Annotated in this window: 219 protein-coding genes, 2 tRNA genes, 1 rRNA gene, 1 other RNA gene, 4 pseudogenes and 1 other annotated feature (1 of these 228 cut by a window edge); of the genes and pseudogenes, 93 read left to right on the top strand and 134 right to left on the bottom strand. The window is 55.6% G+C overall.

Annotated features, from left to right (window positions below):
- The 4 genes from K5Y33_RS01120 to K5Y33_RS01105 all read left to right on the top strand — a co-directional run.
- Positions 1-187, top strand: partial view of an SDR family oxidoreductase gene (locus K5Y33_RS01120; protein ID WP_222233098.1) — the final stretch only. It extends 587 nt beyond the left edge of the window; the window shows 187 of its 774 coding nt (coding positions 588-774); its start codon lies off the left edge, out of view; its stop codon occupies positions 185-187.
- A 79-nt stretch (positions 188-266) separates the two neighbouring features.
- The gene (locus K5Y33_RS01115; RefSeq protein WP_101762382.1) at positions 267-1,121 is read left to right on the top strand and encodes a co-chaperone YbbN; all 855 of its coding nucleotides are present in this window, start codon (positions 267-269) and stop codon (positions 1,119-1,121) included.
- A gap of 63 nt (positions 1,122-1,184) precedes the next feature.
- On the top strand, positions 1,185-2,099 hold the full coding sequence (locus K5Y33_RS01110) for an SPFH domain-containing protein (protein ID WP_101762383.1): 915 nt from the start codon (positions 1,185-1,187) through the stop codon (positions 2,097-2,099).
- Positions 2,096-2,557, top strand: coding sequence for an NfeD family protein (locus tag K5Y33_RS01105; RefSeq protein WP_225614547.1), 462 nt, complete (start codon positions 2,096-2,098; stop codon positions 2,555-2,557). The genes K5Y33_RS01110 and K5Y33_RS01105 overlap by 4 nt, the downstream gene beginning before the upstream one ends.
- On the opposite strand, the gene cueR is transcribed toward K5Y33_RS01105, so the two are convergent.
- Positions 2,533-2,949 carry a Cu(I)-responsive transcriptional regulator gene (gene cueR, locus K5Y33_RS01100; protein WP_222233097.1) on the bottom strand — a complete coding sequence of 139 codons (417 nt, stop codon included), beginning with the start codon at positions 2,947-2,949 and terminating at the stop codon, positions 2,533-2,535. The genes K5Y33_RS01105 and cueR overlap by 25 nt on opposite strands.
- A 96-nt stretch (positions 2,950-3,045) precedes the next feature.
- Between cueR and copA the strand changes: the two genes are divergently transcribed.
- From copA to ybaK, 3 genes are all read left to right on the top strand, one after another.
- On the top strand, positions 3,046-5,565 hold the full coding sequence (gene copA, locus K5Y33_RS01095; RefSeq protein WP_222233096.1) for a copper-exporting P-type ATPase CopA: 2,520 nt from the start codon (positions 3,046-3,048) through the stop codon (positions 5,563-5,565).
- A gap of 68 nt (positions 5,566-5,633) precedes the next feature.
- A complete protein-coding gene (locus K5Y33_RS01090) occupies positions 5,634-6,434 on the top strand; it encodes a TraB/GumN family protein (RefSeq protein ID WP_192414064.1) in 801 nt (266 codons plus the stop codon).
- A 261-nt stretch (positions 6,435-6,695) separates the two neighbouring features.
- Positions 6,696-7,175, top strand: coding sequence for a Cys-tRNA(Pro)/Cys-tRNA(Cys) deacylase YbaK (gene ybaK / locus K5Y33_RS01085; RefSeq protein ID WP_137385298.1), 480 nt, complete (start codon positions 6,696-6,698; stop codon positions 7,173-7,175).
- Here ybaK and K5Y33_RS01080 read toward each other — a convergent pair.
- Positions 7,172-8,041, bottom strand: a complete 870-nt coding sequence (locus K5Y33_RS01080) for a LysR family transcriptional regulator (RefSeq protein ID WP_110865658.1) — start codon at positions 8,039-8,041, stop codon at positions 7,172-7,174. The genes ybaK and K5Y33_RS01080 overlap by 4 nt on opposite strands.
- Before the next feature lie 90 nt (positions 8,042-8,131).
- Here K5Y33_RS01080 and K5Y33_RS01075 point away from each other — a divergent pair, with 90 nt between their 5' ends.
- The gene (locus K5Y33_RS01075) at positions 8,132-8,563 is read left to right on the top strand and encodes a multidrug/biocide efflux PACE transporter (protein ID WP_192236693.1); all 432 of its coding nucleotides are present in this window, start codon (positions 8,132-8,134) and stop codon (positions 8,561-8,563) included.
- A 50-nt stretch (positions 8,564-8,613) separates the two neighbouring features.
- Here the strand turns inward: K5Y33_RS01075 and ushA are convergent, their stop codons facing one another.
- Positions 8,614-10,365 carry a bifunctional UDP-sugar hydrolase/5'-nucleotidase UshA gene (gene ushA, locus K5Y33_RS01070; protein ID WP_222233095.1) on the bottom strand — a complete coding sequence of 584 codons (1,752 nt, stop codon included), beginning with the start codon at positions 10,363-10,365 and terminating at the stop codon, positions 8,614-8,616.
- A gap of 459 nt (positions 10,366-10,824) precedes the next feature.
- Here ushA and ybaL point away from each other — a divergent pair, with 459 nt between their 5' ends.
- Positions 10,825-12,513: a YbaL family putative K(+) efflux transporter gene (ybaL, locus tag K5Y33_RS01065; RefSeq protein WP_101762391.1), complete on the top strand. Its 1,689-nt coding sequence runs from the start codon at positions 10,825-10,827 to the stop codon at positions 12,511-12,513.
- 47 nt (positions 12,514-12,560) lie between these two features.
- On the opposite strand, the gene K5Y33_RS01060 is transcribed toward ybaL, so the two are convergent.
- The 4 genes from K5Y33_RS01060 to K5Y33_RS01045 all read right to left on the bottom strand — a co-directional run bounded on the left by K5Y33_RS01060 (position 12,561) and on the right by K5Y33_RS01045 (position 16,628).
- Complete coding sequence (locus K5Y33_RS01060) at positions 12,561-13,862, bottom strand: inosine/guanosine kinase (RefSeq protein WP_101762392.1); 1,302 nt, start codon at positions 13,860-13,862, stop codon at positions 12,561-12,563.
- 58 nt (positions 13,863-13,920) lie between these two features.
- Positions 13,921-14,880 carry a ferrochelatase gene (gene hemH / locus K5Y33_RS01055; protein WP_101762393.1) on the bottom strand — a complete coding sequence of 320 codons (960 nt, stop codon included), beginning with the start codon at positions 14,878-14,880 and terminating at the stop codon, positions 13,921-13,923.
- Positions 14,881-15,001: 121 nt separating this feature from the next.
- Positions 15,002-15,646 carry an adenylate kinase gene (adk, locus tag K5Y33_RS01050; protein WP_008103865.1) on the bottom strand — a complete coding sequence of 215 codons (645 nt, stop codon included), beginning with the start codon at positions 15,644-15,646 and terminating at the stop codon, positions 15,002-15,004.
- A gap of 151 nt (positions 15,647-15,797) precedes the next feature.
- The gene (locus K5Y33_RS01045; RefSeq protein ID WP_222233094.1) at positions 15,798-16,628 is read right to left on the bottom strand and encodes a DUF6024 family protein; all 831 of its coding nucleotides are present in this window, start codon (positions 16,626-16,628) and stop codon (positions 15,798-15,800) included.
- A 188-nt stretch (positions 16,629-16,816) separates the two neighbouring features.
- Between K5Y33_RS01045 and K5Y33_RS01040 the strand changes: the two genes are divergently transcribed.
- Entirely contained in the window at positions 16,817-17,686 is an 870-nt protein-coding gene (locus tag K5Y33_RS01040) for a LysR substrate-binding domain-containing protein (protein ID WP_222233093.1), read from the top strand.
- Between the two features lie 54 nt (positions 17,687-17,740).
- Here the strand turns inward: K5Y33_RS01040 and htpG are convergent, their stop codons facing one another.
- The 6 genes from htpG to K5Y33_RS01010 all read right to left on the bottom strand — a co-directional run bounded on the left by htpG (position 17,741) and on the right by K5Y33_RS01010 (position 23,915).
- On the bottom strand, positions 17,741-19,615 hold the full coding sequence (gene htpG / locus K5Y33_RS01035; RefSeq protein WP_210081225.1) for a molecular chaperone HtpG: 1,875 nt from the start codon (positions 19,613-19,615) through the stop codon (positions 17,741-17,743).
- A 99-nt stretch (positions 19,616-19,714) separates the two neighbouring features.
- Positions 19,715-20,320, bottom strand: coding sequence for a recombination mediator RecR (recR, locus tag K5Y33_RS01030; RefSeq protein WP_008103873.1), 606 nt, complete (start codon positions 20,318-20,320; stop codon positions 19,715-19,717).
- Positions 20,320-20,649, bottom strand: coding sequence for a YbaB/EbfC family nucleoid-associated protein (locus tag K5Y33_RS01025; protein ID WP_008103874.1), 330 nt, complete (start codon positions 20,647-20,649; stop codon positions 20,320-20,322). Before K5Y33_RS01025 ends, recR begins: the two co-directional genes overlap by 1 nt.
- Before the next feature lie 50 nt (positions 20,650-20,699).
- Entirely contained in the window at positions 20,700-22,679 is a 1,980-nt protein-coding gene (gene dnaX / locus K5Y33_RS01020) for a DNA polymerase III subunit gamma/tau (RefSeq protein ID WP_222233092.1), read from the bottom strand.
- Positions 21,297-21,358, bottom strand: a sequence feature (DnaX frameshifting element). Its footprint overlaps the gene before it by 62 nt.
- Before the next feature lie 151 nt (positions 22,680-22,830).
- Positions 22,831-23,382, bottom strand: coding sequence for an adenine phosphoribosyltransferase (gene apt, locus K5Y33_RS01015; RefSeq protein WP_101762398.1), 552 nt, complete (start codon positions 23,380-23,382; stop codon positions 22,831-22,833).
- Between the two features lie 155 nt (positions 23,383-23,537).
- Positions 23,538-23,915, bottom strand: coding sequence for a DUF454 family protein (locus tag K5Y33_RS01010; RefSeq protein WP_222233091.1), 378 nt, complete (start codon positions 23,913-23,915; stop codon positions 23,538-23,540).
- Between the two features lie 58 nt (positions 23,916-23,973).
- On the opposite strand from K5Y33_RS01010, the gene priC reads away from it, so the two are divergent.
- From priC to rsmS, 3 genes are read left to right on the top strand one after another with little or no spacing between them, the layout of a single operon-like run.
- On the top strand, positions 23,974-24,486 hold the full coding sequence (gene priC / locus K5Y33_RS01005) for a primosomal replication protein PriC (protein ID WP_222233835.1): 513 nt from the start codon (positions 23,974-23,976) through the stop codon (positions 24,484-24,486).
- A gap of 52 nt (positions 24,487-24,538) precedes the next feature.
- Positions 24,539-24,784 carry a GlsB/YeaQ/YmgE family stress response membrane protein gene (locus K5Y33_RS01000; RefSeq protein ID WP_137385287.1) on the top strand — a complete coding sequence of 82 codons (246 nt, stop codon included), beginning with the start codon at positions 24,539-24,541 and terminating at the stop codon, positions 24,782-24,784.
- A gap of 8 nt (positions 24,785-24,792) precedes the next feature.
- Positions 24,793-24,951: a pleiotropic regulatory protein RsmS gene (rsmS, locus tag K5Y33_RS00995; protein WP_192414050.1), complete on the top strand. Its 159-nt coding sequence runs from the start codon at positions 24,793-24,795 to the stop codon at positions 24,949-24,951.
- Here the strand turns inward: rsmS and acrR are convergent.
- Positions 24,938-25,576 carry a multidrug efflux transporter transcriptional repressor AcrR gene (gene acrR / locus K5Y33_RS00990; RefSeq protein WP_110867732.1) on the bottom strand — a complete coding sequence of 213 codons (639 nt, stop codon included), beginning with the start codon at positions 25,574-25,576 and terminating at the stop codon, positions 24,938-24,940. The two genes, rsmS and acrR, sit on opposite strands and share 14 nt — an antisense overlap.
- 142 nt (positions 25,577-25,718) lie before the next feature.
- Between acrR and K5Y33_RS00985 the strand changes: the two genes are divergently transcribed.
- From K5Y33_RS00985 to ykgO, 4 genes are all read left to right on the top strand, one after another.
- Positions 25,719-26,909 carry an efflux RND transporter periplasmic adaptor subunit gene (locus tag K5Y33_RS00985; protein WP_101762404.1) on the top strand — a complete coding sequence of 397 codons (1,191 nt, stop codon included), beginning with the start codon at positions 25,719-25,721 and terminating at the stop codon, positions 26,907-26,909.
- A 16-nt stretch (positions 26,910-26,925) separates the two neighbouring features.
- Entirely contained in the window at positions 26,926-30,075 is a 3,150-nt protein-coding gene (locus K5Y33_RS00980; RefSeq protein WP_101762405.1) for a multidrug efflux RND transporter permease subunit AcrB, read from the top strand.
- A gap of 149 nt (positions 30,076-30,224) precedes the next feature.
- Entirely contained in the window at positions 30,225-30,482 is a 258-nt protein-coding gene (locus K5Y33_RS00975) for a type B 50S ribosomal protein L31 (protein WP_101762406.1), read from the top strand.
- Between the two features lie 15 nt (positions 30,483-30,497).
- The gene (gene ykgO / locus K5Y33_RS00970; protein WP_008103894.1) at positions 30,498-30,638 is read left to right on the top strand and encodes a type B 50S ribosomal protein L36; all 141 of its coding nucleotides are present in this window, start codon (positions 30,498-30,500) and stop codon (positions 30,636-30,638) included.
- Positions 30,639-30,682: 44 nt separating this feature from the next.
- Here ykgO and K5Y33_RS00965 read toward each other — a convergent pair whose 3' ends face one another.
- Genes K5Y33_RS00965 through K5Y33_RS00955 form a run of 3 tightly spaced genes read right to left on the bottom strand, consistent with a single transcriptional unit; the run spans position 30,683 to position 33,076 of the window.
- A complete protein-coding gene (locus K5Y33_RS00965; RefSeq protein ID WP_222233090.1) occupies positions 30,683-31,561 on the bottom strand; it encodes a metal ABC transporter substrate-binding protein in 879 nt (292 codons plus the stop codon).
- Positions 31,562-31,583: 22 nt separating this feature from the next.
- Positions 31,584-32,423 (bottom strand): metal ABC transporter permease, encoded by an 840-nt coding sequence (locus K5Y33_RS00960; protein ID WP_222233089.1) that lies wholly within the window; start codon positions 32,421-32,423, stop codon positions 31,584-31,586.
- A complete protein-coding gene (locus tag K5Y33_RS00955; protein ID WP_137385283.1) occupies positions 32,420-33,076 on the bottom strand; it encodes a metal ABC transporter ATP-binding protein in 657 nt (218 codons plus the stop codon). Before K5Y33_RS00955 ends, K5Y33_RS00960 begins: the two co-directional genes overlap by 4 nt.
- Before the next feature lie 340 nt (positions 33,077-33,416).
- Between K5Y33_RS00955 and K5Y33_RS00950 the strand changes: the two genes are divergently transcribed.
- From K5Y33_RS00950 to K5Y33_RS00940, 3 genes are all read left to right on the top strand, one after another.
- On the top strand, positions 33,417-33,770 hold the full coding sequence (locus K5Y33_RS00950; protein WP_101762410.1) for a hypothetical protein: 354 nt from the start codon (positions 33,417-33,419) through the stop codon (positions 33,768-33,770).
- A gap of 147 nt (positions 33,771-33,917) precedes the next feature.
- Complete coding sequence (gene tomB / locus K5Y33_RS00945; protein ID WP_007886936.1) at positions 33,918-34,295, top strand: Hha toxicity modulator TomB; 378 nt, start codon at positions 33,918-33,920, stop codon at positions 34,293-34,295.
- Positions 34,296-34,319: 24 nt separating this feature from the next.
- Positions 34,320-34,538 (top strand): HHA domain-containing protein, encoded by a 219-nt coding sequence (locus K5Y33_RS00940; protein WP_007886938.1) that lies wholly within the window; start codon positions 34,320-34,322, stop codon positions 34,536-34,538.
- A 129-nt stretch (positions 34,539-34,667) separates the two neighbouring features.
- Here the strand turns inward: K5Y33_RS00940 and ffs are convergent.
- Positions 34,668-34,764, bottom strand: an RNA gene (gene ffs, locus K5Y33_RS00935) — signal recognition particle sRNA small type.
- A 177-nt stretch (positions 34,765-34,941) separates the two neighbouring features.
- Here ffs and K5Y33_RS00930 point away from each other — a divergent pair.
- On the top strand, positions 34,942-35,253 hold the full coding sequence (locus K5Y33_RS00930) for an MGMT family protein (RefSeq protein WP_008103902.1): 312 nt from the start codon (positions 34,942-34,944) through the stop codon (positions 35,251-35,253).
- A 145-nt stretch (positions 35,254-35,398) separates the two neighbouring features.
- Here the strand turns inward: K5Y33_RS00930 and K5Y33_RS00925 are convergent, their stop codons facing one another.
- Entirely contained in the window at positions 35,399-35,956 is a 558-nt protein-coding gene (locus K5Y33_RS00925) for a YbaY family lipoprotein (protein ID WP_101762412.1), read from the bottom strand.
- Positions 35,957-36,161: 205 nt separating this feature from the next.
- Here K5Y33_RS00925 and tesB point away from each other — a divergent pair, with 205 nt between their 5' ends.
- Entirely contained in the window at positions 36,162-37,025 is an 864-nt protein-coding gene (gene tesB, locus K5Y33_RS00920) for an acyl-CoA thioesterase II (RefSeq protein WP_101762413.1), read from the top strand.
- Between the two features lie 74 nt (positions 37,026-37,099).
- Here tesB and amtB read toward each other — a convergent pair whose 3' ends face one another.
- The 5 genes from amtB to K5Y33_RS00895 all read right to left on the bottom strand — a co-directional run bounded on the left by amtB (position 37,100) and on the right by K5Y33_RS00895 (position 43,043).
- Complete coding sequence (gene amtB, locus K5Y33_RS00915) at positions 37,100-38,389, bottom strand: ammonium transporter AmtB (RefSeq protein WP_101762414.1); 1,290 nt, start codon at positions 38,387-38,389, stop codon at positions 37,100-37,102.
- Between the two features lie 33 nt (positions 38,390-38,422).
- The gene (gene glnK, locus K5Y33_RS00910) at positions 38,423-38,761 is read right to left on the bottom strand and encodes a P-II family nitrogen regulator (protein WP_007886947.1); all 339 of its coding nucleotides are present in this window, start codon (positions 38,759-38,761) and stop codon (positions 38,423-38,425) included.
- Between the two features lie 259 nt (positions 38,762-39,020).
- Positions 39,021-40,796, bottom strand: coding sequence for a SmdB family multidrug efflux ABC transporter permease/ATP-binding protein (locus K5Y33_RS00905; protein WP_222233088.1), 1,776 nt, complete (start codon positions 40,794-40,796; stop codon positions 39,021-39,023).
- Entirely contained in the window at positions 40,789-42,558 is a 1,770-nt protein-coding gene (locus K5Y33_RS00900) for a SmdA family multidrug ABC transporter permease/ATP-binding protein (protein WP_137385280.1), read from the bottom strand. The genes K5Y33_RS00905 and K5Y33_RS00900 overlap by 8 nt, the downstream gene beginning before the upstream one ends.
- A 23-nt stretch (positions 42,559-42,581) precedes the next feature.
- Positions 42,582-43,043 carry an Lrp/AsnC family transcriptional regulator gene (locus K5Y33_RS00895; protein ID WP_137385279.1) on the bottom strand — a complete coding sequence of 154 codons (462 nt, stop codon included), beginning with the start codon at positions 43,041-43,043 and terminating at the stop codon, positions 42,582-42,584.
- 115 nt (positions 43,044-43,158) lie between these two features.
- On the opposite strand from K5Y33_RS00895, the gene K5Y33_RS00890 reads away from it, so the two are divergent.
- A complete protein-coding gene (locus tag K5Y33_RS00890; RefSeq protein ID WP_110867738.1) occupies positions 43,159-44,193 on the top strand; it encodes a PLP-dependent cysteine synthase family protein in 1,035 nt (344 codons plus the stop codon).
- Positions 44,194-44,227: 34 nt separating this feature from the next.
- On the opposite strand, the gene cof is transcribed toward K5Y33_RS00890, so the two are convergent.
- Entirely contained in the window at positions 44,228-45,049 is an 822-nt protein-coding gene (cof, locus tag K5Y33_RS00885) for an HMP-PP phosphatase (RefSeq protein ID WP_110867739.1), read from the bottom strand.
- 93 nt (positions 45,050-45,142) lie between these two features.
- Between cof and K5Y33_RS00880 the strand changes: the two genes are divergently transcribed.
- Positions 45,143-46,858: an SgrR family transcriptional regulator gene (locus tag K5Y33_RS00880; RefSeq protein ID WP_222233087.1), complete on the top strand. Its 1,716-nt coding sequence runs from the start codon at positions 45,143-45,145 to the stop codon at positions 46,856-46,858.
- 26 nt (positions 46,859-46,884) lie between these two features.
- Positions 46,885-47,580, top strand: a complete 696-nt coding sequence (gene queC / locus K5Y33_RS00875; RefSeq protein WP_101762419.1) for a 7-cyano-7-deazaguanine synthase QueC — start codon at positions 46,885-46,887, stop codon at positions 47,578-47,580.
- A 37-nt stretch (positions 47,581-47,617) separates the two neighbouring features.
- Here the strand turns inward: queC and K5Y33_RS00870 are convergent, their stop codons facing one another.
- The 9 genes from K5Y33_RS00870 to bolA form a co-directional block, all read right to left on the bottom strand.
- A complete protein-coding gene (locus tag K5Y33_RS00870; protein ID WP_101762420.1) occupies positions 47,618-48,025 on the bottom strand; it encodes a thioesterase family protein in 408 nt (135 codons plus the stop codon).
- 102 nt (positions 48,026-48,127) lie between these two features.
- Complete coding sequence (locus K5Y33_RS00865; RefSeq protein ID WP_101762421.1) at positions 48,128-48,451, bottom strand: ComEA family DNA-binding protein; 324 nt, start codon at positions 48,449-48,451, stop codon at positions 48,128-48,130.
- 140 nt (positions 48,452-48,591) lie between these two features.
- Positions 48,592-50,460: a peptidylprolyl isomerase gene (gene ppiD, locus K5Y33_RS00860; RefSeq protein WP_110867834.1), complete on the bottom strand. Its 1,869-nt coding sequence runs from the start codon at positions 50,458-50,460 to the stop codon at positions 48,592-48,594.
- 237 nt (positions 50,461-50,697) lie between these two features.
- Positions 50,698-50,970, bottom strand: a complete 273-nt coding sequence (hupB, locus tag K5Y33_RS00855; RefSeq protein WP_036648244.1) for a nucleoid-associated protein HU-beta — start codon at positions 50,968-50,970, stop codon at positions 50,698-50,700.
- Positions 50,971-51,183: 213 nt separating this feature from the next.
- The gene (gene lon, locus K5Y33_RS00850) at positions 51,184-53,538 is read right to left on the bottom strand and encodes an endopeptidase La (RefSeq protein ID WP_101762422.1); all 2,355 of its coding nucleotides are present in this window, start codon (positions 53,536-53,538) and stop codon (positions 51,184-51,186) included.
- 188 nt (positions 53,539-53,726) lie between these two features.
- Positions 53,727-54,998 carry an ATP-dependent protease ATP-binding subunit ClpX gene (clpX, locus tag K5Y33_RS00845; protein ID WP_008103932.1) on the bottom strand — a complete coding sequence of 424 codons (1,272 nt, stop codon included), beginning with the start codon at positions 54,996-54,998 and terminating at the stop codon, positions 53,727-53,729.
- Positions 54,999-55,127: 129 nt separating this feature from the next.
- Positions 55,128-55,751 carry an ATP-dependent Clp endopeptidase proteolytic subunit ClpP gene (gene clpP / locus K5Y33_RS00840; RefSeq protein WP_007886971.1) on the bottom strand — a complete coding sequence of 208 codons (624 nt, stop codon included), beginning with the start codon at positions 55,749-55,751 and terminating at the stop codon, positions 55,128-55,130.
- Between the two features lie 335 nt (positions 55,752-56,086).
- Entirely contained in the window at positions 56,087-57,391 is a 1,305-nt protein-coding gene (gene tig, locus K5Y33_RS00835; RefSeq protein WP_101762423.1) for a trigger factor, read from the bottom strand.
- Positions 57,392-57,693: 302 nt separating this feature from the next.
- Positions 57,694-58,008: a transcriptional regulator BolA gene (bolA, locus tag K5Y33_RS00830; protein WP_008103937.1), complete on the bottom strand. Its 315-nt coding sequence runs from the start codon at positions 58,006-58,008 to the stop codon at positions 57,694-57,696.
- A 267-nt stretch (positions 58,009-58,275) separates the two neighbouring features.
- On the opposite strand from bolA, the gene K5Y33_RS00825 reads away from it, so the two are divergent.
- The 8 genes from K5Y33_RS00825 to K5Y33_RS00790 all read left to right on the top strand — a co-directional run bounded on the left by K5Y33_RS00825 (position 58,276) and on the right by K5Y33_RS00790 (position 67,081).
- Positions 58,276-58,854, top strand: coding sequence for a lipoprotein (locus K5Y33_RS00825; RefSeq protein ID WP_007886975.1), 579 nt, complete (start codon positions 58,276-58,278; stop codon positions 58,852-58,854).
- 54 nt (positions 58,855-58,908) lie between these two features.
- Complete coding sequence (ampG, locus tag K5Y33_RS00820) at positions 58,909-60,396, top strand: muropeptide MFS transporter AmpG (RefSeq protein WP_217547381.1); 1,488 nt, start codon at positions 58,909-58,911, stop codon at positions 60,394-60,396.
- A 434-nt stretch (positions 60,397-60,830) separates the two neighbouring features.
- Positions 60,831-61,757 (top strand): cytochrome o ubiquinol oxidase subunit II, encoded by a 927-nt coding sequence (gene cyoA / locus K5Y33_RS00815; RefSeq protein WP_101762426.1) that lies wholly within the window; start codon positions 60,831-60,833, stop codon positions 61,755-61,757.
- A 4-nt stretch (positions 61,758-61,761) separates the two neighbouring features.
- On the top strand, positions 61,762-63,744 hold the full coding sequence (cyoB, locus tag K5Y33_RS00810) for a cytochrome o ubiquinol oxidase subunit I (protein WP_101762427.1): 1,983 nt from the start codon (positions 61,762-61,764) through the stop codon (positions 63,742-63,744).
- Positions 63,744-64,358 carry a cytochrome o ubiquinol oxidase subunit III gene (locus K5Y33_RS00805; RefSeq protein WP_007886985.1) on the top strand — a complete coding sequence of 205 codons (615 nt, stop codon included), beginning with the start codon at positions 63,744-63,746 and terminating at the stop codon, positions 64,356-64,358. Before cyoB ends, K5Y33_RS00805 begins: the two co-directional genes overlap by 1 nt.
- Complete coding sequence (locus K5Y33_RS00800) at positions 64,358-64,687, top strand: cytochrome o ubiquinol oxidase subunit IV (RefSeq protein WP_007886986.1); 330 nt, start codon at positions 64,358-64,360, stop codon at positions 64,685-64,687. Before K5Y33_RS00805 ends, K5Y33_RS00800 begins: the two co-directional genes overlap by 1 nt.
- Before the next feature lie 11 nt (positions 64,688-64,698).
- Entirely contained in the window at positions 64,699-65,586 is an 888-nt protein-coding gene (gene cyoE, locus K5Y33_RS00795) for a heme o synthase (protein WP_008103945.1), read from the top strand.
- 130 nt (positions 65,587-65,716) lie between these two features.
- Complete coding sequence (locus tag K5Y33_RS00790; RefSeq protein WP_192236709.1) at positions 65,717-67,081, top strand: MFS transporter; 1,365 nt, start codon at positions 65,717-65,719, stop codon at positions 67,079-67,081.
- Between the two features lie 33 nt (positions 67,082-67,114).
- Here K5Y33_RS00790 and adhP read toward each other — a convergent pair whose 3' ends face one another.
- Both adhP and K5Y33_RS00780 read right to left on the bottom strand, forming a co-directional pair.
- Complete coding sequence (adhP, locus tag K5Y33_RS00785) at positions 67,115-68,155, bottom strand: alcohol dehydrogenase AdhP (RefSeq protein WP_137385269.1); 1,041 nt, start codon at positions 68,153-68,155, stop codon at positions 67,115-67,117.
- A 30-nt stretch (positions 68,156-68,185) separates the two neighbouring features.
- The gene (locus K5Y33_RS00780) at positions 68,186-69,706 is read right to left on the bottom strand and encodes an aldehyde dehydrogenase family protein (protein ID WP_110867746.1); all 1,521 of its coding nucleotides are present in this window, start codon (positions 69,704-69,706) and stop codon (positions 68,186-68,188) included.
- 275 nt (positions 69,707-69,981) lie between these two features.
- Between K5Y33_RS00780 and K5Y33_RS00775 the strand changes: the two genes are divergently transcribed.
- Complete coding sequence (locus tag K5Y33_RS00775) at positions 69,982-71,754, top strand: sigma-54-dependent Fis family transcriptional regulator (RefSeq protein WP_137385268.1); 1,773 nt, start codon at positions 69,982-69,984, stop codon at positions 71,752-71,754.
- On the opposite strand, the gene K5Y33_RS00770 is transcribed toward K5Y33_RS00775, so the two are convergent.
- Complete coding sequence (locus K5Y33_RS00770) at positions 71,751-72,242, bottom strand: YajQ family cyclic di-GMP-binding protein (RefSeq protein ID WP_101762432.1); 492 nt, start codon at positions 72,240-72,242, stop codon at positions 71,751-71,753. The two genes, K5Y33_RS00775 and K5Y33_RS00770, sit on opposite strands and share 4 nt — an antisense overlap.
- 125 nt (positions 72,243-72,367) lie before the next feature.
- On the opposite strand from K5Y33_RS00770, the gene panE reads away from it, so the two are divergent.
- Together panE and yajL are read left to right on the top strand one after the other, a co-directional pair.
- Complete coding sequence (gene panE, locus K5Y33_RS00765) at positions 72,368-73,288, top strand: 2-dehydropantoate 2-reductase (protein ID WP_192236712.1); 921 nt, start codon at positions 72,368-72,370, stop codon at positions 73,286-73,288.
- The gene (gene yajL / locus K5Y33_RS00760) at positions 73,242-73,850 is read left to right on the top strand and encodes a protein deglycase YajL (protein WP_192236713.1); all 609 of its coding nucleotides are present in this window, start codon (positions 73,242-73,244) and stop codon (positions 73,848-73,850) included. The genes panE and yajL overlap by 47 nt, the downstream gene beginning before the upstream one ends.
- Positions 73,851-73,964: 114 nt before the next feature.
- On the opposite strand, the gene thiI is transcribed toward yajL, so the two are convergent.
- Positions 73,965-75,413 carry a tRNA uracil 4-sulfurtransferase ThiI gene (gene thiI, locus K5Y33_RS00755; RefSeq protein WP_110867750.1) on the bottom strand — a complete coding sequence of 483 codons (1,449 nt, stop codon included), beginning with the start codon at positions 75,411-75,413 and terminating at the stop codon, positions 73,965-73,967.
- Positions 75,414-75,650: 237 nt separating this feature from the next.
- On the opposite strand from thiI, the gene xseB reads away from it, so the two are divergent.
- From xseB to K5Y33_RS00735, 4 genes are all read left to right on the top strand, one after another.
- Positions 75,651-75,893: an exodeoxyribonuclease VII small subunit gene (xseB, locus tag K5Y33_RS00750; RefSeq protein WP_101762436.1), complete on the top strand. Its 243-nt coding sequence runs from the start codon at positions 75,651-75,653 to the stop codon at positions 75,891-75,893.
- On the top strand, positions 75,893-76,792 hold the full coding sequence (ispA, locus tag K5Y33_RS00745; RefSeq protein ID WP_101762437.1) for a (2E,6E)-farnesyl diphosphate synthase: 900 nt from the start codon (positions 75,893-75,895) through the stop codon (positions 76,790-76,792). The genes xseB and ispA overlap by 1 nt, the downstream gene beginning before the upstream one ends.
- Positions 76,793-76,811: 19 nt before the next feature.
- Positions 76,812-78,677, top strand: a complete 1,866-nt coding sequence (gene dxs, locus K5Y33_RS00740; protein ID WP_101762438.1) for a 1-deoxy-D-xylulose-5-phosphate synthase — start codon at positions 76,812-76,814, stop codon at positions 78,675-78,677.
- Positions 78,678-78,768: 91 nt separating this feature from the next.
- Positions 78,769-79,743, top strand: a complete 975-nt coding sequence (locus K5Y33_RS00735) for an aldo/keto reductase (RefSeq protein WP_222233086.1) — start codon at positions 78,769-78,771, stop codon at positions 79,741-79,743.
- A gap of 118 nt (positions 79,744-79,861) precedes the next feature.
- On the opposite strand, the gene thiL is transcribed toward K5Y33_RS00735, so the two are convergent.
- From thiL to nrdR, 5 genes are all read right to left on the bottom strand, one after another.
- Positions 79,862-80,839, bottom strand: a complete 978-nt coding sequence (thiL, locus tag K5Y33_RS00730) for a thiamine-phosphate kinase (protein ID WP_101762440.1) — start codon at positions 80,837-80,839, stop codon at positions 79,862-79,864.
- A 46-nt stretch (positions 80,840-80,885) separates the two neighbouring features.
- On the bottom strand, positions 80,886-81,305 hold the full coding sequence (gene nusB, locus K5Y33_RS00725; protein ID WP_007887007.1) for a transcription antitermination factor NusB: 420 nt from the start codon (positions 81,303-81,305) through the stop codon (positions 80,886-80,888).
- Positions 81,306-81,324: 19 nt separating this feature from the next.
- On the bottom strand, positions 81,325-81,795 hold the full coding sequence (gene ribE, locus K5Y33_RS00720) for a 6,7-dimethyl-8-ribityllumazine synthase (RefSeq protein WP_007887008.1): 471 nt from the start codon (positions 81,793-81,795) through the stop codon (positions 81,325-81,327).
- A 90-nt stretch (positions 81,796-81,885) separates the two neighbouring features.
- Positions 81,886-82,989, bottom strand: coding sequence for a bifunctional diaminohydroxyphosphoribosylaminopyrimidine deaminase/5-amino-6-(5-phosphoribosylamino)uracil reductase RibD (gene ribD / locus K5Y33_RS00715; RefSeq protein WP_222233085.1), 1,104 nt, complete (start codon positions 82,987-82,989; stop codon positions 81,886-81,888).
- Positions 82,990-82,992: 3 nt separating this feature from the next.
- The gene (nrdR, locus tag K5Y33_RS00710; protein ID WP_008103978.1) at positions 82,993-83,442 is read right to left on the bottom strand and encodes a transcriptional regulator NrdR; all 450 of its coding nucleotides are present in this window, start codon (positions 83,440-83,442) and stop codon (positions 82,993-82,995) included.
- A gap of 205 nt (positions 83,443-83,647) precedes the next feature.
- Between nrdR and lysM the strand changes: the two genes are divergently transcribed.
- A complete protein-coding gene (gene lysM, locus K5Y33_RS00705; RefSeq protein ID WP_222233084.1) occupies positions 83,648-84,088 on the top strand; it encodes a peptidoglycan-binding protein LysM in 441 nt (146 codons plus the stop codon).
- Positions 84,089-84,102: 14 nt separating this feature from the next.
- Positions 84,103-84,663 (top strand): DUF3251 domain-containing protein, encoded by a 561-nt coding sequence (locus K5Y33_RS00700; RefSeq protein WP_222233083.1) that lies wholly within the window; start codon positions 84,103-84,105, stop codon positions 84,661-84,663.
- A gap of 58 nt (positions 84,664-84,721) precedes the next feature.
- On the opposite strand, the gene secF is transcribed toward K5Y33_RS00700, so the two are convergent.
- The 5 genes from secF to queA are packed head-to-tail and all read right to left on the bottom strand — an operon-like array spanning position 84,722 to position 90,160.
- Positions 84,722-85,690 carry a protein translocase subunit SecF gene (gene secF / locus K5Y33_RS00695; protein WP_101762444.1) on the bottom strand — a complete coding sequence of 323 codons (969 nt, stop codon included), beginning with the start codon at positions 85,688-85,690 and terminating at the stop codon, positions 84,722-84,724.
- Between the two features lie 10 nt (positions 85,691-85,700).
- On the bottom strand, positions 85,701-87,548 hold the full coding sequence (gene secD / locus K5Y33_RS00690) for a protein translocase subunit SecD (protein ID WP_101762445.1): 1,848 nt from the start codon (positions 87,546-87,548) through the stop codon (positions 85,701-85,703).
- 25 nt (positions 87,549-87,573) lie between these two features.
- Positions 87,574-87,906, bottom strand: a complete 333-nt coding sequence (yajC, locus tag K5Y33_RS00685; protein ID WP_008103990.1) for a preprotein translocase subunit YajC — start codon at positions 87,904-87,906, stop codon at positions 87,574-87,576.
- A 24-nt stretch (positions 87,907-87,930) separates the two neighbouring features.
- Positions 87,931-89,055, bottom strand: coding sequence for a tRNA guanosine(34) transglycosylase Tgt (gene tgt, locus K5Y33_RS00680; protein WP_061717469.1), 1,125 nt, complete (start codon positions 89,053-89,055; stop codon positions 87,931-87,933).
- Between the two features lie 34 nt (positions 89,056-89,089).
- Complete coding sequence (gene queA / locus K5Y33_RS00675) at positions 89,090-90,160, bottom strand: tRNA preQ1(34) S-adenosylmethionine ribosyltransferase-isomerase QueA (RefSeq protein ID WP_210081249.1); 1,071 nt, start codon at positions 90,158-90,160, stop codon at positions 89,090-89,092.
- Positions 90,161-90,343: 183 nt separating this feature from the next.
- On the opposite strand from queA, the gene K5Y33_RS00670 reads away from it, so the two are divergent.
- From K5Y33_RS00670 to K5Y33_RS00660, 3 genes are all read left to right on the top strand, one after another.
- The gene (locus tag K5Y33_RS00670; RefSeq protein ID WP_222233082.1) at positions 90,344-90,925 is read left to right on the top strand and encodes an ACP phosphodiesterase; all 582 of its coding nucleotides are present in this window, start codon (positions 90,344-90,346) and stop codon (positions 90,923-90,925) included.
- A gap of 92 nt (positions 90,926-91,017) precedes the next feature.
- A complete protein-coding gene (locus tag K5Y33_RS00665) occupies positions 91,018-92,268 on the top strand; it encodes a mechanosensitive ion channel family protein (RefSeq protein WP_222233081.1) in 1,251 nt (416 codons plus the stop codon).
- A 190-nt stretch (positions 92,269-92,458) separates the two neighbouring features.
- Entirely contained in the window at positions 92,459-93,268 is an 810-nt protein-coding gene (locus K5Y33_RS00660; protein WP_101762449.1) for an inositol monophosphatase, read from the top strand.
- A gap of 334 nt (positions 93,269-93,602) precedes the next feature.
- Here the strand turns inward: K5Y33_RS00660 and proY are convergent, their stop codons facing one another.
- The 6 genes from proY to phoB form a co-directional block, all read right to left on the bottom strand.
- The gene (gene proY / locus K5Y33_RS00655; protein ID WP_101762450.1) at positions 93,603-94,958 is read right to left on the bottom strand and encodes a proline-specific permease ProY; all 1,356 of its coding nucleotides are present in this window, start codon (positions 94,956-94,958) and stop codon (positions 93,603-93,605) included.
- A 67-nt stretch (positions 94,959-95,025) separates the two neighbouring features.
- A complete protein-coding gene (brnQ, locus tag K5Y33_RS00650) occupies positions 95,026-96,345 on the bottom strand; it encodes a branched-chain amino acid transporter carrier protein BrnQ (protein WP_101762451.1) in 1,320 nt (439 codons plus the stop codon).
- Positions 96,346-96,747: 402 nt separating this feature from the next.
- The gene (locus K5Y33_RS00645; RefSeq protein ID WP_222233080.1) at positions 96,748-97,851 is read right to left on the bottom strand and encodes a cobalamin-independent methionine synthase II family protein; all 1,104 of its coding nucleotides are present in this window, start codon (positions 97,849-97,851) and stop codon (positions 96,748-96,750) included.
- 166 nt (positions 97,852-98,017) lie between these two features.
- On the bottom strand, positions 98,018-98,944 hold the full coding sequence (locus K5Y33_RS00640; RefSeq protein ID WP_222233079.1) for a PstS family phosphate ABC transporter substrate-binding protein: 927 nt from the start codon (positions 98,942-98,944) through the stop codon (positions 98,018-98,020).
- 373 nt (positions 98,945-99,317) lie between these two features.
- Positions 99,318-100,628 carry a phosphate regulon sensor histidine kinase PhoR gene (gene phoR, locus K5Y33_RS00635; protein WP_222233078.1) on the bottom strand — a complete coding sequence of 437 codons (1,311 nt, stop codon included), beginning with the start codon at positions 100,626-100,628 and terminating at the stop codon, positions 99,318-99,320.
- A 20-nt stretch (positions 100,629-100,648) separates the two neighbouring features.
- Entirely contained in the window at positions 100,649-101,338 is a 690-nt protein-coding gene (gene phoB / locus K5Y33_RS00630) for a phosphate response regulator transcription factor PhoB (RefSeq protein ID WP_007887040.1), read from the bottom strand.
- Between the two features lie 197 nt (positions 101,339-101,535).
- Between phoB and sbcD the strand changes: the two genes are divergently transcribed.
- Positions 101,536-102,753 (top strand): exonuclease subunit SbcD, encoded by a 1,218-nt coding sequence (gene sbcD, locus K5Y33_RS00625; protein WP_110867760.1) that lies wholly within the window; start codon positions 101,536-101,538, stop codon positions 102,751-102,753.
- Entirely contained in the window at positions 102,750-106,433 is a 3,684-nt protein-coding gene (locus tag K5Y33_RS00620) for an AAA family ATPase (RefSeq protein WP_222233077.1), read from the top strand. The genes sbcD and K5Y33_RS00620 overlap by 4 nt, the downstream gene beginning before the upstream one ends.
- A gap of 57 nt (positions 106,434-106,490) precedes the next feature.
- Here the strand turns inward: K5Y33_RS00620 and K5Y33_RS00615 are convergent, their stop codons facing one another.
- The 3 genes from K5Y33_RS00615 to K5Y33_RS00605 are packed head-to-tail and all read right to left on the bottom strand — an operon-like array spanning position 106,491 to position 108,189.
- The gene (locus tag K5Y33_RS00615; protein ID WP_222233076.1) at positions 106,491-107,144 is read right to left on the bottom strand and encodes a DUF799 domain-containing protein; all 654 of its coding nucleotides are present in this window, start codon (positions 107,142-107,144) and stop codon (positions 106,491-106,493) included.
- Positions 107,141-107,500 carry a DUF4810 domain-containing protein gene (locus K5Y33_RS00610; RefSeq protein ID WP_101762458.1) on the bottom strand — a complete coding sequence of 120 codons (360 nt, stop codon included), beginning with the start codon at positions 107,498-107,500 and terminating at the stop codon, positions 107,141-107,143. Before K5Y33_RS00610 ends, K5Y33_RS00615 begins: the two co-directional genes overlap by 4 nt.
- Before the next feature lie 11 nt (positions 107,501-107,511).
- Complete coding sequence (locus tag K5Y33_RS00605) at positions 107,512-108,189, bottom strand: CsgG/HfaB family protein (protein ID WP_222233075.1); 678 nt, start codon at positions 108,187-108,189, stop codon at positions 107,512-107,514.
- Between the two features lie 154 nt (positions 108,190-108,343).
- On the opposite strand from K5Y33_RS00605, the gene K5Y33_RS00600 reads away from it, so the two are divergent.
- Positions 108,344-108,763, top strand: coding sequence for a cell envelope integrity TolA C-terminal domain-containing protein (locus tag K5Y33_RS00600; RefSeq protein ID WP_222233074.1), 420 nt, complete (start codon positions 108,344-108,346; stop codon positions 108,761-108,763).
- Here the strand turns inward: K5Y33_RS00600 and K5Y33_RS00595 are convergent.
- Both K5Y33_RS00595 and K5Y33_RS00590 read right to left on the bottom strand, forming a co-directional pair.
- On the bottom strand, positions 108,693-109,784 hold the full coding sequence (locus tag K5Y33_RS00595; RefSeq protein WP_210081256.1) for an AraC family transcriptional regulator: 1,092 nt from the start codon (positions 109,782-109,784) through the stop codon (positions 108,693-108,695). The genes K5Y33_RS00600 and K5Y33_RS00595 overlap by 71 nt on opposite strands.
- 151 nt (positions 109,785-109,935) lie before the next feature.
- Complete coding sequence (locus K5Y33_RS00590) at positions 109,936-110,940, bottom strand: phosphotransferase enzyme family protein (RefSeq protein WP_222233073.1); 1,005 nt, start codon at positions 110,938-110,940, stop codon at positions 109,936-109,938.
- A gap of 259 nt (positions 110,941-111,199) precedes the next feature.
- Here K5Y33_RS00590 and eat point away from each other — a divergent pair, with 259 nt between their 5' ends.
- Complete coding sequence (eat, locus tag K5Y33_RS00585; RefSeq protein ID WP_061717487.1) at positions 111,200-112,564, top strand: ethanolamine permease; 1,365 nt, start codon at positions 111,200-111,202, stop codon at positions 112,562-112,564.
- Positions 112,565-112,846: 282 nt separating this feature from the next.
- On the opposite strand, the gene mak is transcribed toward eat, so the two are convergent.
- On the bottom strand, positions 112,847-113,758 hold the full coding sequence (gene mak / locus K5Y33_RS00580) for a fructokinase (protein WP_110867766.1): 912 nt from the start codon (positions 113,756-113,758) through the stop codon (positions 112,847-112,849).
- 145 nt (positions 113,759-113,903) lie between these two features.
- On the opposite strand from mak, the gene rdgC reads away from it, so the two are divergent.
- Entirely contained in the window at positions 113,904-114,815 is a 912-nt protein-coding gene (gene rdgC / locus K5Y33_RS00575) for a recombination-associated protein RdgC (protein ID WP_101762465.1), read from the top strand.
- A gap of 127 nt (positions 114,816-114,942) precedes the next feature.
- Here the strand turns inward: rdgC and ppnP are convergent, their stop codons facing one another.
- The 7 genes from ppnP to aroL form a co-directional block, all read right to left on the bottom strand.
- The gene (gene ppnP, locus K5Y33_RS00570) at positions 114,943-115,227 is read right to left on the bottom strand and encodes a pyrimidine/purine nucleoside phosphorylase (protein WP_101762466.1); all 285 of its coding nucleotides are present in this window, start codon (positions 115,225-115,227) and stop codon (positions 114,943-114,945) included.
- Between the two features lie 104 nt (positions 115,228-115,331).
- The gene (locus K5Y33_RS00565; RefSeq protein WP_222233834.1) at positions 115,332-116,009 is read right to left on the bottom strand and encodes an AroM family protein; all 678 of its coding nucleotides are present in this window, start codon (positions 116,007-116,009) and stop codon (positions 115,332-115,334) included.
- Between the two features lie 2 nt (positions 116,010-116,011).
- Positions 116,012-116,944: a DUF1177 domain-containing protein gene (locus tag K5Y33_RS00560; protein WP_222233072.1), complete on the bottom strand. Its 933-nt coding sequence runs from the start codon at positions 116,942-116,944 to the stop codon at positions 116,012-116,014.
- A 15-nt stretch (positions 116,945-116,959) separates the two neighbouring features.
- Complete coding sequence (locus K5Y33_RS00555) at positions 116,960-118,519, bottom strand: OPT/YSL family transporter (protein WP_222233071.1); 1,560 nt, start codon at positions 118,517-118,519, stop codon at positions 116,960-116,962.
- A 189-nt stretch (positions 118,520-118,708) separates the two neighbouring features.
- Positions 118,709-119,461, bottom strand: coding sequence for an IclR family transcriptional regulator (locus K5Y33_RS00550; protein ID WP_222210828.1), 753 nt, complete (start codon positions 119,459-119,461; stop codon positions 118,709-118,711).
- Positions 119,462-119,819: 358 nt separating this feature from the next.
- Positions 119,820-120,011, bottom strand: a complete 192-nt coding sequence (locus tag K5Y33_RS00545; protein ID WP_192236728.1) for a YaiA family protein — start codon at positions 120,009-120,011, stop codon at positions 119,820-119,822.
- Between the two features lie 108 nt (positions 120,012-120,119).
- Complete coding sequence (gene aroL, locus K5Y33_RS00540) at positions 120,120-120,644, bottom strand: shikimate kinase AroL (protein WP_110867770.1); 525 nt, start codon at positions 120,642-120,644, stop codon at positions 120,120-120,122.
- Positions 120,645-120,927: 283 nt separating this feature from the next.
- On the opposite strand from aroL, the gene K5Y33_RS00535 reads away from it, so the two are divergent.
- Complete coding sequence (locus K5Y33_RS00535; RefSeq protein ID WP_222233070.1) at positions 120,928-121,620, top strand: DUF2076 domain-containing protein; 693 nt, start codon at positions 120,928-120,930, stop codon at positions 121,618-121,620.
- Here the strand turns inward: K5Y33_RS00535 and K5Y33_RS00530 are convergent, their stop codons facing one another.
- Entirely contained in the window at positions 121,621-122,064 is a 444-nt protein-coding gene (locus K5Y33_RS00530; RefSeq protein WP_008106050.1) for a YaiI/YqxD family protein, read from the bottom strand.
- 147 nt (positions 122,065-122,211) lie between these two features.
- Here K5Y33_RS00530 and proC point away from each other — a divergent pair, with 147 nt between their 5' ends.
- Positions 122,212-123,024, top strand: coding sequence for a pyrroline-5-carboxylate reductase (gene proC / locus K5Y33_RS00525; protein WP_222233833.1), 813 nt, complete (start codon positions 122,212-122,214; stop codon positions 123,022-123,024).
- 89 nt (positions 123,025-123,113) lie between these two features.
- Here the strand turns inward: proC and K5Y33_RS00520 are convergent, their stop codons facing one another.
- From K5Y33_RS00520 to K5Y33_RS00490, 7 genes are all read right to left on the bottom strand, one after another.
- Entirely contained in the window at positions 123,114-124,643 is a 1,530-nt protein-coding gene (locus K5Y33_RS00520) for an FAD-dependent oxidoreductase (protein WP_222233069.1), read from the bottom strand.
- Positions 124,644-124,768: 125 nt separating this feature from the next.
- Positions 124,769-125,938, bottom strand: a complete 1,170-nt coding sequence (locus K5Y33_RS00515; RefSeq protein ID WP_222233068.1) for an N-acetylglucosamine-6-phosphate deacetylase — start codon at positions 125,936-125,938, stop codon at positions 124,769-124,771.
- Positions 125,931-126,704 carry a glucosamine-6-phosphate deaminase gene (locus K5Y33_RS00510; RefSeq protein ID WP_222233067.1) on the bottom strand — a complete coding sequence of 258 codons (774 nt, stop codon included), beginning with the start codon at positions 126,702-126,704 and terminating at the stop codon, positions 125,931-125,933. The genes K5Y33_RS00515 and K5Y33_RS00510 overlap by 8 nt, the downstream gene beginning before the upstream one ends.
- A 1-nt stretch (position 126,705) precedes the next feature.
- Positions 126,706-128,229, bottom strand: a complete 1,524-nt coding sequence (locus K5Y33_RS00505; RefSeq protein ID WP_222233066.1) for a sodium:solute symporter family protein — start codon at positions 128,227-128,229, stop codon at positions 126,706-126,708.
- A gap of 287 nt (positions 128,230-128,516) precedes the next feature.
- Positions 128,517-128,819: a PsiF family protein gene (locus tag K5Y33_RS00500; protein WP_101762479.1), complete on the bottom strand. Its 303-nt coding sequence runs from the start codon at positions 128,817-128,819 to the stop codon at positions 128,517-128,519.
- Between the two features lie 102 nt (positions 128,820-128,921).
- Positions 128,922-129,176, bottom strand: coding sequence for an anti-adapter protein IraP (gene iraP / locus K5Y33_RS00495; protein ID WP_101762480.1), 255 nt, complete (start codon positions 129,174-129,176; stop codon positions 128,922-128,924).
- Positions 129,177-129,489: 313 nt separating this feature from the next.
- The gene (locus K5Y33_RS00490) at positions 129,490-129,630 is read right to left on the bottom strand and encodes a hypothetical protein (RefSeq protein WP_199559724.1); all 141 of its coding nucleotides are present in this window, start codon (positions 129,628-129,630) and stop codon (positions 129,490-129,492) included.
- Positions 129,631-129,883: 253 nt separating this feature from the next.
- Here K5Y33_RS00490 and K5Y33_RS00485 point away from each other — a divergent pair, with 253 nt between their 5' ends.
- Entirely contained in the window at positions 129,884-132,964 is a 3,081-nt protein-coding gene (locus K5Y33_RS00485) for a beta-galactosidase (RefSeq protein WP_222233065.1), read from the top strand.
- Here K5Y33_RS00485 and K5Y33_RS00480 read toward each other — a convergent pair.
- On the bottom strand, positions 132,903-134,207 hold the full coding sequence (locus K5Y33_RS00480) for a multidrug efflux MFS transporter (protein ID WP_222233064.1): 1,305 nt from the start codon (positions 134,205-134,207) through the stop codon (positions 132,903-132,905). The genes K5Y33_RS00485 and K5Y33_RS00480 overlap by 62 nt on opposite strands.
- Before the next feature lie 393 nt (positions 134,208-134,600).
- On the opposite strand from K5Y33_RS00480, the gene K5Y33_RS00475 reads away from it, so the two are divergent.
- The gene (locus K5Y33_RS00475; RefSeq protein ID WP_101762483.1) at positions 134,601-134,852 is read left to right on the top strand and encodes a biofilm development regulator YmgB/AriR family protein; all 252 of its coding nucleotides are present in this window, start codon (positions 134,601-134,603) and stop codon (positions 134,850-134,852) included.
- 12 nt (positions 134,853-134,864) lie between these two features.
- Here K5Y33_RS00475 and K5Y33_RS00470 read toward each other — a convergent pair whose 3' ends face one another.
- From K5Y33_RS00470 to K5Y33_RS00460, 3 genes are all read right to left on the bottom strand, one after another.
- Positions 134,865-135,182: a hypothetical protein gene (locus K5Y33_RS00470; RefSeq protein ID WP_222233832.1), complete on the bottom strand. Its 318-nt coding sequence runs from the start codon at positions 135,180-135,182 to the stop codon at positions 134,865-134,867.
- A 171-nt stretch (positions 135,183-135,353) separates the two neighbouring features.
- The gene (locus K5Y33_RS00465) at positions 135,354-135,653 is read right to left on the bottom strand and encodes an I78 family peptidase inhibitor (protein WP_101762485.1); all 300 of its coding nucleotides are present in this window, start codon (positions 135,651-135,653) and stop codon (positions 135,354-135,356) included.
- 347 nt (positions 135,654-136,000) lie between these two features.
- A complete protein-coding gene (locus tag K5Y33_RS00460) occupies positions 136,001-138,589 on the bottom strand; it encodes an EAL domain-containing protein (protein ID WP_222233063.1) in 2,589 nt (862 codons plus the stop codon).
- Between the two features lie 219 nt (positions 138,590-138,808).
- On the opposite strand from K5Y33_RS00460, the gene K5Y33_RS00455 reads away from it, so the two are divergent.
- Entirely contained in the window at positions 138,809-139,456 is a 648-nt protein-coding gene (locus tag K5Y33_RS00455) for a CPBP family intramembrane glutamic endopeptidase (RefSeq protein ID WP_101762487.1), read from the top strand.
- Positions 139,457-139,497: 41 nt separating this feature from the next.
- Here the strand turns inward: K5Y33_RS00455 and K5Y33_RS00450 are convergent, their stop codons facing one another.
- The gene (locus K5Y33_RS00450; protein ID WP_137385239.1) at positions 139,498-140,229 is read right to left on the bottom strand and encodes an SDR family NAD(P)-dependent oxidoreductase; all 732 of its coding nucleotides are present in this window, start codon (positions 140,227-140,229) and stop codon (positions 139,498-139,500) included.
- A gap of 99 nt (positions 140,230-140,328) precedes the next feature.
- On the opposite strand from K5Y33_RS00450, the gene K5Y33_RS00445 reads away from it, so the two are divergent.
- Positions 140,329-140,709, top strand: a complete 381-nt coding sequence (locus tag K5Y33_RS00445; protein ID WP_192415363.1) for a helix-turn-helix domain-containing protein — start codon at positions 140,329-140,331, stop codon at positions 140,707-140,709.
- A gap of 33 nt (positions 140,710-140,742) precedes the next feature.
- Here the strand turns inward: K5Y33_RS00445 and K5Y33_RS00440 are convergent, their stop codons facing one another.
- Entirely contained in the window at positions 140,743-140,910 is a 168-nt protein-coding gene (locus tag K5Y33_RS00440; protein ID WP_168197444.1) for a hypothetical protein, read from the bottom strand.
- A 212-nt stretch (positions 140,911-141,122) separates the two neighbouring features.
- Between K5Y33_RS00440 and K5Y33_RS00435 the strand changes: the two genes are divergently transcribed.
- Positions 141,123-141,293 carry a hypothetical protein gene (locus K5Y33_RS00435; RefSeq protein WP_007887091.1) on the top strand — a complete coding sequence of 57 codons (171 nt, stop codon included), beginning with the start codon at positions 141,123-141,125 and terminating at the stop codon, positions 141,291-141,293.
- Between the two features lie 111 nt (positions 141,294-141,404).
- Positions 141,405-141,638: a hypothetical protein gene (locus K5Y33_RS00430; protein ID WP_101762489.1), complete on the top strand. Its 234-nt coding sequence runs from the start codon at positions 141,405-141,407 to the stop codon at positions 141,636-141,638.
- 114 nt (positions 141,639-141,752) lie between these two features.
- Here K5Y33_RS00430 and yniD read toward each other — a convergent pair whose 3' ends face one another.
- The 5 genes from yniD to K5Y33_RS00410 form a co-directional block, all read right to left on the bottom strand.
- Complete coding sequence (gene yniD, locus K5Y33_RS23615; protein WP_021507251.1) at positions 141,753-141,860, bottom strand: small membrane protein YniD; 108 nt, start codon at positions 141,858-141,860, stop codon at positions 141,753-141,755.
- 79 nt (positions 141,861-141,939) lie between these two features.
- Positions 141,940-142,368 (bottom strand): OsmC family protein, encoded by a 429-nt coding sequence (locus K5Y33_RS00425; RefSeq protein ID WP_101762490.1) that lies wholly within the window; start codon positions 142,366-142,368, stop codon positions 141,940-141,942.
- A 62-nt stretch (positions 142,369-142,430) separates the two neighbouring features.
- A complete protein-coding gene (gene lldD / locus K5Y33_RS00420) occupies positions 142,431-143,621 on the bottom strand; it encodes an FMN-dependent L-lactate dehydrogenase LldD (protein ID WP_222233062.1) in 1,191 nt (396 codons plus the stop codon).
- The gene (gene lldR, locus K5Y33_RS00415; protein WP_101762492.1) at positions 143,618-144,385 is read right to left on the bottom strand and encodes a transcriptional regulator LldR; all 768 of its coding nucleotides are present in this window, start codon (positions 144,383-144,385) and stop codon (positions 143,618-143,620) included. The genes lldD and lldR overlap by 4 nt, the downstream gene beginning before the upstream one ends.
- 176 nt (positions 144,386-144,561) lie before the next feature.
- The gene (locus K5Y33_RS00410; RefSeq protein WP_222233061.1) at positions 144,562-145,734 is read right to left on the bottom strand and encodes a cyanate transporter; all 1,173 of its coding nucleotides are present in this window, start codon (positions 145,732-145,734) and stop codon (positions 144,562-144,564) included.
- Between the two features lie 87 nt (positions 145,735-145,821).
- Between K5Y33_RS00410 and K5Y33_RS00405 the strand changes: the two genes are divergently transcribed.
- Entirely contained in the window at positions 145,822-146,682 is an 861-nt protein-coding gene (locus tag K5Y33_RS00405; RefSeq protein WP_192236741.1) for a LysR family transcriptional regulator, read from the top strand.
- A gap of 88 nt (positions 146,683-146,770) precedes the next feature.
- Complete coding sequence (locus tag K5Y33_RS00400; RefSeq protein WP_222233060.1) at positions 146,771-148,132, top strand: amidohydrolase family protein; 1,362 nt, start codon at positions 146,771-146,773, stop codon at positions 148,130-148,132.
- A gap of 124 nt (positions 148,133-148,256) precedes the next feature.
- Here the strand turns inward: K5Y33_RS00400 and K5Y33_RS00395 are convergent, their stop codons facing one another.
- Positions 148,257-148,454: a hypothetical protein gene (locus K5Y33_RS00395; protein ID WP_039333073.1), complete on the bottom strand. Its 198-nt coding sequence runs from the start codon at positions 148,452-148,454 to the stop codon at positions 148,257-148,259.
- Between the two features lie 402 nt (positions 148,455-148,856).
- Here K5Y33_RS00395 and dbpA point away from each other — a divergent pair, with 402 nt between their 5' ends.
- From dbpA to K5Y33_RS00380, 3 genes are all read left to right on the top strand, one after another.
- Positions 148,857-150,236: an ATP-dependent RNA helicase DbpA gene (gene dbpA, locus K5Y33_RS00390; RefSeq protein WP_222233059.1), complete on the top strand. Its 1,380-nt coding sequence runs from the start codon at positions 148,857-148,859 to the stop codon at positions 150,234-150,236.
- Between the two features lie 141 nt (positions 150,237-150,377).
- A complete protein-coding gene (locus tag K5Y33_RS00385; protein WP_008105989.1) occupies positions 150,378-151,340 on the top strand; it encodes a chemotaxis protein in 963 nt (320 codons plus the stop codon).
- Positions 151,341-151,781: 441 nt separating this feature from the next.
- The gene (locus K5Y33_RS00380; RefSeq protein WP_222233058.1) at positions 151,782-153,338 is read left to right on the top strand and encodes a methyl-accepting chemotaxis protein; all 1,557 of its coding nucleotides are present in this window, start codon (positions 151,782-151,784) and stop codon (positions 153,336-153,338) included.
- Positions 153,339-153,381: 43 nt separating this feature from the next.
- Here the strand turns inward: K5Y33_RS00380 and K5Y33_RS00375 are convergent, their stop codons facing one another.
- The 5 genes from K5Y33_RS00375 to K5Y33_RS00355 form a co-directional block, all read right to left on the bottom strand.
- Positions 153,382-154,671 (bottom strand): HAAAP family serine/threonine permease, encoded by a 1,290-nt coding sequence (locus K5Y33_RS00375; protein ID WP_110867788.1) that lies wholly within the window; start codon positions 154,669-154,671, stop codon positions 153,382-153,384.
- Between the two features lie 380 nt (positions 154,672-155,051).
- A complete protein-coding gene (locus K5Y33_RS00370; RefSeq protein WP_101762499.1) occupies positions 155,052-156,047 on the bottom strand; it encodes a glycosyltransferase family A protein in 996 nt (331 codons plus the stop codon).
- Positions 156,044-157,351, bottom strand: coding sequence for an oligosaccharide flippase family protein (locus K5Y33_RS00365; RefSeq protein WP_222233057.1), 1,308 nt, complete (start codon positions 157,349-157,351; stop codon positions 156,044-156,046). The genes K5Y33_RS00370 and K5Y33_RS00365 overlap by 4 nt, the downstream gene beginning before the upstream one ends.
- 16 nt (positions 157,352-157,367) lie before the next feature.
- Positions 157,368-158,345, bottom strand: coding sequence for a glycosyltransferase (locus K5Y33_RS00360; protein WP_222233056.1), 978 nt, complete (start codon positions 158,343-158,345; stop codon positions 157,368-157,370).
- Positions 158,346-158,787: 442 nt separating this feature from the next.
- Positions 158,788-159,093 carry a hypothetical protein gene (locus K5Y33_RS00355; RefSeq protein WP_222233055.1) on the bottom strand — a complete coding sequence of 102 codons (306 nt, stop codon included), beginning with the start codon at positions 159,091-159,093 and terminating at the stop codon, positions 158,788-158,790.
- Between the two features lie 277 nt (positions 159,094-159,370).
- On the opposite strand from K5Y33_RS00355, the gene K5Y33_RS00350 reads away from it, so the two are divergent.
- The 6 genes from K5Y33_RS00350 to K5Y33_RS00325 all read left to right on the top strand — a co-directional run bounded on the left by K5Y33_RS00350 (position 159,371) and on the right by K5Y33_RS00325 (position 169,548).
- Positions 159,371-161,011 carry a sensor histidine kinase gene (locus K5Y33_RS00350; RefSeq protein ID WP_222233054.1) on the top strand — a complete coding sequence of 547 codons (1,641 nt, stop codon included), beginning with the start codon at positions 159,371-159,373 and terminating at the stop codon, positions 161,009-161,011.
- Positions 161,004-161,696, top strand: coding sequence for a response regulator (locus K5Y33_RS00345; RefSeq protein ID WP_110867792.1), 693 nt, complete (start codon positions 161,004-161,006; stop codon positions 161,694-161,696). Before K5Y33_RS00350 ends, K5Y33_RS00345 begins: the two co-directional genes overlap by 8 nt.
- A gap of 170 nt (positions 161,697-161,866) precedes the next feature.
- Positions 161,867-162,955, top strand: a complete 1,089-nt coding sequence (locus K5Y33_RS00340; protein ID WP_137385230.1) for an ABC transporter substrate-binding protein — start codon at positions 161,867-161,869, stop codon at positions 162,953-162,955.
- A 73-nt stretch (positions 162,956-163,028) separates the two neighbouring features.
- Complete coding sequence (locus tag K5Y33_RS00335; RefSeq protein WP_101762505.1) at positions 163,029-164,798, top strand: iron ABC transporter permease; 1,770 nt, start codon at positions 163,029-163,031, stop codon at positions 164,796-164,798.
- Entirely contained in the window at positions 164,791-165,861 is a 1,071-nt protein-coding gene (locus tag K5Y33_RS00330) for an ABC transporter ATP-binding protein (RefSeq protein WP_222233053.1), read from the top strand. The genes K5Y33_RS00335 and K5Y33_RS00330 overlap by 8 nt, the downstream gene beginning before the upstream one ends.
- Before the next feature lie 288 nt (positions 165,862-166,149).
- Entirely contained in the window at positions 166,150-169,548 is a 3,399-nt protein-coding gene (locus tag K5Y33_RS00325; protein ID WP_222233052.1) for an autotransporter outer membrane beta-barrel domain-containing protein, read from the top strand.
- Positions 169,549-169,674: 126 nt separating this feature from the next.
- Here K5Y33_RS00325 and K5Y33_RS00320 read toward each other — a convergent pair whose 3' ends face one another.
- Positions 169,675-171,420: a glycosyl hydrolase family 28-related protein gene (locus K5Y33_RS00320; protein ID WP_222233831.1), complete on the bottom strand. Its 1,746-nt coding sequence runs from the start codon at positions 171,418-171,420 to the stop codon at positions 169,675-169,677.
- Positions 171,421-171,459: 39 nt separating this feature from the next.
- Between K5Y33_RS00320 and K5Y33_RS00315 the strand changes: the two genes are divergently transcribed.
- Positions 171,460-171,603: a hypothetical protein gene (locus K5Y33_RS00315; protein WP_158238604.1), complete on the top strand. Its 144-nt coding sequence runs from the start codon at positions 171,460-171,462 to the stop codon at positions 171,601-171,603.
- Between the two features lie 19 nt (positions 171,604-171,622).
- Here the strand turns inward: K5Y33_RS00315 and K5Y33_RS00310 are convergent, their stop codons facing one another.
- The 7 genes from K5Y33_RS00310 to proB form a co-directional block, all read right to left on the bottom strand.
- Complete coding sequence (locus K5Y33_RS00310) at positions 171,623-171,916, bottom strand: hypothetical protein (protein ID WP_110867798.1); 294 nt, start codon at positions 171,914-171,916, stop codon at positions 171,623-171,625.
- Positions 171,913-172,263 (bottom strand): hypothetical protein, encoded by a 351-nt coding sequence (locus tag K5Y33_RS00305; RefSeq protein ID WP_101762510.1) that lies wholly within the window; start codon positions 172,261-172,263, stop codon positions 171,913-171,915. The genes K5Y33_RS00310 and K5Y33_RS00305 overlap by 4 nt, the downstream gene beginning before the upstream one ends.
- Entirely contained in the window at positions 172,260-172,727 is a 468-nt protein-coding gene (locus K5Y33_RS00300) for a glycoside hydrolase family protein (protein ID WP_101762511.1), read from the bottom strand. The genes K5Y33_RS00305 and K5Y33_RS00300 overlap by 4 nt, the downstream gene beginning before the upstream one ends.
- Before the next feature lie 182 nt (positions 172,728-172,909).
- Positions 172,910-173,185 carry a hypothetical protein gene (locus tag K5Y33_RS00295; protein ID WP_110867800.1) on the bottom strand — a complete coding sequence of 92 codons (276 nt, stop codon included), beginning with the start codon at positions 173,183-173,185 and terminating at the stop codon, positions 172,910-172,912.
- A gap of 415 nt (positions 173,186-173,600) precedes the next feature.
- Complete coding sequence (locus tag K5Y33_RS00290) at positions 173,601-174,332, bottom strand: S24 family peptidase (protein ID WP_101762513.1); 732 nt, start codon at positions 174,330-174,332, stop codon at positions 173,601-173,603.
- Positions 174,333-174,685: 353 nt separating this feature from the next.
- A complete protein-coding gene (gene proA / locus K5Y33_RS00285; protein WP_101762514.1) occupies positions 174,686-175,939 on the bottom strand; it encodes a glutamate-5-semialdehyde dehydrogenase in 1,254 nt (417 codons plus the stop codon).
- A gap of 10 nt (positions 175,940-175,949) precedes the next feature.
- On the bottom strand, positions 175,950-177,053 hold the full coding sequence (proB, locus tag K5Y33_RS00280; RefSeq protein ID WP_101762515.1) for a glutamate 5-kinase: 1,104 nt from the start codon (positions 177,051-177,053) through the stop codon (positions 175,950-175,952).
- A 245-nt stretch (positions 177,054-177,298) separates the two neighbouring features.
- On the opposite strand from proB, the gene ompC reads away from it, so the two are divergent.
- Positions 177,299-178,390 (top strand): porin OmpC, encoded by a 1,092-nt coding sequence (gene ompC / locus K5Y33_RS00275; RefSeq protein ID WP_222233051.1) that lies wholly within the window; start codon positions 177,299-177,301, stop codon positions 178,388-178,390.
- A gap of 81 nt (positions 178,391-178,471) precedes the next feature.
- On the opposite strand, the gene crl is transcribed toward ompC, so the two are convergent.
- The 3 genes from crl to gpt form a co-directional block, all read right to left on the bottom strand.
- On the bottom strand, positions 178,472-178,873 hold the full coding sequence (gene crl / locus K5Y33_RS00270; RefSeq protein ID WP_008108946.1) for a sigma factor-binding protein Crl: 402 nt from the start codon (positions 178,871-178,873) through the stop codon (positions 178,472-178,474).
- A 102-nt stretch (positions 178,874-178,975) separates the two neighbouring features.
- A complete protein-coding gene (gene frsA, locus K5Y33_RS00265) occupies positions 178,976-180,223 on the bottom strand; it encodes an esterase FrsA (RefSeq protein ID WP_110867802.1) in 1,248 nt (415 codons plus the stop codon).
- 121 nt (positions 180,224-180,344) lie between these two features.
- A complete protein-coding gene (gene gpt / locus K5Y33_RS00260) occupies positions 180,345-180,803 on the bottom strand; it encodes a xanthine phosphoribosyltransferase (protein ID WP_007887137.1) in 459 nt (152 codons plus the stop codon).
- 255 nt (positions 180,804-181,058) lie between these two features.
- Between gpt and pepD the strand changes: the two genes are divergently transcribed.
- The 4 genes from pepD to K5Y33_RS00240 all read left to right on the top strand — a co-directional run bounded on the left by pepD (position 181,059) and on the right by K5Y33_RS00240 (position 186,471).
- On the top strand, positions 181,059-182,519 hold the full coding sequence (gene pepD / locus K5Y33_RS00255) for a beta-Ala-His dipeptidase (protein ID WP_192415435.1): 1,461 nt from the start codon (positions 181,059-181,061) through the stop codon (positions 182,517-182,519).
- Between the two features lie 359 nt (positions 182,520-182,878).
- Positions 182,879-184,384, top strand: coding sequence for a sugar ABC transporter ATP-binding protein (locus tag K5Y33_RS00250; protein ID WP_217547461.1), 1,506 nt, complete (start codon positions 182,879-182,881; stop codon positions 184,382-184,384).
- Complete coding sequence (locus K5Y33_RS00245) at positions 184,381-185,379, top strand: ABC transporter permease (RefSeq protein ID WP_101762520.1); 999 nt, start codon at positions 184,381-184,383, stop codon at positions 185,377-185,379. The genes K5Y33_RS00250 and K5Y33_RS00245 overlap by 4 nt, the downstream gene beginning before the upstream one ends.
- Before the next feature lie 27 nt (positions 185,380-185,406).
- Positions 185,407-186,471, top strand: coding sequence for a sugar ABC transporter substrate-binding protein (locus K5Y33_RS00240; RefSeq protein WP_210081277.1), 1,065 nt, complete (start codon positions 185,407-185,409; stop codon positions 186,469-186,471).
- A gap of 117 nt (positions 186,472-186,588) precedes the next feature.
- Here the strand turns inward: K5Y33_RS00240 and dinB are convergent, their stop codons facing one another.
- Positions 186,589-187,644, bottom strand: coding sequence for a DNA polymerase IV (dinB, locus tag K5Y33_RS00235; protein WP_222233050.1), 1,056 nt, complete (start codon positions 187,642-187,644; stop codon positions 186,589-186,591).
- A gap of 244 nt (positions 187,645-187,888) precedes the next feature.
- Between dinB and dpaA the strand changes: the two genes are divergently transcribed.
- On the top strand, positions 187,889-188,632 hold the full coding sequence (gene dpaA, locus K5Y33_RS00230; RefSeq protein ID WP_101762523.1) for a peptidoglycan meso-diaminopimelic acid protein amidase: 744 nt from the start codon (positions 187,889-187,891) through the stop codon (positions 188,630-188,632).
- Here the strand turns inward: dpaA and K5Y33_RS00225 are convergent.
- The gene (locus K5Y33_RS00225) at positions 188,603-189,370 is read right to left on the bottom strand and encodes a class II glutamine amidotransferase (RefSeq protein ID WP_008108933.1); all 768 of its coding nucleotides are present in this window, start codon (positions 189,368-189,370) and stop codon (positions 188,603-188,605) included. The genes dpaA and K5Y33_RS00225 overlap by 30 nt on opposite strands.
- A gap of 48 nt (positions 189,371-189,418) precedes the next feature.
- Positions 189,419-190,000: a D-sedoheptulose 7-phosphate isomerase gene (gene lpcA / locus K5Y33_RS00220; RefSeq protein ID WP_192415399.1), complete on the bottom strand. Its 582-nt coding sequence runs from the start codon at positions 189,998-190,000 to the stop codon at positions 189,419-189,421.
- 243 nt (positions 190,001-190,243) lie between these two features.
- Here lpcA and fadE point away from each other — a divergent pair, with 243 nt between their 5' ends.
- A complete protein-coding gene (gene fadE, locus K5Y33_RS00215) occupies positions 190,244-192,688 on the top strand; it encodes an acyl-CoA dehydrogenase FadE (RefSeq protein ID WP_222233049.1) in 2,445 nt (814 codons plus the stop codon).
- Between the two features lie 36 nt (positions 192,689-192,724).
- Here the strand turns inward: fadE and K5Y33_RS23610 are convergent.
- Positions 192,725-192,898, bottom strand: a pseudogene (locus K5Y33_RS23610) (hypothetical protein); the annotation flags it as partial.
- Positions 192,850-192,990 carry a hypothetical protein gene (locus K5Y33_RS00210; protein WP_158238605.1) on the bottom strand — a complete coding sequence of 47 codons (141 nt, stop codon included), beginning with the start codon at positions 192,988-192,990 and terminating at the stop codon, positions 192,850-192,852. The pseudogene K5Y33_RS23610 and the gene K5Y33_RS00210, both read right to left, overlap by 49 nt.
- Positions 192,991-193,204: 214 nt before the next feature.
- Here K5Y33_RS00210 and K5Y33_RS00205 point away from each other — a divergent pair, with 214 nt between their 5' ends.
- The 4 genes from K5Y33_RS00205 (at position 193,205) to K5Y33_RS00190 (ending at position 194,742) form a co-directional block, all read left to right on the top strand.
- A complete protein-coding gene (locus K5Y33_RS00205) occupies positions 193,205-193,726 on the top strand; it encodes a DUF2778 domain-containing protein (RefSeq protein ID WP_222233048.1) in 522 nt (173 codons plus the stop codon).
- Positions 193,701-193,973 (top strand): hypothetical protein, encoded by a 273-nt coding sequence (locus K5Y33_RS00200; protein ID WP_240632904.1) that lies wholly within the window; start codon positions 193,701-193,703, stop codon positions 193,971-193,973. Before K5Y33_RS00205 ends, K5Y33_RS00200 begins: the two co-directional genes overlap by 26 nt.
- Positions 193,974-194,465 carry a type VI secretion system tube protein TssD gene (locus K5Y33_RS00195; RefSeq protein WP_222233047.1) on the top strand — a complete coding sequence of 164 codons (492 nt, stop codon included), beginning with the start codon at positions 193,974-193,976 and terminating at the stop codon, positions 194,463-194,465.
- A 91-nt stretch (positions 194,466-194,556) separates the two neighbouring features.
- Positions 194,557-194,742: a hypothetical protein gene (locus K5Y33_RS00190; protein WP_222233046.1), complete on the top strand. Its 186-nt coding sequence runs from the start codon at positions 194,557-194,559 to the stop codon at positions 194,740-194,742.
- 39 nt (positions 194,743-194,781) lie between these two features.
- Here the strand turns inward: K5Y33_RS00190 and K5Y33_RS23775 are convergent.
- A pseudogene (locus tag K5Y33_RS23775) lies at positions 194,782-194,868 on the bottom strand (hypothetical protein); the annotation flags it as partial.
- An 84-nt stretch (positions 194,869-194,952) separates the two neighbouring features.
- Positions 194,953-196,152, bottom strand: coding sequence for an S-methyl-5-thioribose kinase (mtnK, locus tag K5Y33_RS00185; RefSeq protein WP_222233045.1), 1,200 nt, complete (start codon positions 196,150-196,152; stop codon positions 194,953-194,955).
- 105 nt (positions 196,153-196,257) lie between these two features.
- Between mtnK and mtnA the strand changes: the two genes are divergently transcribed.
- Complete coding sequence (gene mtnA / locus K5Y33_RS00180) at positions 196,258-197,277, top strand: S-methyl-5-thioribose-1-phosphate isomerase (protein WP_222233044.1); 1,020 nt, start codon at positions 196,258-196,260, stop codon at positions 197,275-197,277.
- 128 nt (positions 197,278-197,405) lie between these two features.
- Here the strand turns inward: mtnA and K5Y33_RS00175 are convergent, their stop codons facing one another.
- The 3 genes from K5Y33_RS00175 to K5Y33_RS00165 are packed head-to-tail and all read right to left on the bottom strand — an operon-like array spanning position 197,406 to position 199,244.
- Positions 197,406-197,948, bottom strand: coding sequence for an acireductone dioxygenase (locus K5Y33_RS00175; protein ID WP_222233043.1), 543 nt, complete (start codon positions 197,946-197,948; stop codon positions 197,406-197,408).
- 1 nt (position 197,949) lies between these two features.
- Positions 197,950-198,633 carry an acireductone synthase gene (gene mtnC, locus K5Y33_RS00170; protein ID WP_222233042.1) on the bottom strand — a complete coding sequence of 228 codons (684 nt, stop codon included), beginning with the start codon at positions 198,631-198,633 and terminating at the stop codon, positions 197,950-197,952.
- Entirely contained in the window at positions 198,630-199,244 is a 615-nt protein-coding gene (locus K5Y33_RS00165) for a methylthioribulose 1-phosphate dehydratase (RefSeq protein ID WP_217547479.1), read from the bottom strand. The genes mtnC and K5Y33_RS00165 overlap by 4 nt, the downstream gene beginning before the upstream one ends.
- Positions 199,245-199,375: 131 nt before the next feature.
- Here K5Y33_RS00165 and K5Y33_RS00160 point away from each other — a divergent pair, with 131 nt between their 5' ends.
- Together K5Y33_RS00160 and K5Y33_RS00155 are read left to right on the top strand one after the other, a co-directional pair.
- Positions 199,376-200,536 (top strand): pyridoxal phosphate-dependent aminotransferase, encoded by a 1,161-nt coding sequence (locus K5Y33_RS00160; RefSeq protein WP_101762533.1) that lies wholly within the window; start codon positions 199,376-199,378, stop codon positions 200,534-200,536.
- A complete protein-coding gene (locus K5Y33_RS00155) occupies positions 200,524-201,294 on the top strand; it encodes an amidohydrolase (RefSeq protein ID WP_222233041.1) in 771 nt (256 codons plus the stop codon). Before K5Y33_RS00160 ends, K5Y33_RS00155 begins: the two co-directional genes overlap by 13 nt.
- Before the next feature lie 42 nt (positions 201,295-201,336).
- On the opposite strand, the gene katG is transcribed toward K5Y33_RS00155, so the two are convergent.
- The 10 genes from katG to hpxU form a co-directional block, all read right to left on the bottom strand.
- The gene (gene katG / locus K5Y33_RS00150; protein WP_110867814.1) at positions 201,337-203,535 is read right to left on the bottom strand and encodes a catalase/peroxidase HPI; all 2,199 of its coding nucleotides are present in this window, start codon (positions 203,533-203,535) and stop codon (positions 201,337-201,339) included.
- A gap of 142 nt (positions 203,536-203,677) precedes the next feature.
- Positions 203,678-204,013 carry a hydroxyisourate hydrolase gene (gene uraH, locus K5Y33_RS00145; protein WP_101762537.1) on the bottom strand — a complete coding sequence of 112 codons (336 nt, stop codon included), beginning with the start codon at positions 204,011-204,013 and terminating at the stop codon, positions 203,678-203,680.
- Positions 204,010-204,504, bottom strand: coding sequence for a 2-oxo-4-hydroxy-4-carboxy-5-ureidoimidazoline decarboxylase (gene uraD / locus K5Y33_RS00140; protein ID WP_222233040.1), 495 nt, complete (start codon positions 204,502-204,504; stop codon positions 204,010-204,012). The genes uraH and uraD overlap by 4 nt, the downstream gene beginning before the upstream one ends.
- A gap of 2 nt (positions 204,505-204,506) precedes the next feature.
- Positions 204,507-205,772 carry an allantoate amidohydrolase gene (gene hpxK / locus K5Y33_RS00135; RefSeq protein ID WP_192236763.1) on the bottom strand — a complete coding sequence of 422 codons (1,266 nt, stop codon included), beginning with the start codon at positions 205,770-205,772 and terminating at the stop codon, positions 204,507-204,509.
- Positions 205,769-207,004 carry an alanine--glyoxylate aminotransferase family protein gene (locus tag K5Y33_RS00130; protein ID WP_222233039.1) on the bottom strand — a complete coding sequence of 412 codons (1,236 nt, stop codon included), beginning with the start codon at positions 207,002-207,004 and terminating at the stop codon, positions 205,769-205,771. The genes hpxK and K5Y33_RS00130 overlap by 4 nt, the downstream gene beginning before the upstream one ends.
- Positions 207,005-207,025: 21 nt before the next feature.
- Complete coding sequence (locus K5Y33_RS00125) at positions 207,026-207,757, bottom strand: amino acid ABC transporter ATP-binding protein (RefSeq protein WP_101762541.1); 732 nt, start codon at positions 207,755-207,757, stop codon at positions 207,026-207,028.
- Positions 207,738-208,394, bottom strand: a complete 657-nt coding sequence (locus K5Y33_RS00120) for an amino acid ABC transporter permease (RefSeq protein ID WP_097097590.1) — start codon at positions 208,392-208,394, stop codon at positions 207,738-207,740. Before K5Y33_RS00120 ends, K5Y33_RS00125 begins: the two co-directional genes overlap by 20 nt.
- A complete protein-coding gene (locus K5Y33_RS00115; protein ID WP_061717544.1) occupies positions 208,394-209,059 on the bottom strand; it encodes an amino acid ABC transporter permease in 666 nt (221 codons plus the stop codon). The genes K5Y33_RS00120 and K5Y33_RS00115 overlap by 1 nt, the downstream gene beginning before the upstream one ends.
- A gap of 3 nt (positions 209,060-209,062) precedes the next feature.
- Positions 209,063-209,848 (bottom strand): transporter substrate-binding domain-containing protein, encoded by a 786-nt coding sequence (locus tag K5Y33_RS00110; protein WP_222233038.1) that lies wholly within the window; start codon positions 209,846-209,848, stop codon positions 209,063-209,065.
- Positions 209,849-210,040: 192 nt separating this feature from the next.
- A complete protein-coding gene (hpxU, locus tag K5Y33_RS00105) occupies positions 210,041-210,880 on the bottom strand; it encodes a MurR/RpiR family transcriptional regulator HpxU (RefSeq protein ID WP_101762543.1) in 840 nt (279 codons plus the stop codon).
- A gap of 121 nt (positions 210,881-211,001) precedes the next feature.
- Here hpxU and K5Y33_RS00100 point away from each other — a divergent pair, with 121 nt between their 5' ends.
- From K5Y33_RS00100 to hpxZ, 4 genes are read left to right on the top strand one after another with little or no spacing between them, the layout of a single operon-like run.
- A complete protein-coding gene (locus K5Y33_RS00100; protein ID WP_222233037.1) occupies positions 211,002-212,588 on the top strand; it encodes a gamma-glutamyltransferase family protein in 1,587 nt (528 codons plus the stop codon).
- A 12-nt stretch (positions 212,589-212,600) separates the two neighbouring features.
- Positions 212,601-212,786, top strand: a complete 186-nt coding sequence (gene hpxX / locus K5Y33_RS00095) for an oxalurate catabolism protein HpxX (RefSeq protein WP_061723592.1) — start codon at positions 212,601-212,603, stop codon at positions 212,784-212,786.
- Positions 212,783-214,177: an AtzE family amidohydrolase gene (locus tag K5Y33_RS00090; RefSeq protein ID WP_110867820.1), complete on the top strand. Its 1,395-nt coding sequence runs from the start codon at positions 212,783-212,785 to the stop codon at positions 214,175-214,177. The genes hpxX and K5Y33_RS00090 overlap by 4 nt, the downstream gene beginning before the upstream one ends.
- Before the next feature lie 2 nt (positions 214,178-214,179).
- Positions 214,180-214,563, top strand: a complete 384-nt coding sequence (gene hpxZ, locus K5Y33_RS00085; protein WP_222233036.1) for an oxalurate catabolism protein HpxZ — start codon at positions 214,180-214,182, stop codon at positions 214,561-214,563.
- A 160-nt stretch (positions 214,564-214,723) separates the two neighbouring features.
- Here hpxZ and puuE read toward each other — a convergent pair whose 3' ends face one another.
- Genes puuE through K5Y33_RS00070 form a run of 3 tightly spaced genes read right to left on the bottom strand, consistent with a single transcriptional unit; the run spans position 214,724 to position 217,163 of the window.
- Positions 214,724-215,683, bottom strand: coding sequence for an allantoinase PuuE (gene puuE / locus K5Y33_RS00080; protein WP_110867822.1), 960 nt, complete (start codon positions 215,681-215,683; stop codon positions 214,724-214,726).
- A 29-nt stretch (positions 215,684-215,712) separates the two neighbouring features.
- On the bottom strand, positions 215,713-216,444 hold the full coding sequence (hpxA, locus tag K5Y33_RS00075; RefSeq protein WP_110867823.1) for an allantoin racemase: 732 nt from the start codon (positions 216,442-216,444) through the stop codon (positions 215,713-215,715).
- Complete coding sequence (locus tag K5Y33_RS00070; protein ID WP_222233035.1) at positions 216,441-217,163, bottom strand: GntR family transcriptional regulator; 723 nt, start codon at positions 217,161-217,163, stop codon at positions 216,441-216,443. The genes hpxA and K5Y33_RS00070 overlap by 4 nt, the downstream gene beginning before the upstream one ends.
- A 145-nt stretch (positions 217,164-217,308) precedes the next feature.
- Between K5Y33_RS00070 and K5Y33_RS00065 the strand changes: the two genes are divergently transcribed.
- Positions 217,309-218,802 (top strand): NCS1 family nucleobase:cation symporter-1, encoded by a 1,494-nt coding sequence (locus tag K5Y33_RS00065; RefSeq protein WP_192236769.1) that lies wholly within the window; start codon positions 217,309-217,311, stop codon positions 218,800-218,802.
- A 130-nt stretch (positions 218,803-218,932) separates the two neighbouring features.
- On the opposite strand, the gene K5Y33_RS00060 is transcribed toward K5Y33_RS00065, so the two are convergent.
- Positions 218,933-219,009 (bottom strand) — tRNA-Asp (locus K5Y33_RS00060).
- Positions 219,010-219,143: 134 nt separating this feature from the next.
- The gene (gene dnaQ, locus K5Y33_RS00055; RefSeq protein WP_110867826.1) at positions 219,144-219,875 is read right to left on the bottom strand and encodes a DNA polymerase III subunit epsilon; all 732 of its coding nucleotides are present in this window, start codon (positions 219,873-219,875) and stop codon (positions 219,144-219,146) included.
- Here dnaQ and rnhA point away from each other — a divergent pair.
- A pseudogene (gene rnhA, locus K5Y33_RS00050) lies at positions 219,829-220,396 on the top strand (ribonuclease HI). The gene dnaQ and the pseudogene rnhA sit on opposite strands and share 47 nt — an antisense overlap.
- On the opposite strand, the gene K5Y33_RS00045 reads toward rnhA, so the two are convergent.
- Positions 220,381-221,115: a class I SAM-dependent methyltransferase gene (locus K5Y33_RS00045; protein WP_061723590.1), complete on the bottom strand. Its 735-nt coding sequence runs from the start codon at positions 221,113-221,115 to the stop codon at positions 220,381-220,383. The pseudogene rnhA and the gene K5Y33_RS00045 overlap by 16 nt on opposite strands.
- A 40-nt stretch (positions 221,116-221,155) precedes the next feature.
- Between K5Y33_RS00045 and gloB the strand changes: the two genes are divergently transcribed.
- Both gloB and mltD read left to right on the top strand, forming a co-directional pair.
- Positions 221,156-221,911, top strand: coding sequence for a hydroxyacylglutathione hydrolase (gene gloB / locus K5Y33_RS00040; RefSeq protein ID WP_222233034.1), 756 nt, complete (start codon positions 221,156-221,158; stop codon positions 221,909-221,911).
- Positions 221,912-221,982: 71 nt separating this feature from the next.
- On the top strand, positions 221,983-223,356 hold the full coding sequence (mltD, locus tag K5Y33_RS00035; protein WP_222233033.1) for a murein transglycosylase D: 1,374 nt from the start codon (positions 221,983-221,985) through the stop codon (positions 223,354-223,356).
- A gap of 150 nt (positions 223,357-223,506) precedes the next feature.
- On the opposite strand, the gene K5Y33_RS00030 is transcribed toward mltD, so the two are convergent.
- Together K5Y33_RS00030 and K5Y33_RS00025 are read right to left on the bottom strand one after the other, a co-directional pair.
- On the bottom strand, positions 223,507-224,310 hold the full coding sequence (locus K5Y33_RS00030) for an endonuclease/exonuclease/phosphatase family protein (protein WP_008105211.1): 804 nt from the start codon (positions 224,308-224,310) through the stop codon (positions 223,507-223,509).
- A 290-nt stretch (positions 224,311-224,600) separates the two neighbouring features.
- Positions 224,601-224,720, bottom strand: a pseudogene (locus K5Y33_RS00025) (MFS sugar transporter); the annotation flags it as partial.
- Positions 224,721-224,820: 100 nt separating this feature from the next.
- Between K5Y33_RS00025 and yafC the strand changes: the two are divergent.
- Complete coding sequence (gene yafC / locus K5Y33_RS00020; RefSeq protein WP_222233032.1) at positions 224,821-225,729, top strand: DNA-binding transcriptional regulator YafC; 909 nt, start codon at positions 224,821-224,823, stop codon at positions 225,727-225,729.
- 15 nt (positions 225,730-225,744) lie between these two features.
- Here the strand turns inward: yafC and dkgB are convergent, their stop codons facing one another.
- The 3 genes from dkgB to rrf form a co-directional block, all read right to left on the bottom strand.
- Positions 225,745-226,548: a 2,5-didehydrogluconate reductase DkgB gene (dkgB, locus tag K5Y33_RS00015; protein WP_222233031.1), complete on the bottom strand. Its 804-nt coding sequence runs from the start codon at positions 226,546-226,548 to the stop codon at positions 225,745-225,747.
- 169 nt (positions 226,549-226,717) lie between these two features.
- A tRNA-Asp gene (locus K5Y33_RS00010) sits at positions 226,718-226,794 on the bottom strand.
- Positions 226,795-226,896: 102 nt separating this feature from the next.
- Positions 226,897-227,012, bottom strand: a 5S ribosomal RNA gene (gene rrf / locus K5Y33_RS00005).
- Positions 227,013-227,017 lie beyond the last annotated feature (5 nt).

The following is a 227,017-nucleotide window of genomic DNA, read 5'->3' as shown; positions in this document are numbered from 1 at the left end:
ACAAAATCCGGGCATCGCCGCGCGTTTCACGCTGCCGCCGGAAGCGATTTTGCCGAAGCTGCGCCACGCGTTAGAGAGCAAACATCCGCGCCTGCGCTATCCGGTAACGCTGGTGGCCTGGGCGATGAGCCTGCTGAAACGCCTGCTGCCAGGTTGGATACTGGATCGCATTTTGCGCAGCAACTAAGCTGCAACGCAGAATCAAACTTGAACCGGGGCAGCTTGCCCCCATATCCTCAACACACTTTCTGACAAGAGACGTATTCATGTCACACGCTTTGATTATCGACATCAACGAATCCAACCTGCAGCAGACCTTAGAACAGTCGATGCAGCTGCCGGTGCTGTTTTATTTCTGGTCCGAACGCAGTCAGCACTGTCTGGAACTGACGCCGGTGCTGGATCGCCTGGCGCAGGAGTATGCGGGTCAGTTTATTTTGGCGAAGCTGGATTGCGATAAAGAGCAGATGGTGGCATCGCAGTTTGGCCTGCGCTCGATCCCAACCGTTTATCTGTTCCAGAACGGTCAGCCGGTTGACGGCTTCCAGGGACCGCAGCCGGAAGAGGCAATTCGCGCTCTGCTGCAAAAAGTGTTGCCGCGTGAAGAAGAAGTTAAAGCGCAGCAGGCGATGCAATTGATGCACGAAGGCAAACCGCTGGAAGCGCTGCCGCTGCTGAAAGACGCCTGGCAGCTGAGCAACAAAAACAGCGAAATTGGCTTCCTGCTGGCAGAAGTGTTGATCACCCTGAACCGCAGCGACGAAGCAGAAACCGTGCTGGATGCGGTGCCGCTGCAGGATCAGGACACGCGCTATCAGAGCCTGATTTCGCAAATCGACCTGTTAAAGCAGGCCGCCGATACGCCAGAAATTCAGCTGTTGCAGGAGCAGTTAGCCAGCGATCCGACCAATGCCGAACTGGCTGCTAAACTGTCGTTACAGCTGCATCAGGTTGGCCGCAACGAGGAAGCGCTGGAGTTGTTATTCAGCTTCCTGAAAAGCGATCTCAGCGTCGGTGACGGCCAGGTGCGTAAAATGTTCCAGGAAATTTTGGCCGCACTCGGCACCGGCGACACCCTCGCCACGCGCTATCGCCGCCAGCTTTACTCGCTGCTGTACTGATCGGTACCGCGCGTTAAACGGGCCGAACGACTCGGCCCGACAATCTGACAGCCAGGAGGTTATATGTTAACGGTCATTCCCGTCATCATTGTGCTCGCACTCGTTACCGTGTGGGCCGGTGTAAAAATTGTTCCACAAGGTTACCAGTGGACGGTAGAGCGCTTTGGCCGCTACACCAAAACCCTGGCGCCCGGCCTCAATTTGCTTGTGCCGTTCATGGATCGTATTGGTCGCAAAATCAATATGATGGAACAGGTGCTCGATATCCCTTCGCAGGAAATCATCTCTAAAGACAACGCCAACGTCACCATTGATGCAGTCTGCTTTATTCAGGTTGTCGATCCGGCGCGCGCCGCCTACGAAGTCAGCAATCTTGAACTGTCGATCCTGAATCTGACCATGACCAATATCCGCACCGTGCTCGGCAGCATGGAGCTGGATGAGATGCTGTCGCAGCGCGACAACATCAACACGCGTCTGCTGCATATCGTTGATGAAGCCACCAATCCGTGGGGCGTGAAAATTACCCGTATCGAAATTCGTGACGTGCGCCCGCCGCAGGAATTGATCGCCGCGATGAACGCGCAGATGAAGGCGGAACGTACCAAACGCGCCGATATCCTTGCCGCCGAAGGCGTACGTCAGGCGGCGATTTTGCGCGCCGAAGGGGACAAGCAGTCGCAGATCCTCAAAGCAGAAGGCGAACGCACCTCGGCCTTCCTGCAAGCTGAAGCGCGCGAGCGTCAGGCGGAAGCGGAAGCCACGGCGACGCGCATGGTCTCCGAGGCGATAGCCGCCGGTGATATTCAGGCGGTGAACTACTTTGTGGCGCAGAAATACACCGACGCGCTGCAAAAAATCGGCGAAGCCAACAACAGCAAAGTGGTGATGATGCCGCTGGACGCCAGCAGCCTGCTCGGTTCAATTGCCGGTATCAGTGAGTTGCTGAAGGAGAACCGGACGGAGCGCAGACCATGATCCTGATGGAGCTGATTGCGCATCCACACTGGTTCTGGCTGACGCTGGGCGGCCTGCTGTTAGCCGCCGAAATGCTCGGCACCAGCGGTTATCTGCTGTGGAGTGGCTTAGCCGCCGTCGCGGTGGCGCTGATTGAGTGGCTGTTTCCCATCTCATGGACCAACCAGGGCATTGTGTTTGCGGTGATGACGCTGCTGAGCGCGTTCTTCTGGCATCGCTGGATGCGCTATCGCGAATCGTCGCAGGTCGCTAACACGCTTAACCAGCGCGGCAACCAGTTAATGGGCATGCAGCTGACGCTGGATAATGCGCTGAAAAACGGCCTTGGACACGTACGCATTGGCGACAGCAGCTGGCGCGTGCAGGCGGACAGCGACCTGCCGGCGGGCACGCCGGTGATTGTCACTGGCGTGGTCGGCATTACGCTGATGATTCAGCCGCGCTTTCCATCGGCGTGATGGCAGCAACCGGCCAGATGATTGATGATCGGGCACTCTGCGCTGTCATCGCCGGGGCAAGCCTCCGCCAGTTCCAGCAAGCGCGCACGCATTCCATGTAACTCTTCGATGTGCGCAGCAATCTCGTCGGCTTTCTGCAAAGTGCGCGCTTTAACATCGGCGCTGTGGCGCGCGGGATCGTTGAACAGCGTCACCAGTTCACGGCACTCTTCCAGCGTAAAACCCACCTGACGCGCCTGGCGCAGCAGATTCAGCTCATCAATATGATGCGCCGCGTAATGGCGATAGCCATTGTCACCGCGCGACGGCGGCGTCACCACGCCCTTCTCTTCGTAGAAGCGAATCGCTTTGCTGGTGAGTCCGGTTTTTTTTGCCACATCGCTGATGTTCATCTTTCCCCCTTGACCTTCCATTCAGGGGAAGGTTTAGGCTGTAGTTCTAATGCAAATTTTGCATGCAGTCAAAATCATTAGCCTGAGGAGTACACCATGTCACATACCCAACTGCTGGCGCTGGACGGCTTGTCCTGTGGCCACTGTGTTAAACGCGTCAAAGAAGCGCTTGAGCAGCGCAGCGATGTTGAACAGGCGGACGTCACGCAGCAAGAAGCGCGCGTGACCGGTGCGGCGAGCGCCAGCGATCTGATCGCTACGGTTGAACAAGCCGGTTATCACGCGGTGCTGAAAGACGACGCAGCCAGCCCAAAGCCTGATCCGTTGACAGCTACAGAGCCGCCGCCGGAGGCGCTGACAACGGAGTCGCAACCGGCACAATCCACTGAAGCTGAGCTTGCTGTGCATCATTTACTGATTGGCGGCATGAGCTGCACCAGCTGCGTAAGCCGCGTGGAACAGGCGCTGCAAAAAGTGCCGGGCGTCAGCCAGGCACGCGTCAATCTCGGTGAGCGCAGCGCGCTGATCATGGGTGATGCAAGCGCCGAAGCGCTGGTGAGCGCGGTCGATCAGGCTGGGTATTCCGCCGAAGTGATCGAGGATGAACAAACCCGCCGCGAACGCCAGCAGGTTAGCGCGCAGCACGCTATGCGCCGCTTTAGCTGGCAATCGGCGCTGGCGTTGCTGCTCGGCGTGCCGATGATGATTTGGGGCATGCTCGGCGACAACATGATGCTGAGCGCAGATAACCAAACGCTGTGGCGCACGCTCGGCGTGATTACCTTGCTGGTGATGGTGATGGCCGGCGGCCACTTCTATCGCAGCGCGTGGCGCAGTTTGCGTCACGGCACAGCCACCATGGACACGCTGGTGGCGCTGGGAACCGGCGCGGCGTGGCTCTATTCGATGAGCGTCGCCCTTTGGCCCGAATTCTTCCCGCATCAGGCGCGTCATCTCTATTTTGAAGCCAGCGTGATGATCGTTGGCCTGATCAATCTCGGCCACGCGCTGGAGCAGCGCGCACGCCAGCGCGCCTCGCAGGCGCTGGAACGATTACTGGATTTAACCCCGGCGCAAGCGCGGGTCATCAGCGATCAGGGTGAAACACTGCTGCCGCTCAGCGAGGTTAAGTCCGGCATGACGCTGAAGCTGGTCACCGGCGATCGCGTACCGGTGGACGGTGACGTCGCCAGCGGTGAAGCCTGGCTGGATGAAGCGATGCTGACAGGCGAGGCAGTGCCGCAGGCCAAACAGCCGGGAGATAAAATCTTTGCCGGTACGCTGGTACAAGACGGCACGCTGCACTTTGTGGCGCGCGCCATCGGCAGCCACACCACGTTGGCGCGCATTATCAATCTGGTGCGTCAGGCGCAAAGCAGCAAACCGGATATTGGCCGACTGGCGGATCGCATCTCCGCCGTATTTGTGCCGGTGGTGGTGGCGATTGCGCTGCTGAGCGGGGTTATTTGGTATCTGGCGGGTCCGCAGCCGCAACTGGCTTACACGCTGGTAATTGTCACTACGGTGCTGATCATCGCCTGCCCTTGCGCTTTGGGTTTAGCCACGCCGATGTCAGTGATTGCGGGCGTCGGGCGCGCCGCAGAGTTGGGCGTGCTGGTGCGTGACGCCGATGCGCTGCAGCGGGCCAGCGAAGTCGATACTATCGTGTTCGATAAAACCGGCACCCTGACGCGCGGCGCGCCGCAGGTCAGCGATGTGGTGCTGTATGGCGAGTGGAATCGCGAGCAGGTGCTCAGCGCGGCGGCGCAGATGGAGCAAGGCTCCAGCCATCCGCTCGCCAAAGCGATTCTTGAGGCTGCGCCTGCGGTGAGTAACGAAGCGGTTAAGCAATTTCGTACAATACGCGGCAAAGGCATCAGCGCTACAGTTGCCGACAGAACGCTGCTGCTGGGGAATCAGGCGCTGCTGGATGAGCAGCAGGTTGATTACCGCGCCGCGCAGGACGATATCGCGCGCTTCGCCGCACAAGGCGCAACGCCGGTGCTGCTGGCCGACAATCAGCAGCTGCTGGGATTGATCGCGCTGCGTGACAGCTTGCGTCCCGAGAGTAAAGCGGCGCTGCAGCGTCTGCATCAGCATGGTTATCGCCTGATTATGCTGACCGGCGATCACCAGAAAACCGCGCAGGCCATTGCCGCTGAAGCGGGTATTGATGAAGTGATTGCCGGCGTGTTGCCGGATGGCAAAGCGCAGGCGATTACTCAGTTACAGCAGCAAGGCCGCAAAGTGGTGATGGTCGGCGACGGCATTAATGATGCGCCCGCGCTGGCGCAGGCCGATGTCGGCATTGCAATGGGCGGCGGCAGCGATGTGGCGGTAGAAACCGCCGCCATGACGCTGATGCGCAACGATCTGCACTGCGTCGCCGATGCGCTGTCGATCTCCAGCGCTACGCTGCGCAATATGCGGCAAAATCTGTTGGGCGCCTTTATCTACAACAGCCTTGGGATCCCCATCGCGGCCGGCGTGCTCTATCCGTTTACCGGCATGCTGCTGAGCCCGATTGTCGCGGGCGCGGCGATGGCGCTGTCATCCATTACCGTGGTGAGCAACGCTAACCGTTTGTTGCGCTTCAAGCCCGCGCAACGGCAATAGCCATTCCAGCCCTGTTTTTCATGAGATGAAATCGCTAGCATAGTTTTTTGCCTTAAAAAGGACAGGGAATGAGACACGGTCTGTGGCACAGCATCCAACAACGGATCGCGACCCTTTTTCCGGCCAGTTACAGCTGGCCGGCCATGGATATTCAGCTGGGCGATCGTCGTTTGCATTTGGCGGGCAGCATTCACATGGGCACGCGCGATATGCAGCCGCTGCCTGCCGGGCTATTGCGCCAGCTGCATAAAGCCGACGCGCTGATTGTCGAAGCCGATATCACTCAAGGCGAATCGCCGTTCAGCAATGATGATGAACATCCGCCGCTGGCAATGCGACTCGACGACGACGTGCTGCAGCGCTTGCAGGCCTTGTGCGATGAGCTTTCGCTGTCACTGAGCCTGTTCGATACGCTGCCGTTCTGGCAGATCGCGCTGATGTTGCAGGCGCAACAGGCGCAGCGGCTGGGATTGCGTCCGCAGTTTGGTATCGATTATCAGCTGTTGCAGGCGGCCAAAGCGGCCAACAAACGCATTATCGAGCTGGAAGGTCCGGAAACGCAGATCGCCCTGCTGAAATCGCTGCCGCAGGATGGTTTGCCGCTGTTGCTGGATACGCTGGAACACTGGCACACCAACGCGCGCCTGCTGCAAACCATGATCAGCTGGTGGCTGGATGCGCCGCCCACCCAGCAACCGGTGGCGCTGCCGACCACCTTTAGCAGCGAGCTGAACGACACGCTGATGCGCAACCGCAACCAGCACTGGCGCGAGCTGCTGCTGGCGTTACCGAAAGGGCGCTATGTGGTGGCGGTGGGCGCACTGCATCTGTATGGCGATGATAATTTGCCGGGACTGCTGAAGAGCTGATTTATGCACATTTCTTAGCGGCGCAAGTTATTGCGCGATAAAACGCGCCGCTACGGGCTTGTGCGTTTTATTAACTGTGCGTTTGGCAGAAAAAAAGAAGGCCAATAATACTATTGGCCCGTCAAAGAGGAATTTGTTTATGATTTTGGTTATCACCAACAATCTCTTGCTGGCGCGGGCCAATTCTCGCGCAAAGTTCAGAATTTCGCCACTGTTTTTCCATCAAAACTGAAATAAGAATTTTCCTAACAAGGACCGATCATGACGCCCGCGGTAAAACTTCTGGAAAAACAAAAAGTCACCTTTACCCTGCATCCCTACGACCACGATAGCCACGAAACCAATTTTGGCGACGAAGCGGTGCGTAAGCTTAATCTGGATGCGCGCCAGGTGTTCAAAACCTTGCTGGTATCGCTCAACGGCGATGCTAAAGCGCTGGCGGTTGCGGTGACGCCGGTCTCAACCCAATTGGATCTAAAAAAGGTCGCCAAAGCGCTGGGCGCGAAGAAAGCGGATATGGCCGATCCGCAGCTGGCACAGCGCGTGACCGGTTATCTGGTAGGCGGCATTAGCCCGCTGGGACAGAAAAAACGTCTGCCGACGGTAATTGATCGGCAGGCAGCGGAGTTTGCCACCATTTTTATCTCCGGCGGCAAACGCGGGCTGGATATCGAGCTGGCCGCGCAAGATTTGTCTCGCCTGCTGGATGCGCCGCTGGCCGACGTCGCACGGCGCGATTAGTCGGGCTGCTGGGCGCAGAGTTGATCGATCATCCAGCGCCCGGCCGGTCCCGGCGGATTACGCCGCGACCACACCACATCAACCGCGATATGCTGCGGCCAGCCCGGCACCGGCAACTCCTTCAGCACCTGATGACCAAACTGCTCCACCAGCCAGCGCGGTAATATACTCCAGCCAAAACCCTGCTCCGCCATCTCTAACAGCAATAAATAAGATGGCGCCGACCACACGCGTCCGGCGGGCAAGGGATCGCGATTTTGTACCCAGGTATTGAGTCGCAGATGCCGCAACTCACCTAACTGCCCTTCACTCACCTGCTGAGCCTGCGACAGCGCATGATCCTGATGAAGGTAAATCGCCATCTGCGCCCCCACTTGCAAGCGTGCCACCGCCAAATCCGGTGGCAATTGTGGCTGCGCCCGCACCACGCCAAGGTGCACGCGCCCGGCTTGTATCAAATCTAATGCATCAGCATCCTCGGCGATCATGCACTCAAAATCGATATCTGGATAACGCACCTCAAACCGGTTAAGCAGATTTTCATGGTGATCCGCTTGCCAAAAATCGGAGATCGCCAGGCTAAGGCGCGGTTCTACGCCCTGCGACAAGCGCACTGCCAGCTCATCCAGCCGCTGGCTGGCGGCCAGAATCTGCTGCACCTGCGCAAACGCGCGCTGGCCATGCTCGGTCAATATCGGATTACGTCCGCTGCGATCAAACAGCGTGAAACCCAGATCGTCTTCCAGATTAGCGATCGCGTTACTGATGGTGGACTGGCTTTTAGACAACGCGCGCGCCGCCGCCGAAAAGGATCCGCTGGCCACGGTTTGCACAAACGCCTCAAGGGATTCCGGGGAATATTTCATGTTGAACCATCGCTTTTATCGATAGGTGATCATTTTATCTTAGCATCACCCAGTGCGAAAATAGGGGTTATCACCAATAAGGAGGTTTATATGCGTACCCGTTCGCTGAAAGAACGTTTTTGTCATGCCGCAGGCTTTGAAGGGTTAGCACTTATCACTGTTGCGCCGCTGGCTGCCTGGATCATGGAGAAACCGCTGTTTCAGATGGGCGCGCTGGCAATTATGCTGTCAACCGTCGCCATGCTGTGGAACATGATCTATAACACCGGCTTTGACCGCATCTGGCCGCCACAGGTGAAACGCGGATTCGGTTTACGCGCCATGCATGCGCTAGGCTTTGAAGGCGGTTTTATCCTGATTGGCTTGCCGATTGCCGCCTGGATGCTGAATATTTCGCTACTGGAAGCCTTTGTGCTGGAAGTGGCGTTCTTCCTGTTCTTCCTGCCCTATACCATGGTTTACAACTGGATGTGGGATAAGTTGCGCCACCGTTGGGTGACGCAGAAATCGTGTCGGGCCTGATGTGCATATAAAAAGTGGTCGCCATAAATGGCGACCTACGAGCGCAGAGTTCAATGTTGTGCAGCGCGCGGCCAGATCCACGCCAGAATCATTTGCGGGTAGCTTGGTTTGCGTTGCTTCTCCAGCGCTTTGTTGCGCTCTTCAATTTGTGCTGCCGTCAGATGCACAATCCCGCCAGGTTGATAATCCGCTACCTTCAGCGGTGAATGCTGGCTGACATAATCACGCAGCACATCCGCATCGCGCTGCCCGCTGTTGCTGAAGCCAGCATGGGTTTCAATGTTCGGATAACCATCGCCGCCGCTGGCGTTAAAGCTGTTAGTCGCCATGCGGTAGGTTTTATCCTTTTGCAGCGGTTCGCCATTAATCTTCACGTCGCTGACGCCTTTACCATCAGCCACTAGGCTGATGTTGCTGAACTGAGCGAAGCCGCCGGAGTCCACTTTAATATTGGCAACCGTCGCCAGATAATTCATCACTTCATTACCCTTCAGCGTCGCCGACACCACCTGATTGCCAAACGGCTGCACCTGCAACAAATCGCGCCAGCTGAGATTGCCTGGCGCCAGCGAAGTGCGAATGCCACCGCCGCTCATCACCGCAAAGTCCGCTTTGGTCGCCGCCATTTGGGCGCGCAAAATTAGCTGCCCAAGATTGGTCTGCTCAAAGCGTACCTTGTCGCGCTCACCGACAAACACGCCGTCGCTGCTGCCGACGTTGACATCCAGTTTCTTGCCAGCACGCAGTTGATACGGCGTTAACAGCTTCATCATCGCGCTGTTTTTCGGGATCTCTTCCTGCCAGGTGAGCCAGGATTCGCTGCCATCAAGATTCTTTACTTTATGCTTGAGGTTGACCGGGATCAGCTGGTAATTCTCCAGCGTCAGCTCGCCATTGCGGAAGGTGAAGTCGCCGCGCCCAACAAATTTGCCCCACTCTTTTGCCTGCATGATCCACACGCCGTTTTGCCGATCCGGCTGGCAGGGCTGGCCTGGCTGATAATCTTTTACGCTGACGTTCTCTTTCTCCATGCACACCGCATCCTGCGAATGGCCGCCAATGATCACGTTAATGGTGCCCGGTGGCAGGCTGCGCGCCAGCTCCACGTCACCCGGCGCATTGCTGCCGTGCTGACCGTCGTCGTAGTGGCCCATGTGTGTCAGCGCGATGATGACATCAGGCTTTTCGCTGGCGCGTAGTTCCGCCACCGCTTTTTCGGTCTCTTTCACCGGATCGCGAATATCAATCGTCGCAATGTTTTCCGGATTGGCGATGCGCAGCGTGTCGGTGGTGGTCAGGCCGATCACCGCAATCTTCAGCCCCATGCGGTTAAAGGTTGCCCACGGCTTAAATAAGCGCGTGTCGGTGCCTTTTTGATAGATGTTGGCCGAAAGGAACGGAAATTTGGCCCACTTCTGCTGCTGTTGTAGCACGCTAAGCGGTTTGTCGAATTCGTGGTTGCCCAACGCCATGGCGTCATAGCCCACCAGGTTCATGCCGCGAATATCGGGTTCAGCATCCAGCATGTCTGACTCTGGCACGCCGGTGTTCACATCGCCCGCCGACAGGATCAGCGCGCCGCCACCTTTGGCCTGCACATCGTAGCGCTGTTGATCCATCAGCGTTTTCTGTGCCGCAAGGCCATATTCGCCCTGTGCGTTCGGCCAGTAACGACCGTGATGATCGTTGGTGTGCAGAATGCTGAAACGATAACTGCGATCCGTTTGCCACGCCTGCGCCAGCATCGGCAGCAGTAACACTGTCAGCGCCAGCCAGCGCCCTTTTCGCGGTGATAAAAACAAAGTCGATCTCCTTATTCTGCGTTTTTCCACTTAGCGGTGGACTTAATGTGCGTTATCGCCCTTCTGTGTCGCACAGATGGCTGGCTAACTCAAGATGAAACACGCATTGCATCATGGCACAGCGTGACGACCAGCGTTTTTAAATTCGCTTCAAGCTGGGACTGACAACCCAATTCTACACCTGGCGGTGACTTTATCGACTTAGGACCGCTTTAACCGTAACAACCCCTGCTGCGAAGCCAATTTCCCCCTGCAACTATTTTTTCCGCGCCACCCTTCATTCTGCGTATTTCCAGCCGATATCGTGAGATAACTGACGAAAATGGAGCTTCAGCTGCGTTTTAGTCTCATTTTTTCAATTTAGTGGGCTTTAACCGCTCAAATGTTTAAACGCGGTGAGTGATTGTGCATTACACTAGGTTGTTACAAGCGGATACATTTGCACACAAGGAGACAGGCATGCATCACACCACACCGTTGATCACTACCATTGTCGGGGGACTGGTCCTCGCATTTCTCCTTGGTATGCTGGCAAACCGCCTGCGCATCTCACCGTTAGTCGGTTATCTTCTGGCTGGCGTCCTGGCCGGCCCTTTCACGCCAGGCTTTGTCGCGGATACCAACCTTGCCCCTGAACTGGCTGAACTCGGCGTTATTCTGCTGATGTTCGGCGTCGGTTTGCACTTCTCGCTGAAGGATTTGATGTCGGTAAAGTCCATCGCCATTCCTGGCGCCATCGCGCAAATCGCCGTGGCGACGCTGCTGGGAATGGGACTTTCATGGACAATGGGCTGGTCGTGGATGACCGGTTTGGTATTTGGGTTGTGTCTTTCCACCGCCAGCACCGTGGTGCTACTGCGCGCGCTGGAAGAGCGTCAGCTGATTGATAGCCAGCGCGGGCAAATCGCCATTGGCTGGTTGATCGTGGAAGATTTGGTGATGGTGCTGACGCTGGTGCTGCTGCCAGCCATCGCCGGCATGCTGGAACAGGGCAACGCCAGCCCAACGCTGCTGTTGTGGGATCTGCTGCTGACCATCGGTAAAGTCGTCGCCTTTATGGTGCTGATGATGGTGGTTGGCCGTCGCGTGGTGCCGTGGATTCTGGCAAAAAGTGCCGCGACCGGCTCGCGTGAGCTGTTTACCCTTGCGGTGTTAGCGCTGGCGCTCGGTATCGCCTTTGGCGCCGTCGAATTCTTTGATGTCTCCTTCGCCCTCGGCGCCTTCTTTGCCGGCATGGTGCTGAACGAATCTGAACTTAGCCACCGCGCGGCGCACGATACCTTGCCGCTGCGTGATGCGTTCGCCGTCCTGTTCTTTGTGTCCGTCGGCATGCTGTTTGACCCGATGATCCTGATTGAGCAACCGCTGGCGGTGCTTGGCGCGCTGGCGATTATCGTGCTGGGTAAATCTATTGCTGCCTGGCTGCTGGTAACGCTGCTGGGTCATTCACGTCGCACCGCGATGACCATTTCGGTGAGCCTGGCGCAGATTGGTGAATTCGCCTTTATTCTCGCCGGCCTCGGCATCTCGCTCGGCATGCTGAGCGAGGAAGGCCGCAATCTGGTGCTGGCGGCGGCGATTCTCTCCATCATGCTTAACCCGATTCTGTTTAGCGTGCTGGAACGCTACCTCGACAAAACCGAGACCATCGAAGAACAGACGCTGGAAGAAGCGATCGAAGAAGAGAAGCAGATTCCGGTGGATATCTGCAATCACGCAGTTTTAGTAGGTTATGGCCGCGTCGGCAGCCTGCTGGGGCAAAAGCTGATGGAAGCGGATGTGCCGCTGGTGGTGGTGGAGAACTCCCGTCCGCGCGTTGAAGCGCTGCGCGAGCAAGGGATCAAAGCGGTGCTGGGCAATGCGGCACGCGTGGATACCATGGAACTGGCGCGCCTCGACTGTGCCCGCTGGCTGCTGCTGACCATTCCGAATGGCTACGAAGCCGGTGAAGTCGTGACGGCAGCGCGCGAAAAGCGTCCGGACATTGAGATAATTGCCCGTGCGCATTATGACGATGAAGTGACCTATATAATGGAGCGCGGCGCGAATCGCGTAGTGATGGGAGAGCGTGAGATCGCCAACAGCATGCTGCATGTGCTGGAAGAAGAGATTGCGCAGAACCCGATTGTACGTGAGTGCCCGATTTAAGTGAGTGCGGTCTTTGGCAAGGTCGCCATTAACGGCGACCTTGCGTTTTATCTGTCCCAATATGACTCTTCTAAGCTGTCTTCACGCTCCGGCAGGCCGCGCGTCAGGCGCGGTGAATGCTGGTTCAGCACCTGATAACTTACCCGGTTCGCGTATTTACACACCTGTGCCAGCGACGAATAGGTCAGGTAGGCGCGGCCGTGTTTGCTGGAGTTCGGCACTTTTTGGCGGTGGAAGTTGTTAGCGGTGATGTCATGCAGCAGTGCCGCCAGCGCACCATCGCCCGCGCCATTGGTGTTCATGATCTTCTCTGGGCCGCCCATGTATGGCGCGATATGCGAGAAGATGCGCAGCGGCTGATCGCAATCCTTATGGCGCATCGCGCGGCTAAATTCATATTGGTTGAACTCAGCCAGCGCGCCCGGCAGCAGCGGATGGTTGGTTTTGCGCTTGTACTCTTCTTCAGTGAAACCGGCCATGTACAAACCGGTTGGCCCAGCGGTACACAGCACCAAATCTACCCAATCCAGCGCCATATTCGACGCCAGCAGCGGATCCTGCTCGCCGGTCAAGGCAAAGGCTTCTTCTTCGTTCATCGCCACAATTGAGACGTGATCGCGCAGGAAATCGCGCCAGAACTGCGGATTATCCTGAATCACATATTTGGTACCGAGCGTCAATACCACCGGCACGTTGTGTTTTTTGGCGTAGTCGATGGCGCGTAAAGTGGCTTCCGGCATCGGTTCGCCCGGCTGGCAGCGCACCAGATAGGAAGTCAGCACCAGCGCCGACGCGCCCGCAATGACCTCTTCCGGAATGCTATTGGCCTGCAGCTGGTTCATCAAGCCGGGACTGATGGCAAAGGTACGCTCACCCTGCTCGCCAATCAGCGTAAAGCAGCGGCCAATCGCGCCATCAACGCCCTGCAGGAAGTTCAGATCCATGCGGCTGGAGGTGTTGCACAGGTAGCGATAGGCGTAGCCGCCGATCTGAATGTTATTGCACATCACACCGAGCAGCACCGAGCGGTCATCCGCCAGCACCGAGTAGTTATGCAGGGTGTTTCCGATGGTGCCACCGGCAAATTGATGGCTGATGAGCGCTTCGCGCATCAGTTCGTTATAGAGCGCCTCGGCGGTAGCATCGTCGATCACCAGCGAGTGACCGGCGCTTAAACCGTAACGCTGCAGAAAGTCGTCGTCGACTTTGGCTTCAATATCCACCAGCGTCTGGTCGATACCCACCACCCAACTGCCCTCTTCCTGCTCTTGCTGCGTGGCTTGCAGCAGCGGATCGCGCGCGTTGACGGGGAAATAGTGTTTGGATTTGCGTTTGCCGGGAAATTTCATCGAGAGTGCCGTCAGGGAAAATCAGGCAGAGAATGATATCACACTCTCTGCCACACCCTTAACGGCGCGCGTTGACCAGCTGCACCATCATTTCAATGTGCTCCGCATCGGCGTTGAGCGCAGGAATGTACTCGAACTTTTCGCCGCCGGCATGCAGGAAGATCTCGCAGTTCTCACCGCTGATCTCCTCCAGCGTTTCAAGGCAATCCGCCGCAAAGCCCGGACTCATCACCTGCACATGCTTGATGCCTTTGGCCGGCAAACTTTTCATGGTTTCATCGGTGTACGGCGTCAGCCACGGCTCGCGACCAAAGCGCGACTGGAAGGTCATCATGATCTTGTGCGGCGCAATGCCCAACGCCGCGGCCAGCGCATCGGTGGTGTCTTTGCAACGCAGCGGATAATCATCGCCTTCATTGGCGAAACGCTGCGGAATGCCGTGATAGGACAGCACCAGCAGATCCGGTTCACCATGCAGCGCAAACGAGCGCTCAACCGAGGCTTTCAGCGCGGCGATGTAAGCCGGATGCTCCGCGTAATCGCGGATAAACGCCACTTCCGGCAGCGAGCGCAGTGGTTTAAAGCTGGTGGCTAAGCCGTCCCATACTGCGGCAACTGTTGAGCAGGAGAACTGCGGATAGAGCGGCAGCACGATGAGTTTGGTCACGCCCTGATCCAGCAAGCGTTTCAGCGCGCTGTCGAGGCTTGGCTGGCCGTAGCTCATACCCAGTTCAACCGGCATATCGAGGCGCTGCGCCAATGCTTCACGCTGACGCTTGCTGAATACCATCAGCGGTGAACCTTCATCCATCCATACGGAAGCATACAGTTTCGATACGCGTGGCGAACGGAAAGGCACGATGATGAAATTGAGAATCGGCCACCACAATAAGCGCGGTGTATCAACCACTCGTGGATCGCCGAGGAATTGTTTCAGATAGCGTTTAACCGCAGGTGTTGTGGGTGCGTCTGGTGTGCCTAAGTTAACCAGCAAAACCCCGGGCTTTTCTTGCCTCATGGTATTTCCTTGATGTCGAAACGAATGGGTCGAATGCAAAATCAGGGGGAAATTGTAGCGGAAATTGAAGGAGGGGAAAGCAATTGCTGCAAAAGGGCCGGACAACCGGCCCCTTAACGCATTAACCGAGAATCGTGGCCAATTGCGTGCTCACTTCGGCGACAGGACGCGTGCCGTCGATTTTGTGATATTCGGTGTTGCCGTCTTGCGCTTCTTTGCCGTAGTAGGCAATCAGCGGCGCAGTCAGTTGATGGTATTCCACCAGACGCTTACGCACGGTCTCTTCCTGGTCATCTTTACGCGTGGTCAGCTCTTCGCCGGTCAGGTCATCTTTACCTTCCACTTTCGGTGGATTGTAAGTGACGTGATAAACGCGGCCCGATGGCGTGTGTACGCGGCGGCCAACAATACGATCCACAATCAGCTCGTCCGGTACAGCGAACTCCAGCACGTAGTCAACCTTGATGCCCGCTTCTTTCATCGCGTCAGCCTGCGGGATAGTGCGTGGGAAGCCATCGAGCAGGAAACCGTTTTTGCAGTCTTCCTGCGCGATACGCTCTTTAACCAGCGCAATCACCAGCTCGTCAGTCACCAGTTTACCGGCATCCATGATCGCTTTTGCCTGTTGGCCCAGTTCCGTACCTGCTTTGACTGCCGCACGTAACATGTCACCGGTGGAGATTTGCGGAATACCGTATTTCTCCATGATGAATTGAGCCTGAGTGCCTTTACCTGCGCCCGGAGCTCCGAGCAGAATAATACGCATTGCGTAATTCCCCTTGCGAATCGCATTGTTCAATCTGAGAAGGCGAAGAACATACCATTATGGCCCGCGCACCACAAGGAAACGGGCGCGCTCGCCACGAAAGGTCTACTTTGACCTGCTTTGTCAGCAAATACCAGCAGAGTGCCCGTTTTTAGGAATCACGGCTAAGCATGAGCACGTCCTTGAGGCGTTTTTTCAGTGCGGGTGTGACGTTCAGCTGTTTGTTGACCCCGCCGCGCACGTCGGCGCACAAGCGTAATTGCGCCTGTTCGGGCAGCACCTGAATATCCTGCGGCAATTCACTGGCATTGAGGCCGTTCGGCAGCGGAAAAAGCGCAAAGGGTAAACCTGGTTGCTGAATGGAGTGCAGGATGAATGGCGAGTCGAGCGCGATTTTTTCCACCATCGCAATATTGTACGGACGCCATTCGCTGTCCTTCATCATTGCCAGCGCCTGTTCTGGCGCGCCACCGAGCGCTAATCCTTGCTCAAACAGCCGCAGCTCGCTGCGCACCAATGTGCTGAAATCGGCGGTGCGCAATGCGATTAACACCAGATCGCCGCATAACGCCGCATGGCGATCAAGGCGGGCGACAAACAGTCGCGCATCGCTCACCAGCCGTTTATGCAGCTGCGTGGCAAACGACTCCGATGCATCGGTGACGCCGTGGCTTTGACATTCGCTCAACGCACGCACGAGACCTTGCTGCATATCAACATGATCCACCAGCGCAATGTTGCCCGCCGTCATTGGCAAGGTGGGCAGCACGCTCAGTTCGCTAACCGGATAGTGCGAGGCATAGCGCGTGTGATTACGTGATTGCTCCTGACGGAGAAACAGCTGGGAAAGCAGCACTCGCGAGATATGCAAAGAGGGAGCGAAGAAGAGATCGAAATTTTCAAGCCGGTAATAACGGGAAAGCGAGCCGCGAAGCTTATCGCGCGCCGCCGCCGCCCTGGCAGAAGCAAGTTGTGGAGCCATCGCGTGGTATGTCTCTGGTTATTATGCTGTGTGTGGGAGGTGAAACCTGCGGTGATAGTCGGCGTAAAACACAGAGAGCCGTAGCCGTCAACCTGCCAGAATCTGGGGGAAAGGTTAGGCCAATGCGGCTGGACATTAAAATGATATAAACTGACAATCCCTGTTAGGTTTTTACACAGGGGACGAGTATGACCGTGCTTCCTTCGTTACGTGCACTGCACTATTTCCACCAGGCGGCACTGTTCAGCAGTTTTAGCGTAGCGGCCGAACGTCTGCATGTCACCCATAGCGCCATTAGCCATCAGGTTCGACAGCTGGAGAGCTGGATGGGGAAGCCGCTGTTTGTGCGTACCAATGGACGCGTCAAATTAACCTCACACGGTGAACGTTTGCTGGTGAGTTGTCAGAAAGCCTTTAGCGAGCTCTCCACCACCTGCGAAAGCATCCGTACCGGCATGCGCCATCATATCAGCGTCTCCTGCGCGCCCAGCTTTCTCTCGCAATGGCTGATTCCGCGCATCGCCAGCTTCTATCAGCGCTATCCCGATATTGAAGTGCAGTTTCAGCCTCTGGTAGAGATTGACCAGCTGCGCAGCGAGCATACCGATGTGCTGATTCTCAGCGCCGAGCAGTCGCCAGAAGACGATATTGATGCCACCTTGATCAGCGATGATTACATCGGCCCACTGTGCGCCCCGCAGTTTGCCGCCCGCTTTCAAAGCGAGCAAGATCTCGCCTCGTTGCCGCTGCTGCACGCCGATACGCGGCTGCATGCGTGGGCCGAATGGGCGAAAACCAGCGGCGTACGCGGCAATTACTGGATCGGCAAGCATTTCGATAATTTGACGTTAGCCATTCAGGCGGCGAGAAACAGATTGGGTGTGATTATGGCGCCACGCTTGCTGGTGCGTCAGGAGTTGAGTGACGGCACCTTGATCGCACCGCTGGGCTTTGTGCGCGTCGATCGCGCCACGTTGATGATGACCAAGACTTCGCGTCAGCACGATGCGGAGATTACGTTGTTTCGCGATTGGTTGCGGGATCAGGCGCAGATTTAACAGCAGATATAAAAAAAGGTCGCCATGAATGGCGACCTTTCGGGTTTGGTGCGATTACGCCGTCAGCAACTGGTTCATGCGACGGATAAATTGGTTTGGATCGTCAAGCGTACCGCGCTCGGCGAGCAGCGCCTGATCCAGCAGCAGCTCAACCCACTCGGCAAAGCGCGTTTCGTCCTGGGTATCGGCCACGCGTTTCACCAGCGTATGATCCGGATTGATCTCGAAAATGTACTTCACGTCCGGCACGTCCTGACCGGCCGCGGCAAACAGCTTCGCCATCTGCGTGGTCATTTCGTTAGCATCGGTGGTGACGATCGCTGGCGTGTCGGTGAGACGATGCGTCAGACGCACCTCTTTCACACGCTCGCCCAGCAGCGTTTTCACGCGCTCAACAAACGGCTCCAGCGCCTTCTCCGCTTCTTTCTGCTCTTCGGTCTCTTCATCGGCCAGTTTGCTCAGCGAATCATCCGCTTTGCTGACTGACTGGAAGGTTTTGCCGTCGAATTCGGTGAGGTAGCTCATCATCCATTCGTCGATACGATCGGAGAGCAGCAGCACCTCGATGCCTTTTTTGCGGAACAGTTCCAGATGCGGGCTGCTCTTCGCGGCGGCATAGCTGTCGGCGGTGATGTAGTAAATCTTGTCCTGACCTTCCACCATGCGCGTCACATAATCGTCGAGCGAAACGGTCTGCTCAGCGCTGTCGCTCTGGCTGGTGGCAAAGCGCAGCAGTTTGGCAATCTGTTGCTGGTTAGCGTTGTCTTCGGCTGGACCTTCTTTCAGTACCAGACCGAACTCTTTCCAGAACTGCTGATATTTTTCCGCGTCGTCTTTCGCCAGCTTCTCTAACATCTGCAGGCTACGCTTGGTCAGCGCGCCACGCAGGCTCTGGGTCACACGGCTGTCCTGCAGGATTTCACGCGATACGTTCAGCGGCAGATCGTTGGAATCTATCAAACCACGCACGAAGCGCAGGTAGTTCGGCATGAACTGCTCGGCATCGTCCATGATGAACACGCGCTGTACGTAGAGTTTCAGGCCGTGCTTGCTGTCGCGGTTCCACATGTCGAACGGCGCACGCGCCGGGATATACAGCAGGCTGGTGTATTCCTGCTTACCTTCCACGCGGTTATGGCTCCAGATCGCCGGATCGCTGAAATCGTGGGCGATATGTTTGTAGAACTCGTTGTACTCGTCGTCGCTGATCTCAGACTTGTTGCGCGTCCACAGCGCCTGGGCTTTGTTGATCTTTTCCCAGGTGGTGGTGTCGCTCTCTTCGTCTTTGCTTTCAATCTCCACCGGCAGCGCGATGTGATCGGAGTATTTGCTGATCACGTTACGCACGCGCCACGCATCGAGGAAATCATCTTCGCCTTCACGGAAGTGCAGCGTAATTTCGGTACCGCGATCGGCTTTCTCAATCTCCGCCAGCGTATATTCGCCTTCGCCAGCAGATTCCCAGAACACCGCTTCATCGGCTTTAGCGCCGGCGGCGCGGGTGCGCACGGTGACTTTATCCGCCACAATGAACGCAGAGTAGAAGCCCACGCCGAACTGGCCGATCAGTTGGCTGTCTTTCGCCTGGTCGGAGCCCATGGATTCGAGGAAGGATTTGGTACCGGATTTAGCGATGGTGCCGAGGTTCTCAATCACCTCATCACGGCGCATACCGATGCCGTTATCGCTGAGCGTCAGCGTGCGATTTTCCGGATTGACCGAGATACGTACGCGCAGGTCGCCGTCGCCTTCATACAGATCGGGCGTCGACAGCGCGCGGAAGCGCAGTTTGTCGGCGGCATCTGAAGCGTTGGAAATCAGCTCGCGCAGGAAAATCTCTTTATTTGAATAGAGTGAATGGATCATCAGGTGCAGAAGTTGTTTTACCTCTGACTGGAAGCCACGCGTCTCTTGTCCTTTCATGGTCATTGCTACCTCAACTGAATCGGGGTTGATGATACGTTGAGAGAGAAATGGGGATGAAGGAGAGGATTTCAAGCCGATGTCTGGGAAGACATCGGCAAGTGATTAGAAATTAATCTTGTGGCGTCCGGCGAGCGAGTGCGACAGCGTGGTGCCATCGACCATTTCCAGCTCACCACCGACCGGCACACCGTGTGCAATGCGGCTGGCATCAACGCCATATTGTCCGCACAGCTCGGCGATGTAGTTGGCCGTGGCTTCCCCTTCCACCGTGGGATTGGTGGCGAGGATCACTTCGGTTAAGGTTTCGCGCTCGAGACGCTGCTCCAGCCGATCCAGGCCGATATCCTGTGGCCCAATGCCATCCAGCGGTGACAAGTGCCCCATCAGCACAAAGTAGCGGCCGCCAAACTGGCCGGTCTGCTCAATGGCGTGGATATCTGCCGGGCTCTCCACCACACAAATCTGGCCGTTTTGCTGACGACGCGGATTGGCGCAGATGGTGCAGATTTCCTGTTCGGTGAAGGTACGGCAATCGGCGCAGTGACCGATTTCCGACATGGCGCGGGTCAATGCCTGCGCCAGACGCATGCCACCGCTACGATCGCGCTGCAACAGCTGAAAAGCCATACGCTGCGCCGACTTCGGGCCAACGCCCGGCAGGCAGCGCAACGACTCCATCAAAGATTCAAGCAGTGGACTGGTTTGCATCAGAACGGCATCTTGAAGCCAGGCGGCAGCTGCATACCTGAAGAGACCGCAGCCATCTTCTCTTTCTGCGTTTCGTCAATACGGCGTGCCGCATCGTTGAAGGCCGCGGCGATCAGATCTTCCAGCATGTCTTTGTCATCTTCCAGCAAGCTAGGATCGACTTCAACACGACGGCAGTTGTGCGCACCGTTGATGGTTACTTTAACCAAGCCAGCGCCTGATTCACCGGTCACTTCGATCGCGGCGATCTCTTCCTGCACTTTGGCCATTTTGTCTTGCATCTGCTGGGCCTGTTTCATCAGGTTGCCCAATCCGCCTTTACCAAACATAGTTTTCTCTCTCTGCTGGGGCTGCGCGCAGTTGACGCGCGGCAGCATGTTCACACCGGTCGAATACTCTCTTCATCCAAATCGGCATCGAAGAATCGACGCAATGTCTGAATATGGGTATCGCTTTCGATCGACTGTCGCGCCTGCGACAGCTTCTCTTCATAAATGGCCTGGCGCCACTCCAGTGGCGTCAATACCGTAGGATTATCGTCTTCAATAATCGTCAATTCAACCGGCTGACCGGCAGACTGACTCAGCGCTTCCGCCAGCGCCTGCCTGGCAGAAGCTGAATTCAGATGGCGCTGACTGCTGCGCAGATGCAGCGTAACGCCGGCTTCGCCCACCTCTTTCCACGCATTGAGCGCCACTTGCTGCACCAGTTTTGGCAGCGTCAGCGCGGCGATTTCAGCAGCCCACGCATCGCGCTGCTGGGCTTCTTCCGCCAGACGCAGCGCCAGCTCAGGGGTTTTCTCATGCTCCAGTGCCGAACGCAAGGCTTTTGGCGTCGCCACCGGCTCCGCTTTAACCTCCACCGGCAGTTGCGTTTTCCAGCGATAGGCTTCCGGTTTGGCCGGGGCTTTTACCGTGGGTTCAGACGCACGTTGTTGCACACGTTCAGTGACGCTAGCGAGACGTTCCAGCGCCGGATTCGCCGGCCGCGCGGAACGCGCTGCCGGCTCACTCTTTTTTGCTTTGCCGGCTCCCTGACGCAGCAACTGCGTTCGCGCCTGTAACAACTGGCTGGTGGAGTCAGGTAACGGATCGGGCGCGGGCTGCATGTCTGGATAATCATCCGACACCGGCGGCGCGTCAGGGTTCGGCGGTGCCATCTGCGGCTGCGCAGCCGGTGCGGGCGCGGCTTTCGCTTCGGCTTGTGGCGCAGCAACCTGCGGCGCAGCTTGTGGCGTCAAGGTGGGACGCGCCACCGGCTCCGCAATCGTTGCCTGCGGATGGAACGCCAGCGCCCGCAGCAGCGTCATCTCTACGCCTAAGCGCCGATCCGGTGCCAGCGGCAGATCTTTACGTCCCATCAACAACGTTTGGTAATAGAGCTGCACGTCAGCCGGTGGCAGCACGCGCGCTAACTCGCGCAGGCGATCGGCCTGGCTGAGATCGTCCTCGCTGAGCGAGCTTGGCAGCAGCTGCACCATCGCAATGCGGTGCAGTAAACGCAGCATCTCGACCAGCAGCGCTTCCCACTCAACCCCACGCGACGCGGCCTGATTCAGCAGCGCCATCACCTGTTCGCCCTGGCCATCCACCAGCGCTTCAATCAGCGCCAGCGGCTGTTCATCGTCAAGCGTGCCGAGCATTTGTGCCACGGTGTCACGCGTTACGCTGCCCTGCCCCATGGCAATCGCCTGGTCGGTCAGGCTCAGCGCATCGCGCATGCTGCCGTCAGCGGCGCGTGCCAGCAGATGCAGCGCACGCGGTTCGGCAGCAATCTGCTCCTGCTGCAACACATGCGCCAGCTGCTGCTGGATTTGCTCAACGTCGAGCGCTTTGAGATGGAATTGCAGGCAGCGGGACAAAATCGTCACAGGCAGCTTCTGCGGATCGGTGGTCGCCAGCAGGAATTTAACGTGCGATGGCGGCTCTTCCAGCGTTTTCAGCAGCGCGTTGAAGCTGTGACGCGACAGCATGTGCACTTCATCGATCAGATAGACCTTGAAGCGACCGCGCGCCGGCGCGTACTGCACGTTATCGAGCAGATCGCGCGTATCTTCAACTTTGGTGCGTGATGCGGCATCGATCTCAATCAGATCGACAAAACGGCCCTGCTCGATTTCGCGGCAGTTATCGCATTGCCCGCACGGCGTTGACGTGATGCCGGTTTCACAGTTAAGCCCCTTCGCCAGCAGACGGGCGATCGAGGTTTTCCCGACGCCGCGTGTGCCAGAAAAGAGATAAGCATGATGGATTCGTCCCAGTGACAACCCGTTGGCCAGCGCAGTCAGCACATGTTCCTGACCGACTACGTCAGCGAAGGCCTGGGGACGCCATTTTCGCGCAAGTACCTGATAGCTCATGTGGATTCAATCACTGGAATTTAGGGAGAAGGGAGAAAATGCAGCTTCGCAAACCCTGTTTATTTTGGCAGTAGTTTAACAGCCACCAGCGGATCAGCAACCACTAACTTTGCAGAGGTGGCGCCCCGCCGTGCAGCGGAGCGCGCAGGCCTTAGTGGCCGGGGAAATTCACCAGGCTGAAGCACTCGACGCCCATGGCAGTCAGGCGGGCTTCACCGGTCAGGTCAAACAGATTAATCACGAATGCGGCGTCTTTCACTTCTCCACCGGCGCGGCGGATCAGCTTCACCGTTGCTTCCAGCGTGCCGCCAGTCGCCAGCAGATCGTCCACCACCAGCACCACATCGCCTGGTTTAATGGCATCTTTGTGCAGTTCCAGCGCATCGGTGCCGTACTCCAGCTCGTAGCTTTCGCTGAAGGTGTCACGCGGCAGTTTGCCCGGCTTACGCACCGGCACAAAACCCACGCCCAAACCCAGCGCCACCGGTGCGCCAAACAGGAAGCCACGCGCTTCCGTTCCCACCACCTTGGTGATGCCTTTGTTACGATAACGCTCCACCAGAATGGCGATCGACGCGGCATACGCCTGCGGATCTTCCATCAGACTGGTCACGTCACGGAACAGAATGCCCGGCTTCGGATAGTCAGGAATGCTTTTAATGCTGTTTTTGATGAGTTCAAGCTGCTGCGCAGTTGCGGTCATAAATGTTACGCCTGGAGAAAATATCTAATACGCGCAGCTTCTCTAGCGCCAAACCCCGGAAACCGGGTTAAGCGAAGTCGTTTATAAGGGAAGCCACGCACGAAGATGCCCAAATCTATGCAAATACCCGGCTAAATGCAACCCTCACGCTACTGTTATGGCGGGTTGGCATCCTCGGTTACAACCGGAATGCGCCACATAAAAAGCAGCAGCAGGCACAGCATCGCGCCTAACAGGATGCGCACCCACAGCAGGTTTACTAAATAAAGGGACACCGAAAAGGTAATCACAATCAGCAACATGGCGCGCCCTTTGGCGCCGGGCGGCATGGCACGATGCTGCTGCCAGTGGCGAATAAAGCGACCAAACGGCGACTTCCACAGCAACCAATGATGGAAACGCGGCGACGAGCGGGCAAAACACCAGGCCGCCAGCAACACAAATGGCGTCGTCGGTAATAAAGGTAATACAATGCCCAGCGTACCTAGCACAATCGCCAGCCAGCCAAGGCTCAGTAGTAAAATGCGCTGCATGCCTGATGCCTGAATAAGTCAAAAACAGCGTTACGTTAACACAGTCGGAAACAGAGTGATGCCCCAACCGCCCGCCCAGCAACGTCTCCATGCCATGTTAGAGTTACTGCGCCAGCAGATTGCGCAGCAGCCGGATGGTGCCTGTCGTCAGCCCCGTTTTGATTCTCACCTGTTTCGCACCAGCGGCACGCGCCTGGCGGATTATCTGCGCGAACTGGAAGGCAATGTGACGCAGTTAACCGCTGCTGACACTGATGTGGAGCGCCGTCAATGGCTGGCGGAGAAAGTGCTGGATCAAATTGCCGCATTACAGCGCGAATGCCAGAGCCAGCAGCTGCGCGTCAAGCGCGAGCGGCCACGTGTCGATGCACGCCAGGCCAAGCGTGAAGAGTATCAAGGCTACGAAAAACGCTTACTGGCGATGATTGCGCAGCGCGAGCAGCATCTGGCGCGCGCTGAAACGCTGAGCGTTCAGCAGCAGTTAATTCGTGAAGTCGATCAGCTGCAAGAACGTTTGGCACGCTGCCGCGCCGCTATCTACAAACTGGAGTTGCCGCCTATGCCGCGCTGAACGCGGCGCTTTTTCCTCTATACTCATTGCGGTGAGAAAAAGGAGTAAAATCATGACGCTGGTATTATGGATTGTGATCGGTTTAGCGGCAGGCTGGCTCAAACGGGTGATTTTTCCCGGTCGTCCGGGAGGATTTGTGCCGACGTTGGTGCTGGCGGTGATTGGCGCGCTGATTGGCGGCTATATCGCCACCTACTTCACCACCGGCGATCTGGCCGTCCTGCATCCAGCCGGTTTCGCCAGCGCACTGCTGGGCGCGCTGTTAATGCTGCTGGTCGCGGCGAAATTACGTATTTAGGAGAAAAAATGTCACTGGACAGCGCACCCGACGAAATCAAACTTGCCGTCGATCTGATTCAACTGCTTGAAGAGAATAATGTCCCTACCGCCACCGTGCTGGCTGCGTTGGCGATTGTTCAGCGAGATTATGAGCAGAAACAAGCGGCGGAAATCAAGGCCGACTAAGCAGCGTTGGACTCAAGCGCAACATATCAAGAAACGCATCCACCAGCTGAGGCGCATCGGCTGCCAAATCAAAACTTTGCGGGTTGAACAGCCAGCTTTCCATCATGCCATTGATATAGCCGCGCATCAGTAGCGCCGCCTGACGCGTATTCAGGTTCGCAGGCAATTGGCTGGCATCAATACAAAGACGTAGTACAGTTTCAATTCGATCGTAACACGCTTGCAGTAAGCTCTGCTGCATATCCTGTAACGTCGACATTTCGCCAACAAACTCACATTTATGAAAGATAATCTCCATTAATGCGCGTCTTTGCGGATCCTTTGCTGTGGCGTCAAGGATATAGATCAACATAGAACGAACAACAGAAAGTGGATCGCCCGGGTATTTTGTCTGATACTCAAGTTCCACATCGTCCAGCCCAGCGTCACAACGCAGCCAGATTTCCTGCAAGAGATCGGCTTTATTTTTGAAATGCCAGTAGATAGCCCCGCGCGTGACGCCGGCCGCTGTTGCGATATCCGCCAGAGACGTGGCGGCCACACCATGTTCGGAAAAGTGTGCTAATGCGGCGTCAAGAATTTGATGCCGTGTTTCAAGAGCTTGCGCTTTGGTTTTTCGTGCCATGCTGGGCTTTTTTTACAAACTTGTAAGTTTACATACATTTGTGAATGTATGTACCATAGCATGACCCGTGTTTTAACGCAGCAATGGGTTTATCGGTTTGTGATCCATTGATCATTTGATATCGGACACTAGAGGTTTATTTATGAATAAAAACAGAGGATTAGCGCCTCTGGCGGCCGTCCTGATGCTATCAGGCAGCTTTGTGTTAACAGGATGTGATGATAATAAATCCCAGCAAGCCGCCCAGCAGCAGCCCCCAGAAGTGGGTGTTGTAACGTTAAAAAACGAACCCTTGAAAATTACCACCGAGCTGCCGGGCCGTACCTCGGCTTTCCGCGTTGCGGAAGTGCGCCCTCAGGTGTCAGGAATTATCCTCAAGCGTAATTTTGTTGAAGGTAGTGATGTAAAAGCCGGTCAGTCGCTGTATCAGATTGATCCCGCCACCTATCAGGCGGCCTACGACAGCGCTAAAGCGGATCTCGCCCAGGCTGAAGCCAATGCGCGTGTCGCGCAGTTAACCATTACTCGCTATAAGCCGCTGCTGGGTACCAAGTACATCAGTCAGCAGGACTATGACACCGCCGCTGGCACCGCAGCCCAAACTGCTGCTGCCGCCCAGGCTGCGCGTGCCAACGTCGAAACTGCGCGCATCAATCTGGCGTATACCAAAGTGACGTCACCCATCAGCGGCCGTATTGGTAAATCGTCGGTAACCGAAGGTGCGCTGGTTTCCAACGGGCAAACCACTGCCCTGGCGACCGTGCAACAGCTCGATCCTATGTATGTCGATGTGACCCAATCCAGTGATGATTTCCTGCGTCTGCGCGCAGAGCTGGAATCCGGTCAGTTGAAACAGAACGACGGTAAGGCCAACGTCACCCTGCTGATGCAAAACGGTAACGCATACCCGCAGACAGGCACATTGGAATTCTCTGATGTGAGCGTGGATGAAACCACCGGCTCGATCACGCTGCGCGCCATCTTCCCGAACCCGGACAATCGCCTGCTGCCAGGCATGTTTGTTCGTGCGCGTCTGGATGAGGGCACCAATCCCACCGCACTGCTGGTGCCGCAACAGGGCGTAACACGCACCCCAACCGGTCAGGCAACCGCAATGGTGGTTGGCGCAGATAATAAAGTGGAATCGCGTAACATCACCGCTAATCAGGCATTTGGCGACAAATGGCTGGTGACGGAAGGTCTAAAAGAAGGCGATCGGGTGATCACCACCGGTATCCAGCGTGCCAAACCGGGTGCGCAGGTGACGCCAAAAGAAGTCTCCGATGATGCCAAAGCTGCACCAGAATCACCGTCTGCTAAATCATCGTCATAACAGGAGCCACTGATACATGGCTAAGTTCTTTATTGATCGCCCCATTTTTGCGTGGGTGCTCGCCATCATCATCATGTTGGCCGGTGTGCTATCGATTATCAGCCTGCCGATTGAGCAATATCCCAATGTTGCACCGCCGGCGGTTGAAATCCAGGCCACCTATCCGGGTGCTGATGCGAAAACGCTGCAAGATTCGGTGACGCAGGTCATCGAGCAAAACATGAACGGTATCGATGGACTGATGTATATGTCCTCGAGCAGTGACTCGTCGGGGACATTGACGCTGACGCTGACCTTCCAATCCGGTACTGATGCCGATATCGCGCAGGTTCAGGTGCAGAACAAACTGCAGCTGGCCACGCCGTTACTGCCACAGGAAGTACAGCAACAGGGTATTCAGGTTAAGAAATCCTCTAGCAGCTTCCTGATGGTGGCGGGTTTTGTCAGTGATGACGGCACCATGACGCAGAATGATATTTCTGACTATGTTGCTTCAAACATCAAAGATCCGGTTAGCCGTATGCCGGGTGTCGGTGATACTCAGGTGTTTGGTGCGCAGTATGCGATGCGCATCTGGCTGGACCCACACAAGCTGAACAACTATTCACTGACACCAGTGGATGTGATCAACGCGCTGAAAGTCCAGAACACCCAGATCGCCGCGGGTCAGTTGGGCGGTACGCCACCTGTACCGGGCCAACAGCTGAATGCCTCGATCATTGCGCAAACCCGTCTGACATCGACAGATGAGTTCGGCAATATTCTGCTGAAGGTGAATCAGGATGGTTCGCAGGTACGTCTGCGTGACGTGGCGAAGATTGAACTCGGTGGTGAAAACTACGAGATCATCGCGCGTTATAACGGCAAACCGGCTTCCGGTATCGGTATCAAACTGGCCACCGGCGCTAATGCACTGGACACCGCCGATGCGGTGAAAGCAGAACTGGCGAAACTGGAGCCGTTCTTCCCGGCAGGCATGAAAACGGTTTATCCGTACGACACCACACCGTTCGTGAAAATTTCGATTTTCGAAGTGGTGAAAACGCTGTTCGAAGCAATCGTGCTGGTGTTCCTGGTGATGTATCTGTTCCTGCAAAACTTCCGTGCGACGCTGATTCCAACCATCGCCGTTCCTGTTGTGTTGCTCGGAACCTTTGCGATCATCAGTGCTTTTGGCTACTCGATAAACACCCTGACGATGTTCGGGATGGTGCTCGCCATCGGCCTGCTGGTGGATGACGCCATCGTGGTGGTAGAGAACGTCGAACGTGTAATGGCGGAGGAAGGCTTACCGCCGAAAGAAGCGACCAAACGTTCGATGGAGCAGATTCAGGGCGCATTGGTCGGTATTGCCTTGGTGCTGTCAGCGGTATTTATTCCAATGGCGTTCTTCGGTGGTTCAACCGGCGTCATTTATCGCCAGTTCTCCATCACCATTGTTTCGGCGATGGCGCTGTCGGTGCTGGTGGCGTTGATCCTGACGCCTGCGCTTTGTGCCACCATGCTGAAGCCAGTGGAGAAAGGCGCTCACGGCAAAACCACCGGTTTCTTCGGCTGGTTTAACCGCCTGTTTGATAAGAGCACCAACCACTACGTTGATAGTGTCGGTCATATCATTCGCAGCACCGGCCGTTACCTGCTGATTTATCTGGTGATCGTGGTCGGCATGGCGTACCTGTTCCTGAAACTGCCTACCTCATTCCTGCCGGAAGAGGATCAGGGTTTGTTACTGGCGCAGGCGCAATTGCCAGCCGGTGCTACCCAGGAACGTACCCAGAAAGTATTGGATCAGGTGACGGATTACTTCCTGACCAAAGAGAAAGACAGCGTTAACTCCGTGTTTACCGTTAACGGCTTCGGCTTCGCCGGTCGTGGACAGAACACCGGTATTGCGTTCGTCAGCCTCAAGCCGTGGGATGAGCGTGGCGATGCCAACCTGAAAGTGCCTGCGATTGCCGGTCGTGCCATGCAGGCGCTCGGTCAAATCAAAGATGCGATGGTGTTCCCGTTCAACCTGCCAGCAATTATCGAACTGGGTAACGCCACCGGCTTCGACTTCATGCTGACCGATCAGGGTAACCTGGGTCACGAGAAGCTGACCGCCGCGCGTAACCAGCTGTTTGGCATGATCGCCCAGCATTCGGATACGCTGGTGGGTGTGCGTCCAAACGGCATGGAAGATACGCCGCAGTACAAACTGATCATCGACCAAGAGAAAGCGCAGGCGCTGGGTGTGTCGCTGTCGGACATCAATACCACGCTGGCTTCAGCATGGGGCGGTTCTTACGTCAACGACTTCATCGACCGCGGTCGCGTGAAGAAGGTGTACGTTATGGGCAAGGCCGATTCACGTATGTTGCCGGACGATATCAGTAAATGGTACGTGCGCAACAGCGGCGGCACCATGGTACCGTTCTCCGCCTTCTCTTCGGCGAAGTGGCAGTACGGTTCACCGCGTCTGGAACGTTACAACGGCTTGCCATCGATGGAGATTCTGGGCCAGGCTGCGCCAGGCAAGAGCTCCGGTGATGCCATGAACCTGATGGAAGAGTTGGCAGGAAAACTGCCGGCGGGTATCGGTTACGACTGGACCGGCATGTCCTATCAGGAACGCTTGTCAGGAAACCAGGCTCCGGCGCTGTATGCTATCTCACTGATTGTGGTGTTCCTGTGTCTGGCCGCGCTGTATGAGAGCTGGTCGATTCCGTTCTCGGTCATGTTGGTGGTACCGCTGGGTGTTGTCGGCGCACTGATCTTCACCACGCTGCGTGGCTTAAGTAACGACGTCTACTTTGTGGTGGGCTTGTTGACTACCATAGGATTGTCGGCGAAGAACGCCATCCTGATTGTCGAATTCGCCAAGGATTTGATGGAGAAGGAAGGTAAAGGGTTGGTGGAATCCACGCTGGAAGCATCCCGTATGCGTCTGCGTCCGATTCTGATGACCTCACTCGCCTTTATCCTCGGCGTAATGCCGCTGGCGATCAGCACCGGTGCGGGTTCTGGCGCACAGAACGCGGTAGGTACAGGCGTAATGGGCGGGATGGTAACAGCGACCGCGCTGGCTATCTTCTTCGTTCCGGTGTTCTTCGTGGTGGTACGTCGCCGCTTCAGTAAGAACAAAGGTGACCTGGAACACGGTCATCCGGTTGAGCACAAACACTAAGTTTTACTCTTCCCTAAAAGGCCGCTGATGCGGCCTTTTTTATTGCTGTTCCCCTGCCCCGCCAAAATCCCTGCGTTTTTCACGGTTGCAATCAGCCATGTTCGGGCTCATACTATTGTTATAGTATAACATTACATAGCGAGGTTACTATGAAACCGAATATCCATCCTCTTTATCGCCCAGTGGTGTTCCACGACACCTCGGCCAACGAATACTTTAAAGTCGGCTCCACCATCAAAACCGAGCGCACCATTGAGTATGAAGGTGAAGTGCTGCCATATGTCACGCTGGATGTCTCGTCAAAATCCCACGTGTTCTACACCGGCAAGCAGAAAGACTTTGCTAAAGAAGGCAGCACCGCGCGCTTCAACCAGCGTTTCGGCAGCTTCCTGTCGCGCAACAAGTAACGCTGGAGAGAACAGATGCAGGTATTGAGTTCATTGCGCTCTGCAAAGACGCGCCATAAGGATTGCAAAGTCGTGCGTCGTAAAGGTCGCATCTATGTGATTTGCAAAACTAACCCGCGCTTTAAGGCGGTTCAGGGAAGAAAGAAAAAAAGGTAGGAAAGTGTCGTGATAGTTGGCCGGGATGCTCCCCGGCCTTTTTTTTACTTCATGCTATGCAAAATGGCGTCAACATTGTGTTTGAACGCGGCGACATAGGTCGCTGCTGGGCCATTCGCTTCCGACAGCGCCTCAGGATAAAGTTCCCCGCCCGGCTGCGCGCCGGTTTCGCTGGCAATCTGTTTTACCAGTCGCGGATCGGTTTGATTCTCCATAAAGTAGGTTTTGATGTGCTCGGCCTTCAGTTGTTGGATGATCGAGGCCACGTCGCTGGCGCTGGCTTCCGCTTCGGTAGAGAAACCCACCGGCGCCAGGAAACTGACGCCATAGCGTTGGCCAAAGTAGCCAAAGGCGTCATGGCTGGTCAGCACTTTACGCTTGCTCTTCGGCACTTCGGCAAAGGCATTTTTCGCCCAGCTATCCAGCTTCTGCAGCTGCTGAATGTAACTTTCACCGCTTTTACGAATATCCGCCGCATCTTCTGGATCGGCTTTGATCAGCGCATTCATCACATTAGTGGCGTAGATCACACCGTTTTGCATGCTGTTCCACGCGTGCGGATCGGTGATGCTTTTGCCGTCCTCTTCCATCTTGCGCGTGTTGACACCGTTCGATGCCACTACGATGGTGCCTTTATAGCCTGACGCGCCGATCAGGCGATCCATCCAGCCTTCCATGCCCAAACCGCTCACGAATACCACATCCGCCTTCGACAGCGCCTGGCTATCCTGCGGCGTCGGTTCGAAGGTGTGCGGATCGCCATTCGGCCCGACCAGCGATTTCACGTTAACGTGATCGCCACCAACCTGTTTAACGATATCCGCCAGCACGGTAAAGCTCGCCACAACATCAACGCTTTTCGCCAGCGACAGCGGGCTTGCCAGCATGGCGCCAATCGCCAGACTCAGCGGTAACTTTTTCATTCCTATCCCCTTATTGGTTTGGTTATCGACGGCGCAACAGGCCGCCACATGGTCCTGTCAAAACAGAAAGCAGAAACAGCACCGCAGCACTGAGCACCACCGCCGGTCCAGCCGGCAGCGAGAAATGCCACGAAAGAATCAGGCCGATAAATGCTGAGACGATCGCCAGCAGCATGGCGATGCCGAGCATGTAAGCCAGATGGCGGCTCCAGAAGCGTGCGCTGGTGGCCGGCAGCATCATCAATCCCACCGACATCAGCGTGCCCAGCACCTGAAAGCCCGCCACCAGATTGAGCACCACCAGCATCAGAAACAGACCGTGCACCAGCGGTGCGCTCCATTTGCCCTGAGCGCGCAGGAAATCGGGATCGAAGGCATCGATCACCAGCGGACGGAAGATCACCGCCAGCAGCAGCAAGGTCGTAGCCGCAATGCCGCCGACCAGCATAATCGCCGCGTTATCCACCGCCAGCAGCGATCCAAATAACACGTGCAGAAGATCGACGCTGGAGCCGCGCAGCGACACCAGCGTGACGCCGAGTGCAAGAGAGCCGAGGTAAAAGCCGGAAAAGCTGGCATCCTCTTTGAGATGCGTATAACGGCTGACCGCTCCCGAGAGCAGCGCCACCGCCAATCCGGCAATCAGGCCGCCGATACCCATCGCCACCAGCGATAATCCCGATACCAGATAACCAATCGCCGCGCCGGGTAACACAGCATGTGATAAGGCATCGCCGACTAAACTCATGCGGCGCAGGGAAAGGAAAACGCCCAGCGGCGTGGCGCTGATCGCTAATGCAACGCAGGCCACCAGCGCTCGGCGCATGAAACCAAATTCGATAAAGGGTTGGAGTAATGTCACGACGCCACCCTACGCAACGTTGGCGTTTGTGCGGCATCAGCGTCATCGAGCGATAGCACATCCTGAAAATAACGCGCCACCAGCGGACGATCGTGTAGCACGACTAATAACGTGGTGCCCGCCTGCTGCTGCTGTTCGAGGATCGACATCAGCAAGGTGACGGTTTGGCTATCAATGCCGTTGAAGGGTTCATCCAGCAGCCAGAGCTGGCTGCGCTGCAGCATTAAGCGCGCGAACAGCACGCGCTGCAGTTGCCCACCAGATAACGTCGATGGCTGCGCATCGGCGAACTCACGCATTTGTACCGCATCCAGCGCGGCATCGATTTCCAGGCGCAAGGCGCGATTGATACCACCAAACCAGCCGCAGCGTGGCCAGCAGCCCATCGCCACCAGTTCATAGGCAGTAAGAGGAAAGCGGGTTTCAAGTTCACTGCGTTGCGGTAACCAGCCCAGGGCTTTGCGTGGGATGTGCAATTCGCAGTTGCCGGAAATTGGCGGTAGTAAGCCAGCAATGGTTTTTAGTAATGTCGATTTGCCGGTGCCGTTAGCGCCAATCAGCGCCGTCATGCTGCCCGTTGCCAGCTCCCCGTTAACGACCGGCGTCACCGCACGGCCTTGATAACCAGCTTGTAAGCGGTTGAAATGCATCATTTCTGCATGCCCCAATATAAGGCCAGCGCTAGCAAGGCAATCAGCATCAGTGCAACCAGCAAACGGCCGCCAAGGGAAAGAAGTAAACCGCTGTGATTCATACTCAACAACCAATAATGTTATAACATAACAATTATCATACCCGACTCATCCTCCATTGCGCCTAAGCAAAAGTGTTTCAAAAGTTGATCGATTATGAAGATAGCCGCGTTAATTCGCCGTTTCGCCATGAATGTGTTATGAAACCCATCACAACGATTACTCTTTCTGTTTATTAGCGACTTGCAATATCACTCAATAAGCTCAATGATAGAAACATCATTCTTTTACTGGATACAAAATGCCGTCTATTATTCATTGTGATATTGCTGTGGATGAGGACGATTGCGAAAAGTTGGTCAGAATTATCCAGGGGAATATTCTCAAAATAGCCGAGGCATTAGCCGGTGATTTACAGTGGTATTCTCAAAACGCGCAATTAGTTCCCGATAGCTTCCAGATTATTTCTATTCAACCAACCGACAATAATCGATTTAAAATGCTTTACGATTTCAGCTGGAATTTATTTAATCCTTGCCTGGATTTAAATGAAACGTTTACGCGTCGTGAAGAAGTGTTGTTTCAGGTAAAGCCCGGCGCGCTGGTGTTTGACGTGATTGACAATGAGCGCCCCTCTCCCGCCGATGAATTGTAATATTTGGTAATTGAGGTGAGCAAAGCTAATGATTGTGGATTACATTTAAGGAGTCGCTGAATTCAATTTTATTCGATATCGCTTCCTGGTAGCTTTTCTTAATCTCGCCGCGCTGCGGTAACTGTGCTAGCTATGGAGGGGAAAAAGATGGACGAATACTCACCGAAACGGCATGATATTGCCCAGCTTAAATACCTGTGTGAGAACCTGTTCGACGAAAGTATGGCGACATTGACTGACAGCCATCATGGTTGGGTTAATGATCCTACTTCGGAAAGCAATTTACAGCTCAACGATTTGATTGAGCATATCGCTTCTTTCACGATGAATTACAAAATTAAGCACGTTGAAGATGAAGCCCTGATTACGCAAATCGATGAATATCTTGACGATACCTTTATGCTGTTCAGCAGCTATGGAATCAATACTCAGGATCTACAACGGTGGCAGCGTTCAGCAAAACGCTTATTTAATCTGTTTGCCGAAGAGTGCGCTTATCTCCAACAACCTAGCCATTCCTTTTAGCACCAGACTGAGACCGGTTTATTTATGAGCAACCAAGCCTTAACTAAAACAGATTATTTGATGCGACTGCGCCGCTGTCGCTCAATCGATACCCTTGAACGGGTTATCGAAAAAAACAAGTATGAATTACCTGATAATGAACTCGCGGTATTCTATTCGGCAGCCGATCATCGTCTGGCTGAACTGACCATGAATAAGCTTTACGATAAAGTACCGGTTTCTGTCTGGAAGTTCGTCCGCTAAGTTTTTCCCCTAACAGCCGATCTGCATCATCATCGTTTTGATCAAGGATTGAATCACCGGCAAAGGATTGCCAGATTTCTCTGTGCGTAAAATTCTGTGGAGTATGAGGCGGGTACAAATTGGTGGGGGCCCTGCCAGCTACATCCCGGCACACGCGTCGCCTGCTGCGGCTGCTTCCTTCCGGATCTGACCGAGTTCACAAGTTAGCATTGCGGGAGAACCAACAGGGCCCCCATTGACAAGCCCTCATTTCGAGAGCGCAGGCATTATCAAGTATGCCCCCGGCAATTGCAAGCGCAGGCCCGACAACCGTTGGTTTCTTGCACAAGCACACAGCAATGCGCTGATGTCTACCCTTCTGCATGCTAAAGTTTGCCCTTTCCAGATAAAAATAGGTGCGCATATGAGCGACCAAAACAATTTCTCTGAGCGCGTCTGGCAGATCATCGCGGCCATTCCGCCAGGAAAGGTCACTACTTACGGGGATGTTGCGCAATTAGCGGGTTCGCCGCGCGCGGCACGCCAGGTGGGTGGCGTATTACGCCGTTTGCCGGAAGGCAGTAAATTACCCTGGTTTCGCGTTATCAATCGCCATGGCCGCATTTCACTGCAGGGTGACGACTTGTTTCGTCAGCGCGATGCGCTGGAAGCGGAAGGGATTGAAGTGAGCGACGCTGGGGAGATCGAGTTAGAGAAATATCGGTGGGAAATTTAGCGGTGCGATTTGTCGCGCACAAGCCCGCAGCCGTTACGTAAAGGCGCTGTCTCGTCCCTGATCGCTCGGCACACGCCATCCATGGCGTGTGACGCTTTACTCCACGGCAGCGGGCCTGTGCGCTTGGCCTGTGCCGTTTGGTAGATTACAGACTTGTCGGTGCCGGCACCGAAGCAGATGGCGTCACCTGCGTAGGTGAAGTCGAAGGCACTGTTGTTGCTGCTCCCGGCTGGGTTTGCATCGCGACGTTAGTCACTGGCACCAACAGCAGTTCGGCTTTTGTTCCGCCCTGATTAATCACCGGTTTCACCGTATCGGTGATAAATGCCAGCTTGCCATCAATCGAAATCGCCGCACTCAACAGAATGCGCGCGTTCGGCTGGATGTCAGCCGGGTTAAACGGCAAGACAAACTGGAACGGCGACTGTTTCCCTTCCGTACGCACCACGCGCTGCGACAGCACTTTCGAAGGCGCGTCGGCCAGCGATGCATCTGATAGCGTAACGGTCAGCACAGAATCCGGCGGCAGCGCAATGCGCTGGCGGATATACACCGAACCACTGACATTAGGCTGCGTAATCGCGGCCTGCTGCCCCGCTACCGCTGAGCCGAGTGTAGGTGTGGCAACCGGCTTGCTGTGGTCCGCACAACCGGTAATCGCCGCAGCCAGGGTCATACCGCTAATAACTTGCCAGAGTTTCATCGATGTCGTCTCCTTATGAACACTATGATTGTCGGCGGTAAATTCATTGCTTAGCTTTTCAGCCGCCGAATGACCTTAATTCTGGCACAAATATCGGCATTGCGCCTAAACCCTCCGCCAGCCCGCTGAAATCGCGGCAAAATCATTGACGGAAACTGGTCGGATCTTTCACACTGACGCGATGAGTCACGCTGAGGAATCCGCTATGAGCCAGGCACTGCACAACCTGCTTAATTTATTAAATCTGGAAAAACTGGAAGAAGGCCTGTTTCGTGGTCAGAGCGAAGATCTGGGCTTGCGCCAGGTGTTTGGTGGCCAGGTAGTCGGCCAGGCGCTGTATGCTGCGAAACAAACGGTGCCGGAAGAGCGCATCATTCACTCCTTCCACAGCTACTTTCTGCGTCCGGGCGATAGCCAAAAAGCCATCATTTATGATGTCGAAACGCTGCGTGACGGCAAAAGCTTCAGCGCACGCCGCGTTAGCGCGGTACAGAATGGTCAGCCGATCTTCTACATGACGGCTTCGTTCCAGGCACCTGAAAGCGGCTTCGAGCATCAGAATGAAATGCCGCAGGTGCCGGGCCCGGATAATCTGCCATCGGAACAGGATTTGGCGAAGAAGCTGGCCGCGCATCTGCCACTCAAGCTGAAAGAAAAATTCCTCGCCGAGCGTCCGCTGGATATTCGTCCGGTGCAAATTCATAACCCGCTGAAAGGCCACGTCGATGAGCCGCTGCGTCAGGTGTGGATTCGTGCCAACGGCGAGTTACCGGCCGATCGTCGTATCCATCAATACCTGCTGGGCTATGCCTCGGATCTCAACTTCCTGCCGGTGGCGCTGCAGCCGCACGGTAAAGGCTTCCTCGAAGCCGATATGCAGGTTGCAACCATCGATCACTCAATGTGGTTCCATCGTCCGTTCGACTTGTCTGAATGGCTGCTGTACAGCGTAGTGAGCACTTCCGCCTCGGGCGCGCGCGGTTTTGTGCGGGGTGAGTTTTATACCCAGGATGGCCGCCTGGTGGCCACCACGGTGCAGGAAGGCGTGATGCGCCAACGCGACGCATAAAAAAAGGGGCGATAAAATCGCCCCTCTGTTTTTTTATAATTTTAGCGCACTGCTCTTCTTTAGCCCGCCGGCGGTTACTGGTTGTAAGCGTTCTCGCCGTGGCTGTTTACATCCAGACCTTCACGTTCCTGATCTTCCGGAACACGCAGGCCAACAATCATATCCGCCAGTTTGAAGCCGATGAAGGCCACCACCGCAGTCCAGACGATGGTCACACCTACGCTGAACAGCTGAATCCAAACCTGATGGCCCATGGTCACGCCTTCTGCGTAGCCTACGCCGCCCAGTGAGGAGGATGCGAACACGCCGGTCAGGATACAACCGAGGATGCCACACACGCCGTGCACACCGAACACATCACATGGGTCATCAACGCGCAGCCATTTCTTCAGGGTTGTTACGCCCCACAGACCGGCTAAACCACCCGCCAGACCGATAATCAGCGCGCCGCCGACACCCACATAACCACAAGCAGGGGTAATCGCCACCAGACCGGCGATGAAGCCCGAGCAGGCGCCAAGCAGAGAAGGTTTACCGCGTACCGCCCACTCGCCAAACACCCACGACAGCACCGCACCTGCGGTAGCCACCACGGTATTCAGGAACGCCAGCGCAGCGATTTCGTTAGCTGAGGAAGCAGAACCAGCGTTGAAGCCGAACCAGCCCACATACAGAATCGCGGTACCGAGGAACACCATCGGCAGGTTGTGTGGTTTGAAGGCCTCTTTGCCGAAACCAGCACGTTTGCCCACCAGATAAGCACCCACCAGGCCTGCAACGGCGGCGTTGATGTGAACCACGGTGCCGCCCGCGAAGTCGAGCGCGCCATCTTGCGCCAGCAAGCCACCAGCCCATACCATGTGTGCGATTGGCAGATAAGCCAGCGTCAGCCATACCACCACGAAGATCAATACCGCAGAGAAGCGAATACGTTCAGCCAGCGCACCAACAATCAGGCCGACGGTGATACAGGCGAAGGAAGCCTGGAATGCGATGTGAATGTACTGATAGAAGCTGCCCATCAGCGCTTTCAGCTCAATATTTTTCAGCATCGCCCACTGGAAGCTACCGAAGAAGGCGTTGCCTTCACTGAACGCCAGTGAGTAGCCGTAAATCACCCACAGCACGCAAACCAGTGAGAAGGTCACCGCAACCTGCGTCAGCATCGACAGCACGTTCTTGCCGCGAATCAAACCGCCGTAGAACAGCGCAATGCCGGGAATCGACATAAACAGTACCAAGGCGGTACAGATCATCATAAAGGCGTTATCGGCTTTATCCGCTACTGCAGGGGCTGCCGCCATCGCCAGAGAAGGTAACAGCGCAAGGCTGGTGAGGCCCAACTTCGTTATCAGTTTATTCATTTCTTTCCATCCCATCACAATTCAGAGCCCCAGTTACAGTGCTGCTTCGTCGGTCTCGCCGGTACGAATACGAATGACGCGCTGCAGTTCTGCGACGAAAATCTTGCCGTCGCCAATTTTGCCGGTATACGCGGCTTTGCTGATGACATCGACCACTTCATCAAGTTGGTCGTCCGCAATAGCGATATCAATTTTTACTTTTGGCAAGAAGTTAACGCTGTACTCGGCACCGCGATAAAGCTCTGCGTGACCTTTCTGGCGACCAAAACCTTTAACCTCGGTAACGGTCAGTCCCTGAATGCCAATAGAGGATAAGGCTTCACGCACGTCCTCCAGCTTAAATGGTTTGATTACCACGGTAACCAGCTTCATACGTTCCCCTCCGGATAAGAAATTGAGTGAGTCTTCGCGGACACGTAGGGATATAAGCAAAGGCTGTGCCATAAATAAAAAAAGGGGAATGTCAGTAGCATAGGCGCGCTGCATCACGCTTCGTTATGTGAAGCACAGCGCAGATTGCGGAGGAGGAAGAGGAAAGGTGTTGCAATATTGCACTTCTTTGGTGCTTTAAGCCTCAAAGAAGTGCATCAATACAGAACATTCCGATAAAACTGTGCAAAAAAGGTGCAATTCACCCTTCAGCTTGTACGGGGATGCCCGCCGCGAGTTCATCGCCGGCCTGCTGCAGCTGATACATTTGCCAGTAACGGCCCTGCTCGGCCAGCAGCTCAGCATGCGTACCGCGTTCAACCACCTGACCGCGATGCAGCACTAAAATCTGATCGGCTTCGGTAATGGTGGAAAGGCGATGCGCAATCACCACCAGCGTGCTGTGCTGGCGTAGTGCACGTAACGCCTGCTGAATCGCCTGTTCCGTGCCGGAATCGATATTGGCCGTGGCTTCGTCGAGGATCAGGATTTGTGGCAATGACACCAGCACGCGCGCCAGCGCCAGCAGCTGTTTCTGCCCAACCGACAGATTATTGCCCTGCTCGCCTAAACGCGTATGGATGCCGTCCGCCATGCTGCGCGCCAGCGGTGCCAGCTGCACCGTCTCCAGCGCCTGCCACACCTGATCTTCCGGGATATCGCGCCCCAAACGCACGTTGGCCAGTAGCGAATCCGCCAGCACTACCGGATCCTGTTGCACCATCGCAACGCTTTGACGTAAAGCGGCGTGCGACAGCAGCGGCAGCGGGCGACCATCCAGTTCGATACTGCCGCGTGTCACCGGGTAATAGCCCATCAGCAGATTCGCCAGCGTGCTTTTCCCGCTACCGGTGTGCCCCACCAGCGCAACAAAATGACGCGCCGGCACTTCGAGATTGATGTGGCTGAGCACATCGCGATTATCGCGATAGGCAAAGCTCACATCCCGCAGCGAGATGCTGCCGGAGGCCAGCGGCTGAATATCGCTGCCGTAACCTTGCTGTTCCGCATCCATCAGTTCGAAGATACGCTCGCCGGACACCACCGCCTGTTGCAGCATCGACTGCTGCGTGGTGAGTTCAATCAGCGGTTCATTGAGGCGGCCAAGATAGGTAATAAAGGCGTACAGCACACCGACTTCAAACACGCCCGGCGTGGCGAAGCTGAACAGCATCAGCAAACCGCACAGAATCATGGCCGAAAACAGACTCAACAACGGGCGCAATAAAAAGCCATCCAGCCGCAGCGTTTCCATACGCGCCAGATAGTGTGAACGACTGGCTTCGCCCATGCGTTCACCAAAGCGCGCCTGCTGGCGGAACTGCTGGATCACGCTCATGCCGTTGATCACTTCATTGAAGCCGTTGTTGATGTCCGCCAGATAGCTGCGCACGCGACGCGCAATCGGCGTGCTAAAGCGCTGATAAATCAGCATCACCGTTAGCACCAGCGGGAAAATCACGATCGCTACCAACGCCATGCGCCAGTCGAGGGAGAACATCGCCACCAGCATCGCGCCAATCAACGCGGCGGCGCGCAACACTGTGGCCACCACGGTAACGTAGAGATCTTTGATCACTTCGGTGTCATTGGTGACGCGCGAGATGATTTGGCCGACCGGCTGCGTATCGAAGGCGCTGAGCGGCTGGCGCAACGCCGCGTTCATCACGTCCACGCGCAATTGCTGCACCACGCCAATCGCCGCGCGGTTAAACAACAACGCCTGAAAATAGTGCAAACCGGCGGCCAGCAATTGCAGCAGGACAAAGCCCACCAGCAGGCCCGCGACGATGCCCCACGGCATCTGATGTTTCGCCACCAGATTATCGATGAAGTAGCTTACCAGCACCGGTCCGGTGACTTCGGCTGCCGCCGCAATCCACAGCATGCCGACCGCCAGCCACAGCGATTTACGCCACGGTTTGCCATACGCCAGCAGTCGTTTCAGCGTCGGCCATAAACGTTGTGATTTAGCCACGGCTTGCTCCTTCTGCCACTTCATCGTCATCCAGTGCGGCTTCCAGCTGCTGATAACGGTACATATCGCGATACCAACCCTCTTTGCCCGCCAGAGTTTCATGATCGCCACGCTGCGCCACGGCACCCTGCTGCAGCACCAGAATTTCACTCGCTTCAGTGAGCGCCGACAAACGATGAGCGCTGATAATCAAGGTACGCCCTTTGCCCCACTGACGCAGATTATGCAGGATGTCATGTTCAGTGCGGCCATCAACCGCCGATAGCGCGTCATCCAGAATCAGGATTTCGGCATTCAGCAGCAGCGCGCGTGCAATCGCGATGCGCTGCTTCTGTCCGCCCGATAACATCACGCCGCGTTCGCCCACTTCGGTCTCATAACCTTGTGGCAGGCGCAGAATATCATCGTGCACGCAGGCCATGGTTGCCACGCGCTCCAGCTCTTGCTGCGTCGCATTCGGGCGACCCAGCGCCAGATTGGCGGCAATGGTATCGGAGAACAGGAAAGGCGTCTGGCTGACGACCGCCAGCCGGCTGCGCCAGCTATCGAGCCGCAACTGCGGCAGCGGCGTATTATGGTAGCGAATATCGCCTTGATCGATGTCGAAGTGGCGCTGAATCAAGCTTAGGAGCGTGCTCTTGCCGCAGCCGGTTGGCCCACATAATCCCAGCATTTGGCCCGGTTTTAACTGGAAATTAAGATGGCTCAGCACCGGGCCAGAGCTGGCCGGATAGCGGAACTCACGAATAGCGACCTGCAGGATGCCAGGTTCGGGCGGTAACACTTTCTGTCCATCTTCAACCGCTGGCGCTTCCGCCAGCAATGAACGGATACGGCTCCACGCCGCACTGCCGCGCTCAACGATGTTGATCATCCACGCCAGCGCCAGCATGGGCCAAATCATCAGACCAAGGTACATCACAAAGCTGGTGAGCTGCCCAAGCGTCAAACTGCCGTTCCACACCATCCAGCCGCCACCGGCAATCGCCAGCAGGTTAGAGAAGCCGACGGCGATATAAATGATTGGATCGAATCGCGCATCCACGCGCGCCACATGCAGGTTTTTCTTGCCGGTATCAGCAGCAATGCCGGCAAACTGCTGCGACTGATGATCTTCGAGGCCAAATGCTTTGATCATACGAATGCTGGTGAGGCTTTCCTGGGTTTGATCGTTCAGGCTTGAAAACGCCGCCTGCGCCACTTTGAAACGTTGATGCAAGCGGGCACCGTCTTTCTGGATGGCGAAAGCCATAATTGGCATCGGGATCAGCGCCAGTAACGTCAGTTGCCAGCTAATTTGGGTGCTCATCACAATCAGCACCACCAATCCCATCACCAGCGAATCCACCAGCGTCAGCACGCCTTCACCGGCGGCAAACACCACGCGATCCACATCATTGGTGGCGCGGGCGATCAGATCGCCAGTGCGATGGCGCAGATAAAATGCCGGATGCTGGCGGCTGAGCTGGCGATAAAAATCTTCACGTAGCTCAACGGCTAATTGATAGGATGCGCCAAACAGCAGCACGCGCCAGACGTAGCGCAGCAGATAGACGATCACCGCCGTCACCAGCATCACGCCGATCCACATAAAGATCTGCCCGGCGCTTAAATTATGTTGGGTGACGCCGTCGACAATTACGCCAACCACGTGCGGTGGCAGCAATTGCAGTAAGGCAATAACGATCAGCAAGCTGACGGCGCCCAGATATCGCCGCCACTCGCGCAGGAAATACCAACTTAACTGGCTGAATAATTGCACAAGCGTGTCTCTTTCTGTGCCCGTTAGGGCGCTACCGGCAAGGCGGTGGTGTATTTAATCTCTTCCATGGCAAAACTGGAGGTCACATCTATCAGTCCCGGTACGCCGTTCACCAGGCGCTTATAAAAGCTGTCGTAACTCTTCATGTCCGCGACCTGAATGCGCAGCAAATAATCGTACTCGCCCGCCATGCGGTAAAACGCCATCACTTCCGGCATTTGCTGCACCACGGCGACAAATTGCTTAAACCACTCGCTGCTGTGCTGCTGAGTTTTAACAAACATAAAAGCGGTGAGCGACAGACCGATTTTTTCGCCGTCCACCAGCGCCACGCGCGCACGAATAATGCCATCATCTTCCAGTTTTTTCAGGCGTTTCCAGCACGGCGTGGTGGTGAGATTCACCGCATCGGCCAACGTCTGCAGCGATAATGTGCAATCCTGCTGCAGCATTGCCAGCAAAGCGCGGTCAGTTTTATCTAACATTTGCCACTCCCGGAGAAAAATTTTCTCTAAGCGCACCATTATACCGTGATTAAAGCAACCTCTTTTTCCTGCCAGTGCCTTACACTGTGCGCAATAATGATTACGGAAATGCCACATGCAAACGCCCTGGGTTCGCCACGCCATCAATGAAATTAACGCCGATTTTCAGCGCTCCGCGGATACGCATCTGATCCGCTTTAAGCTGGATGATTTTCCCGGCATTCACTTCTATCTTAAGGATGAAAGCACCCATCCCAGCGGCAGCTTAAAACATCGACTGGCGCGTTCCCTTTTTCTCTATGGCCTGGCGAATGGCTGGATCCACGAAAATACGCCGATCATTGAAGCCTCATCCGGCAGTACTGCGGTATCGGAAGCTTACTTCGCGCGTTTGCTCGGTTTGCCCTTTATCGCTGTGATGCCCGCCAGCACCGCGAAACGCAAAATCGAGATGATTGGTTTTTACGGTGGCGAGTGCCATTTCGTCGCCGATCCCTGCCAGCTGTACAGCGAATCCGAGCGTTTAGCACGTGAACTCAACGGCCACTTTATGGACCAGTTCACCTACGCAGAACGTGCCACTGATTGGCGCGGCAACAACAACATCGCCGAAAGCATTTTCCGCCAGATGTCACACGAACCCTTCCCGGTGCCGCATACGGTGATCATGAGCGCCGGTACCGGCGGAACCTCAGCAACATTGGGCCGCTATATCCGCTATCAGGGCCATGACACGCGCCTGCTGGTGGTCGATCCGCAGCATTCAGTGTTCTTTGATTACTGGCAGAGCCGCGACAAAACGCTGCGCAGCGAACGCGGCAGCCTGATTGAAGGCATTGGTCGTCCGCGCGTGGAACCGTCGTTTTTACCCGACGTGATTGACGAGATGATGAAAGTGCCGGATGGCGCGACTATCGCCGCAATGCTGCAGCTGGAAAAGGTGCTGGGACGTCGCCCTGGCGCTTCAACCGGCACCAACTTCTGGGGCATGATGCAGGTGGCAAAACGCATGCGGGAAAACGGTGAGCAGGGTTCTCTGGTGACGTTGCTGTGTGACAGCGGTGAGCGCTATCCCGACACCTATTACAATGCGCAGTGGGTAGAGCAGAATATCGGCGACATTGCGCCGTGGGTGCGTGAGCTGCAATAAAAAACCGGACGTCCTGTCCGGTTCACTGTAAGCCTCAGCATTCGGGGGAATAATCGAGGTGTGGTGTGGTCATCCAGTGATTAAGGTAGTGAGACACCGCCTGTGTCTCGCAATGTCCGATAATCGGTAAATGGGGCAACGACGCTTTCAGTTGATGCATGGCGTTGCCCATAATGAAACCGCTGCCAACACGTTCCAGCATTTCGCGATCGTTCATGGCATCGCCAAACGCCATACAATCCGCCAGCGACAGCGAAAGATGCTGGCACAAACGCCCCAACGCCGCGCCTTTATGGCAATCGACCGGCAACACCTCCAGACAATCCCACGCAGAGAAGCAAATGTTGGCCCGCTCGCCCAACGCGGCCTGCAATTCGCTTTTTAACGCCTGCAACATTTCATGTGGCGCAATAAAACAGATTTTCGTGACTTCATGCGCCGACATCTGACGCAAATCGCGCAGCTGATAATGGAAGCCACTCATCGCATGCGCTTCCAGCGCGCCGAGCAGCGGCTTATCGGTAAACCAGCCCTCATCGTTGAAAACATGAATCGAGGCCGGCGTTTGCCAATGCGTATGAATCACCTCTTCCGCCACTGATGGCGATAAATCGCAGCCGTAAAGTTGGTTGCCTTCAAGATCGTGAATGCGCGTACCGTTACCGGTAATCAGCCACGCAGGCAAGGTGATTTGTTCGCGTACTCGCTGCATATCCATGAGATGGCGCCCGGTGGCAAACGCCAACGTGACGCCGCGCTGATGCAACGCGTGCAGGCTTGCCAGCGTTTCATTACCTAACCGGTGCGAAGGCAGCAACAGCGTGCCGTCCATATCAAATGCCGCGAGGCGAGCCATGCGAATTCTCCTGTCTGAGTGAGGCAGGTACTATCGCCTGGTAATTACGGAACTAATAGTGAATACTTTTTAAAAACTGTTCCGGGTTTAGCTATGCGTGAACTTCATCGGGTCAATCAATTTCAGCGCCTGTGGCAACTCAGCCACGGCGAAACTCAACGCCTCAGCGTCGCCGCGATGGCGCAACACTGCTTTTGCAGCGAGCGCCATCTGCGCACGCTGCTGCGTCAGTGGCAGGATGCCGGCTGGCTGCAGTGGCGCGGTGAATCCGGGCGTGGCAAACAGGGTGAGCTAACTTTCCTGGTGTCGCCGGAACAGCTGCGCCAGCAGTTGTTAACGCAGCAACTCGACGCCGGCGAGGCGGTACAGGCGCTGCAGGTGCTCGATCTGCATCCCGAGCGATTAGTAAAATTGCTGCGACCACTGATGGGCGGTCAGTGGCAGAAGCAATCGCCGGTGCTGCGCATTCCTTACTACCGCGCGATGGAGCCGTTGCGTCCGCTGCAGCTGACCGGACGCGCCGAGCAACATCTGGCACGCCAGGTTTTCTCCGGGTTAACGCGCTTTCGCGATAACGATGTTGAAGGCGATCTCGCTCACCATTGGCAGCATGATGCCAGCGGCCGTGACTGGTATTTCTGGCTGCGCCCACAGCTCAGCTGGCACAACGATGAACCGGTGCAGGCGGCACAGTTGGTTGAGCAACTGCAACAGATCAGGCATTCGCCACGCGGTGCGCGGCTGCTGGCGGCGATTGAACAGATTGAAGCGCCGCATCCGCTAGCGATACATATTCAACTGCGTGAAAGCGATTACTGGCTGCCGCAGCGGCTGGCGCACCAGTTCTGTCTATTACCGCATCCTGAATTCGCCGATATCGGTAGCGGGCCGTGGAAACTCACGCATTTCACCGCTGAGATGGTGCGGCTGGAGAGCCATGCGCGCTGGCATTTGCAGCGCCCGCTGATCCAGCGGATGGAATACTGGATCACACCGCAGCTGTTTGATCGTGATCTCGGCACCAGTTGCAGCCATCCGGTGCAAATCGCCATTGGCGATCCTGACGAACTCGGCTCGCTACGTCCGGTTGATCGCAGTATCAGCCTGGGATTTTGCTATCTGACGCCACGCATCTCGGCGAACTTCAGTGCCGAACAGGCCCAATCGCTGATTGCCCTGATTCAGCGCAGCGGTGTGATTCAGCAACTGCCGCTGGATGAGGGTTTAATCACACCGAGCCATGAGCTGCTTCCTGGCTGGCCGGTACCGCGCGCCGAAAGAGAGACGATTGCACTGCCGCCCACATTAACGCTGCATTACCACTTGCCGGTCGAACTGCATGTGATGGCACAGGCGTTAATTCCACTGCTGGCGCAACACGGCTGCGCCCTCACCTGCATCTTCCATGACGTAAAAAGCTGGCGTGACGATAGCGATCTCAGTGAGGCCGATGTGGTGATGGGCGATCGACTGATTGGCGATGCACCGCTGTTTACGCTGGTGAACTGGCTGGAGAACGATCCGGTCTGGCAGCCGCTGCGCGAACAGGTTCTGCAAACGCCACTGAGCGCGATTGCCCAACAACCTGATGCACTGCAGCGCGGTGAATTGACTCAGCAACTGTTTCAGCAGCTGATGTGCGATGGCCACTTACTGCCGCTGTTTAACTATCGCTATCAGGTTTTTGCGCCGCCCGGCGTGGAGGGCATCCAGCTTAATAGTTTGGGATGGTTTGATTTCACCCGCGCCTGGATTCCGCCGCCAACCACAGCTAGCGCTGTTCAGCCTGCGTCCGAGCCAGTACCATAAGCGCACTGATTTTTGGGGAAGAAAAAATGAAACGAGCCGTTGTGGTATTCAGTGGCGGACAAGACTCCACCACCTGTTTAATTCAGGCGCTGCAACACTATGATGAAGTGCATTGCGTTACTTTTGATTACGGCCAACGCCATCGTGAAGAGATCGAGGTTGCGGCTGAGCTGTCGCACAAGCTGGGCGCGCGCGCGCACAAAGTGCTGGACGTTACGCTGCTCAACGAGTTAGCCGTTAGCAGCCTGACGCGCGACAACATTCCGGTGCCAACCTATGATCCCAATGCCAGCGGTTTGCCGAGTACCTTTGTACCGGGCCGCAATATCCTGTTCCTGACGCTGGCATCGATTTATGCCTATCAGGTCGAAGCCGAAGCGGTGATCACCGGCGTGTGCGAAACCGATTTCTCCGGCTACCCGGATTGCCGTGATGAGTTTGTTAAAGCACTGAATAACGCCGTCAGCCTCGGCATGGCGCGCAATATTCGCTTTGAGACGCCGCTGATGTGGCTGAATAAAGCGGAAACCTGGGCGCTGGCCGATTACTGGCAGCAGCTGCCGCTGGTACGCGCTGAAACGCTTACCTGCTACAACGGCGTAAAAGGTGATGGCTGTGGCGAATGCGCGGCCTGTCATTTACGCGCCCGTGGCCTGGCAGATTATCAGGCGAACGCGCCGGCGGTGATGGCAGCGATGAAACAAAAAAGCGGCCTCAACTGATTCAGGCCGCAGGGTAAACTGGCGTCATCGGCGCCAGTTATTCATTTTCCACCATCAATGACATCAGACGCTCGCGCAACTCCCCTTCCATCGGCACCGCTTTTTGCGTGCGCAAATCGATACAGACAAAGGTCAGCGCGGCATCGGCCACCACCGAATTATCACTCGCCAGCAAGACACGCTGCGCAATGATGCCACTTTTACCGCTGAGCTGTGACACTTCACTTTCAATATTCAATACGTCGCCCAATACCGCCGGACGACGATAGTTGATGTTGATATTCACCACCACAAACGCCAGTTGCTGCTCCATCAGCCAATGAAACGCATCGACATCCTCCAGCCACTGCCAGCGCGCCTCTTCCAGAAATTCCAGATAGCGCGCGTTATTCACGTGCTGATAAACATCCAGATGATAACCGCGCACTTTAATTGTGGTTTGCATTGTTGCTCCTTGTTCAGGCTGAGAATGACAACTGGTAAGACCTGTTGAGCATAGCACAGCCTGAATCCGGGCTTTTTCAATCCTTCAAAGTCGCGAGACGCTTCACAGTTTAAGCCGGGCGCTGTTACGCTCAATCAGGGCGCTACCAATGCCCGGCACCTCCTTGAGCTGTTCAATGGCGGTAAAGGGCCCGTATTGTTCGCGATAACTGACAATCGCCTGCGCCTTCTTCAGCCCGATACCGTTCATACCAGCCGCCAGTTGTTCGGCAGTGGCTGAATTGATGCTGACCTGTCCTTCCTGTGGCGTGGAGACTTGCGTCGCCTGCGTTTCACTGGGACTTTCGGCAGCCGCCAGTCCGGTGGTATAAACTGCGCCGCCCAGCGCCAGCGTAATGCATAGGGCTTGAAACGTTGATTTAACCATGCTGTGTTTCTCCTTGTGTTTGACAGCAACAGCAGGTTGTCACAGCTCAATTCAACGCTCAAAAGGGCAATTATAGAAATGGAAAAGGCCGCATAAGCGGCCTTTCGGGTATTGCAGTGATTTAACTTTTTTTGTGAGGCTTACTGGTTTTGTGCTGCGGCGCCGTACTTAATCTTCGCCTCTTTACGCAGGTTTTCCAGCAGCGCTTCAAAGGCGATTTGCGCGTTATTCTGCGTTACGCCTTTTACCATCTCATCGATCTGCGCCTGCGGCATGTTGCCCGCGCTGACTTTATCCAGCGCGATCAGCACCACATTGCCCTGCATATCTTCGCTCACGCCCCACGACGGTTTATTGTCGGCAGGTTGTGGCAGATTGAAGGCCGACTGAGCAACAGGATCCTGCGCGTTGCGATCGAACGATTTGCTGGCGCTGAGCGTCAGGCCTGCAGCCTTCAGTGCATCCGCTTTACCGGCTTTCAAATCGGCCAGCAGCTTATCTGCTTGTGCTTTCGCCTGCTGCGTCGCTTTATCATGCTTCAGCGAGTCTACGATCTGCGCTTTTACCTGATCCAGCGGCTTCACCGCTTCCGGTTTGTGCTCGCTGATACGCAGGACAAAGGCACGATCGCCATCCACAGAGATGATGTCGGAGTTGTTACCCGGCGCACCATTCTGGCCTACCAGACCACCGTTGAAGATCGCCTGTTTAACCTGATCGAAATTCAACTCGTCTGGCAGGTTATCGCGGGTGATCCAGTTGGTTTCTACCACTTTCAAGCCGGAAGCCTGCGCGGCGCCCGCCAACGATTCGTTGTCGTTGCTGGCTGCTTCGCTGACTTTCTGCTGAATTTTGTAGAAGGCATCAACCGCTTTCTCTTGTTTTACTTTATCGGCAACGATGTCATGAACATCGGCCAGCGGCTTAACCTGCTCCGGCTGGATATCATCCAGACGCACCACCAGGAAGCCAACCGACGATTTGATAGCGCCGGAAAGCTGACCTTTCTGCGTCAGATTGGCGTTTTTCAGCTCGTCTGGCGTAGTGCTCGGCTCAAGCCAACCCATGTCACCGCCTTTGCGGGCTGAGATTGGGTCGATGGATTTGCTTTTTGCCAGCGCAGCGAAATCTTCGCCTTTCTTCAGCGCGTCAACCACGGCATTAGCGTCAGCTTCCGTCCTGGTCTGGATCACGCTGTAGCGATTACGCTGTGGCTGTGAATAATCCGCTTTATGTTGATCGTACCAGCTCTGAATGTCCGCTTCGCTGGCCGTTTCCTGCATACTAGCGGCATCCATTTTGATGTAGCTCACGCGGAACTGTTCAGGCGCCATGAAGCTATTCTGATGCTGCTGGTAATATTGGCTGACTTCGTCGTCGCTGACCGTCTGCTTAGCCGCCAGCGCGTTGACATCAATCACCGCCTGACGCACTTCACGCTGCTGAGACACCAGATCCACCAGTTTGCTGGTTTCGCCTTTTAACATGAAATCGGTGTTAGCAATTGCGTTAATCAGCTGCTGCGTCGCCAGCTGCTTGCGCAGCGCTTCGGCATACTGATCGGCAGTGAAGCCCATGCTGGTGATCAGGCCGCTGTATTTGGCGTTGTCGAATTTACCGTTGGTCTGGAAAGCTTTCTGATTGAAGATCGCCTGTTTCACCTGATCATCGCTGATGCCGATGTGCAGATCTTTGATGTACTGATCAAGTAACGCCTGATCGATCAACTGCGACAGCGCCTGCTGGCGCATCTGCTGCATGTAGCCTTCGTTGCTGGCTAACTGCGAGAACTGATCGCCCAGCATCTGCTGCTGACGATTGCGCTCATTGTTATAACCCTGCTCCAGCTCTGCACGGCTGATCTCGTGGCCGTTAACTTTGGCAGCATAATCACCGCCGCCACCGATCAGGTAGTTGCCCACCCCGGTGAGTACGAAAGACAGGATGATCAATCCCAGAATAATCTTGAGCACGACATGATTCGACGCCGCGCGTAAATTGTCCATCATGGTATGACAACACTCCGCTGTAGTGTGAATGTAAAGCTCTAACACGATGTCATCATCGTGCAACTGCTGTTCAGGCTGGCAGTTGGCAACCATGCGGAGACAACAACCAAAGGCTATCGCCGCGCATCAAGAATAAAAAAGGCACATCAAAAATGATGTGCCCGTATGTTACATGAGAACGGCTTTTGCGTCCTCAATCCACGGAAGAAAATGCTTCAATGGATGTATCAGCGGTCATTAATTGACGGAATCTTTCAGTGCTTTACCAGCACGGAAGCCCGGAACTTTACCAGCCGGAATGGTGAGCTCTTTACCCGTTTGTGGGTTACGGCCTGTACGAGCTGCACGCTCACGTACAGAGAAAGTACCGAAACCAACCAGTGCCACTTCATCACCGCCCTTCAGAGCTTCGGTAACGGAGTCCATGAATGCATCTAAAACACGTCCCGCTGCCGCTTTAGAAATGTCAGCATCTGCAGCAATTTTGTCGATCAACTGTGACTTATTCACTCTCTTCATCCCCTCTTTTATTATTCACATCGCACCCGTGCTTCCCGCCCGGTGCGAACGCGCAGCCAGTTATATCAAGCCTGTGGAGCTGAAACAACGGTATTCATCTTAATCGTTGATCCAGCAGCCCACTAAGTTAGCGGCACAAAAAAAAGCTGGCAAGCACCATTTTGCCTGCCAGCTTCGCTTTTTAGCGGTTTATGCCGCTAATCACTATTTTGCGGTCGCAACCTGCATGCCGTAAGGCGCATTTTCCAGTGCCAGGTTCAGCACTTCTTCAATACGCTTCACCGGATGAATCTCGAGATCGGCAATCACGTTCTGGGGAATATCCTCCAGATCGCGCTTGTTTTCGTCCGGGATCAGCACGGTTTTGATGCCGCCACGGTGTGCCGCCAGCAACTTCTCTTTCAGGCCACCAATCGGCAGAACCAGACCACGCAGGGTGATTTCACCGGTCATTGCGACATCAGAACGCACCGGGTTACCGGTTAAGCATGACACCAGCGCGGTGCACATGGCGATACCGGCGCTCGGGCCATCTTTCGGTGTCGCACCTTCTGGTACGTGCACGTGGATGTCGCGTTTCTCGTAGAAATCACCGTTGATGCCCAGTTTCTCTGCACGCGCGCGCACCACAGTCAGCGCGGCCTGAATCGATTCCTGCATCACTTCGCCCAGCGAACCGGTGTACGTCAGCTTGCCTTTACCTGGTACGCAGGCGGTTTCAATGGTCAGCAGATCGCCGCCCACTTCCGTCCACGCCAGACCGGTCACCTGACCCACACGGCTTTCGCTCTCTGCGCGACCATAATCAAAGCGCTGCACGCCAAGGAAATCCTTGAGATTATCGCCATTGATCACGATGTGCTTTTTCGACTTATCCATCAGCAGCGCCTTCACTGCTTTACGGCACAGCTTGGAGAGTTCGCGCTCCAGACTACGCACGCCCGCTTCACGCGTGTAGTAGCGGATGATGCCAACAATCGCGCTGTCGTCGACGGTGATCTCTTTCTCTTTCAGCGCATTACGTTCAATCTGCTTCGGCAGCAAATGTTGCTTCGCGATGTTCAGCTTTTCATCTTCGGTGTAACCGGAGAGACGAATCACTTCCATACGGTCAAGCAACGGTGCTGGGATGTTCATGGAGTTTGAGGTCGCCACGAACATAACGTCAGAGAGATCGTAATCCACTTCCAGATAGTGATCGTTAAACGCGATGTTCTGCTCAGGATCCAGCACCTCAAGCAGCGCTGAAGCCGGATCGCCACGCATGTCAGAAGACATTTTGTCGATCTCATCCAGCAGGAACAGCGGGTTTTTGACGCCCACTTTCGCCATTTTCTGGATCAGCTTGCCAGGCATAGAACCGATGTAGGTACGACGATGTCCGCGGATTTCCGCTTCATCACGCACGCCACCCAGCGCCATACGCACGTATTTACGTCCGGTGGCCTTAGCAATCGACTGTCCCAGCGAGGTTTTACCCACGCCCGGCGGTCCAACGAGGCAGAGAATTGGGCCTTTGATTTTGCTAACGCGACTCTGCACCGCAAGATACTCAAGGATGCGATCTTTGACGCGCTCCAGACCGTAATGGTCGATATCCAGCGTTTCCTGCGCTTTACGCAGGTCTTTTTTCACCTTGCTGCGCGCCACCCACGGAACCTGAACCATCCAGTCGATGTAGCCACGCACCACGGTCGCTTCTGCAGACATCGGCGACATCATCTTCAGCTTCTGCAGCTCAGCTTCGGCTTTTTCACGCGCTTCGGTCGGCATTTTGGCCGCTTCAATCTTACGTTTCAGCGCCTCGTACTCATCCGGCGCATCATCCATTTCGCCCAGCTCTTTCTGAATGGCTTTCATTTGCTCATTCAGATAGTACTCACGCTGGCTTTTTTCCATCTGCTTTTTAACGCGGTTGCGAATACGCTTCTCAACCTGCAGCAGATCGATTTCTGATTCCATCATCGCCATCAGATATTCCAGACGTTCATTGACGTCGGACATCTCCAGCACGGACTGTTTATCAGCCAGTTTCAGCGGCATATGCGCTGCGACGGTATCGGCCAGACGGGCCGCATCGTCGATGCTGTTGAGGGAGGTTAAGACCTCAGGTGGGATTTTTTTATTGAGCTTGATGTAGCCTTCGAACTGGTTGATGGCCGTGCGCACCAGCACTTCCTGCTCGCGCTCTTCAATTTCTGGCGAGACAAGGTATTCGGCCTGGGCAACAAAATGGTCGCCATTATCAGCCAGCGTGGTGATGTGCGCGCGCTGTAAACCTTCGACCAGCACTTTTACCGTGCCGTCTGGAAGTTTCAGCATCTGCAATACAGAAGCGACGGTCCCTACTGAGAAGAGATCGTTAATGCCAGGTTCATCCGTTGAAGCCTCTTTCTGTGCAACCAGCATGATCTTTTTATCATGATCCATCGCGGCTTCGAGGCACCGAATCGATTTTTCCCGGCCAACAAACAACGGAATTACCATGTGCGGATAAACCACCACGTCGCGCAACGGCAACACGGGGATTTCAATGCGTTCAGAACGCTCAGGATTCATAGAGCTCTCTCTTAGTTTAATGTCCGCCAGGTGATGGGTACCGCGCAATAGAGGTTTTGCAGTTAAACCCACAGGATATTGAGTATATGGGGATGCTTGTACGACATTCAATGTCACTGGCGAGAGAAAAACAAAAGGGGAAAGATTTTTCCCCTTTTTTAAGATAACAACGTGGTGCAATTGTTTATTTATTCACCAGAAGCCTGGGCTTCATGCTTTCCATAAATCAACATCGGCTCGGATTGACCTTCAATGACTGATTCATCAATCACCACTTTTTCAACGTCATCCATCGAAGGCAGGTCGTACATGGTTTCAAGTAACGCACCTTCAACGATAGAACGCAGACCACGCGCACCGGTTTTACGTGACATCGCTTTTTTAGCGATTGCCGTTAAGGCTTCGTCGCGGAATTCCAGTTCTACGCCTTCCAGATTGAACAGCGCCTGATACTGTTTGGTTAGCGCATTCTTCGGCTCACGCAGGATCTGAATCAGCGCTTCTTCACTCAGTTCGCTCAGCGTTGCCACAACCGGCAAACGACCGATGAACTCAGGAATCAGGCCAAACTTGATCAAATCTTCTGGCTCAACCTGAGACAGCAATTCGCCTTCACTCGCCTTCTGGGATTTGCCCTTCACGGTTGCACCGAAGCCGATGCCGGACCCGGTTTCAACACGCTGGGAGATCACCTTGTCGAGACCGGCGAATGCGCCACCACAGATAAACAGAATCTTGGAGGTATCAACCTGCAAGAACTCCTGCTGCGGATGTTTACGTCCGCCCTGCGGCGGTACGGCAGCCACGGTGCCTTCAATCAGTTTCAACAGCGCTTGCTGTACGCCTTCGCCCGAGACGTCACGGGTGATCGACGGGTTGTCAGACTTACGAGAAATCTTGTCGATTTCATCGATGTAGACAATGCCGCGCTGCGCTTTCTGCACGTCGTAATCACACTTCTGCAGCAGCTTCTGGATGATGTTTTCAACGTCTTCACCCACATAACCCGCTTCGGTCAGCGTGGTGGCATCCGCCATCGTGAAGGGCACATCCAGCAAGCGCGCCAGCGTTTCGGCCAACAGTGTTTTACCGCTACCGGTTGGACCGATCAGCAAAATATTACTTTTGCCCAGTTCAATACCGTTGCTGGTATCGCCATTGCGCAGGCGTTTGTAGTGGTTATACACCGCTACTGCCAGCACTTTCTTCGCCCTTTCCTGACCAATAACATAGTCATCAAGGTGATGGCGGATTTCATGCGGCGTCGGCAGTGAGCTACGCTCGCGGTGCGGCGCAACTTCCTTAATCTCTTCGCGAATGATGTCGTTGCAAAGATCAACGCACTCATCGCAAATGTACACTGACGGCCCGGCAATTAGCTTACGGACTTCATGCTGGCTTTTGCCGCAGAAAGAGCAGTACAGCAACTTACCTGAACCGTCTTTGCGCTTATCTGTCATCAGCTAACCTCTTTTCTTTCTCAGACCAAATTTGTTGTACGGCGCTGGCCGTACATCAACGGCCGATATGCATTCAACCCATCTGCCTGCTCCCCGTTAACTATAGCGTAAGGGGCAGACAGATGTGTCTTATTGGCGATGCGTCAGGATTGAGTCAACCAAACCGTATTCAACCGCCTCACCCGCAGAGAGGAAACGATCGCGCTCAGTGTCGCGTTCAATCTCTTCCAGCGATTTGCCAGTGTGCTCAGCCATCAGCTCATTCATGCGCTGCTTCACTTTCAGGATTTCGCGCGCATGGATTTCGATATCCGTCGCCTGGCCCTGATAGCCGCCCAACGGCTGATGAATCATCACACGTGAATTAGGCAGGCAGAAGCGTTTACCTTTGGTGCCTGCTGTCAGCAGGAACGCACCCATTGAACAAGCCTGACCCATACAGATGGTGCTGACATCCGGCTTGATAAACTTCATTGTGTCATAAATCGACATCCCAGCAGTAATCACGCCGCCTGGCGAGTTAATGTAGAGATAAATGTCTTTTTCAGGATTCTCAGCTTCCAGAAACAGCATCTGCGCCACGATCAGGTTAGCCATATGATCTTCAACCTGACCAGTCAGGAAGATCACACGCTCTTTGAGCAGGCGAGAGTAGATGTCGTAAGAACGCTCGCCGCGCGAGGTTTGTTCGACCACCATTGGCACCAGCGCCATGTGCGGTGCAGTAAATTCACGATCGCCACTGTATGACATTACCGTCTCCTGATAAATTTCATTGGCAACATTCTGTACCGATTTTACGTGAGGCGCGCCGGGAAAACTATGCGCTGCAGTCTCACTCCGCAGTAACAAGACGGTTAATCAGTCAGTCTCACTGTTTTCATGCATTCTCCCTGTATCTGGGGATGCTGCCCAGTTGTTTCAAGCATAACAACCTTTTGCCCATTCGCTAACACGGAAAAAGAGCTTAGCGGATAATTTGCCGATTAATTAAGCAAATAGAGGGCAAATCGGTGTATTTGGCGCCAGAAACGAAAAAGCCCGCGACTTTTCAGTCACGGGCTCAGCACTAACGGTTAACGAATGAATCAGGCCGCAGAGGTCTGGTTCATCAGTTCCTGGAAGTTAGTGGCTTTATCGGTCACTTTCGCTTTCGCCAGTACCGCTTCAACCGCTTGCTCTTCCAGAGCCACGTTGCGCATGTTGTTCATCAGCTCGCTGTTCTTGCTGTAGAACTCGATCACTTCCTGCGGATCTTCGTACGCAGAAGCCATCTCTTCGATCAGCGTTTTAACGCGTTCTTCGTCAGCCTGCAGTTCGTTGATACGAATCACTTCGCCCAACAGCAGACCCACAACGACGCGACGTTTAGCCTGCTCTTCGAACAGTTCGCGTGGCAGTTCCAGCGCTTGCTTCTCGTTGCCACCAAAACGCTGTGCAGCCTGACGACGCAGAACGTCAATTTCGCTGTCGATCAGCGCAACCGGAACATCGATGTCGTTGGCGTTAACCAGACCGTCGATTGCCTGCGTCTTGACGCGGTTACGGATAGCACCTTTCAGCTCGCGATCCATGTTCTTACGCACTTCAGCACGCAGACCGGCAACTGAACCATCTTCCACGCCAAAGCGCTTGATGAACTCTTCAGTCAGCTCTGGCAGTTCGCGAGTTTCAACTTTCTTCAGCACGATTTCGAACTTCGCATCTTTCCCTTTCAGGTTTTCTGCATGGTAATCGTCTGGGAATTTCACGTCGATAGTGAAGGTTTCGCCGGCTTTGTGGCCAACAACGCCCTCTTCGAAGCCTGGGATCATACGGCCCTGGCCCATTGCCAGCACGAAGTCAGAGGCTTTGCCGCCTTCAAACTCTTCGCCGTCAACAGAACCGCTGAAGTCGATGGTCGCGCGATCTTCAGCTGTCGCTGCGGCATCGCTCTCTTTCCAGGTCGCCTGCTGCTTCTGCAGGGTTTCCAGCATGGTATCAACGTCAGCGTCAGTCACTTCTACCACTGGCTTCTCAACTTCGATTGCATCAAGGCCTTTCAGCTCAACTTCTGGATACACTTCGAACTCAACCGCGTAGGTGAAGTCTTCGCCTTCTTTATATTCGCCCGGCACATAGTTTGGTGCGCCAGCCGGATTGATTTTCTCTTTGATGATGGCGTCAACGAAGTTGCGCGTCATCAGCTCGCCCAGCACGTCCTGGCGAACAGAAGCACCGTAGCGCTGAGAAATGATGTGTGCCGGCACTTTGCCTTTACGGAAACCGTCGATACGGACTTTCTTAGCCACTTCCACCAGTTCTTTCTTTACTGCGCTTTCGATGCTGTCAGCTGCAACAGTAATCGAAATGCGACGGCCCAGACCCTGAGTGGTTTCTACTGAAACTGTCATCTTGTTACCTCAAAAAATCACGTGCTCGGTCAACTTCAGACACCACACATAAAATGCGCCGTATCCAACAACCGGGACGGCCTCTGCAGGCAGAACCAAATCCCTGTCACCAGAAGCGTCCCGAAGACATTCCGGAAAAATAGACGCAGCATTATAGCGGCATCGCTGGAATGAGTCGAGGCTGCAAACTCACCACTTTTTAGCGGTTTTGCTGCTTTTTTGCGCCGTAGATCGCGTTTGAGTGTAATAAATGAAAAGAAAACGGCCCGCAGGCCGTTTTTAAGGATGAGTAAAAAGGGAATTCAGGCGAGCGTTCCCGCGCCGCGACAATTCGGCGAGGCCAAAACCGTATCCTGTAATCCATCCCACTCTTTTTGCGTGTAGGTATGCAGTGCCAGCGCGTGTACGCTGCCCGCTAATTCGGTTGCCAGTTCGCCATAAATAGCGCGATGACGTTGCAGAAAGCGCTGACCGGTAAATCGATCGCTGACAATCACCACTTTAAAGTGACTTTCAGAACCGGCGGGCACGTTATGACGGTAGCTTTCATCATGCACTTCAAGATGTGCAGGCTCGAAAGCGTTACGCAACTTTTCTTCTATTTGTTCGCGAATCATGATTAACACTCCTTTCCGGCGAGCGCTGTGCCCATCTGTTTAAATATTAGTAGGTTTTTCACCGCTTCCGCAGGTTGGCCGTAAATAAATCCGCCAGCGCTGCGCATAGTAACTTGCTTATCTCTCAGGTCAACTGGCTGGCGTTTCATCCTGTCCGAAAAAAGCCTTTACAATCAATTTCCATTGGCCCGGGGCTTTTTTCACCGCTGCGCAATGCTATGATGGCCGCAGTTTTGCAAACCAACCCATATGCTAACGAGAATGAGTATGTTGAAAAAACTGTTATTCCCTCTGCTGGCTGCTTTTATTTTGGCCGGCTGTGCCAGCAACAACACCACATTGGATATTCAACCGAAGATTCAATTACCGCAGCAAGATCCAAGCCTGATGGGCGTCACCATCAGCGTTAACGGTGCCGATCAACGTTCCGATCAGGCGCTGGCCAAAGTAAACCGCGATGGTCAGTTGATCACGCTGACACCATCACGCGATCTGCGTTTCCTGCTGCAGGAAGTGTTAGAGAAGCAGATGACGTCACGCGGCTACATGATCGGCCCAAGCGGTGCCGTTGATCTGCAGATCGTGGTGAATGGTCTGTATGCGGATGTGACCCAAGGCAACGTGCGCTACAGCATTACCACCAAGGCGGATATCTCCATCATCGCCACCGCGAAAAACGGTAACAAGCAGGTGAAAAACTATCGCCAGACTTACAGCGTAGAAGGCGCGTTTACCGCCACCAACGCGAAGATCACCAACGCGGTTAACTCAACCCTGAGTGACGTGATTGCTGATATGGCGCAGGACACCAGCGTTCACAACTTCATTAAGCAGAACGCCCGCTAATTTCCGCAGTATTTTGCCCGGCGACTCTCAGCCGGGCTTCATTTCAGGTTGGCTATGACATCTCACTATCTGCGAATTTTTACCCAACGTAATGCGGCGGTATTGCTGCTGCTGGGTTTTGCCTCAGGCTTACCGCTGGCGTTAACCGCCGGAACATTACAAGCGTGGATGACGGTAGAGAATGTTGACCTGAAAACCATCGGTTTCTTCTCCCTTGTCGGTCAGGCTTACGTGTTTAAGTTCCTGTGGTCGCCGATGATGGATCGCTATACGCCACCGTTTCTTGGCCGCCGTCGCGGCTGGCTGCTGGTCACGCAGTTGGCGCTGATTGGCGGCATTATTGCGATGGGCTTTATGCAGCCTTCGCGTGACTTAACGCTGCTGGCCGCGCTGGCGGTGCTGGTTGCCTTCTGTTCGGCTTCACAGGATATCGTGTTTGATGCCTGGAAAACCGATGTGCTACCGCCGGAGGAGCGCGGCAGCGGCGCGGCAATCACCGTGCTGGGCTATCGTCTGGCGATGTTGATTTCAGGCGGACTGGCGCTGTGGATTGCGGATCGCTACCTCGGCTGGCAAGCCACTTACTGGCTAATGGCGCTGCTGATGGTGCCGGGCCTGATCGCCACGTTGCTGGCGAAAGAACCGGTGGCGCCAGCGCGCGAACCGCACTCGCTACGCCAGGCCGTGACATTCCCGCTGAAAGACTTCTTCCAGCGTAACAATGCCTGGCTGCTGATCACGCTAATTATCCTTTACAAGCTTGGCGATGCATTTGCCGCCTCGCTCACCACCACCTTCCTGATTCGCGGCGTCGGCTTTAGCGCGGGCGATGTCGGTCTGGTGAACAAAACGCTGGGTTTGTTGGCCACCATTATTGGTGCGCTGTATGGCGGCGTGCTGATGCAGCGCCTGAGTTTGTTCCGCGCCCTGATGATATTCGGCGTGCTGCAAGCGGTGTCGAATTTTGCTTACTGGTTGCTGGCGGTAACGCCACCGCACTTGTGGAGCATGGCCAGCGCGGTCTTCATTGAAAACCTGTGCGGCGGCATGGGCACCGCGGCCTTTGTCGCGTTGCTGATGACATTGTGCAACAAATCCTTCTCGGCGACGCAGTTCGCACTGCTCTCTGCCCTCTCCGCCGTGGGCCGCGTTTACGTCGGTCCCGCCGCAGGTTGGCTGGTCGAAATGTGGGGCTGGCCCACCTTCTATGCTTTCACCGTGTTTGCTGGCGTACCGGGATTACTGCTGTTATGGCTGTGTCGCGGCACTTTGCATAGCATGCAGCAAAGCGGAGAGTTTGTGATGCGCAGCTTGTGGCCGCAAGGTTACCGCTGGACGGTGCGTCTGTTTAGCATCGGCTGCGGCTTACTGGCCTTGTGGTTACTGGCCTTAGCCCTTAACGCCAGCGGCGTTGTGCAGATTGATGCGCTACTTACGCCAATGTTTGAAGCCGGCATGGCATTTGCGCTGTTGGCGGTCGCACTCGGTGTTATTTTGGATAGTTTGGCATTAAAAAAAGCGGCGCGGGAAAATCTGGGTTGAGTAAGCCAATTTTCATAACGAAATAATGGGGTAAAAATATCAGTTGCTCATTTTCCCAATAGCATTTTTTTTAAAGCGAATTAGAAACATTAAATTAACAACTGCGAGCGAATATTTAAATCCGGTGCGCAATTACTTTGTATAAAAGTCATCGCCGAAATGATGCAGAAATGTTAAATAAATGAGTATTAAGAGTACGGTTTATACTTTCCCTGATTTTTCTGCGGTTTCTACCATTGGTTTTTGTTATATTGATGCCAACTGCTTGTCGCAGTTAATAATTTGTCACCCTGCGTAACATCTGTGACACCCTTAGCAAAAGGTGTCAACAGCCTTCTGACACATCCTTAAGCTGGTTTACACTGCATAAACCTTCCCGTAAAATGCGCGCACACTTAAACGACAATAGAGCCCTTTGTCATTGAGGTCGTTAAATGAGACTCAGTAAATACAATAAAAGTTTGGGGATTTTGTCATTAATTGCAGGCGCTGTATTACTCAGTGGCTGCGATAGTGCGTTGTTAAATCCCAAAGGACAGATTGCACTGGAGCAACGTTCGTTGATTCTGACAGCTTTCGGCTTGATGATGATCGTAGTTATCCCGGCAGTCTTCATGGCAGTATTCTTTGCCTGGAAATATCGGGCAACCAATACTAACGCAACTTATAGCCCTAACTGGTCACACTCAAACAAAGTGGAAGCCGTGGTCTGGACCATTCCGATCCTGATCATTATCTTCCTCGGCGTTTTGACCTGGAAATCAACCCACGCGCTGGAGCCGAGCAAACCGCTGGTTTCTGACGTTAAACCGGTTGAGATCGACGTAGTGGCACTGGACTGGAAATGGCTGTTCATTTACCCGGAACAGGGTATTGCAACCGTCAACCAGATTGCCTTCCCGGCAAACACTCCGGTGAACTTCAAGATCACCTCCAACTCCGTGATGAACTCCTTCTTTATTCCTACTCTCGGCAGCCAGATTTATGCGATGGCCGGTATGCAGACCAAATTGCATCTGATCGCCAACGAGCCAGGAACATTTGACGGTATCTCTGCGAACTTCAGTGGTCGTGGTTTCTCTGGCATGAAGTTCAAAGCCATTGCAACTAAAGACGATGCGGAATTCCAGCAGTGGGTTGCCAAAGTTAAAGCGGCACCTAACGCGCTGAACACCATGGATGATTTCGAGAAACTGGCTACGCCAAGCGAAAATCACCCGGTGGAATATTTCTCAACGGCAAATCCAGAACTGTTCAAGCAAGTGATTGATAAGTTCATGATGAGCCACGGGAAGATGGACATGCCAGAACATAAAGGCATGGACATGAGTCACGCCGCTTCCGCGGGAGCCGAGGAATAATACGATGTTCGGAAAATTAACACTGGATGCAGTGCCATACCACGAACCCATTATCGTGGTTACGGTCGCCGCTATCATCTTAGGTGGTCTGGCGCTGGTTGCTGCGATTACCTACTTTGGTAAGTGGCAGTACCTGTGGTCAGAATGGTTCACCTCCATTGACCATAAAAAACTGGGTATCATGTACATCATCATGGCTTTCGTCATGTTGCTGCGCGGCTTTGCCGATGCGGTAATGATGCGTACCCAACAAGTGATGGCTTCCGCTGGGGAAGCCGGCATACTACCGCCGCACCACTACGACCAGATCTTCACCGCTCACGGCGTGATCATGATCTTCTTCGTGGCGATGCCGTTCGTGGTAGGTCTGATGAACATAGCGGTACCGCTGCAAATCGGTGCTCGTGACGTTGCCTTCCCGTTCCTGAACAACCTGAGCTTCTGGTTTACCGCGATCGGTGTGATCCTGGTGAACATCTCTCTGGGTGTGGGCGAGTTCGCACAGACCGGCTGGTTGGCTTATCCGCCGCTTTCGGGTGCGGAGTACAGTCCTGGCGTCGGGGTCGATTACTGGATCTGGAGTCTCCAGCTGTCCGGTATCGGTACGACACTGACCGGTATCAACTTCTTCGTGACCATTCTGAAGATGCGTGCGCCGGGCATGGACCTGTTCAAAATGCCGGTATTCACCTGGGCATCACTGTGTACTAACGTCCTGATCATCGCTGCGTTCCCGGTACTGACCGTTACGCTGGCACTGTTGACGCTTGACCGTTACCTTGGCTTCCATTTCTTCACCAATGAAATGGGCGGTAACATGATGATGTACGTCAACCTGATTTGGGTCTGGGGTCACCCGGAAGTGTACATCCTGGTTCTGCCGGTGTTTGGTGTCTTCGCTGAAGTCACGGCGACCTTCTCTAAAAAGCGTCTGTTCGGTTACACCTCTCTGGTGTGGGCGACCATCGCGATTACCGTTCTGTCGTTCATTGTTTGGCTGCACCACTTCTTCACCATGGGTGCGGGCGCGAACGTAAACGCCTTCTTCGGTATCATGACGATGATCATCGCTATCCCGACCGGCGTGAAAATCTTCAACTGGCTGTTCACCATGTATCAGGGTCGCGTTGAGTTCCACTCAGCGATGCTGTGGACCATCGGCTTCCTGGTTACCTTCTCTATTGGTGGTATGACAGGTGTTCTGCTGGCGGTTCCAGGTGCGGACTTCATTCTGCACAACAGCCTGTTCCTGATCGCGCACTTCCATAACGTGATTATCGGTGGTGTGGTGTTCGGTTGTATGGCTGGCGTGACCTACTGGTTCCCGAAAGCGTTCGGCTTCACGCTGAATGAAAAATGGGGTATCCGCGCGTTCTGGTTCTGGATCATCGGCTTCTTCGTGGCATTCATGCCGCTGTATGCGCTGGGCTTCATGGGCATGACGCGTCGTATCAGCCAGGACATCGATCCTCAGTTCCACTCACTGCTGGTGGTTGCAGCAGGCGGTGCGGCGCTGATCGCTTGCGGTATCCTGTGCCAGGTTACCCAGTTCTACGTTTCTGTGCGTGACCGCGACCAGAACCGTGATCTGACCGGTGACCCGTGGGGTGGACGTACGCTGGAGTGGGCAACCTCTTCACCGCCGCCGTTCTACAACTTTGCTGTTATCCCGCATATCCATGAGCGCGATGCGTTCTGGGAAATGAAAGAGAAAGGCGAAGCGTACAAGCAGCCAGAAAAATATGAAGAAATTCATATGCCGAAAAACAGTGGCGCAGCTGTTGTTATCGCGGCTCTGATGACTGTGTTCGGTTTCGCCATGATCTGGCATATCTGGTGGCTGGCTGGCCTCACCTTCGTGGGCACCATCATCACCTGGATTGTGAAGAGCTTCGATGAAGACGTGGATTACTACGTACCGGTTGCTGAAGTCGAGCAGATCGAGAAGAAGCACTTTGACGAAATCAGCAAAGCAGGTCTGAAATAATGTCAACTGAAACTGCAAAACACCACCACGACGCCCATGCGGAGCATGGGCATCACGATGCAGGAGCCAATAAAGTCTTTGGCTTCTGGATCTACCTGATGAGTGACTGCATTATCTTCGCAACCCTGTTTGCGACCTATGCAGTTATGGTCAATAACACTGCCGGTGGCCCGGCAGGTAAAGACATCTTCGAACTGCCGTTCGTTCTGGTCGAAACCGCGCTGCTGCTGCTCAGCTCCATTACCTATGGTATGGCAGTGATTGCGATGAACAACCAGAACAAGGGCTCGGTCATCAGCTGGTTAGCGTTGACCTTCCTGTTCGGTGCTGGCTTTATCGGCATGGAAATCTATGAATTCCATCACCTGATCAAAGAAGGCTTCGGTCCTGATCGCAGCGGCTTCCTGTCAGCGTTCTTTACGCTGGTCGGCACGCACGGTCTGCACGTGACCTCTGGCCTGATCTGGATGGCAGTGATGATGTTCCAGATTTCTAAACGTGGTCTGACTGCAACCAACCGCACCCGTATCATGTGCCTGAGCTTGTTCTGGCACTTCCTGGATGTGGTTTGGATCTGCGTATTCACCGTTGTCTACCTGATGGGAGCCATGTAATGAGTCATTCTGTTAACGAACATGGCGCTTCTCACGGTAGCGTGAAGTCTTACATGATCGGCTTCGTCCTCTCCATCATCCTGACCGGTATTCCGTTCTGGATGGTCATGGATGGCGGCGCTTCACACGGCACTATTCTGGGTGTGGTTCTGGTGTGTGCGGTAGTGCAGGTGCTGGTTCACCTGGTCTACTTCCTGCACTTAGACAGCAAATCAGAAGGTGGCTGGAACATGGTGGCCATTGTCTTCTCAGCACTCATCATCTTGATTGTTGTCGTAGGCTCACTGTGGATTATGTGGAACCTCAACTACAACATGATGGCCCACTAAAGAGTCGCGTAATGATTAAGCAATACCTGCAAGTAACAAAACCAGGAATTATTTTCGGCAATTTAATTTCTGTGATCGGTGGATTCCTGCTGGCTTCGAAAGGCAGCATTGATTACACCCTGTTTCTCGCCTCGCTGGTTGGCGTATCGCTGGTTGTCGCATCAGGTTGTGTTTTCAACAACGTGATTGACCGCGATATCGACATCAAAATGGAGAGAACGCGGAACCGTGTTCTGGTCAAAGGCCTGATCTCGGCGAAAGTAAGCCTGGTTTATGCAACCGCATTGGGTATTGCTGGCTTTGCGTTGCTGTATTTCGGCGCTAACCCGCTGGCCATGTGGCTGGCGGTGATGGGCTTCGTGGTTTACGTAGGCGTTTATAGCCTCTATATGAAGCGTAACTCTGTCTACGGCACGCTGATTGGTAGTCTCTCTGGCGCTGCGCCGCCGGTGATTGGCTACTGCGCAGTAACCAACCAGTTTGATGCTGGCGCGTTGATTTTACTGGCTATCTTTAGCCTGTGGCAGATGCCGCACTCCTATGCGATTGCCATCTTCCGCTTTAAAGATTACCAGGCTGCCAACATTCCGGTTCTGCCAGTGGTGAAAGGCATCTCGGTGGCAAAAAATCATATTACGCTATATATCCTGGCGTTCATGATTGCCACGCTGATGCTGACCCTTGGCGGTTACGCGGGCTACAAATATCTGGTGGTGGCTGCGGCCGTTAGCGTGTGGTGGCTCGGCATGGCGCTTTCAGGTTACAAAACCTCAAACGATAAAGTTTGGGCACGTAAACTGTTTGTGTTTTCGATTGTCGCTATCACCGCCCTGAGCGTGATGATGTCGGTTGATTTCATGACGCCAGCGTCGAAAGATTTACTGACTTACGTCTGGTAATTCAGCTCCGCAAAACCAGAAAGGGCGCGAATTTCGCGCCCTTTCTTTTTGTTACCACTGCTTAAGAACAAATGTTTTACCCGCCCTGCCCTGCTGCCTAAAATGGGCGCAGTATAATTTTGAGGTAAACATGAACGACAATAAAATGACGCCAGTAGAGCTTCGTGCTACATGGGGTTTAGGTACCGTTTTTTCCCTGCGCATGCTGGGAATGTTTATGGTCTTGCCGGTACTCACCACGTACGGCATGGCGTTACAGGGCGCCAGTGAAACACTGATTGGGTTCGCAATCGGTATCTATGGTTTGGCACAAGCCATCTTCCAGATTCCTTTTGGTTTGCTCTCCGATCGCGTCGGCCGAAAGCCGCTGATCGTTGGCGGGCTGCTGCTGTTCGTTTTCGGCAGCGTTATCGCCGCCACCTCCGACACCATTTGGGGCGTGATTTTAGGCCGCGCGTTACAAGGCTCCGGCGCGATTGCCGCCGCGGTAATGGCGTTGCTGTCAGATTTAACCCGTGAACAAAACCGCACCAAGGCGATGGCGTTTATCGGCATCAGCTTTGGCGTCACTTTTGCTATTGCGATGGTAGTTGGCCCAATTGTCACCCACGCACTCGGCTTGCACGCGCTGTTCTGGATGATCGCCATCCTCGCGACGCTGGGCATCGTCATCACCTTATTAGTGGTGCCGAACGCACCAAACCACGTATTGAACCGCGAATCCGGCATGGTGAAAGGCAGTATCCGCGCGGTGTTGACCAATCCAAAACTGTTAAAACTGAATATCGGCATTCTCTGCCTGCACATTCTGCTGATGTCGAGCTTCGTGGCGCTGCCGGGACAGTTTGAACAAGCCGGTTTACCGGCGGCCGAGCACTGGAAAGTCTATCTGGTGACGATGCTGGTGGCCTTTGTGGCCGTGGTGCCTTTCATTATCTATGCCGAAGTGAAGCGCCGCATGAAGCGCGTGTTTGTCGGCTGCGTGGCGATCATCATCATTGCAGAAATCGTATTGTGGGGCGCGGCAGGCCACTTCTGGACGCTGGTGATTGGTGTGCAGCTGTTCTTCCTCGCCTTCAACCTGATGGAAGCGATTCTGCCATCACTGATCAGCAAAGAGTCGCCGCCGGGCTACAAAGGCACCGCGATGGGCATCTACTCCACCAGCCAGTTCATTGGTGTGGCGATTGGCGGCAGCATGGGCGGATGGATCTATGGTCATGTTGATGCCCAAACCGTGTTCCTGGTCGGTGCGATTGTCGCAGCTGCCTGGCTGTTTGTGGCGATGTCGATGCAGGAACCGCCTTACGTCAGCAGCCTGCGCATTATGCTCAGCGATGCGGTGCTGGCGGTGCCGAATCTGGAGAAGCGTTTGAAAGCGCAGCCCGGCGTGGCGTCGGTGTTTATCGTGCCAGAAGAGAAAAGTGCTTATATCAAAATCGACAGTAAAGTGACGAGCCGCGTCGAACTCGAAGCGCTGCTCGCCAGCTGCTAAATGACCAGCCCGACCATCGCGTCGGGCTTTTTGTTACAGCGACATATCCACCACGATGCGCCCTTCAATCTTGCCAGCGTGCATCCGCGCGAAGATATCGTTGATGTTAGTCAGCGGTTCTACCGCTACGGTGGCTTTCACCTTGTGACGACCGGCAAAATCCAGCGCTTCCTGCAGATCTTTGCGCGTCCCGACGATGGAACCGCGCACCGTAATGCCGTCCAACACCATATCGAAAATCGACAGATCGAATTTGCCCGGCGGCAAACCGTTCAGCACCATGGTGCCGCCACGACGCAGCGTACCAATCGCCTGTTCGAACGCTTTCGGTGAAACTGCCGTGACCAGCACGCCATGCGCACCGCCAAAACTCTCCTGGAACACCTTGGCCGGATCGACATTTTTCGCGTTCGCCACCACGCTGGCACCAAGACGTTTAGCGAACGCCAGTTTCTCATCATCAATATCCACCGCCGCCACGTTCAGACCCATGGCAACCGCGTACTGCACCGCCATATGCCCTAAACCGCCAATACCGGAAATCACCACCCAATCGCCGGGTTTGGTGTCGGTCATTTTCAGCCCTTTATACACGGTGACGCCGGCACAGAGGATTGGCGCGATTTCGTTGTAATCGACGTTATCCGGAATGATGCCGACATAGTTGGCATCGGCGAGGCAGTATTCCGCGAAGCTGCCATTCACTGAGTAACCGGCATTTTGCTGCGACAGACACAGCGTTTCCCAGCTATCGAGACAGTGTTCGCAGTGACCGCACGCCGAATAGAGCCATGGCACACCGACGCGATCGCCCATTTTCAGGTGCTTAACGCCCTCGCCGAGCGCCACAACCTGGCCCACACCTTCGTGGCCCGGAATAAACGGCGGATTGGGTTTAATCGGCCAGTCGCCTTCGGCCGCGTGAAGATCGGTATGGCACACGCCGGTAGCCGCAATTTTCACTAAAATCTGCCCCGGCCCGACCTGCGGCACCGGCACCTGCTCAATCACTAACGGTTCACCAAAAGCCTTCACAACAGCGGCTTTCATGGTGGTTTTGATTTGCATATTCATCTTTCACTCTCCATTTGAACGGATGCGGACTTAGAACAGGCCCAAAGGCGCGGTGCCATAGCTAACCAGCAGATTTTTGGTTTGTTGATAGGCGCTGAGCGCCATTTTGTGCGTCTCACGGCCTACACCCGACTGCTTGTAACCGCCGAATGCCGCGTGAGCGGGATAGATGTGATAACAGTTGGTCCAGACGCGCCCGGCTTTGATGCCGCGTCCCATGCGATAAGCCAGATTGGTATCGCGCGTCCACACGCCCGCACCAAGACCGAACTGGGTTTCGTTGGCGATGGCGAGCGCTTCTGCCTCATCCTTAAAGGTGGTAACACCAATCACCGGCCCAAAAATCTCCTCCTGAAAACAGCGCATCTGGTTGGTTCCTTTGATTAAGGTCGGCTGAATGTAGAATCCATCATTCAGCTCGGTGGCCATGCTGGCGCGATCGCCACCGGTGAGAATTTGCCCGCCTTCGTCGCGTGCGATGTTGATATACGACAGGATTTTATCGAATTGCTGGCGTGAAGCCTGTGCACCAATCATGGTGTCGCTATCGAGCGGATCGCCGCGACGGATGTTCGCCACCTTGGCCATCACGCGATCCATAAAGGGTTGATAGATCGATTCATGAATCAAGGCGCGCGATGGACAGGTACAGACTTCACCCTGATTGAAGAAACCGAGTACTAAACCTTCCACCGCCTTCTCAATAAACTCGTCCTCACCATCCATCACATCAGCGAAGTAGATATTCGGCGACTTGCCGCCCAGCTCGACGGTGCAGGGAATGATGTTTTCAGCAGCGCAGGCCATAATGTGGCGCCCCACCGGCGTTGAACCGGTAAAGGCGATTTTGGCGATGCGTTTGCTGGTCGCCAGCGCTTCACCCGCTTCACGACCAAAGCCCTGCACCACATTCAACACGCCAGCCGGGAACAGATCGCCAATCACCTCCATCAGCAGCGTAATACCGAGCGGCGTCTGTTCCGCCGGTTTCAGCACGACACAGTTGCCCGCCGCCAGCGCTGGCGCCAGTTTCCACGCCGCCATTAACAGCGGGAAGTTCCACGGAATGATTTGCCCAACCACGCCGAGCGGTTCATGAAAATGATATGCCACGGTGGTTTCATCGATCTCCGCGGTGCTGCCCTCTTGCGCGCGCAGGCAACCGGCGAAGTAACGGAAGTGATCCACCGCCAGCGGCAGATCGGCGTTCAGGGTTTCGCGAATCGGTTTACCGTTATCCCAGCTCTCCGCTACCGCCAGTTTTTCGAGATTGGCCTCAATGCGATCCGCCACCTGCAACAGGATGTTGGCGCGATGCTGCACGCTGGTTTTTCCCCAGGCATCGGCCGCCTGATGCGCCGCATCCAACGCTAAATCGATATCGCGCGCATCCGAACGCGGGAACTGCGCGATATCGCTGCCATTCACTGGCGAGGTGTTAGTGAAGTATTGGCCGCTGAGCGGCTCGACGAATTTGCCCGCAATGTAGTTGCCGTAAATCGCCTGGAATGAAACCAAAGCGCCGGGCGTACCGGGATGTGCATAACGCATCGCAAACTCCTTTATGTAGGGTCAGATATTCTGAAGGCTCAGTCGCCTTCCAGAAAACGTGCTGTCAGAGGAGCTATTGCAGCGGGCGTGCCAGCTTTTTTCATCAGACGATATTTCATTAAAAAACCAATATCATCATTAAGTTAAGAGCCGCCGCACAACATGACCTGGCTATGTTGTGCAGAAAAGTTCACCATCTGTGTTGCGTATCGCAACAGTACAGAAACCGACCCGCTACAATGTCGCAACACTTTCGCTTGGGCATGAGGTCATCAATGCAGGGACATCCATCCGCGTCTGCCGTTAACGCCAATCCGCTATTAAGCGACTCCTGGTTCCGTAGCCAGCTGTATGGTCTCGATCGCACCGCCGATGATTTTCCGCGTGTTCGCCAGGGTGAACTGGCCGATGTGCTTGCCAGCAATGCCGGGCTGCAGCAATTCGCACAGCCGGTGATCAAACAGCTGGCGCAGAAGCTGGCCGAGAAGCAATCGGTGGTGATTTTGTCGGATGCCACCGGTTTGGTGCTCAATACCTTTGGCGATATGCCCTCGCTGGAAAAAGCCCAACGTTATGCGCTGGCGCCGGGTAATTTATGGAGTGAATGCGGGCGTGGCACCAATGCGATTGGCACCGCGCTGGCGATTGATGATGGCTGCGAGATTCAAGGTCATCAGCACTTCCTCACGCTCAATCAAGGTTTGTACTGTGCGGCGATGCCGCTGCAAATGCCCAACGGTCAGATTGCTGGCGTGCTGGATATTTCCGGCCCGGCGCACTTCCCGCATCCGCAGACCTTTAGCTGGGTGAAAGCGGCGGCGAAACAGATCGAATATTTGTGGGTGAAGCAGAGCCTGCATCCGCAGCAATGGTTGATGAGCCTGCATCTGCAGCCGCAGGGTATCGATACCAGCGATGAACTGCTGCTGGTGTTCTCGGATAACGTCCTGACCGCCGCCAACAGGCTGGCGATGCGCGAACTGGCGCTGAGCGTCGGGCAACTCGGCAGCGTGACCTTTCAACAACTGTTTCCGCAACAGCAGCAGCACGCCAACAGCATTCCCGCTCCGCTCGATTACGCTACGCAGCGCTACTATTTTCGCCTGCGAGCACCGCAGCGCAGCCATTTTGCCACGCCGAGCGAACCCGCCAGCGAGCTGCCTTTCTCGCTGGGGCGCGATGGCGAGAAGATGGTGCGACTGCTCAATGCCGGCGTTTCACTGTGCATTCACGGCGAAACCGGCAGCGGCAAAGAGTATGTCAGCCGCGCACTGCATCAGCAAAGCCGCTGGCGCGAAGGCAAATTCGTTGCCATTAACTGCGCGGCCATCCCCGAAGCGCTGATTGAATCTGAGCTGTTTGGCTATCAACCCGGCGCGTTCACCGGCGCGAGCAAGAATGGTTACATCGGCAAAATTCGTGAAGCAGATGGCGGCGTGCTGTTCCTCGATGAAATTGGCGATATGCCGCTGGCACTGCAAACCCGCTTGCTACGCGTGTTGCAGGAGAAAGAGGTGGCGCCGCTCGGATCCAGCCGCAGCTGGCCGGTGAATTTCGCGGTGATCAGCGCCACACACCGCGATTTGGCACAACGTGTAGCCGAAGGTGAATTCCGCGAAGATTTACTCTATCGCCTGCAGGAATTCTCGATGACCATTCCGCCGCTGCGCGCCTGGCCGGATGTGGAAGGTTTTATCCGTCGATTATGGCTGGAGCTGGGCGGCGCGGATCGCGATATTCAGCTCTCACCTGCGCTGTTGACGGCTCTGGCGCAGCTGCCGTGGCCGGGCAACGTGCGGCAATTGCGCAGCTTGTTACGCGTGCTATTGGCGCTGGCGGATGAAGGTGAAGAAGTGACCGAGGTCCATTTACCGGCAGAGTATCGGCGTGCGGCGGTGCAGCCACAGTCCGATCGGCAGAGTCATGATAGGCGGTTGATCAGCGAAACGCTGCAGCGCTTCAATGGTAATATCAGTAAAACGGCGGAAGCCTTAGGCGTCGCGCGCAGCACGCTTTATCGTCGTGCGGCGCGCGACAAACGCGATTAGTCGCGGAAGTTTTTGAACTGGAAAGGCTGTCCGAGGTTGCCACCGCGCACCAGCGCCATCGCACCTTGCAGGTCGTCGCGTGACTTACCGGTTACGCGCAGTTCTTCACCCTGAATCTGCGTCTGCACTTTCAGCTTGCTGTCTTTAATCAGCTTCACCAGCTTTTTCGCGATATCGCTTTCGATACCTTTCTTCAGCTTGGCTTCCACCGACCAGCTTTTACCGCTGTGCACGATCTCTTCTGGCACTTCAATCGCTGCGCCTTCAATGCCACGCTTCAGCAGCTTTTCGCGCAGAATATCCACCAGCTGCTTGACCTGGAAATCAGATTCGCTGCTGAGTTTGATGGTCTCGTTCTTTTCGTTGAGCTCAATGGTTGCACTCACGTTACGGAAATCGAAACGAGTTGAGATCTCGCGGTTCGCATTCTCCACGGCATTTCGCACTTCCGACAATTCGACTTCGGAAACGATATCGAAAGATGGCATCTTTTCTTCTCCTGATACTAAAGTGACATGCATAATACGCGTCTTGTGGCGCTAATAAAATACGATACGCGGAAAGCTATACTTACCCGTAACGTGAAAACAGGAACCCGCCCACGGGAGGCAAAATGAAAATTACCGTGTTGGGGTGTGGCGCCTTAGGTCAAATTTGGCTCGCCGCTCTCGCCCGTCAGGGACATGAGGTGCAGGGCTGGTTACGTGTACCGCAGCCCTATTGCTCAGCCAACGTAGTCGATCCGCAAGGCGAGGTGAGCAATCACACCTTTATTGCCAACGATCCGCTGTTCCTCGCCGAAAGCCAGCTGTTACTGGTGACGCTCAAAGCGCCACAGGTTTCCCCTGCGGTGAAAAATCTGCAAAGCGTGCTGCCGACGCACGCGCCAATTCTGCTGCTGCATAACGGCATGGGAACGCTGGAAGAGCTGAAAGATTTGCGTCAGCCGCTGTTGCGCGGCATCACCACGCACGCGGCAATGCGCGACGGCACGGTGATTAAGCATATTGCGCACGGCATCACCCATATCGGCCCTGCTAATCGTGAGAGCGCCGCACTCAGCGATATCGCTGATATTCTGCATCAGGCGCTGCCGGATGTGGCCTGGCATGACAACATCGCCGCCGCCAGCTGGCGCAAGCTGGCAATTAACTGCGTGATCAATCCGATGACCGTCGAGCACGATTGCCAAAACGGGGCGCTGCGCGCCTGGCCGGAACAAGTCGCGCTGCTGTGCGAAGAGATCGCCTGGGTGATGGAGCGCGAAGGCCAGCACATGGCGGTGGATAATCTGCGCGACATCATTTACGACGTGATCGATAGCACCGCCGCAAATACCTCATCAATGTTGCAGGATGTGCGCGCGCAGCGTCTGACCGAAATTGATTACATCACCGGCTACCTGTTGCGTCGCGCCCGCGCGCAGGGCATTTCACTGCCGGAAAACACCCGTTTGTACGATCTGATTAAACGTAAGGAGTCCCACTATGAGCGCGAACGCATCGGTTCTGGTTTGCCTGGCACATGGAAGTGAAGAGACCGAAGCGGTCACCACTATCGATTTGCTGGTACGCGGCGGATTAAGCGTCACCACCGCCAGCGTGGAGAGCGATGGCACGCGTGAGATCGTTTGTTCGCGCGGCGTGCGGCTGCTGGCGGATGCGCCTTTGGTTGAGGTGGCGGATAACGACTACGATGCGATTGTGCTGCCCGGCGGTTTGAAAGGCGCGGAGACCTTCCGCGACAGCCCGCTGCTGGTGGAAACCGTGCGCCAGTTCCATCTCTCCAGCAAGATTGTGGCAGCGATTTGTGCCGCGCCGGGCACGGTTTTGGTCGCGCACGATCTGTTTCCGGTCGGCAATATGACCGGTTTTCCCGGCCTGCGTGACACCATTCCCGACAGCAAATGGATGGAGCGCCGCGTGGTGTGGGATCCGCGCGTTAACCTGCTGACCAGCCAGGGACCGGGCACCGCAATGGATTTTGCGTTGAAGCTGATTGATTTGCTGGTGGATAAAGAGACCGCGCGTGAAGTGGCTTCACAGCTGGTGCTGGCGGCAGGGATTTATAATTATCAGGAGTTTGAAGAGCGGTAACGTTGTTACAACAGACTGCACATGATTGTAGCGGCGCGATTAATTGCGCATTTCACTGCAACACTGATGCCGCATGAAATACGCGTGATTCATCGCGCCGCTACGGTTTATCGCTTATGGACGATAAACCTTCACGTTTTTGAAGCCCTGCTCATGCAGATAGAGCGCCTGCAAGCGACTCATCACACCGCGATCGCAATACAGCAGCCAGGTTTTACTCTGGTCCAGGTCGCCAAACTGGGTGCTGAGTTTATAGAACGCCAGAGTCTTCACTTCAACGCCTTCAACGATCAGCGGATTCGCCTCCTGCTCATCGGCCGAACGGATATCCAGCACCACGTCGTTGCTGATGAAGGAGTCAACGGTTTCAACTTCCACCACTTCTTCTTCCGTCTGCTCGGCGATTTCACGGATATCGACGTTGCTGGCTTCCTGCACCACGCGATGAAGTATCTCGAAATCGAAGTTTTGCTCTTCCGCTTCGATCTTGCCCTTCACCGCTTTAACGGTTGGGCTTTTCGAAATCACGCCGCAATATTCTGGCATGGTGCGGGCAAAATCTTCGGTGCCGATCTTACGTGCCACATCAATGATGTGCTCTTTGTCATGGGAGATCAGCGGACGCAGGATCAGCGTATCGGAGGCGTTATCGATCAAACGCAGGTTGGTCAGCGTCTGGCTGGAAACCTGGCCCAGCGCTTCGCCGGTCACCAGCGCCTGCACGCCGTAACGTTCTGCTACCATCGACGCCGCACGCACCATCATACGCTTCAGCACCACGCCCATTTGGCCGTCGTCCACTTTCTCAAGAATCTCACCGACTACCGGCTCGAAGTTGATCGCTACGAAGCGTACGCGGTGTGAGCGACCAAAGCGCTGCCACAGGTAGTGTGCAACCTGGCGCACGCCAATCTCGTGTGCCGCACCGCCAAGGTTGAAGAAGCAGTAATGCACGCGGCAGCCGCGACGCATCAGCATGTAGCTCGAGACGCCAGAATCGAAACCACCGGAAATCAGTGACAGAACATCTTCCTGGGTACCAATCGGGAAACCGCCTAAGCCTTCATAGCGTGCGGTGATCAGCAACAGGCGATCGTCGTCGATCTCCAGATTCACCGTTTCTTCCGGGCGATTGAGCTGCACGCGCGCGCTGGCGATGTGTTGATTAAGGCCGCCGCCAACGTAGCGTTCCACGTCCTGCGAGCTGAAGCTGTGCTTGCCGCGACGCTTGACGCGCACGCAGAAGCTTTTGCCTTCCAGACGCTCGCGGTTGAGCACCAGCGTCTGCTCGAAAATGTCGTGCATATCGGTGTAGGCGCGATCTTCCACCGCCAGCACATGGTGAATGCCCGGAATGCGCGTCAGTTCGGTGACAAGGGTCTCGCGCAGCGACTCATTCTTAGAACGCACTTCAATGTGGTCCCAATGGCGCACGACTTTGATCTCTTCATCCACGGTGCGCAGAATATTACGAATGCTACTGGAGAGAATTTTGATAAAGCGCAGACGCACCGACTGACTTTTGATGGTGATTTCTGGAAACAGCTTGACGATAAACTTCATGGCGACAGGGGTTCGTTTGGACAAATAAGTGCTAAAAGCATCGGCACTTAACTGTTAAAATCATATAATTGCGGGTTAATTCAGGAGCCCCCGCATCCGAGGCGCAAAAGTATATCACCTTTGCCGGGTGACTGCTTTAAGCAACCTTCATCACATTCATTATTTTGCTAATTAATCCTCGTCAGCTACCATGACCGATTGCAAGATGATCTCCTAACCTGTGAGTCGACACTGATTATGCCGAAAAAAGCCGAAGCGCCTGCCAGTTTTGAAAGCGCATTAGAGCAGCTGGAACAGATTGTCAGCCGCCTGGAAAGTGGCGAGCTGCCGTTAGAGCAGGCGCTGAACGAATTTGAACGCGGCGTACAATTGGCACGTACCGGTCAGCAAACCCTGCAGCAGGCAGAGCAGCGTGTGCAAATTCTGCTTAGCGATGAGAAAGATGCCGCCCTCGCCCCTTTTACCCCGGAAAATGAGTAATGGATTTCGCTAAACTGCTGAGCGCTTACCATCAACGCGTTAATCAGGCATTGACGCGCTTAATAGATCCACTTCCTTTTCAGAGTTCTCCTCTGGTGAATGCCATGGAGTATGGGGCATTATTAGGCGGTAAGCGCCTGCGTCCCTTTCTGGTGTACGCAACAGGCGAAATGCTAAAGGCCGATGCCGCCAGCCTCGATGTGCCGGCTGCGGCCGTGGAATGCATCCATGCTTATTCCCTGATTCATGACGATCTGCCGGCGATGGACGACGATGCGTTACGCCGCGGGCAGCCAACCTGCCATATTAAATATGGTGAAGACACGGCGATTCTCGCCGGCGATGCTCTGCAAACTTTGGCCTTTTCGATTCTAGCCGATCAGCCGATGCCCGGCGTCAGCGCCGACGCGCGTATTGCGATGATTTCCGAACTGGCGCAGGCCAGCGGCGTGGCAGGCATGTGCGGCGGTCAGGCACTGGATTTGGCGGCGGAAGGCAAAAGCATCGATCTGGCGCAGCTGGAACAGATTCACCGCCATAAAACCGGCGCGTTAATTCGCGCCGCGGTACGTCTTGGAGCATTAGCCGCCGGCGATCGTGGCCGCGCCGCGATGCCGCTACTGGATACCTACGCCAATGCCATCGGACTGGCGTTTCAGGTGCAGGATGACATCCTCGATGTGGTCGGCGATACCGCCGTGTTAGGAAAAACACAGGGCGCGGATCAGGCATTGGGTAAAAGCACCTATCCTTCATTGATGGGGCTGGAAAATGCCCGCAGTAAAGCCTGGGATCTTTATCAAGAGGCGCTCGGCGCGCTCGATATTCTGGCGGCACAGTCTTACAACACACTCGCCTTACAAGCGCTGGCAAGCTTCATAATTGAACGCGATAAATAACTTTCATAATGAGTCTCTGATGAGTTTTGATATTGCAAAATACCCGACACTGGCGTTAGCCAACACGGTTCAGGAATTACGTTTATTACCGAAAGAAAAACTTCCGGAGCTGTGTGACGAACTGCGTCAGTATCTGCTGGATAGCGTGAGCCGATCTTCCGGCCACTTTGCATCGGGTCTGGGCGTCGTCGAGCTAACAGTGGCGCTGCATTATGTTTATAACACCCCCTTTGATCATCTGGTGTGGGACGTGGGCCATCAGGCCTATCCGCACAAAATTCTGACCGGACGCCGCGATCGCATCGGCACCATCCGCCAGAAAAATGGCCTGCATCCGTTCCCGTGGCGCGGTGAGAGTGAGTACGACGTGCTGAGCGTAGGTCACTCCTCCACCTCGATCAGCGCCGGGCTCGGCATGGCGGTTGCCGCCGAACGTGAAGGCAAAGGCCGCCGCACCGCCTGTATTATTGGCGATGGCGCGATCACCGCCGGCATGGCGTTTGAAGCCATGAACCACGCCGGTGACATCAAGCCGGACATGCTGGTGATCCTCAACGACAACGAGATGTCGATCTCCGAGAACGTGGGCGCACTCAACAATCGTCTGGCACAGATTCTCTCCGGGAAAACCTATTCACGCCTGCGCGAAGGCGGTAAGCGTGTATTGGGCGGTTTGCCGCCGATTAAAGAGCTGGTGAAGCGCACAGAAGAGCACCTGAAAGGCATGGTGGTGCCGGGTACGCTGTTTGAAGAGCTGGGCTTTAACTATATCGGCCCGGTAGATGGTCACGACGTGCTGACGCTGGTAAGCACGCTAAAGAACATGCGCGATCTGAAAGGTCCGCAGTTCCTGCACATCATGACCAAAAAGGGCAAAGGTTATGCCCCGGCGGAAGAAGATCCGATTACCTGGCATGCGGTACCGAAGTTCGATCCCGCCAGCCTGGCGCTGCCGAAAAGCGTGCCGGGCTTGCCAAGCTACTCGAAGATTTTCGGCAACTGGCTGAGCGAAATGGCGGCTGACGATCCGCGCCTGATGGCGGTCACGCCAGCGATGCGCGAAGGTTCGGGCATGGTGAGCTATTCACGCGACTATCCGCAGCAATATTTTGATGTGGCGATTGCCGAGCAGCACGCGGTAACGTTCGCGGCAGGTATGGCAATTGGTGGTTACAAACCGGTTGTGGCGATCTACTCGACCTTCCTGCAGCGCGCCTACGATCAGCTGATCCACGACGTCGCCATCCAGAAATTGCCGGTGCTGTTTGCTATCGATCGCGGCGGTATTGTCGGCGCGGATGGTCAAACTCATCAGGGCGCATTTGATATCGCGTTCTTACGCTGCGTGCCAGAGATGGTGATCATGACGCCAAGCGATGAAAACGAATGTCGTCTGATGCTTTATACTGGATATCACTATCAGGATGGCCCGAGTGCGGTGCGTTACCCGCGCGGTACCGGCACCGGCGCAACGCTGGAACCGCTGGCTAGCTTGCCGCTGGGCAAAGGTATTGTGAAGCGTCGCGGCGAAAAGCTGGCGATCCTTAACTTCGGTACTTTGCTGCCAGAAGCCGCTGCCGCTGCGGAAGCGCTGAATGCCACGCTGGTGGATATGCGTTTTGTGAAGCCACTCGATGAAGCACTGATTGCCGAGCTGGCGGCCAGCCACGATTCGCTGGTTACGCTGGAAGAAGGCGCCATCAAAGGCGGCGCCGGCAGCGGCGTCAATGAGTACGTGATGGCAAAACGCCTGCGCGTGCCGGTGCTCAACCTCGGCCTGCCGGATGAGTTCATCCCACAAGGCACGCAGGAAGAAGTACGTCAGGATTATCAGCTGGATGCCGCCGGTATTCAGCAGCAAATCACTGACTGGCTCGCCCAGTAATCTGCCCGACTCGCTCACCGCCCGGTGAGCGAGCCTGCTGCTATGCTTAGGGAACGATTTCCCTCAAGCATAAGAGCAGGAGCCCAAATAGATGAAAACCATTCCCCTAGGCCAAACCGACTTACAGGTTTCACGTCTCTGTTTAGGCTGCATGACTTACGGCGATCCCACGCGCGGCAATCACGCGTGGACGCTGCCCGAAGAGAGCAGCCGACCGTTGATCAAGCAGGCGCTGGAAGCCGGCATCAACTTCTTCGATACCGCTAACAGCTATTCCGATGGCAGCAGCGAAGAGATCGTGGGCCGGGCGCTGAAAGATTTTGCCCGCCGCGATCAGGTTGTGGTCGCCACCAAGGTCTATTTTCCGCTGAGTAATCTGTCACAAGGCTTGTCGCGCCAGAATATCCTGCAATCGATTGATGACAGCCTGACGCGCCTTGGTATGGAGTATGTCGATCTGCTGCAGATTCACCGCTGGGATTACGCCACGCCGATTGAAGAGACGCTGGAAGCGCTGCATGAAGTGGTGAAATCCGGCAAGGCGCGTTACATCGGCGCATCATCAATGCACGCATCGCAGTTTGCTCAGGCGCTGGAACTGCAAAAGCAAAATAACTGGGCGCGCTTTGTCAGCATGCAGGATCAGTACAACCTGATTCAGCGTGAGGAAGAGAATGACATGCATCCGCTGTGTCAGCGCGAAGGGATCGCGGTGCTGCCGTGGAGCCCGCTGGCGCGCGGTAAACTCACGCGTCCATGGGGCGAAACCACCGCACGTTCGGTATCAGATAATGTGATGGAGAAGCTGTATACCGGCACCGAAGAGAACGATGCGGCAATTGCCGAGCGTCTGGCTAATGTAGCCGCCGATAAAGGCGTGACGCGCGCGCAGGTGGCGCTGGCGTGGCTATTACATAAACCGGCGGTCACCGCGCCGATCATTGGCGCTTCGCGCGAGCAACAGTTCGCCGAGCTGGTGAAAGCGGTGGATGTTGAGTTGAGTGAGAATGAGATTGCCGAGCTGGAAACGGTATATCAACCGCACCCGCTGGTGGGGTTTGAGTAAGGTAGACCATTCCCCTCACCCCAGCCCTCTCCCGCAAGCGGGCGAGGGAGCAGAACGTGCAGTACCCACCTAATCGTCCCCTCTCCCACTTGTGGGAGAGGGTTAGGGTGAGGGCAATTTACTTCGCGCCGAAGTGATCAAACCCTTTCACATCTACACTGCGCGGCTTGCCGTTCTCCAGCAAACTCAGCCCTTCCGATTCGGGTGCAATCTGCCCAATACAGGTATAAGGCACACCAAAATGGCCGAGCGCCACGTCGATCGCGCCACGGTTCACTTCTGGCACGGTAAAGCACAGCTCGTAATCTTCGCCGCCGCTCAACGCCCATTTCAGCACCAGTTCAGGCTCGAAGTGATCGCGCAGGGCAGCTGAAAGCGGTAACGCGTCGAGATTGATGCGAGCGCCAACGCGGCTGGCGGTCAGCACATGGCCGAGATCGGAAATCAGGCCATCAGAGATATCGATCGCCGAGGTTGCCAGCCCCCGCAGCGCCTGGCCTTGCAGCACGCGCGGCATTGGACGCAAATGGCGTTTGATCAACGCTTCGTGCACCGCCGGATCGTTCAGGCGATGGCGATGCTGCAGCAGCGATAAACCGGCCGCGCTGTCACCCAAGGTGCCGGTGACAAAGATCCAGTCGCCTGGCTTCGCGCCCGAACGTTTCAGCGCCCTTCCCACTGGCACTAAACCGTGAATGCCGAGCGTCATGCTCAGCGGTCCGCGCGTGGTATCGCCACCAATCAGCTGCATATCGTAATAATCCAGCAGCTCAAACAGGCTGTCGCTAAAGGCCGCCACCCACGGTTCATCAATTTCAGGCAGCGTTAATGCCAGCGTCAGCCAGGCCGGATCGGCGCCCATGGCGGCTAAATCGCTGAGATTAACGGCGACGGCTTTGTAGCCGAGATCGGCGGGATGGATATCACGTAAGAAGTGGACGCCTGCAACCAGCGTGTCGGTGCTGATGGCAAGTGTCTGTTTTTCTGGCACGTTAAGTAACGCGCAGTCGTCACCAATTCCTTTCTCCACATCGCGGCGGGAGCTGGTGACGCGGTTAAAGTAACGTGCAATCAGTTCGAATTCACCACAAGACATAAGTCAGGTCTCAATGAGAAAAAGGCCGGATAACCGGCCTTTAACGCTATTTTTTGTTTGGTCGAATTTGCGGGGCAGCTTTGTCGAGCACACCGTTGACGAATTTGTGGCTGTCTTCAGCACCAAACACTTTTGCCAACTCGATGCCTTCGTTGATGGCCACTTTATACGGCACATCAGAACGCTTGCTCAGCTCATACAGCGAAATACGCAGGATGGCTTTTTCTACCTGGCCCAGCTCTTCCAGCTGACGCGACAGGTAAGGCTTCATCAGACCGTCCAGGTACGCGCTGTTAGTCGCCACACCGGCCAGCAATTCGCGGAAATAGCTAATATCGACGTCTTTGACGTCTTGTTCCGCCAGAAACTGGTATTCCACATCGGCAATGTCGTTCTTAGACAGCTGCCAGGAGTAAAGCGCCTGGACAGCGCACTCACGGGCGCGACGACGAGCAGCAGGTTTCACAAAATTCCCCTTACAAAAATCAGGCTTTGATGGCTTTCAATACGTTGATCATTTCGAGTGCAGTCAGGGCCGCTTCGGCACCTTTATTACCTGCTTTCGTGCCGGCGCGTTCAATCGCCTGCTCGATATTTTCAGTGGTCAACACGCCGAAGGTCACCGGGATTTCGCTGGTCATCGCGACGTGCGCAATGCCCGAGCTGGCTTCACCGGCCACATATTCGAAATGTGCGGTGCCGCCACGGATGACAGTGCCCAACGCAACAATGGCGTCGTGCTTACCGGCTTTCGCCAGTGCGCGTGCTGCCAGCGGCAGTTCGTATGCACCTGGAACCCAGACAACGGTGATGTTATCTGCTTTCACCTGGCCGATGCGCTTAAGTGCGTCAATCGCGCCGTCCAGCAGGCTGTCATTAATGAAGTTGTTAAAACGCGCAATTACGATGGCAATGTTTGCATCAGGCGTGGCAACAGGAGCTTCGATAACTTTCATACATATCCTTTGGGTTGTTTTATGGCCCCGCAGAAGGGGGCGGATTCTATCATACTCTTTGGCGACGCGCTCAGGCTTTTCCGCGCGCTTTCAGCGCGGCGTCAGCGTCAGGCGCAGGTCATCGCCAACCAAGCGCACATCGCTAAAATTCAGGGCCGGCGCATCGGCCAGCTGTTCCAGTCCGGGCAGCGTGCACAGGCCGCGTGCGGCATTCCCTAACAGCTTTGGCGCCATGTAAACAATCAGCTCATCCACCAGGCCCGCTTGCAGCAAAGCACCCGCTAATCCGGCACCCGCTTCCACCCACACGCTGTTGATCTGGCGCTGGCCGAGCAACATCATCATCGCGACCAAATCAAGCTGTTCACCACGCTGGGGCACCGCAATCTGGGTCACGCTGGCAGGCCACGCGTGTTGATCGGGCTCGCTGCGCATCAGCCAGGTTTCGCCTGGCTGGTCAATCAGTCGGTGCTGCGGCGTGACGCGCTGTTGGCTATCAATCACCACGCGCACCGGCTGACGCAGCTGGCTTTCATCAAGCTGCGCACGCACCTCTTCATTCAATTCCCTCCAGCGTACCGTGAGCGACGGATTGTCAGCCAACACCGTGGCGCTGGTGCTAAGAATAGCTGAACTCTGGGCGCGTAAACGTTGCACATCGCGCCTTGCGGCCGCGGATGTGATCCACTGACTTTCGCCACTCGCCATGGCGGTGCGGCCATCAAGGGATGCGCCGAGTTTCAGCTGGATCCACGGGAATCCGGTCCGCATACGTTTGAGAAAACCCCGGTTCAGCGCTTCCGCTTCGTTCATCATCAGGCCATGACTGACGTCGATGCCCGCCTGCTGTAAACGGTAGAGTCCACGTCCTGCCACCTGCGGATTGGGATCCTGCATCGCGGCGACCACGCGCGTCACGCCTGCGGCAATCAGCGCATCGCAGCATGGCGGCGTGCGTCCATGGTGGCTACAAGGTTCCAGCGTGACATACGCGGTTGCGCCAGCAGCTCGTTCGCCCGCCATACGCAGCGCATGCACTTCGGCATGCGGTTCGCCGGCGCGCTGATGCCAGCCTTCGCCGACAATCTCGCCCTCGCGCACAATCACGCAGCCGACGTTGGGGTTAGGTGTGGTGGTAAAGCGTCCGCGCCGCGCCAGTTCCAGCGCGCGCGCCATATAGCGTTCGTCAGTCATGGATTAGTCCTGTAGGCGGGCGATCTCTTCACCAAAATCGCGAATATCTTCGAAGCTGCGATAGACCGAGGCAAAGCGAATGTAGGCCACTTTATCGAGCTTTTTCAGCTCATCCATCACCAGATTGCCGATCAGTGCGCTTGGCACTTCGCGTTCACCGGTGGCACGCAGCTGAGTTTTAATATGATTGACCGCGCTTTCAACCGCATCGGCGCTGACGGGGCGTTTTTCCAGCGCCTTAATCATGCCGCTGCTGAGCTTGTCTTCATTGAAGGGTTCACGCACATCGTTGCTTTTTACCACGCGCGGCATCACCAACTCTGCCACTTCAAAGGTGGTAAAACGCTCATGACACACCAGACACTGACGACGGCGACGCACCGACGATCCTTCACTAACCAGACGAGAATCAATCACTTTGGTGTCCACAGCGGAGCAGAATGGGCAATGCATGAGGCTTCCTGATGCGAGATAAATAGGCCACACAGTGTAGCGCGATCGCGCCACAAAATGTATGTGTGTGGCACATAATGTGTGAATCCCCGTTTGTGACGTTAAGCCAAATGCAAGACATCACCTACATGACCTCAGGCAAAAAACCACTACGCTTAAAGAGCCGCCAGCAAGGCGGCCAACATCATAAAAATCTGGAGGATGTATGGGTCTGTTTGATTTCGTGAAAGATGCTGGAGAAAAACTGTGGGATGCCGTCAGCGGCGGCGGCGACGATGCCAGCAAGAAATTGCAGGATCACATCAACAAACTCGGTTTGCCCGACAGCGATAAGGTCAAGGTGGATGTCAAAGGCGATACCGTTACTGTGACTGGTGATGGCATCTCTCAGGAGTTAAAAGAGAAGATTCTGGTGGCCGCCGGTAACGTCGCGGGCATCACCAAGGTGGATGACAAGGTCACCGCCAGCGATGCCGCTACGCCTGCTAAATTCTACACCGTGAAAAAAGGCGATACCTTGAGTGCAGTATCGAAAGAGGTCTACGGAAATCCTAATCAATACAACAAGATTTTCGAGGCGAACAAGCCAATGCTGATGCATCCTGATAAGATCTACCCTGGCCAGGTTTTACGAATTCCCGAATAAAGAAAGGACATTGCATGACGATCAGGACGTTTTGGGCTCCGGCAGCACTCTCTTTGCTGGTTCTCAGTGGTTGCAGTTCAACGCCGGTTTCACCGCAGGTCAAAGAGTTGCATCAGGAAGTGAGTCAGCTTAATCAGCAGATGCGCAAGCTGACCAATCAGGCAACGGCGCTGGAGATTCAGGGACAGCTGAACAGCCAATCCACCCAGGGCGCGTGGCTATTGCCGCAAGCCAATACGCCGGTGGAGTTACAGACGCAGCTAGGTAAATTGCGTTTGTCACTCTCGCAGGTGGCGGGTGAAGCCAGCGGCAGTCGCGCCAATCTGAATATCCGCTCGACCGATGATCAGCCGATTCCGGCACTGCACGCGACCGTGGTATGGGGCGAAATGGATCCGGCCAGCGGCAAACCGCTTAACGCGGGCAGCCTGAGCCAGACCATCGAGGTTCCTGCACAGTTAATGCCGCGTAGTTCCGTTAGCGTGCCGCTGCGACTCAGCGGGTTAACCCCGGAGCAACTCGGCTACGTGCGCGTGCACGATGTTGAGCCTCCAGCGGCGAAAACCACGCCCTGATCGACAGGCATAAAAAAACGGGCTGCCAATGGCAGCCCGTTTACTTTCTGACTCCGCGTTAGGGCAGAATCGAAGGCTGATCTGCGCCCTCTTTTTCCACTTTCTGCACCAGCATATGTTCACGCTTCATGCCGAGTTTCAGCGCCAGCGCTGAAGAGACATAAATCGATGAAATGGTACCGATGGTGACACCGATCAGCATGGTCAGTGAGAAGCCTTTCAGCAACGCACCACCAAACACGAACAGGATCATGATCATCGCCAGCGTAGTGATGGAGGTGATCAAGGTACGGCTCAGCGTCTGGGTCAGCGACACGTTAGTGATGTCGTAAGAAGAACCGCGGCGAATCTTGCGGAAGTTCTCACGAATACGGTCGGATACCACGATCTTATCGTTAAGCGAGTAACCAATGACCGACATCAATGAAGCGACAATCGTCAGGTCGATTTCGACGTGCGCCAGCGACAAAATGCCACAGGTGATGATCACATCGTGCGCCAGCGCCAGAACGGTGCCGAGCGCTAAACGCCACTCAAAGCGGAAGCCGATGTAGATCAAAATCGCAATCAGCGCTGACAGCAGCGCCATCGCACCGGCCTGCGCCAGATCGCTACCCACGCTTGGGCCAACGAATTCGATACGTTTTACGGTAGCGTTCTGCTGCGTGGTCTGGCTAATGGAAGCCAGCACTTTATTGCCCAGTTCGGTGCCGGCATTGCCGGTGGCCGGAGGCATACGCACCATCACATCACGGCTGCTACCAAAGTTCTGCACCAGCGGCTCTTCAAAGCCCGCTTTCACCAAACCTTCACGCAGCGCGTCGAGATCCGCCGGTTTTTCCAGGTTAATCTCAATCACCGTTCCGCCGGTAAAGTCGAGGCCCCAGTTGAAGCCTCGCACACCGACAATGACGATAGATGCCACAATCAGCAGACCGGAGATGATGAAAGCCAGCTTATCCCAGCGCATAAAGTCGACGACTTTACGACCGTGGTTTAGCTGCTCAATACTATATTCCTGTGCCACAACGCACTCCTCAGATAGACAGCTTGTTGATGCGTTTGCCGCCGTACACCAGGTTAACGATGGCACGGGTGCCGACGATAGCGGTAAACATTGAGGTTGCGATACCGATAGCCGTAGTAATCGCAAAGCCTTTGATTGAACCGGTACCGACCGCATAAAGAATGATCACTTTGATAAGCGTAGTGACGTTGGCATCGACGATACTGGAGAAGGCGCCTTTATAGCCTTCATGAATCGCCTGCTGTACCGATCGTCCGTTACGCAACTCTTCTTTAATACGTTCGTTAATCAACACGTTAGCATCGACCGCTACCGCCAGCGTCAGTACGATACCGGCAATACCCGGCATGGTGAGCGTCGCGCCTGGCAGCAGTGACATGATGCCGACAATCAGCACCAGGTTACACAGCAGCGCGCTGGTAGCGATAAGACCAAACTTCTTGTAGAACACCACCATGAACAGGATCGAGGCAATCAAACCCCACAGGCAGGCTTCGAGGCCTTGTGTGATGTTCTGCTGACCCATGGTTGGGCCGATAGTACGCTCTTCTACAATCTGGATTGGCGCAATCAACGCACCTGCACGCAGCAGCAGCGACAGCTGACGTGCTTCGTTTGCATTATTGATACCGGTGATACGGAAGCTGTTACCGAGGCGCGACTGAATGTTCGCCACGTTAATCACTTCTTCCTGTTTCACCAGAATCGACCGGCCGTTGGCATCTTTCTTACCGCTGTCTTTGTACTCCACAAACAGGGTCGCCATCGGCTTACCGATGTTGTCCTTGGTGAAGTTGGACATCATGTTGCCGCCCGCGCCATCCAGTGAAATGTTCACCTGCGGCTGGTTGTACTCATCCATGCTCGACGTGGAATCGGTGATGTGATCACCGGTCAGAATCACACGCTTGTACAGCACCACTGGCTGCCCGTCGCGGGTTTTCTTCACTTCCGAATCGCCTGGCACACGGCCGCTGGCCGCTGCGGTTGGATCCACGCTGGTGTTCACCAGACGGAATTCCAGCGTGGCAGTTGCGCCCAGAATCTCTTTGGCGCGCGCGGTGTCCTGAATACCCGGCAGTTCCACCACGATGCGGTCAGAACCCTGACGCTGCACCAGCGGTTCGGCAACGCCGAGCTGGTTCACACGGTTACGCAGAATGGTGATGTTTTGCTGCACCGCATATTCACGCGCTTCGCTCAGGCGCGCATCGCTCATCACCGCACGCAGCGCATCGCTGCCCTGGCTTGAGATCACCAGATCGCGGTGGCGAGTAGACAAGTAGCTGATTGCCGCATCACGGCTGGCGCCGTCACGGAAACGCACTTCTACGCCATAGTTCGCGATTTTATTAACGGTGGTATACGGAATGCTTTTGTCGCGCAGATCGCTGCGCAGGCTGTCGGCGTTCTGCTCTTGCAGTTTGCCCAGAGCCGTATCCATATCCACTTCCATCAGGAAGTGAACGCCGCCGCGCAGATCAAGACCGAGTTTCATCGGTTCCGCGGACAGCATGCTCAACCAGCGAGGCGTTGCCGGCGCAAGGTTAAGGGCCACAATGTAGTCTTCGCCCAGCGCGCTGGTGAGTGCATCACGCGCGCGCAGCTGTCCATCCTGCGTTGCAAAGCGGGCCAGAATGGCACCATTTTCCAGAGCGAGGGATTTGCTCTCGATATTGTCTTGTTTTAATACGGTCTGGATCTGATCCAACGTTTGCTCACTGGCGGCGCCACCGCGCGCACCAGTGATCTGAACGGCCGGATCCTCACCATAAAGGTTAGGAAGCGCATAGAGCAGGCCGACGAGAATCACGACGACCAGCATGATGTACTTCCACAAAGGATAACGGTTTAACACGGCAGTTCCCTTCGGGAAGAAAAAATTACAGCGCCTTCAAAGTACCTTTCGGCAGAACGGCGGCCACGAAATCACGTTTAACAACTACTTCAGTGGTGTCGTTCAGGGCAATAGAAACATAGCCAGTTTCTGCCACTTTGGTCACACGGCCAACTAAACCACCGCTGGTCAGCACTTCATCACCTTTAGAGATGGAATCCATCAGTTTCTTGTGATCTTTAGTACGCTTCTGCTGTGGACGCAGAATCATGAAGTAGAAGATCAGACCAAAGACCACCAGCATGATCACCAGAGAATACGGACTTCCCTGAGACGGTGCGCCTGCTGCGGCTACGGCGTCAGAAATGAAAAAGCTCATTAAATTTCCCTCATTGATGAATTATCAGACGTTCAGCGGAGGAACCGCCTTCCCCGTCCGTTGGTAAAACTCGCTAACAAAGTGCTCTAATTTACCCTCTTCGATAGCCTTACGTAAACCGGCCATCAAACGCTGGTAATAGCGCAGATTGTGAATCGTATTCAGGCGTGCGCCCAGTATTTCGTTACAGCGATCAAGATGATGCAAGTAGGCGCGGCTATAATTGCGACAGGTGTAACAATCACACTCTGCATCCAGCGTTGCGGTGTCATCTTTATACCGGGCATTACGAATTTTCACCACGCCATCGGTAACAAACAGATGACCATTGCGCGCATTGCGCGTTGGCATAACGCAGTCAAACATATCGATACCGCGGCGAACGCCTTCCACCAGATCTTCTGGCTTGCCGACGCCCATCAAATAACGCGGTTTGTCTTGCGGAATTTGCGGACAGACGTGCTCCAGGATTCGGTGCATGTCCTCTTTAGGTTCACCCACCGCCAGGCCGCCCACAGCGTACCCATCAAAGCCAATCTCTACCAGACCTTTAACCGAGACATCTCGTAAATCTTCGTAAACACCACCCTGAATAATGCCAAATAATGCATTTTTATTGCCGAGTGAATCGAAGCGATCGCGGCTGCGTTGTGCCCAGCGCAACGACATCTCCATCGAACGTTTGGCGTAATCCCAATCCGCCGGATATGGCGTACATTCGTCGAAGATCATCACCACGTCAGAACCGAGATCGAACTGAATTTCCATCGACTTTTCCGGATCGAGGAAAATCGGATCGCCGTTGATCGGGTTACGGAAGTGCACGCCCGCTTCGGTGATCTTACGGATATCGCCAAGGCTGAACACCTGGAAGCCGCCGGAATCGGTAAGGATCGGTCCTTGCCAGTTCATGAAATCGTGCAGGTCGCCGTGCAGTTTCATGATCTCCTGACCTGGGCGCAGCCACAGGTGGAAGGTGTTGCCGAGCAGGATCTGCGCGCCGGTCTCTTTCACTTCTTCCGGCGTCATGCCTTTCACCGTGCCGTAAGTGCCCACGGGCATAAATGCTGGGGTTTCAACAACGCCACGATCAAAGACCAGACGGCCACGGCGCGCGCGCCCGTCGGTAGTATCTAATTCAAATTTCACATTAACCTCTGATCAGAGAAACAGTCTGATTCAATTATGCGCCGACGCTTTCGTCAGGCGCTTGTGGATTACGGGTGATGTACATCGCATCCCCGTAGCTAAAGAAACGGTACTGCTCTGCCACCGCGCTGTGATAAGCCGCCATGGTGTGCTGATAACCAGCAAAGGCCGAAACCAGCATAATCAGGGTCGATTCCGGCAGATGGAAGTTGGTGATCAGCGCATCGATCACCTGATAGTGATAGCCGGGATAGATGAAAATTTGGGTGTCATCGAAGAAGGGTGCGATCAGCGCGTCCTGGCTGGCCTTCGCGGCGCTCTCCAGCGAACGCACCGAGGTGGTGCCCACGGCGACCACTTTGTTGCCGCGTGCTTTACACGCCAGCACCGCATCCACCACATCCTGCGGCACTTCCGCGTATTCGGCATGCATAATGTGATCTTCGATGGTTTCAACGCGCACCGGCTGGAAAGTCCCGGCACCGACGTGCAGCGTGACAAACGCCATCTCGACACCTTTGGCTTTCAGCGCTTCCAGCAGCGGCTCGTCAAAGTGCAAACCGGCGGTAGGTGCGGCGACGGCGCCGGGACGCACGCCGTACACGGTCTGGTACAGCTCACGGTCAGCATCTTCATCCGGACGATCAATATACGGCGGCAGCGGCATATGGCCGACGCTGTTAAGAATATCCAGCACCGCGCGATCGTCTTCGAAGGCGATCTCAAACAGTGTGTCATGGCGCGCCACCATCGTGGCTTTGACACTTTCGTCATCGCCCAGCAGCAGCGCTGCGCCCGGCTTGGGCGCTTTGGAGGCGCGCACGTGCGCCAGCACGCGCTTATCGTCCAGCATGCGCTCAACCAGCATCTCGATTTTGCCGCCGCTGGCTTTACGCCCAAAGACGCGCGCCGGAATCACGCGGGTGTTGTTGAACACCAGCAGATCGCCCGGATTGAGCTTATCCATCACGTCTGTAAATACGCCGTGACTTAACGCGCCGCTTGGACCATCCAGCGACAGCAAGCGGCAACCGCTTCGCTGCGCCTGCGGATAGTGGGCGATTAAGGATTCTGGCAACTCAAAGGTAAAATCGGCTACGCGCATGCTTCACTTCTTCAGGACTTAAAATCAGGCGGCATAGTCTAGCGGAAAAGCGGCAAATTCTGAACAACTGGCTGCGCTTCTGTGATTCTGCGAATACACAAAATAATTCGAGGTGCAGGCAGGCGGCAAACGAGAGCAGCCCACGCACCTGTAACTTGAAGTATGACGTGTATATAATGCGCCATGAACTTTCTCGCTCACCTTCACCTGGCGCAGCTGGCTAACAGCTCTCTGCTGGGCAATCTCATGGCCGATTTCGTACGCGGCAACGTGCAATCACAATGGCCTGCATCGGTGGTGGATGGCATTGCCATGCATCGTCGCCTCGACGTCCTGACCGATAACCTGCCCGAAGTGCGGATTGCGCGTGCGCTGTTTCGTCCGGAAACGCGCCGCGTGGCCCCCATCACGCTCGACGTGATTTGGGACCACTTCCTCGCGCTGCACTGGGATAAATTCCACCCAACGCAGTCGCTGGTGGCATTTACCGCGGCGGCTGAACAAAACATCGTGCCGCAGCTGGCGGGCACGCCGGAAGGTTTCATCGAGTTGAACGCGGTGATGTGGCGCGAACGCTGGTTTGAGCACTATGCCGAACCAACGCGGCTGGCACGCGTGCTCAACGGCATGGCGCATCGCCGTCCGCGCTTAGCCGCGCTGCGCGACTCCTATCAGGATTTTGTTGATCACTACGAGCAACTTGAGCCGCTGTTCTTCCAGTTTTATCCGCGCTTAATGGCCGCCGCGCGCGCGCAGGAATTGTAATATTAGGTAATTCAAGACCCGTCTGTTGGACGGGAAATTTCCCATCACCTACCCTGCGTGACCTTAATCTTCGTCACACTCAGGGAAATCTCATGCAGCATCTTATTGCCAACCGGCTCGCAGAAGCCGGTCTTAGCTACACGCACATCCTGGCATTGGGGATAGTGATTGCCATTATCTTTGCCATCTCACTGCTTACTCACGCCATTCTGCACCGCGCTATCTTGCCGCTGCTGCGTCGATACACCGAGAAAAGTAGCCGTCAGTGGCCAAAAGCGCTGATTAACAGTCGCCTGTTTAGCCGCAGCGTCTGGCTGATGCAAGGTGTGCTATTCAAATTACAGACTGAACTCTTCCTGCACGACAGTGCTCAGATCTATGCAGCGCTGCTGATTTTCGCCCAGCTGTGGATGATGGTCTTCGCCCTGCTGATGTTGTTCTCCTTGCTGGATTTACTGCAGCAGCTCAGCGCGAACAGCATGCTGGCGCAGCAATTACCGCTGCGCGGTATTATCCAGAGCGTGAAATTGATCGCCGCCATTTTAATGGTAATCATGATTATTTCGCTGCTGTTGGGTAAATCGCCCGGCGTATTGATCACCGGACTCGGTGCCATGACCGCGGTGCTGATGCTGGTATTTAAAGATCCAATTCTGGGTCTGGTGGCCGGTATTCAGTTAGCGGCCAATAATATGCTGAAAATGAATGACTGGCTGGAAATGCCGAAATATGGCGCGGACGGCGCGGTCATCGATATTTCTTTAACCACGGTAAAAGTGCGCAACTGGGATAACACCATTGTTACCATTCCCGCTTACGCCTTAATTTCCGACTCCTTTAAAAACTGGCGCGGTATGTCGGAATCCGGTGGGCGTCGCATTAAGCGCAGCATTCATATTGATACCACCAGTATTGGCTTCCTTGATGATGCCATGATGCAGCAGCTGAAAAGTGCGCATCTGCTGGCACCGTATCTGGATAGCAAAAGCGAAGAAGTGGCCGCATGGAATGCGCAACTGGGCTGTGATTTAGATTCGCCACTCAACGGTCGCCGCCTGACGAATATCGGTACCTTCCGCGTCTGGCTGCAGAGCTGGCTGGAGCAGCATCCGCGTATTCATCAAGAGATGACGTTAATGGTGCGGCAGTTAGCGCCAGGTGAAAACGGTTTGCCGCTGGAAGTGTATGTGTTCACCAACACCACGGTGTGGAAAGAGTACGAGAATATTCAAGCGGATATCTTTGACCATATTTACGCAGTGCTACCTACTTTTGGTCTGCGCGTCCATCAATCGCCAACCGGTAATGACATGCGTCAAATTGGCGTAAGAACCCGCCACTAAGGCTTCATCCCGTATTACCCGCCAGTAAGAAGAAAAATTTCACTGGCGGGCTTTTCCCCCTCTTGTCACGCGCAGCCATCTGCGGCTTAATGAAGCCTTTCTTAACTTTTGTTAACTTCGTCACACAGCCAATACGTCATTTTTGGCGTCTGTTGTTGCTTCGCCAGCTTGAAAATCATAAGAGGGAAAGATGTCATCAGCTTCGCTTACCGAACTCGACGCACGTTATCATTTCGCCTGTGATGTTGCCAAAACCGCCGCCAGCCGGGCTTTATCCTGGTATCAGCAACGTCATCAATTAGTGGTTGAGCATAAGAAAGATCTGCAGGATGTGGTCAGCGAAGCCGATCGCAACGTTGAGGCATTGGTCAAGCATCTGATCCACGAACGCTTTCCTGACGATGCGGTGTTGGGTGAAGAGAGCGGCGGCAATACTGCTGGCGCACGCTTTATCTGGGTGCTCGATCCGATTGATGGCACCAGCAGCTTTCTTAACGGCTTGCACAACTGGTGCGTATCGCTGGCGATCGTTTGTGAAAACGAAGCGGTGATTGGTGTGGTGTGCGATCCCAATCATCATGAAACCTTTCACGCCTGCCGCGGCAAAGGTGCATGGGTTAATGATAAGCGCATTCAGGCGCACAGCGCGCAGCAGCTCGATCAGGGATTGCTTGGTCTGAGCAGCTCCAACAGCCAACCGATTGAACCGCTGACCACTTTTATCAGCGCATTACTGGCGCAGGGCGGCATGTTTATCCGCAATGGCTCGGGGGCGTTGATGAGCGCATGGGCGGCGGCCGGTCGCTTAATTGGTTACTACGAAGCGCATATGAATCCGTGGGATGGCTTGCCGGGCATTGTGCTGATGCGCGAAGCGGGCGGCATTACCAACGATTATCTGGCTAATCACGGCTTGCAGAACGGCAATCCGGTGCTGCTGGCTAATGCGGTGATTTATCCGCAGCTGAAAGCGCTGCTGCCTGGGCATTTATCGTTATAATTTCCGTAATCGGTTAAGTTCGTTAATTTATGCGAACTTAACCTTCATGCAAAATTACTTAAGCGCGCTGTAAGTAATATTCTATTCCGAAGTGAGAATTTTCTCTTTTTTTCTTAAACATCCCGGCATCAATAAAAATACGATATGCTGCGCAAGTCAAACATCCCTTAGTAATACTTATTTTCTCCTTTTTTGTTGTTCTTTTTCGGCGCCAGGATGCGCCGAGATATTTTTCGGCATTTTATTATTTCGGAATGGCGTGATTATTTTTTAATATTATTTTTAATCGTCATCGATAAAAAAGGTCGCCATCAATGACGACCTTACAATATCATCAGCTTTTACGCTTTTTCACTAGCGGCCACGCCAGTAATAGCAGCGCAATCCACGCAAAACCAACGTACAGCGACACGCGCGTATCCGGGAAGTAACCAATCAGCCCAATAATGAAGGCCAGGAACAGCACGCCGAACCATGCGGTAGCGCTACCGCCCGGCATGGCAAAATCCAGCTTACCGGCTTGCTCTTTGCCAATCTTGCGGCGGAAGGCGATCTGCGACAGCAGAATCATGATCCACACCCAAACGGTAGCGAAGGTCGCCAGCGAGGCGATCACCAGGAACACTTTCTCTGGCATCAGGTAGTTGAGATACACCGCAATCAGCATCGCCAGCATCATCACCAAAACGGTCACCCACGGAATTCCGCGATTCGAAACCTTCTGGAATACCTTCGGTGCGTGGCCCTGTTGCGCCATGCCGTGCAGCATACGCCCCACGCCAAACACATCGCTGTTAATCGCCGACAGCGACGCCGTCAGCACCACGAAGTTAAGAATTGATGCCGCCGCCGCAATACCCAAATGCTGGAAGGTCAGCACGAACGGACTGCCAGAAGTGCCCACCTGATTCCATGGATAAATCGACATGATGACGAACAGCGTACCAACGTAGAACACCAGAATACGCATCGGTACGGAGTTGATGGCGCGTGGAATCGAGGTCTTCGGATCTTCCGCTTCACCGGCAGTAATCCCGATAATCTCAATGCCGCCGTAGGCAAACATCACCATCTGCAGTGACAGCAGCATGCCGACAATGCCGTGCGCGAAGAAGCCGCCGTTGGTCCACAGATTGTGAATGCCGGTCGGCTGGCCGCCGTTGCCGATGCCCCAGAAAATCATGCCGAAGCCGGCGAGAATCATGATGATGATGGTGGCGACTTTGAAAAAGGAGAACCAGAACTCCACTTCGCCAAAGACTTTCACGCTCATCAGGTTGATGGCGCCGATAATCAGCACCACGCTCAGCACCCAAATCCAGTGCGGCACATCGGGGAACCACACGCCCATGTAGATACCAAAAGCCGTTACGTCGGCAATCGCCACAATCAGGATTTCAAAACAGTAGGTCCAGCCGGTGATGTATCCGGCCAGCGGGCCGAGATAATCCTGCGCATAGCGCGAAAATGAGCTGGCCTGCGGATTGTTGACCGACATTTCCCCCAACGCACGCATGATGATGTACGCCACCGCACCGCCGATGATGTACGCCAGCAGCACGCTTGGACCCGCCATTTTGATAGCATCTGCCGAGCCGTAAAACAGCCCGGTGCCAATCGCCGATCCCAGCGCCATAAAGCGAATGTGGCGCGTGCTCAGTCCGCGTTTGAGCTTATTGGTTTCTTGCATAACACTCAGTACCTTGAAAATGAAAAACCACGGGCAAGCCCGTGGTTGGAATTAACAGCAATGTCGCTTACTGATGAACCGCGACCTGCTCACGTCCTTTTGCCCGATCAACTACCGCGGCAATCACCAGCATCGCCAGCGATGGCGGCAACCAGGAAAGTCCCTGATCGGCCAGCGGCAGATGCTGACTGAACAGCGGCAACACATCTTTGAAGCTGGTGGTTTTGATGGCATCAACGATACCGAACAGCAGGCTTACCAGCATGGTCGGCGCGATAATACGCGAACTTTTGTTCCAGAACTTCAGCGTGAAGCTCAGCACCACCAGCACGATGCATGGCGGATAAATCGCCGTCAGCACCGGAATCGAAATCTGAATCAGATGGCTCAGACCGAGATTCGACACCACCATCGAGAACAGACCCAGAATAAATACCAGCGTTTTATACGACAGCGGAACATATTGCGCAAAGAATTCTGCACAGGCGCAGGTCAGGCCCACCGCCGTTACCATGCAGGCGACGAAGATCAGTGCCGCAAGGAAGAAGCTGCCCATGCCGCCGAAAGTCTGCTGCACATAAGCATGCAGAATTTCAGCACCGTTCGCGCTTTGCGCCACTAATGCGCCGCTATCGTTACCGAGTTTGAACAGCGTCAGGTAAATCAGCGTCAAACCGATACCGGCGATGATGCCCGCCAGCATGGTGTAGCGCGTCAGCAGTTTGGCATCTTCAACACCGCGTGAGCGCGCCGCATTGACGATGACGATACCGAACACCAGCGCTCCCAGCGTATCCATGGTCAGATAACCATTAACGAAACCGCTGGAGAAGGCGGCACGCTGATACTCTTCGGTGCCCGGCGAAACGCCACCGGCCGGCCAGATCAGCACGGCAACGCCGAGCACAATCAGCGCCAGAATTTTCAGCGGAGCGAGGAAATGGCCGACGGTATCCAGCAGTTTGCCCGGATACAATGAGATGCCAATCACCAGCGCGAAGTAAATCAGGCTGTAAATGAACAGCGGCAGCGTGCCGTCGCCGGTCAGCGGTGCAATACCTACGGCAAAGGAAACGGTGGCGGTACGCGGCGTGGCAAACAGCGGGCCAACAGCCAGGTAACACACGGTCGCCAGCAGCAAGCCTGCGGCTTTACCAATCGGCGAGCTCAGCGCATCAATGCCGCCGCCCACACGCGCCAGCGCGATGACGGTGATCACCGGTAAGCCAACAGCCGTAATCAGGAAGCCGAAAGCCGCAATCCAAACGTGTTCGCCAGACTGAATCCCCACCATCGGTGGGAAGATGATATTTCCTGCGCCAACGAACAGGGCAAACGTCATGAAGCCCAGCGCCAGGATATCCTTGGAGGTTAAACGATGTGTCATAAACTTCTGTACTGCCTGTAGCTGATGTTGCGGTGGAAGTTGAGTTCGTGTTGTCCTCTGGATGCGCTAAAACAAGGGCTTATCAGGCAAGACCAGCGTGTTATGCGGGACTAATCGTTAAAGCGCAGGTGATTTAATCTACTTTTCTTCTGTTCGCAGAGGGATAAATCGACAACGGCGCAAATTAGAACGTTTATAGCGAAGAAAGGCAATACAGGATCGAAAAACCAGAAGGATATAACAAGATAGTGGGAGAAAGCAGTGAATCACGGTGGAATAGCGGTAAAACACCTCAGATGATTTGCTAAATGTTTCCTCGATGCGAGAGATCTCTTTGCATAAATCAGCCTGCAGATGCACAAAAGGCGCGATTTACGCGCCTGTTTGGCTAACTTTACAGCATTACCAGACTGTTCTTGCTATATCGACCACCAGACGAATCTTCTGCCACTGCTGCTCTTCGCTCAGGCTGTTGCCCTCTTCGGTTGAGGCAAAGCCACACTGCGGGCTGAGGCAGATTTGATCAAGGCTCACGAACTGTGACGCTTCCTGCAAACGCGCTTTCACCTGCTGCGCATCCTCCAGCTCGCCGGTTTTGGTGGTGATCAAACCCAGCACCACTTGCTGATGACCCGGCTTGAGGAAGCGCAGCGGCTCAAAACCACCTGAACGTTCGTTGTCATACTCAAGGTAGAAAGCATCGATATTCACGCCGCCAAACAGCACTTCGGCGACCGGCTCATAGCCACCTTCGGAAATCCAGGTTGAGCGGAAGTTGCCGCGACAAACATGCAGCCCAACGGTCAGATCCTCTGGCTTACCTTCCAGTGCAGTATTCAGCACTTCAGCATAGATGCGCGCCAGTTCCTGTGGATCTTCACCACGCTCGCGGATCTGCTGCTGCTGTTCGGTTGAGCACAGATAGGCCCACACCGTGTCATCCAGCTGCAGATAACGGCAGCCAGCCGCATAAAACGCTTTGATGGCGTCTTTGTAGGTCTGCGCCAGATCGGCGAAGTACTCTTTCAGGTCGGGATACACCGTGGCATCGATCACCTTACGGCCACCGCGGAAGTGCAGCACGCTTGGGCTGGGAATGGTCATCTTGGCAACCGCATCGCCCGCCACGCTTTGCAGGAAGCGGAAGTGATCCAGCATCGGGTGTTGAGGATTAAAGGCCACTTTACCGGTGACTTTCACGCCGTGCGCTTTGGTCTGCACGCCGTTGAACTGAATGCCCTGCTCCGCTTCGAACAGCTCGACGCCGTGCAAATCGCCAAAGAAATCGAAGTGCCACCAAGCGCGACGGAATTCACCATCGGTAACGATCTGCAGGCCGTTGGCACGCTGCTGCTCCACAACATGGCGGATTTCGCGATCTTCAACCTGACGCAGTTGATCAGCGTTGATTTTGCCATTGGCAAACTGCACACGCGCCTGCTTGATGGCTGCGGGACGCAGAAAACTGCCGACGGTATCGGCGCGGAACGGGTTATGACGTGGCATTTTATCTCCTGGCTGAGCGCATAGTTGCGTCAGGGTATAATTTCGCTGGGTTATTTCAGCCATCTGGACGGCTATATGTCCACAAAGAATGCCACGCTGTTACCCTTTCGGCAACGGAAGAAAATTCAGCTTACATGAAACTATTTCATGTTCAGATGCACGTTCTTCAATTTCCCTCAATTGCCGCTCGCGCTTGCGCCATCTGGCTATCTGACAACGGCAGATAACCCGCTTCGCTCACCCGACGCTGACCTTGTGGCGATAACACCTGATGCAGAAAGGCATTCACCAGCGGCGGCAGCGGTTTGCCGGGTGCTTTGTTGACGTAGATATAAAGCGGGCGCGACCACGGATAGCGGCCGCTGCGAATCGATTCGGCATCCGGCATCACGCTGTCGCCGTTCGCTGTGACCACCGGTAGCATTTTCACGCCGCTGAGATGAAAGCCAAAACTGGCATAACCGATGCTGTTGGGCGTGGCGGCAACGGCTTGCACCACCGCCGCAGAGCCGGGGAATTCAGCGACATCAGCACGGAAATCACCTTTGCACAGCGCCTGCTGCTTAAAGAAGCCCCACGTTCCCGACGCCGAGTTGCGGCCATAGCGCTGGATGCTGCGCGTGGCCCACTGGCCTTCTCCCAGCCCGAGATCGCCCCAGCGCTGCGGCACTTGCTGCCCGCCGCACAGACGCGTGATGGAGAACAGCGCATCGAGTTGTTGCGGCGCGATGCGCGACAGCGGATTGTCCTGATTAACCACTACCACCAGCGCATCCATCGCCACCGGCACCGCCAGCGGCGGATAGCCGTAGCGCGCGGTAAAAAGTTGACGTTCGTCGATCTGCATCGGCCGGCTCATCGCGCCCAGCTGGGCAGCACCTGCCGCCAGCGCGGTCGGCGCAGTAGAAGATCCCGCCGCCTGCACCTGAACGTTGACGCCCGGCGACTGGAGGCTGAAATCCTCGCCCCATAATGTCATCAGATAACCCAGCGTATCCGATCCAACGCTGCTCAGATTGCCGGTTAGCATGGTTTGTTGGCCGTGTGCCAAAGCAGAGCAAAGCAGCAAGAGGGAGATCAACAGCGATTTCATTGGCGATTCCGCAATTCAGTAAGACGCCTATTCTGGAGCGGCGCGATTTATCGCGCAATACATTGCGTATGGGTTGTTATTGAGGCGGGAATTGGTCTCCATGAAGGCGTAATGCTTGTCAATTAAACCAACGACGAGTGCGCAGGCCGGTGTCACTTTTGGTCCGGCGGTCCTCGCGCATGGATGCGCGAGGCAGTTCGGGGTCGGCCAGGGAAGGCCGATCCGCGAACGGTCCGTCGGCACAACGTGGAAGCCGAAGGTACCGCGCTAGCGGCGTGAGGACGGCCCGTGACGCAGCAGATGTGTCAGCGCCCGCACCAAAAAGGCTTTATTAACTGACAAGTATGACGCCATGAATAGCGTTCCCATGACCTTAATTAACCTGCTCTTGCATCACGTTAGCCACAATCAAGCGTGGCGGCAGCAGGAAGCTGAAACAGGTTTCCTGATGCGGCACGCTGGTGATCTCCAGCCGCGCGTTGTGATGTCCCAACGCATGCTTCACGATCGCCAGCCCCAATCCGCTGCCGCCGGTGGCGCGCGAACGCGCTTTATCCACGCGATAGAAACGCTCGGTGAGGCGCGGCAGATGCTGCTCGCTAATGCCCGGCCCGTCATCACACACCTTAAACTGCGCGCCTTGTTTGGTGCGCAGCCAGCTGATGTCGATGCGCGTGCCATCGGGCGTGTGATTCACCGCGTTATAGACCAGATTGGAAATGGCGCTACGTAGCTGCTCATCATTGCCGAACACTTTCAGATGCGGATCGGTATGGAAATGGATGGTGTGACGTCCCTGACTCAGCGTTTCCGCTTCACGCTGCAACAGCATCAGCATGCCCGGCACATCCACCGTCTCTTTGAGATCGATGGCTGGCGCCGCTTCGATACGCGACAAGGTCAGCAACTGCTTCACCAGGCTGTCCATGCGGCGCGTCTGCTCTTGCATGGTATGCAACGCCTTGCTGCGCGTGCGCTCGTTCATCACCGAGTCGTCCATCATTTCCAGATAACCCTGCAATACCGTTAACGGCGTGCGCAGTTCATGACTGACGTTAGCAAAAAAGTTGCGTCGCGCGCCTTCCAGCTGGTGCATCTGGGTGACATCACGCGCCACCATCAGCCACTGACCTTCGCTGTAAGGCATCACGCGGAATTCCATATGACGCTGATTATTGAGGATCTGCGTCAGCGGCATGTCGAACTTGCGCTGGCGGATATAGCGGGAAAATTCAGGATAACGCAGCAAATTGAGGATGTTCTGGCCGTTATCTTCCGGCCAGCGCAAGCCAAGGTGCTGCTGCGCCAGGCCGTTGCACCAGAAAATAGTGCCCTCTTCGGTGGTCAGCACCACCGCATCCGGCAGCGATTCTGCCCCGCTGCGGAAACGTTTGATCAGATTGCCCAGCTCGCGGCGACGCCGCCGGTTGCGCAATTGCATCTGGTACAGGCCATAAAACAGCGGTTCCCAGCTGCCGCGTCCGGTGGGCGGCGTCATTGAACGATCGACCCACAGCCAGTGCGACAGACGCATCAGATTTCTGAAGTGCCAGAACATCACGCCGGTCACCGCAATCAGCAGCAGCCACGGCAGATATCCGAACAACAGACCCAACACCAGCGCAGGTAAACAGACCAGCGCCAGCTCGGTCAATAATCTCTTCCAGGAGAGTCGTTCCAGCACGGTAAACACTCCGTTTACGTTTAGTAGCGGGCAGAGAAACGATACCCTGTTCCGCGCACGGTTTGAACCATGCGATCGTGGCCGGTTAATTCCAGTGCTTTACGTAAACGGCGAATATGCACATCGACGGTGCGATCTTCGACATACACATTGGTGCCCCAAACATGGTTCAGCAGCTGTTCGCGGCTGTACACGCGTTCCGGGTGGGTCATAAAGAAGTGCAGCAGTTTGTACTCGGTCGGTCCCATCTCCAGCGGCGTGGTTTCCGACATCACACGATGTGAGGAAGGATCAAGGCTCAGGCCCTGCATCTCAATCACCTCTTCCACCGCCATCGGTGAAATACGGCGCATCACCGCTTTGATACGCGCCATCAGCTCTTTCGGTGAGAATGGCTTGGTGATGTAATCATCCGCGCCCACTTCCAGACCGCGCACGCGATCTTCCTCTTCACCGCGCGCCGTCAGCATCATCACCGGAATGTCGCGCGTCATGGCTTCACGCTTCAAATGCTTAATAAACTGAATCCCGCTGCCGCCGGGCAACATCCAGTCCAGCAGAATCAAATCAGGCCAGGGTTCGATCAGCTTACCAATCGCGCTGTCATAGTCTTCCGCCTCAATAGGCTGGTAATCATTCTGTTCCAGCACGAAACATAACATTTCACGGATGGGAGCTTCGTCTTCCACAACCAAAATGCGCTTAGCCATTGTAACTCCTGCTAGTGTGACACCGTGTCACTGGGATTTGCGGCGCCATTATGCGTCAGTTTTGTGACACTTTTATGAAAACACCGCCCTAAGATAGATAGATAAAAAACAGAAATGTCACAATAAAATTCTGCTTTTTTTCTTTGTGATCTTAAGTGGTTATAATTCGCCTTCGCTAAACAGAGCACGGAGCAAACATGCGCATCATTCACACCGCTGACTGGCATCTCGGTCAGTTCTTTTACAGCAAAAGTCGCGCGCGGGAACATCAGGCGTTTCTCGACTGGCTGCTGGATCAGATTGTGCAGCATCAGGTGGATGCGCTGATTATCGCCGGCGATCTGTTTGATACCGGTTCGCCGCCGAGCTACGCGCGTGAAATGTTTAACCGTTTTGTGGTGGCGCTGCAGCCAAGCGGCTGCCAATTGGTGGTGCTGGCGGGCAATCACGACTCGGTGGCGACGCTGAATGAATCGCGCGAGCTGCTGGCCTGCCTGAATACGCAGGTGATCACCAGCGCCACGCCGCAGGGCGAACAGCAGGTGTTAACCCTGAAGCAGCGCGATGGCGCGCCGGGCGCGCTGCTGTGCGCCATTCCTTATCTGCGTCCGCGCGACATTCTGCGTAGCCAGGCTGGCCAATCCGGCCGCGAAAAGCAGATCTCGCTGCTGGAGGCGATCGAGCAGCATTATCAGCACTGCTTTGCTGCCGCGCAGGCGCAGCGCGATGCGCAGGACGTTACGCTGCCGATCATCGCCACCGGTCATCTCACCACTGTTGGCGTGACTAAAAGCGATTCGGTGCGCGACATCTATATCGGTACGCTGGATGCCTTCCCGGCGCAGGCGTTTCCGCCCGCCGATTACATCGCGCTCGGTCACATCCATCGCGCCCAGCGCATCGCCAACAGCGAGCACATTCGTTACAGCGGTTCGCCGATTCCGCTCAGTTTTGATGAGCTTGGCCGCGAGAAAAGCGTCTTCCTGCTGGAATTCAGCACCACGCTCGATACCGTTACGCCGCTAACCATCCCGCACTTCCAGCCGATGCAGATGCTGAAAGGCTCGATGGCGGAGATTGAACATCAGCTGGCGCAGTTCAGCGCGAGCGCCAGCGAACAGCCAGTCTGGCTGGATATTGAGATCACCACGCAGGAATATCTCAGCGATCTGCAACGTCGCATTGAAGCGCTCACCGAAAATCTGCCGGTCGAAGTGCTGCTGGTGCGCCGCAGCCGCGAACAGCGGCAGCGCAGCCTCGAACGGCTGGAGAACGAAACCCTGAGCGAACTAAAAGTGGAAGACGTGTTTGCTCGCCGACTGGCGCAGGAAGATCAGCTGGATGCCGGGCAGGCCGAGCAGTTAACGCAGCTGTTCCGCACCCAGCTTGCCGCACTGGAGAATCCATCCGCATGAAAATTTTGACGCTACGTTTTAAAAACCTCAATGCGCTGCGCGGCGAATGGTTTATCGATTTCCGTCGTGAGCCCTTTGCCAGCAACGGCTTGTTTGCCATTACCGGCGCCACCGGGGCGGGCAAAACCACCTTACTCGATGCGATTTGCCTGGCGCTCTATCATCAGACGCCGCGCCTCGGCACGCTGTCGCAAACCCAGAACGAGCTGATCACCCGCGACACCGCCGAGTGTCTGGCGGAAGTGGAGTTTGAGATCAAAGGCGAAGCCTGGCGCGCCTTCTGGAGCCAGAACCGCGCGCGCGGCCAAGCCGACGGTAAGCTGCAGGCACCGCGCGTCGAGCTGGCGCGCGTCGCTGATAATCAGATCATCGCCGATAAAGTTGGCGACAAGCTAAAAGCGATTGAGACCCTGTCGGGGCTCGATTTTGCGCGCTTTACCCGCTCAATGATGCTGTCGCAGGGCCAGTTTGCCGCCTTCCTGAATGCCAAACCCGGCGAACGCGCCGAGCTGCTGGAAGAGCTGACCGGCACCGAAATCTACGGACAAATCTCGGTGCAGATCTACGAGCGCTGGCGCACCGCGCGCAGCGAGCTGGATACGCTGCGCGCCCGCGCCGGTGGCATGTCGCTGCTCGATGAAGCGCGCCGGGCAGAATTGACGCAGCAGCTGGCGGAACTTGGCGCGCAGGAGAAAATTCTCAGCGAACAGCTGACGCTGGCGCAGCATCAGCAGCAATGGCTGGTGCAGCAGCAACAGCTAACGCAAGAGCAGCAGCAGGCCGAACAGACGCTGCTTGCCGCGCAACAGGCCTGGCAGCAGGCGGATGACGATCGTCAGCGGCTGGCGCGCGCCGAACCGGCAGAAAAACTGCGCGAGAAGTTGCAGCAGCGCGAACAGTTGCAGGGCGATCTGCGCGTGCTGGAACAGCAATCGCAGCAGCTGCAGGCGCAACGGCAGCAAGCCAAAACCGCGCTGCAACAGGGCGAAAACCATTATCAGGCCGCGCAGCAGGCGCGCGAACAGGCGTTACAGCAACAGCAGCAGCTTGAAACGCTGCTCACCGAGCAGGTTATCCCGCTCGATCAACGCATTACCACCCTCGCGCAGCAGCTGGATGAACAGCAGCGATTGCATCTGCAGCAACAACAGGCGCTGCAATCCAGCCAAACCGCACTCAGCCAGCAACAGCAGGTAAGTGAACGTTTACAACAACAGCTGGCGCAGCAGCAGGAATTCCGCACCCGCGAAGCCGCTGTCGCCGATTGGGGCGCGGAATTAACGCGCTGGCAGGCGGAGATTGCCCGGCTGGATGAGCGCGAGCAGACGCTGACGCAGCTCATCGCACAGCACCAACAGCAGCGCAGCCAGCTGGAGCAGCATCAACAGGCGCAGGCTCAGCGTGAACAGGCGGCGCAACCGTTGCAGCAAGCCGAAGCGCAGGCCGCGCAGCAGCGCCTGCAAGCGGAGCAAGCACTGACTTCACTTGAAGCGGAGATCGGCAGCGCGCCACTGCGCGACGCCCTGACGCAGCATCAAACCCAACGCCCTGCGCGCCAGCAACTTAACCTGCTCGCCGCGCAGTGGCGCGCGCTGCAACCGCAGCGGTTGCAGCGTCAGCAGAAACTGGCGCAGCTCCAGCAGCAGCATCAGGACGCGGAACAGACGTTGCAGGCGCTGCGCGAGGAGTACAAACGGGAACATCAGGCGCTGCTCGATGTGCGCAAAATCTGCGAGCTGGAGCGCACCATCGCCCAGCTGGCCGACGAGCGCGCTAAACTGCAGCCGGATCAGCCCTGCCCGCTGTGCGGCTCGTGCCAGCATCCGGCGATTGCGCAATATCAGCAGCTTGAGCCCGGCGCCAATCAGCAGCGTTTAATCGCGCTGGAAACGCGCGTGGCGCAGCTAAAAGAGTCCGGCACCGCCAAAGGCGAGCAGCAGAAACTGTCGCTGCAACAGCAGCAGGCGTTGCAGCAGGAGATCAGCGATTACGATCAGCAACTGGCGACGGTGAACTCCCAATGGCAAGCGCTGAGCGGTGAGCTGGCACTTACCTGCACGCTGGAGCAGCAGGACAATTTTGCGCAGTGGCAACAGCAGCAGGATGCGCAGGAACAGCTGCAGCAACAGCAGCTGCAGACGCGGGAAAACGCCGCTCGTGCGCTGCAGCAGGCAAAGGATGCGCATCTGCAACAGCAGCAGCTGTGGCAGCAGCATCAGAATCAGCAGCAGCTGGCGCAGCAGCAGATCGCCAGCACGCAGCAGACGCTGGATGAAATCAGCCAGCGCGAGGCCAGCGAACGCAGCGCCATGCAGCAACTGGCGCAGCAGCTGGAACAGCAGCTGACGCAGCATCAGCTCGTCCTGCCAGATGTCGCTGAGCGGGAAAGCTGGCTGCGCACCTTACAACAACGCTGTATCGCATGGCAGGAAAATGAACGGTTACACGGCGAGTTACAGCCACAGCTGGCGAAAGCCGAAAGCGAGCGCAGCAGCCTGCAGCAGAATCTGGCGCGTGAACAGCAGCGGCTGGATGAGCTGCAGCAGACGCTCAGCACTTTGCAGCAGCAGCGCCAACAGCAGCAACAACAGCGTCAACAGCTGTTTGGCGATCGTCTGGTGGCAGAAGCCCGGCAGCAGCAGCATGCCGCGCTGCAACAGTGTGAACAGGCGCTGGCGCAGCAGCTTCAGCAGTGGCAACAGGCGCAAAGCTTGCTGCACGGCCTGAATGGCCAGTGCGAGCAGATCGCGGCGCAGCAAAACACCTTACGTGAGCGCGCTGCCGCCGCAGAAAGCGCCTTCCTCGCCGCGCTGCAACAGAGTGATTTTGACGATGAGCGCGCGCTGCGTGCCGCCCTGCTGGAGGAGCGCGAGGTGCAGCAGCTGCGCCAGCAGTTGCAAACGCTCGATCAGCAGCGCCAGCAGCAGCTCACCCTCAGCGAACAGCTTATGCAGCGCTGGACGGCGCATCAGCAGCAGCGGCCTTTGGAACTTAGCGACGAGATCGCCGCCACGATTCAGCAGCAGCTGGAACAGCTGCGCGTGACGTTACGTGACAATGCCCGTCAACAGGGCGAAGCGCAGCAGCAGTTACACAGCGATGCACAACAGCGTTTGCAGCAGCAATCGTTGCTGACGCAAATCGCCACCGATGAAGTGGAACTGGCGCAGCTGGGCCGTCTGAACGATCTGGTGGGTTCGGCCAAAGGCGATAAATTCCGCCGCTTCGCACAAGGTCTGACGCTCGATCATCTGGTGTGGCTGGCGAACCGTCAGCTCGATCGCCTGCACGGCCGCTATCTGCTGCAGCGCCGCATCAGTGAAGAGCTGGAGCTGGAAGTGGTTGATACCTGGCAAGCTGACGCCACGCGCGATACGCGCACGCTATCGGGCGGCGAGAGTTTTCTCGTCAGCCTGGCGCTGGCGTTAGCGCTGTCAGATTTGGTGAGTCATAAAACGCGCATCGAATCGCTGTTCCTCGACGAAGGCTTCGGCACGCTGGATGCCGAGACGCTGGATACCGCGCTGGATGCGCTCGATGCCCTCAACGCCAGCGGCAAAACCATCGGCGTGATCAGCCATGTCGAAGCGATGAAAGAGCGTATTCCGGTGCAGATCCGTGTCCGCAAGATGAATGGCCTGGGTTACAGCAAGCTGGAGCTGCCGGGCGATCTCGCTTAAAAACGCACAATTGGTAGCGGCGCGATAATTCGCGCCGCTACGATTCACTGCATTCTTTTACCGCGTACTCACCAACTTATAACGAGGGCCGGCCAGCAAACCGCCCTGCTCGTTCTGCGCCAGCAGACGGGCGCTGGTCACACCGGCGATGGTGTGTGCCTTATCCGACACATTGCTGGCAATCTGCTTAATCGCAGCAGAGACCAACATGCCAATAATACCGCCATTATTGTTGTTGCCATCTTCCGCGTCGCTGGCGGTGGCAATGCCTTGCCACAGCTCTTTACCGCTGCGCAAATCCACCAGACGCGCCGTCGCCGACACCTTGGTCACGCTCTGGATCACCTGATAACTGCTGCCGTAATCGGTCACTGAAATGTACAGCGCGCTGTCGGCGTGGAAGATGTCATGCAGACGCTGCGGGCTGACAGCCTGAATTTCATGGCCGTTGGTCAATCCGTTCTGCTGGAAGGTTTCATCCACCACCGCCACCGGGAACACGTAATAGCCCGCTTCCGCCAGCGGACGTGTCACCAGCGAGGTGAAGCTGTTCGCCGCGTTCACATCCGGCGCGCGGTTATCCGCAGGCAACACCAGAATTGAGGCCGGCTTGCTGGCGCGGAAGGCGCTGTAATCGTACGGTTTTTTATGCGCGCAGCCGGTCAATAGCAGCGTGGCCAGCACGCCTAAAGACACAATCAGCTTTTTCACTGGGCAACTCCTTGTTTTTTCTTCATCAGAAAGTCCATATAGGGCGCCGATTCCGGGAACAGCTGCTTCTCGGTGGCAAACTGGCCGAAGGCTTTATCGGTAGCACCGGTTTTGGCGTACAGCAGGCCGAGCTGCGCGTGCAGGCCCGGCGCAACCGGTTTGTTGACCGATTTGGCTTTTTCAATATCCAGATTCAGTGCTTCGATCTGCTTCTGCGGATCGCTATCTTTTTTGTAATAGCTATAGATCTGCTGCTGGTAATCGCCCCAGTAATAGATCGGTTCCGGCCCTTTTGGCGCACAGCCTGCCAGCACACCCGCAGCGATCAGCGCCGCACTCAGTTGCAACCCTTTCATGCTCAATATCCTTATTTCGCCGGACGCCATGCGCCACTGTTAATGCCATCCACTAAATGATCTACCGCTTCACGAATCGCCAGATCCATCACTTTGCCGTTGAGAGTGGAGTCATAGCTGGTGGTGCCGCCGAAACCGACGATCTCACGCGCTGACAGCTTGAATTCACCCGCGCCCTGCGCGCTGTACACCACTTCTGAGGTGGTGACATCCACCACATTCAGGTTGACTTTGGCATAGGCGATCTGGTTCTTACCGCGCCCCAAAATGCCCCACAGCTGCTGATCGCCCACTTCTTTGCGACCAAATTCGGTGATATCGCCGGTGATGATGTAAGTCGCACCTTTGATGTTCTGCTCGCTCTTCTTAAAGCCGGCTTCCTGCTGCAACTCTTTCAGGTTGCTGCGATCCAGCACGTTGAAGCGATTGGTCTGCTGCAGGTGCGTGACCAAAATGGTTTTCGACTGATTGCCAAGACGATCCACGCCATCGGAGAAGATGCCGTTCATGTACGAGGAGCGGTTATCAAACTGGCCAACCGCAATCGGGCTGCGCACGCCCTGATACGCGGGCTGGCTGGCCGCACGCACCTGTGGCGCTTCAATGGCGCGTGACGATTCGGTCGCGCAGCCGCTGAGCAGCGTGGCGCTTAACAAGGAGAGTGCCGCAAGGGCATATTTTTTCTGCATTTCTAATCCATGAATCAAAAGGAGATAAAGCCGCAAGGCTGCGGCAAATTCTGGTTCTGCCGATAGTCAGAGTAATGCCATAGCATTGGTTGAGTCGGTCTGTAGACTGTCGGCAGTGAGGGAGAGGAACTTTAGTGAAAACACAGGCATATTAATGAATTTAATTAATCGAATGGCGGGATTATTGGGCGGGTTAATGATTATTGCGACGCTCAGCGCTTGTCAGCATTCTCAGCCAAAGCAACAGGATAGCATCGCCAATCTGTGTCAGCCGCAAAGCGCGCCGGGCAGCGCATCCTGCAAGTGGGCTGATGAGATGCAGCATCAGCTCAACCAGCATTTCCGCGATGCGCGCCGTTATGCCGGTCAGCAATGTCTGGTGCGGCTTGAGTGGCAAAACAGCGGGCGCTACGCGGTGACGCAGACGCAAGGCGACGAAACGCTGTGCCTGCGCGCCTGGCAGTTGATTGGTCAAAGCAAAGATTTACCGCCGCCGCCGGACGCTAGCCAGCCAGCGTGGTTCGGTTTTGCCCCGGCAACGCCGAGCCATCCTGGCGCCACTGGCGCGGGCTGATGCCAAACCAGCGGCGGAAGGCGCGGGAGAAGGCGCTGACTTCGGAATAGCCGAGCAGCAGCGCCATCTCTGAGATTGGCAGCTGCTTCTGTTGCAGATAGTGCGTCGCCATCTCGCAGCGTACCTTGTCCACCAGCGCCGTGAAACTGATGCCCTCTTCACGCAGCCGCCGTTGCAGCGACCAGCTCGACAGGCCCATTTTTTCGGCAATATCTTCCAGCACCGGTTCGCCCTGCATCAGCGACAGATTGACCTGCGATCGCGCCTGCTCCACCACGCTTTGCAGGCTGGCACAACTGTTCAGGCGGCGGATAGCATCCTGCATCACCATCAGCAACATCGGATCTTGTTCCGGCATGCTGCGCAGCAGATCGCGTTTCGGGATCAGTAATGAGTTGAACGGTTGATCAAACCACACCGGCGCATCAAACACTTTGCAGTGCTCGTGCCACTGCTCCGGGCGCGGATGTTCGAAGTGCACTTCACGCGGTGCCCAGTTTTTGCCGGCAACGTGGCGGATCAAGTTGAGGAACATGCCGAGCGTCAGCTCCGCATCCTGACGTCTGGAGAGGATCGCGCCGTGGCGCACCTGATAATCGAGCCGCCAGCACTCGCCTTTATCCACCAGCCGCGTCAGCGTGTCGTGCTGATGCCACGGAAAGGCATTCACCACGTTGTGCAGCGCCTGCTCCAGCGTGGGCGAACAGAGGCCGATATACCCAATCAAGCCTAATGACTGCGGTTTGAACTGCTTGCCGTAATGCAAACCGAAGTTATCAAAACCGGAATGACGCGCTGCCTCTTCCATCACGCGGCAGTAGTTCACCAAACCCAGGCTTAGCGTGGGGCTCGCCAGCAGTTCGGAGTTGATGCCGCTGATGCCAAAAATACGATCGACATCGCCGCCTTTGTCAGTGATAAACCCGCTCAGTCCGGTGGCCGCCGCCGCCAAAACGCCGCGGTTGCTGGCGCTGACGGACAAGGCGCTAAAGGCTTCAGTGGGTGTTATGAGTGATTGCATCGGAACCTCTGCGTGTGGCGCGAGTGAAACAGGTTGAGGATTCCAGCAATATTCGTACCAGGCGGATGATTTGCGGATTTTGTCGCAGGGTCGCCATGAATGGCGACCTTTGCTGCGCCGCGACAGCGCAAAGCTGCTCACTGCTGGTGCATCAGACGCCAACCGGCAGCTGATTGGTTTCCAGATAACGTCGGCAGAGGCGCACCGAGTGATCGGCCCAGCGCGGCCCAAGGCTCAGTGCCATTTCCGTTTCCGCGTGTGATCCCATCCACGCTGTCATCTGAATGCGGCGCTGGATCAGCAGCGTCGGCACCAGCGCCATCTCGTCATCACTGATGTGCGCCACTTTTTCGTAACCGAGGATCCAGTTATCCACCCATTCGGCGGCGCGCGGATGGTGCTCTACAAAACTGATCGCCGCCGCCAGATCGTGCAGATACCAGCCGAGTCCGCAGTCATCAAAGTCGATCACCCGCGTTTCGCCTTTATGCAGCAGCAGGTTGGTCAGACGCAGATCGGCGTGGATCAAACCATAACGATCCGCCCCTTGGCCAAAGCCCTGCAGCTCCTGCCCGACGCGCGCTACCGCTTCGGCGACAATGCCATGATCGGCCGGATTGAGGTTCGGCGCATCCTGCCAGCGTCCCCAATGGCTATGATCGCTAACCATGGTGTGATGATCCCAGATGATGCGCTGGAAACCGGCCGGTTTCTGCCAGCTGCGGCTGTGCTGGTGCAAGCGCGCGGTGATGTGACCAAGCTGCTGAAACGCTTTGGGATCGACATCGGTGGTGGGCATGTCACCCTCAATCCAGTGGAACAACACGGCGTAGCGCTGGGCGCCGTTTGCCATCGGCAGCGTCAGCACGGTCTCACCCTCGCTGGCCGGGATCGCCTGCGGCACCATGATGCCAATGTCACGCAGCGCATCCAGCCACAGCAGCTCGCTCTGAATGTCCGCTTTGCTGTGATAGTTAGGACGATGCAGACGCAGCGCGTAGCGTTTGCCCGCCGCCTGCAACAGGAAGGTGGCATTTTCCGACCGGCACAGCAGCTTGAGTTCGCCGCGCAGTGCCGCGGGATAACGGGCCAGCGCCTGATGCGCCAGCAGGGTGATTTCAGTATCGGTTAAGGTATCGGATTGTTCGGCACTCATTCATCAATCTCCAGCATCAAGCAAGTGGTATCAGCATGGGATGACGTCGTCCTGACTGCTTGACCGCAGATAACCCAAAGTTGACCGCAGCGTGCATCTGGCACTTTTCTTGCCTTAGAGTTGACCGTGGAGGACAAAACTCACTGCGCCCGCGTCAAGTTTTCCCGCGTCCGGCAGCGGCATTATCACTTCACTGTAGCGCAAAGATAAAAAAGCGCGGTGAAGCTGCCGCACCAACAATGACGACGGGGAGAAGATGATGACGAATAAGCTCAAACCCACGCTGGGCACCCTGCATTTGTGGGGCATTGCGGTTGGACTGGTGATTTCCGGGGAATATTTTGGCTGGAGTTACGGCTGGGGCGTGGCGGGCACGCTAGGGTTTCTGATCACCACCGCTATGATCGCCACCATGTATACCTGCTTCATTTTCAGCTTTACCGAACTGACCACCGCGATTCCGCATGCGGGCGGTCCGTTTGCCTATAGCCGCCGCGCGTTCGGTGAAACCGGCGGCTTGATCGCGGGCCTCGCCACGCTGATTGAGTTCGTGTTCGCACCGCCGGCGATCGCCATGGCGATTGGCGCTTACCTCAACGTCCAATATCCCGATCTCAATCCGAAAACCGCCGCGGTCGGCGCCTATATCGTCTTCATGACGCTGAACATTCTCGGCGTTAAGCTGGCGGCGATGTTCGAATTGGTGGTCACCGTGCTGGCGGTTCTGGAGCTGCTGGTGTTTATGGGCGTGGTGTCGCCGGGCTTCAGCATCGCCAACTTTGCCGCTAACGGCTGGGCGGGCAGCGATCACTTCGGCATGCCGGCGATGTCTGGCATCTTTGCCGCGATTCCGTTCGCCATCTGGTTCTTCCTGGCGATTGAAGGCGCGGCGATGGCGGCCGAAGAGGCCAAAGATCCGAAACGCACCATTCCCAAAGCCTATATCACCGGCATTTTGACGCTGGTGGTGCTGGCGATTGGCGTGATGCTGCTGGCCGGTGGCGCTGGCGACTGGCGCAAGCTGTCGGACATCAACGATCCGCTGCCGCAGGCAATGAAGATGATTGTCGGTGAAAACTCCAACTGGATGCACATGCTGGTGTGGATCGGTCTGTTTGGCCTGATTGCCAGCTTCCACGGCATTATTCTCGGCTATTCGCGCCAGTTCTTCGCCCTCGCCCGCGCCGGTTATCTGCCGCAAAGTCTGGCGAAGCTGTCGCGCTTCCAGACGCCGCACCGCGCGATTATCGCCGGCGGTTTGATTGGCATCGCCGCCATCTACAGCGATGGTTTCATTAATCTGCAAGGCATGACGCTGACCGCTGCGATGATCACCATGGCGGTGTTCGGCGCGATTGTGATGTATCTGATGAGTATGCTGAGCCTGTTCAAACTGCGTCGCACTGCGCCAGAGATGGAACGCAGCTTCCGTGCGCCTGGCTATCCGATTGTGCCGGGCATTGCGCTGGTGCTGTCGCTGGTGTGTCTGGTGGCGATGCTGTGGTTCAACCCGGTGATTGGCGGCTTGTTTGTGGCGATTATGGCGGTGGGATATGTCTACTTCCTGGCGACGAAAGCCCAGCGCGATAACGCGCCGCAGGATTCGATGTTAGTGGGTGAGTGAGTGGGTTAGTGCTGGCTGTCCCCCATCCCGGCCTTCCCCCGCAAGCGGGGGAAGGAGACGCTGCCACATGCAGCATCCAAACTCACATATAGCAGCATCTTCCTCCCCCATTGATGGAGGTGTGCACGCTGTCCCCCATCCCGGCCTTCCCCCGCAAGCGGGGGAAGGAGACGCTGCAACATGCAGCATCCAAACTCACATATAGCAGCATCTTCCTCCCCCATTTATGGGGGAGGACCGAGGAGGGGGAAAGCGAGCACAAACCGAGGTGCGTAACAGAAACTACCCTTTCAACGGCCACAACCACGCCGCCCCGCGCACGCCGCTCGAATCGCCATGTACCGCCTTCAGCACTGGCGTTTCACACTCGCGGCCAAACACCCACTGCTTCATCAGCGCCGGCACGGTTTGGTACAGGCGATCGTTGTTACTCATGCCGCCGCCCAACACAATCACATCGGGATCCAGCAGATTCACTACCTGCGCCAGCGATTTCGCCAGACGCATTTCGTAGCGATTCATCGCCAGTTCCGCCACCGGATCCTGCTGCTCAATCAGCTTGATGATCTCCGCGCCTTTCAGCGCTTTACCGCTCAGACGCTGATAATCGATAGCGAAGCCGGTACCCGATACAAAGGTCTCAATGCAGCCCTGCAAGCCACAGTAACAGGGCACTTCCGCGCGGTGGCGCAGTTCATCTTCATCCATCCACGGCAGCGGATTGTGGCCCCACTCACCGGCATTGCCGTTACCGCCAATACGCGACTCACCGCCAATCGCTACGCCCGCGCCCGATCCGGTGCCGATAATCACCGCAAACACCAGCGGCTGACCCGCGCCCGCGCCATCTACCGCTTCGGAAACCGCCAGACAATTCGCGTCGTTGGCGATGCGCACGTCACGATTCAGCGCCTGCGCTAAATCCTTATCCAGCGGCTGACCGTTCAGCCAGGTGGAGTTGGCATTCTTCACCCGTTGCGTGTAGGGCGAAATCGTGCCGGGAATGCCGATGCCGACCGTGCCCTGCTGGCCGGTTTTCTCCTCCGCCAGCAGCACTAAATCGACAATCGCCTGAACCGTGGCAGCGTAGTCGTCACGCGGCGTGTTAACGCGATGACGGAACAGTTCCTGACCCTGATCAGACAGTGCAATCACTTCAATTTTGGTCCCGCCTAAATCAATCCCGATGCGCACGATTTATTCCTCATTATTCGTTCTGGTGACCAATACAGTAGAAGGCTGAATCGGGAAAGGCAATGAAACCAATCCGATGTTTCGCTATCATGCGCGCTGACTTTGAGACTTGTGCGCCCGATCGCACCCACGGTAAGGAATCCCGATGTTGTGGTTTAAAAATATGATGGTTTATCGTCTGAATCGTGACATTCCGCTGTCCGCAGACGATCTGGAAAAACAGCTCGACGCCTTTACCTTTTCGCCATGCGGCAGCCAGGATATGGCGAAAACCGGCTGGGTTTCACCGATGGGCAACCGCAGCGAAGCGCTGACGCACGAAATCAACGGTCAGATGGTGATTTGTGCACGCACCGAGCAGAAGATTCTGCCGTCGCCGGTGGTGAAGCAGGCGCTGGAAGCCAAAATCGACAAGCTGGAGGCGGAACAGAGCCGCAAGCTGAAGAAGACCGAGAAAGATTCGCTGAAAGATGAAGTGCTGCACAGCTTGCTGCCACGCGCGTTTAGCCGTTTCAGCCAGACGTATATGTGGATCGACACCGTTAACAATCTGATCATCGTCGACTGTGCCAGCGCCAAAAAAGCCGAAGACACGCTGGCGCTGCTGCGTAAAAGCCTCGGTTCGCTGCCGGTGGTACCGCTGACGCTGGAGAATCCGATCGAGCTGACGCTGACCGAATGGGTGCGCTCAGGTGAGCTGCCAGCCGGTTTTGCCCTGATGGATGAAGCCGAGCTGAAAGCCATGCTGGAAGATGGCGGCGTGATCCGCTGTAAGAAGCAGGATCTGATTTCCGACGAAATCGCCACGCACATTGAAGCCGGTAAAGTGGTCACCAAGCTAGCGCTTGACTGGCAGGAACGCATTCAGTTCGTTATCGCCGATGATGCTTCAGTGAAGCGTTTGAAGTTCAGCGACACGCTGCGTGAGCAGAATGATGACATCGACCGCGATGATTTCGCCCAGCGTTTCGATGCCGATTTTATTCTGATGACCAGCGAACTGGCCGCGCTGATCGGCAATCTGGTCGAAGCGTTAGGCGGCGAAGCGAAGCGTTAATCCCCTCGATCCTGATCGCCATTAAGGGTGACCCAACGACAAACCTGCAGGATTTTCGTGGGGTGCGCAATAAAAAAACCTGCGCTTCAACAGAAGTCGCAGGTTTAAGATGTTCTAAAGCTTGAGTTTAGAGGTAGCGGCACAGATAAGAAGAAGGCTCTGCCACCTGCAGATGGAATTCGCTTTGGCCTGGCACGTTGAAGCTGGTGCCAGCTTCGTACCATTTCCACTCGGTTTCGCCCGGCAGCAGCACTTTCAGCGCGCCGCTCACCACCGTCATCTCTTCCGGTTGATTGGTGCCGAAGGTGTATTCACCTTCCGCCATCACGCCAACGCTGGCACGGCCAATGGTCACGCTGTCGAAACCAATGGATTTCACTTTTCCGTCGAAATACTCACTTGTATTGAGCATATTACTTCCTCACAGCACATTATCGTGACTGGCAGATTACTAAGGAACTCACTGATCTGTCACGCGAATTAGCGCCACAGATCGCAACTTGTGATCTCCCTGCGTTAGACGATCAATTCTGCCGCCAGCTTGGCCACCAGCACGTTCGACAGCAGTACCGGAATGCCCAGCATTTTCTGCAGGAAATCGCGGTGCTGCTGGTGATAGCCGATGCAATCCAGCACCACCACATCCGCGCCCTGCTCCTGCAGCGACAATCCCGCTTCCACTAAATCGGCCTGCTCCGCCAGATACGGGCTGGCAACGGCAAAACATGGCGGAGTGATCAGATTGCGCCACTTGTTGGCCTGCTCGGCAATCTGCTCTTCCACCGGCACCACAATCCCGACTTTATGATCTTGCACAATCGCGCGTACCAGCGGTGGGATAATGCGATCGGGCTCCAGCAGCAGAGCGGATTGGGTTTTCAGCGCGCCAAACTCGCCGGTGCACAGCAGCAAAATGGTGTCATAGCCCTGCTGCTCCAGCGCGTTGATCTTACGTTGCAGTCCCTGCTCCACTTTTGCTACGGACAGGCGCACCTGCTCGCCGCTGGTCATACGCGATACCAGCACCTTGTCGCCCGGCGCGGGCGCATACTGCAGCTCAACTTCGGCTAGCGTCAGGCCGTCGAGTAAACCGGCATGCGCCACCTGATCGGCGGACAGATATTCCAGCAGCAGCGGCAGAATGTCGCTACGCGGTGATTGACCAATCGTCAGTGTGACCAGGGAGATGTTCATCATCAGGCTTTCCGGGTGCGCAGATGGCTGAGACTACCATACAAAGAGAGCAGCAGCGCGTACTCTTGTGGGTCGTAGAAGTGACAGGTTTCACGCCCGAACTCTTTCGCCACTTCGACCGCAAACTTCACTGCTAAAGCGATATCCACTTCGTGGCTGGCGCCGGTGCCGCAGCCCGGCACCACCGATTCGGCGCAGATCGCCACACCGACCACCGGCACATCCGTCGCGGTGGAAGGTTGCAAAATACTGTTGAGGTGATAAACCCCGTTGCCGTATGGCGTGATGTCCTGCGTGGTGATCGGGAAGGTGACCGCTGGTTTGCCGCTGGTCATCTCCATGATGCGTAACAGATCTTCTGACACGCGTAGGATGTAACCCTCTTTCACCGTCGGCGACAGCGCGTAGCCTTTGTGATTGAGGATGCGGTTACCTTTGGTGGTATCGATCGACAGAATCGCATCGACGCCAGCAACCACTTCGTTGTCATTCATGGTGATGTCGTCGCACGGCGAATCCATGAAATCGACCGGTTCGTGCGGACGGGTTGGCGCATCCGGGCAGATGTGCGTGGTGATGATCACATCACCGGCCAGCACGTCGCCTTTAGTCTGCATCTGCGCCAGCTTCAGCGCGCTGCTCACCGCCGCGACTGCGCCATCGGCGTCAGACACCATACCAATGCGCGTTGGACGCGCACCGATACCGCCGAGACGTCCAATAATGCCGAGCGTTGGCGCACTGCCGCCGTTGCTTTTGCCCTGCGCGCCGGGAATGTCGATGCGGACGAAATCGGTCCGCCATTTTGGCCCACTGACGCGTTTGGTGCTGGCGGTGACGCCCGGATAGGCCGCGAACAGATCGACCACCTGTTGACCATCAATGTAGGCGCTATCGAGTAACTCAAAGACCTGCAGTGTCTGCTGTAAACTCATAATTAATTCCCTGGATTATTTTTTAGTGCCGCTGGCAAAAAGTGAATGGAAGAAGCTGTAGAGCGCGTCGCCCGCGATAAATCCGGCGGCCATCACCTCCATCGGTGAACGTCCACGCTCGCCCCACACGCGCAGGATGATAATGCGCAGCGCGATGCCCACCATCACCGCCCAACCTGCCGCAGCGTTGTTGATTAATAAGCCTGTCGCCAGCAGGACGCCAAGCTGACGTTTCGGTCCGCCGATCAACTGAATAATCGCGCCCGGAATCGCCCACATCAGCAGGTTGCCGGCAATCCCCGGCTCCGCACCGGCCTGAATAGTTTTGGCATAGACGCGCGCCACCGGCGGCAGCAGATTCTCGGCAAAGAAAATGGTGTGCGCGTACCACACCACGGGAATACAGATCACAAAGGCAATCATCGCGGCGATCAGCTGGATACGGCGACCCCACAGCTCTTGCTGCACATCGGCACCGTTACCGCGCAGGATAAAGCCGGCTTTCAGGTCATAACCCATATCGGCAAACGCCGGACCGGTAGCGGCGGTAAAACCACACAGCAGGCACAACGCCAGCGGCGGGAAGCCGAGCAGGATACCGAGAATCAGGGTAATCAGCGCCACCGCAAAGGCCGGGAACCAGCCAGAGTGCATGGCGGCGATACCAACAATCAATTCATGCACGAAGGCAGCAAAGGCGGCGTAAAGGATAAACAGCACCAGCATCGGCAGGCCCATCTGGCTCCACAGACCGCCCGCCAGCGCCAGCAGCGTGGAGATGACGATGTAACCGACGGTGCCGAAACCCAGCGAACGTTTGACTTCGCTGTCGCTACGGCTGACGTTGACCTGATCATTGCGGCGGCTACGAATCACCTGCACCACCTGAATCAACGCTACCAAACCGGCACCGACCATCACACCGTGCGGAATATAGAGTGCGTTGATATCAATGCCAGCAACCGGTTGCGCGTAGGCTCGCAGCAGGAAACCCATACCTAGCATGCTGAGCGCCCAGATATTACCGATAAACGCGGTGCCAAATGCCGACATCGGGATCTTTAGCATCGAACCCACGATGCCGCCAACAATCCCCACCACCAGCAGCCAAGCCTGACGACCGCCTTTGTCACCGGCTTTGATCGCTTCGGCTGCCGCCACGCCCGGCGGCCACGCATTGCTGGCCGGGAAGACGCGGGTATCAAATAGACGATAGAGTAAATAAGCATCGAGCAGCATCGCCGCGCTGACGCCAACAAACAGCGGCAGCACCAGCTGCGGCTCACCCAGCGCCCACGGCACCGCAATTGGCATCAACAAGCTGTTGGCCGCACCGAAGGTGGCAGAGGAGATGGCGGTTTGCGCGAGGTTTTGTACTTCAATGGAGCGATAGCGACGAAACCATTGCAGCGGAATACGCGCCAGCAGCATGGCAAACAGCGCGCCGATAATAGAGGTATTGGGTGTTACCCCAATGGTGGTAATAAGCTGAACCCCAATGATGGCGCCGGCAACGGACAGCAGAACCAGCATTAAGGCAACGCCAACGCTTTTTATTGGATTATTTTGACGCATGAGATCCCCGTATTTTCACCCTGTAGAAAACGCTTTAATTCGAAGTGCCCGACACGCGGGACATCAACGTTTTTATATTAATCGTTCCCTGATTATTGAAATAAGCAGGTCCGAAGACCTGCTATTTCCCTGGTGTGGCGCGAATAAACGCCTTCAAAACTAAAATAGGGTTTCCTGTTTTGGACAGGATTATGCGCCGTATTTTTCGGCCATCAGTGCAGCCGTTGCGCGTAGTTCGCTGAGCAGCCTCTCCGGATATCCGGGCGCCGCTTCTTGCGATAAAAACGAGAGACAGAGCGCGGCACTTTCACCGCGATGTTTATTGGTTACCGCGACCGCCAGCGAACTGATGCCCGGCAGCGTCTCATTGCGCGCCAGTGCCCAGCCTTGCTGGCGAATTACCGCTAACTCTTTACATAACGCATCGACGCTCAGCGGCGAGTTCATCGAAGCCGCCTGCCAGTTGCTGGCAAATCGGTCGCGAACCTCGTCATCACTGAGCTGCGCCAGCAGCACGCGTCCGGTCGAAGTGCCGGTCAATGAAACGCGCGTGCCCGGCGGCGTCACCAGCTGGGTGAAGAAGCGGCCGTGATACATGCGCATCACCAGCACATCGTCGCCATCCAAAACCGAGATATAACCCATGCAACCGCTGCTGGCCGCCAGGCGCGCCATCGGCGCCGACGCGCTATCCACTAGCGGCGTCGACAGATAGTGACCCGCCACCGACAGCAGCACGCGACCAATCTGGAAGCAGCGACTTTCAGTGTCACGCTCAAGTAAGCCTTCACTCTCCATGGTCGCTAACAGGCGCGAGACCGTGCTTTTCGGCATGCCTAACGCATCCACCACCTCGGTAAAGGTCAAGCCGGGATGGCCCTGCGTCACGCCAAAGCGCTGAAACAGCTTCAGTACAGCGGAGGCATTTTCGAGTGTGGTCATGGCGTTGGTTTCACTATATGGAACACAGTTCCTCTTTCAATAACCAGAAAGTAAAGCGCGATGCTTTGAGGGTCAAGCGCAAATTTTAAGCCGGACGTTTCTGAGGGAATTTAAGGCAGAATAAAATACGGCGTGAAGTGGGAAATAAATGACGTAATCAGGTGAGTTAAATATTCCGCAGGAAAGTGTGTAACTTTTTTGGAATATTGCAGTTTTTCGGCTGAGATTCTTTATCGTACAGAGTTCAAGTTGCAGGGAGACGGCAAATGGGTGAAACCCCCAGGAGCTTACTTAGGTAAGTGACTGGGGTGAACACATGCAGCCAACGCACCTGCAGCTTGAAATATGACGGGTAAACTTAATCTTTATCAGCGTCTTCGTAGCGCTCTTTGGCATCTTGCGCTTCGGTTTCGCTTTTGTGTTCGCTTATTAATGTATCGGGTTTGGGATGGTCGGCACGTAATTCATACCAGGTGACGGTTTGATCCGCCGAACCTTTTTCAACGGCGACAATACGCGCGACGCGCGGATAGGGTGGTTTCGTTGGCATTGTTTTCCCTCTTCTATCAGTTGTCCACAGACAGCGGTGATCCTCTGCCTAACGCTAAGTATAGACAACTGAGGATCGCTGCAAAAAAACAGAGAGAAATCTGAGGGTTTAGCTGGCGCGCGCTAAAGAGAGCGATTGCAGAATTTGCTCTACTACGCGATCGGGCGATTGCATCGCGTTGACTTCATGATGCGCGGTTTGGCGATACAAATGAGCACGCTCACGCAAAATATCGCCCATCTCTTCGGCAATCGGGCGGCCGGTTAAGGTGGGACGCTGCGCGGCTTCCGGCTGATGTTCCAGACGATCGGCCAGCACGTCTGAGGGCGCGTTCAGCCAAATCACCTGGCCGTGTTCGCGCATAAAGCGACAATTAACTTCCGCCAACACCATGCCGCCGCCGGTGGCGATGACCGTATTCGGAGCGGTGACCGCGCGCAGCGATTCCGTTTCGCGGGCGCGGAAGCTATCCCACCCTTCAGATGCGACAATCTCCGCCACGCTGCGTTGCGTAGTGAGTTGCAAATAGTGATCGGTATCGTTGAAGGCATAGCCCAGCGCTTGCGACAGCGCCTGGCCAACCGTGGTTTTACCGCAACCGCGTGCGCCGATCAGATAGATGGGTAATGACATCCGGGCTCATCCTCCGCCGTAATGTGCCGCACGGGCAACGTCATCAGGTCAATAATGCGTCGCATAATACCTGGATTTTATTTTATCAGCCACCCGCGAGGCACGATTTACGCGTATTTCAGTCACATCCTAAGCTAGTCGTTTGATTAAGCTGCAAAAAACAATGCATGAATCGTGCATCGGGCCAAATGTAACAGCGGCCAACATTTCCTTACCAGGCCGCTGATTTACTTTCTTCGGTCGCGCCCTCATATATGAGGAATACCTTAACGGAGGGTTCCCCATGCAAAGCGAAGAACAACAACTTATTGAAAACCTGTTCAGCCGATTGAAACAGGCTGAGACGCAAAGCGGCCCGCGTGATGCTGGCGCAGAGCAGTTAATCAAACAGCATTTACAGAATCAGCCCGGCGCGCCTTACTACATGTCGCAGGCGATCCTGATTCAGGAAGCGGCGCTGAAAAAGCTTAATGCGCAGGTTACGGATCTGGAAAATCGTCTGGCGCAGGCGCAGCAGCAACAGGCACCGCAGCAGAGCAGCGGCGGTTTTCTTTCCAGCCTGTTTGGTGGCGGATCGCGCCCGGCGGCACAGCAGCAGCCTGCCTGGGGAAATCCACCGCCGCAACCGCAACAGCAGTATGCGCCACCGCAGCAGCAATCTGCTGCGCCTGCGGCACGCAGCACCGGCTTCCTCGGCGGCGCATTACAGACGGCCGTTGGCGTGGCGGGCGGCGTGGTGATGGCGGATATGCTGACCAGCATGTTCCACCATTCGCAGCCGGAAGAGATCGTTAACATCATCAACGAACCGGCGCTGCCGCAGGTCGATAACAGCCTCGACACCTTTAACGGCAACGACAGCAATAATGCGTTCCTGAATGATAACTCGGGCTGGGATAACAACCTGGCGGACAACAATGATTTCGGTGACTTTGGCAGCGGCGGCGACTTTGACGACGATGATAGCTTCGTCTGATCAGCGTTGACGTAACCACTTATCCAGTTCATTGGCGAACAGTTGGCGGTCGCGTTGGCTTAAGGTCGACGGGCCGCCACTCTGAATCCCGCTGGCGCGCATCGTTTCCATAAAGTCACGCATGGTTAAGCGCTGACGAATGGTGTCTGTCGAATAACGCTCTCCGCGCGGATTCAGCGCCGCAGCGCCCTTCTCCAGCACTTCTGCCGCCAGCGGAATATCGCCGGTAATCACCAGCTCGCCGGGTTGCACCCGTTTCACAATCTCGTTATCCGCCACGTCAAACCCGGCAGCAACCTGCAGCGTTTTCAGCCACGGCGACGGCGGCACGCGCAGCGGTTGGTTGGCGACAAAGGTCACGGTAACTTTGGTGCGCTCAGCCGCGCGGTACAGTACTTCTTTGATGACATTGGGACAGGCATCGGCATCAACCCAAATCGACATGATGACTCCTTTTTCACAGACAATGAGGCTGATCTTGCCGTGCTGCGGCAGAATGGCAACTGTTTTTGCTGCCCGCCCGCCTTGTTATTAATCCTCGCTGACGTAAGCTTACCCCCACAGAAAATGAACCACTTAGAGGATAAAGCGATGCTGGAGAAGAAAATCGGGTTTGTCGGCTGCGGCAATATGGCGAAAGCCATCATTAGCGGACTGGTCAACAGCGGGCAAATCGCCCCCGCCAATATCTGGGTGTTCGACCGTAAGCCCGCCACCAATCAGACGATGGCGCAGCAATATGGCGTCACCGCCGCGGACAGCGTGGAAAGTCTGGCGCGCGAAGTGGATATTCTGTTTGGCGCGGTGAAACCCAATGTGATTCTCAAAGTGCTGAAAGATCTTGCCGGCCAGCTGAAGAAAGATGTGCTGGTGGTCTCGATTGCCGCAGGCGTGACGCTGGATTCTCTGGCATCGGTGCTCGGCCACGATCGCAAAATCATCCGCGTGATGCCCAATACGCCATCACTGGTGAACGAAGGTATGACCTCGGTGACGCCAAACGTGCTAGTGGAAGCGCATGAAGTGGATGAAGTGGTGGGGATTTTCGAAAGCTTCGGCAAAGCGGCGGTGGTAAATGAATACCTGATTCACGCGGTGGTTGGCGTGAGCGGCTCAGCGCCAGCCTATGTGTTTATGTTTATCGAAGCGATGGCCGATGCGGCGGTGCTCGGCGGCATGCCGCGTGCGCAGGCATATCAGTTTGCGGCACAGGCGGTCAAAGGTTCGGCGCAGATGGTGCTGGAAACCGGCAAGCATCCCGGCGAGCTGAAAGATATGGTGTGCTCGCCAGGCGGCACCACCATCGAAGCGGTGAAAGTGCTGGAAGAGAAAGGCTTCCGCGCCGCGGTGATTAATGCGATGCAGCAGTGTATGGCGAAGTCAGAGGCGTTGAGTAAGCAGTGATCGGTGCGCTTTGCCCCTCACCCTAACCCTCTCCCGCAAGCGGGAGAGGGAACCGATCGTGCGTCTCCCTCTTCCTGTGGGAGAGGGCATCAGGCCGCTGCGTACGCCTCATACAGCGCAATACCCTGCGCCAGCGTCATGGGCTGCTGCATCTCCTGCACCAGCGCTGCCGTCAGCGTATATAACCCGGCAGAACACACCGCCGCAATCATCCCCTCCTGACAATAGAAAGCGATAAACTGCTTATTCTGCAGCGATCCCAGCAGCCGGTAATCGTCCCACTCTTCCGCATGCCCCAGATACTCATAGCGGGTACCGTAATGCGCGGTCCAGAAGAACGGCACGCGGTCATACAGGATCTGTTTCCCTAACATATTCAGCGCCGCGATGCGCCCTTGCTGGTGCGCCACGCGATAGTGCTCAATGCGTTGTGGGCCCTGCACCGACGGATAACTGGCGATATCACCGGCCACCCAGATGTTATCGGCCACGCGCAGCTGGCTGTCGGTAAGCAAGCTGCCATCTTCTTCCAGCGGCAGGTCGTGGATGAATGAGGTCGCCGGCACCACGCCCGTGCCAAACAGCACCAGGCTGGCATCGACTTTTTTGCCACTCTTCAGGCGCACGGCAGTGACTTTGCCCTCGCCTTCCAGCGCCACGGGATCACCTTCGACAAATTTCACGCCGTTGCTGCGATGCAGATCGTAGAAGTGGCGGCCAATCTCTTCGCCAAACTGTTTAGCGAACGGCAGCGGCTGGCGCGCAATCACCGTGACATCAACATCACGATTACGCAGCGAACCTGCCATCTCCATGCCGATAAAGCTGTTGCCGATAATCACCAGCTGCTCGGTTTTATCCACCTCTTTGAGTAACTCATCGGCCTGATTAAGCGATCGCAGCAGATGCACGCTGTCGAGATCTTTACCCGGTATATCGAGCGGTTGCGGCACGCCGCCGCTGGCAATGAGCAGTTGGTCAAACTTCACTTGCTGACCGCCTTTAAGGACCAGCGTTTGCTCAAGCGCTTTGAGCTGCTCGACATCGCCCTGAATCCGCTCCACCGTGCCCAGCACATCCTGCTGCAGCAGCTTAGGTACATCCTCAATCGCCATTTTGCCTGACGGCACGAATTTGCTCAGTGCTGTGCGATCGTAAGGTGCGGCCGATTCCCGCTCGATCAACACAATATGCCCTTTAAAACCTTCATCGCGCAGCGTCCAGATCGCCGCACTCCCCGCCGCGCCCGAACCGAGAATCACGCATACCGGTGACTCACCTTGTGCGGAGGGCGCACTGGCGGGCGACATCGCCTGCGGGCTGACCAGCACTTTGCCTTGTTCGATGCGCACCGGATAACGCTTGAGATTCGCCAGCGCCAGCGGCTCGCACATCTGCCCATCCTGCAGCTGAAACACCGCTTTGTGCCACGGACAGATCAGCTTGTCGCCACACACCGCGCCCTGCTCTAACGGCGCCCCGGCGTGCGGGCATTTGGCCTGAAACGCCTGCACCCGCTCATCGTCACGAATCAGTACCACATCGGTGTCGCCGACGGTAAATTTGGTGGGTTTGCGCTGTGCCAGCGACTTGAGTTCCACGACAGTTTGATAGCTCACGTTAGGCCTCCTTTCTTGTGGTTTTTGAGGTAATCAGCAAATCCCTACAAAGAGTAAGCCTGGCAAAGCATGGTGATTTGTCCGCATCGACAACGCGCTACGGTAGGTAAGTTATTGTTTATTCGCTAAAGATAATCTTCACCATCCCGCCACACGACAGCGCCTTGCTTCACACAGCCGCGTAAAGCCACGCCGCCGTCCGCCTGAGCAGCCAGCAGCAGCACATCGGCGGGTGCGCCGCAGGCCAAACCTTGCTGCTGCGGCAGATTGAGCTGCCGCGCCGGACGAACAGACGCCATCTCAATCGCCTGCGCCAGCGTCGCCAGCTGATGGCGTAGCAGGAAGTTCACGCCCTCCAGCAAACCACGCGCCGATCCCGCCAGCAGCTGCGGCGCGTCGGCGATGCTCAGGCGTCCGCTGGCACTAAGCTGCACGCGGCCGCCAATCGCGGTGTCGTAGATGCCCGGCGGCTGCCCGGCGAACGAGGTGACGTCACTGACCAGCAGCGCCTGCTCGCCTTTGGCACGCAGGAACACTTTCAACACGTCCGCCGGCAGGTGATCGCCATCGGCAATCAACGTGGCCGTCAGCGCATCTTCCGCCAGCTGCTGCCAGATGTAATTGGGATGACGCGGCAGTTGCAGATGCGCGCCGTTGCCGAGATGGGTGGAGAGCGTCGCGCCTGCGTCAACCGCCGCGTGAATTTGCGCTGGCGTGGCGGACGTATGCCCAATGGCGACGCGCACCTGCTGCGCCACACAATGTTTGATCAGCGCATCGCTGTGCGGCCATTCCGGCGACAGCGTGAGCAGGCGAATATGCTGCTGCGCGGCTTGCTGCCAGCTGTCGAACAGCGCAATATCCGGTGCGCGAATCGCCTCGCGCGGATGCGCACCGCGCGGCCCATCTTCAGGCGACAAAAAAGGTCCTTCCAGATGAAACCCCGGAACGGCGCGTGCCACGTCAGGATGATGCTGGCGGGCGCTGGCGAGTCGCTGCATCGCCTGCGCAATTTCCTCCGGCATGGCGGTGATCACCGTTGGCAGAAAGCTGGTGACGCCCTGCTGCCACAGCGCGCACGTGGCGTCTAGCACATCCTCTTCGCTAAAAGGAAAGTGGTTGAAATCGACGCCCTGAAAGCCGTTGACCTGCAGATCGACCAAGCCCGGCGCGAGGATGATCTCCTCTTCCAGTTTATTCAGCGCGCGCACATCACTGATGGTGCCGTGCTCAATCTCCAGCTCAATCGGTTGCAGCGTGCGGTAATCGCGACCGCGCAAAATGAGGTTAGTCAAAGGTCACCTCCGGGCAGGCATCGCTGTCGGTATAGAGCGTGCAATCGGCATGCTGGCGCAGACACGTCGCCGGACACGCGGTGGAGATCGCATCCTCAAGCGTTGCGCGCACCGCCGCGCGTTTGCTCGCACCCGGCACCATGCAGAACAGCCGCGCACCACTCATCAAGGCGGGAATCGTTAGCGTCACGGCATGCGTCGGTACCGCCTCGAAACTGGCGAAACAGCCATCGTTGACCTGCTGCTGGCGGCAGGCATTATCCAGCTGCACCACCTTAACGGAGAAAGGATCGTTGAAGTCGGCCACTGGCGGATCGTTGAAGGCTAAATGGCCATTCTCGCCAATCCCCAGACACACCGCATCAATCGGTGCAGCGGTAAGTTTTGCCGCGTAATCCGCACAGATCGCGGCAGGATCGCCGCAAGAGGGAAGTAGATGGACTTCGCCAGGCTGCACCCTATCAAACAGCTTCTGGCGTAAAAAGTGGCTGAAACGCTGCCGCGCATCCGTCTCCAGCCCGATGTACTCGTCCATATGGAAAGCGTGAATACGCGACCAGTCGATATCCCCAGCCGCAACCAGCGCGTCGAGAAACTCGTTTTGCGAGGGCGCGGCGGCAAACACCATGCGCACCACATGCTGTTCACTCAGCCGTTGACGCAGAAACGCGGCCACATCCTGCGCAGCAGCAGCACCTAATGCCGCGCGGCTGGCGAAGCGTTTGATCCGTAAGCGATCTCGGGTTCCCTGTTGTAAGAGCGTCATATTATCCCTCCTGAGAGACGTTGCTTTTATGCGCCCAGCGCTGTGCGGTAGGCGCATCCTGATCTTGATTGAGTGCGATCAGCAGCTGATCTACTTCCGGACGCACCGGCGCGCGGCGTAACCAGCCCATCACCACAAACAGCACCAGCGAGGACATCACCGGCGCAGCCACCACGGTGGCGGTGCTGACATCGGTAAAGACAAATTTCACGCAGAAGAAAGTGCCGACGCCGATCGCCCAACTCACCAGCGCGGCGGCGCTGCCGCTGCGACGAAATGCCGGCAGCAAACCCAGCAGCATGGGAATGGAGATCGGGCCGACTAAGCCGCCAAACCAGATGATCAGCAGCGACAGCACGCCGCCGAAGTGGCTGGCGTTCATGGCAATCACCAGCGTGGTGATAATGAAGATAAAAGCGGTGAGCCGCGCCACCAGCAGCGAGCTTTTACCGCGCTGAAAGTGTTTCGGCAGCATGCCGGGCAGGATATCGCGCGTCACCACCGCCGTAATGGCGTTGGCATCCGACGAGGTCATCGACAGCGTGTGGGTAAACATCGCCACCAGCACCAAACCCACTAGACCATTCGGCAGCAGCTCCATCGCCATCATCGAATAAGAGCGCGACGGATCGCTGAGATTGGGAAACAGCAGCGGCGCTGCCCACATCGGCCAGAACAGAATCAGCGGCCAGATGAGATAGAGCGCGGCGGAGAGGCGCGCCGCTTTGCGTGCATCGCGGCCGGCGGGCGCGGCAATAAAGCGCTGCGCCAGATTCCAGGTGCCGCCGTTGTAGCTCAGCGTGTAGATGACGAAATAGGCGAGAATAAAGCCGATGCTGTACGGCTCCTGAATAATCTGGGTATGGGTTGGCGGCAAACGCTGCCAGATGGTGAACAGCTCAGCAAAGCCGCCGAGGTGCACCGCCACCGCGACCACCATCACAATCGCGGCGACAAACTGCACCACGAACTGGCCGAAGTCGTTGCAGGCATCCGCCCACAATCCGCCCATCACGGTGTAAAACAAACTCAGCGCGCCGGAAACGCAGATGCCAATCAGCGGATCAAGTCCGGTAAAGACGTTGATGATCACCGCAATTGCCGCCCACTTCGCGCCGACGTCAAAAGTTTTCAGCAGCACCCCGCTCCACGCCAGCACCATTTGCGTTGGCAGGTTGTAGCGCGTGGCGAGATATTCCATCGGCGATTCGATGTTCATATAAATACGCAAGCGCGCCCAGCGCGGCGCAAACAGGCGTGAACCTATCAACACCGCGATCGCGATGGGAAACGCCCACCAAAAATAGATGGTGATGCCCATGTTGTAAGCCACCGCCGCATAGGCGACAAACACCGCCGCGCTGTAGCCTGACATATGATGCGACACGCCCGACAGCCACCACGGCATTTTGCCGCCAGCCGCAAAGAAATCACGCGTGCTGCCTACCTTGCGCATCGCCCACAAGGTTATAGCCACAATCATCAGCGCATAAAGCGCCATCACAGCATAATCAAGCACATTCATAGCAGACTCCACAGGTAAAGGCTGCCCAACGAACGCTCTGGCTTCGCGGGGATTGAGCGGATGGAATAATTAGTCATCATTTAGGACTAAAGCATCCTGGCAGCGTTATCGGTGCGGTTTTGTGATGAGGATCCTGATATGAGTTTTTCCTCTGACGTAATAAGTAAAATTGAATATGTCTGCGCCGCAGCTTACAGCAATAAAAAAAGGGTTCACGCTAAACATGAACCCTTATTCCTTTTCACGCATGAGTGATTTAAAACGGCGACGATTTATCGCTAATTAAATCAGCTTTTCTTCAGGCACGAACTCATAAACGTTTTACGTGCATCGCCGGTGAGCTTTTTATCGCTCGCATCAGCATTACAGGTTTTCATCTTCATTTGTTGCGGCGTCATACTGCCTATTTTGCTGTCTTTTTTCAGACAGTCACTCATAAAGCTTTTACGCGCATCGCCTTTCAGATTTTGTGTACCGGCGCTCTGGTTACACTGGGTCATTTTTTCCTGCTGAGCGGTTTTCTCTGCCGCACTCGCTCCGCCTGCAATCAGCAAGCCTGCTGTCATTATTGCCAAAAGACACGATTTCATTACCGGATTCTCCGTAGCATTATTGCTCTCTAAGCATGGCACGGAATAAGCAAATACGAGAAATCGATAATGACAATTGCCTGCAAAAACAGGCGATAGCCGTTATACGCGCGGATGATGCAGCAACTTCTCTACGTAATTACGCAGCATGGTGGTATCGGGCGTTTCAGCCGCGGGGGCGACGGGCGGCATGGCTAATTTAATAGCGGCCTCAATGTCGTGGAATTGATCGGGATTCAGTTTGCGCAGCATCGCGGTTAACACGATTTCTAATGCCTCAACCTGAGCCACTAATTCTTTAGACTCTTCTTCTTTTTCAGCCAGCTTTAGAAGGAGTTCCGCAATCAGGTTTTTCATGCGACAAGCTCAATGAGAGAAGAAAAACAGACGTTAGCATTGCGCTGAATAAAACAACAAGGATTTTTAAGCCGTTTTAGAGAAAAAACAGCCAAACGGCAGAATAAAAAAACCGGCTAGATTTCAATAGGTAATATCGAAACGTTTCACTGAACGCCTAAGGGTTAATTGAAACGTTTCGCTCACCTATGCCCTGAATAATTCGAGGTGCAGGAAGGCGGCAAGTGCAATCATCCTTAGGAGCTTACTTCAGTAAGTGACTGAAGGTGAATGCACGCAGCCAACGCACCTGCAGCCTGAAGTATGACGGGTATTAATGCGGCCCCATAAATCCACGTCCCGGACCGCCACCATGACCGCCGCCCCAACCGCCGCCACCCGGAGGTGGGAAAATACAACCGCTCAACGCGGTGACCAATGCCACAACTGCGGCGATTTTAATCATACGGACCATAATTACCTCGGAATGGTGAAATCGGGCTGAGTGTATGAGGCCGCATCGGGCACGACAATACAGAATTCTCCGCAACCCGGCGCTATTCATCTCTGCTCACCACGCTTAACAATTTACTGGCACTAAAGCGGCAAAAACATTGCACGGGTGGCATAGATTGCTGCCAACGCGCTGCGCAAAATCGTGGTTGATCGCTTTACAGCCGGTGCGATTTCACGCAATGTGAGCGCATTACAATAAATGAGATCTCATCATGAGCTTATCTGCTGTCTCCCTGAGTGAAATTCTGGCGCGCCGTGACTGGGAAAATCCGGTGATCACCAGCCTTAATCGACTGGATGCGCATCCGCCGTTTGCCAGCTGGCGCGACGAAATCAGCGCGCGCGATGACTGCCCTTCGCCTTCGCGCCAGCTATTGAACGGCCAATGGAGCTTTAGCTACTTCACGCAGCCGGAAGCGGTACCGCAAAGCTGGCTGCTGCAGGATTTGCCTGGCGCCGATGCGCTGCCGGTGCCCGCAAACTGGCAGCTGCACGGCTTTGACGCGCCAATTTATACCAATGTGCAGTATCCGATTCCGGTCACGCCGCCTTTGGTGCCGCATCAGAATCCTACTGGATGCTACTCGCTCACATTCAAAGTGGATGCTAGTTGGCTGCAACAGGGCCAGACGCGCATTATCTTTGATGGCGTAAATTCGGCCTTCTTCCTGTGGTGTAACGGCCAGTGGATCGGCTATTCGCAGGACAGCCGCCTGCCTGCCGAATTTGATCTTACTCACGCCTTGCAGCCCGGCCAGAACCGCCTTGCGGTGATGGTGCTGCGCTGGAGCGATGGCAGCTATCTGGAAGATCAGGATATGTGGCGCATGAGCGGCATCTTCCGTGATGTCAGCTTGCTGCATAAGCCCGAGACGCAGCTGGCCGATGTGCAGATTGAAACCGCGCTGAGCCCGGAATACCTGCGCGGCGATCTGCGTGTCAGCGTCAAGATCCACGCCGGCGATTGTCAGCCCGCGCAGTGCCGATTGCGCGTCAGTTTGTGGCGCGGCGACAGCTGCATTGGCGAGCAGGAACAGGCACCCGGCAGCACGATTATCGACGAGCGCGGTCATTATCCCGAACGCGCCCTGCTGATCTTGCCGGTCAACCAGCCGCAACTGTGGAGCGCCGAAACGCCGCATCTCTATCGCGCGGTGGTGACGCTGCTGGATGAAAACGGTGCCGTGCTCGAAGCCGAAGCTTACGACGTCGGTTTCCGTCGCGTCAGCATTGAACAGGGCCAATTGTGCCTCAACGGCAAGCCGCTGCTGATTCGTGGTGTGAACCGCCATGAACATCACCCGGAACACGGTCAGGTGGTGGATGAAGCCAGCATGCGCCGCGATATCGAGCTGATGAAGCGCCACAACTTCAACGCGGTACGCTGCGCGCACTATCCCAATCATCCGCTGTGGTATCGCCTGTGCGATCAATACGGTTTGTATGTGGTGGATGAGGCGAATATCGAAACGCACGGTATGCAGCCCATGAATCGCCTCTCCAGCGATCCGCGCTGGTTCGCCGCCTACAGCGAGCGCGTCACGCGCATGGTGCAGCGCGACCGCAATCATGCCTGCATTATTATCTGGTCGCTGGGCAACGAATCAGGTCACGGCAGCACGCACGATGCGCTCTATCACTGGGTGAAAAGCAGCGATCCGACGCGTCCGGTGCAGTACGAAGGCGGCGGCGCCAACACCGCCGCCACCGATATCGTCTGCCCGATGTACGCGCGCGTCGATCAGGATCAGCCTTTTCCGGCGGTGCCAAAGTGGTCGCTGAAAAAGTGGATTGGTTTGCCGGGCGAGACGCGGCCATTGATTCTGTGTGAATACGCCCACGCGATGGGCAACAGCTTTGGCGGTTTCGCGAAATACTGGCAAGCCTTCCGCCAGTTCCCGCGCTTGCAGGGCGGCTTCGTCTGGGATTGGGTCGATCAAAGCCTGACGCGCTACGACGACAACGGTGAAGCCTGGCAAGCCTACGGCGGAGATTTTGGCGATACGCCGAACGATCGCCAGTTCTGCATGAACGGGCTGGTTTTTGCCGACCGCTCACCGCATCCGGCGCTGTTTGAAGCCCAGCGCGCGCAGCAGTTCTTCCAGTTTCAGCGGGACGCTAACGAGCCGTATCGCTTTACCGTCAGCAGCGAATATCTGTTCCGCCGCAGCGATAACGAAGTGCTGCGCTGGTCAATCGAGCAGGATGGCGTTGCCATCGCCAGCGGTGAATTGCCGCTCGATCTCGCCGCTCAAGGCAGCCAGACCTTTACGCTGCCCGCCAGTGAAGATTTGCAGGGCAACGCGTGGCTGAATCTGGCGGTGCATCAAATCAACGCCACGCCGTGGTCCGAAGCGGATGCGCGCGTCGCCTGGGATCAGTGGCCGTTGCCCGCTGCGCTGCCGGTGCGCGTTGTGGAGATCGGTGCCACCGCGCCGGAACTGATTGCCAATCACGATCTGGTGGCGGTAGTAGTGCCGCAGCAGCGCTGGCACTTCTCGCGCCGCAGTGGCGAGCTGGTGCAATGGTTTGTCGATGATGAAGAAACGCTGCTCACGCCGCTGCAGGAGTGCTTTATTCGTGCGCCGATTGATAACGATATCGGCACCAGCGAAGCTGCCAATGTTGATCCCAATGCGTGGGTCGAGCGCTGGAAACGTGCGGGCTACGATGAGTTGCAAGCGGTGCTGGTGGATATGCAGGTCGATAGCCTGAAACACAGCGTGCTGATTGAAACCAGGCATCAGTGGCTGGCCAACGGTCAGCTGGCTTTCACCAGCCACAAACGCTATCAAATTAATGCTAACGGTGAGTTGTCCATTAGCGTCAATGTGGAACAGGCGCCCGGTCTGCCGGCGCCGGCACGCATCGGGCTGCGCTGTCAACTGGCGAAGTCGCCGCAGCAGGTGAGCTGGCTCGGTTTGGGCCCGCACGAGAACTATCCGGATCGCCAACTGGCGGCGCAGTTCTCGCGCTGGCAGCTGCCACTGGCAGCGCTCAGCACCGCGTATGTGTTCCCCGGTGAAAATGGTTTGCGCTGTGGCACGCGTCAGTTACAGAGCAATGGCTTGCAGGTGAGCGGCGACTTCGCCTTTTCGCTCAGTCGCTTCAGCCTTGAACAGCTGCGTGCCACCTCGCATCGCCACTTATTGCAGCAAGAGGATGGGTGCTGGCTGCACCTCGATGGCTTCCACATGGGCGTCGGCGGTGATGATTCATGGAGCCCAAGCGTTAGCCCGGAGTTTTTGCTTTCTCAGCAGCGCTGGCACTACGCGCTGAAGTTGCGTCAGTAGGTTTTTCTGCGGTTTCACGCTGGCTCAAAGGTGGAGTCAGCGTGGTTTTCGGCCGACGATAGAAGCGGCGCAGGAAGATCACGTTAACCATCACCACCATCGCCGTGGCGAAGAACACCCAGCGATAGCCGGTTGCCGCCGATACCGCCGCGCCCAGCAGCGGACCCGCCACGTTACCCAGATACATAAAAGATTGGTTGTAGCCGAAAATGCGCCCGGTGACGTTATCGCGTGAATGCCGCACCAGCAGCGTTTGCACCGCCGGCATCATGGCACCATCGGCAAACCCCAACAGGAAACGCAACACGCCCAACTGCGTCGCGCTGGTGACGAACGACATCGCCACCAGCAGCAATAATGAAACCATCATAGTGGCGAGCAGAATGCGTTGCGTGCCAATACGATCGCCGAGTTTACCCAGCCGTGGCGCGGAGATCAGCGCCGATACGCCCGGCAGCGCGGCGATCACCCCGCTGAGAAACGCAATGTTATGCGCATTCGGAGCCAGCTCGCGCACGAACAGCGTCAGGATGGGGTTCACCGAGCCGTTGCACATCTGAATCACCATGGTGGTGAAGAACAGGCAGATCATTAAGCGCGGATTATCGAGGGTGCGAAACACGTCGCGCCCGCTCAGCTTGTCCTGCTTGCTAACCGGCGTATAACCGGTCTCTTTTATCAGAAATAAGGTGACGAGAAAGCTCACCATCAGCAGCACGGCGGTGACGATAAACACCATGCGTAAACCGAGCCAGTCCGCCAGCAAACCGCCAATCATCGGCCCGAGAATGACGCCGCTGATTTGCCCGGTGGAAACACAGCTTAGCGCCCAGCCGCTGCGTTCGCGCGGTACCTGCGCCGCCACCAGCGCCATCGCATTGGGAATGTAGCCGGACGTAAGGCCCATCAGCGCGCGCAGCAGCAACAGCTGCCACGCCTGAGTGACAAACGCCTGCAGCAGAATCACCGCGCCCATGCCGAAAGAGGCGCGCAGCAGCATTAGCTTGCGCCCTTTACGGTCAGCAAGGCTGCCCCACAACGGCGCGACGGCGGCAGAAACAATGAAGGTGACGCTGAAAGTGAGCCCAGACCAAATGCTGAGCGCGTTACCGCCACGAATCCCGAGTTCTTCCACATACAGCGGCAGGAAGGGAATGATCTGACTGATAGCAAGGCCGGTAAAAAAGCAGCCAAACCAAACAGATATCAGATTAACTTTCCAGGACTCGATGGAGCGTAACATGGGCGTGGGCATCAGCAGAATGAAACGAGAGTTCAGTCTAACAATCTCATAACATTACCGGACGGCAAAACATGGCATGGGCGAAAAAACGCAGTTTTACACTGTCGAGCGTGATTTTGCTCACAGCAAATCATGTCTGAAAGCCGTTTTTTAGTGTCTTTATGTGCTGAAACCCAGCCTGCCGCAAGATAAGCGCATCGCAATGACAGGCAAACGTGAAAAAATATGTCTACACGTTACTGACAATATTCCACACCGCATCTATGTTTAAAAAAACCACCAGTTATCACTGGCGACGCGCTGTCTGTTCTGGACAGTCCGCATGATTAAACCCAATTTCCCCATGCTGCCATTATTCGGCGGTGGGCATCGTTGTCTCTGCGGAGGTCAGCTATGAGAACCCAGCCAAACAGCGCCAGTCGGGCGATTACCGACTATTTCAATAGCCCAGCCTGGCATGCACCGCATGAGAGCGACATGTTAGCGGCGATCATGCGCGAACTGATGGATGACGGACAGCCTGCCACCAGCAAAGCGATTATTGCGCGCGTGATTGATAAGCTGGAATTTGAAGGGGATGAACAGCAGCTGCAGAGCTATCGCAACTTACTGGCAAAACTGCTGGAATCGGGGCCGCAGAAATAGCGGCCCACGCCACTATTTTACCGCACGCAGATGGTCGGCTTCGCTGACAAATGCCTTGCCGCTTTGACGCTGGTACAGGCAGAGTTCGCGTCCGACCTGATTTTTCATGTGCTTTTGCGGATAGCGACCTTCCAGCAGCAGCGCATCAAAGCCCACGCTGTCATCATACTGAATCGGCTTACCCACCACTTTCGCTGTCTTCAGGCCGCTGGCCTTGAGACAGCTTTGCTGCATATTTTTGTCGTTCTGCTGCCATGTGGCTTCGCTCGACGCCTGCGCCAGCGGACTCAACAACAGCGTTAACAGCAGCAATTTTCCACGCGTTCTCATCATCACTCCTCCATCAGCCTTGCAGGCCGAAAGATAAAAAAATTCCCGCCGCAGCGGGAAGAAATAAGACGAACATTGCATATTCGAGAGTGACGAGGAAATCTCCGTAGTGCGCAGTTATCCTCGCCCGGCGCTGTGACAGCCCGATGACAATGCAATGTCGTTTTTTTGTTATCCGCAGTACACCCGGGAAATTTTACCGCTTTGATCCGCCGCGAAATTTATCCGACGCAGATTGAAATCCATCGTTACCGCTGAATTCCACGGAATAGCACGCACGGGCACCGCGAAGCGTTTGTTGTCGAGCGTCGATAATGGCTGACCAACGTAGTTTTGGTATTGCGATGCGCCGCACTGATCGGTTTCCGGATCGTGGCTGGCAGCCGCGCTGGCGTCAGGTTTGCTGGCTGACTGGCACGCGGTCAGGGCAAAAAAGGCCGTTACCAGTAGCGCTTTTCCATAATGGGTCACAAGTTTCTCCTCCTGGATAAATAGACAACCGGTTTTTGAGAGTAGCAAAGCGTGACCGTGAAACGGAAATTTTTACAGCAGATTGGTCGCACTAATCAGCTCAAAAGGGCGATCTTCCTCTCAAAAGTTAGGATTAATCGCACGCACTGTCTAAAAATCAATCCGCCAGCCACTACAATTAACTAAGAATTTTCTTAGCGAGGAGGCAATGATGGAACTGGTGATTTTTGTTGGCTTCGCCGCTCTGATGACGTTTGTTGCGATCAGAGTGCGTTAAAAAGCCGCACACATTTCGTAGCGGCGCGATTTTTCACGCAATGCATTGCGCCGCTACAATGTGTGCAAAATCAATTCACGGTTTCCTCTTCCTGTAACCGCGCATTGAAGGCGGCCAGCGACATGGGTCGGCCAAGGACATATCCCTGCCCTTCTTCACACGACAGCGCTTTCAGCGCCTTTAGCTGTGCTTCGGTTTCAATCCCTTCAGCGGTAATGGTCAGCGCAAACGCGCGCGCCAGGCCGACAATCCCCGCCACCACCGATTGCGCCTGCTGCGATTCCGGGAACTCCTTCATCCATGAACGATCGATCTTCAAGCCGTTGAACGGGAAAGTTTTCAGATAGCCCAACGCCGCATAGCCAGTACCAAAATCATCCACCGTCAGCCGCACGCCGAGCGCGCGCAGGCCTTGCATGATCTCCAATGCGCGATCCGGATTCTCAAAAGTGACGTTTTCGGTGATCTCCAGCTCCAGCCGTGTGGCCGGTAATCCACTCACCTCCAGCGCATGCGCCACGCGCTGCACCAGATCGTTATTACGAAACTCCACCGGCGAAATATTCACAGAAACATAGCGCTGTTCGCCCCAGTCGCGGGCGTCCGCGCATGCGCGCATCAGCACCCAATCGCTGATCGCAGCGATCAGGCCGTTCTCTTCCGCTAATGGAATAAAGCGATCGGGTGTGATCCATTGGTCGTCGGCTATCTGCCAGCGAATCAGCGCTTCCGCACCAGCCAGCTGCCCGCTTTGCAGCTGATAGCGCGGCTGGTAATGCAGCGTGAAGGCGTGATTGTGCAGCGCGCCCTCAATCGCCTGCACCATGTCGCGTTTTGACTGCAGATGGTTCGCCATATCGGTGGAGTACCAAACCCACTGATCGCGTCCGGCACTGCGCGCCTGAGCCAGCGCAATATCGGCCAGGCGTAACAGCGCTTCCGGCTGAGCCGCATCCTGCGGTGCTGATACGATGCCCATGCTGGCGGTGAGGCTAATTTGATGCGATCCGCTGATGATCGGTTGATGCACCATGCGCTGCAGCGCACGACAGCGATATTCCACACCCGCCCGCGTGCTTTCGCGCAGCAGCAAAATAAAGGCATCGCCGCCGAGCCGGGCCGCCAGTTCATTGGGCGCCAGCAAGCTTTTCAGCCGTGTCGAGATCTCATTCAGAACGTCATCACCGACCGCGTGGCCCCACGTATCGTTGATCGGTTTGAACTGATCGAGATCGAAACTGATGACAAACAGCGGATCATCCGCGCTGACGCACTCCAGATACGCGGTTAAATACTCCTGCAGCTGCATGCGGTTCGCGAGGCCGGTCAGCATGTCATGACGTGACAGAAACTGAATGCGCGCTTCGGCGTCCACTTCATGAGTGATATCCGACACCGTGCCGCGAAAACCCGAGCGCAAGCCGTTACGCCGAATGGCTTTCGCCATTAACTGCCCAATGCGGCGCTCGCCGTTGGCCGACATAAACTGGCAGCGCAGCGGCACATGTTTCACCTCTTCGCCTTGACGCATCAGCCAGGAGACCAGCGAATGGCTGGGATGGCTCAGCAGTTGATCGAGCGGACGTCCAATCCAGCTTTTCACTTCATGGCCGGTCACCGCAGCAAAGCGCGACGAGAGATAACAGAGGCGGCCCTGTGCGTCGACTTCCCAAATCCAGTCCGACGCGGCTTCCGCCAGATCGCGAAAACGCTCTTCGCTGTTGGCCAACTCACGCTGACTGATCGCCAGCATTTCAAAGCGACGATCGGAGATCACCGCGTTGTGCAGTGCATGCCGTAGCACGCGACGCGTCACCATCGCCACCGCCAGCGCGGTGAACAGCAGCAGCGGCATCATCAGCCACATCACGCCGAAGCCGGGATTTTTCGGCTGCCAGCGCAGCACCAGGGGTTCGCCCTGCAGCACCGGCTCCACCAGCCGTGGCTCAAACAGCGCATCGTTTAGATCGCTGGCGATGCGCGGTTCAATCACATTCAGGGATGTGCCCAGCGTTTGAAGTTTTTGTGGCGTGAAAATGTTAACGAACACCATGACCGAAGCGGGGCCGGGCATCGTCGGCAAATCCTGTCCTTTGCCCGGCGTAATCGGTGCGGCCACGACGATCGCCGGGTTACTCTCCACCAGCGCATTGCCTGCAACGGCGTCATGCAGTGAGCGCGCCGCGCTTAGCAGTACGTTGCTTTGTGCGCCTAACAAGCTCTCAATCGAAGCATCTGATAATTCACCGTTAATCACCGCATAGCGGGTTTTCCCATTGCCATCTACCACGAACACGCCGTCGTAGTGATACTCCTTGTAAAGCCCCGGACCAAAGTTCTCTTCGTCCCACGCCCAAACCTTATTGACCGTCAGATGCAGGTTCTTCCAGCCTTCGCCCCAGTTAGCATAATCGCGCGCATCGACGAGCATCTGTTGCTGCTGTTGCTGCCACGCCTGACGCATCAGATTGGCATCCTGCTGGATTGAGTCGATGTTTTGTCGATGGGCGATAACTAACACCATCACCACAGAGAGAAGTAGCACGCCAAACAGCAGCGAGGATAAGGTGCGCAGACTGCGCCGCGTCAGCCTTACCGTGTGTGCTTCCATATTGGTCCTGGCGGCCAGTGCCGTGTGCCGGTGAAACTCAGAATTCATGCGCATTGCTCGTAGAATACAGGCAGCAAAAAAAGGCGGATGACAACGCAGACTGCGCACATCTCCACCCTGTAAGGGTTTGATCGGTTATCGGCCCCGAGCGCCGCAGATTTAGTCTTGTTGGTGGAATATTTGAGCAGCGCAAATGTGCAGCACGCCACCTCGACAGGGATGATCGGCGTTGCTACTATGCGCTCTCCTCTGCTCGCTGAGTCGCCTATGGACACCCAATCCGACAAAGTTACGTTAACGCTGTTCTACGTGGGTAGCTTTGTGGTCTATTACCTTGTGACCATGCTGGTTACGCTGTTTCCCAATTACGGGATGCTGCGTACCAACGGCTTGCTGATGCCGGTGCTATGCCTGGTGGAGTTTGCGGTGATCTATCCGCTGTACCGTTTTTACTGTCAGCGTCGCAGCGACATTCCGCTGGGCTTTGTGCGGCCGATGCAGGCGCTGCTGTTTATTGGATTGCTGTTTGCTTTGATGGTGGCGCAGACACAATTTCTGCAACCCGAAGGCTGGCTGATTGCGCAATCGCAGCAGGGACGCAGCTCGATGTTGATTCTGCTGCTCACCGCCGTGCTGCTGGCGCCGGTGTTTGAAGAAGTGCTGTTCCGGGGATTTTTACTGCAAGGTTTTCTGCTGTGGGCGCCGAGAAGCCGTTTTGCCTGCATGCTGCTCACCTCCCTGCTGTTCGCCGCGATGCATACCCAATATGTGCACTGGGAAACGCTGGTTGCTTTAACGCTGTTTTCTATGCTGCTGTGCTACGCGCGTTTGCGCAGCAACAGCCTGGCGCTGCCGATTTTCCTGCACACGCTAAACAATTTAATCGCTATCCTGCCCGCCTGGTATTTCGCCTGACCAAAGCAAAACAGCCATCCTGAGATGGCTATGTATGATGCTTACACCTGTGTCAAACCGCCATCCACACAGATTTCTGCGCCCGCGATGTAACTGCTCTCGTCACTGGCGAGGAACAGCGCGACGTTGGCCACCTCTTCGGGCTTGCCCATTCTGCTGAGCGGAATAGTGCTGGTGATGCCGTTGCGCACCTCTTCAGAAGCCGCCCGCATCATATCGGTATCGATCGGGCCGGGCGCCACCACGTTAATGCGGATACCGCGCGCAGAGAGCTCGCGCGTCCAGGTACGGGCAAAGGATCGCAGCGCGGCTTTACTGGCGCTGTAAACGCCGTATCCTTCGGTGCCAATCACATCGGCAATCGAACCAATCAATACCACGCTGGCGCCGGGCTTCAGCAGCGGCAACGCGGCCTGCAGAGCAAACACCGGCGAGCGCACATTGAGGCCGAAGATGTGATCAAAATGCTCAGCGCTAATCTCATCGATGGTGGCGTACTCCGCCATCCCAGCGTTGATCACCAACACATCCAGCTGGCCGGATTCACGCGTGATCGTTTCAATAATGCGCGTCAATTCACTCTGCTGGCTCACATCGGCACGCAGCGGATGCGCGTTGCCGCTGATGCTGCTGCTGGCGGTCTGTAACTCCTCGTCACGGCGCGAGGTAAACCAGGTGGTAGCGCCCTCACTGGCAAAACGCTGGCTGATTGCCAGACCAATTCCTTTTGCGCCGCCCAGTACCACTGCCACTTTGTTATCCAGTCTGCTCATCTGCTCTCTCCTGTTTGGGTAGAAAGCTGATGGTATATATTTTATACTTAATAACAATTACGCACTTTGTTTATACCAGATATCGCGGAGTATATCGCCATGGCAGAGATCGACGGTAACAGCTTGAGAGATGTAGGAAAAACCCGGCCGGTGCTGGAGCACATCACCAATAAATGGTCGATTTTAATTCTCACCGTGCTTTGTACTAAGCCGTCGCGTTTTAACGAGATTCGTCGTCGGCTGGATGGCATCACTCACAAAGCGTTGGCGGATGCGTTAAAGCGGCTGGAGCGTAATGGGCTGGTGAATCGCGAAGTGCTGAACACCGCGCCGATCGGTGTGGAATACAGCCTGACGCCGCTGGCACAGACGCTGCAACAACCGTTTGTCGCGTTGTATGACTGGGCGCTGGAGCACGGTCCATCACTGGAACGCGCGCAGGAAGAGTACGACCGCACCCACACGGATGAGATCGCCTAGGGCCGCCATTCATGGCGACCGCTGGCACAAAAATTACTCTTTTTCCGCTTCGAAATGGGTTTTGAACTGTTCGTAGATAGAAATCATGTTGGAAGCATCACCGTGCAGCGGGCTCAGTTTTCCCGCGCGCACCAGTTCAATCACCAGTTGCAAGGCGGCTTGTTTTGGGCTGCTGGCTGGTTGGGCAATTTCGTTCGACATGTTAACTCACTCATCGTTTTTATCAGGGCCGCATAGTTTAGCCCAGATTGAGCTACGGTTGCGCACTGCGATGCGTATAATCGTGCGAGCCGGACAAGAAAGCCGCTCAGGGTGATAATTGACTCTCAACGCGTTTAGCTATACTGGATCAAAAAAGGGAACGACCAGCCACACATTCCGTACCAGCGAGAAGGTGTTAAAGGAGTCTGATTATGCTGATTGGTTTTGTTTTATTAGTGAGCGCATGTGGGCATGATGCCTGTGATGCCTTACCGGTTTCGGAGCGTATCTATCCGACCAAAGTGGCCTGTGAGCAGATGGCCGATCGCATCCATAAAGTGCGGCCAAATGTGGTCTTACTTTGTGGCGAAGTGCACCGTTAATTCGGTGCCAGCTTGATTAAAGTTGCGCAAATAGTAGCCAAACGGCATTGCAAGAATGGGTTGTAGCGTTCAAAATATAAGCTGCTTTTCACTATCATCGTTGTGAATCCAATGAAAACATCTCGCCCCCGTCGTCCAAACGGACGCTGGGTTTATTACATTTTGTATGATGGCATTCTCTGGCCCTGCCCCGTACGTTGGGAATGGGAAAGCGGCTTCGGCGGCTGGCTGCCATTCTATTTCTCGCCCACGTTTGAGTTCGTGGCGGGCGATCCACGCAAGGCGTATCGCATTGCGCGCAGCAGTGCGCGTAACGTACGCCAGACAGACGGTGAGTTCGCCTGATTGATTAGCCAATCTGCCATGGGAACCATGACGCCGTGAGCAGGTAGTGCAGTAACTCCAGCACCAAAATCACCATCACCAACACGCCAAGCTTGTGGCTGCTGATCCACTCTTTCATCCCCATATCATCGCTGCCCAGCGAATCAGCATCAGCGCCCCGCAGATGCACAACAGCACCACGATCATTTTCCAGTGTTTGGTTGCAGCCAGTTTTTTTGCCACGCATCCTCCAGACGACAGAAAGCAACGATGCGCCCTAAGGCGCACCGTTGATTCTAACGCTGGTCACCCATTTGGGCGATTATTTATTCAGCGTGTAGTCGAGCGTGATTTCAGCATTCAGTACCTGAGAAACCGGGCAGCCCGCTTTGGCTTTCTGGATAATCTCATCAAACTTCGCGTCATCAATGCCCGGTAAGACGATGGCGCTGGTCAGCGCGATTTTGGTGATGGCAAAACCGTCGCCCTTTTTATCCAGCGACACATCCGCGGTGGTATCAATGCTTGTTGGCGGATGCCCTTCATTGCCCAACATCAATGACAATGCCATTGAGAAGCAAGCGGCGTGCGCAGCACCAATCAGCTCTTCCGGGTTAGTGCCCTTCTGGCCTTCAAAACGGGTATTGAAACCGTACGGTTGATTGCTCAACACGCCGCTTTCAGTACTTACCGTACCTTTGCCTTTAATGTCGCCTTCCCAATGGGCCGATCCTTTCTTATGTATGGTCATGTCATTCCTCCTGTTGTGTTCGACAGCTATTGAGTATAGACAACATGACTCATTCTGCTGGATTAGCTCACCGCGCGTGGACGCGCCGGACTCAAGCCCGCCTCGCTCAACAGCGCGTTAGCCTGCACCAGCGAAGCCTGCGTAATCTCTTTGATCGATTTCGCGCCGGTCAGCGTCATCGCCACTTTCATCTCTTTCTCAATCAGGTTGAGCAGATTTTCAACGCCGCGCTGACCGTGCGTTGCCAGCGCATAGACAAACGCGCGTCCCAGCAGCACGCAGTCGGCACCGAGGGCGATCATCCGCACCACATCTAACCCGCTGCGAATCCCGCTGTCGGCGAGAAGAGTAATATCGCCTTTCACCGCATCGGCAATTGCCGGCAACGCGCGCGCCGACGACAGCACGCCGTCCAGCTGACGCCCGCCGTGATTCGACACCACAATGCCATCGGCACCAAATCGCACCGCATCGCGCGCATCTTCCGCGTCGAGAATGCCTTTAATCACCATCGGGCCATCCCAGAATTCACGAATCCACTCCAGATCTTTCCAGGAAATCGACGGATCGAAATTGTTCGCCAGCCAGCCGATGTAATCTTCCAGCCCGGTCGGTTTACCAAGATAAGTGGAGATGTTGCCGAGGTCGTGCGGACGGCCATGTAAACCGACATCCCACGCCCATTGCGGATGGGTTGCCGCCTGCCAGTAACGACGCAGCGGCGCATTGGGGCCGCTCATGCCGGAGTGCGCATCACGGTAACGTGCGCCAGGCGTCGGCATATCGACAGTGAACACCAGCGTGGTACAGCCGGCGGCTTTGGCGCGCTCCAGCGCGTTGCGCATAAAGCCGCGATCGCGCAGCACATAGAGCTGGAACCACATCGGACGATTTATGGCCGGCGCCACTTCTTCAATGGGGCAAACCGACACGGTTGAGAGCGTAAACGGAATGCCTTTCAGCGCCGCCGCGCGCGCCGCCTGCACTTCACCGCGTCGCGCATACATGCCACACAAGCCGACCGGCGCCAGCGCCACCGGCATCGACAGGGTTTCGTTGAACAGCTTCGTTTCGAGGCTCAACGCCGACATGTTTTTCAGCACGCGCTGGCGCAGCGCCACGTCGGAGAGATCGGCGACATTGCGCTTCAGCGTGTGCTCGGCGTAAGCGCCGCCATCCAGATAGTGAAACAAGAACGGTGGCAAGATGCGTTGCGCCGCGGCGCGATAGTCACTGGCAGCAGAAATGATCATCCGTTATTTTCCTTGTGCTGAGGTTGGTGGCCCGGCAGACGCGTAATGCGCGCCTGGCGCGCCTCATCTTCATGCAGGGTTTTCATAGTGGTGTGAACAAAGCCGAGATGATCCATCGCCGCCTGGCGCGCCGTTTCCGCGTCACCGGCCATCACCGCATCAAACATCGCCTGATGCTGTTCGTTAAGACGATTAAAAATCACCGGATGGGTATACATGCGCTGACGGCTGTGCAGCACCGAGGATTGCAGCAGATCGAAAAAGCCGCGCATGGTCTGCAGCAGCACTACGTTGTGCGAGGCTTCGGCGATGGCGAGATGAAAACGCAGATCGGCCTGCGCCGCGAGATCGGCATCGTCGCTCTGCTTAATCTTCAGCAGCGCATCAAAGGCGTAAGCCAGCCGCTCTTTATCGGCTTCGGTGGCGCGCAACGCCGCATGCCACGCGGTGCTGGCCTCTATTGCGTGACGCGCTTCAAGGATGTCGTAGCGATAATCGGGATCTTCAGCCAGCAGCTGGCGAATCGGCTCTACGATACGCTGTTCCGACCACGGCTGCTGCGGCTGACGCAGCCAGGTGCCGCCACCGCGTTTACTGATCAACACGCCGCTGCTGATCAGTTGCTGGATCGCCTCGCGCAGTGACGATCGCGACGAACCGAACTCGGCCGCCAGCGCGCGTTCGGACGGCAGCCGCATGCCCGGCTCCAGCTGATGCTCGGTAATCCAGGCGCAGAGCCGCGCCCGCAGCGTATTTTCGGTCATCGCATTATCCTGAGAAAGGCTCCATCGCCATGCTGCATTGGTAGGACCAAAATGCAGCAGGGCGGGCTTGATGGAGGAGAATGGTTAATGCTTTGTTATTTCGATGCAACGAAACAGGCGGGATTTTTCAGGTTATGTGACGACGCGGCCACATTTGAATCTTTTGGTAGGACCAATTACGCCGCAGTCCGGCCAAAGGCCCGACCATAACTGCGCGGATGAAAGCGCAGGTTCAGCAAAATCAGCCCGACCGTCACCGCCGCCTGCATCAGCCAGACGCTGGAAAAACTGTGGGTTAATGCCTGCAGCTGACCGGCGATAAACGGCATGCAGCCGGCGATGATAAAGCCCGCGCCCTGCATAAACGCCACCAGCCGTGCACCGGCCTGCGGATGCGGCAGGTGATCAAGCGCCAGCACCATCGCCAGCGGGAACGCCGCGCCCAGTCCAAATCCGGCAATCGCCGCCCACAGCCACGGCGCGAACAGCGGAGCAAACAGAAAGCCGCTCATGCCGATCAGCTGACAAACCAGGCTGATAATCAGCTGCGGACGCCGATCCGCCTTACGCGCCAGCAGCGGCATCAATAGCGCGCCCGCAACCTGACAGAGAATCATTGCGCCGAGCAGCGATCCGCCGGCCTGCGCCGACCAGCCAAGATGATGATAGGCATCCGGTAGCCACGCAACACAGGTAGCGTAACCACCGTTCACCAGGCCAAAACTGATTGCCAGCGTCCAGGCGCGCGGCGTGCGCCACAGCGACGGCAGCGCAACGTTTTCCGTACTGGCGGCGGTTGGCACCCGCACATATAACCACAATCCAATCGCCAGCAGCACCGGCAGCGCCCAGCCGCTCAGCGCCAGCGGCTCGCCCAAATGATCGCTGAGCCACGGCGATAACGCCGCCCCCAAACCGCCGCCGCCCATCAGCGCACCGGCCCACAATCCGGTGACCGGCGCGCTGCGCTGTGCAAAGCGCTGACGAATCAGGCCCGGCATCGCCATCTGCACCACGCCCACGCCAAGGCCGCCAAACAGCGCGCTGACCACCAGCCAACTGCCGTCGTGGATCACGCCACGCGCCGCCAGCGCCAGCAGCAGCAGCGTCAATCCGGCTAGCAGCAAGCGTTGCAGCGGCAGGCGCTGCATCAGCGAAGCACTCAGTAGCGCGACCGCGCCCATCATCACCATCGGTACCGCAGGCAGCAGCGAAGCCGCCAGTGAAGAGAGTCCCATCGTCTGCCGAAGCTGGCCGAGTAACGGACTAAGAGAAGTGAGTAAAGGTCGCATATTCAGCCCAGCCAATACCAAAGCGGCGAGCGTTAATCCGTTGAAATGTCGATTCATACACAATCCAGCTGTAAAGAGGTTGTCAGCATCGCAGCAGTCGTTACTATTTGGAAATGAAATAACACCATAACGACCAGTGGAAAAATGAATCGTCAGCCGATGTTCACCCCGCAGCAACTGCTGAGTTTTGTCGCGGTGTGCGAAACCGCCAGCTTCACCCGCGCCGCCGATCGCGTGCATCTGTCGCAATCCACCGTGAGCCAGCAGGTGCGTCGGCTGGAAGAGATGATCGGTAAACCGCTGCTACAGCGCACATCGCATCAGGTGGCGCTCACCGAAGAGGGCGAGAAGCTGCTGGGCTATGCGCGCCGCATCATCGCGCTAAACGGCGAAGCGCACGACGTGCTGAGCGATAAATGGCGCGACGGCGTGCTGCGCCTTGGCGTGCCGGAAGATTTCGCCGCGCCGACCGCCGGTTTGCTGGCGGAGTTCAGTCGCGAACATCCGCAACTGCGCCTTGATGTGATGAGCGGCATGTATGTCGATTTGCATCGCGCCTGGCAGCGTGAGGAGCTGGATATCATGCTGATCAAACAGCCGGGCGGTGAACGTCCGCTGGCTGCGCGCCCCGAGCCGCTGCTGTGGCTGGACAGCGCCGCACATCCCTGCTTTGAGCAAACGCCGGTGCCGCTGGTGGTGTTCCCGCAGCTCGGTTTATATCGCGAGGAGATGGCGCAGACGCTGGATAGCCTCGGCCGCAGCTGGCGCATCAGCTACAGCAGCGCCAGTTTGGTGGCGCTCGCCAGCGCCAGCGCCGCCGGATTGGGCTTAACGCTGCTGCCCGCCAGCTGCCGCTTGCCTGAGCATCGCGTATTAGGGGAAGCCGATGGTTTACCCACCATCAACCATTTTGAACTGGCGCTATTTTGCCGTGCGCCGCAGGACGAACTGCAGCAGGCGCTGGCCGCCGCGCTGGTGACCTTTTGTCAGCTGCAGTGGCAGTGATTTTTCCACTGCTAACCAGTGGCAAATATCGCAGCGCGCTGCGTTGAGTTTTGCCAGATTAAGCGTTTCTCGTTTGATGGAACCTCTGATGCAACTGACCTCTCCCAGCCGTCGTGAATTTCTCAGTCTGACCGCCGCCGGAAGCCTGCTGGCCGCCGGCATCAGCTACGCTGCACCCGCTTCACCGCTGCTCGCTAACAGCACACAGCCGCACACGCCGCCACCGCGCGTTGCGCATTACCAGCTGCTCAATGTCCGCCTCGAAGAGGGCTTTGAGCGCGACGGTAAAGAGGTGATCGCCACGCGCACCGCGCTGTACGACATCACCATCAAAGACGGCACTTTCGCGGCGATTGATGCCGCAGGCAAAGCGCGCAACACCAATCTGCCTCAGTGGGATGCCAACGGCGCCCTGCTGCTGCCGCGCACCCGTGATATGCATATCCATCTCGACAAAACCTTTTACGGTGGTCCGTGGGAAGCGCCGCGTCCGCGTCAGGGCAAAACCATCATGGATATGATTGCGCGCGAACAGGTGCTGATCCCGCAACTGCTGCCGACGTCGCAGGCGCGTGCCGAAGCGATCATTGGTTTGCTGCACAGCAAAGGCACCACCGAAGCGCGCAGCCACTGCAATATCGATCCGGTTAGCGGCCTGAAAAGCCTTGAGCATCTCAAGCTGGCGCTGGCGAATCATGCGGAATTCCCGTGTGAAATCGTTGCCTTCCCGCAGCACGGTTTGCTGCATTCGAAGGTTGATGGCTTGATGCGCGAAGCGATGCAGATGGGCGTGCAGTTTGTCGGCGGGCTCGATCCGACCAACGTGGATGGTGCGATGCAGGCGTCGCTGGATGCGATGTTCCAGATCGCCCTCGATTTCCAGCGCGGCGTGGATATCCATCTGCACGAAACCTCGCCATCCGGCGTGGCGGCCATTCAGTACATGATCGACACCATCGCGAAAAACCCGCAGCTGAAGGGCAAAGTGACGCTGAGTCACGGTTTTGCGCTCGGCACGCTGGAAGGCAAAGCGCTGGATCAGATGATTACGGGCATGGCCGAGCAGCAGATGAGCGTGGCGTCGACCATTCCGATTGGCAAGCTGACCATGCCGCTGCCGCAGTTGCAGGCGGCGGGCATCACGGTGATGACCGGCACGGACAGCGTGATCGATCACTGGTCACCGTTTGGCACCGGCAGCATGCTGGAGAAAGCCAATTTGTACGCGCAGCTGTATCGCGGTTCCGATGAGTTCGGTTTGAGCCGCGCGCTGCATATCGCCACCGGTGGGATTTTGCCGCTGTCGAATCAGGGCGAACGTCAGTGGCCGAAGGTCGACGATGAAGCCAGCATGATGCTGGTCGAGGCCAGCTGTTCCGCCGAAGCCGTTGCCCGCATCTCCCCGGTCCGCGCCACCTTCCACCGCGGATTGCCAGTGTTCAGTGCGTAAGCCCAAAAATCGCACATTCCCGTAGCGGCGCGTGGCTGAAGGCACCCAACAAAAAAGCCTCCGCAAGGAGGCTTTACGTACGACATAAACAGGCAGCATGCGCACACCCGGTGAGTGCTGGATTTTACGAAAGCATCTGAATCGCCAGCGCATACAGCCGCTGGTTTTCATCGTCGCTGACAGGCTCTTCTTCCGCGTAACAGGCAATCATAGAGCTGACTTTATCCGAAGATAAGGTTTCTCCATGCAGATGCAGCGTTAACACGGCGCGGCCGACGATTTTCAGAATGTCTTCGTTTTGTCCCTGGACATAATGACTCAATGAAATGACCTCTGAAATATTATGGGTATTTACTGATTAGCCAAACGGCGGGGTAAATATAAAGCAAATCGGCTATTCGTTTTAATCAGAATTTTACCTAAGCGAAGCCATTCATTAGCACAATACTTATAAGTAAGCATTAACAAACCCTGATAATGCTTGTTTAATAACGCTAATTCTCCTTTTTCGTTGCATATGTCGAGGTTTAGCGCCTTCATTGCAGAATAAAATCAACCACAAAAGCATTAGAACTTCGCAACAGTATGCGTATAAAAACGAGACAAGCCTGTTATAACACTAACGGTTTTCAGGCAGGCAGCAGAAGCGCTTTTGCCATTGCCGATCACGCCCCTTTCTGCCAGACTGACCGCCGCCATCCTACCCGCAATTAGAGACTTTCCCGTGACTGCTTTTTCTACCCTGACGCAACTGCCCGCCAGCCAACTCGATAACCTGCGCGAGATGGGTTTCGACGCCATGACGCCGATTCAGGCCGCTTCCCTGCCCGCGATTCTGGAAGGGCGCGACGTGCGTGCGCAGGCGAAAACCGGCAGTGGCAAAACCGCCGCCTTTGGCGTGGGTTTGCTGAACCGCATCGATAACAGCCAGTTCCACACTCAGGCGCTGATTCTGTACCCGACGCGTGAACTGGCCGATCAGGTCAGCAACGTGCTGCGTCAGCTGGCGCGTTTTACCCGCAACATAAAAATTCTGACGCTGTGCGGCGGCCAGCCGATGAGCGCGCAACGTGATTCCTTAGTGCATGCGCCGCATATCGTGGTTGGCACGCCGGGCCGTTTGCTCGATCACCTGAAGCGCGACAACCTTGATCTCAGCCAGCTGCAAACGCTGGTGCTGGATGAAGCCGATCGCATGCTGGAGATGGGCTTCCGCGACGATATGGAAGCGATCATCGGCTTTACGCCGGAAACGCGCCAGACGCTGCTGTTTTCTGCCACCTGGCCGGATACCATCGCCAGTCTCAGCCAGCGTTTTCAGCGCGATGCGCTGGCGGTCGCCACCGAAGATAAAACCGAGTTACCGACCATCGAGCAGCAGTTTATTGAAGCCAGCGCCAAAGAGCGCCACAGCCTGCTCGGCGCGCTGCTCAGCCAGCAACAACCGGCCTCCTGCGTGGTGTTCTGTAACACCAAGCGCGAGTGTGACGACGTTGCTGCCGCGCTGAACGAGCGTGATATCAGTGCGTTAGCGCTGCATGGCGATCTGGAGCAGCGCGATCGTGAGCGCGTGCTGATTCGCTTCGCCAACGGCAGCATCCGCGTATTGATCGCCACCGACGTCGCTGCACGCGGTCTGGATATTAAATCGCTGGCGCTGGTGGTGAATTTCCAGCTGGCGTGGGATCCGGAAGTGCACATTCATCGCATCGGCCGTACCGGTCGCGCCGGTGAGAAAGGGTTGGCGGTAAGCTTTGTTGCCCCCGACGAAATGGTGCGCGCCAATGCGCTGGAAGAGTATCTGCAGCAGAAGCTCAATTGGGTTTCCTCCAGCTCGCTGAAAGGCACCAGCGCCAAATCGCTGCCGGCGACCAAAATGACGCTGTGTATTGATGGCGGCCGTAAAGCCAAAATCCGTCCGGGCGATATTCTCGGCGCGCTGACCGGTGAAGCCGGTTTTAGCGGCGACCAGATCGGCAAGATCGATATGACCGCCACCCACGCCTATGTTGCCATCGACGCCGCTCAGGCGAAGAAAGCGCTGATCAAGCTGAAAGAGGGCAAGATCAAAGGCAAAAGCGTGCGCGCCATTCTGCTGAAGTAAAGGGTACCCGCGTGAGGGCGATCGCTCTCACGCTAAAATTTCCGTTATCTCCCCCTTCATTTTTTTTCTCTTCTGCCGATAAGTTAATCATGGCGATATTGCCCTGCCCTTTACTCAGCCCAGATCTGCTCCGAGGCCATGATGGATAATTTTCAGAAAGAGATCGATGAACGCGCCAACCTTGCGCTTTCCAATAAATTCGAACTGCTGTTGTTCCGACTGGGTTCCGATCAGCTGAAAGGCAAATCTGAGCTGTACGGCATCAACGTGTTTAAACTGCGTGAAATCGTGCCGATGCCCACCATCACTCGCGCCGCTGGCATGCAATCGCCGCTGCTTGGCATGGCGAGTATTCGCGGCCAGTTTATTCCGGTTATCGATCTGCCCGCCGTCACCGGCTGCAAACCAGAAACCGGCCTTAACCTGCTGCTGGTGACCGAATATGCGCGCAGCACTCAGGCGTTTGCCGTGGAATCGGTGGAGAACATTGTGCGTCTCGACTGGAGCCAGGTACACACGGCGGAAGCGGGCATCGGTAGCCGCAACATCACCAGCATCGCCTGTCTGGATACCGACGGCCAAAGCAATAATCTGGCGATGGTGCTGGACGTTGAGCAGATTCTGTATGACATCATTCCTTCAGTGCGCGGCGTTGAGCCAAGCGCAGAGACCGCCAAAGACTTCAATCTGAAGCCTGGCCAAGTGGCGATTGTGGCGGAAGATTCCAAAGTGGCGCGTCAGCTGCTGGAGCAAGGCCTGAAAAGCATGGGCATCCCGGCGATTATGCACAACACCGGTCTGGAAGCCTGGATCAAAATTAACGAAATGCAGAAAGAAGCGGCTGCAAACGGTGAGTCGATCCACGACAAGATCGCGCTGGTGCTGACCGATCTCGAAATGCCGGAGATGGATGGCTTTACCTTAACGCGCAACATCAAACGCGATAACAACCTGCGCCAGATTCCGGTGGTGATCCACTCTTCACTCTCCGGCAGCGCCAACGAAGATCACGTGCGCAAAGTCGGTGCCGATGGTTACGTGGCGAAGTTCGAAATCAACGAGCTGTCGAATGTAATCCACGGCGTGCTGAAAAAGCCGCGTTAATGATCGTAATGCCACCGTTCATAGCGTAATGCTTGTCAGTTAAGACCTGAAAACCCTTAATTACCAGAGCACACCTTGTAGCGGCGCAATTCATTGCGCGATAAATCGCGCCGCTACGGAATGTGCGGTGATTTGATAAGGTGCTTAACTGATCGGCATTACGCCATTCCTGGCGACCCTTCAACCAGGATCCTCCCGCCTAACTTTCCCATCCAGTCAAAAATCAAGGTTAACGTCATTAACCAAACCGTGACGCATCTCTAAAAAATTAAAGTTAAAACATTAACAACCGATAACAGATAGCGCTTGCGCTGGTGCTGCCATACCAGATTTGTCACGCTGCGTAACCATTTTTACCTTAGAAAACATCAACCTGATGCGGGCGCCTTGCCTGCTTTTCCGTCTTGAAAACATCAATTTTTGGCATTACGGGGAGAACCAATGTTGAGCTTAAAGAATATGAAGGTCGGCGTCCGTTTGGGCATCGCCTTTGGTTTAGTGGTGGCACTGTTAGTCATTGTCGGCATCACGTCGATTACCAAAATTAACAACATCAAAACCGGTATTACGTCGATTGTGGAAGACCGTTACGTGAAAGTGCGTCTTGGTTTTGACGTCCGTGACGGTGTTAACGATCAAATTAAATATCTGCGTGGCATCGTGATTGATACCACGCGTCCGGAAAATAACGTTAAACGTTATCAGCAACTCGCCGAAGCCACTGAGCATACCAACAACGCGATGAACAAAATCAAAGCGATACAGGTTACCGACGTGGGTAAAAAGAAAATCGCCGGGCTGCTGGCGGCCAGTGACAAATTCGAGGCCGAGAAACATCAGCTGATTGAGCTGGTACGCGCTGGCGATGCAGACGCCGCCAGCACCTATGTACTGAAATCCATTACCGATACGCAAAACGCTTTCCTGGCGAGCGCGGTGGCGTTTGCCGATTCGCAATCGCAGCAGTTACAGCAAGAAGGCGCGAAGATTATTGATAACGGCTCATCCGCTATTGAGATGACGCTAATCTTCTCCGCTCTCGCCATTGCAGCCTCCATCGTATTAGGCTTTATGCTGACGCGTTCAATTGTGCGTCCGCTGAATGAAGCGGTGGAAATCGCCGGGAAAGTCGCGGCAGGCGATCTCAGTTCGCACATTGAAATCAGCGGTAAAGATGAAACCGCCGTGCTGATGCAGGCGCTGCAGGCGATGAACGACAATCTGCTCACTATCGTTTCCGATGTGCGCGCCGGTTCCGATACCATCGCTGTCGCCTCGAATCAAATCTCCAGCGGTAACATCGATCTCTCATCACGCACCGAACAGCAGGCCAGCTCGCTGGAAGAGACCGCATCGGCGATGGAACAGATGACCGCCACCGTTAAGCACAACGCCGAAAACGCGCGGGAAGCCAATCAGTTGGTGGCCAACACCTCCAACGTGGCGAAGCAAGGCGGCGTGGTGATGGAACAGGTGATCGAGAAGATGGAAGCCATTACGCTCTCTTCGAAGAAGATCGTCGATATTATCAGTGTGATCGACTCCATCGCCTTCCAGACCAACATACTTTCCCTTAACGCCGCGGTCGAAGCCGCACGCGCCGGTGAGCAAGGCCGTGGTTTCGCCGTGGTAGCCACCGAAGTACGTAATCTGGCGGCACGTTCGGCATCTGCCGCGAAAGAGATCAAGGTGTTGATTGAGGATTCGGTCGCGCAGGTGGATGAAGGTAGCCGTCTGGTGACGCACGCCGGTTCAACGATTGGTGAAGTGGTCAACAGCGTGAAGAGCGTGGCGGATATTATGAGCGAAATCACCATTGCCAGCAGCGAGCAAAGCAGCGGGATTAGCGAGATCAACTCAGCGATTACGCAGATGGAGGCGGTGACGCAGCAGAATGCCGCGTTGGTGCAGGAAGCCTCAGCGGCGTCGCAGGCGTTGCAGGAACAGGCGGATCGTCTGGCGCAGTCGATGAGTGTGTTTAAAACGGCTGCGGTGTAATGATGACAAGGTCGCCATGCCTGGCGACCTTTCTGATATATGCTTAGCTGACCAGCGAATAAGCAATCGACGAAATCGCCAGCACGCCAACGATCACCACAAACACGTTACTGATTTTCCCGCTGTACTGACGCATCGCCGGCACTTTCTGAATGGCATACATCGGCATCAGGAACAGAATCATCGCAATAATCGGCCCACCCAGCGTTTCAATCATGCCCAGAATACTGGGGTTCAGCGTTGCCACCAGCCAGGTGGTCAGCAGCATAAACGTGGTGGTCAGGCGATTCAGACGCTGCGGCGTGACGGTTTTACCGCGGCTGCGCAGCGACTTCACAACCATGCCGTTAAACCCTTCACGCGCCCCCAGATAATGCCCGAGAAACGACTTCGTGATCGCCACCATCGCCACAATCGGCCCCATCCACGCAATCATCGGTACATTAAAGTGGTTGGCTAAATAGGACAGAATAGTGATGTTCTGATCTTTCGCCGCCTGCAGATCGGCGGGCGACAGGCTCAGCACGCAGCTGAACACAAAGAACATCACCGTCACGACCATAAGCAGATGGGCGTTCGCCAGGATGCGCGAACATTTCTTCTCCGCGCCTGCGCCGTACTCATCGCGCTTGGCAACAGCAAAAGAGGAGATAATCGGCGAATGATTAAAGGAGAACACCATCACCGGAATCGCCAGCCACAGCGTCATCAGAATGCCGTGGCCGCTTACATTCGCATCTAACGACAACGTTTCCAGCGCTGCACCATGCCAGTGCGGTACCAGATAAGCCGCCAGCAGCATCAGCACCGCCACAAACGGGAACACCAGTATGCTCATCGCTTTCACAATCATCTGTTCGCCAAAGCGCACCACCGTCATCATGCCGATGATCAGAATCAGCGACAGCAGCGCACGCGGCGGCGAAACCAGCCCCAGCTGATGCACGATAAAGCTATCGACGGTGTTGGTGATCGCCACGCTGTACATCAGCAGGATCGGATAGATAGCAAAGAAGTAGAGCAAGGTGATGATCTTGCCAGCGCCCACGCCAAAGTGCTCTTCCACCACTTCGGTAATGTCTTCGCCGGGATTTTTACCGGAGAGCACAAAGCGCGTTAACGCGCGGTGCGCGTAATAGGTCATCGGGAAGGCAAGAATCGCCATGATAATCAGCGGAATCAGCCCGCCTGCACCGGCGTTAATCGGCAGGAAAAGCACGCCCGCACCAATCGCCGTACCGTACAGACCCAGCATCCACACGGTATCACTCTTACGCCAGCCCTTAGCCGCCGTTTCTACGGTGCCAAGCGTACCGGTTTGTGAGTTGTCCATCTGTCTCTCCAGAATTTCAAGCTTTATCAACATGCAGCCACAAAGATGGCTACCAATCATGGCGTGGGCTGCTCCGCCCGGCCGGAACGCAAAGGATGACGCTTCATGAAAATGAAATTCACGCATCCTGATGTTTTGCGCCGCAGTAAATGCACGAAACATGCGCGCAATCGATTGCATGGGGCGCTATTTGACATGAGACGCGGAATGAGTGCAAGAAGGAGTAACGGGGAGTCAGCAGAAAGGCGTGAGGAAAGTGGAAAGGTGTGGCAACGCTGGGCTGTTACCACGGGTAGTGCAGATGACACAAGAGCAACTCCCCCGGCCACTAGCCTCTGATACAGCAAATGCGTCCAGAGGCTAACGCCGGGAGAATTTAATTAGAATGCGCGCATTCTGTAGAGTGCATAAAGAAAATAGTACGCTGTGAGTGTATTCAAATTCATAATCATGTACTTCAATTTTTCATTTTTATTCAGCAGGATGAAAATACCTTTTGAGTATTTACCCCGCTTTATTTGATCAATTTCCTGGGCAATATCCGCAGGTGAAAACGATGAGTGATACATTGCGGTCACGATTTGCATATCCAGCGCCAGCACACGTTTGGAGATGCCTTTAAGGAAATAGTCGAGATCGCTGGCCTGATATTTACTGATGATCGAATCATACAGTGCGGTGAGAAACTGTTTACGTACTTTCAGTTCACTGTATTGCACTTTACGCTTCGATAATGAACCCGCCACGTCTTCATAATGATAAGCCGCACCCGGCGTGACCAGAAAATTGCTAATGCAGCTGAAGAATTTAAGGTTAAATAGCAAATCTTCGCTCATGGAGATACCTTCCAAAAAGCGCAGGTTCAACTCCTCAATAATCTGACGGCGATAACATTTGTTATGCAGATAACCGATGTTATCACTCATCTCCAACTCACCGAGCACATAAGGAATGTCCTCCTGACTGAAGAAGCCCGCCTGCGACACTTTGCCCACGCGGTTGTCGTTGAGGTTGCCCACCATCAAATCGACAGATTCCGCTGGCCAGGCATCGAGATTCTGTTTGAAGATCATCAGGAAGTTATCATCCACCCAATCATCCGCATCGAGGAATAACACATATTCACCGCTGGCTTGCTGCATTCCGCTATTTCGAGCGGCGCTGACACCGGCATTAATTTGGTGAATTACCGTGACCTGCGAATAAGCACTAAACTCCTGCAGAATATTCGCGGTTGAATCGCTGCTGCCATCATTAACCACAATCACTTCGTAACTGCTGAACGTCTGTTTAAGCACGCTCAGTAAGGTACGTTTAATGGTTTTTTGTGAGTTATAGACGGGAATGATAAGACTAAACAGGGGTTTTTCATTCATGATAAACTCTCTTTACTGTCTGAGGTTTTGATATTGTTAAATAACAGCCATAGTTTCCTGGGATTGATAAAAATTTGATGAATACGCATTACGGGTTGAGCAGGGAAAAAGTAATTAAGCAGGGAGAAGGATAAAAACTCGGTTAATACCACGCTCATGGCTGCGCCATTTAAACCGAAATAAGGAACCAACAATAAAGAGGAGGCCACGCAAATTAATAACACCACGAAGGTTTTTTTCACTAAATAGCGATATCCGTTGTACTTAATAATGAAGCGATCCATCACGCTGCTTAGCACCGCGCACATCGCTCCCACGCTGAGTAACAGCGTTGGCGCTACCGCATCAAGATACTCCGCACCGTAAAAGTCACGAATAAACCATCCGGACAATAACCAAATCGCCAGAATCACCAGCGACGAGACACCAATCACCAGCAGATGTAATTTCTGTGCTTTGATAATCGATTGCCGATCGTCACGTTCGGCAAAGAACGCCGGGAAAAAGGAAGCCAGCAAGGCATTGGGTAAAAATACCCACGCGGTGGCGAGCGTCAGCGCGACAGAGAAAATCCCCGCCTCTTTTACGCCAAGGAAATACGACACGCTGATTTGATTAACGCGGGTATAAATCGCCACCGCAATCACGGAAAACACCAGAGAAATACCGGACGCCACCATATAGCGTGAATATTTCTTCATCTGGCGCAGTGCCGGAATCGGTACCTGACGATGGTATTTCAGGAATATCGTCAGTTTGATGGCAAAAGGAACAAAGGTCGCCAGTACGATCGGAATCGACAACAGTTGCGGATCCAAACCGTAATACGAAATAAAGAAGCGCACGGTTAAACTGATCGCCAGCCCCGCCAGATTGGCGATGACATTCAGGCGTGCATTAAGCATCGCCTCGTTGTAGATATTGACCAGATCGAGCGAAGAAAACAGACAGGCAATCGCCGCTGCGCAGACAAATACCCGCGCTTCAGCACTCCACTCTTCGCCCATAATCAGCATGCCGCTGGCTGCCAGAATGCCGTAAATCACTAACACCAGCAGAAAGGTCGCCATCATTAAGCGCATGCCGGAGTGATGATTTTGCGATAAGCGTTTCAGCAGAATCACATCGCTGCCCATCAGCGCGATGCTTTGGATGAACTGAAATACCAGCATCGAAATCGAGATAATGCCGAAGGTGGTGGGCCCCACATATTTCGCCACATAAGAGGTGACAAATATCAGGCCGAACACCGCAATCAGCTTTTCAGCGATCATCCACAGAGAATTTTTTAATTTATCTTTCACAACTCAACCTCAGCGTTTATTTCTGTGCCAGGCGGCGCAGACGCGATACCAGTCGTGGACTGACAAAAAACAGCGCAAAGTACAGGCTCCACGGATTGAGCATCAATCCTGATGTGAAATAGGACTTGAAGCTGCGACGGTAGAGCGAAATATATTCATCAATAAAGGCGCGGCTGAATCCGTCGCTGTGCAGCGCTTTATAGATATAAGACGAGGTCACTTTTAAATAGAGATGGTAATAACAGCGGCTATGCTGCGCGGATAAAAACGCCTGCATGCCATTAAACGAACGCGCAAAGGAGAAATGCTTTTCGCGTAACGCCGATCGCGTGGCGGAGTTGGTGGATTCCACATAGTAATAAACCACCTGCTGGGTGAAGATCACCTGACGATCCTGTTGCAGGTGCAGGTAATTGACCACAAACAGCAGATCTTCGAAGTTATAAATCTCCTCGTTGAAGGTGAGCTGATGCTGACGAATCACATCACCACGAAACACCTTGTCGCAGATGCCGTGACGCGGATTGAAATAGAGCAGATCGTTAATCGCCGCCGAAGCGGTCAGCTGGCGCACGTCACTGCTATTGGCCGGGAAATCGAGCGGATCGCCTTGCGGCGTGAAGTGCTGCGATTCCCCACCCACCATGGCGATGTTGTTTTGCATCAGCCGCACATAGGTGGCAAACGCGCTGGCCGGCAGAAAATCATCGGCGTCTAAAAAGCACAGCAGTTTGCCGCGCGAGGCGCGAATGCCCTGATTGCGCGCCGACGAAACGCCGCCGTTGGTTTTGTCGATAATGTGAAAATGTGGGTAGTGGGCGTAATTCTGTAATATCGCGAGCGAGTTATCGCTGGAGCCGTCATTAATAAATATCGCTTCAAAACGGCTTTCTTCCTGCTGTAGCAGGCTGTCAATGCATCGCTCCAGATACGCCGCGGCGTTATACACCGGCACGATGACGCTGATCAAAACGTCGTTAACGGGATTTTGCATATAACCTCTGGACTCTGTCGGAGTAAAAGTTGCGGACGGAAAAAGTATTCGCTGAACATTGCAGTGATTAACAGTGCACGTTGCTTGCGCCCGGCTTAACATTTATTGCCTGTCTATTTCAGAGTTTCCTCAGGTCAAATAAAACTGGCCTTTAATTCTCTGTAAAAAGATCGCTAAATAAGATAATCGCCAAATAAACCGTGCAGATTTATTCTGCTTTCGTCAGGTAAAACAGGCAGGCTACCGCCCCAGGCTTGCAGCTACCTGTTTACTGACTACGCATAAACCCATTTTTCAGGCATAAAAAGGCTGCGCTGCGCTCGTAAGAGTTCAGTTAATTTTCAGCCAGTTACGTTTTATCTTGTGGTGATTTGGCTTAATAGCGTCACCACGTCATTCACGGCGAACTTAAATTAAATTTTTATCTGTCTGGTAATGAGCGTTAAAAAAACGCTGGCGTTTTTATCGCGCTCATCACCAAAAACAAGAAATGCCGACCGGGGCTGAGTAGGTGCATCAACAGACGGGCCTTCTCAACGAACGTCACGACATTAACGATATTTGCTGTGTGCCCTGCACTTTTATTACTTCGGCGCGTCTTTTGCGTTCCGATGAGTGCAAGTGGCGTTAATTCAGTGCGACGCTTGCGGTCGCACTGCAACGGGCTTAATGCCCAAAATTTGCGATCTAATTCAAAACTTTTCCCGGCATTCTCACCACTCCGGGTTATAAGGTCAATGGTTGCCAAGCCAAACCGGAATTTACTCAGAGAAAGGCTGGATTAAATAACGGCGCATAGATTAGCCGTGGTGAATTGATTTTTTGCCGATTGATTAGCGCCACAGCAGGCGAATACCAGGAATAAGATGGGAATATCGCTGACATGGTGCCAACAGTAACCAGCGCCCAAGCCGCGCCGGGATTGAAGCCAGCTCACAACTCTGAAGATAGCGTGTCACGGCACGCATTTTCGCGTGCTAGTCTCCAGCCATGCCTCTCTCCAGTTTCTCTTTACTGCAGGTTGTATGAAACGCAGATTATCTTTCCAGGTAAAACTCTTCCTGTCGCTGGTGCTGTTTTCCTGCCTGCTACTCGCCTTGCTGGGCACCATTCTGTTTCATTTTATCGATCGCCAACTGCATCACGATTTGGGACAGCGCGCGCGGGTGCAGGCCAGTGAAATTGCGCTGATGCCCGGCCTGGCGGAGAAAGTAGCGCGCCGCGATATCGCTGGCATCGCCGCGCTGATTCAGCCGCTGCGCAACCAAAGCGATGCCAGCTATATTGTGATTGGCGACACGCAAGAACACCATCTCTACCACTCAGAATCACCGGAGCGCCTCAATCTACCGATGATTGGCGGTGACAATGCCGAGGTGCTGCAGGGCAAAACCATTATTTCAGTGCGCAAAGGCGGCATCGGCGTGTCGCTGCGCAGCAAGGCGCCAATCTTAAATGCCGAGCATCAGGTGATTGGCATTGTCTCGGTGGGTTATCTCACTTCCTATATTGCCAATATCAACGTTAGCCTGCTGTGGCAGGCCAGTTTGTATGGCGTGGCACTGCTGTTGCTGCTGTTTATTTTTTCCTGGATGTTTAGTCGCAACCTGAAAAAACAGATGTTCTGGCTGGAGCCGAAGGATATCGCCCTGCTGGTGCTGCAACAAAAGGCGCTGCTGGAAGCGATGTATGAAGGCGTGTTTGCGGTCAACGCGGAGCGGCAGCTGATTCTCATCAACCGCGCCGCACGCGAGTTGCTGGATATTCAGCAGAGTGAGAGTGAACTGCTGGGGAAACCGCTGGATGCGGTGTTGCAGATTCCTGCGGCGTTTTTGCGCCAGCATGAGGTGAAAACTCACGATCACGTTACCGTGCTCAATCAGCGTCAGGTGATCGTTAACCGGGTGGCGATCGAGCTGGAACCCGGCGAGCCTGGCGGCTGGGTATGCAGCTTCCGTGATAAAAACGACATCAATACGCTGAGCAGCCAGCTGAGCCAGGTGAAACGCTATGCGGATAATTTACGCATCATGCGTCATGAACAGCTGAACTGGACCGCCACGCTGGTCGGCCTGTTACAGATGCAGCGTTACGACGACGCGATGCGCTACATTCACGCGCAATCAGCTGGCGCGCAGCAGGTGCTGGATTTTGTCTCGGCGCGCTTCACTTCGCCTGCACTTTGTGGGCTGCTGCTGGGGAAATATGTCAGCGCGCGCGAAAAAGGCGTGGAGCTGAAATTTGATCCCGCCTGCCAGCTGAGCCGCATTCCTGCCGCGCTGAGTGAAACGGCGTTGATGTCGGTGATTGGTAATCTGCTGGATAACGCCGTCGACGCCACGCTCAATGCCACAACGCCCGCCGCCCCGATAGAATTGTATATTTCTGGCCGTAATCAGGAGCTGTTAATCGAAGTGGCCGATCAGGGTTGCGGCATCGATGACAGTATTAAACCGCATCTTTTTGAGCAAGGCGTCACCAGCAAGCCGTCCAGCGAAGACGATATGTTCGGTGCAGAGCATGGCATCGGCCTCTATCTGGCGGCAGGTTATGTACAGCAGGCGGGCGGCAGCATTGAGATCAGCGACAACTCACCGCAGGGCACCATCTTCTCGGTGTTTATTCCGTTCCAGCCCGCTGCATTAACAGGACTTTCCCATGAATAATGCCAAGCCGCTTGATGTGGTGATTGTGGAAGATGAGCCGCATCTGGCCGATCTGCATCGTGAATATATTGAGCAGAACTTTCATCTGCGCGTGGTCGGCATTGCCGCCACGCTGGCGCAGGCGCGCGCGCTGATTGCCGCGCATCAGCCACGCCTGCTGCTGCTCGACAACTATTTACCGGATGGTCAGGGCGTAACCTTGATTGACGATCCGCTGCTGAAGCGTTTTGAGTGCTCGGTGATTTTCATCACCGCCGCCAGCGACATGCAAACCTGTAGCCACGCGATGCGCAGCGGCGCCTTTGACTACCTGCTGAAACCGGTGTTTTTCCATCGCCTGCGCGCGTCGCTGGAGCGCTTCATGCTGCTGGTGCAGACCCTGCGCCAGATGAAGAATGTCGATCAACAGGCGCTGGATAAGCTGTTCAACCTGCCAGCCAGTGACGCGCCTGCCGCGCCATCCACCAAAGGCATTGAGTCGATTACGCTGGAACGGGTGAAAGGCTTTTTTAACGCAGCACCGCACAGCAGCTGGTCGGTTGAACAGGTGGTAGAAAACATCGGCATCAGCAAAACCACTGGCCGCCGCTACCTCGAATATTGCGTAGAGATCGGATTTATTGGCGTCGAGATGCAGTACGGCAATATCGGCCACCCGCGACGGCTGTACCGCAAAATCCTGTGATCACGCGCAAATTCCGCGCGCGGCCACTTGTGGTTTTTATGGTGTTAATTGCCTAAACGACGCCAACAATCACACTTCGTGAAGATAACAATCCGTCACCTCTTGTGTGGAAAAGGCGATCGGCTATGTTGACCTTTAGTTCCTCAAATGTAACTAAAAGGTTAATTATAATGTCGAACACTTTCCCTCTGTCTCTGATTGCCGCCACTGTATTTGTTTCCATGTCAGCCGTAGCAGCTCCGCCGCAAGGTTACCCTTCGGACTACCAAAGCGTGATTGATGCCGCCACCAAAGAGGGCAAAGTGGTGGTCTACTCCACTACCGACATCAAAGCCGCCGGGCCGCTGGTCAAAGGCTTTGAGGCCACTTATCCCGGCATCAAAGTTGAATATAACGATATGAACAGCACCGAGCTGTACAACCGTTTTATCAGTGAACAAGCCTCGGGTGGCACCAGCGGCGATGTGGTGTGGAGCTCCTCAATGGATACCGGCCTGAAGCTGGCGACCGACTACGCGCAGGAGTACAAATCCCCTGAACTGGCGCAGCTGCCGAAGTGGGCGGTGTGGAATAACAAGGCGTACGGCACCACCTACGAACCGGTGGTCTTTATCTACAACAAGCGCATGATCCCGGCCGGTGACGTGCCCGATTCGCACGCTGCGTTAGCCAAGCTGATCGCCAGCCAGACCGACAAATTCAAGAGCAAAGTCACCACCTACGATATTGAGAAATCGGGCCTAGGCTTCATGCTCTCAGTACAGGATGCCAAAGCCGACCCCAACTACTTCAAAACCCTGGCCGACGTGGCGAAAGGCGGTTTAGCCGTGCAGTCTTCCACCGGCACCATGATGGAAAGGGTTTCATCCGGCGAAAACCTGATTGGCTTTAACATTTTGGGTTCTTACGCCGAAGCGCGCGCCAAAACCGATCCGTCGCTGGGCATCGCTTATCCGAAGGATTACACGCTGGTGCTGTCACGCGTCTCGTTCATCAGCCAGCAAGCGCAACACAGCCATGCGGCTAAGCTGTGGCTCGATTACGTGCTGTCTGAAAAAGGGCAAAGCATTCTGGCCAATCAAGCCGACATCCCTTCCCTGCGCAACGATATTGAAGGCAAAAATGACATTGATGGCTTGACCAAAATGTTAGGTAACGCGCTGAAACCGATCCCGGTTGATGAAAGCCTGCTGGAATATCTGCAACCGAAAAAACGTCTGGATTACATCAAACAGTGGCGCACAGCCGCCGGTAAATAACGGCAGTACCGAAGCGCGGCCGCTGCGTCGCGCTTCTCTTTCTGTTATCTGATTCGCCATTCAGGGTCTCAATATGCGTGCATTGCAGAGAAAGTGGCAAAGCCTGCCGCGCGGCGTTGTGGTGCTGATAACCGCGCTGGTTATCTACGTTCCGCTGTCGTTTATCGTGATACAAAGTTTCTTGTCCGCCCCGTTCTTTTCGCCGTCGAAAGCGTGGAGCCTCGAGTCGTTTGAATTTATTTTCACCGATCCCGACTTCTATAAAGCGCTGCGCAGCGGATTTATTCTCGCCTTCGGGCTGGTGATCATCGCCATTCCGCTGGGCGGTATTCTGGCGTTTCTGATGGTGCGCACCGATCTGCCCGGCCGACGCATCATTGAGCCGCTGATCCTCGTGCCAATTTTTGTCTCGCCGATGGTACTCGGCTTTGGTTACGTGGTGGCGGCGGGCCCGGTGGGATTCTTCTCGCTGTGGGCACAATCGCTGTTCGGTTTTGTGCCGTGGAATATCTACGACATGTCGAGCATCGTAGTGATCGCCGGGCTAACGCACGTCCCGCACGCCTATCTGTATATCTCTTCTGCGCTGCGCAGCGTGGGATCGGATGTGGAAGAAGCGGCGCGTATTGCGGGCGCGACACCGCTGCAGGTGATGACGGCGGTGAGCTTGCCGATGGTGCGTCCTTCAATGCTGTATGCCACCGTGCTGCTGTTCTTCCTCGGGCTGGAGGTGTTCGGCCTGATGCTGGTGCTGGGCGATCCCGAAGGCAACATGGTGTTGGCCACCTATCTCTATCAGCTGACTAACAAACTCGGCACGCCTTCTTATCATCTGATGGCTGCCGTGGCGGTGGTGCTGATCTGTATCACCATCCCGTTGGTGATGCTGCAACGCAGATTGATGCGCACCGCCAATCGCTTTGTCACCGTGAAAGGTAAAGCCTCGCAGGCGCGTGCGCTGCCGCTGGGCAAATGGCGCTGGGTGGCGGGCGCGGTTGTCGCCTTCTGGCTGACGGTGACCATTGGCGTGCCGCTGCTGGGCGTGGTGCTGCGTGCGTTTATCTCAAACTGGGGCGTTGGCGTCTCAATCTGGGATGAGCTGTCGATCAAAACTTTCCAGACCATCTGGGCGCAGCCTAACCTGCTGCGCGCCATCGTCAACTCGATGGCGATTGGGGTGATTGGCGGCGCGCTGGCGGTGGTGTGTTATCTGTTTATCGGTATCGCCATGCACCGCAAACCCGATAACACCACGCGCTTTCTCGACTACAGCGTGCTGGTACCGCGTGCGGTGCCGGGCTTGCTGGCCGGCCTGGCGTTTCTCTGGGTGTTCCTGTTCCTGCCGATGTGGCTGGATAACTCGCTCAAATCGGGCTGGCTGTCTGATTTCGTCTGGTCGCAGTGGCTGCGCGATAACCTGATCGTCTGGCTGCGGTCACTGCGCAGCACCATCTTCAGCGTCTGGCTGGCGTATACCGTGGTGTGGATGGCGTATGGCCTGCGTCTGATCTCGTCCACGCTGCTGCAGGTAGGGCCGGAACTGGAAGAGGCGGCGCGCAGCACCGGCGCCACGCGCGGACAGATCACGCGTCACGTCACCATTCCGTTATCCCGTTACGGCCTGATTGGCTCATGGCTGCTGATGTTCCTGATTTTCGAGCGCGAATATTCCACCGGCGTGTACCTGCTTTCGCCCGGCACGGAAACCATCGGCTCCATGCTGGTTTCCCTGTGGGCGGCGGGCGCGATAGATATCGTCGCCGCACTCTCGTTTATTAACATCCTGCTGGTCGTGGTCGGTTTGGGTATTGCCTTGCGATTTGGAGTCAAATTACATGATTGAATTATCGGTCGAGAACCTGCACTTAACTTACGGCGACAATCCGGTGCTGAAAGGCGTGTCGATGAACTTGCAGCGCGGCGAAGTGGTTTCTCTGCTTGGTCCGTCCGGCAGCGGCAAAACCACGCTGCTGCGCGCGGTCGCCGGGCTGGAGAAGCCAACGCAAGGCACGATTGTGATTGGCAACAACACGGTTTACGCCGGCACGCCGCGCAGTGAGATCCCAGCGGAAGAACGTAATCTGGGGTTGGTGTTCCAGTCCTACGCCTTGTGGCCGCACAAAACCGTGTTCGAGAACGTGGCGTATCCGTTAAAGCTGCGCAAAGTGGCGACGGCGGAGATCACCCAACGTGTGCAGGATGTGTTGGTGCAGTTGGGGTTAGGCCACCTTGGTAAACGCCATCCGCACCAGCTTTCTGGCGGTCAGCAGCAGCGCGTGGCAATTGGTCGTGCGCTGGTCTACAACCCGCCGGTGATCCTGCTGGATGAGCCGTTGTCGAATCTGGATGCCAAGCTGCGCGAAGAGGCGCGCGTGTTCCTGCGTGAGCTGATCATCAAACTGGGCTTGTCAGCGCTGATGGTCACGCACGACCAAAATGAGGCGATGGCGATTTCCGACCGTATTTTGCTGCTCAATAACGGCAAAATCGAACAGCAAGGCACGCCGCAGGAGATGTACGGCTCGCCAAAAACCCTGTTCACCGCCGAGTTTATGGGCAGCAACAACCGGCTGCATGGCAAAATCACCGAGCTGCGCGACGGCAAAGCGCGCATCGAGGGCAAAGGCTGGGCGTTGTGGGGATTGGCGGGCGCAGGCGTGCAAAACGGCCAGGAAGCCACGGCGGTGATCCGCGTCGAGCGGGTGAAACTGGTCGAGGGGCCGGGCGAAAATCAGCTGGAACTGCCGCTGCTCACCAGCATGTATCTGGGCGATCGTTGGGAATATTTGTTCCGCACCCAGGGCGATGATTTTGTCATTCGCGCTTATGGCAGCGAGGTGCGCGATCCGCAACATTGCCATCTGGCATTGCCGGAAAACCATGTGTGGATTTTCCCGAAAGGGTGATGTTTATGGAGGCGGCCAGCCGCCTCCTTTCTTCACTGATAATCCTCATTAAAAATAAATTTTTTAAAACAGAATAAACAGCGACACACCACCTCCTGCTATTAAATACGCCGCTCAATAATAAAATTCTTTCTGTACTTATTTTATTCAAGACATGTCTTAGCCAGTTTTTTACCGCATCTTTCATATTCTCTCTGCCATCAAGTTATATCCCCATCCCTTAACCATCCCGCGTGCGAACTATCGTGTTATTGCGGCGTGATGTATTTTTACAGGCAGAGAGTCAAAATGAATAAAAATTATCGGGTTATCTGGAACCACAGCCAGGGTAATTATGTTGTCACCTCCGAGCTGGCACGCGGTAAAGTGAAATCATCCCGCTCCAGCACAGCACGTCGCCTCACCGCAGGCTGCGTGGCGACGGCCTTCATGGCGGTTGCCAGCGTCGGGATTATCCAGCCCGCGCTGGCCGCCCCCGCCTACGGTGAATATGCTTCTGGCGCGGGCAATATTATTAATATTCAGGATAAGGACGTAGCCACCAATGAAGACAATGCGCACGCCTTATTTATTGAAAAAGGCGCCACCGCGCACAGCAATAATGTGAACTTCACGACCAGCGGTAAAAAAGCGTATGGAGTTTATGTTAATGGTGCCGGATCAAGTATTGATGTCACGGGTGGTACAATTACCACTACAGGTCCACAAGGATATGGTTTAGCGGCTGGCAATGGCGGCAAGTTAATGGCTAGCGATATTACCCTGAATACTTCCGGCGTGGGCATTTACGCCGATAGATCCAACATTCTGGCCAAGAACCTGAGCGTACAGGCCAACGCCTATGGCGTTTACGGTTTGGGTGCAGGTACCGAGCTTGTCATTGCCGACAGCAATGTAAACGTGAACGGTAATGGAGCCTACGCGCTGCTGGCTGAAAATGGCGGCAACGTTACCAGCACCAACAGTCATTACACCACATCAGGCAGCAGCGTTTACGGCGCATGGGCAAACAAGGGATCTGAACTCACCATTATCGGTGGCAGCATTACCAATACCGGAAAAGAAAGCGTCGGTATTTTCGCCAAAAGCGGTGGCGTAGTAAATGTTGATGGCGTGACCGTCGTGTCTACCAGTCAGGGCATCAATAGCTACAGCTCAGCCGTGGCAAATGTGGCCAACAGTCATGTCACCGTTACGGATAAAGGGGGGTACGGATTACTGGCTGAAAACGGCGGAAAGACGACCAGCATCGATAGCCACTATATTACGACGGGCGACAGTGCCTATGGTGCGTGGGTCAATACCGGTTCGGAACTGAATATTTTTGGTGGGAGCATCACTACAACAGGAAAAAACAGCACCGGCATGTTTGCGAAAAACGGTGGCGTCCTGAATGCTGAAAATATACAGATTGATGCAAGAGGAAATGGAGCCTGGGCGACAAATGAGGGCTCCCGGATAAATGTCAATAACAGTACAATTTCTTCCGGGGCTTATAATGGCGGCTCAATAACTGCCCGTAATAAAGGATTTGCAACCGTTCGTAACAGTAAATTGATTGCCGTTGATAGAGCTTCTGCTGGTCTTTATGCCGATGATTCAGGGCAAGTTGAAGCAGAAAATGTAGATATTGACATCCTGGGTGGCGGATACGGAATACACTTAGATTATAGTGGAAAAACAAATTTAAAAAAATCAAAAATAAACAGTAACAGCGGTGGCACTGCATTTTATGTTGAAAGTGGCTCCGTATTAACGGCTGACAATGTTTTTGCAGAAATGGATAACACTAATAACCCAGAAAAACTAGTTACTGCTATAAACATCTCTAACTCTTATTTAAGCTCCGCTGACCCTACGGCTAACATTAATAATTCATTTTTACATATCAAAGGAAATAACGCCGCTGGAATTGTGACTGAATATACTAAAGGTGAAGTCAACCTCAATAACACAATCTTGACGGTAGATAATGGGCCTGCAATCGTCGCTTATAACCAAGCCTTAACGACGGTGAATCTTGACAACAGCCTGTTGTCCGGTACAACGCTGCTCGAAAGCGGGTTTGCACCGAATGGCGGTGATGCAGGAGGAGACGTGCGCGGCATTACGGTTCACGCCAGCAATCATTCTCAGCTTCAGGGCGATGTCAATATTGATCGCAGCAAAACGCAGGCCAGTAGCGTCAGCCTGGATTCCGGTTCACGCTGGCAGGGTGCCGCGCATGATTTGCAGGATCTCAGCTTAGCGGGTAGCAGCCAGTGGAACATGACCGGCACTTCCACCGTGGACAACCTGACGGCCAAAGACAGCACCATCATCTTCGATCACAGTGCAGGCGATTTCCACACCTTAACCGTTAAGGGCGACTACCACGCTGACAACGCCAAACTGATGATGAACCTTGCGCTGGCGGGTGACGATGCGGCTAGCGATAAATTGCATATCGCCGGCAACGCCAGCGGCACCACCAAAGTTCAAGTGCACAATGCGGGCGGTAAAGGTGCTGCCACGCTGGAGGGCATTGAGTTGATTCGCGTTGAGGGCACACAAAACGGTGAGTTCCTGCAGGATGGTCGCATTGTCGCCGGCGCGTGGGATTATGCGTTGGTGCAGGATAAAAACGGTAAGTGGCGCCTGGTTAGCGATCCGATTCCCGTTGATCCAACGCCTGTCGATCCCATCAAAGACGAGGGCGGCGATACGGGTACCGTCATTGCACCGGAGGTGCCGCAACCGAAACATACCCCGCGTGCTCGTCCGGAAGTCGGCAGCTATATTGCTAACCTTGCGGCGGCCAGCAACCTGTTTACCCTGAGCGCAGCCGATCGTCCGGGCGTGACAGAATACCGTGATGCGCTGACCGGCAAAGTGGAAAAAACCACGCTGTGGCTGCGCAACGAAGGCGCGCACGGGCGCTTCAGTGACAGCACCGCGCAGCTGAAAAGCATCACCAACAGCTACATGACGCAGCTGGGTGGCGACATCGCACAATGGAGTTTGAATGGCAGCGACCGTTTCAGCCTCGGCGTGATGGCGGGTTACGGCAACGCCAAAAGCAATACGCTGTCGAAAACCACCGGCTACAGCGCCAAAGGCCAGGTTAACGGCTACAGCGGCGGTATCTATGCCGGCTGGCAGCAGGACAGCCAGACGCGCAGCGGCGCCTTTGTCGACAGCTGGCTGGCCTACAACACCTTCAATAACAGCGTGAAAGGTGAAGGTCTTGGTCAGGAAAGCTACAAGTCGAAGGGGATGACAGCGTCACTGGAAGGCGGCTACAGCTTCGCCTTCGGCGAGCAGCAGCAGTATCGCCTGCAGCCGAAAGCGCAGGCGGTGTGGATGGGCGTAAAAACCGGCGATTATACCGAGCAGAACGGCACCCGCGTCAGCGCCACCGGCAAAAATAACGTGCAAACCCGCACCGGCGTTCGGGCAACCATGCACACCGCCACCGCGCAGCCTTACGCTGAAGTGAACTGGCTGCATAACACGCAGCGCTTCGGCAGCAAACTGGATGGCGTGAAGATTGAGCAGGCGGGTGCGCGCAACATCGGCGAAGTGAAACTGGGTCTTGAAGTGAATCCGAGCCAGCACGTCGGCATCTGGGGCGGCATCGCGCAACAGGTTGGCGGTAAAGGCTTCAGCGATTCCAGCGCCACGCTGGGCGTCAAAGTCAGTTTTTGATAGCGCAATCGGCCTCTTTTAATCAGAGCATCGCTGGAAACAGCGGTGCTTTTTTTATGGCCAGAGCTCTTTCCCCACAAACAAAAAAAGGCGAGGCCAAAGGCCTCGCCAAACAGGTGCTGGACCTCAATCGTAATAAGGAAGTTTACGATCGACACCGTTAATGTTGACCAGCACAAAGCCCGTAGGCGCGGTTTTGTTGGTCGGCGTGCCTGCTGCCGTCGCGACGGTCAGCACCCCTTTCTCGTTCGCGCCAATACCGGCCAAACCGTTATGCAGCCCGAAACGCGCCGCCGGTTTGAAACCGCCCAGTTTGGTGGTATCGGTCACGACCGAGAAGTCCTGCTGGAACAGCGAGCAGGAACCGGTATCGAAACGCGTAGGACCGGTGCATTTCAGGTTCATCATGGTGTCACCGCTGTTGGCGCGCAGTTTTACCCACACCGCCGCATAGGTAGTGCCGACGCGGCTGTAGCGGATATCCAGCACCGCAGGTTGTCCCATGTGATAGGCATCAGCCCACACCGTTTCCAGACGCTGCAGATTGACCCAGGTTTTGCCGGTCGCCGCCACGTTGACCGGTGAGCCGGCAGTGCCCGTTGGCTGAGTGGCATCCGCTTTACCAATAAACTCCATTACCCACTGCTGGTTAGCGTTCGGGAAGAACAGCTGCCCGACGCGATACCAGTTATCGGTATCGGTGTTATTAGTAATTTTGTAGCCGCTGAAGTAGCCCGCGCGCAGCGATCCGGTCATAAAGGTGCCGTAGTTCTCGTCACGACGGTAGCCATACTCAAAGGTGGATAACCAACGTCCGGCCACCGCATCCAGGCTGAGTTTTGCGCCGGATTGCAGATTGAGCTGACGGATCACCACGCGCGCATTGTTGAGATTCAATGGCGTACCGCAATCCTCAATGTTCAGCGTATCCACCGTCCAGCCGCCGTCGGAGAGATCCCCCGGATTACGCGTGTGCTCAATCCACACGTTGCGAATAATCCCCTGCGTCACGCGCGGCATGTAAAGCGTGGCGTCGCCATAACCGGTCTGGAAGTTACAGTTACACAGCTCAATCGCCGTGGAGTGATCCCACGCGCCTTTTGGCGAGTTTGACCAGCCGACATCAAACACGCGTCCGTAGGTATACAGGGTGTAAATCTGGTCGAATTTACTGTCGAGGGTATCCAGCACTTTAATCACCGTACCGCCGTTATTCTGCGCGCGGAAACAGTAAATATTGATGGTGGTGCCTTCGATACAGGTGTTTTCGAAGAACGGCTGCACGTTGCTGCACATATCGGCAGTGATGGTGCTTTTGTTGGTGGTGATGTCGGCAGATGCCTGGCCGTTCCACGCAATACCGCGGATTGAGGTACGACGCGCCTTCACCTTGAACACCGTGTTGGCGCTTTTGTCGGAAATGATGGTGGTGCGCGGCAGCGAACCCAGCTCGACATCATCCCCCTGCAAACCGAAGAAAGCGCGCTCGGTACCGCTGATGTCGATGGGGCTAATCAGGAATCGACCGCCAGGAAAACGCACCGGTAATGCGGTGATGTTGCCTGAGTAGCTTTGCGTCCACGCCAGCATACGGTTAAACGCCTCGGTATCGTTGGCGTAACCGTCGCCTTTGGCACCGAAGTGATAAACGTTGATTTCGGTGGGATCGTTAATCACGCGTTTCCAGTAAAAACCGTTACCGATCACCAGCGTACCGCCATCTTCTACCGCCGTGGTGGTGCCGATAAAACCGGTAAAATCACCGCCACCGTGGAAGGTGGAGTCCGCGTTGTAACGACGTAAGAATGCCAAATCGCCGTTTTTGGCCGGTACAGTGGTGCGCAGTTCTGCATAAGAGTTAACTTCGATCATCATAGCCTCCTCGGCTTTTCGGGTAGGTAATGCAAATGCATGAGAGCAGCGTTACTGAGCCGGCTGGCCGCAGTGCTGATCCCAAAGATCGTTGTGGTTGTTGATGGCGCGCACGGTGCGAACGTCCATGCGCTCGGCGTCATTGCCGTGGGTGTAAATCGGGGAAAACAGGGTGCAGGCTGAGTCGATGACGACGGGAGATTCAGGGCTGGTGGTACTTCGATTGCTGCAACTTGTCACGAGCAGCAGCGTCATCAAGATTAAGGTTACTGGCTTCCACACGTTTGGCCTCCTCGCGCAGCAGTTGCTGCTGTTGGTTAACCGCTACCGCTTGCGCCGCGGCTTTATCGGCGCGCTCGACGGCGGCCTGGGATGCTTGCTGCACCTTGCCGATTTTCTTGCCACCGAAGTAGCTGGCAACCAGCGCGGCGATGACGCCCGCCAGCGCGGCAACCCAGTGCCAGCTGCCGCCGAACAATGTCATGAGCAATGTCATACTTTTTCCTCCATCGCATTTTTCTGCTGGTTGAGGCCTTTTTGGCGGATGAATTGGGCAATCACGCCCATCGCCACCATAAAGGCGCCAATCAGCCCCAGATAGTTGTGCGGCAGAATCGCTTTCACGTCGGGCGGCATGCTGTTCCAGGCATCAAGCGCAGCGGTGGGAAATGATTGCACCCACGCGCTGAGCATCGAACCGAGCGACGCCAGCCATACCGACCAGGTTTTGAATAACAGCCGCGCATGTTTCACGAACTCCAGCGTGGTGAAGCGCTGCATCACCAACACCACCACAATCACTGCCAGCACCGCGGTGACAAAAATCAGCAGTTTCAGATTCATAGCAGCCCCCGATAGATGTCGTAGGTGCCGCTGCGCATCACTTCGGCATGGCGCCGTGCGCGACCCGACGTTTGTCTTGCCCACAGGCTGTCGAGCATGGCGTTGGCCGCGCTGTTGAAATCGCCCTGCGTGATGGCGGTGAGCATGCCGCGAAACATCGCCAGCCCATCCACCCCCAGCTGATATCCCATGCTGATCAGCACATCGCTGCGCGCCTCATTGCATTTGGCCAGCGCCTGCTGCACCAGCGCACGCTGATGCATCTGCTGCACCTTGCCCTCGACAATGCACTGCTTCCACACATCGCCGACGGGACGCGGCACCTGGAAGATGTAGTTGCTAAGCGATGCCCCTTTGGGGCCGATGCGAATGCCGCCAGCGACCGTGGGGAAACCCAGCGAGTCGAGGTAAGGCGCTTCGCGGTAACCCTCTTCGAAATTCAGGATGGCAATAATCTGGCTCATAGAAATTCCTCTTTGACGGGGTGCAACAGCCTGAAAATGGCTGCGCAAAACGGCAAAAACATAAATCCTGCTGATCGTTTACGACATTGAGCGCGTTTTCATATAAGCGAAACGCTCAAGAATGGTTAAACAGTGAGCAACAATGGAACGTTCCGTTTAAAACTGGGGAAAGTGATGCAGGGTTAACGCACGGCATACAAATAGACGTGGGGCAGACAGCAGTTATCAAAGCTGGGTTGTGCCTGCTGAACACGAACGGGCGCTAGCACGGCGCTGTCAACGCGCGACAGCGTCTGGCGCTGGCAGATGCGTTCAGCGGTGCGCAAGGTGACGTTTTCGTATTCGATGCCGAGTGCGCTGTCGATGCTGCGCTTAAGGCTGAGGGACTGGCGTCGCCGATGGCGGCGCGTGCGTGCATTGCCTGAAAATACTGACTTTCCGTACTGGATAATCGCCATAACTCCTCCTGTTAATGAGTCTTTGGCGATGGGGTGGCAGGCACGGCAATTCGGCTGAGGCCGACGCGTTCGTTATTCCTCTGGAAAATACCCGACGTCAACTTACCCGGCTGCTTTCGCGGCCAGGGTGAAGTAGAGGAGAGTGAAAATCAGAGGGCAACTGACAACGCTGCAAAGTGCGTATCCACCCCATCCCAAAGTTCACTAACTTTGGATGGTATGTATCGCGCTTGTGCAGCGCCTCAATTGTTTAAGAGCGGGCTCATCCGTGAGCAGGTATGTTGTCCATCCATGCTCAAATTATTAACAGGTTCTAATGCATTGGCAAACACCAATGGTTAATTTTTTATTTACCATCAGTTAAATTAATGATTTCAGCCAAAATATTTTTTTGCCGCAATCTGGCGTTTTGTGATCAGCCCAGGATTTGATAATCCCGCGCCTGGCTCATGATCACCCGCGCCACCACTTGCAGCGTCCTGGCTTCTTCCAGCGTGAGGTACCAGGTTTCATAGCGCTTGTTATCGGAGATCACTGCGACCTTTTTGTGCTGAAGTTGCAGGCGTTTGAGATAGAGCTGATCGTCAAGCGTGAACAGGTAAATACCATCGCCATCGAAGCGATGCACGCTGATATCGACAAACAGCTGATCGCGCGGCGCAAAGGTGCCGGCCATCGAATCGCTGTTCAGCGCGATAAGGCGAATATTTTCTGCCGGGCGGCCGTTAAACAGCACCCGCGCCTCTTCCAGCCCATATTCAATGGCTTGAATGGTTTCCACCAGTTCATCGCGCGAAGAGCCGCTGCGCACACCGTGCTGGCCAATATCCAGACTCTCCACGCGAAACAGATGTTTTGGGTTCACCAGACTGCGCTGCGTCAGCAAGGCGGCCGGTTTTTCCATGCCAAATTGCAGCCACTCCACGCGCACGTCGAGTAACTGGCTGAGCGCCAGTAAATTATTATCATCGGGGATCGATTGCCCGTTAAACCATTTCCATACCCCCGGCGTTGAGATCTTGCATCCCCTCTCTTGCAGAGCCAGCGCAACCTGTTTATTCCGTCCATGTCCGACAATTCCCGCGCTTTCGCATGCGGCAATCAGCCTGGCAGTGAATGCTTGTCTCGTACTTTCTTTTTTAACCATCAGTTAATAATCTGCCTTCAGTAAAAGACTGAATGTTATTTTCATTTTTGCTACCAGTTCATTTTATATTACCGGCAGTTTACTACCCAACCGCTTTTATCAATGAAGCTGGACAATCATTATCCCCTTCGGTTAGGGCGAAACCAGTGTTCAGTGCCATATCGCTTGTTCTGACAGGGGTTTTCAGGATTGTTCTGTAGCAATAAGACCAGCATCTAAAGGAAAAAATGGGTGAAAAGCCGCGAGCCCGCCATAGATGACAGAAATAAATCAAAAAGCTCTTGGAATAACTGGATCGAAAACGAAAAAAATGGGCACCGTTTTCGGTGCCCATTGTCATGCAGGAGCGAACATTAGCGACGTAGCGTATCGTCGCCCCACCCTATCCATTTGTAGGTGGTCAGCGCTTCAAGTCCCATTGGACCCCGCGCATGCAGCTTCTGCGTACTGACCGCCACTTCGGCACCGAGGCCAAACTGGCCGCCGTCAGTGAAGCGTGTGCTGGCATTAACGTATACCGCCGATGAGTCAACCTGGTTGACGAAGCGATTGGCATTGCCAATGCTGCGCGTCAGAATGCCATCAGAGTGCTGCGTGCCGTGCTCACGGATATGCGCGATGGCTTCATCAATATCCGACACCAGCTTGACGTTCAGATCGTTGGACAACCATTCGTCATCATAATTTTCCGCTTGCACCGCCACCACCTCGGCAGCACCGTTTTGCAGCAGCGCCAGCACATTTTCGTCGGCGTGCAGCGCAATCTTCTCTTGCGCCATACGTTGCAGGAATGCCGGAATGAAGGTGTCCGCCTGATCGCGATGGATCAGCAGCGTTTCCAGCGAGTTGCAGGCGCTTGGCCGCTGCTTCTTGGCATTGACGATCACCTCCAGCGCGGCCTCGGTCTCCATGGTTTCATCGAGATAGAGATGGCACACGCCGATGCCGCCGGTAATCACCGGAATGGTGGAGTTTTCACGGCACAGCTTGTGCAAACCTGCACCGCCGCGTGGGATCAGCATATCGACGTAGCGATCGAGCTTCAGCAGCTGATTCACCAGTTCACGATCCGGGTTTTCAATCGCCTGCACCGCGCCCGCCGGCAAACCGTGCTGGGTCAGCGCATTTTGGATCACGCGCACGGTGGCAGCGTTGGTGCGATAAGTCTCTTTGCCGCCGCGCAGAATCGCCGCGTTGCCGGTTTTCAGGCACAGCGATGCCACATCAACAGTGACATTAGGACGCGCTTCATAAATCACGCCAACCACACCTAGCGGCACGCGACGACGTTCAATGCGCAGGCCGCTATCAAGCTGGCCGCCATCCATCAATTGCCCCACCGGATCGGCCAGGCGACACACCTGACGCACATCATCGGCAATGCCTTTGAGACGCTGCGGGTTGAGCGTCAGGCGATCAAGCAGCGCTTCGCTCATGCCATTTTGGCGTGCATCCGCCAAATCCTGCTCGTTCGCCGCCAGGATGTCCGCGCTTTCCGCTTCCAGACGATCGGCAATGGTGAGCAGCACCTGATTTTTTTGTTCGGTGGAGAGTTCTGCCAGTTTGTACGACGCAGCGCGCGCCGCTTTACCCATCTCTTCTAACATTATCTGCTCCTTAACTGACGATCATATCGTCGCGGTGCACCGCTACCGGGCCATATTCGTAACCGAGGATCTCGCCGATTTCCTGGCTGTGATGACCGGCAATCATGCGCATGGCATCGCTGTTATAGCGCGTGACGCCGTGGGCGATATCGCGCCCTTGCAGGTTGCGAATGCGGATCACTTCACCGCGCGAGAAGTTGCCCTGCACGTCACGGATGCCTTTTGGCAGCAGCGAACTGCCGCGCTCCAGCATCGCGGCCAGCGCACCATCATCGATGGTGATTTCGCCCGCCGGCGGTGCGCCAAAGATCCAGCGCTTGCGGTTTTCCAGTGGCGACTGCTGCGCGTGGAAACGCGTACCGACCGGTTTGCCATACAGCACATCGCTAATCACATCCGGACGACTGCCGGCGGCGATGATCACATCGATCCCCGCGCGACAAGCGACGTCCGCCGCCTGCAGCTTGGTCGCCATGCCGCCGGTTCCCAGGCCCGACACGCTGCCGCCCGCGAGGGTGCGTAACGCATCATCGATCTGGTGCACGTCGCTGATCAACTCCGCTTCCGGATTGGTACGCGGATCGGCGGTGAACAAACCTTGCTGATCGGTCAGCAGCAGCAGTTTATCCGCGCCGCCCAGCATCGCCGCCAGCGCCGACAGATTGTCGTTGTCGCCCACTTTAATTTCAGCGGTGGCCACCGCATCGTTCTCGTTAATCACCGGCACGATGTGGTTGTCGAGCAGCGCGCGCAGCATGTCACGCGCATAAAGGAAACGTTCACGGTCTTCCATATCAGCGCGCGTCAGCAGCATCTGCCCGATGTGAATGCCATAAATCGAAAACAGTTGTTCCCACAGTTGGATCAAACGGCTCTGCCCCACCGCAGCCAACAGCTGCTTTGAGGCGATGGTAGGCGGCAGTTCGGGGTAACCAAGGTGTTCGCGTCCGGCGGCAATGGCGCCAGAGGTAACGATAACAATGCGATGGCCCGCGGCGTGCAACTGCGCACACTGACGAACCAACTCCACCATGTGCGCCCGATTCAACCGACGTGAACCGCCGGTGAGGACGCTAGTACCCAACTTGACCACAAGGGTCTGACTGCCACTCATGTTTTTCCTGCCATGTAAGAAAAAAATCTGCGAAGGGACGTTTTATCAGGAGTGAGCAAGGAAGCCAACAACAGCAAGGGGAAAAGCACAAAAATCCCCTGACAATGCGGTAGACCAAAAGTTCGCGATTAACAAGAAAGCCGAAAAACTGTCATAAAACGTTCATCACCAACCGGTAAAAAGTCGGTGTTTTACAAAACCTTTCACGGGTACAACAAATTTTACTCATTGGGATTGATAGCAAAATGAAGAAGAGCACACTGGCATTAGTTGTATCAGCGCTGGCACTGGCTTCCACCGCAAACGCCGCAGAAGTGTATAACAAAGACGGTAATAAACTGGACTTCTACGGCCGTGTTAAAGCTGAACACTACTTCAGCGATAACGCGTCAAGCGACGGTGACAAATCTTACGTGCGTATCGGTTTCAAAGGCCAGACGCAGATTAATGACCTTATGACCGGTTACGGTCAGTGGGAATATCAGTACAACGCGAATAATTCTGAAGGTTCTGATGCCAACGCAGGCAACAAAACCCGTCTGGGCTTTGCTGGTCTGAAATTCGGCCAATACGGTTCATTCGACTACGGTCGTAACTATGGCGTGTTGTATGACGTCGAGGCCTGGACTGACGTATTCCCAGAGTTCGGCGGTGACGGTACCGCGCGTACCGATAACTTCATGACTGCGCGTGCAACTGGCGTAGCCACTTACCGCAACAGCAACTTCTTTGGCCTGGTTGATGGCCTGCGCTTCGCGCTGCAATATCAGGGCAAAAACGACGCCACCAGCGCTAACGCCCGTGGCAGCATCACCGATACTTCTCGTCAGAACGGCGACGGTTACGGTGCGTCACTGGGTTACACCATTGCTGACACCGGTATCAGCCTGATGTCGGCCATCACCTCTTCAGACCGTACTAACCAGCAGCAGCTGCAGGCGCTGGGTAGCGGTGATAAAGCGGAATCATGGGGCGCCGGTATCAAGTATGATGCGAACAGCATCTACCTGGCTTCTGTCTACACCGAAACCCGCAACATGACGCCAATCGGCACCCGCGGTTTTGCTAACAAAGCGCAGAACTTCGAAGTGGTAGCGCAGTATCAGTTCGACTTCGGCCTGCGTCCGTCCCTCGGCTATATCCAGACCAAAGGCAAAGACATCGAAGGGATCGGTGACGAGGATCTGGTTAAATACATCGACGTGGGCATGACTTACTACTTCAACAAAAACATGTCGACCTTCGTGGATTACAAAATCAACCAGCTGGATGACAACAACAAGCTGAACCTGAACAACGATGACGTTGTGGCCGTTGGCTTAACTTACCAATTCTGATTGAGCTGTACCCTCGTTGTGTCTATAAAAAAAGAGCCGGCTCATCACCGGCTCTTTCCTTTTTAAACCCTTAAAAGTCTATCAGGCGCTCAGTTTCACTGGCTCTTCTTTAAAGCCTTCCGCCGGGCGCAGATCGAGTTTCTGTTCCAGCAGCATCGCTTTCAGACGCTCATGGAAATTACGCAACGTGCTTTCCACTTTGGCATTGTTCTCTTTGCCTTTGATGGTCGCAGCGCCCCAATCACCCGCTTTATCAAACAGGCCAAAATGATATTCGTATGTGAAGTGATCTTCATAGGCTTCCAGCGTCATCCACCAGCCCCAAAACTCACGCAGCTCAGGTGCAGGCTTGACGTTGACACACGCTGCCAGGCAATCGAAGAAGAAGCGTGTCTCTTCACATTTGCCTTCACGGATATACGGCCCCAATTCGGTGAAGCGCTTAAGCAGGCGACTACGGGGGTGACCACTCGGTAATGTCATCTCTTTTCCCTTAACCCTTTAAATTGCACTTCCAGCTTTCCATTAACATAAAAATGGAAAATCCCGGATATAAGTAGTAGCAGAGTTCAGAGATTTCGCCAGTTAGCCTTTCAACTGTTTTTCCAGCCAGTCACAAATTTGATTGAGCGCTTTGTCAAAACTGGCAAAAACCGGCTTGGCGGGAATCGCCAGCGTCTTGCCCTGCGACGAGGAGTTGGCGATCAACTGCGCGTCTGTTTCCGGACCGAAAATATCATCCGGCCAATAAGCCGCCAGCATCGGCGTTGGCGTGCGGCGGCCGAGTAAGCCTTGCACCTTCAACGAGTAGCGGTTGAGTTCAGTACGCAGATTGCTGTCGGAAGTTGAGGACATACCGAGACGGCTCGCCAGCATATCCATGTACATATCCGGCAGCTGTTGCTGCTGTTGCGCATCCACAAACACGCTGTGCACCATGGCTCCCAGCGTCGCTACCGCGCGTACTCGCGGCACTTCCAGATAGGCCAGACGTGTCGCCACGTTGGCTCCGAAGCGGTAGCCCAGCAGCGCCACGCGGGTGTGATCGATCCACGGCACATTGCTCAGTTCACGCAGCACCTGCTGATGCACCTGGCTGGTGTCCTGATTCAGCATCCATTTGCTGCTGAAGCCTACCGATGGCATATCCAGCGTCAGCATGGCGATGCCGCGCGGCGCGAGATAGTCGTGGAACAGGCGATAGTGATCGCTCTGCAGCGAATCAAGGCCGCCGCACAGCAGCACGGTGGGATACGGCGCTTCGGCTTGCGCGGGCATATGCAGGAACCCCGTCACCGGACTGCCGCCGCTCATCGGAAAAGTCAGGGATTTTAGTTCGCCCGGCAGACGCTGCGTGGCCTCTTCGTAGGCGCGATTGGCCAGCACCTGCGCCTGATCGGCCAGCTCGTCGCCTTTGATGTAAGGGTAAGCCGCGAGGCTGAACAGATTGGCGGCGTGCAGCCAATGCTGACCTGCATCATCATGGTTTTCGCTCTCTAACGCGCGCTGCTGCCAGATCGCCGCCTGCTTCGACCACTCATAGTTCCAGTTGCCGCCGCGATAGCCAATCACGGTATCGAGCAAGGCTTCATTGGTGCGTTCGAACTCGCTCACCGCGATACGCGCCAGCACTTCGCTGATCTCCTGCGGCGACAGACCGCGCCACGTCCACAGCAGCTTGTTCAGCATGCGATACCAGCCGCGCTGCGTATCCCCTTCGAGGGCGTTATGCACCTGCACGGCGGCATGATGCTGGCGATGCACTAATGAGGAGGTTTCCGGGTGTTTAAAACGCGGTTTGAACAGTTCTTCGCTCAGGTTTTTATCAGACATCTCAGCTATTCTCCTGCCAACAACGTGGCGATGGCTAAGAGTGTACTGCACCCGTCATACGCGCGCGAGGCGCAGAAAGCACAACGCCCGGCATAACCGGGCGTTGTTTGCGATGCATCAATTAGCTTTTGACGATTGGCGGGATGTAGACCACGCCCATGTCCCAGGGCTGCTCGATCCAGGTGTTCTGCGGGATATCGACAATATAGTCGTCCACCAGCGCACGGCCAGCTGGCTTAGCGAAGATGGTGCAGAAACGCGCTTTAGGATACATGTCGCGGATCGCCTGCGCGGTGCCGCCGGTATCCACCAGGTCATCAATCACGATGAAGCCTTCACCGTCGCCTTCGGCACGCTTCAGCACTTTCATTTCGCGCTGATGATCGTGATCGTAGCTGGAGATGCACACAGTATCGACGTAGCGAATACCGAGTTCACGCGCCAGCAGCGATGCCGGAACCAGACCACCACGGCTCACCGCGATGATACCTTTCCACTGTTCCACAGGAAGCAGGCGCTGGGCCAGTTTACGGGCATGGATTTGCAACATGTCCCAGGTTACGACGTATTTTTCGCTCATATAAAGGAATCCCGGCCAAGAAACTTGGCTTAAAAAATATGCAAGGGGGAAAAGGTTGCGCGAGATTATAAGGATCTGACGCCTTAAAAACCAGCATCTGTCTTACTGGTTGCAGGTTTTTAGCGCGGCTGATTACGCACCCGGCGAGAAACAGTGATATTCTCAGGCCCATCACGTCAGATCTTCTGACGACGATTTTTACTGGAAACCCGCGTGCGTGCGGTATGTCCGCCACGCTGACACAGGAGATGCATGGTGTCTGAATTGTCGCAACTTTCACCCCAACCGCTGTGGGATATTTTTGCCAAAATCTGTTCCATTCCGCACCCTTCTTACCACGAAGAAGCACTGGCCGAACACGTTGTCGGCTGGGCAAAAGAGCAAGGTTTGTGGGTTGAGCGCGATCAGGTTGGCAACATCCTGATTCGTAAACCCGCTACCGCCGGTATGGAAAAACGCACGCCGGTGGCGCTGCAGGCGCACCTCGATATGGTGCCGCAGAAGAACAATGACACGGTGCACGACTTCACCAAAGATCCGATTCAGCCGTATGTTGATGGCGAATGGGTGAAAGCGCGCGGCACCACGCTGGGCGCGGATAACGGCATTGGTATGGCGTCTGCGCTGGCGGTGCTGGCTGACAACAGCCTGATCCACGGTCCGCTGGAAGTGCTGCTGACCATGACCGAAGAGTCCGGTATGGACGGTGCCTTTGGTTTACAGCCGAACTGGCTGCAGGCCGACATTCTGATCAACACCGACTCGGAAGAGGAAGGTGAGATCTACATGGGTTGCGCCGGTGGTATCGACTTCATCACCACCCTGCCGCTGACGCGTGAAGCGATTCCTGCGGGCTATGAAACCCTGAAGCTCACGCTGAAAGGCCTAAAAGGTGGTCACTCCGGTGCCGACATTCATCATGGTCTCGGCAACGCCAACAAACTGCTGGCGCGCTTCCTGGCACTGCACGCGCGTGAACTCGATGTTCGTCTGATCGAATTCACCGGCGGTACGCTGCGTAACGCTATCCCGCGTGAAGCTTTTGCTACGTTGGCGATCGACAGCCATAAGGTTGATGCACTGAAATCTGCTGCGGCACATTTCCAGGCGACGCTGCTGAACGAGTTGGGCATTAAAGAGAAGAACATCGCCGTGGTCACCGAAGCGCTGGCGCATCAAGGCCAGGCGCTGAACGCTGACAGCCGCGATCGTTTCCTTAATTTGCTAAACGCTACGCCAAACGGCGTGATTCGTAACTCTGACGTGGCGAAAGGCGTGGTGGAAACCTCGCTGAACGTCGGCGTGGTGACGATGGATCAGGACAATGCCGAAATCATCTGCCTGATTCGTTCACTGATCGATACCGGTAAAGATTGGGTGGTTGAAGTGCTGACCTCGCTGGCCGATCTGGCCGGCGCGAAAAGCGCACCTAAAGGCGGCTATCCGGGCTGGCAGCCTGATGCCGATTCACCGGTGATGGCGCTGACGCGTAAAACTTATGAAGCGCTGTTTGGTAAAACGCCGAACATTCAGGTGATTCACGCCGGTCTGGAGTGTGGTCTGTTCAAGAAGCCGTATCCAAACATGGATATGGTGTCGATTGGCCCAACCATCACCGGCCCGCATTCGCCGGATGAGCAGGTTCACATTGAAAGCGTGGGTCTGTACTGGAAACTGCTGACCGCGCTGCTCAGCGTGGTGCCAGAAAAAGCGTAAGATTGCGCTTTCGCGATGAACCCGACTTCGGTCGGGTTTTTTTATGCCTGCGAATTATTGCGCAATAAATTGCGCCGCTACAAAAGTGACGTGTGAAAGGTGTGGAAATAAAACGCTGTAAATACCGTAGCGGCGCAATTTATTGCGCAAATCTACAAACAGCACATCCCGCTGAATAAATACGATTACACCTCTCGGTTAACCCAAATCTTTCCATCAAACCAGATTTAGCCGCCATAACGTCCAGATGTCTGGATGGCTAATAAGATTTCGTGCTAGCTTATGCCCTTTCGTTCGTTGCCGAGAGTGATGGTTCAGGAAAAAATGCCCCCAACTCAACTAATTAAAGGCCCGGTTCAATGAGTGCGATCAACCGCCTGGAGATGCGTAATATCTCCATTGCCTTTGGCGGTTTCGCCGCGCTCGCGCAGGTGGATTTTCTGACTGAAGGCGGCTCGGTGCATGCGTTGACGGGCGCTAACGGCGCCGGAAAATCTACGCTGATGGCGGTGCTGGCTGGCGCACACGATCATTACAGCGGTGAGATTCTGCTGGATGATGCGCCGGTCACTATTCGCTCACCGCGCGATGCCAAAAAGCTCGGCATTCATCTGGTCCAACAGGAAGTGGATGTGGCGCTGGTGCCACAGCTCAGCGTGGCCGAAAACATTCTGCTCGATCGTTTAGCCGAACCGGGTCACGTCTACAGCTGGCGCGAGATTCGCCGCCAGGCGCGTACGTTACTGGCGCAGCTGGAAGTGAACATCGACGTCAACCGTTTGGTGGAGCGCTGCTCGCTGGCAGAGAAGCAGCAAATCCTGCTGGCGCGCGCCCTGTCCCATCACTGCCGCTTTCTGATCCTGGATGAACCCACCGCCCCGCTCGATCAGCATGAGAGCGAGCGCCTGTTTACCGTGGTGCGCCGCTTGCAGTCCAGCGGCATTGGCGTGGTGTTTATCTCGCACCGCATTCACGAACTGAAAGCAATTTGCGACCGCTTAACGGTGCTGCGCGATGGTCGTCTGATTGAAAGCAGCCCGATGGCGGCGCTGAGTGGCGAGCAGATCGTGGAAAAAATGCTCGGACATCGGCTCGATGATGTTTTTCCGCCGCGTCGCGCCCGTGCGACTCTGCCGCTGCTGCTGTCGGTGGAAGGCTTACACGACGATCGGCTACTGCAGGATATTTCGCTGCGTCTGCACAAAGGGGAGATTCTGGGCATTGCTGGTCTGGCGGGTGCCGGTAAAACCGAGCTGTGTAAAGCGCTGTTTGGTGCCAGCAAAAGCCGCGTGACAAAGGGCGAACTGCACGGCAAACCGTGGCGACCGCGTTCACCACATGATTCAGTAGAAAACCGCATGGCGCTGGTGCCGGAAGAGCGCCGCAAAGAGGGCATTTTCATCGATGAACCGGTGAGCATGAATCTGAGCATCAGCGCCGATAACAGCTTCTCGCGCTGGAGCCTGTTTGGTCATCGCCAGGCGTGGCGTTGGGCGGAAGCGGTGATTCAGCGCCTGAATGTGCGCACCACCGGACCGGGGCAAATCCTGCGTCGTTTGTCGGGCGGCAACCAGCAGAAAGTGGCGATTGGCAAGTGGCTGCGCAACAACGCCGATGTGCTGATTTTTGATGAGCCGACCAAAGGCGTCGATATCAAAGCCAAAACCGATCTGTTCACGTTGATCGATGGCTTAGCGCGTGAGGGCAAAGGCATCATTTATGCCTCGGGCGAGTTTTCTGAATTGGTCGGTCTGTGCGACCGCATTTGTGTGCTCTGGGATGGGCGCATTGTGGCAGAGATGGAAGGCAACACCGCCACAGAAGAGGCACTTTTGCTTTATTCCACCGGAGGAACACCTGCGTGAGCAGCAAAGAACTATCCCTAAACTCGCAGCCTTCTCTGCGCCATCAGCTTTTTGATTTCCTCTATAAGTGGGGCATGTTGCTGACCGTGGTGATTTTGATTGCCGCATTTGGTCTCGCTTCGGACAGCTTCCTCGAACCGACCAACATCATTAACATCCTGCGCTCGATTGCCATCGTCACGGTGATTGCGATTGGCGTGTCGATTTCGCTGACCATTGGCGGCTTTGACCTGTCGGTGGGATCCACCGCTTCGCTGGCCAATGCGCTGGTGATTTCGCTATTCGTCTGGCACGGCTTTGGCACCACCGAAGCCATCATTATTACGCTGCTGCTGTGTACGCTGGTTGGCTTGTTCAACAGCTTCCTGATTGTGGTGCTACGTATTCCCGACATGCTCGCCACCCTCGCCACGCTGTTTGTGATTCAGGGCGTGGCGATGACCTACAGCTTTGGCGGTTCCATTACCGAGAACATGGTGCTGCCGAGCGGCGACATGGCCGAAGGCACCATTCCTGCCGCCTTTGGTCTGCTCGGCCAGGTGCCGACTATCGTGATTATTATGCTGGTGGTCACCATTGTGGCACAGCTGGCGCTGTCGCTGACCAAGCATGGCCGTCGTATGTATGCGCTGGGCGGCAATCCTGAAGCGGCGCGTCTCTCCGGTATTCGTACCACGCGCTATCGCGTGCTGGCGTATGTGCTTGCCTCGCTGCTGGCTGGATTGGGCGGCATTTTGCTGGCATCACGCATCGGCTCTTCGCAGGTGAATGCCGGCGGCGGTTATCTGATGGATGCCGTTGCCGCAGCGTGGATCGGCTTCTCACTGGCCGGTTCGGGCAAACCGAATGCGCTGGGTACCTTGGTGGGCGCCATCATTCTTGGTGTGTTGCAGAACGGGCTGGTGATGTTGTCGGTGCCCTATTACGCGATGGACATTATTAAAGGTCTGGTACTGGCGCTGGCGCTGGCGATGACTTACATCCAGCGCCGTTAAGGCGCGTTTAATCAGAAAGAGATCATAATGAAAAAAATTACCCTTTCGCTGCTGGCGGTTAGCCTGCTCAACGCCAGCGCCGCCTTCGCCGATGCCGCAGTGCCTGCGGTTATCGCTAACCATGAAGGCCCGGTACGCATCGCCATCATCCGCAACCTGGGTTCGGACGATAACACCACGCAGTTTGTCGCCGGTGCGATTCAGCAAGGCCGCCAGCTGGGCTTTAAGGTCAGCACTTTCCTCAGCAATGGCGACGATGCGCGCTTCCAGGATTTCGTTAACCAGGCGATTAGCCAGAAATATGACGGCATTATCCTGTCGCACGGTAAAGATCCCTACTCCACGGCGCTGGTGCAGCGTATTGCCGCAGCGGGCATCAAGCTGTCGGTGTTTGATACGCCGGTTAATACGCCGGTAGAGGGCGTCACCGTGACGGCGCAGAATGATGCTTCGCTGGCGCAGGAATCACTCGGCAGCTTAATTAAAGACTTCAACGGCAAGGCGAATATCGTCAAGCTGTGGGTGGCCGGTTTCCCGGCGATGGATCGTCGTCAGGTGGTGTATGAGAAGTTGCTGAAAGAGAATCCGGGCATTCATCAGCTGGAGTCGATTGGCGCGGTTTCTTCCGACGTACAGGGCGATACCGCCAACAAGATTGGCGCGATTCTGGCGAAATACCCGAAAGGCAAGATCGATGCGATCTGGGGTTCGTGGGATGCCTTCAGCCAGGGCGCGTATAAAGCCCTGCAGGAGAATGGTCGTACCGAGATCAAACTGTATAGCATCGACGTGTCCAATCAGGATCTGCAGTTGATGCATGAAAAGAACAGTCCTTGGGTACAAACCGTAGCGGTGGATCCAAAAACCATTGGCGCGGTGAATATGCGTTTGGTGGCGAACAAGATTGCAGGCGAAACCACACCGGCGACTTACGAGTTTAAAGCGTCATCGATTTCTCAGCAGCAGTTGAATAGCCAGCAAGGCGCGGTCAACGTGGCGTCGCTGAATAAGATCATTCCAGGCTGGGGCGAAAATAACGATTTCATCGCGCCGTGGTTTGCAACGCTGGAAGCGAAGTACGGTAAGAAGTAGTTTTCCCTCACCCTAACCCTCTCCCACAAGTGGGAGAAAGAACCGATTAGCGCGGTTTGTTTTACTCCTTCTCCCGCTGGCGGGAGAAGGCCGGGATGAGGGGCAGCGCGCACAATCTCACAACCCCAACACCAACTGCCGCTCCAACTGCGGATCCACCATCGTGACATGCAATCCCACCAGCCGTACGCCGCGCCCTGCTCTGCGTTCATCCCACGCCTGACGCGCCACCGCGATCATGTCGTCTTTATTTAGCACCGGCCAAACGTGCTCCTGCGTGGTTTGCTGGAAATCATTGAACTTCAGTTTCACGCCTTGTCGGGCGATCTGCTTATCCGGCTTGATGGCGGTTAAGCGGCGATCCAACTCCGCATAGAGAAAATCAATAATCTCCAGACACTGCTCCCAGCTGTGAATATCTTCCATCAGGGTACGTTCAACGCCGAGCGATTTGCGTTCGCGCTCAACCACCACATTGCGCTCATCCACGCCGTTGCTGCGTTCCCACAAGATGCGGCCAAACTTGCCAAAGCGTTTAAGCAGCAGCGCCAAATCGGCGCGCTGCACATCCGCGCAGGTGCGCAAGCCCATCTCTTCCAGCTTTTTAGTCGCCACTTTACCCACGCCAGGAATTTTACTGAGCGGCAGCGTCAGTAGAAAATCGGACATCGCGTCCGGCGTAATCACATATTGCCCGTTGGGTTTGTTGAGATCGGAAGCGATCTTGGCGAGAAACTTGATCGGCGCGATGCCGGCGGAAGCGGTCAACCCGGTTTCACGCAGGATATCGGTGCGAATAGCCTGCGCCATTAATGTCGCCGAGCCATGGCAGTGCAGGCTGTCGGTCACATCCAGATAGGCTTCATCCAGCGACAACGGTTCAATCAGCGAGGTGTAACGTGAGAAGATGTCGCGGATCTGGCGGGAGGCTTCTTTATAGGCATCAAAGCGGCCAGGCAGCAGCCGCAGATGCGGGCAGAGTTTCAGCGCCATGCCGGTCGGCATCGCGCTGCGCACGCCATATTTACGTGCCGGATAGTTCGCGGTGCTGATCACGCCACGTTGCACGCGGCTGCCGCCAATGGCGATAGGAATATCACGTAAAGAGGGATCGTCGCGCATCTCAACCGCTGCATAAAAGCAGTCCATATCGACATGAATAATTTTGCGCATACGCCCTCCCAGGTACTGGATAAGTATACAGCAGCGAAAAATATCGGCAATATTTGTTGAGAGCGAGATTAAAGTTTACAAATTAGTGGTCGTATTCCTTTTAGGAACGCGCCATTTTCTCGGACACTGGCTTGATTAAAAGCCAGACAATGTTAATGTTGCGCTGCGATAGCGGATATTTCCGATAATGCAATACCCGGACGCACAGCGTCATCGTCTCTCTCCACATCAAGGTATCTACAGAATGGGCAGAATCGCATTAACGCTTGCGATGATTCTTATGCCGCTCCTTAGCTGGGCAATGAACCCCGAGCCTACGCAACCGCTGGCTCCGGTGAGCAAAGAGTTAAAGAAACAACTAATTGGCACCCCCGTTTTTATTCAGATTTTCAAGGAAGAACGTACGCTGGAACTGTACGGCAAAATCGGGAATGAATATCGTCTGCTGGACAGCTATCGCATCTGTAATTTCTCTGGCGGTTTAGGACCTAAACGTCGTCAGGGCGATTTCAAAAGTCCGGAAGGCTTTTATAACGTTAAGCTGAACCAGTTAAAACCGGATAGCCGTTTTTATCGCGCTATTAATACCGGTTTTCCCAATCAGTACGATCGCGCTAAAGGCTATAACGGTAACTATTTAATGATTCACGGAGATTGCGTGTCAGTGGGCTGCTACGCAATGACGGATGCATCGATGGATGAGATCTTCGCCTACACCAACGCCGCGCTGCGTAATGGTCAGCAGGAGATTCAGGTCAATATCTATCCGTTCCGCATGACAGACAGCAATATGCAGCGTCATAAATACTCGACGTACATTAACTTCTGGCGTGAACTGCAGCCGGGCTATGCGTACTTCGCTAAGTACCGTGTGCCGCCTACCGTGAACGTGACGGCCACCGGCCAATATGCGGTGAACAGCACGCCGGTGATCGCTACACCGGATGCTGCCTCGAAATCATTCCTGGCGCTCACCCAGGCAAAATAGTGCCCACTCGCCTGGCACTATCCGGTGCCAGGTTTCATTGCCCGTCAGCGGTTGCGTAGCAATCACCGTCACCACATCTTGCGGCGTGGTCTGCTGCTGAAAATCAATTTCCACATCCTGATCAAGCAACGTCGCTTTGCCAAACGGCGCCCGGCGCGTAATCCAGTAGAGATTAGTCGAACAGAACGCCATCAGATAGCGCCCATCCGATAACAGCATGTTGAACACGCCCTTCTCACGCATTTCTGCTGCCAGCTCGGCAATGTAGCGGAACACCGCTGGCCAGTTGCCCGGCGTGCGTGGATAGCGCTCGGTTAGTTTGTGCAGCATCCAGCAAAATGCTTTCTCGCTGTCGGTTTCACCAATCGGACGAAATGGCCCGGTATCCAGCTGACGATAACCTTTGAGCTGACCATTGTGTGCGTAGGTCCAGTTGCGGCCCCACAGCTCACGCGTGAACGGATGGGTATTTTCCAGCGACACTTCACCGCGATTCGCCTGGCGGATATGCGCCACCACCGAATGCGATTTGATCGGGTATTCCTGCACCAAACGGGCTATCGGCGAGTTAAAGCTCGGCTGCGGATCTTTGAAGGTGCGGCACCCTTTTCCTTCGTAGAACGTGATGCCCCAACCATCTTTGTGCGGCCCGGTTCCACCGCCACGCTGCACCAGACCGGTAAAACTGAAACAGATGTCCGTGGGGACATTGGCGCTCATCCCGAGCAATTCGCACATAGCAACCGCCTTAAGTTAGATCCTCTCGCGCGCGGCGAGAGGAACGCATCATGACTTAACCATCTCTTTTTCAATCAACAGCATCAGAATATGGATCACTTTGATGTGGATCTCCTGAATGCGGTCGGCATAGCCAAAGTGCGGCACACGAATTTCGATATCCGCGGAACCTGCCATCTTGCCGCCATCTTTGCCGGTCAGAGTAATCACTTTCATGCCTTTCGCGCGCGCAGCTTCCACGGCTTTGATGATGTTGGCAGAGTTACCGGACGTAGAAAGACCCAGCAGCACATCGCCTGCACGGCCTACCGCTTCGATATAGCGCGAGAACACATAGTCATAACCAAAATCGTTACTAACGCACGACAGATGGCTGACATCAGAAATGGCAATCGCCGGGTAGCCAGGACGGTTTTCACGGTAGCGTCCAGTCAGCTCTTCAGCAAAATGCATCGCATCGCAGTGCGAGCCGCCGTTACCGCAGGAGAGCACCTTGCCGCCCGCTTTAAAGCTATCGGCCAGCAGAACTGCGGCGCGCTGAATGGCGTGAATGTTGGCTTCGTCACTCAGGAACGTGTTGAGCGTATCGGCTGCTTCATTGAGTTCTGAGCGAATAATGTCCTGATACATAGAGATGTCCTTTAGAGGAAAGATTGACCCGGCAAGTTTAACGGAATGGGGCTAAGCCGCAAAGCGCCTGCCATAAGGAAAAGCGCGACGTCTCGAGGAAGTTTGGCAGTTGTTGCGCATCGTGCAACGAATTTGTGAGATGTGTTGTAATTGCGATGTAAACAGATTGATAAATTTTGCCCCATATTCTAAACCTACACCCATAACAGGTCAGACCTCTTACTACTTATGGAGTGGTTCATTATGTTGGTTGCCTCAATCGTTGCGACGCTAATCCTGCTTAGCGTGTTGTTCTACCACCAAATTTCGCTTCAGCTGAGCAGCATAATTCTGCTGCTGTGGACCGGCGCACTGGCGGCCGCTGACTTATGGACGCTATGGATGCTGCTGCCGCTGGCGATTATTCTGCTGCCATTTAACCTGCCGGTCATGCGTCGCAGCCTGTTCTCGAAACCGGCGCTGCACAGCTTCCAGAAAGTGATGCCGCCGATGTCGCGCACCGAAAAAGAGGCGATCGATGCTGGCACCACATGGTGGGAAGGCGACCTGTTCCGCGGCAAACCGGACTGGCAGAAGCTGCACAACTATCCGCAGCCGCGCCTGACCGAAGAGGAGCAGGCCTTTATCGATGGTCCGGTCGAAGAAGCGTGCCGCATGGCGAACGACTTCGAAATCACCCATGAAATGGCCGATCTGCCGCCGGAGTTGTGGGCGTATCTGAAACAGCATCGCTTCTTCGCCATGATCATTAAGAAAGAGTATGGCGGCCTGGAATTCTCCGCCTATGCGCAGGCGCGCGTGCTGCAGAAACTGGCGGGCGTCTCCGGCATTCTGGCGATCACCGTTGGCGTACCGAACTCACTCGGCCCCGGCGAACTGCTGCAACATTACGGCACTGATGAGCAGAAAGATCATTACCTGCCGCGTCTGGCGCGCGGTGATGAGATCCCGTGCTTTGCCCTGACCAGCCCGGAAGCGGGTTCGGATGCCGGCGCGATTCCCGATACCGGCGTGGTGTGCATGGGCGAGTGGCAAGGTCAGCAAGTGCTGGGCATGCGTCTTACCTGGAACAAGCGCTATATCACGCTGGCACCGATTGCCACCGTGTTAGGCCTGGCGTTCAAACTCTCCGATCCGGATCATCTGCTGGGCGAGACTACAGAGCTTGGCATCACTTGCGCACTGATCCCAACGCACACGCCTGGCGTAGAGATCGGCCAACGTCACTTCCCGCTCAACGTGCCGTTCCAGAACGGTCCGACGCGCGGTAAAGACATTTTCGTACCCATCGACTACATCATCGGCGGCCCATCCATGGCCGGCCAGGGCTGGCGCATGCTGGTGGAGTGTCTTTCAGTCGGTCGCGGCATCACGCTGCCTTCAAACTCTACCGGCAGCCTGAAAAGTATTGCGCTGGCGACCGGTGCCTATGCGCACATCCGCCGTCAGTTCAAAGTCTCTATCGGCAAGATGGAAGGGATCGAAGAGCCGCTGGCGCGCATTGCCGGTAATGCCTACGTGATGGACGCCGCCGCAACGCTAATCACCAGCGGCATTATGCTCGGTGAAAAACCGGCGGTGCTATCGGCGATTGTGAAGTATCACTGCACCCATCGCGGTCAGCGCGCGATTATCGACGCGATGGATATCGCTGGCGGTAAAGGCATTATGCTGGGCGAAAACAACTTCCTGGCGCGGGCTTATCAGGGCGCACCGATCGCCATCACCGTGGAAGGCGCTAACATCCTGACGCGCAGCATGATCATCTTCGGCCAGGGCGCGATCCGCTGCCATCCATGGGTGCTGGAAGAGATGAACGCCGCAGCGAAAAACGATTTGGTGACCTTTGACCGCGCGCTGTTCAGCCATATTGGCCACGTAGGCAGTAATAAAGTACGCAGCCTGTGGCTAGGCTTAACCGGCGGCCGCACTAGCGCCACACCAACCCGCGACGCCACGCGCCGCTACTATCAACACCTTAACCGTTTGAGCGCCAACCTCGCGCTGCTGTCAGATGTATCGATGGCGGTGCTGGGCGGCAGCCTGAAACGTCGTGAACGTATCTCGGCGCGTCTCGGCGATGTGCTGAGCCAGATGTATCTGGCCTCCGCCACCCTGAAGCGCTATGACGATGAAGGCCGTAACGAAGCCGATTTGCCGCTGGTACATTGGGGCGTGCAGGATGCGCTGCATCAGGCCGAAGTGGCGATGGATGATTTGCTGCGTAACTTCCCGAACCGCATGGTGGCCGGTGCGCTGCGACTGGTGATTTTCGCCGGCGGTCATCACTGCCCGGCACCGTCAGATAAACTGGACCACAAGCTGGCGAAACTGCTGCAGCTGCCTTCTGCGACCCGTACCCGTTTGGGCCGCGGCCAATATCTGGCACCAAGCGCACATAATCCTGCAGGTCAGCTGGAGCAGGCGCTGCAGGATGTGATGGCCGCCGAAGTGATTCACGATCGTTTATGCAAGCAGCAGAAAAAGCATCTGTCATTTACCCGACTGGATGCGCTAGCACAAGAGGGCCTGAAAGCGGGCTGGATTGATGAGAGCGAAGCGCAGGTCTTGATCCGTGCGGAAGCCAGCCGCCTGAAAGCGATTAACGTCGATGATTTCGCGCCGGAAGCGCTGGCGGTGCCAAAGCCGCAGACGAAATCCAACCCGCGGGCCAGTGAAGCCGCTTAAAACACAAAAGCCTCCGCATGGAGTAATGCCAGTCAGTTAAGCCTGACTGGCATTTTTTCTTTTGGCTGTCGGGTACTTCCAGGGCCTCTCTTTCTTCACTCTCGGGAATGACCTCTCCCGTCGCCCCGCAGTTTGACTATCTGGTTTTTTGCTTCGCAGCGTCAGCCGGTTATTCTGCAGCCCCTGCTTGATTTCCCGATACCGGAGCTCATTACTTCGGCGACGGCGCGCACGGCGGCTTCACTGCAGCTGAGTTTGGTGGCGGCGTTCTTAAAATCCTGATCGGTCAGCGTCTGCGACATAACGAATATCCTGTTTGTGTCGCACGTCTTGCGCGAAAGGGGGGGTTGTTCGTTGAGATTCTCTATCTCTCGTTGTTGTTTTAACAACGCCAATAGCAAAGCGTGATCGTAAAAGCTTTATTGATTACCAACTCTAATTATTTCTGGTCCGGACAATCTGAGGGATGTAACGTAAACATCAGTGACTACATGGATTAAAGGTTAGGGATTAACGATGCCAATTATCGGTAAGATGATTTTGAACGGCGCAGATTTCGTGCCGTTGAATCTGTATGGCGTGGGCGTCTTCATGGCGTTTTCCGGGAAAGGTGCCTACAGAAATATTCCTGCATGTATGGCCGTCCCAAACTTTGGGCCTATCCCACCGGGTAAATACTGGATTGTTGAGCGTGGGAGGGGTGGCCTGCTGTCATGGGCTAAGGCAAAGTCACAGGATTTATATAACCGCGTTTTTAACGGTGCTGAATTTGATCGCGACGAATGGTTTGCTTTATATCGTGACGATCTGAGCATTGATGATGAAACGTGGATTAATGACGTCAAACGCGGATTATTTCGCCTCCATCCCGGCCGCGTATCTGAAGGATGTATAACTCTCCACCTTAATTCAGACTATGCGCTAATTCGTAATGCCCTTCTGAGAACAGCGTCGATCCCGGTTCCTTGCATGAAAAATTTAATGGCGCGCGGATACATTGAGGTGGTTGCCGGTGGTTATTCAAACACTTGCCCGTAAAGCGGCCAAAGTCGCTTTTTTTCTCGCGCTGATGCTCGTTGTCGCCCGTACTCTGGGCCCGCCAGAGTTATGGTTTAACGAACAATTAGCCTTGAAAATCGGCCAAATGATCTACGGGAATGAAGAGATTGGAGCGGATCGTTTTTACGACATCTATTTCTACATGTCCGTATGCACAGTGATTCCCATCACGGTTGTTATTTACATTTTAACAATGAAGTTAATCAAAAAAATAAGGAGCAAATAAATGCCAATTCCTCCGTATATGTGGCTTAAAGACGATGGTGGCGCGGATATTAGAGGTTCTGTCGATGTTCACGAACGTGAAGGCAGCATTGAAATTATCGGCCTGAGCCACGGTATTAACCTGCCGGTAGACACCGCTAACGGCAAAATAACCGGCACGCGCCAGCATTCATCAATGATGATCGAGAAAGAGGTGGATAGCTCAACGCCTTATCTCTATAAAGCAGCGGCCACCGGCCAGACGCTGAAAAGCGCCGAAATTCGTTTCTACAGCATCAGCGATGCGGGCCAAGAGGTGTGCTATTACACCGTGCTGATGGAAAACGTGAAAGTCACCGGCGTTAACTGCGGCGTGGCCAACACAAAACTGTCGGGCAATGACAAGCTGAACCACACGGAAAGCGTCAGTCTGCAGTATGAAAAAATCACCTGGCGTATCGTGGATGGTAATATCCAGTACACGGACGCATGGAACGAACGTCCTTCTGCGTAATCCGTTAGTAATTAACTTTCACTCAGCAAATAAAGCTTTTCCAAAGAACTTCGAAGAATTTTATGCCTTGCCACAGTCTGAACGTGACAAAATGATCGCAAGCGCTGATGTTTTTAGCATCGACTTAAACGTTCACACCGATAAGATTGTGCGTGGCCGCCTGGATGAAATCAACGCAGGGAAAATTACTGTCATTGAATCGTCCCTTCAGCTGTTACCGAATGAGCCGGGTGTTGAACGCATCGTTATGAAGCTAAAAAATCCAGCTCAAACGTGAAATAAAAAAAGCCCCGGAAACGGGGCTAATGCCAGTCAGTTAAGCCTGACTGGCATTTTTTCTTTTGGCTGTCGGGTACTTCCAGGGCCTCTCTTTCTCCACTCTCGGGAATGACCTCTCCCGTCGCCCCGCAGTTTGACTATCTGGTTTTTTGCTGCGCAGCGTCAGCCGGTTATTCTGCAGCCCCTGCTTGATTTCCCGACACCAGCATTAACCCGCCTGACGAATCCGCGCAATCAGCGCATCCACATCAGCAACATGATCGGCAGCCAGAATCAGCGTGCGTCCCAACGTGATACAGCTGCGAATACACTCGGTGCGCATGGTTTCATCTTCAATCTGTTTGAAATCCGCAACGTGAGACATTCCCACCGTGCGGCGGATCAACTCGGTACCGCAATAACCCAAGGTATCGCGCCACACTTTGCGCAGGAAAGATTCGGCGTAACCGGGATAGGCCAGCGCCACATCGCGGGTTTTCTCTTTCGCCAATTCCAGGAAGCGGCTGGCAAACTGATTACAAATATCCTGCACGTCACTCAGACGACGTTCACGCCCTTCTGCTGCCTCACGCGGTGCCAGCAAGCCCGGCAGGCAGCAGTAGTTGATCAGCAAGTTGCCTATCGCGCTGCCGACATCAAAACCTATCGGCCCAAAGTAACCAAACTCCGCATCAATCACTTTCAGGCTGCCATCGGCGACAAAGATGGAACCGCTGTGTACATCGCCATGCAGCAAGGCTTCCGCATCGGCGAAGAAACGGTGTTTGAGACCGGCCACGGCGATTTTTAGCGCATCGTCGCTGCGCAGGCTGACCACCAGCGATTCCAGCGCCGCAGGATATTTGTTGCGCTCATGGTCAATAAACGGATCGTTGAAGAATAATTCTTCGGTGATTTCGCACATTTCCGGATTAATGAAACGCGCTACTTCGGCTTTTTTCTTATGCGGATGCAGGAAGAAATCGGAGGTATGGAACAGCGTCTGCGCCAGATATTCGCCAACCTGACGACCGGCCTGCGGATAATACGCGCCCTTCACCAATTCGCTCCGCCAGATACGATGACTGGAAAGATCCTCCATCACCATCACCGCCAATTCGGCATCGTAATGAGTGACGTTAACGGTGTGCTGCGGGCAATGTTTGTAGTGCTCAATCAACGTCTGCGCTTCAAGACGCGCACGATCCAGCGTGAGCGGCCAGGATTCGCCGACACAACGCACATAGGGCAGCGCCTGTTTTACCACCACGCGGCTGCGGCCTTGATTATCGAAAATTTTAAACACCAGGTTGAGATTGCCATCCCCGATCTCCTCGGCGCTCACCAGCGCTGACGGATCGTCCACGCCGCCAAATTGTTGAGCATATTCCACAGCATCGGCAGCATTGAACGTACGGTATTGCGACATTGCCTGTTCCTCGATTATCGATAGTAATAAGCCGTTCAGACGTCTATACATCCGTTACGCATGTTGGCACAATAGCCAGCATTAACGCAACAGGGATTTCACACCATGCAAACACTTCGTACCACCAGCCTTGAGGTCCGCGATAATCAATTGTGGATTCTTGACCAGCAGGCGCTGCCACAACAACAAAACTGGCTGCCCGCGCACAGCGTCACGCAGTTGGTCGAACACATTCATGCCTTGCGCGTGCGCGGTGCGCCGCTGATTGGCCTCTCAGCCAGTTTGCTGCTGGCGCTGCTGGCTGAGCAAGGCGCAGCGCGCACGGAATTAGCGACGGCGCTTGAGGTGCTGCGCGCGGCGCGCCCAACGGCGGTGAACCTGATGAATAACCTTGATCGCATGAAAAATGCGTTGGCCGAGAGTGATTTCGTCACGGCGCTGAGCCGCGAAGCGCTGCGTCTGGTGGCCGAAGATAAGCATCTGTGTGACAACATCGCCCGCGCCGGCAGCACGCTGGTAAAACCGGGCAGCCAGCTGCTGACGCACTGCAATACCGGCGGGCTAGCGACTGCGGGCGTCGGCACGGCGCTCGGCGTTATCGCTTATGCCCACCAGCAAGGTTTGGTGAAAAATGTCTGGGTGGATGAGACGCGGCCGCTGCTGCAAGGTGGCCGTTTAACCGCGTGGGAGCTGGGTGAGTTAAACATTCCTTATCAGCTGATTACCGACTCGATGGCCGCCAGTCTAATGGCGCGCGGCGTGGTCGATGCTATTTGGGTCGGCGCGGATCGTATCGCAGCGAATGGTGATGTCGCGAACAAGATTGGCACCTATAGCCTGGCCGTGCTGGCGCACTATCACGGTATTCCGTTCTACGTCGCCGCACCGCACACCACGCTGGATCGTCAATGTCCAAACGGCGACGCCATCCCTATCGAGCAGCGCGCCGCCAGCGAAGTGACCGGCGTTGCAGGCAGTTTTGGTAGCGTGCAGTGGGCACCGGAAAGTGCAGCAGTCTATAACCCGGCCTTTGATGTGACGCCAGCGGCGTTGATTAGCGGTTGGGTGCTGGATACCGGTGTGGTGACGCCTGCGCAGGTAGAGGAAGGGATATTTTTGCCGTAAATAGGCGCGATTTTCCCCTCACCCTAACCCTCTCCCACAACTGGGAGAGGGAACCGATCGAGCAAATCTGCACGCTTGGTTTTCTCCCTCGCCCGCTTGCGGGAGAGGGCCGGGGTGAGGGCAAAAAATCACGCCAAACGCGGATACGCATCAGCAATCTTATTGCCGGTGAAATTCGCGACCCAGCCTTCCTGATTATCGAAAATGCGGATCGCGGTAAAGTGCGGCTCAGAACCCATATCAAACCAGTGCGCCGTGCCAGCGGGCACTGAGATCAGATCATTCTTCTCACACAAAATCTGATACACCTCGCCCTCCAGATGCAGACAGAACAGCCCTGAACCTTCAACAAAGAAGCGTACTTCATCTTCGCTATGCGTATGTTCGTTAAGGAATTTGGTGCGCAGCACCTCTTTCTGCGGATTATCCGCACGCATGCTCAGCACATCCCAGCTCTGATAACCCTTCTCGGCCACCAGACGATCAATCGCATGTTGATAGGCGTTGATCACCGTCTCTGCATCAGGATCCGCACCCAAATCGCGATCGGCTTCCCAGCGTTCAAAGCGCACGTTTTTCGCGTTAAGACGCTCGCGAATCGCCTCGGCATCGGTGCTGTGCCACACCGGTTGCTGGGCTTCGGTATCGGTAAAAATGGTCAATGCACTCATGTTAAATCGACTCCGGTTTAATCTGGGAAAAATCGTTGACCTGGTGATGACGACTGGCGTTATCCGCCGCGCCACGAATTAACTGCACGGTATGCCAGCCCGCATCCGCTGCCGCATCCAGCTCCTGATGAATATCCGACAGGAACAGCAATGACGCAGGCGCAAGGCCGATTTTTTCGGCGATATTGCGATACGATTGCGCTTCACGTTTCGCGCCGACGCCGGTATCAAAATAGCCGCTGAACAGCGAGGTTAAATCACCTTCATCGCTGTAGCCAAATAACAGTTTTTGCGCGGCGACCGATCCCGAGGAATAAACATACAGGCCAATCCCCTGCTGCTGCCAGCGCGCAAAAGCCGGCAGCACGTCGGGATAAAGGTGGCCGGTGAACTGGCCTTCAACGTAGCCGGCGCGCCAAATCATGCCCTGCAGGGCTTTGAGGCCCGGCGACTTGCGATCCTCATCGATATAATTCGTGAGTGTGGTAATCAGCTCCTCCAGCGTGGCCTGAGGCGCAGCGGATTCTGCACGCACCGCGTTGAGTGCGGCGGCGACGTTTTCATCGGTATAATTTTCCCGCACGTACGCCGCTAAATGCTGACGCGCATAAGGGAACAATACCTGATGCACAAACTGGATATCGCTGGTGGTGCCTTCAATATCGGTAACAATGGCGCGGATCATTTGGCCTCCAGCAGGCGACGTTGCAGTTCACATTCAAACAGAAATTCCAGACCTTCCAGATGGCGACGCGCTTCGTTCACGTCCTTGCCCCAGCAGGTCAAACCGTGGCCGCGCAGCAGAAAACCATATTGCAGCGGCGTAACGGCGGCAAAAGCTTCAATGCGCTGCGCCAGCGCCGTCATGTCCTGATCGTTATCGAACAAGGGAATGGCGATGGTGTTCAGATGCGTCTGCTGTCCGGCCAGCGTTTTCTGCATCTCATAACCACTGAGCAGCAGCGCATCGCCCTTCTCCACCCGCGACAGCACCGTCGAGTTGACCGTGTGCGTATGCAGCACCGCACCCGCCTGCGGAAACAGGCGATAAATCAAGGTATGCAGGCCGGTTTCCGCCGAAGGCGTGCGGCCCGATGGCACGGCGTTGGTAGCGATCTCAACCTGGATAAAATCATCGCGCGTCAGGCTGCCTTTATCTTTGCCGGACGCACTCAGCAGACAATACTCCGCATCCTGCCGCACCGACATATTACCGCCGGTCGCAGGTGCCCAGCCTTTGCCACCAATCCAGTGGCAGGCGGCCACTAAATGTTCCAGTGGAAGAAAATCCGTCATAGCGTTATACCGACTCCGCAGGTTAGTTTAGACGTCTAAGCGTCTCGATTGCCAAATGTTAACATCCTGTTTATAGTGGCAGCAACACAGGGTTTCTCCGCAACGACATTCGCGCTTAAGGCCATAAAACAATGACGCAGCACAACCTGATCCCCGAGAGCAAATTACCGGCGCTCGGCACTACCATCTTTACGCAAATGAGTGCGTTAGCTCAGCAGCACAACGCCATCAACCTGTCGCAAGGCTTCCCCGATTTTGACGGTCCGCGCTATTTGCAGGAGCGCCTGGCGCATCACGTGAGTCAGGGCGCCAACCAATATGCACCGATGATCGGCGTACTGCCACTGCGTGAGGCGATTGTTGAGAAAACCGCCGCGCTTTACGGCCACACGCCTGACGTCAACAGCGATATCACCGTGACGACGGGCGCGACAGAAGCGTTGTACGCAGCGATCACCGCGCTGGTGCGTCAAGGTGATGAAGTGATCTGCTTTGACCCAAGCTACGACAGCTACGCGCCTGCGGTGCAACTGGCGGGCGGCGTGTTGAAACGCATCGCCCTGCAGCCGCCGGGTTTCCGCGTTGACTGGCGCGAATTTCGCGGCCTGCTGAGCAGCAAAACCCGCTTAGTGATCCTGAACACGCCGCATAATCCGTCCGCCACCGTGTGGCGCAAAAGCGATTATGCCGAGCTGTGGCAGGCGATTGCTGAGCAGGAAATCTATGTGCTGAGCGACGAAGTGTATGAGCACATCTGTTTCACCGAAGAGGGCCACGCCAGCGTGTTAGCGCATGCTGAACTGCGTCAGCGATCCATCGCGGTGTCATCCTTTGGTAAAACCTTCCACATGACCGGCTGGAAAGTGGGTTACTGCATTGCCCCGGCGGCGATCAGCGCTGAAATCCGCAAGGTACATCAATATCTGACCTTCTCGGTGAATACGCCGGCACAACTGGCGATTGCCGACATGCTGCGTCAGGCGCCTGAGCACTATCGCGAACTGCCGGAGTTCTACCGCGCGCGCCGCGATCGCTTTATCCAGGCGCTCTCCGCCAGCCGTTTCAAGCTGCTGCCGTGTGAAGGCACTTACTTCCTGCTGGTCGATTACAGCGCCATTTCCGATCTGGATGACGTGAGCTTCTGCCAGCTGCTGACCAAGGAAGTCGGCGTGGCGGCGATTCCGCTGTCGGTGTTCTGCGCCGAACCTTTCCCGCACAAGCTGATTCGCCTGTGCTTTGCCAAACAGGAAGCGACGCTCGACGCCGCTGCGGAGCGCTTATGTCAGCTTTGAAAATTACCGTTCTGCAGGAAACCCTGAGCTGGATGGATGGCGCGGCTAACCTGCGTCATTTCGACGGTGTGCTGAAAGGCATTGCAGGCCGCGACATCATTCTGCTGCCGGAAATGTTCACTACCGGTTTTGCTATGGAAGCTGCCGAATGTTCGCTGCCGCAGGATGACGTCGTGGCGTGGCTGCACGCGCACGCGCAAACCAGCAATGCGTTAGTCGGCGGCAGCGCGGCAATCCAGACGGAAAAAGGCGCGGTGAACCGCTTCTTGCTGGTCGAGCCAGACGGCACGCTGCATCAGTACGACAAACGTCACTTGTTCCGCATGGCCAATGAACATCAGCACTATGTGGCGGGTGAAACACGTGAAGTATTTGAGTGGCGCGGCTGGCGGATTCTGCCGCAAATTTGCTACGACCTGCGCTTCCCGGTTTTTTCGCGTAACCACAACGATTACGATTTGGCGCTGTATGTCGCCAACTGGCCGGCACCGCGTGCGCTGCACTGGCAATCGCTGCTGTTAGCCCGTGCAATTGAAAACCAGGCTTATGTCGCCGGTTGTAACCGCGTCGGCAGCGATGGCAATCAGCATCAATACAGTGGTGACAGCCGGATTATTTCGCCGCTGGGTGAGATTCTGGCGAGTGGAGAGCCCTTTGCGCGTGCGCGTCTTGATGCGGAGCTTTCGCTGGAGGAGCTGCAAGCCTACCGCGAACGCTTCCCGGCTTGGCGCGATGCGGATGGGTATACGCTGAAGTAATAAAAAAACCCCGGCTAGCCGGGTTTTTTTTAAATTTGTAAATTACAGCTCGAAGCGATCCAGATTCATCACTTTGGTCCATGCGGCAACGAAGTCGGTCACGAACTTCTGCTTCGCATCGCTGCTGGCGTAAACCTCGGCCAGCGCGCGCAGAATAGCGTTCGATCCAAACACTAAGTCGGCACGTGTCGCAGTGAACTTAACTTCGCCGCTCAGACGATCGCGACCTTCAAACAGCTCTTCGCTTTCATCGGTGGCTTTCCACGCGGTACGCATGTCGAGCAGATTGACGAAGAAGTCATTACTCAATACACCAACGCGATCGGTAAATACGCCGTGCTGGCCGCCGTCGAAGTTAGTACCCAATACGCGCAGGCCACCGAGCAACACCGTCAATTCTGGCGCGCTCAGCGTCAGCTGTTGGGCTTTATCCAGCAGCAGCGTTTCGGTTGAAGAACCTTTGGCGCTGCGGCGATAGTTACGGAAACCATCGGCCAGCGGCTGCAGGAAGTTGAACGACTCAACGTCGGTTTGATCCTGACGCGCATCCACACGGCCCGGCGTGAACGGCACTTGCGTTGCCACGCCAGCGGCTGAAGCGGCCAGTTCGATACCTACGCTACCTGCCAGTACAATGACATCGGCCAACGATGCTTTGCCTGATTCCTGCTGAATCTTTTGCAGGATTGGCAGCACATCATTGATTACGCTGGCATTCACCGCCCAATCTTTCTGCGGCGCTAACGCCAGACGCGCACCGTTGGCACCGCCACGTTTGTCACCGCCACGGAAGGTGGAGGCTGAAGCCCAGGCCACTGAAACCAGCTGGCTGACGCTCAGACCTGAAGCCGCAATGCGCGCTTTAATCTCGCTGATATCAGCCGGCGTTGGCTGATGAATCGCCTGCGGTAACGGATCCTGCCACAGCAGATCTTCCTTCGGCACTTCCGGACCGATGTAACGCGCTTTTGGTCCCATATCGCGGTGCGTCAGTTTGAACCAGGCGCGGGCAAAGGCTTCGTTAAATGCCTGCGGATCGTTGAGGAAGCGGCGCGAAATCTTGCCGAACTCTTCATCGAAACGCAGCGTCAGATCGGTCACCAGCATAGTTGGTTTACGTTTTTTCTCTGGATCAAACGGATCCGGGATAATCGCTTCGGCATCAACCGCTTCGAACTGGATGGCGCCTGCTGGGCTGCGTGTCTGTACCCATTCGTATTTGAACAGGTTCTCGAAGAAGTAGTTGCTCCACTGCGTGGGAGTTTGCGTCCACACAACTTCCAGACCTGAAGTGATGGCATCTTTACCCACGCCGCTGCCATAGCTGCTGGTCCAACCAAGGCCCTGCGCTTCAATCGGTGACTCTTCAGGATCAACGCCAACATGGCTGGCTTCTGCCGCGCCGTGGGTTTTACCCAAAGTATGACCGCCAGCAATCAGCGCCACGATCTCTTCATCGTTCATGCCCATGTTGCCGAAGGTGGCACGAATCGCCGGCGCCGCTGATTTTGGATCGCCGCTGGCTTCCGGGCCTTCCGGGTTGACGTAGATCAGGCCCATTTCGGTAGCGCCCAGCGGTGCATTGGCCAGCGCTTCTGGATGGCGATGCGCCAGCCATTCGGTTTCGTGGCCCCAATCCACATCCATATCCGGTTCCCACACGTCTTCGCGACCTGCACCAAAGCCGAAGGTGCGGAAGCCGGCGTTTTCCAGCGAGACGTTACCCGCCAGGATGTAGAGATCGGCCCAGGAAATTTTTTGACCATATTTCTGTTTTACCGGCCACAACAGGCGACGCGCTTTATCGAGGCTGACGTTATCCGGCCATGAGTTCAGCGGCGCAAAACGTTGCTGACCGCGACCTGAACCGCCACGACCATCAATGGTGCGATAAGTACCCGCGCTGTGCCACGCCATGCGAATGAACAGCCCAATATAGCTGCCCCAGTCGGCTGGCCACCAGGATTGCGAATCGGTGAGAAGTGCGCGGATATCGGCTTTTAACGCGGAGTAATCCAGTTTGCTGAATTCGTCGCGGTAGTTGAAGGTGTCACTAAGCGGGTTGGAACGGTTGGAGTGCTGGTTTAACAGATCGACGCGTAACATATTAGGCCACCAGTCGCGGTTGGATGTCCCGCCACCGGCGCCGCGCGCCAGAACACTCTTCTCTTCAGACGCCCCGTGATGAAAGGGGCACTTGCCTGCGGCTGCTGCATTATCGTTATTGTCGTGCGTGCTCATGTTTATCGGCTCCATTGGCTTCATATTGCTTTCTACTATGCGACTAAGATTAGCCGCACTTTCGTCAGGAATATATTTGGATGAACCGAAGGTTTTGATAGTTACTGGCTTTCAAGCGCAGCGCGTGAAGTGGCGCACATTATCAGCTGCCGCGATAAGTCGACCACGACCACGGCGAGATGAGAAACGGCAGATGATAATGGCTGCCTGTGGCGCCAATCACGAAATCAATCTGCGCACTCACGTAGAGCGCATCGCGCCCTTCGGCAGCAAAGTAGTCGCCAATTTCCGCCGTCAAACGGTAATGACCTGGCGCCAGCGGTTCGGGCGTCAGATCTTTAATGCGTCCGTCGCTGTCGGTGTTGCCTTCCACCAGCGGCAGCCAGCCTTCCGGGCTATTTTGCTCGAGCGAAACCGCCACGCCAATCGCCGGTTTGCCCAGCGCGGTATCGAGAATATGCGTCGTAATGGTGCTCATGTGATGCTCTCCTTTAGCCGCAACAGGGTAATTTCACGCAGCTGCGCCAGCGCTTCACGCTGTTCACTCGCTGCATCATTGTTAAGCCGACGCTGCAATTCCGCCAGCATCTCTTCGCCGCTGCGCCCTTTGGCACGAATCAGAAACACCCGGCCAAAGCGCTGCTCATAGGTTTGATTGCCCGCCAGCATCGACAATTGCAGCGCGCCGTCCGCCTGCTGCATCGCCGACTGCTCACTGCGCGACAGCGTGGCCTCTTTGTCCGCGCCCGCCACGTTGTCGCCAATACGTGGATGGGCACTCAGCGCCTGCTCAAGATCAGCGGCTTGCCACCGCTGCGCCAAACGATCGGCTTCGGCCTGTAAAGCCGCAACGTCGGCAAAAGGTCGCGCCGCCACCAGCGCCTGCTGCCAGGCGGGAATCGCCACGCAGTGCGCAATCGCCGCCTGCGCAGCTTGAGGTGAAAGCTGATTAAAGTTGACCAAATCCATCTTTATTCCTTAGCGCGCGCAATATCGCAAACCGCTTGCAGATACGCCTGCACGCCCAGTGCCACATCAGCGGTTTGTACCGATTCCGCCGGATGATGGCTGATGCCGCGATGGTTGCGCACAAACAGCATGCCCACCGGCCAGCGCTCGGCGATAGCAATTGCATCATGTCCCGCGCCGCTCGGCAGCGACAGGCTGCGCCCTTGCACGGTTTCTACCGCGTGGCTCAGCGCCTGCTGCAACCGCGCATCACAGGCGGTAGCGGCAATGTGGTAATACTCGTTGGCGCTGAAGGTTAAGCCGCGACGCAGCGCAATCGCCTGCGCCTGGGTGAGCAGCGTGGAGAGTAAACGCTCCAGTGGCTCATCCTGCGGACCGCGCACGTCGAGCGACAGCTGCACTTCACCCGGGATCACGTTAACCGCGCCCGGCAAGCAGCTCAGCGTGCCGACGGTCGCCACCAGCTGCGGATCGTGCTCTTGCGTGGTGTGCTCAATAAACACCATCCATTCAGCGGCAGCGGCCAGCGCATCTTTGCGATGCGTCATCGGCACGGTGCCCGCGTGACCCGCTTCACCGATAAAACTGCAGTTCAGACGACGCGCGCCGTTGATCGCCGTGACCACGCCAAGCGCCAAATCTTCCTGCTCAAGACACGGACCTTGCTCGATATGCAGTTCCAGATAGGCGGCGATGTCATTGACCTGACGCGCCGCGTCGTGAATCTTCGCCGCATCGAAACCGACATCCTGCATCGCTTCCGCCACGGTGATGCCGTTGCCATCCGGGTGCGTCACCCAGCTTTCCGGCCAGCTGCCGGTTATGCCACGGCTGCCGAGCAGCGTAATGCCGAAGCGCGTGCCCTCTTCGTCGCCGAAGCCGACAATCTCAATCGCCAGCGGTAAACGCTGCTGCCGATCGTGTAGCCACTGCACGGTTTCAATGGCGCTTAACACGCCGAGCATACCGTCGTAGCGACCGGCATTGCGCACCGTATCCAGATGTGAACCGAGCAGCAGCGCCCGCGCGCCCGCCTGCGCCGCTTCGTAGCGACCGCAAATGTTGCCCACCGCGTCCTGCCACGTCGTCATGCCCGCAGCCTGCATCCATTCGCCAACGCGCGCGTTGGCACGCAGCTGCTCCGGCGACAGATAAACGCGCGTCAGGCCATCTTCGCTTTCGCTGATCTCAGCCAGCGCATCACAGCGCGCCATGACGCGAGCGGCGGCGATCTGCGCCTCGCTGGCGGTCATCAGGCTTTTATTCATGCGCGGCTCCCGTAAAGATCCCACGCCGCCTGCATCCCCGCGCCTTGCGTGGTGCGGAAGCCAACATGATTCAGCACCGCTTCCAGCGCGCTCAGGGTTTGCATCACGCAATCTTTACGCGCGTTGTAGCCCATGGTGCCGATGCGCCACACTTTGCCGTGCAGCGGACCAAACGAAGTGCCGATTTCGATACCGAAATCTTCCAGCACCAGCTTGCGCACCTGATCGCCATTCACGCCCTGCGGGATCACCACGCCGAGCACGTTATTCATTTTGTGTTTTAAATCGCCAAAGGTTTCGAGGCCCATGCCCTGAATGCCTTTCAGCAGCGCATCGCCGTGCAGCTTGTGGCGCGCGATGCCGTTATCTAATCCCTCTTCCATTATCAGACGCGCACATTCACGCGCGCCAAACAGCGCGGTGGTGGCTTCCGTGTGGTGATTGAGGCGCTCCGGGCCCCAGTAATCCATGATCATGCCGAGATCGAAATAGTTGGAGTAGATCATCTCGTCGTCGCCATCCTGATGATCGGCGGTGCGGATGCCCTCTTCCACGCACTTGCGCTTGCGGATCACCGCTTCCATCTGCGGGCTCAGCGTGATTGGCGACGTACCGGATGGACCGCCAAGGCACTTCTGCATCCCGGCGGAGACCGCATCCAGGCCCCACGCATCGGTTTCCAGCGCGTTACCGCCGAGCGACGCGGTGGCATCGGTGTAGAACAGCACGCCATACTTCTGGCAAATCGCGCCCAGCGCTTCCAGCGGCTGCAGCATGGTGGTGGACGTATCGCCCTGCACCGTCAGCAGCAGGCGCGGCTGCACTTTTTTGATCGCGTCTTCGATCTGATCCGGCGTAAACACTTCACCCCACGGCACTTCAATGGTGTGCACTTCCGCACGGCAGCGGCGGGCAATTTCACACAGCAGATGACCGAAACGGCCAAACACCGGCACCAGCACTTTGTCGCCCGGACGGATCGCCGACAGCAGGATCGCTTCGATACCGGCGCGTGACGTGCCGTCGATCAGCATCGTCCAGCGGTTTTCAGTGCGGAATACGCCACGGTACAGCGCCATCACTTCGTTCATGTAGTGCGTCATCGCCGGATCGTACTGGCCGATCAGCTGGCTCGACATGGCGCGCAGCACGCGCGGATCGGCATTGATCGGGCCCGGTCCCATCAACAGACGCTGTGGCGGATTGATTTGCGAAAATTGGCTGATATCCATGTTGTATTCCTTAAAGAAAGCTTAGAGGCGCACGGTAGAGATAAACTGCTTCAGCTCCGCGGTTTGCGGATTGGCGAACAGCGTTTTGCTGTCGCCCTGCTCCCAGACGCGCCCCTGATGCATAAAGACCACGCGATCGCCCACGTCGCGGGCGAAGTTCATTTCATGGGTGACAAGAATCAACGTCATGCCTTCGGCGGCCAGCTGCTCCAGCACTTTCAGCACTTCGCCCACCAGCTCGGGATCGAGCGCGGAGGTGATCTCATCACAGAGTAAAACTTTGGGCTGCATCGCCAGCGCACGGGCAATCGCCACGCGCTGCTGCTGACCGCCCGACAAATTGGCCGGATAGTAATTGATGCGCTCACCGAGGCCGACTTTCTCCAGCATCTGCGTTGCCAGCGCACGGCATTCGGCTTCACTTTTCTTCAGCACGCGGCGCGGCGCCAGCATCACGTTTTCCAGCGCCGTCATGTGCGGGAACAGGTTGAAGTTCTGGAACACCATGCCGACCGAACGGCTGATTTCACGCGCCTGCGATTCGCGGTCGGTAATTGTCATACCGCCGAGTTTGATGCTGCCTTCCTGATAACCTTCCAGCCCGTTCATGCAGCGCAGCAGGGTACTTTTACCCGATCCGCTGCGGCCGATAATCGAGATCACTTCGCCGTGATCGACATCGAGATCGACACCTTTCAAGACGTGGTTATCGCCGTAGTACTTCTGTACCTGATTAATGGTGATGAGCGGCATTGAATTTTTTCTCCAGGTACTGGCTGTAACGCGACAGCGGATAACACATCAGGAAGTAACCGAGCGCTACCAGGCCAAACACCTTGAACGGCTCATACGTCACGTTATTCAAAATGGTGCCGGCTTTGGTCAGCTCGACGAAACCGATAATCGAGGCCAGCGCGGTGCCTTTAATCACCTGCACGGCAAACCCAACCGTAGGCGCGATGGCGATACGAATCGCCTGCGGCGCCACCACGCGAAACAGCGTTTGACCAAAGGTCAGGCCGAGACAGCGCGACGCTTCCCACTGCCCTTTTGGCAGGGCGCGAATACTGCCGTACCAGATATCCACCAGAAACGCGCTGGTGTAGAGCGTTAAGGCCAGCGAGGCGGCGGTCCAGGGCGCCACGTCGATGCCGAACAAGCCGACGCCGAAGAAGGCGAGGAACAGCTGCATCAGCAGCGGCGTGCCCTGAAACAGCTCGGTGTAGGCGCGCACCAGGCGCATCGGCCATTTACGTTTCAGCAGGCGCATAAACAGCAGCGGCAAGGTCACCAGCGTGCCGCCAAAAAACGCCACCAGCGAAAGTAAAATTGTCCAGCGCGCTGCCAGCAGCAGGTTGCGCAGGATGTCCCAGTCGGTAAATTGCGTCATCATGCCGGCTGCGCTCCCAACCATTTACGTCCCAGCGCCAGCAGCAGTTGGCGCATGGCAATCGACAACGCCAGATAGATCAGCGTGGTCACGAAATAGACTTCAAAACTCAAAAAGGTGCGCGACTGAATCAGGTTGGCGGCGAAGGTCAACTCTTCGTACGACACCTGCGACACCACCGACGAGCCGAGCATCACGATGATGCATTGGCTGACCAGCGCCGGATAAATACGCTGCAGCGACGGCGGCAACACCACGCGAATAAAGGTTTGCGTGCGGGTCAATCCCAGCACGCGCCCCGCTTCCCACTGGCCGCGCGGCGTCACCTGAATGCCGGCGCGAATAATTTCGGTGCTGTACGCGCCAAGGTTAATCAACATCGCCAGCAGCGCGGCTTCGCCCGCCGTCAGTTTCAGACCCAGATTGGGCAAACCAAAGACGATGAAAAACAGCTGCACCACAAACGGCGTATTACGGATCAGCTCGACGTACAGGCCCCAGATGCGGCTCGCCCAGCTCGGTTTGCCGCTGCGCAGCGCCGCGCCGAGAATACCGAGGCTGACACCGCCCACGGTGGCGAGCACGGTGATCTGAATCGTGACCCACAGTCCGGCCAGCAACTCTGGCCAGTGCGGCCAGAGATCGGCGAAGTTAAGTTGCGCCATACTTTATGCGCCGAGGTTCGCTGGCAGCGGCGCTTTCAGCCACTCTTCCGACAGCTTGTTCAGCGTGCCGTCTTTGATTCCCTGCTCAATCAGCGCATTCACTTTCTCTTTCAGCGCCGGCTCATCTTTTTTCAGGCCGATGTAGCACGGTGAATCTTTCAGCATAAACTGGGCAACCGGCGCTTTTTCGGCGTTCTGGCGCGCAATCGCCGCCACCACCAGGTTGCCCGTCGCAACGTACTGCACTTGTCCGGAAAGGTAGGCCGACAGCGTGGTGTTGTTATCTTCATAACGCTTCACCTGCGCCTCTTTCGGGGCGATATCGCTTAACACCATGTCTTCAACCGCACCGCGCGTGACGCCGATGGATTTGCCGCTCAGCGCTGCCGCATCTTTCAGCGTTTCGCCTTTCGGACCAAATACGCCGAGGAAGAACGGCGCGTAAGCGCGGGTGAAATCGATCACTTTTTCACGCTCGGCGTTTTTACCCATGCTGGAGATCACCAGATCGACTTTATCGGTCTGCAGATACGGCACGCGGTTGGCACTGGAAACGGGCACCAGCTGCAACTTCAGTTTCATCTGATTAGCGAGATACTTCGCCATGTCGATATCGTAGCCCTGCGGTTGCAGATCTGTACCTACAGAACCGAACGGCGGGAAGTCCTGCGGAACCGCTACGCGGATCACGCCGCGCTTTTGGATATCCTGCAGCTGATCGGCCATCGCACTCCCGACCTGCGCCATCAGCAATGCCGCGCCCGCTACCGCTAATAATACTTTTTTCATTATGCACCCCGGTGAGTTTACGTGAAACAAAAGATTCTTGATGAATCATTCTGCAACTAATGTGCCAACCGCAGTGCCGGGAGAAGAAAGGGGAAAAAACGCGGAATTACCGCGTTGAAGGCAGCAAAAAAGGGCATTGCGCCCGTTGGAATTAACGATCAAAATTAGTGCAATGCACCATAATGGCGCCCGTTAACGGTGTTCCAGCTCGTCAAGATGCTGATAAAGATCGGCAATTTGATGGATGCGCTGACGGCCCTGCGACAACATTTCGTGCAGTAACGCATTTGCCAACAGGTTAATCAGGCTCATGGCGGAGGCGTAGCTATCGAAAGCGGAAACGCTGTCGAGCGGCGCGCAAAGCTGCCAGCGCGCCAGCGTGATAATGCCCTGCGCCTGCGGCTCACACAGCGCCAGCACGGGAATGTTGCTCTGCTGCAGCTGCTGCATCAGCGGGCGAATGATGCGTGGACGGCGGCGAAACGCCATCACCACCACGATATCGTCGGGCGTGATATCCACCAGCTCTTCGCCCAGCGTCTGGCCCGGCTGCGGCAGCACATGCACCTGCGGACGCGCCTGCATCAGCTGCTGACGCAGGTGCAGCGCCACCGGATAGGCGTTACGCATGCCGATGATAAATACCCGTTTTGCCGCGCCCAGCGCGCTAATCACCTCGCCAAACTGCTGCGGATCGATGCTGTTGACCCACTGCGTCAGGTTGGCCATCTCCTGCTTATAGTGGCGTGACAGCAAGGTGTTACCCTGCACCGCATCGCGGTTGTCGGTGAGCGGCATGCCGCTCTGGCGCAGGATGCGCAGCTCGTCGCGCATGTCCTTATATTTCTCGTAACCGAGACGCTTGAATAAACGGCTGACCGTGGCCTTCGACACACCGCTCAGCCGCGCCAGCTCGGCGCTGTTGTAGCTGATCAGGTCATCAAAGTGGTCAAACACGAAGTCGGCAATGCGCTGCTCCTGCGGCGACAGTTGCGGATAGTGACTACGAAGGCGTTCATCAAGTTGTTTCATCATCGGTCCTGTAACTTTCGTTTCATCACAAGCTAGCATAAATCGATCCAGATTGATGTCCGTTCAAAACTGGAACAGCTCTTGCTTCCCATTAACCACGTACCCAGAAAAAGAGTTCTTTATGATACAGAGCAACATGGCGCCGTTAGGCATGGCCGTTACGCCGCACCATCTCGCCAGCGAAAGCGCCTTAGCCGTACTGCGCGAAGGCGGCAATGCGCTGGAAGCGATGGTGGCGGCCGCAGCCACCATCGCCGTGGTTTACCCGCACATGAACGGTTTGGGCGGCGACGGCTTCTGGCTGGTGGTGCCGCCCAACGGCGATCCCATCGCCATTGACGCCAGCGGCGCAGCCGGTTCGCTGGCACATCTTGATTTCTACCATGGTGAAACGCAGATTCCGCATCGCGGACCGAAAGCCGCCTTAACCGTGGCGGGTACCGTCAGCGGCTGGCAGGAAGCGTTGACGCTGGCGCAGGAACTTGGCGCGACGCCGCTGCCGTTAACCCGTCTGCTGCGCGATGCAATTCGCTATGCCGCCGACGGCATTCCGGTCACCGCCTCGCAAGCCGCCGCCACCGCCGCCAAACAGCACGAGTTGCAGCATCAACCTGGTTTTGCCGCCACCTTTTTACCGGACGGCAGCGTACCGCTTGCCGGCAGTCGCTTCACCCAGCCGGCGCTGGCGAATACGCTGAGCATGCTGTGCGATCACGGGCTGGAAAGTTTCTATCGCGGTGAACTGGCGCACCATCTGGCGCGCGAAATGACCGCGCTGGGAATGCCAATCACGCTCGAAGATTTGCAAACGCACAAAGCCCGCCGCTGCACGCCGCTGCATCTGGCACACAGTGAAGGCGATATCTGGAACATGACGCCGCCAACACAGGGTTTGGTGTCGCTGGCGATCCTCGGCATTACCGATCGGCTGAATATGGCTGACGCCAATGAAGCGCAAACCGTGCACCGCATCGTTGAAGCCACTAAAAAAGCCTTTGCGCTGCGCGACAAGCACATCACCGATCCGCGCCACATCGACATTGATGTGCAGCGTCTGCTGGATGAGGAACACCTCAGCACGCTGGCGGCGCAGGTGGACGATCAACAAGCCGCTGCGTGGGGCACCGGGCGCGGGCCGGGCGATACCGTGTGGATGGGCGTGATGGACAGCAGCGGATTAGCGGTTTCGTTTATCCAGAGCGTCTATCACGAATTCGGCAGCGGCGTGGTGCTGCCCGGCACCGGCATCACCTGGCAAAACCGGGGTGCCGCCTTCAGCCTGCAACCCGATCATCTGCTGGCGCTGCAGCCGGGCAAACAGCCGTTCCACACCCTCAATCCCGCTGCCGCGCGTCTCAAAGATGGCCGCACCATGGTGTACGGTTCGATGGGCGGCGACGGCCAACCACAAACCCAGGCGGCGATTTTCACCCGTCACGTGATTCAGGGACATCCGTTGCAACAGGCGGTGAGCGCGCCGCGCTGGCTGCTGGGTCGTACGTGGGGACAATCATCCGATTCGCTCAAGCTCGAAGCGCGCATCGCGCCGGAAACAGTGCAGCAGTTGCGTGCGCTCGGCCATGAGGTTGAACTGCTACCCGATTTCAGTGAAGTGGTCGGCCATGCGGGCGCGATCGTCAGACACAACAACGGCATGCTGGAAGGCGCGTTCGATCCGCGCAGCAACGGCAGCGCCGCCGGTTTCTAACGGAGATTATTGATGAGTTCACAACCGGATTGGGCCACCTATATTGCCCAAATGGAGCAGATTCTGGCGCTGGAGCTGGATGATGCGCGCCGCGCCGAGCTGCTGACGCAGTTCAACCGCATCGCCGCCATGGCCGAGCCGCTGATGGCGCTGCCGCTCGACGATCGCCTGGAAGTGGCGGGAGTGTTTCATCCATGAAACTGTCGTCATTATCGATTAATGCCCTGCAGCAGGCGCTGAGTCAGGGCGAGATCAGCGCCCGCGATATCGCGCAAAACACGCTGGCGGCGATTGAACAGCATAAGGCGATCAACGCCTGGACCGAAGTCACCGGTCAGCGCATGCTGCGCGAAGCCGATCAGATCGATCAGCTGCGCCAGCGCGGTGAAACCTTGCCGCCGCTAGCCGGTATTCCTTACGCGGTGAAAAACCTGTTTGATGTCGCCGGACACAGCACCTTAGCCGGTGCCAGCCTGTTCAGCGCACGCGCGGCGGCGCGCGAGGATGCGTGGGCGGTGAGCAAACTGCGTCAGTCTGGCGCGCTGCTCTCCGGCATGCTGAATATGGATGCCTATGCTTATGGTTTTACCACGGAAAACACCCATTACGGCGCGACGCGCAATCCGCGCGATTTAACCCGCGTGGCGGGCGGATCGTCCGGCGGTTCAGCGGCAGCGGTGGCAGCGGGTTTGGTGCACTTCTCGCTCGGTACCGACACTAATGGCTCGATCCGCGTGCCCGCTTCACTGTGCGGCATCTTTGGCCTGAAGCCGACCTTCGGCCGCCTGTCGCGCAGCGGCAGCCATCCGTTTGTCGCCAGCCTCGATCACATCGGCCCGTTTGCCCGTTCGGTTGAAGATTTGAGCCTGGTGTACGACACCTTGCAAGGTGCCGATGCCAGCGATGCCTTCCAGGCCGCGCAGCCCGCCTCGCCAGCTAGCGCAGGGCTCAGCAAGGGCGCAGAAGGCGTGCGCAGCGCGGTACTCGGCGGGTTCTTCTCAACCTGGTGCAGCGATGAAGCGCGTGCCGCCGTGGCGGTGGCAGCTAAAGCGCTGCAGGCAATCGACGAAGTGACCTTGCCGAATGCGGAGATCGCACGCTCGGCGGCCTTTATCATGACCGCCGCAGAAGGCGGCAATCACTACCTGCCGATGCTGCGCACGCAGCCGGAGCAGTTCGAGCCCAACTCGCGTGAGCGCCTGCTGGCCGGTGCGATGCTGCCTTCGGCGTGGTACGTGCAGGCCCAGCGTTTCCGCCGCCACTTCCAGCAGCAGGTGCTGCCGCTGTTTGAGCAGTTTGACGTGTTGATTGCGCCCGCCACGCCCTGCACCGCCACCACCATCGGCCAGGAAACCATTCATATCAACGGCCAGCATTTGCCGACGCGCGCCAGCATGGGCATGCTAACCCAGCCGATTTCGTTCCTCGGCTTACCGGTCTGTACCGTGCCGCTGCAAACCGCCAGCGGCTTGCCGATAGGCTTGCAGCTGATCGCTGCGCCGTTTAAAGAACATCTGGCACTGCGCGCTGCCTGGGCGCTGCAACAGCAAGGGCTGACGCTGCCACAAACCACCTTAATGGACGCCTGAAAATGACATCTGAACATATCGATCGCCCGGCAATTCTCGCCGAAGTCACCGCCGCCTTTTACCGCTATGAGCAAGCGCTGATCGGCAATGATGTTGAGGTGCTGGATGAGCTGTTCTGGCACGACAAACGCACCGTGCGTTTGGGCGCGGGTGAGAATTTGTATGGCATTGATGAGATCCGCGCTTTTCGCGCGGCGCGTCCGTCGAAAGGGTTGGATCGCGAGTTACGTAATACGCTGATCACCACTTTTGGCGATGACTATGCGGTGTGCAGTACGGAGTTTACGCGTGAAGGCGTAGAGAAGATCGGACGCCAGCAGCAGACGTGGGTGCGATTACCGTGCGGCTGGCGGATTGTCGCGGCGCAGGTGAGTTTGATGAGTTGAGTTGGGTGGTTTTTCCCTCACCCTAACCCTCTCCCTCACGCGGGAGAGGGAATGATTGGGCTACCGCACGCGGGCGAGGGATGATTAGGTGGAGTGATCTGATACATCGCGGCGGGATCGGCGCCTTCTCCCGCTGGCGGGAGAAGGTTGGGATGAAGGGCTAAGCGCTCGGTGCCGGATGCGTCGCGATCCAGTGATCGGCGATTTGCTGCCGCGTACACACCCACACATCTTCATGCTGCTGAATATGATCGAGGAAGCGCTGCAAGCCACGGAATTTCCCCGGACGTCCCAGTAAACGACAGTGCATGCCAATCGACATCATCTTCGGTGCCGTTTCGCCCTCTTCGTACAGCACATCAAAGGTGTCGCGCAAATAGGTAAAGAACTGCTCCGCCGTGTTGAAGCCCTGCGGCGAGGCGAAGCGCATATCGTTGCACTCCAGCGTGTAAGGGATGACCAGATGCGGTTTGACCGTGCCGTCCTGACAGGTGACCTGCGTCCAGAACGGTAAATCGTCGCCGTAATAGTCGCTGTCATAGCTAAAGCCGCCCTGCTCGACCACCAAACGTCGGGTGTTGGGGCTGTCGCGGCCGGTGTACCAGCCGGTTGGCGCTTTGCCAAACAGGTCGGTTAACACGTCCACCGCCTGCTGCATGTGCTGGCGCTCGGTCTTGGCATCCATCGCCTGGTAGTGAATCCAGCGCCAGCCGTGGCTCACCACGTCGTAATCCGCCGCTTTGATCGCCTCAACGATGTCCGGATGACGCGCCAGCGCCATCGCCACGCCAAACACCGTCAGCGGCAAACCGCGCTTTTGAAACTCATTGTGGATGCGCCAGAAACCGGCGCGCGAGCCGTATTCATACAGCGAATCCATCGACATATGGCGATCGGCGTAGCTGGCCGCGCCGATGATATCGGAAAGAAACTGCTCGGAACCGGCGTCGCCATGCAACACGTTGTTCTCGGCGCCCTCTTCGTAATTAAGGACAAACTGCACCGCGACGCGCGCTTTGCCCGGCCACTGCGCATGCGGCGGGTTGCCAGCGTAGCCAATCAGATCGCGGGGATAGTTTTTGTTGAAGCTGTACTCTTTCTTTCCAGATACATCATTCATTCTGTAAGTTCCTGTCGCTCAACCAGTGGTTAGTTTAGGTGCTGAAAGGCTCCGCTGAGCGGTTTTTCGAGTGGATAATCGAGATCGCCATGCTTGCTGGTACCAAAGCCTAGCGCCACCAGCGACTCCACCATTTTTACCGCAGCGCTGACCCCGTCGATTACCGGCATGCCCAGTTCTTTGGTGAGATCCTGCGCCAGCGTAGCCATACCGCCACAGCCCAGCACAATCGCGCCGCTGCCATCTTCGCGTTTGGCCTGCATGCAGCGCTGACGCACTTTCTCCTGCGCCACGCCGCTGCCGTCTTCCAGCGCCAGCACCGGCAGATCGATGGCGTGCAGCGCGGCACAATGGTGTGTGAAGCCATATTGCTGCAGCAGATGGCGCGCAATCACCAGCGTGCGCGGCAAGGTGGTGACAATCGAAAAGCGCGTCGCTACCAGCGTGGCGGTGTGCATGGCCGCTTCCGCAATGCCGATTACCGGGCCGCTTGCCAGTTCACGCGCCGCCAGCAATCCCGGATCGCCGAAGCAGGCAATGATATGGCCACTCACGCCCTGCTCTTTGCCGCGTTTCACCTGCTCCAGCACACCAATCGCCGCGATGGCCTCATCAAAATGACCTTCTATCGACTCGACGCCGTGAGTCGGGCACACCGCCAGAATCTCGGTGCCCGGCGCGGCGACGGCGCGCGCGGCAGTACCCATGGTTTCCGTCATCGCTAAGCTGGTGTTGGGATTGATGACCTGAATCAGGCTCATGATGCCGCTCCTTTGTTACCGGCAAATAACCGGGTGAAATCAGGCAAGGTTTCGCCGCTGCGCTCAAAGTGCAGGCTGGCAACAATGTGTTCGAAGTGATGCTGCAGCGCCGCCGTTAACCCCGGCAGATCTTTTTGCCGCAGCAGATCCACCAGCCGATCGTGATGATCGCATCGGCAGCCGCGCTGCCACGGTGCACCGTAAGCGGCAATCACCAGCGACGAACGCTGCGTCAGGCGCGTCACCATATCGGTGAGCACTGCGTTACCGGAGATCGCCTGCAGCTGAATATGAAAGGCGGCGGAGAGACGAATCGCGGCGGCACCATCATGCTGGTCATGTGCCATCTGCTCTTCTTCAATCAGCACGCCGAGTGCCGCTAAGTGCGGTGCCTGCACGTGGCTCAGCACAGCCGGTAGATTGGCGCACTCTAATAAACAGCGGGTGGCAAAGATGTCGCGGGCTTCATCCACGCCCGGCGTCGCCACCTGTGCACCACGCCTGGGCGACAAGGTGATCATTTGCACCGCGGCGAGGCGTTGCAGCACCTTACGAATGCCGGTGCGGCTCACGCCGAAGACATCCGATAAGGCTTCTTCCGGCAATTTACTGCCCGGCGGCAGTTGATGCTCAACGATGGCGGTAAGCAGCGCCTGATAGATAGGTTCATCGCGATCGTTCAGATCGGCAGCCGTTTTCTGGCCTGTTTCACTCTTCATTACCTGCTCCGGTAAGTGACTGTGTGCTGCACATCGTATACGTGAAATTAATTTTTTGTATACAAGAAATCATTTCTGGCCTGGATCCTGCAATACCGTTTCACGCTGTGATTATTTTTCCATGATGTTGAGAGGAGCAGGTTTCATGCCAAATCATTCTGAAGTGACCTCGCGGGTGGCCTCTGAAGCCAACGCACAATACAGTCCACGTCTGTGTAATGACGATCTGGCGCCGACGCGCGACCAGAACTGGTCGTGGTACAACATCTTTTCGTTCTGGATGTCGGACGTGCACAGCATGGGCGGCTACGTGGTGGCCGCCAGCTTCTTTACCCTCGGGCTGGCGAGCTGGCAGGTGTTGCTGTGTTTGCTGGTGGGCATCTGCATTGTGCAGCTGTGCGCCAATCTGGTGGCCAAACCGAGCCAGATGGCAGGCGTACCGTACGCGGTGATTTCGCGTCAGGCGTTTGGCGTGTTCGGCGCTAACATCCCGGCGATTATTCGCGGGCTGATCGCTTTTGCATGGTACGGCATCCAGACTTATCTGGCGGCTAACGCGCTGATGCTGGTGCTGCTGAAGTTCTTTCCCACCCTGAGCAGCATGACGCAAAGCAGCTGGCTCGGCTTATCTCAGCTGGGCTGGTGTTGTTTCGGTGTGATGTGGTTACTGCAGGCGATGGTGTTCTGGCACGGCATGAACGCGATTAAACGCTTTATTGATGTCGCCGGTCCGGCGGTGTACGTGGTGATGGTGGCGCTGGCGGGCTGGATTGTATACAAAACCGGTTTCGATGGTATCTCCTTTACGCTGGCCAGCAAGCAGTTGAGCACCGGCGAGCAAACCTGGCAGATGATTACCGCCACCGCGCTGGTGGTCTCCTACTTCTCCGGTCCGCTGCTGAATTTTGGTGACTTCTCGCGTTACGGCAAAAGCATGGGCGAAATTCGTCGCGGCAACCGCTGGGGCTTACCGTTCAACTTCCTGCTGTTCTCGATTGTCACCGTGGTGATTGTCTCCGGTACGCAATCGCTGTTCGGCAGAATGATCACCGATCCAATTGAAACTGTCAGCATGGTGGGTAACGACGTGGCGGTGGCGATTGGCCTGCTGACCATGATTATCGCTACCATCGGCATTAATATCGTGGCGAACTTTGTTTCGCCGGCATTCGACTTCTCGAACTGTTCACCGCAGAAAATCAGCTTCCGCACCGGTGGCATGATTGCCGCAGTTGGTTCGGTGTTACTGACGCCGTGGAACCTGTTCCAGTCGCCAGAACTGATTCACTACACGCTGGATGTGCTGGGCTCGTTTATTGGGCCGCTGTTTGGCATCCTGGTGGCCGATTTCTATCTGATCAAACGCAGCAAAGTCTACGTGGATGACCTGTTTGATGACACGCCGAAAGGCCGTTACTGGTATCGCGGCGGCTTCAACCCGAAAGCGATTGCCGCGTTGCTGCCGTCGGTGGGCATTTGTCTGGTGATCAGCTTTATTCCTTCACTGCATGCGGTGGCGAACTTTAGCTGGTTTATCGGCGTGGCGTTGGGTGCGGGCTGCTATCGCTGGCTGGCGCGCGCTGATCGCGAAGAGTCGGTGGCGGCGTATCGCGCGACGGTGGCGGTACAGAAGGATTAAGTTGCGTGCGCGCTGGCCCTCATTCCATCCTTCGCCCGCTTGCGAGAGAAGGCGGGGGATGAGGGAAAGCGATACCATTTGGAAAAAGCAAAAAGCCGATGCATTTCTGCATCGGCTTCTTTAAATAGATTGGCGGAACGGACGGGGCTCGAACCCGCGACCCCCTGCGTGACAGGCAGGTATTCTAACCAACTGAACTACCGCTCCGCGCTTTGTTCCCCGTCGAGAACGAGGCGCATATTAATAGCAGCTTTCACACCCGTCAACGCTTTTTCTGTGGGAATGTTTCGTTTGACGTTTTTTTCAGCTTAACGTCGATTTTGCACGCAAAATCAGCCGTTTTACACGCGCCACAAGCAGCTACCACCCTTCTTCTGCACCAAATCCAGACGACCTTCGTGCGCAGCAATCTCTTCATCGCTGGCGCTGACCACGCGCAGACCTGAACTCGGACGCACAATGCGCTGAATGTTCTCCGCGCCGCCCTGATTGTTCTGCTCACCGTCCAGAGAAAATGCCAGCGAGGTTTGACCGCCGGTCATCATCAGGAATACTTCGGCCAGAATCTCGGCATCGAGCAGTGCGCCGTGCAGCGTACGCTTGCTGTTGTCGATTTCATAACGGTTGCACAATGCATCGAGGCTGTTGCGCTTGCCGGGATACATCTTACGCGCCATCGCCAGGCTATCGGTGATCTGGCAGAAGGTTTCGGTTTTGCCGATATCCCGCTTCAGCATGCCGAATTCATAATCCATAAAGCCGATATCGAACGATGCGTTATGGATCACCAGCTCTGCGCCACGGATGTAATCAAGGAATTCGTCGGCGATATCCGCAAACATCGGCTTATCAGCGAGGAATTCATCGGCGATACCGTGAACGCCGAACGCTTCCGGATCCACCAGCCGATCGGGCTTCAGATACATATGGAAGTTGTTGCCGGTCAGGCGACGGTTGATCACCTCAACCGCACCAATTTCAATGATGCGATGTCCTTCATAATGCACACCGATCATGTTCATGCCGGTGGTTTCAGTATCGAGGACGATCTGGCGGTTATTTGCAGTGCTCATAGGACTCGTTTTATGTCAGACTTGGCGTTTTGTCAGAAGGAAGTCTACCAGAGATGCGTAAACAGGTAGAAATATTCACCGATGGATCTTGCCTGGGCAATCCCGGTCCCGGCGGTTATGGCGCCATTTTACGTTATGGCGCGCATGAAAAAGAGTTCAGTACAGGTTATCGCCTCACCACCAACAATCGTATGGAAATGATGGCGGCTATCGTGGCGCTCGAAGCGTTAAAACAGCCGTGTGAGGTGGTGATCAGCACCGACAGCCAATATGTTCGTCAGGGTATCACCAGTTGGATCCACAACTGGAAGAAGCGCGGCTGGAAAACCGCCGATAAAAAACCGGTGAAAAATGTCGATCTGTGGAAACGTCTCGATGTGGCGCTCAGCAACCATGAAATTAAGTGGGAATGGGTAAAAGGCCACGCCGGGCATCCGGAGAACGAACGCTGCGACGAACTGGCACGCAGCGCGGCGGGAAAGCCCACTCAGGATGATATCGGTTATCAGGTTGAATCCTGATCCTTCACTTCACGAAACTGGCGCGTGACGTTAACCGTTTGCCGTAGCTGGCTTTGACTCAGATTCTTCTTCATTTTGGTGGGCGTTAGCGGGAACGTACGTTTACGTGCCACCACAATGTTCAAACAACCGAGCGCCGGTAAATGCGCGCTGATCACCCTGCCGCCCTGCCGATGCCACGGCACCACCTGAAAACGGGTGCGGTAAACCACCTCATAATTCAGCAGGCCCAGCCAGTCGAGCAATCGTACCTGGCTGAACATCCGTCCACTCCACGGCGCGCGCGAGTGCAGACCCGGAATGCCTTTGCTAATCCCTAATAAACTGAAAGGGTTGAAGCCGCTGATGATCATCCAGCCATCATCGATCAATACCCGATCCACTTCACGCAGTACGCGGTGCGGATCCTGACTCCACGCCAGCGTGTGCGCCAGTAAACAGGCATCTACGGATTTAGATTCAAAGGGTAATTGCGTGTTATTGGCGATAACCTGTAATTCATCGCCCTCAATGCCCACATTCACTTGATGCGATATGGCACACTGGCTGGTGTTGATTTCTGCGCTGAGGCTGCCAATTTTAAGCATATGAAAGCCATACAGCTTGCCGAGATAAGGCTGCAGTTGCTGAGTGAGCGCGTCGCGAAAATAGTCTCCCATTGGCATATCGCGCCAGGAGCGCGGTGCAGTCAGGATTTGGCGTGTTTTAGCCGGCTTCATGCTCTACCATTTTCCTTTTTCTACGACCTGAGAGGTGTTTATGAATCTTACCAGCATTCCCGCATTGCAGGATAACTACATCTGGACACTGACGGACGATGACAACAGGTGTTTGATTGTCGATCCCGGCGAAGCACAGCCGGTGCTGGATAAAATCAGGGCCAATCATTGGCAACCCGTGGCGATTTTACTGACGCACCATCATCACGATCACGTCGGCGGTGTGGATGAGCTGCTGCAGCACTATCCCGAATTGGCGGTTTTCGGTCCAGAGGAAACGGCAGATAAAGGGGCGAAGCGTATTGTGGCCGAAGGTGATGAATTTACCCTGCTTGGGCTGAATTTTCGTGTCATCGCAACACCCGGTCACACTTTAGGACATATCTCATATTTCAGCTCCCCTTATCTTTTCTGTGGTGACACGATGTTTTCTGGCGGCTGCGGGCGTTTATTTGAAGGCACTGCTGAGCAAATGTTTGAATCATTTCAAAAACTTAATCAGCTCCCTGAAGATACTCTCGTTTGCTGCGCGCATGAGTACACTTTATCCAATATGAAGTTTGCTGCGGCTATTCTGCCCCATGACCCTAAAATTTTGGCAAGGTATCAGCAAATTAAGGACTTACGCGCAGAAAACCGCATCACTTTACCGACAAAACTGGCCTTAGAGCGCGAAATAAATTTATTTTTACGCACGCAAGACGCTGATTTACAACAGGCTTTAGGCACTAATGTCTCATCATCAGCGTTATGGCAAACTTTCGCCGATCTACGCGAGAAGAAAGACCGCTTTTGATATTTGAGGTTGTGTTGTGGTGGACCGTCACGTATAGTTGCTCGTCTTTTAAGCGAACTATTGACACACACATGAAGGCTAAAGCGATCTTACTCGCCTCGGTCTTGCTGGTAGGATGTCAGGCATCAAGGAATGACGCCAATATCCCCGTACAGCATGCCCAGAGTCTGTCTTCAGCTGGTCAAGGTGAAAATGGAAAGTACGGAGATCGATTGTTGTCGCCGCGATGGCAGGATGATGGAACAAGCTTCGCAGAAGATACTGATCTCTGGAATCACATTAGTGACGAGTTGAAGATGGGGATTCCGGAAAACAGCCGGATCCGCGAACAAAAAACAAAATTTTTAAAAAATAAGAGCTATCTCCACGATGTAACATTACGGGCAGAGCCGTACATGTACTGGATTGTCGAGCAGATACAGAAACGTAAAATGCCGATGGAACTGGTACTGCTACCCATAGTGGAGAGCGCTTTTGACCCACACGCAACATCTTCTGCGAATGCCGCCGGCATCTGGCAGATTGTTGCACAAACGGGCAAAAACTATGGTTTGAAACAGAACCAATGGTACGACGGACGCCGCGATGTGGTGGCCTCGACCAAAGTAGCGCTGGATATGATGCAGCGTCTGAACGGTATGTTTGACGGCGACTGGTTACTGACCATCGCCGCCTATAACAGCGGTGAAGGACGTGTGCTGAAGGCGATGAAACAGAATAAGGCGCGCGGTAAGCCGACTGACTTCTGGAGTTTATCGCTGCCCCGCGAGACCACGGTTTACGTACCTAAAATGTTGGCCTTGAGTGAGATTCTCAAGAACAACAAGCGTTACGGTATCAAACTGCCGACCCCGAACGAGAGCCGTGCTTTAGCTCGCGTAGAGGTGGGACAGCAGATTGAACTGACGCAGGCCGCCGATATGGCCGGAATGTCTCTCAGCAAGTTGAAGACATTTAATGCCGGTTATAAAAACGGTGCCACTGCGCCAAATGGACCGCACTACATTATGGTGCCGAAGTCCAACGTTGCTAAGTTGCGCGATTCACTGGCTTCCGGTGATATCGCTTCCGTGCAGCCTACCGAGATGGCGAAAGTCAGTGCGGCAGGAAACAGCTATACGGTACGCAAAGGCGACACCTTGTCTGGCATTGCCAACAAGCTTGGCGTAACCGTCAGTGCACTGAAACAGCAGAACAATCTGCGCAGCGCTTCAGTTCGTACCGGTCAGACTCTGACCGTGAACGGCAAAGCGAGCACGCAATTGGCTGATAACGGCAACAGCATCACCTACCGTGTACGTAAGGGTGATTCTTTTGCCAGTATTGCTAAACGCCACGGTGTGAACACCAAAGACGTTATGCGCTGGAACAGTGACGCTAAAGACATTCAGCCGGGCGACAAGCTCACGCTGTTTGTGAATAATAGCGCAACACCTGATACCTAATGCCCCGAAAAGGCTGACTTTTGTCAGCCTTTTTCATTTTCTGCTTCTGCTAAATTCTGCATATCGCCTGTTCAGGCTCTGACTCGCCCTTCCCTGTATTGTTTCAGCTGAACATTAACTGTTGCGGGGCGGGAGTTCGAGCGTATTAGCTTAACGCTCAATACCGTAGAGAGAGTTGAACTCAACCAGCAGCGGATTGTGATCTGATGCGCGCGTCACCAGCACAGAAGCTTCACTGACCTTCATATCGCGGTAGAAGACGAAATCCAGTGGGCGCCCAAAGGCTTTTCGGCGATGGTCATCGGTGAAGTTCACCTCACGCAAAGACATCTCCCGCGCAAAGCGATACAGCGCATTCATGCGCTGGCGGCTCCAGGCGTTGAAATCCCCCGCCATGATCACCGGTCCGCGATGATGTTGAATCTGTTCGCCAATCGGCCCCAACTGTTTGCTGTAGACATCGACACCGAGACTGAAATTGACCGCGTGGATATTCACCACCATCAGCATTTCGCCCGTGGGTAATGGATACGCCGTGACCAGCGCAGATTTGGCCAAACGCAGCAGCGGCTCACGTTCCCTTAGTGGGCAACAGTACACAGGGTGCGCAGACGCCAACGTCATGACGCCGGAAGGATGTTGCGGTAAGACAAAGGCTGGCACCTGATCGGCCGCGAGATAGTTACTGGTGGCGAATTTGACCAGTTCAGGCGTGGCCTGCGCCTCCTGCAGCAGAACAAGGTGGGCATCTTTGCCAAAACCTTGGAGCACAGACATCCAGTCTGCACGCTGTTGCTTGAAGATATTCCAGACTAAAACTCGCAGTGTGGGATCAGCTGGCAAAGGTGCGCCAGGCGGTAATGCCTGCCCAAGATGCAGCATTGCCCCCGGCGGAAAAATCCGTTCTGCTGGCTGACCTGCTACATAACGCATTGAATAAGTTTTTTTCCGCACTTTCCCGCCCAACTGGTTTACGACTCGTACTTCACCTGACTGTTATAGGGATTTTAGCGCGGGGTTTCAATTGGTGTTCTTGATTGTCGGAATTCGCCTCACAGCTTACCAATGTAAAAGCCTGCCAGTTGGCAGGCTTTTGTGCATGTTATTCCATCGCTATCGCAGTCTGAGTTTTATCGGGTTGGCCACTCAATCGCACTAGCAGCAGCGTGCCAGGTACATACACCGTACCGATCCACGGGGTTTGCGCCAATCCATAATGTTCAACAATGCAGAATCACGCTCACTGCGGCAGGCAGCGTAATACGGAGTTGTTCAGCGATGGTTGGGCTCAGAGCGACGATAACAAATTCTGTCGTTCCGATCGCACAGGCACTGATCGTCAGCGCCCAAAGTGCAATTGGCATGATTAACTCCCATTAAGGTTTCGATGGGCATTAGTGTTGCCGCATGCTTTAATGACAAAAAGATGCAAAGTGCGAACAGACTTTTGCTTTTGGAGGGATAATGAAGGCATCGTCAGATGAGCTTAAGGTGTTTATCGCTGTAGTGGAGAGCGGCAGCTTTAGTCGCGCTGCAGAACAGTTGCAGATGGCCAATTCAGCGGTGAGTCGCACGGTTAAAAAACTGGAGAATAAGCTGGGTGTCGCGCTCTTAACGCGTACTACGCGTCAGCTAGCGCTCACTCATGAAGGCGAGCATTACTTTCGCCGCGTGCAAAAGTTGATGCAGGAGATGTCAACCGCCGAGAGCGAGTTGATTGAGCGTCAGCTAGCGCCTCAGGGCGTACTGCGTATTGATGCTGCTACACCCGTGATTCTGCATCTGTTGCTACCGATGATTAAACCCTTTCGTGAGCGCTATCCCAATGTCACACTATCGCTCATCTCCTCAGAGAGCTTTATTAACCTCATCGAACGTAAAGTCGATGTGGCGATTCGCGCTGGCAATTTGACGGATTCTACACTGCGCGCTCGTTTGCTCTTTATAAGCTATCGCAAATTAGTAGCGACGCCGGCTTATCTGGCGAAACATGGTGTCCCTGAATCAACAGCTGATTTGGCTCAGCATGAATGCCTTGGCTTCGTTGAAACACCACGCTTAAATCGCTGGCCTGTCGCAGATGAAGGTGGCGATCTTTATGACATCACGCCAGGAATGTCATCTAACAGCGGCGAAACGCTCAAACAGCTAGTGCTAGGCGACCAAGGTATCGCGTGTTTATCAGATTTTATGGTGGATAAAGAGATAGCTGATGGTACTTTTATTGAACTGCTTGCTGAACAGCGTATTCCAGTTGAGATGCCTTTTAATGCAGTCTATTACAGTGACTTAGGAGTTAGCCAACGCGTCAGGGCGTTTATCGATTTTCTGAGTGAATGGGTTAAAGCTCAGCCCTGGCGAGTGCAGGGCTGAAAAGGGATGCAGTGATTAATCCCAGTCTGGCGCCAGACCTTCTGGACTCACTAAGCGCTGATGACGATCCAGCGCGGCAATATTTGCCATATCTTGATCGTCTAGCTGCAGATCAACCGCTGTCATGTTGCTCGCCAGGTTTTCACGTTTAGTTGATGACGGGATCACCGCGTAACCTAACTTCATCGCCCATGCCAAAACAACCTGTGCCGGAGTAGCTTTGTGCTTCTGTGCAATGGTATTAATTACCTCATCCTTCAGCGCTTCTCCATAAGCTAACGTCATGTAAGAAGTGATGTGAAGACTATTCTTTTTAGCAAAATCAACCACCTGCCGATTCTGCAAAAAGGGATGCAGCTCAATCTGGTTAGTCGCTATATTTTCCACGCCAACCGCGTCAATCGCCTCTTTCATCAAAGCAATTGGGAAGTTTGAGATACCAATTTGACGCGTCAGCCCTGCTTCTTTTGCTGCCATCAATGCCAACATGCTCTCTTTCACCGATACCGCCGATCCGGGAGAAGGCCAGTGGATTAAGGTGAGATCGACATAACCGGTGCGCAGCTTTGCCAGGCTCTCTTTCAAGCTGGGAATCAACTTTTCAGCCGAAAGATTGTCGATCCAAATTTTAGTGGTAATAAACAAGTCGCCACGTGCTGCGCCATTCTCAGCGATCGCCTGGCCCACAGCCGCTTCATTTTCATAGATTTGCGCAGTATCAATTGTGCGATAGCCAAGTTCCAACGCAGTTTTAACTGAATGGATTACAACGTCATCTTGCAGGCGGAAAGTACCTAAACCAAAGGCGGGGATTGTCATGATTTCCTCATCGTATAGCGTTATGTTTCGATGGGAATTATTTTGGCAGGTTTATTGTTGCTGAAAAATCCGTTTATAAGCAGAAGAATTTTGATTTTTTATCAACAATAATGACGAAATTGCAGATATGAAAAAGCCCTGACTTTTCAGTCAGGGCTTATCAATTAAGTGGCGGAACGGACGGGGCTCGAACCCGCGACCCCCTGCGTGACAGGCAGGTATTCTAACCAACTGAACTACCGCTCCACCGATTCTGTACTGATATCAGACAATCGTTCTGATTTCAGGTGTTTCGCCCTTCCCGCGTCACGGGGAAGGTCACGACCCGGTAACGGGTCTTAAATTGATGCCTGGCAGTTCCCTACTCTCGCATGGGGAGGCCCCACACTACCATCGGCGCTACGGCGTTTCACTTCTGAGTTCGGCATGGGGTCAGGTGGGACCACCGCGCTAAAGCCGCCAGGCAAAT

Source organism: Pantoea sp. DY-17 (assembly GCF_019795975.1).
Classification (GTDB): domain Bacteria; phylum Pseudomonadota; class Gammaproteobacteria; order Enterobacterales; family Enterobacteriaceae; genus Pantoea; species Pantoea leporis.
The sequence above is the reverse complement of the archived record's forward strand: the minus strand, read 5'-3'. Positions and strand labels throughout refer to the sequence as shown.

What these genes read in the sequence shown, in the direction of transcription:
- K5Y33_RS01115 (WP_101762382.1), top strand. Translation starts at nt 267, where the DNA reads ATGTCACACGCTTTGATTATCGACATCAACGAATCCAACCTGCAGCAG.
- K5Y33_RS01110 (WP_101762383.1), top strand. Translation starts at nt 1,185, where the DNA reads ATGTTAACGGTCATTCCCGTCATCATTGTGCTCGCACTCGTTACCGTG.
- K5Y33_RS01105 (WP_225614547.1), top strand. Translation starts at nt 2,096, where the DNA reads ATGATCCTGATGGAGCTGATTGCGCATCCACACTGGTTCTGGCTGACG.
- cueR (WP_222233097.1), bottom strand. Translation starts at nt 2,949, where the DNA reads ATGAACATCAGCGATGTGGCAAAAAAAACCGGACTCACCAGCAAAGCG.
- copA (WP_222233096.1), top strand. Translation starts at nt 3,046, where the DNA reads ATGTCACATACCCAACTGCTGGCGCTGGACGGCTTGTCCTGTGGCCAC.
- K5Y33_RS01090 (WP_192414064.1), top strand. Translation starts at nt 5,634, where the DNA reads ATGAGACACGGTCTGTGGCACAGCATCCAACAACGGATCGCGACCCTT.
- ybaK (WP_137385298.1), top strand. Translation starts at nt 6,696, where the DNA reads ATGACGCCCGCGGTAAAACTTCTGGAAAAACAAAAAGTCACCTTTACC.
- K5Y33_RS01080 (WP_110865658.1), bottom strand. Translation starts at nt 8,041, where the DNA reads ATGAAATATTCCCCGGAATCCCTTGAGGCGTTTGTGCAAACCGTGGCC.
- K5Y33_RS01075 (WP_192236693.1), top strand. Translation starts at nt 8,132, where the DNA reads ATGCGTACCCGTTCGCTGAAAGAACGTTTTTGTCATGCCGCAGGCTTT.
- ybaL (WP_101762391.1), top strand. Translation starts at nt 10,825, where the DNA reads ATGCATCACACCACACCGTTGATCACTACCATTGTCGGGGGACTGGTC.
- K5Y33_RS01060 (WP_101762392.1), bottom strand. Translation starts at nt 13,862, where the DNA reads ATGAAATTTCCCGGCAAACGCAAATCCAAACACTATTTCCCCGTCAAC.
- hemH (WP_101762393.1), bottom strand. Translation starts at nt 14,880, where the DNA reads ATGAGGCAAGAAAAGCCCGGGGTTTTGCTGGTTAACTTAGGCACACCA.
- adk (WP_008103865.1), bottom strand. Translation starts at nt 15,646, where the DNA reads ATGCGTATTATTCTGCTCGGAGCTCCGGGCGCAGGTAAAGGCACTCAG.
- K5Y33_RS01045 (WP_222233094.1), bottom strand. Translation starts at nt 16,628, where the DNA reads ATGGCTCCACAACTTGCTTCTGCCAGGGCGGCGGCGGCGCGCGATAAG.
- K5Y33_RS01040 (WP_222233093.1), top strand. Translation starts at nt 16,817, where the DNA reads ATGACCGTGCTTCCTTCGTTACGTGCACTGCACTATTTCCACCAGGCG.
- htpG (WP_210081225.1), bottom strand. Translation starts at nt 19,615, where the DNA reads ATGACCATGAAAGGACAAGAGACGCGTGGCTTCCAGTCAGAGGTAAAA.
- recR (WP_008103873.1), bottom strand. Translation starts at nt 20,320, where the DNA reads ATGCAAACCAGTCCACTGCTTGAATCTTTGATGGAGTCGTTGCGCTGC.
- K5Y33_RS01025 (WP_008103874.1), bottom strand. Translation starts at nt 20,649, where the DNA reads ATGTTTGGTAAAGGCGGATTGGGCAACCTGATGAAACAGGCCCAGCAG.
- dnaX (WP_222233092.1), bottom strand. Translation starts at nt 22,679, where the DNA reads ATGAGCTATCAGGTACTTGCGCGAAAATGGCGTCCCCAGGCCTTCGCT.
- apt (WP_101762398.1), bottom strand. Translation starts at nt 23,382, where the DNA reads ATGACCGCAACTGCGCAGCAGCTTGAACTCATCAAAAACAGCATTAAA.
- K5Y33_RS01010 (WP_222233091.1), bottom strand. Translation starts at nt 23,915, where the DNA reads ATGCAGCGCATTTTACTACTGAGCCTTGGCTGGCTGGCGATTGTGCTA.
- priC (WP_222233835.1), top strand. Translation starts at nt 23,974, where the DNA reads ATGCCCCAACCGCCCGCCCAGCAACGTCTCCATGCCATGTTAGAGTTA.
- K5Y33_RS01000 (WP_137385287.1), top strand. Translation starts at nt 24,539, where the DNA reads ATGACGCTGGTATTATGGATTGTGATCGGTTTAGCGGCAGGCTGGCTC.
- rsmS (WP_192414050.1), top strand. Translation starts at nt 24,793, where the DNA reads ATGTCACTGGACAGCGCACCCGACGAAATCAAACTTGCCGTCGATCTG.
- acrR (WP_110867732.1), bottom strand. Translation starts at nt 25,576, where the DNA reads ATGGCACGAAAAACCAAAGCGCAAGCTCTTGAAACACGGCATCAAATT.
- K5Y33_RS00985 (WP_101762404.1), top strand. Translation starts at nt 25,719, where the DNA reads ATGAATAAAAACAGAGGATTAGCGCCTCTGGCGGCCGTCCTGATGCTA.
- K5Y33_RS00980 (WP_101762405.1), top strand. Translation starts at nt 26,926, where the DNA reads ATGGCTAAGTTCTTTATTGATCGCCCCATTTTTGCGTGGGTGCTCGCC.
- K5Y33_RS00975 (WP_101762406.1), top strand. Translation starts at nt 30,225, where the DNA reads ATGAAACCGAATATCCATCCTCTTTATCGCCCAGTGGTGTTCCACGAC.
- ykgO (WP_008103894.1), top strand. Translation starts at nt 30,498, where the DNA reads ATGCAGGTATTGAGTTCATTGCGCTCTGCAAAGACGCGCCATAAGGAT.
- K5Y33_RS00965 (WP_222233090.1), bottom strand. Translation starts at nt 31,561, where the DNA reads ATGAAAAAGTTACCGCTGAGTCTGGCGATTGGCGCCATGCTGGCAAGC.
- K5Y33_RS00955 (WP_137385283.1), bottom strand. Translation starts at nt 33,076, where the DNA reads ATGATGCATTTCAACCGCTTACAAGCTGGTTATCAAGGCCGTGCGGTG.
- K5Y33_RS00950 (WP_101762410.1), top strand. Translation starts at nt 33,417, where the DNA reads ATGCCGTCTATTATTCATTGTGATATTGCTGTGGATGAGGACGATTGC.
- tomB (WP_007886936.1), top strand. Translation starts at nt 33,918, where the DNA reads ATGGACGAATACTCACCGAAACGGCATGATATTGCCCAGCTTAAATAC.
- K5Y33_RS00940 (WP_007886938.1), top strand. Translation starts at nt 34,320, where the DNA reads ATGAGCAACCAAGCCTTAACTAAAACAGATTATTTGATGCGACTGCGC.
- K5Y33_RS00930 (WP_008103902.1), top strand. Translation starts at nt 34,942, where the DNA reads ATGAGCGACCAAAACAATTTCTCTGAGCGCGTCTGGCAGATCATCGCG.
- K5Y33_RS00925 (WP_101762412.1), bottom strand. Translation starts at nt 35,956, where the DNA reads ATGAAACTCTGGCAAGTTATTAGCGGTATGACCCTGGCTGCGGCGATT.
- tesB (WP_101762413.1), top strand. Translation starts at nt 36,162, where the DNA reads ATGAGCCAGGCACTGCACAACCTGCTTAATTTATTAAATCTGGAAAAA.
- amtB (WP_101762414.1), bottom strand. Translation starts at nt 38,389, where the DNA reads ATGAATAAACTGATAACGAAGTTGGGCCTCACCAGCCTTGCGCTGTTA.
- glnK (WP_007886947.1), bottom strand. Translation starts at nt 38,761, where the DNA reads ATGAAGCTGGTTACCGTGGTAATCAAACCATTTAAGCTGGAGGACGTG.
- K5Y33_RS00895 (WP_137385279.1), bottom strand. Translation starts at nt 43,043, where the DNA reads ATGTTAGATAAAACTGACCGCGCTTTGCTGGCAATGCTGCAGCAGGAT.
- K5Y33_RS00890 (WP_110867738.1), top strand. Translation starts at nt 43,159, where the DNA reads ATGCAAACGCCCTGGGTTCGCCACGCCATCAATGAAATTAACGCCGAT.
- cof (WP_110867739.1), bottom strand. Translation starts at nt 45,049, where the DNA reads ATGGCTCGCCTCGCGGCATTTGATATGGACGGCACGCTGTTGCTGCCT.
- K5Y33_RS00880 (WP_222233087.1), top strand. Translation starts at nt 45,143, where the DNA reads ATGCGTGAACTTCATCGGGTCAATCAATTTCAGCGCCTGTGGCAACTC.
- queC (WP_101762419.1), top strand. Translation starts at nt 46,885, where the DNA reads ATGAAACGAGCCGTTGTGGTATTCAGTGGCGGACAAGACTCCACCACC.
- K5Y33_RS00870 (WP_101762420.1), bottom strand. Translation starts at nt 48,025, where the DNA reads ATGCAAACCACAATTAAAGTGCGCGGTTATCATCTGGATGTTTATCAG.
- K5Y33_RS00865 (WP_101762421.1), bottom strand. Translation starts at nt 48,451, where the DNA reads ATGGTTAAATCAACGTTTCAAGCCCTATGCATTACGCTGGCGCTGGGC.
- ppiD (WP_110867834.1), bottom strand. Translation starts at nt 50,460, where the DNA reads ATGATGGACAATTTACGCGCGGCGTCGAATCATGTCGTGCTCAAGATT.
- lon (WP_101762422.1), bottom strand. Translation starts at nt 53,538, where the DNA reads ATGAATCCTGAGCGTTCTGAACGCATTGAAATCCCCGTGTTGCCGTTG.
- clpX (WP_008103932.1), bottom strand. Translation starts at nt 54,998, where the DNA reads ATGACAGATAAGCGCAAAGACGGTTCAGGTAAGTTGCTGTACTGCTCT.
- clpP (WP_007886971.1), bottom strand. Translation starts at nt 55,751, where the DNA reads ATGTCATACAGTGGCGATCGTGAATTTACTGCACCGCACATGGCGCTG.
- tig (WP_101762423.1), bottom strand. Translation starts at nt 57,391, where the DNA reads ATGACAGTTTCAGTAGAAACCACTCAGGGTCTGGGCCGTCGCATTTCG.
- bolA (WP_008103937.1), bottom strand. Translation starts at nt 58,008, where the DNA reads ATGATTCGCGAACAAATAGAAGAAAAGTTGCGTAACGCTTTCGAGCCT.
- K5Y33_RS00825 (WP_007886975.1), top strand. Translation starts at nt 58,276, where the DNA reads ATGTTGAAAAAACTGTTATTCCCTCTGCTGGCTGCTTTTATTTTGGCC.
- ampG (WP_217547381.1), top strand. Translation starts at nt 58,909, where the DNA reads ATGACATCTCACTATCTGCGAATTTTTACCCAACGTAATGCGGCGGTA.
- cyoA (WP_101762426.1), top strand. Translation starts at nt 60,831, where the DNA reads ATGAGACTCAGTAAATACAATAAAAGTTTGGGGATTTTGTCATTAATT.
- cyoB (WP_101762427.1), top strand. Translation starts at nt 61,762, where the DNA reads ATGTTCGGAAAATTAACACTGGATGCAGTGCCATACCACGAACCCATT.
- K5Y33_RS00805 (WP_007886985.1), top strand. Translation starts at nt 63,744, where the DNA reads ATGTCAACTGAAACTGCAAAACACCACCACGACGCCCATGCGGAGCAT.
- K5Y33_RS00800 (WP_007886986.1), top strand. Translation starts at nt 64,358, where the DNA reads ATGAGTCATTCTGTTAACGAACATGGCGCTTCTCACGGTAGCGTGAAG.
- cyoE (WP_008103945.1), top strand. Translation starts at nt 64,699, where the DNA reads ATGATTAAGCAATACCTGCAAGTAACAAAACCAGGAATTATTTTCGGC.
- K5Y33_RS00790 (WP_192236709.1), top strand. Translation starts at nt 65,717, where the DNA reads ATGAACGACAATAAAATGACGCCAGTAGAGCTTCGTGCTACATGGGGT.
- adhP (WP_137385269.1), bottom strand. Translation starts at nt 68,155, where the DNA reads ATGAATATGCAAATCAAAACCACCATGAAAGCCGCTGTTGTGAAGGCT.
- K5Y33_RS00780 (WP_110867746.1), bottom strand. Translation starts at nt 69,706, where the DNA reads ATGCGTTATGCACATCCCGGTACGCCCGGCGCTTTGGTTTCATTCCAG.
- K5Y33_RS00775 (WP_137385268.1), top strand. Translation starts at nt 69,982, where the DNA reads ATGCAGGGACATCCATCCGCGTCTGCCGTTAACGCCAATCCGCTATTA.
- K5Y33_RS00770 (WP_101762432.1), bottom strand. Translation starts at nt 72,242, where the DNA reads ATGCCATCTTTCGATATCGTTTCCGAAGTCGAATTGTCGGAAGTGCGA.
- panE (WP_192236712.1), top strand. Translation starts at nt 72,368, where the DNA reads ATGAAAATTACCGTGTTGGGGTGTGGCGCCTTAGGTCAAATTTGGCTC.
- yajL (WP_192236713.1), top strand. Translation starts at nt 73,242, where the DNA reads ATGAGCGCGAACGCATCGGTTCTGGTTTGCCTGGCACATGGAAGTGAA.
- thiI (WP_110867750.1), bottom strand. Translation starts at nt 75,413, where the DNA reads ATGAAGTTTATCGTCAAGCTGTTTCCAGAAATCACCATCAAAAGTCAG.
- xseB (WP_101762436.1), top strand. Translation starts at nt 75,651, where the DNA reads ATGCCGAAAAAAGCCGAAGCGCCTGCCAGTTTTGAAAGCGCATTAGAG.
- ispA (WP_101762437.1), top strand. Translation starts at nt 75,893, where the DNA reads ATGGATTTCGCTAAACTGCTGAGCGCTTACCATCAACGCGTTAATCAG.
- dxs (WP_101762438.1), top strand. Translation starts at nt 76,812, where the DNA reads ATGAGTTTTGATATTGCAAAATACCCGACACTGGCGTTAGCCAACACG.
- K5Y33_RS00735 (WP_222233086.1), top strand. Translation starts at nt 78,769, where the DNA reads ATGAAAACCATTCCCCTAGGCCAAACCGACTTACAGGTTTCACGTCTC.
- thiL (WP_101762440.1), bottom strand. Translation starts at nt 80,839, where the DNA reads ATGTCTTGTGGTGAATTCGAACTGATTGCACGTTACTTTAACCGCGTC.
- ribE (WP_007887008.1), bottom strand. Translation starts at nt 81,795, where the DNA reads ATGAAAGTTATCGAAGCTCCTGTTGCCACGCCTGATGCAAACATTGCC.
- ribD (WP_222233085.1), bottom strand. Translation starts at nt 82,989, where the DNA reads ATGACTGACGAACGCTATATGGCGCGCGCGCTGGAACTGGCGCGGCGC.
- nrdR (WP_008103978.1), bottom strand. Translation starts at nt 83,442, where the DNA reads ATGCATTGCCCATTCTGCTCCGCTGTGGACACCAAAGTGATTGATTCT.
- lysM (WP_222233084.1), top strand. Translation starts at nt 83,648, where the DNA reads ATGGGTCTGTTTGATTTCGTGAAAGATGCTGGAGAAAAACTGTGGGAT.
- K5Y33_RS00700 (WP_222233083.1), top strand. Translation starts at nt 84,103, where the DNA reads ATGACGATCAGGACGTTTTGGGCTCCGGCAGCACTCTCTTTGCTGGTT.
- yajC (WP_008103990.1), bottom strand. Translation starts at nt 87,906, where the DNA reads ATGAGCTTTTTCATTTCTGACGCCGTAGCCGCAGCAGGCGCACCGTCT.
- queA (WP_210081249.1), bottom strand. Translation starts at nt 90,160, where the DNA reads ATGCGCGTAGCCGATTTTACCTTTGAGTTGCCAGAATCCTTAATCGCC.
- K5Y33_RS00670 (WP_222233082.1), top strand. Translation starts at nt 90,344, where the DNA reads ATGAACTTTCTCGCTCACCTTCACCTGGCGCAGCTGGCTAACAGCTCT.
- K5Y33_RS00665 (WP_222233081.1), top strand. Translation starts at nt 91,018, where the DNA reads ATGCAGCATCTTATTGCCAACCGGCTCGCAGAAGCCGGTCTTAGCTAC.
- K5Y33_RS00660 (WP_101762449.1), top strand. Translation starts at nt 92,459, where the DNA reads ATGTCATCAGCTTCGCTTACCGAACTCGACGCACGTTATCATTTCGCC.
- proY (WP_101762450.1), bottom strand. Translation starts at nt 94,958, where the DNA reads ATGCAAGAAACCAATAAGCTCAAACGCGGACTGAGCACGCGCCACATT.
- brnQ (WP_101762451.1), bottom strand. Translation starts at nt 96,345, where the DNA reads ATGACACATCGTTTAACCTCCAAGGATATCCTGGCGCTGGGCTTCATG.
- K5Y33_RS00645 (WP_222233080.1), bottom strand. Translation starts at nt 97,851, where the DNA reads ATGCCACGTCATAACCCGTTCCGCGCCGATACCGTCGGCAGTTTTCTG.
- K5Y33_RS00640 (WP_222233079.1), bottom strand. Translation starts at nt 98,944, where the DNA reads ATGAAATCGCTGTTGATCTCCCTCTTGCTGCTTTGCTCTGCTTTGGCA.
- phoB (WP_007887040.1), bottom strand. Translation starts at nt 101,338, where the DNA reads ATGGCTAAGCGCATTTTGGTTGTGGAAGACGAAGCTCCCATCCGTGAA.
- sbcD (WP_110867760.1), top strand. Translation starts at nt 101,536, where the DNA reads ATGCGCATCATTCACACCGCTGACTGGCATCTCGGTCAGTTCTTTTAC.
- K5Y33_RS00620 (WP_222233077.1), top strand. Translation starts at nt 102,750, where the DNA reads ATGAAAATTTTGACGCTACGTTTTAAAAACCTCAATGCGCTGCGCGGC.
- K5Y33_RS00610 (WP_101762458.1), bottom strand. Translation starts at nt 107,500, where the DNA reads ATGAAAGGGTTGCAACTGAGTGCGGCGCTGATCGCTGCGGGTGTGCTG.
- K5Y33_RS00605 (WP_222233075.1), bottom strand. Translation starts at nt 108,189, where the DNA reads ATGCAGAAAAAATATGCCCTTGCGGCACTCTCCTTGTTAAGCGCCACG.
- K5Y33_RS00600 (WP_222233074.1), top strand. Translation starts at nt 108,344, where the DNA reads ATGAATTTAATTAATCGAATGGCGGGATTATTGGGCGGGTTAATGATT.
- K5Y33_RS00595 (WP_210081256.1), bottom strand. Translation starts at nt 109,784, where the DNA reads ATGCAATCACTCATAACACCCACTGAAGCCTTTAGCGCCTTGTCCGTC.
- K5Y33_RS00590 (WP_222233073.1), bottom strand. Translation starts at nt 110,940, where the DNA reads ATGAGTGCCGAACAATCCGATACCTTAACCGATACTGAAATCACCCTG.
- eat (WP_061717487.1), top strand. Translation starts at nt 111,200, where the DNA reads ATGACGAATAAGCTCAAACCCACGCTGGGCACCCTGCATTTGTGGGGC.
- rdgC (WP_101762465.1), top strand. Translation starts at nt 113,904, where the DNA reads ATGTTGTGGTTTAAAAATATGATGGTTTATCGTCTGAATCGTGACATT.
- ppnP (WP_101762466.1), bottom strand. Translation starts at nt 115,227, where the DNA reads ATGCTCAATACAAGTGAGTATTTCGACGGAAAAGTGAAATCCATTGGT.
- K5Y33_RS00565 (WP_222233834.1), bottom strand. Translation starts at nt 116,009, where the DNA reads ATGAACATCTCCCTGGTCACACTGACGATTGGTCAATCACCGCGTAGC.
- K5Y33_RS00560 (WP_222233072.1), bottom strand. Translation starts at nt 116,944, where the DNA reads ATGAGTTTACAGCAGACACTGCAGGTCTTTGAGTTACTCGATAGCGCC.
- K5Y33_RS00555 (WP_222233071.1), bottom strand. Translation starts at nt 118,519, where the DNA reads ATGCGTCAAAATAATCCAATAAAAAGCGTTGGCGTTGCCTTAATGCTG.
- K5Y33_RS00550 (WP_222210828.1), bottom strand. Translation starts at nt 119,461, where the DNA reads ATGACCACACTCGAAAATGCCTCCGCTGTACTGAAGCTGTTTCAGCGC.
- K5Y33_RS00545 (WP_192236728.1), bottom strand. Translation starts at nt 120,011, where the DNA reads ATGCCAACGAAACCACCCTATCCGCGCGTCGCGCGTATTGTCGCCGTT.
- aroL (WP_110867770.1), bottom strand. Translation starts at nt 120,644, where the DNA reads ATGTCATTACCCATCTATCTGATCGGCGCACGCGGTTGCGGTAAAACC.
- K5Y33_RS00535 (WP_222233070.1), top strand. Translation starts at nt 120,928, where the DNA reads ATGCAAAGCGAAGAACAACAACTTATTGAAAACCTGTTCAGCCGATTG.
- K5Y33_RS00530 (WP_008106050.1), bottom strand. Translation starts at nt 122,064, where the DNA reads ATGTCGATTTGGGTTGATGCCGATGCCTGTCCCAATGTCATCAAAGAA.
- proC (WP_222233833.1), top strand. Translation starts at nt 122,212, where the DNA reads ATGCTGGAGAAGAAAATCGGGTTTGTCGGCTGCGGCAATATGGCGAAA.
- K5Y33_RS00510 (WP_222233067.1), bottom strand. Translation starts at nt 126,704, where the DNA reads ATGACGCTCTTACAACAGGGAACCCGAGATCGCTTACGGATCAAACGC.
- K5Y33_RS00505 (WP_222233066.1), bottom strand. Translation starts at nt 128,229, where the DNA reads ATGAATGTGCTTGATTATGCTGTGATGGCGCTTTATGCGCTGATGATT.
- K5Y33_RS00500 (WP_101762479.1), bottom strand. Translation starts at nt 128,819, where the DNA reads ATGAAATCGTGTCTTTTGGCAATAATGACAGCAGGCTTGCTGATTGCA.
- iraP (WP_101762480.1), bottom strand. Translation starts at nt 129,176, where the DNA reads ATGAAAAACCTGATTGCGGAACTCCTTCTAAAGCTGGCTGAAAAAGAA.
- K5Y33_RS00490 (WP_199559724.1), bottom strand. Translation starts at nt 129,630, where the DNA reads ATGGTCCGTATGATTAAAATCGCCGCAGTTGTGGCATTGGTCACCGCG.
- K5Y33_RS00485 (WP_222233065.1), top strand. Translation starts at nt 129,884, where the DNA reads ATGAGCTTATCTGCTGTCTCCCTGAGTGAAATTCTGGCGCGCCGTGAC.
- K5Y33_RS00480 (WP_222233064.1), bottom strand. Translation starts at nt 134,207, where the DNA reads ATGTTACGCTCCATCGAGTCCTGGAAAGTTAATCTGATATCTGTTTGG.
- K5Y33_RS00475 (WP_101762483.1), top strand. Translation starts at nt 134,601, where the DNA reads ATGAGAACCCAGCCAAACAGCGCCAGTCGGGCGATTACCGACTATTTC.
- K5Y33_RS00470 (WP_222233832.1), bottom strand. Translation starts at nt 135,182, where the DNA reads ATGAGAACGCGTGGAAAATTGCTGCTGTTAACGCTGTTGTTGAGTCCG.
- K5Y33_RS00460 (WP_222233063.1), bottom strand. Translation starts at nt 138,589, where the DNA reads ATGAATTCTGAGTTTCACCGGCACACGGCACTGGCCGCCAGGACCAAT.
- K5Y33_RS00455 (WP_101762487.1), top strand. Translation starts at nt 138,809, where the DNA reads ATGGACACCCAATCCGACAAAGTTACGTTAACGCTGTTCTACGTGGGT.
- K5Y33_RS00450 (WP_137385239.1), bottom strand. Translation starts at nt 140,229, where the DNA reads ATGAGCAGACTGGATAACAAAGTGGCAGTGGTACTGGGCGGCGCAAAA.
- K5Y33_RS00445 (WP_192415363.1), top strand. Translation starts at nt 140,329, where the DNA reads ATGGCAGAGATCGACGGTAACAGCTTGAGAGATGTAGGAAAAACCCGG.
- K5Y33_RS00440 (WP_168197444.1), bottom strand. Translation starts at nt 140,910, where the DNA reads ATGTCGAACGAAATTGCCCAACCAGCCAGCAGCCCAAAACAAGCCGCC.
- K5Y33_RS00435 (WP_007887091.1), top strand. Translation starts at nt 141,123, where the DNA reads ATGCTGATTGGTTTTGTTTTATTAGTGAGCGCATGTGGGCATGATGCC.
- K5Y33_RS00430 (WP_101762489.1), top strand. Translation starts at nt 141,405, where the DNA reads ATGAAAACATCTCGCCCCCGTCGTCCAAACGGACGCTGGGTTTATTAC.
- K5Y33_RS00425 (WP_101762490.1), bottom strand. Translation starts at nt 142,368, where the DNA reads ATGACCATACATAAGAAAGGATCGGCCCATTGGGAAGGCGACATTAAA.
- lldD (WP_222233062.1), bottom strand. Translation starts at nt 143,621, where the DNA reads ATGATCATTTCTGCTGCCAGTGACTATCGCGCCGCGGCGCAACGCATC.
- lldR (WP_101762492.1), bottom strand. Translation starts at nt 144,385, where the DNA reads ATGACCGAAAATACGCTGCGGGCGCGGCTCTGCGCCTGGATTACCGAG.
- K5Y33_RS00410 (WP_222233061.1), bottom strand. Translation starts at nt 145,734, where the DNA reads ATGAATCGACATTTCAACGGATTAACGCTCGCCGCTTTGGTATTGGCT.
- K5Y33_RS00405 (WP_192236741.1), top strand. Translation starts at nt 145,822, where the DNA reads ATGAATCGTCAGCCGATGTTCACCCCGCAGCAACTGCTGAGTTTTGTC.
- K5Y33_RS00400 (WP_222233060.1), top strand. Translation starts at nt 146,771, where the DNA reads ATGCAACTGACCTCTCCCAGCCGTCGTGAATTTCTCAGTCTGACCGCC.
- K5Y33_RS00385 (WP_008105989.1), top strand. Translation starts at nt 150,378, where the DNA reads ATGGATAATTTTCAGAAAGAGATCGATGAACGCGCCAACCTTGCGCTT.
- K5Y33_RS00380 (WP_222233058.1), top strand. Translation starts at nt 151,782, where the DNA reads ATGTTGAGCTTAAAGAATATGAAGGTCGGCGTCCGTTTGGGCATCGCC.
- K5Y33_RS00375 (WP_110867788.1), bottom strand. Translation starts at nt 154,671, where the DNA reads ATGGACAACTCACAAACCGGTACGCTTGGCACCGTAGAAACGGCGGCT.
- K5Y33_RS00370 (WP_101762499.1), bottom strand. Translation starts at nt 156,047, where the DNA reads ATGAATGAAAAACCCCTGTTTAGTCTTATCATTCCCGTCTATAACTCA.
- K5Y33_RS00360 (WP_222233056.1), bottom strand. Translation starts at nt 158,345, where the DNA reads ATGCAAAATCCCGTTAACGACGTTTTGATCAGCGTCATCGTGCCGGTG.
- K5Y33_RS00350 (WP_222233054.1), top strand. Translation starts at nt 159,371, where the DNA reads ATGAAACGCAGATTATCTTTCCAGGTAAAACTCTTCCTGTCGCTGGTG.
- K5Y33_RS00345 (WP_110867792.1), top strand. Translation starts at nt 161,004, where the DNA reads ATGAATAATGCCAAGCCGCTTGATGTGGTGATTGTGGAAGATGAGCCG.
- K5Y33_RS00340 (WP_137385230.1), top strand. Translation starts at nt 161,867, where the DNA reads ATGTCGAACACTTTCCCTCTGTCTCTGATTGCCGCCACTGTATTTGTT.
- K5Y33_RS00335 (WP_101762505.1), top strand. Translation starts at nt 163,029, where the DNA reads ATGCGTGCATTGCAGAGAAAGTGGCAAAGCCTGCCGCGCGGCGTTGTG.
- K5Y33_RS00330 (WP_222233053.1), top strand. Translation starts at nt 164,791, where the DNA reads ATGATTGAATTATCGGTCGAGAACCTGCACTTAACTTACGGCGACAAT.
- K5Y33_RS00325 (WP_222233052.1), top strand. Translation starts at nt 166,150, where the DNA reads ATGAATAAAAATTATCGGGTTATCTGGAACCACAGCCAGGGTAATTAT.
- K5Y33_RS00320 (WP_222233831.1), bottom strand. Translation starts at nt 171,420, where the DNA reads ATGATCGAAGTTAACTCTTATGCAGAACTGCGCACCACTGTACCGGCC.
- K5Y33_RS00315 (WP_158238604.1), top strand. Translation starts at nt 171,460, where the DNA reads ATGAGAGCAGCGTTACTGAGCCGGCTGGCCGCAGTGCTGATCCCAAAG.
- K5Y33_RS00310 (WP_110867798.1), bottom strand. Translation starts at nt 171,916, where the DNA reads ATGACATTGCTCATGACATTGTTCGGCGGCAGCTGGCACTGGGTTGCC.
- K5Y33_RS00305 (WP_101762510.1), bottom strand. Translation starts at nt 172,263, where the DNA reads ATGAATCTGAAACTGCTGATTTTTGTCACCGCGGTGCTGGCAGTGATT.
- K5Y33_RS00300 (WP_101762511.1), bottom strand. Translation starts at nt 172,727, where the DNA reads ATGAGCCAGATTATTGCCATCCTGAATTTCGAAGAGGGTTACCGCGAA.
- K5Y33_RS00295 (WP_110867800.1), bottom strand. Translation starts at nt 173,185, where the DNA reads ATGGCGATTATCCAGTACGGAAAGTCAGTATTTTCAGGCAATGCACGC.
- K5Y33_RS00290 (WP_101762513.1), bottom strand. Translation starts at nt 174,332, where the DNA reads ATGGTTAAAAAAGAAAGTACGAGACAAGCATTCACTGCCAGGCTGATT.
- proA (WP_101762514.1), bottom strand. Translation starts at nt 175,939, where the DNA reads ATGTTAGAAGAGATGGGTAAAGCGGCGCGCGCTGCGTCGTACAAACTG.
- proB (WP_101762515.1), bottom strand. Translation starts at nt 177,053, where the DNA reads ATGAGTGGCAGTCAGACCCTTGTGGTCAAGTTGGGTACTAGCGTCCTC.
- ompC (WP_222233051.1), top strand. Translation starts at nt 177,299, where the DNA reads ATGAAGAAGAGCACACTGGCATTAGTTGTATCAGCGCTGGCACTGGCT.
- crl (WP_008108946.1), bottom strand. Translation starts at nt 178,873, where the DNA reads ATGACATTACCGAGTGGTCACCCCCGTAGTCGCCTGCTTAAGCGCTTC.
- frsA (WP_110867802.1), bottom strand. Translation starts at nt 180,223, where the DNA reads ATGTCTGATAAAAACCTGAGCGAAGAACTGTTCAAACCGCGTTTTAAA.
- gpt (WP_007887137.1), bottom strand. Translation starts at nt 180,803, where the DNA reads ATGAGCGAAAAATACGTCGTAACCTGGGACATGTTGCAAATCCATGCC.
- K5Y33_RS00250 (WP_217547461.1), top strand. Translation starts at nt 182,879, where the DNA reads ATGAGTGCGATCAACCGCCTGGAGATGCGTAATATCTCCATTGCCTTT.
- K5Y33_RS00240 (WP_210081277.1), top strand. Translation starts at nt 185,407, where the DNA reads ATGAAAAAAATTACCCTTTCGCTGCTGGCGGTTAGCCTGCTCAACGCC.
- dinB (WP_222233050.1), bottom strand. Translation starts at nt 187,644, where the DNA reads ATGCGCAAAATTATTCATGTCGATATGGACTGCTTTTATGCAGCGGTT.
- dpaA (WP_101762523.1), top strand. Translation starts at nt 187,889, where the DNA reads ATGGGCAGAATCGCATTAACGCTTGCGATGATTCTTATGCCGCTCCTT.
- K5Y33_RS00225 (WP_008108933.1), bottom strand. Translation starts at nt 189,370, where the DNA reads ATGTGCGAATTGCTCGGGATGAGCGCCAATGTCCCCACGGACATCTGT.
- lpcA (WP_192415399.1), bottom strand. Translation starts at nt 190,000, where the DNA reads ATGTATCAGGACATTATTCGCTCAGAACTCAATGAAGCAGCCGATACG.
- fadE (WP_222233049.1), top strand. Translation starts at nt 190,244, where the DNA reads ATGTTGGTTGCCTCAATCGTTGCGACGCTAATCCTGCTTAGCGTGTTG.
- K5Y33_RS00210 (WP_158238605.1), bottom strand. Translation starts at nt 192,990, where the DNA reads ATGTCGCAGACGCTGACCGATCAGGATTTTAAGAACGCCGCCACCAAA.
- K5Y33_RS00205 (WP_222233048.1), top strand. Translation starts at nt 193,205, where the DNA reads ATGCCAATTATCGGTAAGATGATTTTGAACGGCGCAGATTTCGTGCCG.
- K5Y33_RS00195 (WP_222233047.1), top strand. Translation starts at nt 193,974, where the DNA reads ATGCCAATTCCTCCGTATATGTGGCTTAAAGACGATGGTGGCGCGGAT.
- K5Y33_RS00190 (WP_222233046.1), top strand. Translation starts at nt 194,557, where the DNA reads ATGATCGCAAGCGCTGATGTTTTTAGCATCGACTTAAACGTTCACACC.
- mtnK (WP_222233045.1), bottom strand. Translation starts at nt 196,152, where the DNA reads ATGTCGCAATACCGTACGTTCAATGCTGCCGATGCTGTGGAATATGCT.
- mtnA (WP_222233044.1), top strand. Translation starts at nt 196,258, where the DNA reads ATGCAAACACTTCGTACCACCAGCCTTGAGGTCCGCGATAATCAATTG.
- K5Y33_RS00175 (WP_222233043.1), bottom strand. Translation starts at nt 197,948, where the DNA reads ATGAGTGCATTGACCATTTTTACCGATACCGAAGCCCAGCAACCGGTG.
- mtnC (WP_222233042.1), bottom strand. Translation starts at nt 198,633, where the DNA reads ATGATCCGCGCCATTGTTACCGATATTGAAGGCACCACCAGCGATATC.
- K5Y33_RS00165 (WP_217547479.1), bottom strand. Translation starts at nt 199,244, where the DNA reads ATGACGGATTTTCTTCCACTGGAACATTTAGTGGCCGCCTGCCACTGG.
- K5Y33_RS00160 (WP_101762533.1), top strand. Translation starts at nt 199,376, where the DNA reads ATGACGCAGCACAACCTGATCCCCGAGAGCAAATTACCGGCGCTCGGC.
- K5Y33_RS00155 (WP_222233041.1), top strand. Translation starts at nt 200,524, where the DNA reads ATGTCAGCTTTGAAAATTACCGTTCTGCAGGAAACCCTGAGCTGGATG.
- katG (WP_110867814.1), bottom strand. Translation starts at nt 203,535, where the DNA reads ATGAGCACGCACGACAATAACGATAATGCAGCAGCCGCAGGCAAGTGC.
- uraH (WP_101762537.1), bottom strand. Translation starts at nt 204,013, where the DNA reads ATGAGCACCATTACGACGCATATTCTCGATACCGCGCTGGGCAAACCG.
- uraD (WP_222233040.1), bottom strand. Translation starts at nt 204,504, where the DNA reads ATGGATTTGGTCAACTTTAATCAGCTTTCACCTCAAGCTGCGCAGGCG.
- hpxK (WP_192236763.1), bottom strand. Translation starts at nt 205,772, where the DNA reads ATGAATAAAAGCCTGATGACCGCCAGCGAGGCGCAGATCGCCGCCGCT.
- K5Y33_RS00130 (WP_222233039.1), bottom strand. Translation starts at nt 207,004, where the DNA reads ATGGATATCAGCCAATTTTCGCAAATCAATCCGCCACAGCGTCTGTTG.
- K5Y33_RS00125 (WP_101762541.1), bottom strand. Translation starts at nt 207,757, where the DNA reads ATGCCGCTCATCACCATTAATCAGGTACAGAAGTACTACGGCGATAAC.
- K5Y33_RS00120 (WP_097097590.1), bottom strand. Translation starts at nt 208,394, where the DNA reads ATGACGCAATTTACCGACTGGGACATCCTGCGCAACCTGCTGCTGGCA.
- K5Y33_RS00115 (WP_061717544.1), bottom strand. Translation starts at nt 209,059, where the DNA reads ATGGCGCAACTTAACTTCGCCGATCTCTGGCCGCACTGGCCAGAGTTG.
- K5Y33_RS00110 (WP_222233038.1), bottom strand. Translation starts at nt 209,848, where the DNA reads ATGAAAAAAGTATTATTAGCGGTAGCGGGCGCGGCATTGCTGATGGCG.
- hpxU (WP_101762543.1), bottom strand. Translation starts at nt 210,880, where the DNA reads ATGAAACAACTTGATGAACGCCTTCGTAGTCACTATCCGCAACTGTCG.
- K5Y33_RS00100 (WP_222233037.1), top strand. Translation starts at nt 211,002, where the DNA reads ATGATACAGAGCAACATGGCGCCGTTAGGCATGGCCGTTACGCCGCAC.
- hpxX (WP_061723592.1), top strand. Translation starts at nt 212,601, where the DNA reads ATGAGTTCACAACCGGATTGGGCCACCTATATTGCCCAAATGGAGCAG.
- K5Y33_RS00090 (WP_110867820.1), top strand. Translation starts at nt 212,783, where the DNA reads ATGAAACTGTCGTCATTATCGATTAATGCCCTGCAGCAGGCGCTGAGT.
- hpxZ (WP_222233036.1), top strand. Translation starts at nt 214,180, where the DNA reads ATGACATCTGAACATATCGATCGCCCGGCAATTCTCGCCGAAGTCACC.
- puuE (WP_110867822.1), bottom strand. Translation starts at nt 215,683, where the DNA reads ATGAATGATGTATCTGGAAAGAAAGAGTACAGCTTCAACAAAAACTAT.
- hpxA (WP_110867823.1), bottom strand. Translation starts at nt 216,444, where the DNA reads ATGAGCCTGATTCAGGTCATCAATCCCAACACCAGCTTAGCGATGACG.
- K5Y33_RS00070 (WP_222233035.1), bottom strand. Translation starts at nt 217,163, where the DNA reads ATGAAGAGTGAAACAGGCCAGAAAACGGCTGCCGATCTGAACGATCGC.
- K5Y33_RS00065 (WP_192236769.1), top strand. Translation starts at nt 217,309, where the DNA reads ATGCCAAATCATTCTGAAGTGACCTCGCGGGTGGCCTCTGAAGCCAAC.
- dnaQ (WP_110867826.1), bottom strand. Translation starts at nt 219,875, where the DNA reads ATGAGCACTGCAAATAACCGCCAGATCGTCCTCGATACTGAAACCACC.
- K5Y33_RS00045 (WP_061723590.1), bottom strand. Translation starts at nt 221,115, where the DNA reads ATGAAGCCGGCTAAAACACGCCAAATCCTGACTGCACCGCGCTCCTGG.
- gloB (WP_222233034.1), top strand. Translation starts at nt 221,156, where the DNA reads ATGAATCTTACCAGCATTCCCGCATTGCAGGATAACTACATCTGGACA.
- mltD (WP_222233033.1), top strand. Translation starts at nt 221,983, where the DNA reads ATGAAGGCTAAAGCGATCTTACTCGCCTCGGTCTTGCTGGTAGGATGT.
- yafC (WP_222233032.1), top strand. Translation starts at nt 224,821, where the DNA reads ATGAAGGCATCGTCAGATGAGCTTAAGGTGTTTATCGCTGTAGTGGAG.
- dkgB (WP_222233031.1), bottom strand. Translation starts at nt 226,548, where the DNA reads ATGACAATCCCCGCCTTTGGTTTAGGTACTTTCCGCCTGCAAGATGAC.